The sequence below is a fragment of the Pseudomonas khavaziana genome (genome assembly GCF_019145205.1).
Taxonomy (GTDB): domain Bacteria; phylum Pseudomonadota; class Gammaproteobacteria; order Pseudomonadales; family Pseudomonadaceae; genus Aquipseudomonas; species Aquipseudomonas khavaziana.
Map to the genome: position 1 here is coordinate 57,672 of NZ_JAHSTT010000007.1, position 229,339 is coordinate 287,010.

201 protein-coding genes, 5 tRNA genes and 8 pseudogenes (1 of these 214 running past the window's edge) are annotated in these 229,339 nt (G+C 59.3%); 101 read left to right on the forward strand and 113 right to left on the reverse strand.

Going from position 1 to position 229,339, the window contains the following annotated elements; genetic code table 11:
• The 8 genes from KVH01_RS17800 to KVH01_RS17835 all read right to left on the reverse strand — a co-directional run.
• Positions 1–740, reverse strand: the 5' portion of a protein-coding gene (locus KVH01_RS17800; RefSeq protein ID WP_217882305.1) for a methyltransferase. The gene continues 205 nt to the left of window position 1, outside the view; only the first 740 of its 945 coding nucleotides appear in the window; the start codon lies at positions 738–740; its stop codon lies beyond the left edge, outside the window.
• An 11-nt stretch (positions 741–751) separates the two neighbouring features.
• Positions 752–2,131 (reverse strand): iron-containing redox enzyme family protein, encoded by a 1,380-nt coding sequence (locus KVH01_RS17805; RefSeq protein ID WP_217882307.1) that lies wholly within the window; start codon positions 2,129–2,131, stop codon positions 752–754.
• A gap of 278 nt (positions 2,132–2,409) precedes the next feature.
• Positions 2,410–4,152 (reverse strand): ABC transporter substrate-binding protein, encoded by a 1,743-nt coding sequence (locus tag KVH01_RS17810; RefSeq protein WP_003192009.1) that lies wholly within the window; start codon positions 4,150–4,152, stop codon positions 2,410–2,412.
• A gap of 162 nt (positions 4,153–4,314) precedes the next feature.
• The gene (locus tag KVH01_RS17815) at positions 4,315–4,587 is read right to left on the reverse strand and encodes a DUF2160 domain-containing protein (RefSeq protein ID WP_014718862.1); all 273 of its coding nucleotides are present in this window, start codon (positions 4,585–4,587) and stop codon (positions 4,315–4,317) included.
• Positions 4,588–4,598: 11 nt separating this feature from the next.
• Positions 4,599–5,399: a carbohydrate ABC transporter permease gene (locus tag KVH01_RS17820; protein ID WP_003232361.1), complete on the reverse strand. Its 801-nt coding sequence runs from the start codon at positions 5,397–5,399 to the stop codon at positions 4,599–4,601.
• A 10-nt stretch (positions 5,400–5,409) separates the two neighbouring features.
• Entirely contained in the window at positions 5,410–6,276 is an 867-nt protein-coding gene (locus KVH01_RS17825) for a carbohydrate ABC transporter permease (protein ID WP_005789024.1), read from the reverse strand.
• Positions 6,273–7,370, reverse strand: coding sequence for an ABC transporter ATP-binding protein (locus KVH01_RS17830; protein WP_217882308.1), 1,098 nt, complete (start codon positions 7,368–7,370; stop codon positions 6,273–6,275). The genes KVH01_RS17825 and KVH01_RS17830 overlap by 4 nt, the downstream gene beginning before the upstream one ends.
• A complete protein-coding gene (locus KVH01_RS17835; protein ID WP_217882309.1) occupies positions 7,370–8,464 on the reverse strand; it encodes an ABC transporter ATP-binding protein in 1,095 nt (364 codons plus the stop codon). The genes KVH01_RS17830 and KVH01_RS17835 overlap by 1 nt, the downstream gene beginning before the upstream one ends.
• 352 nt (positions 8,465–8,816) lie before the next feature.
• On the opposite strand from KVH01_RS17835, the gene KVH01_RS17840 reads away from it, so the two are divergent.
• A complete protein-coding gene (locus KVH01_RS17840) occupies positions 8,817–10,637 on the forward strand; it encodes a sigma-54-dependent Fis family transcriptional regulator (RefSeq protein WP_217882310.1) in 1,821 nt (606 codons plus the stop codon).
• A gap of 1 nt (position 10,638) precedes the next feature.
• On the opposite strand, the gene KVH01_RS17845 is transcribed toward KVH01_RS17840, so the two are convergent.
• The 7 genes from KVH01_RS17845 to KVH01_RS17875 all read right to left on the reverse strand — a co-directional run bounded on the left by KVH01_RS17845 (position 10,639) and on the right by KVH01_RS17875 (position 15,940).
• Positions 10,639–12,756, reverse strand: coding sequence for a TonB-dependent receptor family protein (locus tag KVH01_RS17845; protein ID WP_217882311.1), 2,118 nt, complete (start codon positions 12,754–12,756; stop codon positions 10,639–10,641).
• 135 nt (positions 12,757–12,891) lie between these two features.
• Positions 12,892–13,161 carry a hypothetical protein gene (locus tag KVH01_RS17850; RefSeq protein WP_124356155.1) on the reverse strand — a complete coding sequence of 90 codons (270 nt, stop codon included), beginning with the start codon at positions 13,159–13,161 and terminating at the stop codon, positions 12,892–12,894.
• Between the two features lie 142 nt (positions 13,162–13,303).
• Entirely contained in the window at positions 13,304–14,044 is a 741-nt protein-coding gene (locus KVH01_RS17855; protein WP_043046709.1) for a hypothetical protein, read from the reverse strand.
• Positions 14,045–14,195: 151 nt separating this feature from the next.
• The gene (locus KVH01_RS17860) at positions 14,196–14,513 is read right to left on the reverse strand and encodes a hypothetical protein (protein ID WP_046068601.1); all 318 of its coding nucleotides are present in this window, start codon (positions 14,511–14,513) and stop codon (positions 14,196–14,198) included.
• Between the two features lie 5 nt (positions 14,514–14,518).
• Entirely contained in the window at positions 14,519–14,680 is a 162-nt protein-coding gene (locus KVH01_RS17865; protein WP_164484442.1) for a hypothetical protein, read from the reverse strand.
• Positions 14,681–14,846: 166 nt separating this feature from the next.
• Complete coding sequence (locus KVH01_RS17870) at positions 14,847–15,662, reverse strand: ZIP family metal transporter (protein WP_217882467.1); 816 nt, start codon at positions 15,660–15,662, stop codon at positions 14,847–14,849.
• A 113-nt stretch (positions 15,663–15,775) separates the two neighbouring features.
• The gene (locus KVH01_RS17875) at positions 15,776–15,940 is read right to left on the reverse strand and encodes a hypothetical protein (RefSeq protein WP_217882312.1); all 165 of its coding nucleotides are present in this window, start codon (positions 15,938–15,940) and stop codon (positions 15,776–15,778) included.
• A 287-nt stretch (positions 15,941–16,227) separates the two neighbouring features.
• On the opposite strand from KVH01_RS17875, the pseudogene KVH01_RS29965 reads away from it, so the two are divergent.
• The 3 genes and pseudogenes from KVH01_RS29965 to KVH01_RS17885 all read left to right on the forward strand — a co-directional run.
• Positions 16,228–16,316: pseudogene (locus tag KVH01_RS29965) on the forward strand (DUF159 family protein); the annotation flags it as partial.
• A 75-nt stretch (positions 16,317–16,391) separates the two neighbouring features.
• Positions 16,392–16,955 (forward strand): hypothetical protein, encoded by a 564-nt coding sequence (locus KVH01_RS17880; protein ID WP_217882313.1) that lies wholly within the window; start codon positions 16,392–16,394, stop codon positions 16,953–16,955.
• An 819-nt stretch (positions 16,956–17,774) separates the two neighbouring features.
• Entirely contained in the window at positions 17,775–18,296 is a 522-nt protein-coding gene (locus KVH01_RS17885; protein WP_217882314.1) for a GNAT family N-acetyltransferase, read from the forward strand.
• Positions 18,297–18,460: 164 nt separating this feature from the next.
• Here KVH01_RS17885 and KVH01_RS17890 read toward each other — a convergent pair whose 3' ends face one another.
• From KVH01_RS17890 to KVH01_RS17905, 4 genes are all read right to left on the reverse strand, one after another.
• Complete coding sequence (locus KVH01_RS17890) at positions 18,461–18,667, reverse strand: hypothetical protein (protein WP_046068607.1); 207 nt, start codon at positions 18,665–18,667, stop codon at positions 18,461–18,463.
• A gap of 488 nt (positions 18,668–19,155) precedes the next feature.
• Entirely contained in the window at positions 19,156–19,485 is a 330-nt protein-coding gene (locus KVH01_RS17895; protein ID WP_043046730.1) for a DHCW motif cupin fold protein, read from the reverse strand.
• A 10-nt stretch (positions 19,486–19,495) separates the two neighbouring features.
• Positions 19,496–19,924: a hypothetical protein gene (locus KVH01_RS17900; RefSeq protein ID WP_217882315.1), complete on the reverse strand. Its 429-nt coding sequence runs from the start codon at positions 19,922–19,924 to the stop codon at positions 19,496–19,498.
• A gap of 82 nt (positions 19,925–20,006) precedes the next feature.
• Complete coding sequence (locus KVH01_RS17905) at positions 20,007–20,432, reverse strand: oxidoreductase (protein WP_318836579.1); 426 nt, start codon at positions 20,430–20,432, stop codon at positions 20,007–20,009.
• 47 nt (positions 20,433–20,479) lie between these two features.
• Between KVH01_RS17905 and KVH01_RS30670 the strand changes: the two genes are divergently transcribed.
• Positions 20,480–20,716, forward strand: a complete 237-nt coding sequence (locus tag KVH01_RS30670; protein ID WP_217882316.1) for a winged helix-turn-helix transcriptional regulator — start codon at positions 20,480–20,482, stop codon at positions 20,714–20,716.
• Positions 20,717–21,184: 468 nt separating this feature from the next.
• Positions 21,185–22,066, forward strand: coding sequence for a hypothetical protein (locus KVH01_RS17915; RefSeq protein WP_217882317.1), 882 nt, complete (start codon positions 21,185–21,187; stop codon positions 22,064–22,066).
• A gap of 183 nt (positions 22,067–22,249) precedes the next feature.
• Here KVH01_RS17915 and KVH01_RS17920 read toward each other — a convergent pair whose 3' ends face one another.
• The 10 genes and pseudogenes from KVH01_RS17920 to KVH01_RS17965 all read right to left on the reverse strand — a co-directional run.
• On the reverse strand, positions 22,250–22,768 hold the full coding sequence (locus KVH01_RS17920; protein ID WP_217882318.1) for a DUF1993 domain-containing protein: 519 nt from the start codon (positions 22,766–22,768) through the stop codon (positions 22,250–22,252).
• A gap of 317 nt (positions 22,769–23,085) precedes the next feature.
• Positions 23,086–24,051: pseudogene (locus KVH01_RS17925) on the reverse strand (DUF4113 domain-containing protein); the annotation flags it as partial.
• Positions 24,052–24,924: 873 nt separating this feature from the next.
• Positions 24,925–26,736, reverse strand: coding sequence for a hypothetical protein (locus KVH01_RS17930; protein ID WP_217882319.1), 1,812 nt, complete (start codon positions 26,734–26,736; stop codon positions 24,925–24,927).
• 2 nt (positions 26,737–26,738) lie between these two features.
• Entirely contained in the window at positions 26,739–27,647 is a 909-nt protein-coding gene (locus KVH01_RS17935) for a cysteine hydrolase family protein (protein ID WP_217882320.1), read from the reverse strand.
• Positions 27,648–27,829: 182 nt separating this feature from the next.
• Positions 27,830–28,804 (reverse strand): annotated as a pseudogene (locus KVH01_RS17940) (IS5 family transposase).
• A 91-nt stretch (positions 28,805–28,895) separates the two neighbouring features.
• Complete coding sequence (locus KVH01_RS17945) at positions 28,896–29,360, reverse strand: hypothetical protein (RefSeq protein ID WP_217882321.1); 465 nt, start codon at positions 29,358–29,360, stop codon at positions 28,896–28,898.
• Entirely contained in the window at positions 29,332–31,374 is a 2,043-nt protein-coding gene (locus KVH01_RS29970) for a hypothetical protein (protein WP_225924268.1), read from the reverse strand. The genes KVH01_RS17945 and KVH01_RS29970 overlap by 29 nt, the downstream gene beginning before the upstream one ends.
• The gene (locus tag KVH01_RS17955; RefSeq protein WP_217882323.1) at positions 31,367–33,094 is read right to left on the reverse strand and encodes a site-specific integrase; all 1,728 of its coding nucleotides are present in this window, start codon (positions 33,092–33,094) and stop codon (positions 31,367–31,369) included. Before KVH01_RS17955 ends, KVH01_RS29970 begins: the two co-directional genes overlap by 8 nt.
• Positions 33,084–34,421 carry a site-specific integrase gene (locus KVH01_RS17960; RefSeq protein ID WP_217882470.1) on the reverse strand — a complete coding sequence of 446 codons (1,338 nt, stop codon included), beginning with the start codon at positions 34,419–34,421 and terminating at the stop codon, positions 33,084–33,086. The genes KVH01_RS17955 and KVH01_RS17960 overlap by 11 nt, the downstream gene beginning before the upstream one ends.
• A gap of 35 nt (positions 34,422–34,456) precedes the next feature.
• A pseudogene (locus KVH01_RS17965) lies at positions 34,457–34,669 on the reverse strand (Y-family DNA polymerase); the annotation flags it as partial.
• A 161-nt stretch (positions 34,670–34,830) separates the two neighbouring features.
• Between KVH01_RS17965 and KVH01_RS17970 the strand changes: the two are divergent.
• Positions 34,831–34,992 (forward strand): annotated as a pseudogene (locus KVH01_RS17970) (DUF4113 domain-containing protein); the annotation flags it as partial.
• A 2-nt stretch (positions 34,993–34,994) separates the two neighbouring features.
• Here KVH01_RS17970 and KVH01_RS17975 read toward each other — a convergent pair.
• From KVH01_RS17975 to KVH01_RS18000, 6 genes and pseudogenes are all read right to left on the reverse strand, one after another.
• Complete coding sequence (locus KVH01_RS17975) at positions 34,995–35,408, reverse strand: TetR family transcriptional regulator (protein ID WP_217882325.1); 414 nt, start codon at positions 35,406–35,408, stop codon at positions 34,995–34,997.
• Position 35,409: 1 nt separating this feature from the next.
• A complete protein-coding gene (locus KVH01_RS17980) occupies positions 35,410–37,140 on the reverse strand; it encodes a tyrosine-type recombinase/integrase (RefSeq protein ID WP_318836580.1) in 1,731 nt (576 codons plus the stop codon).
• Positions 37,141–37,238: 98 nt separating this feature from the next.
• Complete coding sequence (locus KVH01_RS17985; RefSeq protein ID WP_217882327.1) at positions 37,239–38,849, reverse strand: site-specific integrase; 1,611 nt, start codon at positions 38,847–38,849, stop codon at positions 37,239–37,241.
• A 10-nt stretch (positions 38,850–38,859) separates the two neighbouring features.
• Entirely contained in the window at positions 38,860–40,017 is a 1,158-nt protein-coding gene (locus KVH01_RS17990; protein WP_217882328.1) for a tyrosine-type recombinase/integrase, read from the reverse strand.
• A gap of 119 nt (positions 40,018–40,136) precedes the next feature.
• Positions 40,137–40,253: pseudogene (locus KVH01_RS17995) on the reverse strand (Y-family DNA polymerase); the annotation flags it as partial.
• Complete coding sequence (locus KVH01_RS18000; RefSeq protein ID WP_124378342.1) at positions 40,246–40,671, reverse strand: LexA family protein; 426 nt, start codon at positions 40,669–40,671, stop codon at positions 40,246–40,248. The gene KVH01_RS18000 and the pseudogene KVH01_RS17995, both read right to left, overlap by 8 nt.
• Before the next feature lie 101 nt (positions 40,672–40,772).
• Here KVH01_RS18000 and KVH01_RS18005 point away from each other — a divergent pair.
• Both KVH01_RS18005 and KVH01_RS18010 read left to right on the forward strand, forming a co-directional pair.
• A pseudogene (locus tag KVH01_RS18005) lies at positions 40,773–41,178 on the forward strand (SOS response-associated peptidase family protein).
• Between the two features lie 159 nt (positions 41,179–41,337).
• Positions 41,338–42,117 carry a hypothetical protein gene (locus tag KVH01_RS18010; RefSeq protein WP_217882329.1) on the forward strand — a complete coding sequence of 260 codons (780 nt, stop codon included), beginning with the start codon at positions 41,338–41,340 and terminating at the stop codon, positions 42,115–42,117.
• Positions 42,118–42,270: 153 nt separating this feature from the next.
• On the opposite strand, the gene KVH01_RS18015 is transcribed toward KVH01_RS18010, so the two are convergent.
• A complete protein-coding gene (locus KVH01_RS18015; RefSeq protein WP_217882331.1) occupies positions 42,271–42,525 on the reverse strand; it encodes a hypothetical protein in 255 nt (84 codons plus the stop codon).
• Between the two features lie 518 nt (positions 42,526–43,043).
• Between KVH01_RS18015 and KVH01_RS18020 the strand changes: the two genes are divergently transcribed.
• Entirely contained in the window at positions 43,044–43,238 is a 195-nt protein-coding gene (locus KVH01_RS18020; RefSeq protein WP_217882332.1) for a hypothetical protein, read from the forward strand.
• 4 nt (positions 43,239–43,242) lie between these two features.
• On the opposite strand, the gene KVH01_RS18025 is transcribed toward KVH01_RS18020, so the two are convergent.
• Positions 43,243–43,333 (reverse strand) — tRNA-Ser (locus KVH01_RS18025).
• Positions 43,334–43,485: 152 nt separating this feature from the next.
• Between KVH01_RS18025 and KVH01_RS18030 the strand changes: the two genes are divergently transcribed.
• Positions 43,486–44,157, forward strand: a complete 672-nt coding sequence (locus KVH01_RS18030) for a Bax inhibitor-1/YccA family protein (protein WP_046068609.1) — start codon at positions 43,486–43,488, stop codon at positions 44,155–44,157.
• Between the two features lie 73 nt (positions 44,158–44,230).
• Here the strand turns inward: KVH01_RS18030 and murB are convergent, their stop codons facing one another.
• The 8 genes from murB to KVH01_RS18070 form a co-directional block, all read right to left on the reverse strand.
• Positions 44,231–45,250, reverse strand: a complete 1,020-nt coding sequence (gene murB, locus KVH01_RS18035; RefSeq protein WP_217882333.1) for a UDP-N-acetylmuramate dehydrogenase — start codon at positions 45,248–45,250, stop codon at positions 44,231–44,233.
• A complete protein-coding gene (locus KVH01_RS18040) occupies positions 45,247–45,711 on the reverse strand; it encodes a low molecular weight protein-tyrosine-phosphatase (protein WP_124401034.1) in 465 nt (154 codons plus the stop codon). The genes murB and KVH01_RS18040 overlap by 4 nt, the downstream gene beginning before the upstream one ends.
• Positions 45,711–46,475 carry a 3-deoxy-manno-octulosonate cytidylyltransferase gene (gene kdsB / locus KVH01_RS18045; RefSeq protein ID WP_217882334.1) on the reverse strand — a complete coding sequence of 255 codons (765 nt, stop codon included), beginning with the start codon at positions 46,473–46,475 and terminating at the stop codon, positions 45,711–45,713. The genes KVH01_RS18040 and kdsB overlap by 1 nt, the downstream gene beginning before the upstream one ends.
• On the reverse strand, positions 46,472–46,657 hold the full coding sequence (locus KVH01_RS18050; protein WP_003174668.1) for a Trm112 family protein: 186 nt from the start codon (positions 46,655–46,657) through the stop codon (positions 46,472–46,474). Before KVH01_RS18050 ends, kdsB begins: the two co-directional genes overlap by 4 nt.
• Before the next feature lie 24 nt (positions 46,658–46,681).
• Positions 46,682–47,692 carry a tetraacyldisaccharide 4'-kinase gene (lpxK, locus tag KVH01_RS18055; protein ID WP_217882335.1) on the reverse strand — a complete coding sequence of 337 codons (1,011 nt, stop codon included), beginning with the start codon at positions 47,690–47,692 and terminating at the stop codon, positions 46,682–46,684.
• Positions 47,692–48,120 (reverse strand): ExbD/TolR family protein, encoded by a 429-nt coding sequence (locus KVH01_RS18060; RefSeq protein WP_043046643.1) that lies wholly within the window; start codon positions 48,118–48,120, stop codon positions 47,692–47,694. Before KVH01_RS18060 ends, lpxK begins: the two co-directional genes overlap by 1 nt.
• Positions 48,117–48,752, reverse strand: a complete 636-nt coding sequence (locus KVH01_RS18065) for a MotA/TolQ/ExbB proton channel family protein (protein WP_043046641.1) — start codon at positions 48,750–48,752, stop codon at positions 48,117–48,119. The genes KVH01_RS18060 and KVH01_RS18065 overlap by 4 nt, the downstream gene beginning before the upstream one ends.
• 109 nt (positions 48,753–48,861) lie before the next feature.
• The gene (locus KVH01_RS18070; RefSeq protein ID WP_225924270.1) at positions 48,862–51,087 is read right to left on the reverse strand and encodes a DNA internalization-related competence protein ComEC/Rec2; all 2,226 of its coding nucleotides are present in this window, start codon (positions 51,085–51,087) and stop codon (positions 48,862–48,864) included.
• Between the two features lie 135 nt (positions 51,088–51,222).
• Here KVH01_RS18070 and KVH01_RS18075 point away from each other — a divergent pair, with 135 nt between their 5' ends.
• Positions 51,223–51,738 carry a DUF2062 domain-containing protein gene (locus KVH01_RS18075; RefSeq protein WP_217882336.1) on the forward strand — a complete coding sequence of 172 codons (516 nt, stop codon included), beginning with the start codon at positions 51,223–51,225 and terminating at the stop codon, positions 51,736–51,738.
• 4 nt (positions 51,739–51,742) lie between these two features.
• Here KVH01_RS18075 and KVH01_RS18080 read toward each other — a convergent pair whose 3' ends face one another.
• Both KVH01_RS18080 and KVH01_RS18085 read right to left on the reverse strand, forming a co-directional pair.
• Positions 51,743–53,101 (reverse strand): sensor histidine kinase, encoded by a 1,359-nt coding sequence (locus KVH01_RS18080; RefSeq protein ID WP_217882472.1) that lies wholly within the window; start codon positions 53,099–53,101, stop codon positions 51,743–51,745.
• Positions 53,088–53,816 carry a response regulator transcription factor gene (locus KVH01_RS18085; RefSeq protein WP_217882337.1) on the reverse strand — a complete coding sequence of 243 codons (729 nt, stop codon included), beginning with the start codon at positions 53,814–53,816 and terminating at the stop codon, positions 53,088–53,090. Before KVH01_RS18085 ends, KVH01_RS18080 begins: the two co-directional genes overlap by 14 nt.
• Before the next feature lie 205 nt (positions 53,817–54,021).
• On the opposite strand from KVH01_RS18085, the gene KVH01_RS18090 reads away from it, so the two are divergent.
• The 4 genes from KVH01_RS18090 (at position 54,022) to KVH01_RS18105 (ending at position 58,840) form a co-directional block, all read left to right on the forward strand.
• Positions 54,022–56,775, forward strand: coding sequence for a response regulator (locus KVH01_RS18090; protein ID WP_217882338.1), 2,754 nt, complete (start codon positions 54,022–54,024; stop codon positions 56,773–56,775).
• Between the two features lie 162 nt (positions 56,776–56,937).
• A complete protein-coding gene (locus tag KVH01_RS18095; protein WP_217882340.1) occupies positions 56,938–57,927 on the forward strand; it encodes a 2-hydroxyacid dehydrogenase in 990 nt (329 codons plus the stop codon).
• A gap of 71 nt (positions 57,928–57,998) precedes the next feature.
• A complete protein-coding gene (locus tag KVH01_RS18100) occupies positions 57,999–58,439 on the forward strand; it encodes a hypothetical protein (RefSeq protein WP_217882341.1) in 441 nt (146 codons plus the stop codon).
• Positions 58,436–58,840: an META domain-containing protein gene (locus tag KVH01_RS18105; RefSeq protein ID WP_043046631.1), complete on the forward strand. Its 405-nt coding sequence runs from the start codon at positions 58,436–58,438 to the stop codon at positions 58,838–58,840. Before KVH01_RS18100 ends, KVH01_RS18105 begins: the two co-directional genes overlap by 4 nt.
• A gap of 141 nt (positions 58,841–58,981) precedes the next feature.
• Here KVH01_RS18105 and KVH01_RS18110 read toward each other — a convergent pair whose 3' ends face one another.
• The gene (locus KVH01_RS18110; protein ID WP_124378422.1) at positions 58,982–59,443 is read right to left on the reverse strand and encodes a TlpA disulfide reductase family protein; all 462 of its coding nucleotides are present in this window, start codon (positions 59,441–59,443) and stop codon (positions 58,982–58,984) included.
• A 115-nt stretch (positions 59,444–59,558) separates the two neighbouring features.
• On the opposite strand from KVH01_RS18110, the gene arsC reads away from it, so the two are divergent.
• The 3 genes from arsC to KVH01_RS18125 are packed head-to-tail and all read left to right on the forward strand — an operon-like array spanning position 59,559 to position 60,911.
• Positions 59,559–59,912 (forward strand): arsenate reductase (glutaredoxin), encoded by a 354-nt coding sequence (arsC, locus tag KVH01_RS18115; protein ID WP_217882342.1) that lies wholly within the window; start codon positions 59,559–59,561, stop codon positions 59,910–59,912.
• On the forward strand, positions 59,909–60,523 hold the full coding sequence (gene wrbA, locus KVH01_RS18120; protein WP_043046627.1) for an NAD(P)H:quinone oxidoreductase: 615 nt from the start codon (positions 59,909–59,911) through the stop codon (positions 60,521–60,523). The genes arsC and wrbA overlap by 4 nt, the downstream gene beginning before the upstream one ends.
• Positions 60,507–60,911, forward strand: a complete 405-nt coding sequence (locus KVH01_RS18125; RefSeq protein WP_217882343.1) for a DUF2069 domain-containing protein — start codon at positions 60,507–60,509, stop codon at positions 60,909–60,911. Before wrbA ends, KVH01_RS18125 begins: the two co-directional genes overlap by 17 nt.
• 113 nt (positions 60,912–61,024) lie before the next feature.
• On the opposite strand, the gene KVH01_RS18130 is transcribed toward KVH01_RS18125, so the two are convergent.
• Complete coding sequence (locus tag KVH01_RS18130) at positions 61,025–61,696, reverse strand: DNA-3-methyladenine glycosylase I (protein ID WP_043046625.1); 672 nt, start codon at positions 61,694–61,696, stop codon at positions 61,025–61,027.
• A gap of 67 nt (positions 61,697–61,763) precedes the next feature.
• Complete coding sequence (ttcA, locus tag KVH01_RS18135; RefSeq protein WP_043046624.1) at positions 61,764–62,588, reverse strand: tRNA 2-thiocytidine(32) synthetase TtcA; 825 nt, start codon at positions 62,586–62,588, stop codon at positions 61,764–61,766.
• Between the two features lie 284 nt (positions 62,589–62,872).
• Between ttcA and KVH01_RS18140 the strand changes: the two genes are divergently transcribed.
• Together KVH01_RS18140 and KVH01_RS18145 are read left to right on the forward strand one after the other, a co-directional pair.
• Positions 62,873–63,475, forward strand: a complete 603-nt coding sequence (locus KVH01_RS18140) for a Yip1 family protein (protein ID WP_043046623.1) — start codon at positions 62,873–62,875, stop codon at positions 63,473–63,475.
• Positions 63,476–63,604: 129 nt separating this feature from the next.
• Positions 63,605–64,099 carry a SprT family zinc-dependent metalloprotease gene (locus KVH01_RS18145; RefSeq protein ID WP_217882344.1) on the forward strand — a complete coding sequence of 165 codons (495 nt, stop codon included), beginning with the start codon at positions 63,605–63,607 and terminating at the stop codon, positions 64,097–64,099.
• Positions 64,100–64,123: 24 nt separating this feature from the next.
• On the opposite strand, the gene KVH01_RS18150 is transcribed toward KVH01_RS18145, so the two are convergent.
• Entirely contained in the window at positions 64,124–65,299 is a 1,176-nt protein-coding gene (locus tag KVH01_RS18150) for a CaiB/BaiF CoA transferase family protein (RefSeq protein WP_217882345.1), read from the reverse strand.
• 157 nt (positions 65,300–65,456) lie between these two features.
• Here KVH01_RS18150 and tusD point away from each other — a divergent pair, with 157 nt between their 5' ends.
• The 6 genes from tusD to KVH01_RS18180 all read left to right on the forward strand — a co-directional run bounded on the left by tusD (position 65,457) and on the right by KVH01_RS18180 (position 68,891).
• Positions 65,457–65,849, forward strand: a complete 393-nt coding sequence (gene tusD / locus KVH01_RS18155; protein ID WP_217882346.1) for a sulfurtransferase complex subunit TusD — start codon at positions 65,457–65,459, stop codon at positions 65,847–65,849.
• A gap of 1 nt (position 65,850) precedes the next feature.
• Positions 65,851–66,201 carry a sulfurtransferase complex subunit TusC gene (gene tusC, locus KVH01_RS18160; protein ID WP_043046620.1) on the forward strand — a complete coding sequence of 117 codons (351 nt, stop codon included), beginning with the start codon at positions 65,851–65,853 and terminating at the stop codon, positions 66,199–66,201.
• The gene (gene tusB, locus KVH01_RS18165; protein ID WP_057024331.1) at positions 66,201–66,479 is read left to right on the forward strand and encodes a sulfurtransferase complex subunit TusB; all 279 of its coding nucleotides are present in this window, start codon (positions 66,201–66,203) and stop codon (positions 66,477–66,479) included. Before tusC ends, tusB begins: the two co-directional genes overlap by 1 nt.
• Positions 66,476–66,811: a TusE/DsrC/DsvC family sulfur relay protein gene (locus KVH01_RS18170; RefSeq protein WP_217882347.1), complete on the forward strand. Its 336-nt coding sequence runs from the start codon at positions 66,476–66,478 to the stop codon at positions 66,809–66,811. Before tusB ends, KVH01_RS18170 begins: the two co-directional genes overlap by 4 nt.
• A complete protein-coding gene (locus tag KVH01_RS18175) occupies positions 66,808–67,809 on the forward strand; it encodes a glycosyl transferase family protein (RefSeq protein WP_217882348.1) in 1,002 nt (333 codons plus the stop codon). The genes KVH01_RS18170 and KVH01_RS18175 overlap by 4 nt, the downstream gene beginning before the upstream one ends.
• A gap of 86 nt (positions 67,810–67,895) precedes the next feature.
• Positions 67,896–68,891: a glutathione S-transferase family protein gene (locus KVH01_RS18180; RefSeq protein WP_217882349.1), complete on the forward strand. Its 996-nt coding sequence runs from the start codon at positions 67,896–67,898 to the stop codon at positions 68,889–68,891.
• Between the two features lie 128 nt (positions 68,892–69,019).
• On the opposite strand, the gene cysG is transcribed toward KVH01_RS18180, so the two are convergent.
• Genes cysG through ftsK form a run of 6 tightly spaced genes read right to left on the reverse strand, consistent with a single transcriptional unit; the run spans position 69,020 to position 76,521 of the window.
• Positions 69,020–70,414, reverse strand: a complete 1,395-nt coding sequence (gene cysG / locus KVH01_RS18185; protein WP_217882350.1) for a siroheme synthase CysG — start codon at positions 70,412–70,414, stop codon at positions 69,020–69,022.
• Positions 70,415–71,695 carry a serine--tRNA ligase gene (serS, locus tag KVH01_RS18190; RefSeq protein WP_217882351.1) on the reverse strand — a complete coding sequence of 427 codons (1,281 nt, stop codon included), beginning with the start codon at positions 71,693–71,695 and terminating at the stop codon, positions 70,415–70,417.
• A 15-nt stretch (positions 71,696–71,710) separates the two neighbouring features.
• On the reverse strand, positions 71,711–72,085 hold the full coding sequence (crcB, locus tag KVH01_RS18195; protein WP_003192080.1) for a fluoride efflux transporter CrcB: 375 nt from the start codon (positions 72,083–72,085) through the stop codon (positions 71,711–71,713).
• Positions 72,082–73,407 carry a replication-associated recombination protein A gene (locus KVH01_RS18200; protein WP_217882352.1) on the reverse strand — a complete coding sequence of 442 codons (1,326 nt, stop codon included), beginning with the start codon at positions 73,405–73,407 and terminating at the stop codon, positions 72,082–72,084. The genes crcB and KVH01_RS18200 overlap by 4 nt, the downstream gene beginning before the upstream one ends.
• Positions 73,408–73,434: 27 nt before the next feature.
• Positions 73,435–74,058: an outer membrane lipoprotein chaperone LolA gene (lolA, locus tag KVH01_RS18205; protein ID WP_016975527.1), complete on the reverse strand. Its 624-nt coding sequence runs from the start codon at positions 74,056–74,058 to the stop codon at positions 73,435–73,437.
• A gap of 54 nt (positions 74,059–74,112) precedes the next feature.
• The gene (ftsK, locus tag KVH01_RS18210; protein ID WP_034120236.1) at positions 74,113–76,521 is read right to left on the reverse strand and encodes a DNA translocase FtsK; all 2,409 of its coding nucleotides are present in this window, start codon (positions 76,519–76,521) and stop codon (positions 74,113–74,115) included.
• A 497-nt stretch (positions 76,522–77,018) separates the two neighbouring features.
• On the opposite strand from ftsK, the gene aat reads away from it, so the two are divergent.
• The 3 genes from aat (at position 77,019) to infA (ending at position 78,783) form a co-directional block, all read left to right on the forward strand.
• Positions 77,019–77,699 (forward strand): leucyl/phenylalanyl-tRNA--protein transferase, encoded by a 681-nt coding sequence (gene aat, locus KVH01_RS18215; RefSeq protein ID WP_217882353.1) that lies wholly within the window; start codon positions 77,019–77,021, stop codon positions 77,697–77,699.
• A gap of 57 nt (positions 77,700–77,756) precedes the next feature.
• Positions 77,757–78,464, forward strand: coding sequence for an arginyltransferase (locus KVH01_RS18220; protein WP_217882354.1), 708 nt, complete (start codon positions 77,757–77,759; stop codon positions 78,462–78,464).
• A gap of 100 nt (positions 78,465–78,564) precedes the next feature.
• Positions 78,565–78,783 (forward strand): translation initiation factor IF-1, encoded by a 219-nt coding sequence (gene infA / locus KVH01_RS18225; RefSeq protein ID WP_002553999.1) that lies wholly within the window; start codon positions 78,565–78,567, stop codon positions 78,781–78,783.
• Positions 78,784–79,029: 246 nt separating this feature from the next.
• On the opposite strand, the gene clpA is transcribed toward infA, so the two are convergent.
• On the reverse strand, positions 79,030–81,300 hold the full coding sequence (gene clpA, locus KVH01_RS18230) for an ATP-dependent Clp protease ATP-binding subunit ClpA (protein WP_217882355.1): 2,271 nt from the start codon (positions 81,298–81,300) through the stop codon (positions 79,030–79,032).
• 29 nt (positions 81,301–81,329) lie between these two features.
• Positions 81,330–81,698, reverse strand: a complete 369-nt coding sequence (gene clpS / locus KVH01_RS18235; RefSeq protein ID WP_005789091.1) for an ATP-dependent Clp protease adapter ClpS — start codon at positions 81,696–81,698, stop codon at positions 81,330–81,332.
• Between the two features lie 224 nt (positions 81,699–81,922).
• On the opposite strand from clpS, the gene cspD reads away from it, so the two are divergent.
• On the forward strand, positions 81,923–82,201 hold the full coding sequence (gene cspD / locus KVH01_RS18240; RefSeq protein ID WP_217882356.1) for a cold shock domain-containing protein CspD: 279 nt from the start codon (positions 81,923–81,925) through the stop codon (positions 82,199–82,201).
• Positions 82,202–82,265: 64 nt separating this feature from the next.
• Here the strand turns inward: cspD and icd are convergent, their stop codons facing one another.
• Complete coding sequence (icd, locus tag KVH01_RS18245) at positions 82,266–83,522, reverse strand: NADP-dependent isocitrate dehydrogenase (RefSeq protein WP_217882357.1); 1,257 nt, start codon at positions 83,520–83,522, stop codon at positions 82,266–82,268.
• A gap of 491 nt (positions 83,523–84,013) precedes the next feature.
• On the opposite strand from icd, the gene KVH01_RS18250 reads away from it, so the two are divergent.
• From KVH01_RS18250 to nuoN, 22 genes are all read left to right on the forward strand, one after another.
• A complete protein-coding gene (locus tag KVH01_RS18250) occupies positions 84,014–86,239 on the forward strand; it encodes an NADP-dependent isocitrate dehydrogenase (protein WP_217882358.1) in 2,226 nt (741 codons plus the stop codon).
• Positions 86,240–86,459: 220 nt separating this feature from the next.
• A complete protein-coding gene (locus tag KVH01_RS18255; protein WP_217882359.1) occupies positions 86,460–86,906 on the forward strand; it encodes an NUDIX hydrolase in 447 nt (148 codons plus the stop codon).
• Positions 86,907–86,965: 59 nt separating this feature from the next.
• Positions 86,966–88,090 (forward strand): tRNA 2-thiouridine(34) synthase MnmA, encoded by a 1,125-nt coding sequence (mnmA, locus tag KVH01_RS18260; protein ID WP_046068636.1) that lies wholly within the window; start codon positions 86,966–86,968, stop codon positions 88,088–88,090.
• Positions 88,087–88,710, forward strand: a complete 624-nt coding sequence (hflD, locus tag KVH01_RS18265) for a high frequency lysogenization protein HflD (protein ID WP_124358899.1) — start codon at positions 88,087–88,089, stop codon at positions 88,708–88,710. Before mnmA ends, hflD begins: the two co-directional genes overlap by 4 nt.
• Before the next feature lie 124 nt (positions 88,711–88,834).
• Positions 88,835–90,205, forward strand: coding sequence for an adenylosuccinate lyase (gene purB / locus KVH01_RS18270; protein WP_217882360.1), 1,371 nt, complete (start codon positions 88,835–88,837; stop codon positions 90,203–90,205).
• 84 nt (positions 90,206–90,289) lie between these two features.
• A complete protein-coding gene (locus KVH01_RS18275) occupies positions 90,290–91,456 on the forward strand; it encodes a ribosomal protein uL16 3-hydroxylase (RefSeq protein ID WP_217882361.1) in 1,167 nt (388 codons plus the stop codon).
• A complete protein-coding gene (locus KVH01_RS18280) occupies positions 91,449–91,871 on the forward strand; it encodes a GNAT family N-acetyltransferase (protein ID WP_217882362.1) in 423 nt (140 codons plus the stop codon). The genes KVH01_RS18275 and KVH01_RS18280 overlap by 8 nt, the downstream gene beginning before the upstream one ends.
• 228 nt (positions 91,872–92,099) lie before the next feature.
• A complete protein-coding gene (locus tag KVH01_RS18285) occupies positions 92,100–92,837 on the forward strand; it encodes a secretin N-terminal domain-containing protein (protein WP_217882363.1) in 738 nt (245 codons plus the stop codon).
• 493 nt (positions 92,838–93,330) lie between these two features.
• The gene (aceA, locus tag KVH01_RS18290; protein ID WP_043046591.1) at positions 93,331–94,656 is read left to right on the forward strand and encodes an isocitrate lyase; all 1,326 of its coding nucleotides are present in this window, start codon (positions 93,331–93,333) and stop codon (positions 94,654–94,656) included.
• A 656-nt stretch (positions 94,657–95,312) separates the two neighbouring features.
• Entirely contained in the window at positions 95,313–95,726 is a 414-nt protein-coding gene (locus tag KVH01_RS18295) for an NADH-quinone oxidoreductase subunit A (RefSeq protein ID WP_003219575.1), read from the forward strand.
• Positions 95,727–95,736: 10 nt separating this feature from the next.
• Positions 95,737–96,411: a NuoB/complex I 20 kDa subunit family protein gene (locus tag KVH01_RS18300; protein WP_003174719.1), complete on the forward strand. Its 675-nt coding sequence runs from the start codon at positions 95,737–95,739 to the stop codon at positions 96,409–96,411.
• A gap of 72 nt (positions 96,412–96,483) precedes the next feature.
• Positions 96,484–98,268, forward strand: a complete 1,785-nt coding sequence (nuoC, locus tag KVH01_RS18305; protein WP_217882364.1) for an NADH-quinone oxidoreductase subunit C/D — start codon at positions 96,484–96,486, stop codon at positions 98,266–98,268.
• Between the two features lie 2 nt (positions 98,269–98,270).
• On the forward strand, positions 98,271–98,768 hold the full coding sequence (gene nuoE, locus KVH01_RS18310) for an NADH-quinone oxidoreductase subunit NuoE (RefSeq protein ID WP_003232080.1): 498 nt from the start codon (positions 98,271–98,273) through the stop codon (positions 98,766–98,768).
• Positions 98,765–100,120: an NADH-quinone oxidoreductase subunit NuoF gene (gene nuoF, locus KVH01_RS18315; protein WP_027606325.1), complete on the forward strand. Its 1,356-nt coding sequence runs from the start codon at positions 98,765–98,767 to the stop codon at positions 100,118–100,120. The genes nuoE and nuoF overlap by 4 nt, the downstream gene beginning before the upstream one ends.
• Positions 100,121–100,255: 135 nt before the next feature.
• The gene (nuoG, locus tag KVH01_RS18320) at positions 100,256–102,970 is read left to right on the forward strand and encodes an NADH-quinone oxidoreductase subunit NuoG (RefSeq protein WP_217882365.1); all 2,715 of its coding nucleotides are present in this window, start codon (positions 100,256–100,258) and stop codon (positions 102,968–102,970) included.
• Complete coding sequence (gene nuoH / locus KVH01_RS18325) at positions 102,967–103,974, forward strand: NADH-quinone oxidoreductase subunit NuoH (RefSeq protein WP_043046584.1); 1,008 nt, start codon at positions 102,967–102,969, stop codon at positions 103,972–103,974. The genes nuoG and nuoH overlap by 4 nt, the downstream gene beginning before the upstream one ends.
• An 11-nt stretch (positions 103,975–103,985) precedes the next feature.
• The gene (nuoI, locus tag KVH01_RS18330; protein WP_003174725.1) at positions 103,986–104,534 is read left to right on the forward strand and encodes an NADH-quinone oxidoreductase subunit NuoI; all 549 of its coding nucleotides are present in this window, start codon (positions 103,986–103,988) and stop codon (positions 104,532–104,534) included.
• 9 nt (positions 104,535–104,543) lie between these two features.
• On the forward strand, positions 104,544–105,047 hold the full coding sequence (gene nuoJ, locus KVH01_RS18335) for an NADH-quinone oxidoreductase subunit J (RefSeq protein WP_003174726.1): 504 nt from the start codon (positions 104,544–104,546) through the stop codon (positions 105,045–105,047).
• A 2-nt stretch (positions 105,048–105,049) separates the two neighbouring features.
• Positions 105,050–105,358 carry an NADH-quinone oxidoreductase subunit NuoK gene (gene nuoK / locus KVH01_RS18340; protein WP_003174727.1) on the forward strand — a complete coding sequence of 103 codons (309 nt, stop codon included), beginning with the start codon at positions 105,050–105,052 and terminating at the stop codon, positions 105,356–105,358.
• Positions 105,355–107,208, forward strand: a complete 1,854-nt coding sequence (gene nuoL, locus KVH01_RS18345; RefSeq protein ID WP_124401065.1) for an NADH-quinone oxidoreductase subunit L — start codon at positions 105,355–105,357, stop codon at positions 107,206–107,208. Before nuoK ends, nuoL begins: the two co-directional genes overlap by 4 nt.
• Positions 107,209–107,263: 55 nt before the next feature.
• Positions 107,264–108,796 carry an NADH-quinone oxidoreductase subunit M gene (nuoM, locus tag KVH01_RS18350; RefSeq protein ID WP_057024312.1) on the forward strand — a complete coding sequence of 511 codons (1,533 nt, stop codon included), beginning with the start codon at positions 107,264–107,266 and terminating at the stop codon, positions 108,794–108,796.
• 7 nt (positions 108,797–108,803) lie between these two features.
• The gene (gene nuoN, locus KVH01_RS18355) at positions 108,804–110,267 is read left to right on the forward strand and encodes an NADH-quinone oxidoreductase subunit NuoN (RefSeq protein WP_078821668.1); all 1,464 of its coding nucleotides are present in this window, start codon (positions 108,804–108,806) and stop codon (positions 110,265–110,267) included.
• 1,023 nt (positions 110,268–111,290) lie between these two features.
• Here the strand turns inward: nuoN and KVH01_RS29975 are convergent.
• From KVH01_RS29975 to KVH01_RS18370, 4 genes are all read right to left on the reverse strand, one after another.
• Entirely contained in the window at positions 111,291–111,500 is a 210-nt protein-coding gene (locus tag KVH01_RS29975) for an integrase core domain-containing protein (protein WP_264083781.1), read from the reverse strand.
• Positions 111,501–112,234: 734 nt separating this feature from the next.
• Entirely contained in the window at positions 112,235–112,396 is a 162-nt protein-coding gene (locus KVH01_RS29980) for a transposase (protein WP_225924272.1), read from the reverse strand.
• 296 nt (positions 112,397–112,692) lie between these two features.
• Positions 112,693–113,445 (reverse strand): outer membrane beta-barrel protein, encoded by a 753-nt coding sequence (locus tag KVH01_RS18365; RefSeq protein ID WP_032880612.1) that lies wholly within the window; start codon positions 113,443–113,445, stop codon positions 112,693–112,695.
• Positions 113,446–113,570: 125 nt separating this feature from the next.
• Complete coding sequence (locus KVH01_RS18370; protein WP_217882366.1) at positions 113,571–114,404, reverse strand: arylamine N-acetyltransferase family protein; 834 nt, start codon at positions 114,402–114,404, stop codon at positions 113,571–113,573.
• Between the two features lie 118 nt (positions 114,405–114,522).
• On the opposite strand from KVH01_RS18370, the gene KVH01_RS18375 reads away from it, so the two are divergent.
• Positions 114,523–114,759, forward strand: a complete 237-nt coding sequence (locus tag KVH01_RS18375; protein ID WP_005789137.1) for a DUF6555 family protein — start codon at positions 114,523–114,525, stop codon at positions 114,757–114,759.
• 30 nt (positions 114,760–114,789) lie between these two features.
• On the opposite strand, the gene KVH01_RS18380 is transcribed toward KVH01_RS18375, so the two are convergent.
• The gene (locus KVH01_RS18380; protein ID WP_043046571.1) at positions 114,790–114,996 is read right to left on the reverse strand and encodes a DUF6021 family protein; all 207 of its coding nucleotides are present in this window, start codon (positions 114,994–114,996) and stop codon (positions 114,790–114,792) included.
• A gap of 12 nt (positions 114,997–115,008) precedes the next feature.
• Positions 115,009–115,188 (reverse strand): hypothetical protein, encoded by a 180-nt coding sequence (locus KVH01_RS18385; RefSeq protein WP_043046570.1) that lies wholly within the window; start codon positions 115,186–115,188, stop codon positions 115,009–115,011.
• Between the two features lie 114 nt (positions 115,189–115,302).
• Between KVH01_RS18385 and KVH01_RS18390 the strand changes: the two genes are divergently transcribed.
• On the forward strand, positions 115,303–115,824 hold the full coding sequence (locus KVH01_RS18390; RefSeq protein WP_217882367.1) for a DUF3087 domain-containing protein: 522 nt from the start codon (positions 115,303–115,305) through the stop codon (positions 115,822–115,824).
• 7 nt (positions 115,825–115,831) lie between these two features.
• Here KVH01_RS18390 and KVH01_RS18395 read toward each other — a convergent pair whose 3' ends face one another.
• Positions 115,832–116,962: an MFS transporter gene (locus KVH01_RS18395; protein WP_217882368.1), complete on the reverse strand. Its 1,131-nt coding sequence runs from the start codon at positions 116,960–116,962 to the stop codon at positions 115,832–115,834.
• Positions 116,963–117,044: 82 nt separating this feature from the next.
• Positions 117,045–117,905: a Dyp-type peroxidase gene (locus tag KVH01_RS18400; protein ID WP_217882369.1), complete on the reverse strand. Its 861-nt coding sequence runs from the start codon at positions 117,903–117,905 to the stop codon at positions 117,045–117,047.
• Between the two features lie 138 nt (positions 117,906–118,043).
• Between KVH01_RS18400 and KVH01_RS18405 the strand changes: the two genes are divergently transcribed.
• From KVH01_RS18405 to KVH01_RS18415, 3 genes are all read left to right on the forward strand, one after another.
• Positions 118,044–119,660 (forward strand): NADP-dependent glyceraldehyde-3-phosphate dehydrogenase, encoded by a 1,617-nt coding sequence (locus tag KVH01_RS18405; protein WP_217882370.1) that lies wholly within the window; start codon positions 118,044–118,046, stop codon positions 119,658–119,660.
• A 105-nt stretch (positions 119,661–119,765) separates the two neighbouring features.
• Positions 119,766–120,827 (forward strand): FUSC family protein, encoded by a 1,062-nt coding sequence (locus KVH01_RS18410; protein ID WP_059397933.1) that lies wholly within the window; start codon positions 119,766–119,768, stop codon positions 120,825–120,827.
• Positions 120,828–121,114: 287 nt separating this feature from the next.
• Positions 121,115–125,029 (forward strand): YncE family protein, encoded by a 3,915-nt coding sequence (locus KVH01_RS18415; RefSeq protein ID WP_217882371.1) that lies wholly within the window; start codon positions 121,115–121,117, stop codon positions 125,027–125,029.
• 72 nt (positions 125,030–125,101) lie between these two features.
• Here KVH01_RS18415 and KVH01_RS18420 read toward each other — a convergent pair whose 3' ends face one another.
• Positions 125,102–125,848: a TetR/AcrR family transcriptional regulator gene (locus KVH01_RS18420; RefSeq protein WP_217882372.1), complete on the reverse strand. Its 747-nt coding sequence runs from the start codon at positions 125,846–125,848 to the stop codon at positions 125,102–125,104.
• A gap of 356 nt (positions 125,849–126,204) precedes the next feature.
• On the opposite strand from KVH01_RS18420, the gene KVH01_RS18425 reads away from it, so the two are divergent.
• From KVH01_RS18425 to KVH01_RS18440, 4 genes are read left to right on the forward strand one after another with little or no spacing between them, the layout of a single operon-like run.
• A complete protein-coding gene (locus KVH01_RS18425) occupies positions 126,205–126,912 on the forward strand; it encodes an ABC transporter ATP-binding protein (RefSeq protein WP_056846567.1) in 708 nt (235 codons plus the stop codon).
• Positions 126,909–128,108, forward strand: a complete 1,200-nt coding sequence (locus tag KVH01_RS18430; RefSeq protein ID WP_217882373.1) for an ABC transporter permease — start codon at positions 126,909–126,911, stop codon at positions 128,106–128,108. Before KVH01_RS18425 ends, KVH01_RS18430 begins: the two co-directional genes overlap by 4 nt.
• Positions 128,101–129,579, forward strand: coding sequence for a TolC family protein (locus KVH01_RS18435; RefSeq protein ID WP_217882374.1), 1,479 nt, complete (start codon positions 128,101–128,103; stop codon positions 129,577–129,579). The genes KVH01_RS18430 and KVH01_RS18435 overlap by 8 nt, the downstream gene beginning before the upstream one ends.
• Positions 129,569–130,822 carry an efflux RND transporter periplasmic adaptor subunit gene (locus KVH01_RS18440; protein ID WP_217882375.1) on the forward strand — a complete coding sequence of 418 codons (1,254 nt, stop codon included), beginning with the start codon at positions 129,569–129,571 and terminating at the stop codon, positions 130,820–130,822. Before KVH01_RS18435 ends, KVH01_RS18440 begins: the two co-directional genes overlap by 11 nt.
• 168 nt (positions 130,823–130,990) lie before the next feature.
• On the opposite strand, the gene KVH01_RS18445 is transcribed toward KVH01_RS18440, so the two are convergent.
• Entirely contained in the window at positions 130,991–132,385 is a 1,395-nt protein-coding gene (locus KVH01_RS18445) for an FAD/NAD(P)-binding protein (RefSeq protein WP_217882376.1), read from the reverse strand.
• A gap of 326 nt (positions 132,386–132,711) precedes the next feature.
• Between KVH01_RS18445 and KVH01_RS18450 the strand changes: the two genes are divergently transcribed.
• On the forward strand, positions 132,712–133,629 hold the full coding sequence (locus KVH01_RS18450; protein ID WP_217882377.1) for a hypothetical protein: 918 nt from the start codon (positions 132,712–132,714) through the stop codon (positions 133,627–133,629).
• Between the two features lie 262 nt (positions 133,630–133,891).
• Here KVH01_RS18450 and KVH01_RS18455 read toward each other — a convergent pair whose 3' ends face one another.
• Positions 133,892–134,455, reverse strand: coding sequence for a helix-turn-helix domain-containing protein (locus tag KVH01_RS18455; RefSeq protein WP_043046545.1), 564 nt, complete (start codon positions 134,453–134,455; stop codon positions 133,892–133,894).
• A 93-nt stretch (positions 134,456–134,548) separates the two neighbouring features.
• Between KVH01_RS18455 and KVH01_RS18460 the strand changes: the two genes are divergently transcribed.
• The 7 genes from KVH01_RS18460 to KVH01_RS18490 all read left to right on the forward strand — a co-directional run bounded on the left by KVH01_RS18460 (position 134,549) and on the right by KVH01_RS18490 (position 141,726).
• Positions 134,549–135,478, forward strand: coding sequence for a DMT family transporter (locus KVH01_RS18460; protein ID WP_217882378.1), 930 nt, complete (start codon positions 134,549–134,551; stop codon positions 135,476–135,478).
• Between the two features lie 208 nt (positions 135,479–135,686).
• Positions 135,687–138,608, forward strand: coding sequence for a monovalent cation/H+ antiporter subunit A (locus KVH01_RS18465; protein WP_217882379.1), 2,922 nt, complete (start codon positions 135,687–135,689; stop codon positions 138,606–138,608).
• The gene (locus KVH01_RS18470; protein ID WP_003192163.1) at positions 138,608–138,952 is read left to right on the forward strand and encodes a Na+/H+ antiporter subunit C; all 345 of its coding nucleotides are present in this window, start codon (positions 138,608–138,610) and stop codon (positions 138,950–138,952) included. Before KVH01_RS18465 ends, KVH01_RS18470 begins: the two co-directional genes overlap by 1 nt.
• On the forward strand, positions 138,949–140,631 hold the full coding sequence (locus KVH01_RS18475) for a monovalent cation/H+ antiporter subunit D (protein ID WP_043046541.1): 1,683 nt from the start codon (positions 138,949–138,951) through the stop codon (positions 140,629–140,631). Before KVH01_RS18470 ends, KVH01_RS18475 begins: the two co-directional genes overlap by 4 nt.
• Entirely contained in the window at positions 140,628–141,116 is a 489-nt protein-coding gene (locus tag KVH01_RS18480; RefSeq protein WP_217882380.1) for a Na+/H+ antiporter subunit E, read from the forward strand. The genes KVH01_RS18475 and KVH01_RS18480 overlap by 4 nt, the downstream gene beginning before the upstream one ends.
• Positions 141,113–141,391: a K+/H+ antiporter subunit F gene (locus KVH01_RS18485; RefSeq protein WP_043046539.1), complete on the forward strand. Its 279-nt coding sequence runs from the start codon at positions 141,113–141,115 to the stop codon at positions 141,389–141,391. Before KVH01_RS18480 ends, KVH01_RS18485 begins: the two co-directional genes overlap by 4 nt.
• Positions 141,388–141,726, forward strand: coding sequence for a Na+/H+ antiporter subunit G (locus KVH01_RS18490; protein WP_043046538.1), 339 nt, complete (start codon positions 141,388–141,390; stop codon positions 141,724–141,726). The genes KVH01_RS18485 and KVH01_RS18490 overlap by 4 nt, the downstream gene beginning before the upstream one ends.
• 139 nt (positions 141,727–141,865) lie before the next feature.
• Here KVH01_RS18490 and KVH01_RS18495 read toward each other — a convergent pair whose 3' ends face one another.
• Positions 141,866–142,324, reverse strand: a complete 459-nt coding sequence (locus tag KVH01_RS18495; protein WP_217882473.1) for an HIT family protein — start codon at positions 142,322–142,324, stop codon at positions 141,866–141,868.
• A gap of 130 nt (positions 142,325–142,454) precedes the next feature.
• Here KVH01_RS18495 and KVH01_RS18500 point away from each other — a divergent pair, with 130 nt between their 5' ends.
• Both KVH01_RS18500 and KVH01_RS18505 read left to right on the forward strand, forming a co-directional pair.
• Positions 142,455–143,150, forward strand: a complete 696-nt coding sequence (locus KVH01_RS18500) for a Type 1 glutamine amidotransferase-like domain-containing protein (protein WP_217882381.1) — start codon at positions 142,455–142,457, stop codon at positions 143,148–143,150.
• 267 nt (positions 143,151–143,417) lie between these two features.
• Positions 143,418–143,753 (forward strand): annotated as a pseudogene (locus KVH01_RS18505) (DUF6124 family protein).
• A gap of 87 nt (positions 143,754–143,840) precedes the next feature.
• On the opposite strand, the gene cysS reads toward KVH01_RS18505, so the two are convergent.
• Complete coding sequence (gene cysS, locus KVH01_RS18510; protein WP_217882382.1) at positions 143,841–145,229, reverse strand: cysteine--tRNA ligase; 1,389 nt, start codon at positions 145,227–145,229, stop codon at positions 143,841–143,843.
• A 21-nt stretch (positions 145,230–145,250) separates the two neighbouring features.
• On the reverse strand, positions 145,251–146,951 hold the full coding sequence (locus KVH01_RS18515) for a glutamine--tRNA ligase/YqeY domain fusion protein (RefSeq protein WP_217882383.1): 1,701 nt from the start codon (positions 146,949–146,951) through the stop codon (positions 145,251–145,253).
• A 261-nt stretch (positions 146,952–147,212) separates the two neighbouring features.
• On the opposite strand from KVH01_RS18515, the gene KVH01_RS18520 reads away from it, so the two are divergent.
• Positions 147,213–147,719, forward strand: a complete 507-nt coding sequence (locus KVH01_RS18520) for a peptidylprolyl isomerase (RefSeq protein ID WP_217882384.1) — start codon at positions 147,213–147,215, stop codon at positions 147,717–147,719.
• On the forward strand, positions 147,716–148,465 hold the full coding sequence (gene lpxH, locus KVH01_RS18525) for a UDP-2,3-diacylglucosamine diphosphatase (protein WP_044274008.1): 750 nt from the start codon (positions 147,716–147,718) through the stop codon (positions 148,463–148,465). Before KVH01_RS18520 ends, lpxH begins: the two co-directional genes overlap by 4 nt.
• A gap of 170 nt (positions 148,466–148,635) precedes the next feature.
• Here the strand turns inward: lpxH and KVH01_RS18530 are convergent, their stop codons facing one another.
• The 7 genes from KVH01_RS18530 to KVH01_RS18560 all read right to left on the reverse strand — a co-directional run bounded on the left by KVH01_RS18530 (position 148,636) and on the right by KVH01_RS18560 (position 159,696).
• Positions 148,636–150,165, reverse strand: a complete 1,530-nt coding sequence (locus KVH01_RS18530) for a DHA2 family efflux MFS transporter permease subunit (protein ID WP_217882385.1) — start codon at positions 150,163–150,165, stop codon at positions 148,636–148,638.
• Positions 150,165–151,364 carry an HlyD family secretion protein gene (locus KVH01_RS18535; RefSeq protein ID WP_217882386.1) on the reverse strand — a complete coding sequence of 400 codons (1,200 nt, stop codon included), beginning with the start codon at positions 151,362–151,364 and terminating at the stop codon, positions 150,165–150,167. The genes KVH01_RS18530 and KVH01_RS18535 overlap by 1 nt, the downstream gene beginning before the upstream one ends.
• Before the next feature lie 15 nt (positions 151,365–151,379).
• The gene (locus tag KVH01_RS18540) at positions 151,380–152,831 is read right to left on the reverse strand and encodes an efflux transporter outer membrane subunit (RefSeq protein WP_217882387.1); all 1,452 of its coding nucleotides are present in this window, start codon (positions 152,829–152,831) and stop codon (positions 151,380–151,382) included.
• Positions 152,828–153,301 (reverse strand): MarR family winged helix-turn-helix transcriptional regulator, encoded by a 474-nt coding sequence (locus tag KVH01_RS18545; RefSeq protein ID WP_217882388.1) that lies wholly within the window; start codon positions 153,299–153,301, stop codon positions 152,828–152,830. The genes KVH01_RS18540 and KVH01_RS18545 overlap by 4 nt, the downstream gene beginning before the upstream one ends.
• A gap of 267 nt (positions 153,302–153,568) precedes the next feature.
• Complete coding sequence (locus tag KVH01_RS18550; protein ID WP_217882389.1) at positions 153,569–157,255, reverse strand: translocation/assembly module TamB domain-containing protein; 3,687 nt, start codon at positions 157,253–157,255, stop codon at positions 153,569–153,571.
• Positions 157,255–158,982: an autotransporter assembly complex protein TamA gene (locus KVH01_RS18555; protein WP_217882390.1), complete on the reverse strand. Its 1,728-nt coding sequence runs from the start codon at positions 158,980–158,982 to the stop codon at positions 157,255–157,257. Before KVH01_RS18555 ends, KVH01_RS18550 begins: the two co-directional genes overlap by 1 nt.
• Positions 158,983–159,045: 63 nt before the next feature.
• Positions 159,046–159,696, reverse strand: coding sequence for a GNAT family N-acetyltransferase (locus tag KVH01_RS18560; RefSeq protein ID WP_217882391.1), 651 nt, complete (start codon positions 159,694–159,696; stop codon positions 159,046–159,048).
• Positions 159,697–159,863: 167 nt separating this feature from the next.
• Here KVH01_RS18560 and xthA point away from each other — a divergent pair, with 167 nt between their 5' ends.
• Both xthA and KVH01_RS18570 read left to right on the forward strand, forming a co-directional pair.
• A complete protein-coding gene (xthA, locus tag KVH01_RS18565; protein WP_043049966.1) occupies positions 159,864–160,676 on the forward strand; it encodes an exodeoxyribonuclease III in 813 nt (270 codons plus the stop codon).
• Positions 160,677–160,885: 209 nt separating this feature from the next.
• A complete protein-coding gene (locus KVH01_RS18570) occupies positions 160,886–162,217 on the forward strand; it encodes a substrate-binding domain-containing protein (protein WP_217882392.1) in 1,332 nt (443 codons plus the stop codon).
• A gap of 120 nt (positions 162,218–162,337) precedes the next feature.
• On the opposite strand, the gene KVH01_RS18575 is transcribed toward KVH01_RS18570, so the two are convergent.
• Positions 162,338–163,567, reverse strand: coding sequence for an acyl-CoA dehydrogenase (locus tag KVH01_RS18575; RefSeq protein WP_043049964.1), 1,230 nt, complete (start codon positions 163,565–163,567; stop codon positions 162,338–162,340).
• Positions 163,568–163,718: 151 nt separating this feature from the next.
• Here KVH01_RS18575 and KVH01_RS18580 point away from each other — a divergent pair, with 151 nt between their 5' ends.
• The 3 genes from KVH01_RS18580 to KVH01_RS18590 all read left to right on the forward strand — a co-directional run bounded on the left by KVH01_RS18580 (position 163,719) and on the right by KVH01_RS18590 (position 166,145).
• Positions 163,719–164,654: a LysR family transcriptional regulator gene (locus KVH01_RS18580; RefSeq protein ID WP_056846586.1), complete on the forward strand. Its 936-nt coding sequence runs from the start codon at positions 163,719–163,721 to the stop codon at positions 164,652–164,654.
• A 182-nt stretch (positions 164,655–164,836) separates the two neighbouring features.
• On the forward strand, positions 164,837–165,229 hold the full coding sequence (locus KVH01_RS18585) for a MerR family transcriptional regulator (RefSeq protein ID WP_043049962.1): 393 nt from the start codon (positions 164,837–164,839) through the stop codon (positions 165,227–165,229).
• A gap of 16 nt (positions 165,230–165,245) precedes the next feature.
• Positions 165,246–166,145 (forward strand): hydroxymethylglutaryl-CoA lyase, encoded by a 900-nt coding sequence (locus tag KVH01_RS18590; protein ID WP_043049961.1) that lies wholly within the window; start codon positions 165,246–165,248, stop codon positions 166,143–166,145.
• 545 nt (positions 166,146–166,690) lie between these two features.
• Here the strand turns inward: KVH01_RS18590 and KVH01_RS18595 are convergent.
• Together KVH01_RS18595 and KVH01_RS18600 are read right to left on the reverse strand one after the other, a co-directional pair.
• Positions 166,691–172,024: a dermonecrotic toxin domain-containing protein gene (locus tag KVH01_RS18595; RefSeq protein ID WP_217882393.1), complete on the reverse strand. Its 5,334-nt coding sequence runs from the start codon at positions 172,022–172,024 to the stop codon at positions 166,691–166,693.
• A gap of 67 nt (positions 172,025–172,091) precedes the next feature.
• A complete protein-coding gene (locus KVH01_RS18600) occupies positions 172,092–173,720 on the reverse strand; it encodes an AMP-binding protein (RefSeq protein WP_217882394.1) in 1,629 nt (542 codons plus the stop codon).
• Between the two features lie 150 nt (positions 173,721–173,870).
• Here KVH01_RS18600 and KVH01_RS18605 point away from each other — a divergent pair, with 150 nt between their 5' ends.
• The 4 genes from KVH01_RS18605 (at position 173,871) to KVH01_RS18620 (ending at position 179,543) form a co-directional block, all read left to right on the forward strand.
• Positions 173,871–175,034, forward strand: coding sequence for an isovaleryl-CoA dehydrogenase (locus KVH01_RS18605; RefSeq protein WP_217882395.1), 1,164 nt, complete (start codon positions 173,871–173,873; stop codon positions 175,032–175,034).
• Between the two features lie 11 nt (positions 175,035–175,045).
• Entirely contained in the window at positions 175,046–176,653 is a 1,608-nt protein-coding gene (locus tag KVH01_RS18610) for a carboxyl transferase domain-containing protein (RefSeq protein WP_217882396.1), read from the forward strand.
• Between the two features lie 161 nt (positions 176,654–176,814).
• Positions 176,815–177,621, forward strand: a complete 807-nt coding sequence (locus tag KVH01_RS18615; protein ID WP_217882397.1) for a gamma-carboxygeranoyl-CoA hydratase — start codon at positions 176,815–176,817, stop codon at positions 177,619–177,621.
• Entirely contained in the window at positions 177,618–179,543 is a 1,926-nt protein-coding gene (locus KVH01_RS18620) for an acetyl/propionyl/methylcrotonyl-CoA carboxylase subunit alpha (RefSeq protein ID WP_217882398.1), read from the forward strand. Before KVH01_RS18615 ends, KVH01_RS18620 begins: the two co-directional genes overlap by 4 nt.
• Here KVH01_RS18620 and KVH01_RS18625 read toward each other — a convergent pair.
• Positions 179,540–180,175, reverse strand: a complete 636-nt coding sequence (locus tag KVH01_RS18625) for a LexA family protein (protein WP_217882399.1) — start codon at positions 180,173–180,175, stop codon at positions 179,540–179,542. The genes KVH01_RS18620 and KVH01_RS18625 overlap by 4 nt on opposite strands.
• Positions 180,176–180,305: 130 nt before the next feature.
• Between KVH01_RS18625 and KVH01_RS18630 the strand changes: the two genes are divergently transcribed.
• Positions 180,306–180,656: a DUF6124 family protein gene (locus KVH01_RS18630; protein WP_080889094.1), complete on the forward strand. Its 351-nt coding sequence runs from the start codon at positions 180,306–180,308 to the stop codon at positions 180,654–180,656.
• A gap of 464 nt (positions 180,657–181,120) precedes the next feature.
• On the forward strand, positions 181,121–182,272 hold the full coding sequence (locus KVH01_RS18635; protein WP_217882400.1) for a M14 family metallopeptidase: 1,152 nt from the start codon (positions 181,121–181,123) through the stop codon (positions 182,270–182,272).
• 34 nt (positions 182,273–182,306) lie between these two features.
• Here the strand turns inward: KVH01_RS18635 and KVH01_RS18640 are convergent, their stop codons facing one another.
• Together KVH01_RS18640 and KVH01_RS18645 are read right to left on the reverse strand one after the other, a co-directional pair.
• Positions 182,307–182,846: a cytochrome b gene (locus tag KVH01_RS18640; RefSeq protein ID WP_217882401.1), complete on the reverse strand. Its 540-nt coding sequence runs from the start codon at positions 182,844–182,846 to the stop codon at positions 182,307–182,309.
• Positions 182,843–183,925: a catalase family peroxidase gene (locus KVH01_RS18645; protein ID WP_217882402.1), complete on the reverse strand. Its 1,083-nt coding sequence runs from the start codon at positions 183,923–183,925 to the stop codon at positions 182,843–182,845. The genes KVH01_RS18640 and KVH01_RS18645 overlap by 4 nt, the downstream gene beginning before the upstream one ends.
• Positions 183,926–184,092: 167 nt before the next feature.
• Between KVH01_RS18645 and KVH01_RS18650 the strand changes: the two genes are divergently transcribed.
• Together KVH01_RS18650 and KVH01_RS18655 are read left to right on the forward strand one after the other, a co-directional pair.
• On the forward strand, positions 184,093–184,599 hold the full coding sequence (locus tag KVH01_RS18650) for a sigma-70 family RNA polymerase sigma factor (protein WP_217882403.1): 507 nt from the start codon (positions 184,093–184,095) through the stop codon (positions 184,597–184,599).
• Positions 184,596–185,333, forward strand: a complete 738-nt coding sequence (locus KVH01_RS18655) for an anti-sigma factor family protein (RefSeq protein ID WP_217882404.1) — start codon at positions 184,596–184,598, stop codon at positions 185,331–185,333. The genes KVH01_RS18650 and KVH01_RS18655 overlap by 4 nt, the downstream gene beginning before the upstream one ends.
• Here KVH01_RS18655 and KVH01_RS18660 read toward each other — a convergent pair.
• Genes KVH01_RS18660 through KVH01_RS18690 form a run of 7 tightly spaced genes read right to left on the reverse strand, consistent with a single transcriptional unit; the run spans position 185,330 to position 191,653 of the window.
• On the reverse strand, positions 185,330–186,304 hold the full coding sequence (locus KVH01_RS18660) for a Csu type fimbrial protein (RefSeq protein WP_080889093.1): 975 nt from the start codon (positions 186,302–186,304) through the stop codon (positions 185,330–185,332). The genes KVH01_RS18655 and KVH01_RS18660 overlap by 4 nt on opposite strands.
• A 23-nt stretch (positions 186,305–186,327) precedes the next feature.
• Positions 186,328–188,706, reverse strand: a complete 2,379-nt coding sequence (locus KVH01_RS18665) for a fimbria/pilus outer membrane usher protein (protein ID WP_217882405.1) — start codon at positions 188,704–188,706, stop codon at positions 186,328–186,330.
• A 40-nt stretch (positions 188,707–188,746) separates the two neighbouring features.
• Positions 188,747–189,535: a fimbrial biogenesis chaperone gene (locus KVH01_RS18670; RefSeq protein ID WP_217882406.1), complete on the reverse strand. Its 789-nt coding sequence runs from the start codon at positions 189,533–189,535 to the stop codon at positions 188,747–188,749.
• Positions 189,536–189,561: 26 nt separating this feature from the next.
• Positions 189,562–190,050, reverse strand: coding sequence for a Csu type fimbrial protein (locus KVH01_RS18675; RefSeq protein ID WP_217882407.1), 489 nt, complete (start codon positions 190,048–190,050; stop codon positions 189,562–189,564).
• Positions 190,051–190,052: 2 nt separating this feature from the next.
• A complete protein-coding gene (locus KVH01_RS18680; protein ID WP_043049972.1) occupies positions 190,053–190,595 on the reverse strand; it encodes a Csu type fimbrial protein in 543 nt (180 codons plus the stop codon).
• 18 nt (positions 190,596–190,613) lie between these two features.
• Positions 190,614–191,159: a Csu type fimbrial protein gene (locus KVH01_RS18685; protein ID WP_217882408.1), complete on the reverse strand. Its 546-nt coding sequence runs from the start codon at positions 191,157–191,159 to the stop codon at positions 190,614–190,616.
• Positions 191,153–191,653 (reverse strand): Csu type fimbrial protein, encoded by a 501-nt coding sequence (locus KVH01_RS18690; protein ID WP_455430334.1) that lies wholly within the window; start codon positions 191,651–191,653, stop codon positions 191,153–191,155. The genes KVH01_RS18685 and KVH01_RS18690 overlap by 7 nt, the downstream gene beginning before the upstream one ends.
• A 215-nt stretch (positions 191,654–191,868) precedes the next feature.
• Between KVH01_RS18690 and zapE the strand changes: the two genes are divergently transcribed.
• Both zapE and KVH01_RS18700 read left to right on the forward strand, forming a co-directional pair.
• On the forward strand, positions 191,869–192,963 hold the full coding sequence (gene zapE, locus KVH01_RS18695; RefSeq protein WP_217882409.1) for a cell division protein ZapE: 1,095 nt from the start codon (positions 191,869–191,871) through the stop codon (positions 192,961–192,963).
• Between the two features lie 38 nt (positions 192,964–193,001).
• Positions 193,002–194,294 (forward strand): protein kinase, encoded by a 1,293-nt coding sequence (locus KVH01_RS18700; protein ID WP_217882475.1) that lies wholly within the window; start codon positions 193,002–193,004, stop codon positions 194,292–194,294.
• Positions 194,295–194,421: 127 nt separating this feature from the next.
• Here KVH01_RS18700 and KVH01_RS18705 read toward each other — a convergent pair whose 3' ends face one another.
• Together KVH01_RS18705 and KVH01_RS18710 are read right to left on the reverse strand one after the other, a co-directional pair.
• A complete protein-coding gene (locus KVH01_RS18705; protein WP_005789254.1) occupies positions 194,422–195,129 on the reverse strand; it encodes a YebC/PmpR family DNA-binding transcriptional regulator in 708 nt (235 codons plus the stop codon).
• Positions 195,130–195,238: 109 nt separating this feature from the next.
• Positions 195,239–196,564, reverse strand: a complete 1,326-nt coding sequence (locus KVH01_RS18710) for an MFS transporter (RefSeq protein WP_217882410.1) — start codon at positions 196,562–196,564, stop codon at positions 195,239–195,241.
• A gap of 258 nt (positions 196,565–196,822) precedes the next feature.
• Here KVH01_RS18710 and KVH01_RS18715 point away from each other — a divergent pair, with 258 nt between their 5' ends.
• Positions 196,823–197,713, forward strand: a complete 891-nt coding sequence (locus tag KVH01_RS18715) for a LysR substrate-binding domain-containing protein (RefSeq protein ID WP_217882411.1) — start codon at positions 196,823–196,825, stop codon at positions 197,711–197,713.
• On the opposite strand, the gene KVH01_RS18720 is transcribed toward KVH01_RS18715, so the two are convergent.
• On the reverse strand, positions 197,689–198,543 hold the full coding sequence (locus KVH01_RS18720) for a LysR substrate-binding domain-containing protein (protein ID WP_217882412.1): 855 nt from the start codon (positions 198,541–198,543) through the stop codon (positions 197,689–197,691). The two genes, KVH01_RS18715 and KVH01_RS18720, sit on opposite strands and share 25 nt — an antisense overlap.
• Positions 198,544–198,655: 112 nt before the next feature.
• Here KVH01_RS18720 and KVH01_RS18725 point away from each other — a divergent pair, with 112 nt between their 5' ends.
• From KVH01_RS18725 to KVH01_RS18735, 3 genes are all read left to right on the forward strand, one after another.
• Positions 198,656–199,780: a 2-aminoethylphosphonate--pyruvate transaminase gene (locus KVH01_RS18725; RefSeq protein WP_217882413.1), complete on the forward strand. Its 1,125-nt coding sequence runs from the start codon at positions 198,656–198,658 to the stop codon at positions 199,778–199,780.
• A 96-nt stretch (positions 199,781–199,876) separates the two neighbouring features.
• Complete coding sequence (phnX, locus tag KVH01_RS18730; RefSeq protein ID WP_057013442.1) at positions 199,877–200,704, forward strand: phosphonoacetaldehyde hydrolase; 828 nt, start codon at positions 199,877–199,879, stop codon at positions 200,702–200,704.
• Positions 200,705–200,818: 114 nt separating this feature from the next.
• Positions 200,819–201,379, forward strand: coding sequence for a cytochrome b (locus tag KVH01_RS18735; protein ID WP_217882414.1), 561 nt, complete (start codon positions 200,819–200,821; stop codon positions 201,377–201,379).
• Between the two features lie 107 nt (positions 201,380–201,486).
• Here the strand turns inward: KVH01_RS18735 and KVH01_RS18740 are convergent, their stop codons facing one another.
• Entirely contained in the window at positions 201,487–202,374 is an 888-nt protein-coding gene (locus KVH01_RS18740; protein ID WP_217882415.1) for a 1-aminocyclopropane-1-carboxylate deaminase/D-cysteine desulfhydrase, read from the reverse strand.
• Positions 202,375–202,431: 57 nt separating this feature from the next.
• On the reverse strand, positions 202,432–204,471 hold the full coding sequence (locus KVH01_RS18745; RefSeq protein WP_217882416.1) for an NADPH-dependent 2,4-dienoyl-CoA reductase: 2,040 nt from the start codon (positions 204,469–204,471) through the stop codon (positions 202,432–202,434).
• Between the two features lie 211 nt (positions 204,472–204,682).
• Between KVH01_RS18745 and KVH01_RS18750 the strand changes: the two genes are divergently transcribed.
• The 3 genes from KVH01_RS18750 (at position 204,683) to KVH01_RS18760 (ending at position 208,184) form a co-directional block, all read left to right on the forward strand.
• A complete protein-coding gene (locus tag KVH01_RS18750) occupies positions 204,683–205,813 on the forward strand; it encodes a carbon-nitrogen hydrolase family protein (RefSeq protein WP_043049934.1) in 1,131 nt (376 codons plus the stop codon).
• Between the two features lie 3 nt (positions 205,814–205,816).
• The gene (locus tag KVH01_RS18755; protein ID WP_217882417.1) at positions 205,817–206,851 is read left to right on the forward strand and encodes an AraC family transcriptional regulator; all 1,035 of its coding nucleotides are present in this window, start codon (positions 205,817–205,819) and stop codon (positions 206,849–206,851) included.
• Between the two features lie 328 nt (positions 206,852–207,179).
• The gene (locus KVH01_RS18760) at positions 207,180–208,184 is read left to right on the forward strand and encodes a transketolase-like TK C-terminal-containing protein (protein ID WP_217882418.1); all 1,005 of its coding nucleotides are present in this window, start codon (positions 207,180–207,182) and stop codon (positions 208,182–208,184) included.
• Between the two features lie 433 nt (positions 208,185–208,617).
• Here KVH01_RS18760 and KVH01_RS18765 read toward each other — a convergent pair whose 3' ends face one another.
• Positions 208,618–209,088, reverse strand: a complete 471-nt coding sequence (locus KVH01_RS18765; protein WP_217882419.1) for a MarR family winged helix-turn-helix transcriptional regulator — start codon at positions 209,086–209,088, stop codon at positions 208,618–208,620.
• 144 nt (positions 209,089–209,232) lie between these two features.
• Here KVH01_RS18765 and aceE point away from each other — a divergent pair, with 144 nt between their 5' ends.
• Positions 209,233–211,893, forward strand: a complete 2,661-nt coding sequence (gene aceE, locus KVH01_RS18770; RefSeq protein WP_217882420.1) for a pyruvate dehydrogenase (acetyl-transferring), homodimeric type — start codon at positions 209,233–209,235, stop codon at positions 211,891–211,893.
• A 1-nt stretch (position 211,894) separates the two neighbouring features.
• Here aceE and KVH01_RS18775 read toward each other — a convergent pair whose 3' ends face one another.
• Both KVH01_RS18775 and KVH01_RS18780 read right to left on the reverse strand, forming a co-directional pair.
• Entirely contained in the window at positions 211,895–212,716 is an 822-nt protein-coding gene (locus tag KVH01_RS18775; protein ID WP_217882421.1) for a DUF2242 domain-containing protein, read from the reverse strand.
• An 89-nt stretch (positions 212,717–212,805) separates the two neighbouring features.
• Positions 212,806–213,705, reverse strand: coding sequence for a LysR family transcriptional regulator (locus KVH01_RS18780; RefSeq protein WP_124402511.1), 900 nt, complete (start codon positions 213,703–213,705; stop codon positions 212,806–212,808).
• 117 nt (positions 213,706–213,822) lie between these two features.
• Between KVH01_RS18780 and KVH01_RS18785 the strand changes: the two genes are divergently transcribed.
• Together KVH01_RS18785 and nhaA are read left to right on the forward strand one after the other, a co-directional pair.
• Complete coding sequence (locus tag KVH01_RS18785) at positions 213,823–215,004, forward strand: MFS transporter (protein WP_217882422.1); 1,182 nt, start codon at positions 213,823–213,825, stop codon at positions 215,002–215,004.
• A gap of 118 nt (positions 215,005–215,122) precedes the next feature.
• A complete protein-coding gene (gene nhaA / locus KVH01_RS18790; protein WP_217882423.1) occupies positions 215,123–216,466 on the forward strand; it encodes a Na+/H+ antiporter NhaA in 1,344 nt (447 codons plus the stop codon).
• 79 nt (positions 216,467–216,545) lie between these two features.
• Here nhaA and KVH01_RS18795 read toward each other — a convergent pair whose 3' ends face one another.
• The 10 genes from KVH01_RS18795 to KVH01_RS18840 form a co-directional block, all read right to left on the reverse strand.
• Positions 216,546–218,420, reverse strand: coding sequence for a SurA N-terminal domain-containing protein (locus tag KVH01_RS18795; protein WP_217882424.1), 1,875 nt, complete (start codon positions 218,418–218,420; stop codon positions 216,546–216,548).
• Between the two features lie 230 nt (positions 218,421–218,650).
• Complete coding sequence (locus tag KVH01_RS18800) at positions 218,651–218,923, reverse strand: HU family DNA-binding protein (RefSeq protein WP_003174819.1); 273 nt, start codon at positions 218,921–218,923, stop codon at positions 218,651–218,653.
• A gap of 148 nt (positions 218,924–219,071) precedes the next feature.
• The gene (gene lon / locus KVH01_RS18805; RefSeq protein WP_043048705.1) at positions 219,072–221,468 is read right to left on the reverse strand and encodes an endopeptidase La; all 2,397 of its coding nucleotides are present in this window, start codon (positions 221,466–221,468) and stop codon (positions 219,072–219,074) included.
• A 188-nt stretch (positions 221,469–221,656) separates the two neighbouring features.
• Positions 221,657–222,940, reverse strand: coding sequence for an ATP-dependent Clp protease ATP-binding subunit ClpX (gene clpX / locus KVH01_RS18810; protein ID WP_017136464.1), 1,284 nt, complete (start codon positions 222,938–222,940; stop codon positions 221,657–221,659).
• Between the two features lie 111 nt (positions 222,941–223,051).
• Positions 223,052–223,687, reverse strand: a complete 636-nt coding sequence (gene clpP / locus KVH01_RS18815; protein WP_057025225.1) for an ATP-dependent Clp endopeptidase proteolytic subunit ClpP — start codon at positions 223,685–223,687, stop codon at positions 223,052–223,054.
• 91 nt (positions 223,688–223,778) lie between these two features.
• Positions 223,779–225,089, reverse strand: coding sequence for a trigger factor (gene tig, locus KVH01_RS18820; protein ID WP_124378521.1), 1,311 nt, complete (start codon positions 225,087–225,089; stop codon positions 223,779–223,781).
• A gap of 400 nt (positions 225,090–225,489) precedes the next feature.
• A tRNA-His gene (locus KVH01_RS18825) sits at positions 225,490–225,565 on the reverse strand.
• 78 nt (positions 225,566–225,643) lie between these two features.
• Positions 225,644–225,728, reverse strand: a tRNA-Leu gene (locus KVH01_RS18830).
• Between the two features lie 56 nt (positions 225,729–225,784).
• Positions 225,785–225,860, reverse strand: a tRNA-His gene (locus KVH01_RS18835).
• Positions 225,861–225,892: 32 nt separating this feature from the next.
• Positions 225,893–225,969, reverse strand: a tRNA-Arg gene (locus KVH01_RS18840).
• Positions 225,970–226,244: 275 nt separating this feature from the next.
• Between KVH01_RS18840 and folD the strand changes: the two genes are divergently transcribed.
• Positions 226,245–227,099: a bifunctional methylenetetrahydrofolate dehydrogenase/methenyltetrahydrofolate cyclohydrolase FolD gene (gene folD / locus KVH01_RS18845; protein ID WP_217882425.1), complete on the forward strand. Its 855-nt coding sequence runs from the start codon at positions 226,245–226,247 to the stop codon at positions 227,097–227,099.
• A 206-nt stretch (positions 227,100–227,305) separates the two neighbouring features.
• The gene (gene pbpG / locus KVH01_RS18850) at positions 227,306–228,229 is read left to right on the forward strand and encodes a D-alanyl-D-alanine endopeptidase (RefSeq protein WP_043048710.1); all 924 of its coding nucleotides are present in this window, start codon (positions 227,306–227,308) and stop codon (positions 228,227–228,229) included.
• Positions 228,230–228,354: 125 nt separating this feature from the next.
• Here the strand turns inward: pbpG and KVH01_RS18855 are convergent, their stop codons facing one another.
• Positions 228,355–229,017 carry a peptidase C39 family protein gene (locus tag KVH01_RS18855; protein WP_217882426.1) on the reverse strand — a complete coding sequence of 221 codons (663 nt, stop codon included), beginning with the start codon at positions 229,015–229,017 and terminating at the stop codon, positions 228,355–228,357.
• Positions 229,018–229,339: the final 322 nt, after the last annotated feature.

Consider the following 229,339-nt stretch of genomic DNA (forward strand, 5'->3'; position numbering starts at 1 on the left):
CTGCCGCCAAGGGCCAGGCGCCCGATGGACTCGCTGACGATGCGCACCGACAACTGCTCGCCCAACGCGCCGCCGCCATGGCGATAGGCGCGCTGGCCATCGTCATTCATGTACGGAGGGTTGGCGACGATCAGGTCGAATTCACCCTCGACGCTGGCCAGCACATCGCTATGATAGACGCTGACGTTACTCAGCCCGGCCAACTCGGCATTCACCGCAGTCATGCGCAGGGCGCGGGGGTTGATATCCACCGCCAGCACCTCGGCGTCATGCCGTGCGCGGGCAACCACCAGGGCGCCAACACCGGCACCACAGCCGATATCCACCGCGCGTTTGAGCGGCTCGAAACGCTGTTGCAGATGGGCTTCGATCACTTGGGCAAAACGGTAGCTGTCGGGGCCGAAAAATACCGCATCGGCTTGTACGGTGGGAAATGGTGAATGGGCAAAAAGCAGCCCATCGAGGCTCGACCAACGCACCGTGCTGCGCCACAAAGCGTCATGTTTTTCGATCGCGCCGGCTTGCAGCAACTCTTCACGAAACGCCTCTGGCAACAGCTCATTGTCGAACGGCATCGACCAGCCGAATACATCACGCATGTTCATCGCCAGCGGCGTCGCCAAACGCCGGTAGACACGCTCGTGGGTCAGGGGCGTTGGCGTGATAAAGCGATAGCCACTTTCCTTTAACCCTCGGCCCAGGTTCAGCAAGGCGCGATCAGCGAGTTGTTGTGCAGACATGGGCAAGTTCCTTAGCGCAAACGCGCACGCAATTGGATAAAGCGGCGGGTCGCGTACAACCCTGCGGGCGTACAGTGACGGCGCGCCGACATCCAGGGGATCAGCGCGGTGAGCTGCTGGTCATCGGGCAGTTGCCACAGTGAATCCACCAGGGCCTGGGTATCCGGATCCGCCGGGCGACGCTGTTCGCGGGAGAAACGGCTGCCACGTCCCGGACGAACTGGCAGCACGCGCTGGCTGCTGATCCAGTCCCCGGCGATCCAGTCATGCATCAGTTGTTTTTCATAGCCGCTGAACACGCCGAACATCGCCGCGCCGGCGCCATCGATCAGTTGCCAGAAGCGGCTCTCGGCGGGATCCTCATTGCGTTTGATCCAACCCTTGTCTTCCAGGGCCTTGAGGAAATCGCCGATCTGCCCCGGCTTGGCCAGCCACTGGTTGACGGTCTTGCCTTCGAAGCGGCAGTAGTCCGAATGCATGTGCTGGCCGAAGGTGCGCTTGCGTTCAAGCATGGCGACCACTTCGTCCTGCAGGTTGAATTGCTTGATTACCGCCGTGGTGCCCGGGCCAAGATCATTGAGGCGATACCCTTGCGCCACGCGCCGATAGAAATCCGCCCTGCCCTCGCCCAGCGGCAACAGGCTCAGCACCGATTGCGCCGCCTTGCAGGCATGGCCGCTGCTGGCGTTGTCGATGGTGACGTGGAGGGTGAAGTAATAGGGATCGATGCCCAGTTCGCTCAGCTCGTAGGCGGTGATCAACAGGTGCAGGGGCAACTGTTCGTAGCCCAGGTTGAAGCCGATGATCTCCGGCAGGAACTCTTCGGCGCACAGGCCCAGGGCTAATTGCAGCGCACCTTGCAGGTAGTGGTCATCGTCGAGGCCGGCTTCGCTGTCAGCATCGTGGTCACTGAGCAATTTGCGGTAGATCACCACATGGTTCTGCGCGGCCTCGCCATCGCCCAACTCTTCCAGGTAGGTGGTGAGCAGGCCATCGAAACGCGGGTCCTGCCAATAGCGCAGCAAGCCGTTGAGCCAGGCGCCATCCACCTGTTTGGTCGGGCCCACGCGCTGCAGGAAATACAACGCATGGGCCTTGTTCTGGAAATAGCGCCGAGGCCGGCCTTGCTGGCGTTGCTCAAGGTAGTCGGCGTAAGCCTGGGCCACGTCTGCGCAACGCTGTTCGATCCAGGCCGGCAACTGCTCGGGCATTTCGGGCAATTCACTGGGTGCCTCGCGTACCTGGGCCAATTGCGCTTGCAGGAAGTTGCGCGCAGCTTCTTCACAGCCATGGGTTTCCCCATACAGCTGCTGGTAAAGCTCCTGGTAGGGGCCGTGAGCCGATGGGGTCATGGAGGCCGGCTGGCCTGACAGCGCTGTAAGGAGTGTCATGATGGCAGTTTCCGCAAAGTCCGTTACAACGGGCCTCCCACAAGGTGGCCCCGCAAGAGCGCTCAAAAATGTGCGCTTCTAAAATGCAGAGCATTGGGATGTGCGAAAAATTCAAATGAGGTTGGGTTGGGGTGGATAAGCGGTCATTGATGGCACAACGCAGGTCCAAATGTGGGAGGGGGCTTGCTCCCGATATCGGTGGCTCAGCCACTCCATTTGTGACTGAACCACCGCTATCGGGAGCAAGCCCCCTCCCACATTCAGCACACTCTGATGAACTATTTACGCGCCGCCTCCCACTGCTTGAGCAGGTCGTTGTAGTTCACGGTTTCGCCCTTGGGCTTCTCATTGGCCAGTTTCGGCTTCGGTGCACCCGGCTGGTCGAACCAGTATTGCGCGTCACGCTCGGGGTTCATTTTCGGGCCGCATACCGGTTGCACCTTGGAGCGCTCCAGGCGCGTCATGATCGCGTCCTGTTCCTTGGCCAGGTTGTCCAACGCCTGTTGCGGGGTTTTCTCGCCACTGGCGGCGGCGGCGATGTTGCTCCACCACAGTTGCGCCAGACGCGGGTAGTCCGGCACGTTGGTGCCGGTCGGCGACCATTCGGTGCGGGCCGGGCTGCGGTAGAACTCCACCAGGCCACCGAGCTTGGGCGCCATGTCGGTCATCGCCTGGGAGTTGATATCCGACTCACGAATCGGCGTCAGGCCCACGATGGTTTTCTTCAGCGACACAGTTTTGGAGGTGACGAACTGCGCGTAGAGCCAGGCCGCGAGTTTCTGCTTCTCGGGGGTGGACTTGAGGAAGGTCCAGGAACCTACGTCCTGATAGCCCTTTTTCATGCCCTTTTCCCAGTAAGGTCCGACCGGTGACGGCGCCATGCGCCATTTCGGCGTGCCGTCGGCATTCACCACCGGCAGGCCCGGCTTGACCATGTCGGCGGTAAACGCGGTGTACCAGAAGATCTGCTGGGCGATGTTGCCCTGGGACGGCACCGGGCCGGATTCGGAGAAGGTCATGCCGGCTGCTTCCGGTGGCGCGTAGGCCTTCATCCAGTCCACGTATTTCTGCGTGGCGAACACGGCCGCCGGGCCGTTGGTGTCGCCGCCGCGGGTCACGCTGGAACCCACCGGGTGGCAGTCCTCCACGCGTATGCCCCACTCGTCCACCGGCAAGCCGTTGGGCAAGCCCTTGTCGCCGCCGCCGGCCATGGAGAACCAGGCGTCGGTGAAGCGCCAGCCCAGGGACGGGTCTTTCTTGCCGTAGTCCATGTGCCCGTAGATGCGCTTGCCGTCGATTTCCTTGACGTCTTCGCTGAAGAACTTGGCGATGTCTTCATAGGCCGACCAGTTCACCGGTACGCCGAGGTCGTAGCCGTATTTTTCCTTGAACTTGGCTTTCAGCTCCGGGCGTTCGAACCAGTCGGCACGAAACCAATAGAGGTTGGCGAACTGCTGGTCGGGCAGTTGGTAGATCTTGCCGTCCGGCGCGGTGGTGAAGGACAGGCCGATAAAGTCCTTGAGGTCCAGGGTCGGCGAGGTGAAATCCTTGCCTTCGTTGGCCATCAGGTCGGTGATGGATTCGGTCTTGCCGTAGCGAAAGTGCGTACCGATCAAGTCGGAATCATTGACCCAGCCGTCATAGATGTTCTTGTCGGACTGCATCTGGGTTTGCAGCTTCTCCACCACGTCGCCTTCCTGCAGCAGGTCGTGGGTCAGCTTGATGCCGGTGATTTCGCTGAAAGCCTTGGCCAGCACCTTGGACTCGTACTCATGGGTGGTGAGGGTTTCCGACACCACGTTGATCTTCATCCCACGGAACGGCTCCGACGCCTTGATAAACCACTTCAACTCCTCCAGCTGTTGGGCTTCGGTAAGGGTCGAGGGTTTGAACTCGCTGCCGATCCATTTTTTAGCGGCATCTTCATACGCATCGGCCCAGGCCGAAGCGCTCAAACCACTGAGGGCCAGTACGGCGGCCAATGAAATGCTATGTCGCAGCTTATTGTTTTTATTCAACATAGAGACCTCCTGGTTAATTTCAAACGGGGCTATCGGCAATCACCTCCCTTGTAGGAGCGAGCTTGCTCGCGAAGAACGCAAAGACACCGCGGGCTACCAGGAGCACTGCGTTATCGTTGACGATTTTCGCGAGCAAGCTCGCTCCTACAGGGGTGTGCGCAGCTAGCCCCAACGCATCACACTCAATAGCCATACCAGGGAGAGCGCGGACGCCACCCAGATGCTCCAGTCGGTAACGCCGATCACCAGCAAATGCAGGTAGGCGCTGCCGAGAAGTCCGATAAACAAGCGATCGCCACGGGTGGTGCTGATCGGCAGCAACCCGCGCCGGGGGATACTCGGCGAACGCAATTCCCAAGTGGTCATGCCCGCCAGAATCAGGGCAATACCGCCAAAGAACAGCGCAGTGGGGGTGGTCCAGGCCATCCATTCCATCATCGATTCCTCTAGACCCGGCCCAGGGCGAAGCCCTTGGCCACGTGGTTGCGAACAAACCAGATCACCAGCATGCCCGGCAGGATGGTCAACACCCCCGCCGCTGCCAGCACGCCCCAATCGATACCCGAAGCCGAGACCGTGCGAGTCATCACCGCCGCGATGGGCTTGGCGTTGACTGAGGTCAGGGTGCGCGCCAGCAACAGTTCGACCCAGGAAAACATAAAGCAGAAAAACGCCGTGACGCCGATGCCGGAGCCGATCAGCGGGATAAAAATCTTGACGAAGAACTTGGGAAAACTATAGCCATCGATGTAGGCGGTTTCGTCGATTTCCTTGGGTACACCGGACATGAAGCCTTCAAGGATCCACACCGCCAACGGCACGTTGAACAGGCAGTGAGCCAGGGCTACGGCGATATGGGTATCGAACAAGCCGATGGAGGAATACAGCTGGAAAAACGGCAGCAGAAACACCGCTGGCGGCGCCATGCGGTTGGTCAGCAGCCAAAAGAACAGGTGCTTGTCACCCAGGAAGCGGTAGCGCGAGAACGCATAGGCTGCCGGCAACGCCACGCTGAGGGAGATCACCGTGTTCAAGCTCACGTAGTACAGCGAGTTGAGGTAGCCGGTGTACCAGCTCGGGTCGGTAAAGATCACCTTGTAGTTGGCCAGGGTGAAATCCTGGGGAAACAGGGTCAGGCCGCCGAGGATTTCGGTGTTGCTCTTGAAGGACATGTTCAGCAGCCAGTAGATCGGCACCAGCAGGAACAAGATGTAGATCAGCAGTGGAATTAGCTTGCGCTTGCTCATGTTGGCGGCCTCAGCGGTTGGCGTCGGAATGGGTCATGGCGGTGTAGAACAGCCAGGAAACCAACAGGATGATCAGGAAGTACACCAGGGAAAACGCCGCCGCCGGGCCCAGGTCGAATTGGCCTACGGCCATCTGGGTGAGCGTCTGGCTCAAGAAGGTGGTGGCATTACCCGGCCCGCCGCCAGTGAGGACGAAGGGCTCGGTGTAGATCATGAAGCTGTCCATGAAGCGCAGCATCACCGCGATCAGCAACACGCTTTTCATCTTCGGCAATTGGATATGCCGGAACACCGCCCAGGCCGAGGCACGATCAATCCGTGCGGCCTGGTAGTACACGTCCGGAATCGCGCGCAGGCCGGAGTAGCACAGCAGCGCGACCAATGAGGTCCAGTGCCACACATCCATCACCAGCACGGTGACCCAGGCGTCCATGGTATTGGCCGCATAGTTGTAGCTGATGCCCATGGCGTTGAGGGTCGAACCCAGCAGGCCGATGTCGGCGCGACCAAAAATCTGCCAGATGGTGCCGACCACGTTCCATGGAATCAGCAGCGGAATGGCGAGGATGATCAGCACCAGCGATGACCAGCGGCCCTTGGTTGGCATGGTCAGGGCGATGGCGATGCCCAAGGGGATTTCAATCAGCAGTACGCAGGCCGAATAGATGAACTGGCGCAGCAGCGAGTCGTGCAGCCGTGGGTCGAGCAACACCTGCTTGTACCAGTCAGCCCCGACAAAGTAGCGGCTGGACTGGTCGAAAATATCCTGCACCGAATAGTTGACCACGGTCATCATCGGGATCACCGCACTGAACGCCACCAGCAGGAACACCGGCAACACCAGCCACCAGGCCTTGTTGTTCTGCACCTTGTTCATGGCGCCACCTCCACCAGGTAATCGTCGGCATAGAGCATCAGCCATTGCGCGGGGAAGCTGATCGACGCCCTGCCCTCCGGCACTGGCTTGTCTTCGGCCAGGCGCACTTTCAGCGGTGCGCCGTCGAGGTTGAGAGTCATGATCTTGTAGGTGCCGAGGTCTTCCACATGCACGATCTCGGCTTGCAGGGCGTCAGGGTTGTACTCGTCCCATACGTGGATAAATTCCGGGCGAATGCCCACTTGGAGCTTTTGGTAGTCGGTGGCGCTGATACGTTGCTGCAAGGCCTCGGACAGCGGCAGCTGCGTGTCGGCAAAGCCCACGCCGCCGGGCTTGGCCTGCACCTCAATCAGATTCATCCCGGGGCTGCCGATGAAATAGCCGACAAAGGTATGGCTTGGGCGCTCGAACAATTCACGCGGGGTGCCGAACTGCACGATCTGCCCGCCGTACATCACCGCGATCTTGTCGGCAAAGGTGGAGGCCTCCAGTTGATCATGGGTGACGTAGACCATGGTGATGTTGAACTGCTCGTGGATCTGCTTGAGCTTGCGCCGTAGTTTCCATTTCAGGTGCGGGTCAATCACCGTCAACGGCTCGTCGAACAGAATTGCCGACACGTCATCGCGCACCAGGCCACGGCCCATGGAGACTTTCTGTTTTTCGTCGGCGGTGAGGTTGCGGGCTTTTTTGCTCAGCAGGTTTTGCAGGTCGAGGACTTCGGCAATTTCCTGCACTTTGCTGTGGATTTTCGCCTCGGCCATGCCCTGGTTTCGCAGAGGGAAGGCCAGGTTATCGAACACCGTCATGGTGTCGTACACCACCGGGAACTGGAACACCTGGGCGATATTGCGTTTCTCCGGGGTCAGCTCGTTGACCACTTGGGTATCGAACAGTACCTGGCCTTCGGACGGGCTGAGCAGCCCGGAGATGATATTGAGCAGCGTGGACTTGCCGCAGCCTGACGGCCCGAGCAAGGCGTAGGCACCGCCCTGCTCCCACACATGGTTCATTTCCCGGATGGCATAGTCCTCTGGCCCAGTCGGCGTAGGACTGTAGCTATGGGCCAGGTTACGCAAATGGATCTCGGCCATCAGGCAACCCTCGCGATACGGCGTCCGGGGGCCTGGACCAAACGGCCCTGGCCATCGAACACAAACAGTTTATGGGTGGGGATATACACGCGGATCGGCGCGTCGACGTCGTACTCGTGCACCCCCGGCAGGTGCAGCACCAGCAGGAAATGTTCGCTGCGCACATGCAGAAAGGTTTCCGAGCCACTGATCTCGGCGACTTCCACGGTCACCGCCAGCTCCAGGTCATCGTCGTTGCTCGGTACCAGGCTGATATGGCTGGGGCGCACGCCAAAGCGAAATTCGCCTTCGCCGATGGCACGCAGGTCGACGTTCAGCGGGAAATGCACAAAGTTGGCAAAACTGACTTCGTTGCCGCTGATGCGCCCGGGCATCAGGTTGATCGGCGGCTCGGAGAACAGCTCGGCAGCGAGCACCGTCTGCGGCTGGTGATAGACCTCGGCGGCCTTACCGCTCTGGATCACCCGGCCCTCGTGAAGAATGGTGGTTGTGCCCCCCAGGGCCAGGGCCTCGTTGGGTTCGGTAGTGGCATAAATGGCGATGGTATGGCGCGCCTTGAACAGCTCGCGCATTTCCTGACGCAGCTCTTCGCGCAGTTTGTAGTCCAGGTTGACCAGCGGCTCATCGAACAAAATCAGTTCTGCGTCCTTGACCAAGGCACGGGCCATGGCGGTGCGTTGCTGCTGACCGCCGGACAGCTCCAGCGGATGACGCTGCAGGAATTTCTCGATGCGCAGCATTCTGGCGGTTTCCAGCACCTTGCTCTGGATCAGCTCGTTGGACACACCGGCCTGGCGCAACGGCGAGGCGATATTTTCAAATACGGTCATGGTCGGGTAGTTGATGAACTGCTGGTAGACCATCGACACATTGCGCAGGCGCACCGGCTTGTGCGTCACGTCCACGCCGTTCATCAGGATGCGCCCGCTGTCGGGCTTGTCCAGGCCGGCCATCAGGCGCATCAGGCTGGTCTTGCCGGACAGCGTGCGACCGAGCAAGACGTTGAACGAACCGGCTTCGAAACGCAGGTTGGCGTCGTCGATCCAGGTTTGGCCGTCGACAACGCGGGAGACATGTTCCAGGGTCAATGACATGACACGACCTTTTTATTATTGGAATGAATCTGGCCAGTCGTCAGAGCGAGTTTCGTGCCAAAACTGCAAGCGCTTGATGCGTAAGGAAATCGGTTAATTGGGATGTTCAGGAGTGAACAAAGTGGCTGAACAACTGAACACTTTCGGGGTTGACAATGAACAGTTCTGAACAACACTCTCATGACCAACAGAGGATAAAAATGTGGGAGGGGGCTTGCTCCCGATAGCGGTGTATCAGTCAGCATTTTTTTCACTGATATACCGCTATCGGGAGCAAGCCCCCTCCCACATTGATCTGGTTAGATCCGTTAGATTGTGCACATCCAATAACAATAAAAATGAAGGTCGCACCATGGCCGAACCACTGGCTCACGACACCCTTATCCAGGATTCCTGGCGCCGTTGCCGCGCCTTTGGCCTGGATCACCAGAGCGCTCCCAGCTTTGACCAGCTCCCTGCCGAAGGCATTCGTCAACTGTTGGAGAGCCAGCATTCACTGGTGCAGACCACCCACCAGGAAGTGCTGCCCTACTACGAGAACATCCTCAGTAATTCCAACTGCCTGATCATGCTGGCCGACAACCAGGGCCAGGTCCTGACCTCCTGGGGCACCCAGCGCTTTATCGAGCCCAAGCTGGCCCGTGGTTTCAGCCCCGGCGCCAGCTGGAAGGAGCGTTCCAGCGGCACCAATGCCATTGGCACCGCGCTGGCCTGCGCCCAGGCGGTGCATATCGAACACGATGAACACTTTCTCAAGGCCAACCGCTTCATGACCGGCTCGGCCGCCCCCATTTTCGATGCACAGCGCGAAATCATCGCGGTGCTGGATGTGTCCAGCGACAGCTACCTGCCGCCCTCCCACACCCTGGGCATGGTCAAAATGATGAGCCAGACCGTGGAAAACCGGCTGATCCTCAACCTGTTCCGCGGCGAACATTTCCAACTGACGTTCAACACCGGCTTGAGCAATCTCGACAGCCAGTGGGCCGGCCTGTTGATCTTCGATGAGAGCGGCCAGGTGCTGTCGGCCAACCGGCGCGCGGACAACCTGCTGGGTATCAGCCTGTCGCGGGTGATGATCGACCGTTTGTTCAAGGTCTCGCTGCTGGAGCTGCTCAACCAGCCGGAGGGCTTGCCGTTCTCGTTGCAGGCAGCGGGACGCAATCGGTTCCAGTGCCTGTTGAAGCGACCCAAGCAGATGCCGGTGCAAGCCCGGGTGTTCAATGAACCGACGCCGCCGCCAACCCCGGCCTCGATCAACCTCAAGACCCTGCATTTTGGCGATGCACGGGTGGAGAAAGCTGTGCGTCAGGCCGAGCGCCTGTTGGAAAAGGACATACCGTTGCTGATCCACGGCGAGACCGGCGTGGGCAAAGAGGTGTTCGTCAAGGCCCTGCATCAGGCCAGTTCCCGCAGCCGCCAGGCGTTTATCGCGGTGAACTGTGCGGCGATTCCCGCTGAGTTGGTGGAATCGGAATTGTTCGGCTATGAAAAAGGCGCCTTCACCGGCGCCAATCAGAAAGGCAGCATCGGCCTGATCCGCAAGGCGGACAAGGGCACGCTGTTTCTCGATGAGATTGGCGATATGCCATTGCCGACCCAGGCCCGGCTGTTACGGGTGTTGCAAGAGCGCTGCGTGCAACCGGTGGGCAGCAGCGAGGTGTTCCCGGTGGACTTGCGCATCATCTCGGCGACCAACCGGGCCCTGCGTGAGCTGGTGCAGGCTGGACGCTTTCGTGAGGACTTGTACTACCGCATCGGCGGCCTGACCCTGGAGTTACCGCCGTTACGTGAGCGTACCGACAAGCGGGCGTTGTTCCAGCAACTGTGGCAGCAACACCGCGAGCCGACCCAGTGGTCCGGGCTGAGTGCCGAGGTGCTGGGGTTGTTCGAGCAACATCCGTGGCCGGGGAATTTGCGCCAGGTGAGCAGCGTATTACAGGTGGCACTGGCAATGGCCGAAGAGCAGCCGATCCGTGCGGAGCATCTGCCCGATGATTTTTTTGTCGATCTAAAAGAGGCGGCGCCGCTGTCTACACGTGAGCGCCTGGATGACAACCTGGATCTGAGCCAACGCCTTGAGGCCGTGGGCGGAAATATTTCCCACCTGGCGCGGGAACTGGGGGTAAGCCGCAACACCCTGTACAAACGCCTGCGCCAGCACGAAGGCTGATTTAACGCCAACTCCAAGACACACCGGTGTAAACACCACGTCCATCGGCAGGGGTAGAGCGTGCTGCGTCCATGCCTTTGTCGTCGTAACCCGGCGTAACGGTATTGGCATAACGACGGTTGGTGAGGTTGCGCAGGTCGACCCAGGCTTGCCAGTCCTGTTTGGGCGCGTCGTAGCCGAAGGTGGCACCGAAGGTAGTGTAAGCCGCGGCATAGTAGGAATTGGCGTAGTCCACCGCGACCCGTGAGGCATGTTCGGTGTTGAGGCTGGTGTAGAAACCCGTCGGGTGGCTGTAGCGCACCTGCGCCTGGTAATAGTGCTCGGGGATGCCAGGCAAGGTGTTGCCACCGAAACGTTCATCGTCGCGGTAGTGGAAATCGCTGAAGGTGTAGGCCTGGCGCAGGTCGAGCTTGCCGCTGGAGCCGCCGTCCCATAACGGGCTGAGCAGGCCCAGTTCCACACCCTGGTGCACGGTGGGGCTGGCGTTGGATTCGGCAATGATGGCATTGCTGGTGGAGGTCTGGGCCTGGGTTTCCACGGAGAGCAGTTCGTGGCGTACTTCGGAGCGGTAGAGGGCCAGGTCCCACTGGCCGAGCCAGGCTTCGCCGCGCCCGCCGATTTCCAGGGTGGTGGCGGTCTGATTGCGTAACTTCACACCTTCGCGCTGTAGCCCCGTGGCCGCGCCGTTGCCCGGACCGAAGTACTTGTTGGAACCCCAGATCATCGACCAGGCATGGGGCGGCTCCACCGAGCGGCTCAGGTTGGTGTACAGCTGCAGTTGCGGGGTGAAGTCGTAACGCAGGCCGATGCGCGGTGCGTAGTCCCAGTCATGCTGACTGAGCGGCGCCTGGCCTTCGGGGTAAGTCACCTGGGTTTCGCGGCGGGTGTAGATCGCGGCGAGGCCGGTGGTGAGCCATAGGTCGGGGACCAGCTCCAGGTCGTTGCCGATGTGCAGCACGGTGTCTGACCCCAGGTAGCTGTAGTCGCGGGTCTTGGTGCCGGGGGCGTAGTTGGCGGTATTGCCTGTGGGGGTGCGTACGTACTCGGAGGCGCCATTGTTGGGCATCGCCTGGGTGGTACGCAGGCCGACAGTGGTTTTGCTGGCATGGCCGAACAGGCTGTCCTGGCGGATGTAGTTGAGGGTGCCGCTGATATCGGTGTAGGCGACTTTCAGGCGGTTGCTGCCTTCGCGCAGGTCCATGGGGTAGTCGTGATAGGCCAACCCGACCTCGACCCTTGATGCGTCATCCAGTTGCAAGGTGGTCTTGTTGGCGATCCAGGTGGAGCCCGGTTGCAGGCGTTTGGAATCGCGAGCGGCATTCACGCTGTTGGCGGCACGTGGGTCATGGCTGATCTGGTAGCGCGTGAGCTTGCCGGGGGAATCGTTGGTGGTTTCGCGGTAGCGCAGGTAGAAACGCGTTTCCAGGTCCGGGTTGAAGCGGTAGCCGAAGTTGGCGGCAATGCCCTTGCCGGTGCCGGCGCTTTGATGCTGGTAACCGTCAGACTCTGAATCGGTAAGGCTGATGTAGTAGTCGGCATCCCCCAGCACCTGGCCGGAACTGATCTCGCGCTGGGCATAGCCGCGACTGCCGACCTCGTAGCGCACTTGCAGCTTGGGCGCGTCGTAGCCGGTGTGGGTGACGTAATTGACCGAGCCACCCAATGCCAACGCGCCCTGATCGAACCCGTTGGCACCGCGCAGCACTTCCACCCGGCTTTGCCACAGCGGGTCCTTGAGCTCATAGGGCGTGCCGCCGGGGCCAGTCAGCGGCAGGCCGTCGAACATCTCATACAGGCCGGAGCCATGGGCACCTGGGCTGCGGTTCAAGCCCGAGCCACGAATGGATAACTTCACCCCTTCGTTATTCGCCGCCTTGGCGTACACCCCGGCCTGGTACTTGAACACATCTTCGTTAGTGCTGACACGCCCCTGTTGCACGCTGCTCATATCGATGTAGTTGGTGCCGCCGGGCACGCTGTCGAGCTGCGCCTGGGCGATTTCGCCAGCACTGGCCTCAGCGGTAGTGACTTCGACCGGCGCCAATTGCAGGCCTTCGGCCTGTACCAGCGAGCTGAGGGTCAGGGCAGCAAAAAGGAACGGGGGTTGACGCAGCAGCATTGGGGCAGGTCCTTGGAATTCAGGAGCGTGGCAGGCCGGGCCCACCACGCGAACAGTGATGGGAAGGCAGGCACGCCCGCCAAGTCACGCCTTATTGACGGACCTGGCGGCGTCTAAAACAGTAGACAACTCGATTTAGCCGTCCGGCGCGGCCAATGCGCGCATCAGATCATCGGCTTCCGAACCTGCCGGGAAGCGGAAACCGCACATTTGCTCCGTGGCCAGAATCTCACCCAGTGCATCGCGCAACTGGGCCTCCGTGGGCGAGTCACGCAGCAGCTTGTGTGCCGGTAACAGCAACTCGGCAGAGACGCCCTGGACCGTCGCGGCATCGATCACGGCGAAGAGGATAAACCGCAAACGTATTTCGCGATCCGTGGGCCAAACCGTTTTTCGTTTACCCAAGGTAGGGCCTCGTGTTTAAGAAAAATCCGAGGCTATTGCCCACAGGCACGCGTTTCAAGCAGCAGGAGGCAAGATAGGCCGCTTCCTACACTGGAAAGGGAAACACCGCACCGTTTGAGCTATTTAAGCGCGCTGCCGCGTCTCACTGCACCGGCAGAAAATTCATCAGCAACAGGCTTTGTGCGTAATTGAGGCCGATGCGGCGGTAACGTTCATCGAGGATTTGGGTGAGCAGGTCGAGGCGCGCGACGATCTTGCCGAACTCGACAGCGAAACTGAGGTTGCTGCCCTCTTCCGATATCTCATTGGAAAACAGCAGCAATACACCGTTGGCATCCTGGCGTTGGCTGAGCAGCCAGGTGGCCTTCTCGATATTGCGGGCGGCATTGCTGACGAACTGCGGGTTGATCGAGTCAGTCACGTAAAACTGCGTGCGCCCGCCGTGGGCGGTCACGAGCATGCTGCCGATCGCGTAGATAAACGCACCGACCCGGTCGCCACGAAAGTCGGGACTCAAGGAATAACTCAGGGCAGCCAGATCACGCCGGTCTCCCAGTGCGGGCAAGGGTTGACGATTCTCGATGGCCTGACGGATTACCCGCGCCGCGCTCACCGCATCCGGGTAACCCGACTGGCGCCACTGGCTGGGGTTACGCAGGTAGAGCTTGCTCATCAGCAGGTAGAGGCTTTGCAGGTTGTCGCGCATGCCCAGGGTCGCCATGCGGTCGACGCTGGTCTGGAAGAACTCATCGGGCTTGCCGCTGCTGAACTGCCTGGCGATATCGCGGCCTTGTTGCTGGCTGCAACCCACTGCGCAGAGCGCGAACACCACGGCGAGCAACAGCGACCATAGCGAGGTAATAACAGTTGACGTTCGATCCATCGGCACCGGGTCTGATTCTGTGGGCCACCCTCGGAGTCGGGTGGCCGGGACAGGGATAGATCAACAGAATGGAAAAAAGTGCAGCCACACGGGTCAGATAAGCATAGGACTACAGGCGCTGATCTGACCCGGCACTGGATGAGCGGGGGCGTTAAAGCAGTATCGTGGCAAGCATGCCCAAGGCGCCCAGGCAGAACCCGACCAGCGCGCCGCGCCCAGGCGCTTCATGAAACAGCGACCAGACCACCACTGGTTCAAGTAGCAACAAGGACGTGACCGAGACCACGGTGACAATCCAGATGTCACCCACCGCCCTGTACCCCAGCCAATAGGCGCCCAGCAGGCAAAACCCGGCAAAACACATCACCACGACAGGCAGCACAAACGCTCCCCAGGAACCGCCGCCGGTGTGGGCCAGCCGGGCGGTTACCACCTCGCTGTAGATTGCACAAAACTCCCCGATCACCATCAACCCTAGAGCAAAAACTCCGAGTAGTTCTTTGGACATATCAAAAATTCCTTCGTATTCAGCGCGATATTTTTCAGCTCCCAGCCGGTGATGCTGGCGTCCAGGGAGGCATTGCCTTCATACGAAGTGCGTTTGAAAAGGCCTGAATTATCGAAGTACTTGTCCATGCTCGTATCCTTCAAAGGGGGTTGAGGCTCAGCGGCCCGATGCCGGGCGCGTGCTGATCATAGAGGCATCGTGATGTCATTCACAAATAGGGAATGCCGATATGTGTCTGCGGGGCTTTTAGCGCCTTGCTGACGGCAATGGCCTGCCACACAGCCACTGCCCATGCTAACCAAGCGCCGTGTCCAGAAACATCATCACCGCAAAGCCCAACATCAACCCCAAGGTGGCAGATGTCTGATGCCCATTGCGGTGGGTTTCTGGAATGACTTCGTGAGACACGACAAAAATCATCGCCCCTGCGGCAAGTCCTAATGCAATGGGATAACCCAACGCAAATCCACTTGAAATTCCCAGGCCGACCACAGCGCCCAGCGGCTCCATCAGTCCGGAGCCGATGGCAACAAGCGCGGCGCGCAATGCCGAAATACCGGTCACGCGCAGCGCCAGTGCCACTGCCAGGCCCTCAGGGATATCCTGGATGGCGATAGCGGTTGTCAGGGGCATGCCAACGGTCAGGTCTCCATGGGCAAAGCTGACACCAATGGCCATGCCCTCGGGCAGGTTATGCAGCGTGATCGCAAGAACAAACAACCAGACACGGTTGAAGCGCTCGGTCTGTGGACCTTGGCGTCCAATCTCGGCATGTTCGTGAGGTACGAAGCGGTCAAGTCCGACCATCAGCGCAACGCCAAGGGCAAGCCCCAACACGACGACGCCCGCGGCCAGCAACTGATTGCCACTGATGGCTTGAGCCGCGTCGATGCCTGGCAGGATCAATGAGAAGGAACTCGCTGCGAGCATCATCCCGGCGGCGAACCCCAGCATTACATCCTGCGTCCTCGCGCCAATATCACGCAAAAGAATTGCAGCGATGGCACCGGCTGCCGTGGCGACAAAACCACTCGCGCCCCCCAATACGGCGTAGCGAAGATGGTTTTTATCGGCATCCACAATCGCGCTATACCCGCAAACGAGCAGCAGGACAGTGACCGTCGCAAGAACCGTTCAGAATATCCTGCCTGTCCAGCCCAGTTGCGCAGCACGCCGGACGCAGCCATTCTTCAAGCCTTCAGGCGCCGTAGTCAGTTCCGACATCAGCCGCCCCGCTTGATTGAATCGCGCTGTGCAAGACGTTTCCTGAGCGCCAGTTGCTGAACGATACGCCCAGCATCACGCTCGAACGAAGCGGCTGCCGAGCGCAACAGAGCGTCCAATGCTGTTACTGAAGTCGAAGCCATATTCACGTGATCACGCCTCATGGGAATCTCCTGATTATAATTTTTCAGCTTGGGCCGCACGCCGTTATCGGCATCCAGGTTAACGCTCGCGGAACCGTCCCCTCCGTCGACAGCCAGCCCTGGCTGCTCGCCAAACTCCCAATCGTCCCCTGGCTTTAGGGCCCGCGCGCTTCTGCGACAATATTGAAGCGGAAGTCGGCCGTCGGCTCACCTCCTCACAGTTATCTGAAATGGCCCGTCAGGCAAAATTTCAAATAGATTTGGCGGTGGGTGACAAGCGGTCGAAGAGCCGAAGTAGAAAACCCAGGCAGGAAGACCAGCTGCATGCTGATCGCTACGTTGGGGATGGCGTCCACACTGGGCCAAACACCGCGCCGCTCCAGTCAGAGCCTGGGTTATCTGGTGTGCACGGCTCCACGCGATAGAAATGCTTTAATGCACGCGATACCCAGATAGCAAAGGAAAATGCGCGATGAACAAATACCTGCTGTGTTCGCTGTTGGCACTGGTCGCGGGGTGCAGCACGGGGCCCTACCTGCATCCAGAATCGTCGGTAGGCCAGAATGCCCTGCTCTCACGAACCTGCCCGGGTGCACACGCCGCAATCAGTTTTACGCCACTGTCCGAGGAGCTCAACTGGGTTCACGTGCTGGTGTATGTGGCCCCGCCGGGGACACTCAGTTGGCCGGGTAAGGTGAGGGCTACCGACACAGAACTTCGCCTGTTCGGTCGCCTGTATAAACCGCATCCGGGCAACCCCGCCACATCGCTTTGGGTAAGTGCGGCCTCGCCTGACGTAACCGTGAAACTGGCTTCGGGGCAGACGTATCAGGTCAGTATTGAGCAGTTGAAAACGGGGTTCGACCCCAAGCAAACATCCACGTCCTCGATTAAAGGCACCGCTTTGGGTAAAGGCGACATGGACGACTTCACGCTGACCTTTCCGGACATCTTCGTCAACGGTGAAAAAGTCCCCATGGCGCCGATTCACTTCAAAAAGCGCGAAGAGCGTTATGCGCCGGTGTTCAACTGCTGAATCGAATCGGTCGTGTTCATGAAGCGGAATTACCTTGCACAAAAGCCAGCTTGATCCCGAGCGCTACAAAGCGGCGGCGCTGGTATATTGAATGGTTGGCTCTTCGTCGTGTTCCCTACACCCGATGCCGCACAAGGAGCATGCGGCAACGATGGACCCTGTACATGCGTTTGAACGCCAGGTTCCTGACGTACTCGGCTGGGGTAAACATGCAATCAAACTGTGGGAGGGGGCTTGCTCCCGATGGCGGAGGGTCAGTCAGCACATCTGATACTGACCCACTGCCATCGGGAGCAAGCCCCCTCCCACATTTGGTCAATGGTGTGCTTGAGTCAGGCGCCAGACAGTGCCAGTACCACTTGCAACGAGACGGGGCCAGCAGCCTCGGGCCACCGAAAGGCAAAGGTTAAAATGCAAGGGTCTCAGATACTCCTGAACACAGCCGGGTTCACCCTCATGGAAAAACGCCCTAACCTGCTTTCATACTGTGATGCGTAGACAGCACCCCTTTCTTATCAAAAAGAAAAATCATCTGGTTGCCCCCAGAGTCCTGACAAACAACGCTCTCAGTTTCTCCGTCGACGATCCCTTGGCATGCCAGGTTCGATACATATGGACGGATTTGGCACTTCAGGGTTTTGCCATCCTGGATGATCAGGTGATGGGTGGCGGAGATGTCTTCTGGAGCAGGCTTGGGGCAGGAGCCGTCACATCAGGCACTGACGACCGAAGGTATGGCCTATCCATGATTACCTTGAGCTTGAAATAGTAGAGCGTTGCCGGTATTGATTGGAGTCACTCAGTGCAAGGAGCAGGACAGTGATCACGATTAGAGAGGCAACGATTGATGACCTTCAAACGCTCCAAGCCATCGGCATAGAGACCTACAAAGAACACTTTTCTGATATCTGGACCGATGCAGGGCTACAGACCTTCCTGAGCGAAGACTTCTCAGCATGTAAACTGCAGAAATCTATCGAATCGCCTGCCCATCATTGTTGGCTCATTGCACTCAACGAGAAGGAAGAGGCCGTGGGCTTTTCGAGGGTCAACTGGTCCAAGCCCATCCCAATGTCTGATCAGATTGGCGCCGAACTCCAAAAAATTTACTTCCTTAAGTCTCAGGCGGGTAAAGGCTACGGAAAGCAGCTTCTCCAGTTCATCCAACACGCGGCGCAAAACCGCAATGAAGGTTTCTTATGGCTGGACGTACTGAAGACCAATTCAAACGCGCAGCGCTTCTATGAGAGCTACGGATTTAGGGCGTTGAGCGAAATTCCCTTCAGCACCGACAAAGCCGAAATTGGAATGATCGTGATGTGCCACGACCTTTCCCGGTAGGCACATCATCGCTCACGCAACCAACCCAGTCCTTTGCCTGATGCTCAAGTGCCGGTCTAGCATGTGAACTACCCCACCTTGATTGAGTCAATTGCCCCTCCGAATGAACAGCGAAGACAACGGTGAAGACGAGTGAATCATCCAGGCTGATAATTGATTTGAGCCTACTTATTGGGCTCGAATTTCGCGAACATCATGCCGAAGAAAAAGCCCCCGACCATCGCCAGATAGACAGATTTATAACCGGAAACGTTATAGGCCAACCAGTAGTTGGCTGCGGTGATGACGGCGAATGCCAAGAAAAACTGCTTACGAGAAAATTGGCTTAAAAATCGACTTGCCGCCGCGTTCATAGCCTTGAGTTTATTCATTGCGCCTCCTTCCTTGAAAAATGCGGCAATCCTAACCTAGACACCTTTTGCCCGCCATGCTGCATCCGGTAACCGAAGGGCGACAGCTGCGTATGACTGCTACATGAGCATGTAACTAGGGCTTTACTGAGCTCTTGATCACCCAAACACCAACAAGAACAAACGCTGCTGATTTAGCCACGGCGAACAGAGAATCTCTTCCGGCAAACAACTCGAAAGCCGAAAATAGTAGCGAGATCGTCCCTACTACCACCAACCCATAGCCAACCGGGCGCACGTACCTGTGGAACATTTTTTCGTCTCCCTGATAAAAATGAAATTGTAGATTTCCTCACATCGTAACCTTATCAACCTTTGCGCCACCATCCGCGATCACGGAGAGCGACGCCTGAATGCACATAATCCATGAGCAACGACATGTACAAGGCCACCGCACCTGCTGTGGTTTTGATTGCGGCATCAACGACCAATAGCGGTCTATCCCAGCGTTAATCCACAATGAACAACTTCGCCCCCCTGGTGCTGAAAGATCGGTGCCCCTCAGCGTTGCTGCCCACCTGATAGCTCATCCCCGCAGTGAGTGTGAACTGACGACCATCTTCCAACTCCGTGTGCAACTCGCCTTCCAAGCACAACAGGATATGACCTCTCCAGCACCAGTGGTCGGCAAGATAACCAGGACTGTATTCAACCATCCGCACACGTGTCGAACCAAACTGGCAAGTTCGCCAATAGGCGGTACCCGTCTGTCCAACGTACTCGATAGGTTCGACGGTTGACCAATCGGTCGTACCAAACGGAACAGCGGTCAGGTCCATGTTTACCTCATCAATGAAAGGGGGTCTGCGGACCGTACTCATCCAGCGATCCTATCGATAGACACAGATGCCCCGCATTTATGAGATACAGGCGCCCAATCAAGCGTGCAACCCAGAAGCAAGCTCTCGGCCGAGGATGTGTGAAAACGTTTATCCCTGCAGAAAGGACATAACCGCTGGTGGCAGCACCTGCCTTCAGGTTATCCCAGGTCGTATTGACACCGCTTGCCGCAACACCGCCCAAGGTTTCCCCGCCGATTGAACCCAAGCCACCGCCGATATCCGTCATTGCAGCTTTAACCAGCACGGCCGTGTATGACTCATTGGCATTGAGACCATAGAAGTCCACCATGGCTCGACTTTCGGTGGTGCCATATCCGTATCGGCCGTTGAGCACACTGGTTGCAACCAAGGTTCCAGCCTCATTGAAAAGCTTCACGTTCTACGATACGTAGGTATTGTGGCCATTCGGGTTGAGGATTTTCAGGGGCAGGCTGGTGCCGGCGGCCACAGTATTGGTGTTAAGCCCCCACGCGTTCAGAGCCGAATACCTCGGCTACGGCTGCTACAACTTCCAATGCGAAGCGTGTGCGCTTCTCCACGCTGGCACCGTACTGATCCGTACGTTGGTTGGAGCCGCTCTGCAGGAACTGGTCCGGAAGGAAGCCGCCTCCACCGCTGATCTCGACGCCGTCGAAGCCTGCGATCATGGCGTTGATCGCGGCCTGATGAAATTGCTTCACGACATCGGCGACTTCCTCGGTCTTCAGCGCGCGAGGCGTGACCATTGCGATCTTGCCATTCCAGGTAAACACCTCGCCTTCGGCTTTAATCGTAGACGGCGCGACCGGTAATGCACCGTCATGAAAGTCCGGGTGCGAGATACGGCCAACGTGCCACAGTTGGAGGAAAATCAGGCCACCGGCGGCATGCACCGCGTCCGTCACCTTGCGCCAGCCTTCAATCTGTTCCTGCGAATGAATAAGCCAACGTCTTGTGGGCTTACCTGAGTTGCCTCGGACGCGAGGTATTTCCTACCAAGCCGCCCCGTGTCGAATATCGTCTTGCACCGTTGGGGCAGTCGATGCTCAATCCGTTAGGGGTGCTCATCCTTTGGGCGGATCGGCACCATGGTGATATCCACGCGGCAAGGCAGCGCTACGACGCGAACGCTGCCTTAAGCGACGTCGATAATGATGAGGAAATAGTCAGCCCTAATAACCCGGCTTAAATGACAGTAACCAGAAAATCACAAAGCGCGTTCACAGGAGGCTCGGCGCCACTGCCAAGCCTTCAAAATAGAAAAGTTTTGGAACGATTCCATAATATTTATGGGACGCCAAGCAAAAAAAGGGGGCAGCTTTAATGATATCTGGGCCTCATGTCGCACGATCAGCCTCCCAGCGCCTCTAACCCATTCCTGATAAACGGCCCGCCCCTCGCACTCTTCACTGCAGCCGCAAACGCCCTCAGTCACAATCACATCAAGCCCCGCCCCGCCGCTGTTTCCATGGCACCGATGACGGAAAAACGGTGGCCCTATCAAAAGGGACTTGCAAAGCTCGGAAGCGAAGGGCTTTAATCAGCAAGTTCAATAAACATTTCCAATTGTGACACGATAGAAAAGAACCTTTGGACACAGGTTTCATCTACTGGGGCAAGCAGTTTCCCATCTTCTCGACATGGAGGTTTACATCACATGACATTCGCACTATCCACTGATCCACACGAACTAGAATGGCTGGAAACAACTGCCATCTGCGCGCATTGCGACATCAGCGCCAATGGTGAATTCACTCAGGGTTTTGGCGTCAGGCATAAATCAACAGTTTCGCTTTTATTAGCAGAGACAAAGCACGCCAGTCTTTCTGAAAACAGCGGAAAGCTACTGCCGTTGTTAGGGGCGCTGAGTGCGATGGATCAATTCGGCACCTGCTACGATCCCTTCCCGCCGATATTTCCACCGGGAATGGAAAGCAAGTCAAGCATCATTAAGTCAGCTCATAATTTTCTCAACATCTCCGTTAACACGCCGGACAGTGATGCATTGTATGCGCTTCGGAACTCGCTTATGCACCAATCCAGCCTGATTTCCGTAGGAACACAAAGAACTCCAAAACATTATTGGTTCGAAATTAACAACACTATAGAAACTCTTTTTAAGCATGCAGAAACTGCTTGGGACGGAGAATTTAATACAAGAAACAGCAAAAACAGAACGATGGTCAACGCATCCAAGGTTTTGAATCTCGCCTTCACACTGACCACAACACTAAAAGAAAAACATGAAAAACGGGAATTAAAACTCGTTCTACCTGGCGGACTGAAAGAACTATTGACTACTTATGTAGAGCTTACGTTTGATATATCTTTTCGAGCATCCTATTTAGCGTATTTGGGCGAACACATTTATAGAGCGCTCAACACCCCTGCTGCGGGATCACAGCCTGCAAAAACTATCGTTGCTAATGCCCTACCAAAAGTAGTTAATGAAGCAGCCATCTTGTTAGCTAAAAAACTAAGCGGCGCCGAGTTAGCCAAACTGCAACAAGCTTACCCAACAGCAATGCCTAAACCTTAATAGGTTAACCGCGCAACACAGTGGTAGTGGACATTGCGCGGGAGAGGATATCTGCAGCGCCGTGTACGCAATCGCGGCCTCAGCGCTGCGTAATGCGATGGACCTGGCCTGCCTGGCTAACTTTACGCTGCGAGAAGGTTGTGAACGTTGCTGCGCAGCCGGGGTTCTTCTAAGGTAGCCCGCTTACTGACGCAGGTAAGCAAACATATGCTGTACATAATCGGCTTTCCCGAGAGGTACACCGTTATGGCGCAAGATGTTGTAAGCCGTGACCAAATGAAAGTAGAACTGTGGAGTAGCCCAGTTCACTGCGTATTCGCTACCGGTCATATCGAAGGCCATGCCGTTTGGTAATTCGATAGCAATTTTACGCTCGGCCCCTTCATCTATTTGAGCTCGGTCCGCCGACTCAAGAAGTGCCAACGTGCGTTCGATTATTACCTTCGCTGCCGTCAAGTCTTCGGGAGGAGTGAGCGATAGCGCAGGCTGTTGGGTAAGTCGCTGAACCGCTTCCTGCGCTTGAGTGCAAGCGTACTGAATCTGCCGGGCTAGATCGTGCATATCCGGGGCTAATCGAGCACCCAGCAGAACCTTCGGGTCATAACCGCTCTTTAGAGCAGCAGCCTCGCCCTTAGACAAGAGTGACGACAGCGCTCGCAGCATTTGCGCAAAACAGGGGATGGTAACTGAGTAGACCGACATGTCGTTTCCCTAAGTAGTCATTCCTAGCGGGCAAAAAGGATGTGCCTTTCACCCGGACAACAGCCTGAATACTAGCAGACTGTTGACATTCTTCCGCCGGCACGCCCCGCGGCCCCTTCTCAACCTCTATCACGTCAGCACACCTCCCGGCGTCCTGCCAACAAAATAATTTACTTTCAAACACGTTCAAGCGAATCTCATTTAAGAATCACCTTATTCCTGCCTAAGTTCATACTGTTACGGTCACTATGAACAACGAGGCTCACGAGGCATTCATCAAGCTGATTCTGGCGGTACTGATGGGGCCTGAATAACAGCTACTTGCAGGCTACAGACCAAAGCTGGTCCAGCTTGGTGGTGTAACTCTGGCTCATCATCTCTCGACGCATACCCCAGTCGGGATTGGTGGGCACGCTAGCAGAACGAAGCGTCCCCCTTCCCCACCTCTCGTTGATCTGATCAAGGACAGTCATAACCTGTGTTGCGTCGGTCGGCTGCGATACTGCAAAAAGATCATCGGTGTATTCGCCTGGCTGACATAGGTTGAGCAGCATCACTTCAGCCTTGCTGTAGTTGAAACCTGGCCGGAAGATCCGGTCAAGCGCGTCCACCACCGCCTTCGTGAGCAGGCGCACGTCATCGGTAGGGTATGGCATATCTACCACCACGCCATTGGCGTATTTGGCCTCCTGCGGGTTGAACATGCCTGTACGGATGCAGACGCGGACCTTTTTGCAAAGCGCGTTTTGGGCTCGCAGCTTCTCGGACGCCCGCATCATGTAGGTGGCCACCGCCTCCTTGATCGGCGGCAGGTCGGTCAGCCGTTTGCCGAACATCCGGCTGCAACAGATTTCCTGCTTTGGTGGGTCAGGCTCATCAAGCTCCAGGCACGACGTACCAGCCAGTTCACGCGCCGTCTTCTCGATCACTACGCTGAATTTCTTGCGCAGCGTCCAAGGATCCGCCTTGGCGAGGTCCATCGCTGATTTTATGCCCATGGCGTCAAGGTGGAGTTTCATTTTGCGGCCCACGCCCCACACTTCGCAGACGTCAGTATTGCGCAGTACCCAATCGCGCTTGACCGGATCGGTGATGTTCACCACGCCACCTGTCTGAGCTTGCAGTCGCTTTGCCGTGTGGTTGGCGAGCTTGGCCAAGGTTTTGGTGCTCGCTATTCCAACCCCCACGGGGATGCCAGTGCAGCGCAGCACCCGCTCCCTGATCTGACGCCCCAAAGCATCCAGCTCGGGAATACCCGATAGATCAGCAAACGCCTCATCTATTTAAGGGTAAGGTTGCTGCCTATGGACACCCTGTAGGCCTCTGTATTACAAGGTTTCGGCAGAACATCATATGCCCATGGGCACCAATATTTTCTTGTGCGAAATACTTCTTTTTGTCCATGGGCAGCGTTAAATCGAAATAAGAGCGCATGGGATGCTCGCCCATCCATAGTCGCTGGGCTAAATTGCCTTGGCGTTGTCAGAGCTTTGGGCATTTCAGAGTGCAACGCGATGCCTGAAAACCAAGCAACATCTCTCGACTCTGTACGAAAAGTATTGCCTTATGTACCGCATGGCACACATCCAGAGAAAACACGTTTGCTACGGTTTCGCTGGTTCGCGGTGGAGGATCGCAAGAAGCGTGGGGAAGGAAAACCGACTTCCTCGGGTTCACGCATTTCTGTAGTCAAGCCAAGAATGGGATGTTCGAGGTCGGACGAGTGACCATCGCCAAGCGTATGAGAGCAACACTCAAAGAGATACGCGGACAACTGCATAAGCGTAGGCACGAACCGATTCCCGTGATCGGAAAGTGGCTGAATCGACTGTTTACGGGTTGCTGCAATTACTACCATGTGCCCGGTAACACAAAACGGCTTGATGCTTTTCGCCGTGAAGTTATCGGAGCCTGGAGGCAGGCCCTCAAACGACGGAGTCAGCGACACCGACTGAATTGGGAGCGAATGACTGCGCTTGCAAGGTTGTTCATCCCGTATCCGCGTGAGCTAACAATGCATCCTTATCCCATAACTCGTTTCGGCGTCAAGACCCAAGGCAGGAGCCGTATGCGGTAATTCTGCACGTAAGGATCTGTGCGGGGGGGGTGGCAGGCGACTGCCATTCCTACCGCGACCTTTCGTACAGAGCCTAGGCTCAGTGGTCCCACCTTTCAAGGAACTGTGGATCGTGCAACACCGCCAATCCTCGCAAGCGTGAAGGGGGCGAGTAACTCGGAGCGGGAGCATTCCTCGATTCACTCAATCCATAAAGAGCGCTCACGGTCCCCATCCCAGCAAGACCCGGGGACGCGTCGGAAATCTTGGAAATAGGTCTGCTCAGGCCAGAGGAATAAAAAGAGCTGGCCGCAAAAGCAGATTTATATGTTAAGGCGGATTTAGATGCAGTAAATGAAGCAATAGGGTTTAAGGTTTTTTCTGTTTTCTGTTGAGATATATGAGCAGTTTTGAGAGACTCTTCTCGAATCATGCTATTCCGATTGTTTGATATCTCTTGGTCCCTAAGAAGCTCTTTCGACTTCCCATGCCGAACTGCTGCTCGGTGCTTAATCTCCCGGTAATTCTGAGACAATGTTTCTTTATAGTTCTTTGAACGCTGATATAGATAATCATTTTCCGCAAAGTGTGGTTGCAACCTCTCAAACATATAATCAAATGGATTAACACTAACCTTTTTTGGTTCTTCTCCCGAACTAAATCCCTCACGATACTTTAGCACGGGGTTCTCGATTAAAGCGTTACAATTGTGGGCTGATATGGCCTCCTCTTGGAGTTTTAGTAAGTTTTCTCCAAAATTTTGAAGATACTTTCTGTGTGAGGAAGGCCGTACATAGGCCTGCGAGCCGTTAATTCCAAATGCTTTAGTTAATCGCATGAAATTTTCACGATCACTTAGGCTAAGGTTTTTCAAGAAGCCTCTTTCACTTAACACGAGAATAGCATTAATTGAGGATTCAAGGCTTCCCGCGGTGCCTTTTATAACCTTGTCAAGGTATTTATTTATTTCGCCGACAAGCGTTTCGGGTCTTCCAAAAATGTCAAAGCGATTCATATTACTTCGGAGCGTATCCGTAATCAGACTATTGTCCAAACCATTCGACAACATGACCACCGTAGAGAGAGTATTACCGCCCCAGGCAGCATCCAGATTCTTGGCAGCGTCAATCATAAACTTGCTCATGGATTTAAATAGCGAGCCCCTTAGTTCGGGTGAAAAATTTCCATCTTTAGTGAAACGGCATACGTCGACACAACAATTGGTCAGCAGCACATCATAATGAGTTAGTGCTAGAGCCTTATATTTAGAATAAGGGCTGTCATTTAATCTTACGATACTGGAAATTTCACTCAGGATATTTTGTATGTTTTTTTCAATATTTTGAGGCAGAAACTTATCCGCAACACTCTGCAATGCTCTTACTACTGAGCTTGTTTGCACCGCCAGATGAGAATTGAGGTTTTCACCCTCCATATTAGGTGAACACATACTCGCCTCGGCTTTCACTGTAGACGATTTTATTTTATTTTCAGCATAGGTACGTGCTAAACCTAAGAGATTCGATCCGGATAACGTGACATATGGTGATAGGCATCCCGCTGGCAGGCCGTGGGCTCTTTCATACTCTGGGCGCTTTAGTCCATTAGGCTGCTTATTAAATACTATGGCGTGTTTACATAACTCATCGTCAGATTGAGAGCTGACCTCCGCCGCATTACCTGCCGTTGAGATAGCCCTATCACTTGTGCTTATAAGAATGCCCTCTTTGACAGCCGGTTTCAATACGTCACACTCAGTGATACTCTCAAAACTCAAGCGAGCTAAGCCACCGGTTATTTCTTGAATGTCTATTGTCTCCTCGAGCTCGATTTCAGGAATCTCACGTTTTCTACTTGTACTAGGCGAGAATGAGAGTGGTGAGCGCTGAAGATCCAGTATTTTTTCTGTCAATTTTACTTTTTTTTTAATAAAATCAAATTCCCTCTGTATATTGATGAGGAACCTGTGTTTTTAGCTAAGTAGTCCCAAGAAGTATCTATATTGTTGGTGACTCCACTAATATGATTTTCATTGTTGCGATCAACAACTAAATCTTGGCTTACTAATACAGTTCTACCTTCTAAAAGGAAGCTCTCAGCAGTTTGGCGAACACACACATCCTCTAATTGACCCATTAGCACGACTGGGTTGCATGGAAATTTTTCAATGAATTGCTCGATGCTTAAAATATTATCTGAGTTTTCTATTTGCTCCATATCATTGGGCGAAATATTAATGCTCGAGTTAAAAATACTTTCGCTGTCTTTAATCATTCTCCAGTTATTAGGGGCTGACCTGATAGCGTGCCTAAGCGTGGAGTAAGTACGTGTTTCGTTTGCAAGTTGCACAAGGGTTTTGTTCTTTGGCATTCCGTAAAAGCCGCTGTACAAATAATTCACATCGATTATGCTTAGTTTGTTTTCTTTTGCGAACTCAAGTGTTTTAAGGTGATTTTTTTCAGTTTTTGCGTTTGTTCTGATGTTGTTTTTTCTTGATAGAATTTTTTTTAATCCTGAACTAACATTTTTTAGTCGCTGCATGTCAATCATAATAAAAATGGGGGGCGCAAGATTATTTTCTTGAAGGTCTTTTGTGATTTCTTGGATTGTTTTGTACGGCTTAGCCGTCGATAAATTGTATGTATTCTCCCCGAGCGACGTGTCATTCCCATACTTACTTTTTAAGAAGCTAATTATCCAATTGTCCGGCCTGGTATTTGCGAGGTTAGCATTTTCAGTTCCACCAATTTTAGTTAGATTTACTGTGTTTTTATGTGGGGTATCTTTCTCGCTTTTCGTTTGTTTGTCTTTATATAATGGCATTTTTGTATCCGGCCTTAAGTGATGAGTGATAGTTAAGGATGGTCTGAAATAGCCGAATGTTTTCCGGCTATCGAGCCGTCAGTACTTTTCAAAAAACGACCCCGGTCGAAATTTGATCCATTATCTTCATTATTCAGCTCTTCCGGGCGCAGCAAGGCGCTTCGCAGCGCCCATTTGCTGCATTATGCGCGCACCTCTCCTGTGCCCGCCAATAAATGTCGACGAGCCATCCACAGGTTTGACAGGGCGAACAACGTCACCATCTGAGCCGTGTTCTTGGCCAACCCTCAAAAGCGCACCTTTTCATAGCCAAACTGGCGCTTGATCACCCGAAACGGGTGCTCGACCTTCTCACGAACCTGAGCCTTGGCTTTCTCGATCTGCGTATCGCTTTGTACAAGGCACTCTGTTTTCCATGCTTTTATAAGTGCTGCGCCGGGCTGCAATCTGCCAAATAACCTCACGCCCCTCGTGCTCTTCGCGCTTCTCGACCCCGGTATAACCCGCGTCGGCGCAGATTACGTTTTTTTCGCTATCCAGCAGTTTGTCGACCTGCGTGACGTCCGCCACGTTGGCCGCCGTGACCATCACGCTATGAACCAAGCCAGACTCATCGTCGACCCCGATGTGGGCCTTGGCGCCGAAGTAATATTGGTTGCCTTTCTTGGTCTGATGCATTTCCGGATCGCGTTTGCCGTTCTTGTTTTTGGTCGAACTCGGGGCGTGAATGATCGTTGCATCGACCACGGTACCTTGGCGCAGCATCAAACCACGATCACCCAAATAGCCGTTGATAACCTGCAAAATCCCGCCTGCCAGTTCGTGTTTTTCCAACAAGCGCCGGAAGTTGAGAATGGTGGTTTCATCAGGAATCCGATCCAGACTCAATCCCGCAAACTGGCGCAGGATCGTCGTTTCGTACAACGCTTCCTCCATCGCCGGATCGCTGTAGCCGAACCAGTTTTGCATCAGATGTATGCGCAGCACCGCCATTAACGGATAGGCCGGACGGCCACCGTCGCCCTTGGGTGAGGCTCGATCAGATTGATCAATCCCTTCCAGGGCACGAACTGATTCATCTCGATCAGGAAACGCTCTTTACGTGTTTGCTTGCGTTTGCCAGCGTACTCGGCGTCGGCGAAGGTCATCTGCTTCATCAGGCGTCTCGGCGGTTGAGATCAGGCATTCTGCCAAATTTGGAAGTCTTCTTCAGAGTTTCCTTAGCATCAAAGTGCTGTGACAGAGTTCTCACTGTTGACTCCTCTTCCGCTGCCCCAGTGGCACAACGTTCGTGCTCGGAAGAGCGCGCTCCAGTTCGGCAACGCGATCAAGCAACTCAAGGATGGTGGCATCAGCTTCAGTCAGTAGGCTGGCAAGGTGATCGCGTTGCTGCACAATCGCGTCCATTCTTTCCCGGAGGCTGCGATTCTTTTTACGAGCAGACACTCTTACTTGATGCGCGGATTCCCGTCGATTATCACTATGGTCGTCGACATACTTTTGAATTTCAGCGATGAGCGTGGGGAAGCGCGTTTTTTTTAGCGCTGATGGATCGCTCCCTGCCTCCTTGGCGACATTGTTCTGACTGATCAGGGTGCCCTTTGGCAGGCGCTGAGGTTCATCATTTTTCAGGCGCTCAAATGCTGCGCGGTATAGATCTCGAGCGCTGACGCGCTGGTTGGGTTCAGCTAATGGAGCCTTGATTGATGACATTGCGATAATTCTCCGCGCTTCGTTTCTGGGCATTCAAGGAATCTCTCAAGGGGCTTCCAACTGGGGCGGTAGCCATACGATCATCCAAGACGCGTTCAAGCTCATTCACGACATCAAGTCGATCTCGATCATAAAGCACGTCAGAGCACGGCTTTGGTACTCCTGCGATATCACCGCCTCCACAGTGGGCAATGCTATCAATGCCGCCGTAGGGGCATGGCTCGCGGCTGGAACACACACCGAGTATTATCGGGCGATAAACAACGGCACCTTTTTTAGCCAGTTGAGTCATTTTTTCCATTTCACTGGGCTGAATCAGTCGAACAATCTCTGCCTTCCGCTTCTCTCCATGTGGACTGATAAACCGGTCTGTCACCAGCAGTTGCAACTCTCGGCCTAATGTCTCGTACATGGTACGGACGTAAAGCGTATGGGCCTTTTCTTCCAGCCGGAGGTGTGAGAAGTTTTGCCCATAGTAAAAACTCATCGCACGGGTGATATGTTTCAACTGAAACTGTAAGGACGCATCGCTTACCAGCCCTGAGGCTTGCATGTTGACAGCACCTGTGCGGCGCAGTTGATGCCATGCCAATGGCCAGATTTCCCCTACTGCAAACTCGTCCGGTAACGCTGGGTTCACCAAGCGCGCCAATTCCAGGTCACGAGGTGTGATCCGCAACTGTCCAGGGTCGAAAACCTTGGAGCTAGCACCAAATGCCGCGAGGTAATTGATAATCGAGGGTCGAATGGCTCGGTTCATCGTTTGCCTGACGGGTATCCAGGGCTCGTTGGCATAAGCGATCAGAAAATGGTCTTCCCCAATCGGCGCAGGAGTTTTACATGGGCCGTAACCGAACCCCTCGCCGCGAAGCTTGGCCACAGCAGTCATCGCCTCCACCGCTATTTTTGCTGAAGGTGATGTGATCCAAAAAGTGTCGGAGTCTGAGGTTGTCTTGGTTGTTCGACCTCGCAATAAAGTGATTTCACCGAAGCGGGGGTCTTTCTCCACTGTCAGGCAATTCGCTCGTAAATTCCAGGCCTCCTCTACGCGCATAAGGCTGAAATTCAACAGGTAGGCTAGCCCTGCACGGGTAACGATGGTCAAGTAGCTTGACAGGGCTTTGATGGTCAGTGTTGAGCCAGGAGTTCCAGCCCAGCGCTCAAGAACCTCAGCAATACCAAATCGGCTCGCGGTATCGGCAAAGGGGCCATGAAAACGCCGACCGGAATAACTCCCATTGCAACCGTCGGCGGGCCATTGAAAGGGGGCTGCGACGGAAAACCGGGTCTTGGGGATTGCGAGTTGATTGTGATGATAAGCACTCAAACAGAACCGAAAGCATGCTTCAATTTTTACTTGGTGCACCAGAAATTCATCAAGGCATTCACGTAAACGGGTGACTTGGTAGCGCCAAATACGCGGAGGTATAAAAGGCGTTTGACGCGTCTCGTGATTCGGTAGCGCGGCCGCAAGCCGCGTCAGAGCCTTCCGGTCGAGAATAGTAAAACCTAACGTTTCTCTTCGCTCATACAGCTCGTGCAGCAACATCAGAAACTCTCTAGCTCGCGACGACTGCAACACTTCTGGGATTCGGTCTGCAATGCGCGGGAAGCGGCCTAGGTCGGAAGCGAGAATCCCTTCTTGGGCGCAAAGGGCGAACAAACGGCGCATCTGATCGAAGCGGGTTTTGATTGTCCGATGCCCGCGAGCACCGTTGGGGCCATACAGCCACCATCCAATGATTATTCTTAATAGATTGGCGTTCTCGCTGTCGATAGGAGCGGCAATTTTTGTAATGGGGCCGTCACCAAAATTCAACGTCAGCGGTACTCCTGCCCATGGGTCTAATCGCCAGATAGGATCACCCCATCGGCTGACTACATTACCATTGGCATCAATGACTACGGGCCAATCGTCTTTCGGAGGCCAGCAGGGAGGGCGATAATTGGCGGCGTCGGGCACCGCCAGTACCGAGTCAATAGCAAGAGCCATCTTAGGTAACAGATTATCCATGAAGGTCTTCCCGGTGAGTTTCGACCAGTCGAATGAACCCATCCCAGGCAGGATGATAATCACCTTCTCTAATGCGAGCCTGAGCTTCCGCAACCCAGTCTTTTCGCACTGAACTGCTGTCCTCAAAAAACTTCAATTTCTCAGTCAGTCTCTCCACCGTGATCAAGGCGGGCTGCTTAATGGGTACCGGTTTTACCGGTGGTCGATATCTCGCCAATTCAAGCAGTTTGAGATGACGAAAACTGCTGAGAGACCACACATGATCCTCGCTCTCGATATCACGATGATGAGCGCAAAACAGGCAACCTGCGGCATTTATGCAGTCAGGTCTGGAAGCCTCGTCTGGTATGTCTGATATTGGTTCGGGGATGGGCTGTACACAGGAACCTGGCCCTGGCGGTGAAATGACTGGATCATTTTGCTGATGGAAACGAGTAATCTCCACCATCGCCAACTGCGGATGTGGGTCAGCGTACACTCGTATCAGTGTTTCGACTGAGTGTTGAGCCAGTTCTGCTGTTTGTTTTGGGCTGAGGGTTTCCCGGAGCAACCAATTGACTCGCGCCCCTCGCAGTTTTGCGGGACGAACCATCGTCATACTCAAGGATGAGCAGATACGAATCAGGCAAGTGAATTGAGGCGCTACGCCATCTATGCGACCGTTTCGGATGAGCGGAAACAATAGGGTTTCTGACTCATCAGAAAACCAAGCATTGCGCCATTTCAAATATCGGTCGAACCAATCCCTATAGTCGGAAAAGATTTCAAAAATGACTTCCCCGTGTCGACGATTTTTATAAGAGCGGACTTGATAACCGTCGAGGTGGCTGGTGTAGTGGTATTGATCCATCCGCAGCGTATGTGCTTGTTGAAGATTCATGCCCGTCTGGGCAATGAACATCAACAGTTCCGCCTCAATACGCAGATTCAACACCCCTATGCGAGTGCGTGCAGCCGGTTCCTCCTCCCGCGCAGTGCGCCTGGCAAGAGCGCTTTTTGCCAATTTTGCTGGACGCACGCCATTCGGCGCCACACGTGGTTGAGCCTGGAGGCCGCACCATTGTTCCAGTGTCTGCCCTGAACGAAATGATACAAGGACTGGGAGTGGCCCTCTTGTTGCCTCAAGCGTCAGCGCATTACAGATATCGGCCAAGGTATTGCCGAACGCGAAGCTCTCCTGGAGATTTTGTTTGTCCACTTGTGATGTGTGCAGCTTCCCTTTGCCGCGTGGTTTTCGGATACGCGTTTCTTTGATCAAGCTGGCATGGCGGTTCAAGACGTTATCGAAAAGTGTCGCTGTCACACTGGCAACATCGTAAACCGATCTTTCACTTACGGTGCGCTCGATTCGGATGCGGTGCAATTGATGATCAGCCCACTGCAAGAATGTGTCGCTGATGGAATCAAGTGATAGGCCTAGTTTTCCCCTGTCAGCCCATGCGAAGAACCGGCGTAGGCATTGCACTTTGTTGTCGATCGAAAATCGACTACCACCTCTGGCGAGATCATCTACCAGATTTGAATGTAATCGCTGTACTAGCTCGATTCGGTCTATCACTAAATCGCCGACCTCATTCTGGGCAGTTTCGATCGCGGCTGTTTTTTTATTTAGGCCCGCCCCACCAAGGTAGAGAAGTGGCTTTAAGTCCAATGGTGTCTCGGTCTTTCCATAAGTGAGCATCGGAAACGAGAGGTCAATATCCGGCTGCTTATTCTTCATGCTGAACCACCAGCGAGGAATGGAATCCGGTAAAAGAGGCCAAGAAGCTATCTGCGAGAGCTTGTTTGATCGGAGCTGCTTGAATGAATTTGATGTACTTGAACGTGGTCGCCTCGGAGTTGGGGCCGTGCAGCAGAGCCTTTCCTACGACGGAGATCGCGATTGCGACATAGCTACACGCACTTAGAGCCAGTCGGGCCAATTCAGTCCCGAATGTGCAGCGAGATTGGTGGAAGTGGAATGAGCGAAGGGCCGGGACACCAGCGGCGATACCTGTTTTTCGAAACGACGACATCTCTACGTTCACTGCTGATGATTGATCTGAACCCCTACGCCCATAGGAATTTCCGAAGCGTGTCAGAAAGAGCAGATCACGATTCTCTGGTGTCGCTGCGGCTTCTCGTCTCATCCGCTCAAGAGTCTTGGCATACTCCAACAACTCATCGCGAAGTGCTTCGGGTATCCAGACTTGGCCAGTGACATCGAACTTTGTGTGAACCGGCGGCGAAGCACCTGGCCCCAACGTCATGCGTAACAGCCCGTGAGCTGATGGATCAGGGATTGCTCGCTTCAGCGTTTCAATTTTCAGGTCGCAAATACTGCCAAGGCGCATTCCAGTAAAAAAGCCAAGGGAGAGCATGAGGTACAACTCACGGGTAACCTCAGTTTTCGCAAGGTTGAGAATTGCGTCGCGATCAGTCGCCGAGACAGGTAACAATCCGTCTTCCAGTGCCTCCCCGTGCCTGGCGCGATTAGGAATACCAATATCTGTAGTAACGCCGTTCAGTGAGCGCTCGAATCCAACGTGGTCGAAGTATGTAATGAAATATGGCTTGTCACGCCAGAGAGGCAGATCCGGTGATAGCAACCCTTTGCCTTTGACCCATCGATAAAACATAACGCAGTTGCGCATGTACTCTGATGCCGTCGATGGGCTGAGTTGACCTGAATCGCGCATCTTGATAAGCGCGCCGCGATACCGCACTAAGCACCGGTCAGCCTTGCGCACAGGAAAGGTCAGCCAGTGTAATGCGTGGTGTTCTAGAAATTTGGCGTAGCTCAGCAGTCCGTTCATGTTGCTTGCAACGGTCTTCAGTGAGGTATCACCGATGCTTACACGCTCTACAGCCCAAAGGTTAGCCTCCCTCCAAGGTTTACAGTCTGCCCAGAAGATCTGTGGCACGCCCTCGATAGCAAGCCGGTTGCTACTGGATTGGTATTGGGGCTTGCCAGCGATTAACTCAACGTAGTGCGGTGCGTAGCGGATGCGTTCAAGCGTGGCCAACAGGATCTCCAGCAAACAGATTCGATGTCCATAACATAGCATCATATGCCTTGGGCGTCCGTACCCATTAACTTACTCTTATCGATACTGTAAATCTCGACGGCAGGAACCATTGATTCAATCAGAGTCATCACTCGCTCGCTCATGTCGCCATAGAGCGCGTAGTTGGATGAGAAGTGAACGATGCCGTGCTGCTTCAGTTTGTGTTTGATTTGGAAATACGGCTCGCCCATCTTGATAAAAGGCTTGGCGTCGTAGCTGCGGGCAATGACGCAGCCATCGTTATATCTGAATGACACTAACTGTTAGTACGATCTAATCTGCTGATTTATATAACAATTACTTCGCTAACATTTTCCTGCTTTTTTGGCCCGATGCTCATCTTCGAATGTCCATTTTTCAGCATCCTGAGCGATGGCTTGTGCCCAATATATGGTCAGCCGCATCACAGAAGGTCATGCAGGTGATGGATCAAATCAATGTGAAATGGGGCCGGGGCACGATGCGACCGGCTTGTGCCCCAGTGGCCCCTGATTGGGGAATGAAGCGCGAGATGCTCAGTCCCAGCTACACAACCCGGATCGATCAGCTCTGGAAGGTCAAATGCTCATAGGGCTATCTGCCAGGCCTCTTTGGTAAGGCCACAACCTTGCCGCTGGAGACGGCTTTCAACTCAGCCACTTCAAATATCAGCCGTTGGTTTACAGAGGCAATTCGAGCGAGCTCTTCTAAGATTTGTTCGTTTTCTGCACGAAGAACCCTGTTTTTCTCCTTCTCGCTCATCAGCGCCTGATGCTTCGAATCCCGCTGCGCACGCACCGACTTTCCCGTCAAGGTGCGAATCTTCTCCGCCACTGCAGGGTAAGTATTATGGATGAGACCTGGCGTAACCCCCGCAGCTCGGGCAACCGAAGCGATAGAAACCTTTTCGTTTCCTGCGACCAAACTTTCAATGACCTTATCCAGAGTTTCCAAGGTCTTTGATCTTGAACGACTTGGGGTCTGCTCCTGCGACAACTTAGTCACCATTTTAGTCTTCGGCCTCATCATCGTTTATGGGCGAAAGCCCCAGGCTGGTGATGACGTCGAACGCTATTTGCAAATCGCGCTCTGCCCGCTGTCTCACTGCGGGGCCAGCATCCACAATCTTGATCAGCTCCAGCTGCTGGCCGTAAATGTCCTGCCAAGTAGCGGCAAAGAATTCATCGATCACTGAATTTTTGCACCCTGGACACCGCGTGGCTTCGTATAGACCTGCGCCGCCACAACCACGTTCCGTAGCAATGCACCAACCATGTCCAGTTGCACGAATGTTGGCATGTGGGGCCGTCTGAGCAAGTAAAGCGGCCCTGTCTTTGATCGGAATTGCCCTCATCTCCACAATCTTTTCGCCGGCCCCACCTGCCAGCGGCTGATCATCAAGCCACGACTCGATCAAGTCGATTTTAAATTCTGTCATCTGCTGGAAAATCTCATCAAAAAGGGAAAGATCTTGCTGCGGATTGGACGCATAAAGTTGGGTCATACTCATGCTGCTATGTTTGAACTGCCACTTCAGGTAGATGAGTGAAGTACGGCCCATTCGAGATTCTACAAAAGTTCTTGCATATGTACGCCTGCACTGGTGCGTCCTTAATTGCCAATCACTTCCAGCAGCCTTCGCTAAACGGTCAAACGCAACGTTGGAGGCAGCCCCACTAAGAGCCTGGACATGTTGATCCTCAATTTTTCCGTATGGAGCATGCCGTTCGAGAAATAGTTTTTTCGAGTCAGTTCGAGCTTTTTCAAGCCTCAAAAGATGCTCGGCTGGATTATCAGGACTTACAATTCTTGAAAGATACCTGATTTCTTGCTCCAACTCATTCCTGATTGTCACCGAATATTTGCCTAAGAGTTCCAGCGCATTCAGAGTCAACTCTGGCACAAGATATTCTACTCGGCCCTTTCCCGTTTTATGCTCGATTGTGGAAACCCAGCAAAATAGAACTCCATCCTTCAGCTCTCTGCGCCAAGCACCCACCTCAATACCAATGGCTTCATCATTGCGCATGCCGCTGGTGATTGAAACTATAAATAGAACAGCATCCCTGCAAATAGTTGACAGTTGATCATCACTAGGATGGTATCCAATGCCATTTGCCGCTAACTCAGACTCAATTCCCCAAACAATGCTTTCGCTGTGATTAAATATTTTGGCCAGCTCGTCAGGTGGAATGACATCCGTCCGCCCAACGTTTTTATTTGCAGCATCTATACCTTTTACTTTTCCAATGCCGCAAATTCGCCACAACGTAGAATTACCCCATGGATAATTTTGAAGTGGAAACAACGTATCGGTAGCAAACACCCAAAGGAAATCAATAACACGCAGGCGCCCATACAGCGGAAGTGGCCTTAACTTCAGCTCACTCTTGCAATGATGGACATAATTGCTGATATGGATCGGGCGAACATCTGAAAAGCGAGAAACACCAAGCTTGTCTAACCATCTAACAAACGGCATCACACTCGCAACAGCGAAAGTAGTAAGACCACGCGCAATTGGAGGTTTGGAACGAGGCATGCCTCTCTTAAACCAAGCATATGCAATTGCCTTACAGTCACCAATCAGTGTTTTGGGCATACTCATATCCCAATTGATAAACTTGAAGGACTGGGAAACATTGGCCTGATCAAAAAATGGTCGAAAATCCCACTGCGCATCGCCAAATCTGCTAAGAACCAGCGTCTCCCCGTGCTCATTAATGATTGCACTGATCACAATAGCATCGCGTTCTTGAGGAGTTAGGCCGCTGGCAGTAACTGGCTGAGCGATGAGGACATCATATGCCTTCAAGACCGCATTTGCGCTTCTCGCGTTCAAAGTTGGCCGTCCCGTTTCTTCTTCATAAATTCTATTTTCTTAGCCCAGAATAAATGCGGTGATAATTTGGCCTTAGCACGGGCTTGCGCAACCAAACCCGCGTCAAAATTCTTCAGAGTAAACTCATCTATCAATCGAATATAATCAAACTGCCTTCTGCGCCATGCCTCCCACTCATCCGTAAGGAAGTATTCAACTTCCGCATACAGAAATTGTTGATAGCTAAACAGTCGATATAGATCCTCCAGCGTGCCAACGATTGCATAGCTAGGACAGCCGAGGCAGTGAACAAACTCAGAACAGTGATTCACGCCATCCTTAGGCGCTAGGCTGCCGTAAAGGCTGTCCTTGCAGCCTCCTGGCGGCGTCGGTATGACATGGATGCCCCTAAGCTTGTCCGGGAAAGCTTCCCCAACAAATCTCGCGCCTTCAGCCTTGATCTCTTCATTTATCCTCAAGTAATGATTATCTGCGACACTTGAGGTATGCCCCATAACTGATGAGACTTCGAGAATGTCGCCTCCACTCAATTTCCATAAGCGGCTTTCCATGGTCTTCCGTAGCCGACTAAGTGTTACATTTAGCCGATTACCGCCATCATCCTGAAGGGCGTGGCGCTCACAAATACTCTTAGTGCTAACATATATAGCACTTCCTGATAGGCTGATAATGTTGTTTTCACCGCCACGCTGCCCTGAACGATACAGCCATACATATGAGCTAATCTCGTCTGATGCCAATGCCACAAGCGGCTTACTGATCTCAAGAGCCTTGTTTAAGACCGCAACGCCATCGAGTGGAATCGTACTATATTCATCAAGTAGGTTAGTTTGACGGATCGTTTTGCTCTGAGCACCTTTCCCTCGACGCTTTATCGTATTTATCAATCTGAGATTTGGCACAAAAGGATGTGGCTGCAGTGCGTCTCTAGTCATTTCAAGTAGCGGTGTGGTGTTAATACCAGATCGCGCTGCCGTAATCAGCAGCATCACCGTCATAGCCTCTGCCCCATTACCGATGAATGTTCCCTTATGAATTGCCACGAGGTCAGACTTTAATGCCCCAAGCAGCCTTTTCATTTCGTCCATGGTAAGTGGATTTGCATCCTTGGTATTTTGCGCATTGTTGGGGAATGGATTAGGCGGCAATAGATTATCAGTATCGGCTTCTACGAATCCATAATCAGCCAACACAATAACCAGTGACTTTAGGCTGGTGTAGTAGTTCTTGGCAGTCGTACCGTTGGGGTACTTTAGCTTCAGCCAAGAGACGTAGCGTTCCAAATGGCGTTTTGTGAGGCTGTTCGGTGTCGCAGGCGGCGACTCTATCGAACTTCCAGCTAAGAAACTAATAAAGAATCTAAGCCCATTCGTAGAGTATCCAATCAAAGTGGAAACGGAGAAATTTCCTCCTTGCAGAAGCGCCCGAATGACATAAATACTTTGGATCGCCCAAGCGTCGAAGCCAAGACCCAGATATTGAGAGTGGTCGATTTGCCTGTACTTTCTAGGGTTTCTGGGCAGGTCAATTTTAATGCTGTCGTCAACCGCCTCAAATCCCTTAGTAACGGATGGTAGTACCGCTTTGTAATTTTTTTGCCGAGCCAACGTAACTACCTCAGGTGCGTTTAGTAGAGCTAGCCATAAACATCATATCAATCTCATCCTCATACGCGAGGACGGATTGAGCCTCAAGCTGATTAATCAGGTGCAGGTAAATCATCGTTGTTTGAACATCTGAATGACCCAACCTGTCTCTGACATACAACAGCGGCTCACCTTCAAACTCTTTGCTTTTCCGAAGAGCAAGCAAGGTATAAGTCCCATAGGTGTGGCGTAGCATATGGGCCCGAACATAGAAGCCACACTTTCGCTCATAGGACTTCATAACGTCCACTACGGAATCTTTTGAATAATGCCTGCCTTCGTTAGTCAGCAGTAGAGCAGTAACACTTCCATCACCATTAGACTTACGAACCTCTCGCTGGTGAAGGGAATAAGACCACATGCTCTCCATCAGCGACCATGGCACGTCGATAGTTCTAGGGCGGTCGTATTTTATATGCATATCTGAAGGATCAAGAGCAACGCTGATCATTTGCCCTGGGCGCAGTCCCTTCTTCAACCTTGGGTTGAACACATATTTGAGAGGAAAAGACCTCGCTTCACAGGAGCGAAGGCCGGTACGCACCATGAGGTGGAACAATATGTTGTGGCTTGGATCGGTATCCAGGGCAAGGCATACCTTGACTTGATCCTTGGTCAAGAATTTGGTCAGGCGATTTCGCTCACGCACCATCACTGAAGCCTTCGTGCTCTCAGCTCCCGGTTGAGCGACATGACTGAGGAGGCCTGAATGTCGGGGCGCCCTTACCCTTTTCTCGCCGAAGGGCAATACGCTTATCATGTCGAGTTGCTTGGCCCAGCAGTAGAACCTAACGATCAAGGTGAGGCGACTGTTCACAGTCTTAGGATCAAGTGCTAATTCCCCGCTCGACCAATCTCTATACCTCGAAAGGATGCTTAGACCATGGGCTGGGCTTTCCTCGTTCCATGCCAACCCATTGGCTTCCAGAAAGGCGAAGTAATCGTACAGACGCCGCCCATAGGCTTCCCACGTCAGATCACTGAGAGACTCACCAGACTCGACAAGCGTGTGCCAGAGAAAGGACTGCGCTGGTTCGACAGGCCACCCATCTGAACCAATCAGTAACGGAAAGCCTTCGAAGGATCGACCTGCCAAGGCTAGGTCTTTTGTTGCGAATACAAGCCTCATTCCGCTGCCTTAAACCACTATGAATGGATTGCGTCCTGACGGCTCGATACGGTTGATCTAGAGCGTTTCAGAAGGTGGCGCGGACTGTACAGGAATTACTAACGGTTTCCACCCCTCAGATCGTTATTGCTCAGTACGACGATAGGCACCTTTGTCAGGTCTGGACGAAATACCCGTTCGCAGCTTGCATAGAAACTGTTGCAGTCAATCAGCGCGAAGACTGGCGCGTTAGACATGACTGCGCACCGTGCTGGTGATCACGCCCCAAATCGATAGCTCGTCACCCTCCAATACATACCGCGCTGGGTATTTCGGATTGTCAGATAAAAGAATCACCTCTTTCCCACGCCTGCACAGCCGCTTGCAGACAGGATCATTATTCAAGAGAGCCACAACAACGTGCCCGTGGACCGGCTCAATTGACCGGTCCACAACTGCCAGGTCTCCCTCAAAAATTCCCGCACCTTGCATACTTTCGCCAGTAATCGCGATCAGATAGACGTGCGGTGCCCTGATATTTAGGACTTCATCCAATGAGATGTGCTGCTCAATGTGGTCGGCCGCTGGTGATGGGAACCCAGCCGGCACACGAAACGAGCAAAAAGGCAGCTTCGTGCCGCCTTCGGATATAGGACCTAAAATGGTAAAGCTCATGATGCAGCCTTCTACAAATACTGTACGAATGTACAGTTAACTTTGCAGCCGGCTTGCGGTCAATTTTTCTGTAGGGGATTTCGACAGACGGAACGGTGCCCATGTGCGGAGGGCTTTCACAATACAGCGGCATACACGACTTCGTTGCAGCGCTGAGTATGTCAAACGCGATGGTAAGCTCCGTAGGCGATCAGCCGCTAGAGCGGTACAACGTAGCCCCCAAAACTGCGGTTGCGCTACTGCATCTCAAGGGCGACCTGCTACATGCGGACGCGGTGCGCTTGGGATGGCGGCTTCGTGATCATCACCGCCGACAGTGCAGTGAGTATGGTGGACATTCACGACCGCCGCCCCGTGGTGCTGACACCTGATCTGGCCCGTGAGTGGCTGGACCTGGCCACACCCAAAGAGCGCGCCGAGCGGATGATGTTGCATCAGGGCGCGCCAGCCGAGGTATTCGAGTGGTTCAAGGTCAATACGGCTGTGGGCAACGTGATATCTTTCTGATACGCCCGTTTTTATTGACGGATGGGGTGGGAATATAAATCCCGAAGATCAGGCGAGTTCGGGTTTTCGACTGTTCGTGGCGATAATGCGCAAATGATTAGGGGCAGTGGCCGCCGCCCAAAAAAACAGCCCTACTGCGATTGAATTGGAGAAGTGATAATGAGTAACTCATATCGTAGCCTGCTAATGAATAAAACAACCTCAACGCCAATAAAATATTTAGTAGGCCTTTCAGCCTTATTCATAAGCAGTTTAATTTATGCGAACGCCAGCGCATCGTTGCCTGATGACAATCTGGATATGTATGACGCCCCAAAACTCATAGAGCAGGGAAAGTACAACGAGGCAAAAACCCTACTGCTAAGAGAAGAAAAAACCATAACCGATATTAGCAAACTATGCACTATCTACAGTTCAATGCTAGGTCTGTCATCAATAAGCGACAATAAAGAAGAAGGAGCAAAATACGCTAGCTTATTTCAAAAATGCTATAAGGAAAACAGCAACCCTTATATTTTTCTTGGTGCCATGACCCTCTATTTTAAAGGAGAGCACGAAAAATCAATAGGCATTATGGACAAACTCTTAGTCAAGATAAACCATGAGCTTTCCGAAGAAAAACAATCAGAATTCCAAGTTTTTGCGGACAAAAATTTAATCTCTGCCATTTATAGGCTTAAAGCCTCCGACCTCCTGAACCGCCAAGACCCACAAAAAGCAAAACCCATGATTATTTCGTTCGCGGAACAATCTTACGAAGCCACACCATTTGGTGAAGCTGAAGTTTTCTTAGCTGCCATCTATAAACTATATGGCGATACTGAGCGCTCAAAATCAATTATAGAAAAGAGTGACGGAAGAACCACTGAGGCACACACTGTTGACGTAATATTAAACTCGATCAAGCAGAAAACAAATAATGCTTCAGTCTCGCCTTAGCAAGGTTGACCCGGCAGGTACCAACTGCCACCCACAAGTGGCGCTCGTACCCGATCCGCTGCCACCGCTTGCGCCTTGCACGGTATCAACACCGGCACCTCCACCCGTACAGTGCGTACTTCCAGCTTCCTGCGAGCACCAAGGCGAAACAGCTCAGGAATACTTTCTGGAATATCTTGCAGTGGGTTTTGTAGTACACAACCCCAACTCCTGATCCATGATCGCGCTGGTAGCCAGTGCGGGCTCGCCGGCGGTTTGCGTAACGCTATCAGTTCTTGGCTTCTGGGAGACTCCAATGCCCATGAAGACAATGCCGGGGATCCAGATACCGGGGATCGAGGTGGCGAGGCCTACGGCTAGAAGTGACGCGCCGACAATGAACATTGGTCGTTTGATTGTGTTGTCCATAACTCACACCCTCCATTAAGAATTCCTACCATTTAACCATGAGTCAGCCGCTATAGCGGCATACCGAAGCGACGCTAAAAATGCGTTGAGAGCCTAGATCTGGCGCTCAGGTTCATCGCTGCGGGGATCTTTTTCACCCCTACTATCTTGAAGCTTGGCTTCCGGGTCACCGCACTCAGCCATTTGAGACCCTAAGTCGGGGCTATGGGCAAAAATCCCCGAGGCTGTCCCGCGCAATTTGAACAGCATATTCAAGCAATTCAAGGGGAACACTTGGCTCAAATAGGGTTACCTCGAAACGCAGCGTTTCGTCATTCCGGAAGATCTCGAACATCTGAGCCCTCTCGCCTTCCCAGCACTCTAAAGCCAAGCCGTCATGACCTATGACGACGCTTGACGCACGGCAAAAACGGTATTCAATTCCATGTACGACCACATCTCACCTCCATTTCCAAGGAGGCAACGATACCTCTCCCCTCTATGAATTTGATAGCCGCTATAGCGGCAAGGATGAAGTCATGCGTGGAGAAAACAGAATCCCCGACGAAACCTGGCCAGCCAATGAAGAGCTGGTCAATTGCGACAGTCTTGGTGAGCTACTGGCCGAGAACGACGACCTTGAAGTCGGGGCAATCGTTTGGAAGGGAGAGAGATTCCCGGTAGCCCGACCTCCAGAAACACAAAAGCCCCGCATTCGCGGGGCTTTCGTGTAAATCTTGGCGGGAAACCAGGGATTCGAACCCTGGGAACGCTATTAACGTTCGCCGGTTTTCAAGACCGGTGCATTCAACCACTCTGCCAATTTCCCTTGTGCATCACAGGATTATAGTAGCTCATCCCGTCTCAGCGGGCGCCATAATACCCGAATGAAACACACTGTCAAACTCTCTGCATCGCTTGTTACAGGGCGTCTGTTATGATCTTTGCGACTGAACGTTTCAAAACTGAAGGAGTGTCGCCATGCGCGAACAGAATTACGCAGTGAATGGTAACGCGCAGGCTGAGCAGCTTGAAGTCAGCCGCGTGTTGCGCAACACCTACGGCCTGCTCGCCCTTACCCTCGCATTCAGCGGCGTAATGGCGTACGTGGCCCAGCAGATGCGCGTTGGTTATCCGAATATCTTCGTCGTGCTGATCGGCTTCTATGGTCTGTTCTTCCTGACCAACAAGTTGCGCGATTCGGCCTGGGGCCTGGTGTCGGCGTTTGCCTTGACCGGTTTCATGGGCTTCATCCTCGGCCCGATCCTCAACCGCTACCTCGGCATGGCCGGTGGTGCGGAAGTGGTCAGTTCGGCGTTTGCCATGACCGCCCTGGTGTTTGGTGGCCTGTCGGCCTATGTGCTGATCAGCCGTAAGGACATGAGCTTCCTGGGTGGTTTCATCACCGCGGGCTTCTTCGTGTTGCTGGCGGCAGTGGTGGCCAGCATGTTCTTCCAGATCAGCGGCTTGCAACTGGCGATCAGCGCGGGTTTTGTGCTGTTTTCCTCGGTGTGCATCCTGTTCCAGACCAGCGCCATCATCCACGGCGGTGAGCGTAACTACATTATGGCGACCGTGAGCCTGTATGTTTCGATCTACAACCTGTTTATCAGCCTGTTGCAGATCTTCGGCATCATGAGCCGCGACGACTGATCAGTCGTCACAATAAAAAATGCCCCGTATCGCGAGATACGGGGCATTTTTATTTCCAGGCCTGCACGAATGGTCAGTACTGGTTGGGCTCCATTTCCAGCTCGACCTTGAAGCGCTGGAAGATATCCTGCTGGATACGCAACGCCAGGTTGGCAATCTCGCGGCCTGTGGCGGTGCCGTAGTTGACCAGCACCAGCGCCTGCAGCTTGTGCACGCCCGCATCGCCCTCTCGAAAGCCCTTCCACCCTGCCTTGTCGATCAGCCAGCCGGCGGCGAGTTTCATTTGCCCGTCGGTCTGGGGGTAGGCCACCAGGTCCGGGTACTGGCTTTTCAGCTCATCAGCGAGGGCCTGGGATACCAGCGGGTTCTTGAAGAAGCTGCCGGCATTGCCCAGCTCTGCCGGGTCGGGCAGCTTTTCCCGGCGAATGCTGCAGATCGCCCGGCTGACATCGCTTGGCGTGGCGTCGGTAATACCCTGGGCGGCCAGGCGTTGTTGTACCGGGCCGTAGTCAAGTTTCAGCTGGCTGGCGCGGCTGAGGGCAAAGCGTACTCGCAGGATCAACCAGCGCCCGACCTCATGCTTGAACAGGCTGTCACGGTAAGCAAACCTGCATTCGTCCAGGCTGAAATCCCGCAGCTCGCCGGTCTGGCGATCCAGGGCGATGAGGCCGGCGAACACATCCTTGATCTCCACGCCGTAGGCACCGATGTTCTGCATCGGCGCCGCACCGACCGTGCCGGGGATCAGGCTGAGGTTTTCCAGGCCGCACAAGCCATGATCAAGAGTCCACAATACAAACGGGTGCCAGGCTTCGCCCGCTTCGGCTTCGACGACCACGTGCACGCCATCGTCGTGCACCACGCGAATGCCTTGGGTGGCCATGCGCAATACCAGGGCAGGCACATCCTGGGTCAGCAACAGGTTGCTGCCACCGCCTATCACCAATAGCGGCAGTGCTTGCGCGGCGGCGTAGGCCAACGCCTCGCGGACATCCGCATCACTGTGGGCCTCGGCAAACAATTGAGCGCGCACATCAATGCCAAAGCTGTTGAATGGCTTGAGCGATACCTGCGCAAGCACTTGCAAGGTCATAAGCGCCCCTTCAATTCGATCACCAATAAATCGCAGGCGCGCTCGATCAGGTCCAGGACCCGCTCGAAACCTTGCTCACCTTCATAGTAAGGGTCTGGCACCTCGTCCACTTCGCCGTCAAAGCGATGCAGGAACAAATCCAGTTCTGCCTTGCCCTGCCCCGGCTGCATGGCCTTGAGGTTGCGCAGGTTGCTGTGGTCCATGGCCAGGATCAGGTCGTAGCGCGCAAAGTCAGCGCGGCTGACCTGCTGGGCACGCTGGGATGACAAGTCATAACCACGCGCCAGTGCCGCACGTTGGCTGCGCTGGTCCGGCGGGTTGCCGATATGCCATTCGCCGGTGCCGGCAGACGCCACTTCAACCTGGCCGGACAAGCCTGCGTCGCGCAATTTATGGCGTAACACGCCTTCAGCGGTTGGCGAGCGGCAGATATTGCCCAGGCATACAAACAGCACTTCCATCAGGCGCCCAGCAGGCGACGGACGCGCTCCAGGTCTTCCTGGGTGTCGACACCTGCTGGCGGCGCCTCCAGGGCATCGCTGACATGAATGCGCACGCCGTGCCACAGGGCACGCAGTTGCTCCAGGGATTCGGTGTTTTCCAGCCAGCAAGGCCCCCAACTGACGAAGTCATGCAGGAAACCAGCCCGATAGGCGTATATGCCGATGTGGCGGCGATACGGCACGCCTTCCGGCAATACGTCGCGATTGCTGGCGAAGGCATCCCGCGCCCAAGGCAGGGTCGAGCGACTGAACGTCAGTGCCAGGCCATTGATGTCGCTGACCACTTTCACCACGTTCGGGTTGAACAGCGTTTCAATATCTTCGATCGGTTCGGCCAGGGTCGCCATGCGGGCTTCGCCATGGGCCGCCAGGTTGGCGGCAACCTGGTCGATGACGCTCGGCGGGATCAACGGCTCATCGCCTTGTACGTTGACCACGATGGCATCTGGTGCCAAACCGAGCTGAGTGGCCACTTCGGCCAGGCGATCAGTGCCGGAGTTGTGGTCTTCACGGGTCAGTACCGCTTCGGCACCAAAGCCTTTGCACGCAGCGATGATACGTGGGTCATCGGTGGCGACCACCACGCGCTCGGCGCTGCTTTTGCAGGCTTGTTCCCACACCAGCTGAATCATCGGTTTGTCGCCGATCATTTGCAGCGGCTTGCCCGGCAGGCGCGTCGAGGCATAGCGCGAAGGAATGACAACGGTAAAGGCGGTGGTCATTTATCCAGGCGCTCATCGGTGGTCAAGGTACGGGCTTCGCTTTCGAGCATGACCGGGATGCCGTCACGGATAGGGTAAGCCAGGCCGGCGCCCTTGCTGATCAGCTCGGTCTTGTCGGCGCTGAGCTTGAGCGGGCCTTTGCAGATCGGGCAAGCGAGGATATCGAGCAGTTTGGTGTCCATGAGTGTTTCCTGGAAAGAAGCGTTTTAAGGCAAGAGACGGTCGGGCAGCAGACGCATCAGCTGCGTGTCGAACCAGGCGACGAACGCCGGTGACGGCACCGCATCCACCGCAAGGTACCACCAGTCGGGCTGGGCAAAGGCGCGGCACTTCACCGCGTCCTTTTCGGTCATGACCAGCGGCAATGACGGGGTAAAACTCAAGACCTCGGCGCTGTAGGGCGCGTGGTCGGCAAAAGCATGGGGTATCGGCTGCCAGTGTAGCGTTTCAAGGGTATTGAAGAAACGTTGCGGATTGCCGATGCCAGCGACTGCATGCACCTGCTGGCCCTCAGGAAAGTAGGCTACCGGCTGGCGCTCGCCACTGTGCAGGTTGATCAGCGCAGTGGGTTGCAGGCGAAAGGCAAAGCCATCTTCACGGTCCGTCGCGGCACCGTTATACAGCAGCGCATCGACACTCTGCAGGCGCTCCACCGGCTCGCGCAACGGCCCGGCAGGCAGGCAGCGTCGATTGCCAAGCCCGCGGGCGGCATCGATCAGCACCAGTTCGAGATCGCGGGCCAGGCGGTAATGCTGCAAGCCGTCGTCGGAAAGAATCAGGTCCAGGGGTTCACTGGCCAGCAGGGCCTTTACCGCGCGACTGCGGTCGGGGTCGATCATCAGCGCTACGCCGCTGCGCTGTACGATCAGCAAGGGCTCGTCGCCGGCCACGTCGGCGCTGTGGCTGGCCTCGACCCGCCACGGCAGTTGCGGTGGCTTGGCGCCGTAGCCACGGCTGACCACACCCACGCGCAAACCGCTGCGCCGGCAGTGTTCGATCAGCCACAGGATCAACGGCGTCTTGCCAGTGCCTCCTACGGTGATGTTGCCGACCACCACTATCGGCACCGGCGATTGATAGATCTCGCCCTCGCCCGCCACAAAGCGCGCACGCTTGCGTTGCACTACCCGGCGATACAGTGACTCCAGCGGGCGCAACAACACCAGCGCCGGATGGCCCTCGTACCAGGCCTTGAGCAAACGATCGGACATGGCCATCAGGGTGGGCTCGCCGCCTCGACGGTGGTCATGCGCAAATGACTGAAACCGAGCTTGCCGGCCGCGTCCATGGCGGTGATCACGGCTTGGTGCTGGGTCTTGCCGTCAGCGCTGATGGACAGCGGCAACTGGGTGTCACCACCGGATTCCTTCTGCAAGGCTTCCATAAGGCTGGCGAGGTCGTTTTTCTCCAGCAACTGATTATTCACCGAAAACACGCCATCGGCGCTGATGGCGATATCCAGTTGCTTGACCTGCTGGTCCTCGGCAGGCGAACCGCTCACTGCTTCAGGCAAATCGACACGCAGCTGGGTTTCCCGGGTGAAGGTGGTGGTCACGACAAAGAACAGCAGCAGGATAAACACCACGTCGATCAATGACGCGAGGTTGATATCGACATTTTCCCGTTGCTTGCGGCGAAATTTCACGCTTTGCCCTCGACCAGGTCCACGTCACGGTCGCCCTGCACCACTTCCACCAGCTTGATGGCTTCCTGTTCCATGCCGACCACCAGCTCATCGATGCGCCGTTGCAGGAAGCGGTGGAAGAACACCGCGGGAATCCCCACCATCAGGCCCGCAGCCGTGGTGATCAAGGCCTTGGAAATACCGCCGGCAAGTACCGCCGCGTTGGTCGCCATGCCCGCGCCCATGAACGAGCTGAAAATGTCGATCATGCCCAGCACCGTGCCGAGCAGGCCGAGCAGCGGTGCCATGGCGGCGATGGTACCGAGGGCGTTGATGTAACGCTCCAGCTCATGGATCACCCGCGCAGCCGCTTCCTCAATGCACTCTTTCATGATCTCGCGACCATGCTTGGAGTTGGCCAGGCCGGCGGCTAGGATTTCACCCAGCGGCGAATTGGCGCGCAGCTCCTTGAGTTTTTGTTTGTCGAGCTGCTTGTTCTTGATCCAGCCCCAGACTTGCCCCAGCAAGTGCTCGGGGGTGACGCGACTGGCGCGCAGGGTCCACAGGCGTTCGGCAATGATGCCGAGTGCGGCGATGGAGCTCAGAATGATCGGCAACATCATCCAGCCGCCGGATTTGACCAATTCCCACACAGTGAATGTCCCCTCAAAAAAGTGCGCCACTTTACCATATAGGTTCGGCAGCGGGGTTCGTCGGCTACAGGCCCGCCCGTCGCGGCCCAGAGTCTTTGGTAACGCCGGATTACGGTAACGGTTCGCGCCAGAACCTGCGTTGACTGCGCGCAACAGTCGGTGGCAGGAACGTTCCCAGGCGCAGGCGCACAGCGCCTTGTTCAGCGCTGTCATATACCCGACTGCCCAAGGCCTGATAGCGCTCCATTACTTGTGGATGAGGATGGCCGAATGCATTGCTGCGCCCACGGGAGATCAGCACCGATGTCGGCACCAGCCGCTGCAGGAAGGGCCAGGACGAAGAGCTGCGGCTGCCATGGTGCGGGGCCTGCAGCCAATCGGTGGGCACCGCCAGCGGCGAGGCCAGGAATGCCTGTTCGGCGACGCGATCAATATCGCCGGTGAGCAGCAGGCGTTCGCCATTGGCCTCGACCTGCAGTACGCAGGACTTCGGATTGCCATCAATCGCACCGGCCCATTGCCACAGTTCAAAGGCCACGCCATCCCATTCCCACCGCTCGCCGCTGGTACAGGGCTGGGTACCGAGAAACCCTGGCAGGCCTTCGGTTTCGCCGCCCACCACGCGCTTGACGGGCAGCCCCCGGGCCACTGCCGCCGCACCGCCGGCATGATCGGCATCAGCATGGCTGAGCAGCATCATGTCCAACTGCCCTACCCCGAACTTTTTCAACGACGGCAATACGACCCGCGCACCCTGGTCGACAGGCCCCGACCGGGGCCCGGCGTCATAGAGCAAGGAGTGATGGCGGGTGCGCAGGATCAGCGCCTGTCCTTGGCCGACATCCAGCTGCACCACGTCCACCTGCCCATGGGGTATCGACTCCCTGGGTGGAAACACCGCCAACAACAGCATGGGCCAGCCCAATAACCGAAACGGGAGGCCCTTGGGCAATAGCAAAATCACTGCGCCGGCCAGGCTCACCAGCCAACAGCCCAGAGGTACTTCGGCCGGTATCCAGGCGGGCAGACGCACGGCAAGCAGCGCCAGGCCCTTGAACAAGCCGTCCAGCGCACCACCGGCCAACCACAGCAAACCGTCGCCGGCCAACGGCACCCACAGCAGCGCCGTGCCCAGCAGCGCCAAGGGAAGAACCACCAGGCTGATCCATGGCACGGCAACCAGGTTGGCCACGGGTGCACTGAGGCTGATGGGCAAACCCAACACCAGCAACAGCGGGAACAAGCCAATGGCGATCAACCACTGGGGACGCGTCCAGACCTGCCAGGCGCTCCACGGCCCCAGGCGCCCGCTGAATGCCAGGACCAGCGCTGCGACCGCCGCAAACGACAGCCAGAAGCCCGGTTGCAGACTGGCCAGGGGCTCAAGCACCAGCACAGCGTTCAGCGCCAGCAATAACGGCCACCACACACCCAAGTGACGAAAGCGCAAACGCCACAGCAACACCAGGCCCACCATGACGCAAGCCCGCTGCACCGGCACGCCGAACCCCGCCAGCAAGCCATAAGCCAACGCCCCGGCAAATGCCAGGCCGCACGCCCACGGCAGCCAAGGCCAGGTTCGGGGCCAGCCCCCACGGCGCGCCAACAAAGCGATCAAGCCGTAGATCAACCCCGCCAGCAAGCCAATGTGCTGCCCGGAAATTACCAGCAGATGCACCGTGCCGGTGTCCTGCAACACCTGCCAATCATCCGGCGCCAGCCCGGAACCGTCGCCCAGTACCAATGCAGCCAAGCCCGCCTCGCGGCCCTGGGCATCCACGGCCAGCAGGCGCTGGCGGACAGCGTCGCGCCAGGCATTGCGGGCCGGCGTCAGGCGCTCGCCGTCCTTTACCGTCGCGGTGGCGCCGATACGCTGGGCCAGCAGCCAGGCCTCATGGTCAAACCCGTGGAAATTAAGCAGGCCGGCAGGCCGCTTCAGCGTCAATGCCAGGCGCCAGCGCTCCCCGCTGTTAACCGTGGGCCCGCCGTGCCAGGACACGCGAATGCGCTTGGGCAGCCGCGCAGCGCGCGACCGGCTGTCGGCCAGTTCGAAGCGCACGCTTGTGCCCGTCTGCTGCGGCAGGCCGATGACACGCCCTTCGACCCAGCGCGTCTGCCCATCCAGCACCGGGCGCAAGCGGTCATCCAGCGCCCACTGCGCACTGATACAGGCCCAGCTCAAACCGAACAGGAAGAACGCCCCGGGATAGGTGCGAAAAGGCAGCAGCATCAACGCCAGCACCAACATGGCCAACACCCCTGCGCCAGGCGGCAACGCAGGTAACCAACGCAACGCCAGTAGCCCCAGCGCCAAGGCCAACATCGCTGTTTTCATGGATCATCCTTTTCCACTGATCCATCCAGTCTTAGCTGGCTGACCGGCAGCGCCTATGATGTTTTGTCACAAAGTCTGAATTTTCTGTTTATAGAATCCGGGCATACTTGCCTCTCAAATTGACCTGGACCCCTTATGCCCCGGCGCTTATTCAAACGGTACATGCCCGATCCCAGCAGTATCAGGGAACATAAGTCATTACAGTTTCTTGGCACCCTGCTGCATGATCCGAACCTCTGGCATCTGAACCGACACTCAGTGGCTCGCGCCATGGCGGTGGGTTTATTTGCGGCGTTTATACCGATTCCGTTGCAGATGCTGCTTGCGGCAGTCCTGGCGATCGTCGTGCGCGGCAATATGCCGATCGCCGTCAGCCTGGTGTGGCTGACCAACCCGATCACCATGCCGGTGGTGTTTGTGTGTACCTACATGACCGGCGCCTGGCTGATGAACGTACCGCCGCGCAGCCTGCCCGATAACCTCACATGGGAATGGATCAGCGGCCAGCTGAGCACGCTCTGGCAGCCGTTCCTGCTGGGTTCGGTGGTGCTGGGCCTGGTGTTGGGGGCGTTGGCCTATTGCTTGACGATGACGTACTGGCGCTGGTGGGTGGCACACCAGTGGAAAAAACGTAAATTGCGTCGGCGCTGAAAAGCTAACGCGCCAGCAGGCGTAGATGCACCCGCAGGCCCAGCCCGGTATTTTCCGCCCATAAGCGCCCGCCCTGGCGCTGCACGGCGTTGCGGGCGATGCTCAGACCCAGGCCGAAACCACCATCGCCGGGCCGCGAGCCGTCCAAACGGGTAAAAGGCGCGAAAATGCGTTCCAAATCCCGCTCATCAATACCGCCGCCCTGATCCTGCAGCCAGATATGCCAATAATCCCCCTCGCGACACCCGTCGAGTTGCACGCAGCCATCGTCGGGAGAGTGGCGTATGGCGTTGCGCAGGATATTTTCCAGGGCCTGGGCCAGTGTGTTCAGGTTGCCACGCACCCAACTGTCAGTCGGCAACAGGCACGGCAAGCGCGACGCCGGCCAGTGGCTTTCGAAACAGGCGTTTTCGCGCAACATGTCCCATAACGCCTGCATCTGAATGTTTTCCTGGGGCAGCGGCGCTGTTTCGCTGTCGAGCCAGGCCAGTTGCAGGCTGTCTTCCACCAGCCGTTGCATAGCGTCGATTTCCCGGCCCAGGCGCTCACGCAAACGGGCCGGGTCTTGCTCGCTATCGCAGGCCACCCGCAGGCGGCTCAACGGCGTACGCAGTTCATGGGACATGTCGCGCAGCAACTGCTGCTGCAAGCGCACCGTGCCTTGCAAGCGTTCGGACATATGGTCAAAGGCGCGCCCCAACTCTCCCAATTCATCCTGGCGGCTGGTCGCGTCACGGGACATCCGCGTATGCAACTGGTCCGCACGCCAGGCATTGGCCTGCTCGCGCAATTGATTAAGGGGCATGATCAGCAGCCGATAGAGGCCGATGCACAGCAACAGCGTGAACAGGCCCGGAATCACACCGTTGGTGACCACTCGCCAGAGCAGTTGATAACGCCCCGGCATAAAACGTTGTGGCAACTCGATCACCAGCGAGCCCACACCCGAATCGACCGGAAACGGCACTTTCATCCAGGGCAACCCTATGACATGCCGGCTGACCGGCCAATCCAGACCGCGCAAAAAGGTCAGGCGCTGGCTTTCCTTGTCACTCAGGGGCTTGCTGCCGAGGGATTGCAAATCGTTGCCGATCACGCCAACCCAGGTGGTTTCACGCTTGGCCATCAGTTGCAACCAGGCGTCCACCCCGGCGCGACCTTGTGTGCTCCAGGCCAGCTCGGCGCCTGCCGCATAACCACTGAGAATCTCCCGCGACTTGTCCGACAGGTACGCGCCCTGCTGCTCCATATAGCGGCCCCACGACCAACTGAGCCAGATCATCAGCAAACAGAACGCGATCAACAGGCAGGCCAGTTTCCAGAACAGCGAGTGCTTGCCCGGCAGCCGTTCAAAGCCCTTCATCATGACCGCTCAGCATATAGCCCTTACCCCACACCGTGCGCACTTCACGCTCGGTATAGCCGATGGCCTTGAGTTTGCGGCGAATCTGGCTGACGTGCATGTCGAGGCTGCGGTCATGGGGCGCATAACCACGCTGCAGCACCTGCTGGTACAGAAAGGCTTTGCTGAGGACTTCTTCAGCGTTGCGGTGCAAGGTTTCCAGCAGGCGGTACTCGCTGCGCGTCAGCCCGGCCCACTGTGCCTGGCAGCCCACATCACAGCGCTCATCATCAAAATGCAGCACCTGGGCATTCTCACGCGTCACTGCGCGCGGCGACTCAGGCCGGCGATCCAGGGCTACCCGGCGCAGGATGGCTTCAATGCGTACGCACAATTCAGCCATGCTGAACGGCTTGGGTAGATAGTCGTCCGCGCCCAGGCGAAAGCCGCTGATGCGGTCGGCTTCGGCGCCCAGGGCCGACATCAGAATCACCGGCATGGCGTGGCTCTGGCGCAAATGCGTGAGGATCGACAACCCGTCCAGCCCCGGCAGCAGGATATCCATCAACACCAGGTCAAATGCCTGGTCTCGGGCCATTTGCAGGCCTTGCTGGCCGTTGCGGCACCACGTCACCTGAAAACCACTGCGGCCGAGCTGCTCATGCACGTAGGCCCCCAACACAGGGTCATCTTCGATGGTCAGGATACTGGGTAGGCCAACTGTTGCGGGAGTCATTAGCGTCTGCAAGTCATTCTCAATCACTGATTATTCTAGATTAAATGGTTACAGGCAATCGCCACCCGGCACCGAATGGCCCGAAGATTGCCGCCTGTCATTAATTTGCGAGATTCCGGATCGTGCAAATGGCTACACTGCGCAGGTGGCGCGGGCTGGATGCCAGCGTGGATAATTGATAACAACGTAGCAGCAGGAGAGTGGCGTGCTTAGAAGAATGGGGATAAAAGGCCGCGTACTGTTGCTGACCTTATTACCGACCAGCCTGATGGCATTGGTGTTGGGAGGCTATTTCACCTGGATGCAACTGTCGGAATTGCAGAGCCAGTTGCTGCAACGCGGCGAAATGATTGCTGAACAGTTGGCGCCACTGGTGGCGCCTGCGCTGGGCAACAAGAACACCGAACTGCTGGAGCGCATCGCCACCCAGTCCCTGGAGCAACCGGATGTACGCACCGTGTCGTTCCTCGCGCCAGACCGCTCGTCCCTGGCCCACGCTGGTCCGACCATGCTCAACCAGCCGCCCACCGGCAACAGCTCGCGCTTGTTGCAGCGTACCGGCAACGACGCCACCCGCTACCTGCTGCCGGTATTTGGCCGCCATCGCAACCTGGCGGGCGAACTCATCCCGGATGAGTCTGACCGCCTGCTGGGCTGGGTCGAAGTGGAGCTGTCCCACAACGGCATGCTGCTGCGCGGCTACCGCAGCCTGTTCGCCAGCCTGTTATTGATTGCCGTCGGCCTGATGTGCACAGCTGCCCTGGCCCTGCGTATCAGCCGCACCATCAATTCGCCGATTGGTCAGATCAAGCAAGCCGTGGCCCAGCTCAAGGACGGCAACCTGGAAACCCGTTTGCCGCCGTTGGGCAGCCAGGAACTGGACCAGCTCGCGTCGGGCATCAATCGCATGGCCGAAACCCTGCAAAATGCCCAGGAAGAACTGCAGCACAGCATCGACCAGGCCACCGAAGACGTGCGCCAGAACCTGGAGACCATCGAGATCCAGAACATCGAGCTGGACCTGGCGCGCAAGGAAGCCCTGGAGGCCAGCCGCATCAAGTCGGAATTCCTGGCCAATATGAGCCATGAGATCCGCACGCCGCTCAATGGCATCCTCGGTTTCACCCACCTGCTGCAAAAGAGCGAGCTGTCGCCACGCCAGCTGGATTACCTGGGCACCATCGAAAAATCCGCCGACAACCTGCTGGGTATCATCAACGAAATCCTCGATTTCTCGAAGATTGAAGCCGGCAAGCTGGTACTCGACAGTGTGCCGTTCAACCTGCGGGACCTGCTGCAAGACACCCTGACCATCCTCGCCCCCGCCGCCCATGCCAAGCAGCTTGAACTGGTCAGCCTGGTGTACCGCGACACGCCGCTGGCGTTGGTGGGCGACCCGCTGCGCCTCAAGCAGATCCTGACCAACCTGATCAGCAACGCGATCAAGTTCACCCGCGAAGGCACCATCGTTGCCCGGGCGATGATCGAGGACGAACAGGAAGACAGCGTGCAGTTGCGCATCAGCGTGCAAGACACCGGCATAGGCCTGTCCAACCAGGATGTACGCGCACTGTTCCAGGCGTTCAGCCAGGCCGACAATTCGCTGTCGCGCCAACCTGGCGGCACCGGCCTGGGCCTGGTGATTTCCAAGCGCTTGATCGAGCAGATGGGCGGTGAAATCGGCGTCGACAGCACGCCGGGTGAAGGTTCGGAATTCTGGATCAGCCTGAACCTGCCCAAGACCCGCGACGACGTCGAAGACCTGCCCGCACCCCCGCTGCTGGGGCGCCGCGTGGCCGTGCTGGAGAATCACGAACTGGCGCGCCAGGCCCTGCAACATCAACTGGAAGACTGCGGCCTGGAAGTCACTCCGTTCAACACCCTGGAAACCCTGACCAACGGCATCACCAGTGCACACCAGACCGAACAGGCGATCAGCCTGGCGGTGCTCGGCGTCACCGCCAATGACATTCCGCCCGAGCGTCTCAACCAACACTTGTGGGACCTCGAACACCTGGGCTGCAAGGTCCTGGTACTGTGCCCGACTACCGAGCAGATGCTGTTCAACCAATCGGTGCCCAACCCCAACAGCCAGTTGCAGGCCAAGCCCGCTTGTACACGCAAGCTGCGCCGCTCCCTGGCCGACCTGATCAGCCCGCGCCCCTCGCGCAGCGAACCGGGAGAGCCGCTGTCCAGCCGTGCGCCACGGGTGCTGTGCGTGGACGACAATCCGGCCAACCTGCTGCTGGTACAAACCCTGCTGGAAGACATGGGCGCCAAGGTGCAGGCGGTGGAAAGCGGTTATGCGGCCATTGATGCGGTGAAGCAGGACACCTTCGACCTGGTGTTGATGGATGTACAAATGCCCGGCATGGACGGGCGCCAGAGCACCGAGGCCATCCGCCAGTGGGAAAGCGAACGCCACGGCACGCCGCTGCCAGTGGTCGCTCTCACGGCCCACGCCATGGCCAACGAAAAACGCGCCTTGCTGCAAAGCGGCATGGACGACTACCTGACCAAGCCCATCAGTGAGCGGCAATTGGCCCAGGTGGTGTTGAAATGGACCGGCCTGGCCCTGCGCAACCAAGGCCCCGAGCGCGTCAGCGACGGCCTGGCCCAGGGCGTGCAACTGCTGGTGCTCGACCACGAGGAAGGCCTGCGCCTGGCCGCCAACAAGGCAGACCTGGCCGCTGACATGCTCGCCATGCTGCTGGCCTCCCTGGAAGCTGATCGCCTGGCAATCACCCTCGCCCGCGAAGCCAATGACAACCACGCCCTGATCGAACGCGTGCACCGACTGCACGGCGCCACGCGCTACTGCGGCGTGCCGCAATTGCGCGCAGCCTGCCAACGCGCCGAAACCCTGCTCAAGCAGGATGATGCCAAGGCCATGGCCGCGCTGGATGAACTGGACATGGCAATTGCGCGGCTGGCCAGTGAAGCGAGGGTCAGCGCCTGACGCAATTCCATGGATAACACCACTCAAAATGTGGGAGGGGGCTTGCCCCCGATAGCGATGTATCAGTTACAGATATTTCGACTGACACACTGCCATCGGCAGCAAGCCCCCTCCCACATTTAGTCAGCATTTCCAACGTGTAAATTGCAGGGAGCCTTCTTGATGCGCGTCATTCTGTTCAGCAGCCAAACCTACGACCGTGACAGCTTTCTCGGAGAGCCGTGCCCCCAGGGCATCGAGCTGCAATTCCAGCCCGCCCGCCTCAACCTCGACACCGTAGCCCTGGCCGAACACCACGAGGTGGTCTGCGCCTTTATCAACGACGACCTCAGCGCGCCGGTGCTGGAGCAATTGGCCAAAGGCGGCACGCGCCTGATCGCCCTGCGTTCGGCCGGCTACAATCATGTCGACTTGCCGGCTGCCCAGCGCCTGGGCCTGACCATCGTGCGCGTGCCCGCGTATTCGCCCCACGCCGTGGCCGAACATGCCGTCGCGTTGATCCTGGCGCTCAATCGGCGCCTGCACCGGGCCTACAATCGCACCCGCGATGGCGACTTCAGCCTGCATGGGCTCACCGGTTTCGATTTGGTCGGCAAGACCGTCGGCGTGGTCGGCACCGGACAGATCGGCGCCACCTTCGCCAAGATCATGGCCGGCTTCGGCTGCCGGCTGCTGGCCCATGACCCTTTTCCCAACCCCCAGGTCCAGGCCCTCGGCGCCCGTTACGTGAGCCTGCCCGAATTACTGGCCGAGGCGCAGATCATCAGCCTGCACTGCCCGTTGACCGTCGACAGCCAGCACCTGATCAACGCCCGCTCCCTGGCGCAGATGCAGCCCGGCGCGATGCTGATCAATACTGGGCGCGGTGGCCTGGTCGATACCCCGGCGCTGATCGAAGCGCTCAAGGAGGGCCAGTTGGGTTATCTGGGGCTGGATGTGTACGAAGAAGAAGCCCAACTGTTTTTCGAGGATCGCTCGGACCTGCCCCTGCAAGACGACGTGCTCGCCCGCCTGTTGACCTTCCCCAATGTGATCATTACCGCGCACCAGGCATTCCTCACCCGCGAGGCCCTGGCAGCGATTGCCGGCACGACGCTGGCCAACATCGCGGCGTGGGCCGAGGGCCGGACGCAGAACCGGGTCGAGGGATGATCAGCGGTCACATACCAGGCTCATGATAGGCCGGCACCCGTGATAGGATGCCGCGCCTATTTGGAGGATCCATGGCCGAACACGATTTCCGCTTCAGCTTGCTGAGCCCGCAACACACCCTGATCGAATGCCGCGCCCTGGTGCCGGGCCGTTACCAGGTCACCGGCATCGGTGGTTCGATCAAACATGGCGACGTGCTGATCGTCACCTTGCGCGGCAGTAAAACCTTGTCGATGCGCCTGACCGTCGAAGGGGATGCGCGCTACTCCATCCGCCCGGCCGGCCAATGGGTCGCCATGGCCCAGGGGCCGAAGTTCGGTGAGCTGGAGATTCATACCTGGAAGGTCAATTGCGACAGCTGCGACACCGTGCTGGAATTTGAATTTGCGGTGGAAACCAAGCTGACCAAGGAGCCACTGCAGCCGGCTGCCAACGCACGCATCAAAGAACTCGGCTGGGCCAGCGAAGGCGACAAGCACCGCTGCCCGAAATGCCAGCAGGCTGCGCAATGAAAGGCGCGTTGTTGCTCGGCGCAATCGGTATGGGCCTGGCCGGCTGCGCCGCGGATGGCGCGAAGCTGGAGCGCGATCACAGCTATGTGGTGGAATGGATCGGTGAACGCCCACTGATGGACTACGCCCACCTGACCGTCACCCTCGGTGCCGATGGCCGTGCCTATGGCAATGGCGGCTGCAACCACTGGTTCGCGCCGTACACCGTCGAGGGCGACAAGCTCAGCTTCGGCCAGATCGGCAGCACCCGCAAACTCTGCGCCGAGGCCCTGATGGAGCAGGAGCAGCGCTTCTTCCAGGCGCTGCAAGGCGTGCAGCGCTGGGACATCTCGCCGATCGAACAGACGCGGTTCTGGCCGGCCGAGGGCAAGCCGATTCGCTTGTGGCTTGAAGAAGGCTGATATCCCCAATCTTCGGATTGATGGGATCTCAATGTGGGAGGGGGCTTGCTCCCGATAGCAGTGTGTCAGTCAATACATCAATTGACTGTTGCACCGCTATCGGGAGCAAGCCCCCTCCCACACGTTCTCTGAGGTGTTGCTTTAACCGCGCAGGGCCTTGAGCTTGGCCAGCACCCCTTCTGCGGTCTGTTCCCCCATCAACTGCTCCCGCACCTTGCCCTTGTCATCGATGATATAGGTCACCGGCAATGCCTCGCTGCGGGGAATCTCGAAGATGCCATCCGGGTTCTGGGCCAGGACCGTAAACTTGATCCCCAGCTTGTCGCTGGCGGCCTTCAATTCCTCGCCCTGCACATTGTCGAAGTTGACTCCGAACACCCCCACACCCTGCCCCTTCAACTGCTCGGCCAAGGCATTGAGCTCGGGGATTTCCGTGCGGCACGGTCCACACCATTCGGCCCAGTAATTGACCACCAGCCACTGCTTGTCCAGGCGTTCGGCCGCCACTTTCTGGCCGTATTGGTCAACGCCGTAATCGTTACCGCAGCCGCTGAGCAGCAGGGTTGTGATGATCGCCAATGCACCGATCAGTCGCCTTGTCATGGGGTATTCCTTCGCAAAAATGAACATGGGCTGCGGCCTATCGCCTCTTACGGTTTAAGGACAGGCGCCAGCGCAGGTAGAATACCCGCCACCTTACGTAAGATGCGACCCGCACATGACCGATCTGACGCTTTATCACAACCCGCGCTGCTCGAAATCCCGCGGTGCGCTCGAACTGCTGGAAGCCCGTGGCCTCGCCCCGACCGTGGTGCGCTACCTGGAAACCCCACTGGACGCGGCGCAAATCAAGGCCCTGCTGGAAAAACTGGGGATCAGCGCCCGTCAGCTGCTGCGCACCGGCGAAGACGAATACAAGACCCTCAACCTGGCCGACGCCAACCTCAGCGAAGCGCAATTGATCGCCGCCATCGCCGCCCATCCCAAGCTGATGGAGCGCCCGATCCTGGAAACCGCCGATAAAGCCATCATTGGCCGCCCACCCGAGAACGTGCTGGAGATCCTGCCGTGAGCGCGCCCTATGTGCTGGTGTTGTATTACAGCCGCAATGGCTCGGTGAGCGAGATGGCCCGGCAGATTGCCCGCGGCATCGAACAAGGCGGCATGGAAGCGCGGCTGCGCACGGTGCCGGCGATTTCCACCGAGTGCGAAGCCGTGGCGCCGAGCATTCCCGATGAAGGCGCGCTGTATGCCAGCCTGGATGACCTGAAACACTGTTCGGGCCTGGCCCTGGGCAGCCCGACCCGTTTCGGCAACATGGCCGCGCCGCTCAAGTATTTCCTCGACGGCACCAGCAACCTGTGGCTCACCGGCGCGCTGGTGGGCAAGCCTGCCGGCGTGTTCACCTCCACCGCCAGCCTGCATGGCGGCCAGGAGACCACGCTGATGTCGATGCTGCTGCCGCTGTTGCACCATGGCATGCTGATCACCGGCCTGCCCTACAGCGAGCAGGCGCTGCTTGATACCCAGGGCGGCGGCACGCCTTACGGCGCCAGCCACCATTCCGGGCCCGACGGCAAGCGTATGCTCGACCCCCATGAAATCACCCTGTGCCGGGCACTGGGTCTGCGCCTGGCCAAGACCGCCACGCTGCTGGAGAATGGCCGTGGCCCGCAAACCTAAAATCCTGCCGCCCCAGGCGTGGCTGGAACCGCGGGTCAAGGTTGCACGGGCACTGAGCCTGCTGGCGTTTTTTGGCCTGGTGGGCTTGTTGTGCGGGTACTACCTGTTCATCGCCGACCTGCATGGGGCGCGCCCATGGGTGATCCTGCTGATCGAACTGGTGCCGCTGCTGGTACTGGCGCCAGGGATGATCATAGGTAGCGCCCGCGGGCATTCGTGGATGTGCTTTGTGGTGAACCTGTATTTCATCAAGGGCGCACTGGCGGCGTACGACCCGAACCGCCAGTGGTTCGGGGTGCTGGAGATGCTGGCGAGCCTGGCGGTGTTCTGTACGGCGCTGCTGTATGTGCGCTGGCGGCATCAGTTGAACCGGCGCCTAGCCGATTGATTTGCCCTTTGTAGGAGTGAGCTTGCTCGCGAAGATCGTTAACGATAACGCGCTTATACTGACTTAACGCGTCGTCCTCAGGTTCTTCGCGAGCAAGCTCGATCCTACAGTGATCAATGGTTGACGGTGTAAGCCAGCATCATCGACAGCTGGCACATCGGCCGCCCGCTCTCGGCATGCCACTGGTTGAATGCGCCCTGCACCGTTGCCAAATCCCGCAGGCTGGTGGGTGCCTTATCGACGATCTTCTGTGCGTTCAACGCCGCCACCACGTCATAGCTCGGCACAAACGTATCCTTGCCCACCATCCGCAGAAACCGTGGCGCCGACAGCCCGCCCAACTGGTGGCCGTGTTTGCTCAGGTATTTCCATAACCCGACGATATCAGTCACCGGCCAATCGGCGACAAACGCACCGAAGCTGCCCTTCTCCTGCTCGATATCGAGGATCATCTGCGCATTGCGCGGCACACTCTTGAGCTTGCCCAGATGGCGGATGATGCGCGTGTCCTGCATCAGGCGTTCCAGGTGCTCGGCGCCCATCAGCACGACTTTTTCCGGGTCGAAACCGAAAAACACTTGCTCGAATGCCGGCCATTTGGCATCGACCACACTGTGCTTCAAGCCCGCACGAAACACCCGTAGCGCCAAGGTCGACAGGTAACGATCATCGGGGATCTTGCGCAATTGCGCCGGGGTTTTGGGCAAAGGCAGGTGGGCTTCCAGCTTGGCCGCCGAACCGAAGCGGTTCAGACAATATTCGTGCAGCCACTTGTAATCGCGCATGCCCTCTCCTGGCAGTTGAATTGAAAACGGCGCCCGCAAGCGCCGTTTACTAGAGCCTCGATGAGGCTCAGAGGTTCACTACATTGACGAAACGCGACGCGGCCGTCTCGTCGATTTTCAAGCTGGTGAAGTCGAACAGGTTGCGGTCGGCCAACTGCGACGGGATCACGTTCTGCAGGCTGCGGAAGATGCTCTCGGTACGCCCGGGGGTCTTGCGCTCCCAGTCCAGCAGCATGTCCTTGACCACCTGGCGCTGCAGGTTTTCCTGGGAGCCGCACAGGTTGCAGGGGATGATCGGGAATTGCTTGAAGTCGGAGTACGCCTGGATGTCCTTCTCGTTGCAATACGCCAACGGGCGGATCACCACGTTGCGCCCGTCATCGGCGCGCAGCTTGGGCGGCATGGCCTTGAGCGAGCCATTGAAGAACATATTCAGGAAGAAGGTCTCAACGATGTCATCGCGATGATGCCCCAGGGCCATCTTGGTCGCGCCGATCTCGTCGGCAAAGGTGTAGAGCGTGCCACGGCGCAGGCGCGAGCACAGCGAGCAGGTGGTCTTGCCTTCCGGGATCAGCTCCTTGACCACCGAGTAGGTGTCTTTCTCGACGATGTGGTACTCGACGCCCAGTTCTTTCAAGTAGGCCGGCAGCACGTGCTCGGGAAAGCCTGGCTGTTTCTGGTCCATATTGACGGCGACGATCTCGAACTGGATCGGCGCGACCTTTTGCAGGTGCAGCAACACGTCAAGCATGGTGTAGCTGTCTTTGCCGCCGGAGAGGCAGACCATGACCTTGTCGCCGTCCTCGATCATGTTGAAATCGGCGACCGCTTCACCGGCCAGGCGCCGCAGGCGTTTTTGCAGTTTGTTCTGGTTGACCGTAAGAGTGCCCATGGCGCTTGAATCCGCTGAAGGTGTGTGACGAAAAGCCGGGTATTTTAGCGATGTCGATTACTTACATTCAATGTGGGAGCAAGCCCCTCCCACATTTGACAGGCCCAGCGGCGATTAAACCCCAGGTTTACAGCGCAATTTGCTCTAAAGGCCCTACAGTTATTCCGGTCATCACTTCCTATACTGCGACTTGAGGTCGCACACATATATCCAGACCTTTCAGGCCATGTGGCCCGTGGGCGCTCCGATGGGGGGCGATGGTAATAACGACAGGAGTGACTGGCATGATCCATCACGTCGTGGGGCTTTTTACCCATCCCGACCAGGAATGGCGGGAAATTCGTGGCGATAAGGAAGAAAGCATCGGCCACATGTACCTCACTCATACCCTGATTCTTGCGGCGATCCCCGCCGTATCCGCCTTTATCGGCACCACCCAGGTCGGCTGGGTCATCGGCAACCGCGCGCCGGTCATGCTGACCCAGGAAAGCGCGCTGTGGATGACCCTGATGTCTTACGCCGCCATGCTCGGCGGCGTGGCAGTGATGGGGGCATTCATCCACTGGATGGCGCGCACCTACGACGCCAGCCCCAGCATGGCCCGTTGCGTGGCCTTTGCCACCTACACCGCGACCCCGCTGTTTATCGGTGGGCTGGCGGCGCTCTACCCGCATATGTGGCTGGGCATGGTCGTCGGCACGGCGGCAATCTGTTACACGGTGTACCTGCTGTATGTGGGGCTGCCGACCTTCATGAGCATCGACCCGGACGAAGGCTTCCTGTTCTCCAGCTCGGTACTGGCCGTGGGCCTGGTGGTACTGGTGGCGATCATGGCTTTTACTGTCATCGTCTGGGGCTTGGGCGTAGGGCCGATCTACACCAGTTGAACAAACAAGACCCTGGGGCAAGGCCACCGCAAGGTGGCTTTGTGCGTTATGCACGACCATTCGGCGCCTGACAGATTCGGAAACACCCCACTTTGCGGCATACTGGGCGTCTCTGGAGATATGTACAGCATGCCCGAGCAACTCAATACCCGCGTCGAAGATTGTTTCCTGCAAGCCGAATCCTTTTTCAAACGAAGCTTCAAACGCCCCCAGGTCAGCCTCAAGCTGCGGGGCCAGAAAGCCGGTGTCGCGCATTTGCACGAAAACCTGCTGCGCTTCAACCCCCAGTTGTACCGTGAAAACAGCCAGCACTTTCTCAAGCAAACCGTGGCCCACGAAGTGGCGCACCTGATTGCCCACCAGTTGTTTGGCGAACGTATCCAGCCCCATGGCGAGGAATGGCAGTTGATCATGCGTGGGGTTTATGAACTGCCGCCGGATCGTTGCCATACCTATGAGATCAAGCGTCGCCAGGTAAAGCGTTATATCTATCGATGCCCGTGTGCGGACAGTGATTTTCCGTTTTCGGCGCAGCGCCATGGTTTGGTGAACCAGGGACGGCGGTATGTGTGTCGGCGGTGTCGGCAGACCCTGGTATATACCGGGGAGACACGGGTGGAATAAGGGCCTCATCGGGAGCAACTACATTCACCCAACCACCTTGGCCTGCCGCAACTCCTCTATTCGCTGAGCACTGAACCCCAACTGCGCCAACACTTCATCACTGTGCGCCCCCACTGCCACACCAATATGCCGAGGCTCTGGCAAACCTTCGGAAAACTTCAGCGGGCAGGCCAATTGCGCTTGTGTCGAGCCATCCCCCCTGGGCACCTGGCTGACCAGTTCTCGAGCCTTCAACTGCGGATGTTCAACAGCCTCCGCCAGGCTCAACACCGGTTCCACACAAGCATCCACCCCGGCGAACAGCTCGCAAAGTTCCTCAAAGCTGCGCGTCTCAAACTCCACCCGCAGGGCCTGCTTAAGAACGGCCTGCTGTTCAGGCTTCACGCTGTAGGCCGCCAGCTCCGGCTGACCCAGTGCCTCGCATAATTGCTGCATAAACGCTGGCTCCAAACTCCCCACCGACATCCAGCGTCCATCACGACTGCGGTAATAGTCGTAGAAACTCCCACCATTGAGCACATGGTTCTCCCACTCAGGCATCACCCCGCAGGCCAGGTAACCGGCCCCGGCCATGGCGTTCAGGCTGAACGAGCAATCGGTCATGCTCACATCCAGGTACTGCCCCACCCCGCTCTGTTGCCTGGCAATCACCGCTGCCAGCAAGCCCACTACAGCATGCAGCGACCCGCCTGCCACATCGGCCAGTTGTACCCCCAGCGGCAGCGGCCCGCTGTCCCGGCGTCCGGTATGGCTGGCCACGCCGGCCAATGCCAGGTAATTGATATCGTGGCCGGCGCGGTCCTTGTAAGGGCCGGTCTGGCCATAGCCGGTAATCGACACATAAATCAGCCCGGGATTGATTGCCTTGAGCGCTTCATACCCCAAACCCAGGCGCTCCATGACCCCGGGGCGGAACTGCTCGACCAGAATGTCATGTTCCTTGACCAACTCACGCACGATCTCCACCGCCTCGGCCTGCTTGAGATCCAGGGCCAGGCTGCGCTTGTTGCGATTGAGATAGGCATGGCTCGCCGACGTGCCGCGGTCATGGGGCGGCAATACGCGCAGCAGGTCCATGCGCGTAGGCGATTCGATACGCAGCACCTCGGCGCCCATGTCCGCCAGCAGCAAGGAGGCAAACGGGCCGGGCAGCAAGGTGGAAAAATCCAGCACTTTAAGAGACGCCAAGGGACCTGACATACGGACTCCATCCGGGTTGCGAATCCCCACAGACTAGGCAGCCTTGCGCCTGCCGGCAATCGTCAGAACGATCAGCGGCAGTGACCGTTTTGATCACGGCGGGCTTTTTCGCGGCGGCGGCTTTATCATTGGCCCACGTTTGTTGGCAGAGTGTTCCATGAAGTTCGCGATTGCACTGTATAGCGCCGCCCACACGCCCTCCTCGCGCCGCGCCCTGTTGTTCGCCCAGGCAGCGCTGGCCGGCGGGCATGAGATTGTGCGGCTGTTTTTTTATCAAGATGGCGTGTACAGCGCGTCCAATAACGTCGTTGCCCCCCAGGATGAGCAAGACATCGCCCGCCAATGGCGCGAGTTTGTCAGCCAGCACCAGCTTGACGGCGTGGTGTGCATCGCTGCGGCCTTGCGCCGTGGCGTGCTCAATGCAGAGGAAGCCACGCGCTATCAACGCAGCGCGGTTAATCTGGAGGCACCCTGGGCGCTGTCAGGCCTGGGGCAATTGCACGACGCAATCCAGGACGCCGACCGCCTGATCTGTTTTGGAGGGCCATGACATGTCCAAATCCCTGTTGGTGATCAGCCGCCAGGCCCCATGGTCCGGGCCGAGTGCGCGGGAAGCGCTGGATATCGTGCTGGCCGGTGGCGCGTTCGATCTGCCCATTGGCCTGCTGTTTCTTGACGACGGTGTGTTTCAGCTGGCGCCGCATCAGGACGCCAAGGCCGTGCAGCAAAAGGACCTCGGTGCCAACCTGCAGGCATTGGGGCTGTTTGGCATTGATGACGTATTCGCTTGCAGCCATAGCCTGGCGGAGCGCGGGCTCACTCCGCCGGCCAGCGCCCAGCCCCTTGGCAACGAAGACATTTGCAGACTGATTGACCGTTACGACCAGGTGATAACCCTCTGATGTCGACTTTACATGTGCTGTCTCATTCTCCGTTCACCGATAGCCGCCTCGACAGCTGCCTGCGCCTGTGTGGCCGTGAAGACGCGATCCTGCTCTGCGGCGATGGCGCCTACGGCTTGCACAGCCCTGCCCTGCACACCAAGGGCGTGAAGGTGTTTGTACTGGCCGAAGACATGCAGGCGCGTAATTTGCCCCTGCCCGACTGGGCCGACAGCGTGGACTACCCAGGTTTCGTACAACTGTCGATCGACTACGACAAGGTCAACACCTGGCTATGAACACCCTGACCGTAGGCGCTCGCGCCCTGGAACTGGACAAGGACGGCTACCTCGTCGACCTGGATGACTGGTCCGATGAGGTGGCGCACGCCCTGGCCGCTGCCGAAGCCCTGGAGCTGACCGCGGATCACTGGGAGATCCTGCGGCTGCTGCGCCAGTTCTATGCCGAATTCCAGCTGTCCCCGGCCACGCGCCCGCTGATCAAGTACACCGCCTTGAAACTGGGCCCGGATAAGGGCAACAGCCTGCACCTCAACAAACTGTTCAACGGCACTCCCGCCAAACTCGCCGCCAAGCTGGCGGGCCTGCCCAGGCCGACGAATTGCTTATGACCGACTTTGCCCCCCTGACCCTCGCAACGCCCCAAGAGCATCCCTTTGCGCAGTTCGTGCGTATCCTCGGCAAAGGCAAGCGCGGCGCGCGCAACCTCACTCGCGAGGAAGCCCGGGAAGCCATGGGCATGCTGCTCGATGAAAAGGTCGAGGATACCCAGCTCGGTGCCTTCCTGATGCTGCTGCGCCACAAGGAAGAAAGCCCGGAAGAGCTTGCCGGCTTCACCGAAGCGGTACGTGAACGGCTCAACGCACCAGCCCTGAATGTGGACATCGACTGGCCGACCTATGCCGGCAAGAAACGCCACCTGCCGTGGTTCCTGCTGGCGGCCAAGTGCCTGGCACAAAACGGCGTGCGCATCCTGATGCACGGCGGTGGTGCCCACACGGCGGGCCGGTTGTACACCGAGCAGTTGCTGGAGGCTCTAGGGATCCCGCTGTGCCGCAATTGGCAGCAAGTCGAGAGCGCCTTCGAGCACGGCAACCTGGCGTTTATCCCCCTGGGCGACTGGGCGCCGCAATTGCAACGCATGATCGACCTGCGCAACACCCTCGGCCTGCGCTCGCCCATCCACTCCCTGGCGCGGTTGCTCAACCCGCTGAATGCGCGTTGCGGCCTGCAAAGCATCTTCCACCCGGGTTACCAGGGCGTACATCGCGATGCCAGTGGCCTGCTCGGTGACAATGTGATTGTGGTCAAGGGCGACGGCGGCGAGATCGAGATCAACCCCGACACCCTTAGTCACCTGTATGGCACCACTGGCGGCCAGAGCTGGGATGAAGAGTGGCCCGCCCTCTCCGACCAGCGCCACGTCAAGCCAGCGACCCTGGAGCCCGGGCATCTGAAAGCGCTGTGGCGCGGCGACGTTGAGGACAGCTACCCGCAATTGGCCCTGATCGCCACCATGGCCCTCGCGTTGCGCGGCCTGGGCCACCCACGGCAACAGGCATTCGAATTGGCCCAGCAATACTGGGACGCACGGGACAAATCGATTTAATCGATAATTAACCCCGGGTCTTTGCGCTTTTAGTTCGAACTCACCCCGCTAGACTGGCTCCAACGCTTATAGCCAAGGAGTCAGTCATGGGTTTGCTGATTGAAGGACACTGGAAAGACCAGTGGTACGAAAGTAGCGCAGATGGCGCATTCCAGCGGGAGCAGGCAAAACGCCGCAACTGGGTAACCGCCGATGGCCAACCTGGCCCCAGCGGCGAAGGCGGCTTCAAGGCCGAGGCCGATCGCTATCACCTCTATGTATCCCTCGCCTGCCCCTGGGCGCACCGCACCTTGATCCTGCGCAAGCTCAAGGGCCTGGAAAGCCTCATCGACGTCTCGGTGGTCAGCTGGTTGATGCTGGAAAACGGTTGGACCTTCGACAAGGCCCACGGCTCCAGCGGCGACAAACTGGACGGTCTGGACTTCATGCACCAGCGCTACACCGCCGAAACCGCCGATTACACCGGGCGCGTCACCGTGCCGGTGTTGTGGGACAAAAAGCTCAAGCGCATCGTCAGCAATGAATCGGCGGAGATCATCCGCATGTTCAACAGCGCATTCAACGGGCTGACCGGCAACACCCTGGATTTTTATCCCGATACCCTGCGCCTAACCATCGACGCCCTCAACGAACGCATCTACCCCGCCGTGAACAACGGTGTGTACCGCGCAGGCTTCGCCACGTCACAACAGGCTTATGAAAGTGCCTTTGATGATGTGTTTGCCGAGCTGGATCATCTTGAACAGCACCTGGGCAGCCATCGCTATCTGGCCGGCGAGTACCTGACCGAAGCCGATGTGCGCCTGTTCACCACGCTGATTCGTTTTGATGCGGTGTATTACAGCCACTTCAAATGCAACCTGCGACGGATTGCCGACTATGCGAATTTGTCGAACTGGCTAAGGGAGATGTACCAGTGGCCAGGCGTGGCCGAGACGGTGGATTTCGAGCATATCAAGGGGCATTACTATGCCAGCCATCGCACGATCAACCCGACGGGAATTGTGCCGAAGGGGCCGTTGCAGGGCTTTGCTACCGAGCATGATCGCCATGCATTGCACGGCAAAGGTGTGTGGAGCTGACGTAAACCGCCGCCTGTAGGAGCGAGCTTGCTCGCGAAGAACGCCAACGATAACGCAGCGCTATCAGGTAGCCCTTAGCGTCCTTGAGTTTTTCGCGAGCAAGCTCGCTCCTACAGTGGGTCGGTCGTTCAGACTTGGGACTGGGCGCCCTCGAACCATTTGAGCTTCTCGCGCAGTACCACCACCTCACCCACGATCACCAGTGTCGGCGCATGCACTTCATGCTCCGCCACCATGCGCGGCAAATCGGCCAGGGTGCCGGTGAACACGCGCTGGTTGGAAGTGGTGCCCTGCTGGATCAAAGCGGCCGGCGTGTCCGGCGAGCGCCCGTGCTTGATCAACTGCTCGCAAATGATCGGCAAGCCAATCAAGCCCATGTAGAACACCAGGGTCTGCGACGGCCCCACCAGGTCCTGCCAGGGCAGATCCGACGTACCGTTCTTAAGGTGTCCCGTGATAAAGCGCACCGACTGCGCATAGTCGCGGTGCGTCAGCGGAATCCCGGCATACGCCGCACAACCACTGGCTGCGGTGATCCCCGGCACCACCTGGAACGGGATGCCATGGGCCGCCAGTTCCTCGATCTCTTCACCACCCCGACCAAAGATGAACGGGTCGCCACCTTTAAGGCGCAGCACGCGCTTGCCTTGCTTGGCCAGGTCCACCAGTTGCTGGTTGATCTGGGCTTGTGGCACAGCGTGGTCAGCGCGGCGCTTGCCGACGTACACGCGCTCGGCGTCACGACGGCACAGTTCGAGAATCGCCGGCGCCACCAGGCGGTCGTAGAGCACCACGTCGGCTTGCTGCATCAGGCGCAGGGCGCGGAAGGTCAGCAGGTCCGGATCGCCCGGGCCAGCGCCCACCAGGTAAACCTCACCGGGCGCGTGCGGCGGTGCGCCGTTGACCTTGTCGATCAGCAGGCGCTCGGCCTCGTCGCCCTGCCCGGCCAATTGACGGTCGGCAATCGGCCCCTGGAATACCTCTTCCCAGAACGCCCGGCGTTGCTGCACATCCGGGTACAAACCTTTGACCTGGGCACGAAAACGCGCCGCCAACCCGGCCAACTGACCGTAGGTCGAGGGAATCCAGGTTTCCAGCTTGGCCCGGATCAAACGCGCAAGTACCGGCGCATCGCCGCCACTGGAGACCGCAATCACCAAGGGTGAACGGTCGACAATCGCCGGGAAGATCACGCTGCACAAGGCCGGCGCATCCACCACGTTGACCGGCACGCAGCGACGCTTGGCATCACTGGACACCTGCGCATTCAGCGGCTCATCGTCGGTCGCCGCGATGATCAGGGTGCAACCGTCAAGGTCGGCCTCCTGATAACCGCGCAAAATCAGTTCCCCGCCACTGCCCAGCACCAGCACGCGCAGCTGGTCTTCGATCTGGGGAGCAACCACCCGCAGCAATGCACCGGCATCAGCCAGCAGCCGGGATTTGCGCAAGGCAATCTCCCCGCCACCGACGACCAACACACGACTGCCGCGCAGGTTATGAAACAGCGGCAGAAATTCCATTTAGCCGATGACCTCAACGCCGCCCATGTACGGCTTGAGCACCTCAGGTACACGGATCGAGCCGTCAGCCTGCTGGTAGTTTTCCAGCACGGCCACCAGGGTACGGCCTACGGCCAGGCCCGAACCGTTAAGGGTGTGCACCAGCTCCGGCTTGCCGGTTTCCGGGTTGCGGAAACGCGCCTGCATGCGACGGGCCTGGAAGTCACCGCAGTTGGAGCACGACGAGATTTCGCGGTATTTGGCCTGGCTCGGCACCCACACTTCGAGGTCGTAGGTCTTCACGGCGCTGAAGCCCATGTCGCCGGTGCACAGGGCCAGGACGCGGTATGGCAGCTCCAGCAGTTGCAACACGCGTTCGGCATTGGCGGTCAGGCCTTCCAGGGCTTGCATGGAGGTCGACGGCTCTACCACCTGCACCATCTCGACCTTGTCGAACTGGTGCTGGCGAATCATACCGCGCGTATCGCGACCCGACGCACCGGCTTCACTGCGAAAGCACGGGCTGTGGGCAACCAGCTTCAACGGCAATTGCTTGGCATCGAGGATCTCGCCGGCCACGATGTTAGTCAGCGACACTTCGGCAGTCGGGATCAAGTACAGGTCAGCTTCACCGTCGCGAGTGATCTTGAACAGGTCTTCCTCGAATTTCGGCAACTGACTGGTGCCCATCAGCGCCGGTGCCTGGACCAGATACGGGGTGTAGGCCTCTTCGTAACCATGCTCACCGGTGTGCAGGTTGATCATGAACTGCGCCAGGGCACGGTGCATGCGCGCAATCGGGCCGCGCAGAAGTGCAAAGCGCGCACCGGACATTTTTGCCGCGGTCTCGAAATCCAGGCCACCGGTCAATTCGCCCAGGGCGACATGGTCCTTGATCTCGAAATCGAAGGCTTTGGGCGTACCCCAGCGACGTACTTCTACGTTGCCGTCTTCGTCTTCGCCCACCGGCACGGATTCGTGGGGCAGGTTCGGGATGCCCAGCAGGATCGAATCCAGCTCAGTCTGAATGCCTTCCAGCTCGATCTTGCCCTCGGACAACTCAGTGCCCATGCGCTCCACATCTGCCATCAACGGCGCGATATCTTCGCCGCGCTGCTTGGCCTGGCCGATGGACTTGGAGCGCGCATTACGTTCAGCCTGCAGTGCTTCGGTGCGGGTCTGGACGGTCTTGCGCTGTTCTTCCAGCGCTTCGATGCGCGCAACATCCAAGGCAAAGCCACGGGATGCCAGGCGGTCCGCTACGTCCTGAAGGTTGCTACGTAACAGTTTGGAATCGAGCATGTCGGTCTCTCGTTATCAAAGTTTGGTCAAGGACAGGCCGGCCCAGGTGGCGAGCAGCCCGCCGAATACGCTGATGGCCGCATAGCCAATCGCCAGCGGCACTTGCCCGCTTTCCAGCAGGCGCACGGTATCCAGTGAAAAGGATGAAAAAGTCGTCAGGCCGCCAAGAAAGCCAACCATCAAGCCGGCACGCACCTCGACAGGTACTTCCGGGCGTAACAAAAACAGGCCGTATAACACGCCGATCAGCAGGCAGCCCACGATATTAACGGCGAGCGTCGCCGTATAGAAGTGTTTCGGCCAATTGGCGTTGATCCAATTGCCGGTGGCAAAGCGCAGCAGTGTACCGGCGATGCCACCAGCCGAGACAGCGACGACCAAGGGAATCATGATTTTCTCCGCTGGCGGGGGCTTAAACGGTCGAGGGTAGCAAGGTGATTGAGCTTTTCACCAATCTTCAACTCCAGGCCACGGGGCACTGGCTGATAGAACGGCTGCGGCTCCAGCTCATCAGGGAAGTAGTCTTCGCCAGCTGCGTAGGCATCCGGCTCATCATGGGCATAACGGTATTCATCGCCGTAGCCCAGTTGTTTCATCAGCTTGGTTGGAGCATTGCGCAAGTGCATCGGCACTTCCAGCGAACCATGTTCAGCCGCCGCTCGCAGCGCCGATTTGAAGCCCATGTACACCGCGTTGCTTTTCGGCGCGCAAGCCAGGTAGGTGATGGCCTGGGCCACCGCCAACTCGCCTTCCGGGCTGCCGAGGCGCTCCTGCACCTCCCAGGCCGCCAGGCACAGGCTCAAGGCACGCGGGTCGGCATTGCCGATGTCTTCACTGGCCATGCGCACCACGCGACGGGCCAGGTACAGCGGATCGCAACCGCCGTCGATCATGCGCGCGAACCAGTACAGCGCGCCGTCCGGGTTGGAGCCGCGTACGGATTTGTGCAGCGCGGAAATCTGGTCGTAGAAGGCTTCGCCGCCCTTGTCGAAGCGCCGGCGCGTATCGCCCAGCAGGCTTTGCAGCAAGTCGACGCCAATTTCGCCGCCGTCTTCGGCCAGGTCCGAGGCATTTTCCAGCAAATTGAGAAAGCGCCTGCCATCGCCATCGGCGGCGGTGAGCAGGATCTTGAAGCCTTCTTCACTGACGCTCAGATGGCGCTTACCCAGGCCCTTGTCTTCATTCAAGGCTCGCTGCAGCAGCTTCTGCATCGCCGCTTCGTCCAGGCTTTTGAGCACGTAGACACGCGCTCGCGACAACAAGGCGTTGTTGAGTTCAAACGAAGGGTTTTCAGTGGTGGCGCCGATGAAGATCAAGGTGCCGTCTTCCACATACGGCAGGAACGCATCCTGCTGCGACTTGTTGAAGCGATGCACTTCGTCGACGAACAGGATGGTGCGCTTGCCGTATTGCCCGGCCTGCTGCTTGGCGACTTCCACCGCCTGGCGGATCTCCTTGACCCCGGCCAACACTGCCGAGACCGTTTCAAAGTGCGCATCCGAGACTTTCGCCAGCAGCCGCGCCAGGGTGGTCTTGCCCACGCCTGGCGGGCCCCAGAAAATCATCGAGTGCAGCGCGCCCTGCTCCAGGGCTTCGCGCAAAGGCTTGCCGCGAGCGAGCAGGTGTTCCTGACCGACGTACTCATCCAGGTTGGTCGAGCGTAGGCGCGCGGCCAGGGGTTGGGCAATCGGGTCACTTCGAAACAGATCCATGGGCAGCGCTTGAAACCTCTGGGCAGTTTATTCCTGGATCACGTCGGCACCCTTGGGGATGTCGAACTTGAACTTGGAGGCAGGCACCGGCTGGTTGGCCTTGACCCCGGAAAACAGGATATCGGTGCGCTGGCCAACGCTGTCGACCAGGCGCATGTTATTGATCACGCCGTTGCCGAACGACAGGGACAGCGTGTCAAACAGCGTGTCCTTGGATTTTGGCTTGAGGGTGAACTCGATCACGTTGCTGGTCTGCTTGGAAGTGATGTCGAAACTATCGTTGATTTTCGACACGTCACCCGAGAGCAGCAGCGCGGGGGTCTGATTCAGGCGCGGATCCAGCTTCTTGATGGTCGCCTGTTCCAGGTCCGGGTCCCACAGGGTGACTTTCTGGCCATCGGAAACGATGGTCTGCTCGGCCTTGCCTTCGGTATGCCAGTAGAACAAGCCAGGACGCTGCACCGCCATTTCACCGGCAGTTTCCTGCAGTTGGGTGCCACCGGCATCCAGGGTCAGCTGCGAGAAACGCGCGGTCAGGGTTTGGGATTTGTCCAACAGGTTCTTCAGGCTGGCGACGGAAGCCGGGTCAGCGTGGGCCGAGACAGCGGTCAGGGCCAGGGCCGGCAACAACAGCATGCGGATAAGGCGCATGGGAGTCCTCATTGAATGGTCAGGGCGTGGCGCGTGTTGCCACGCGCCACGGGGTCAGTCGCGCATCTGCCCGGGGGCGATGATTTCACGCGAGCCGTTGGTGTTCATGGCCGTTACGACGCCGGCGTGTTCCATGGCTTCGATCATGCGGGCAGCACGGTTGTAGCCGATTTTCAGCTTGCGCTGCACTGCAGAGATAGAGGCGCGACGGCTTTCCAGCACGAAGGCCACCGCCTCGTCGTACAGCGCATCGGTTTCGGCATCATCGTCGCCACCGCCGCTGCCACCGTCGAAGCCGCTGCCGGCCTCTTCGACGCCAGCGAGGATGTCGTCGTTGTATTCCGGCGCGCCGCGCAGTTTCCAGGCTTCGACCACGCGGTGTACCTCGTCATCGGACACGAAGGCACCGTGCACGCGGATCGGCAGGCTGGTGCCGGGCGGCATGTAGAGCATGTCACCGTGGCCCAGCAGTTGCTCGGCGCCACCCTGGTCAATGATGGTGCGCGAGTCGATCTTGCTCGATACCTGGAACGCCATGCGTGTCGGGATGTTGGCCTTGATCAGGCCGGTGATCACATCCACCGACGGACGCTGGGTCGCGAGGATCAAGTGAATCCCGGCGGCACGGGCCTTCTGGGCGATACGGGCGATCAGTTCTTCAACCTTCTTGCCGACGATCATCATCATGTCGGCGAATTCGTCGACCACCACCACGATGGTCGGCAGCTTGGTCAGCAGCGGCGCTTCATCATGGATGCTCTCGCGCTTGTACAGCGGATCGGTCAGCGGCGTGCCGGCATCCTGGGCTTCCTTGACCTTGGCGTTGAAGCCCGACAGGTTACGCACGCCCATCTTCGCCATCAGCTTGTAGCGGCGCTCCATCTCGGCCACGCTCCAGCGCAGGGCGTTGGCGGCGTCCTTCATATCAGTAACCACCGGGCACAGCAGGTGCGGAATGCCTTCGTAGATCGACAGTTCCAACATTTTCGGGTCGATCATGATCAGCTTGGCGTCATCCGGCCCGGACTTGAACAGGATCGACAGGATCATTGCGTTCACGCCCACCGACTTACCGGAACCGGTGGTACCGGCCACCAGCAGGTGCGGCATCTTCGCCAGGTCGGTGATCACCGGCTTGCCGCCGATGTCATGGCCGAGGGCCAGGGTAACCGGTGACTTGAAGTTGTCGTATTCGGGGGTCGACAGTACTTCGGAGAAACGCACGATCTGGCGGTCTTCGTTGGGAATCTCGATACCCACGGTGGTCTTGCCCGGGATCACTTCCACCACACGCACGCTGGTCACCGCCAGGGAGCGCGCCAAGTCTTTGGCCAGGTTGGAAATACGGCTGACTTTAACACCCGCGGCCGGCTGGATTTCGTAACGGGTAATCACCGGGCCTGGGTGGATCGAATCGACCGAGACTTCAACGCCGAACTCCTTGAGCTTGATTTCCAGCAGGTGACCCACGGCCGCCAGGGATTCGGGGGAATAATTGAGCTGTTTCTTTTCTGCCGGGTCGAGAATCGAGATCGGCGGCAAGGTGCCTTCCACGGCGCTGTCGATGAACAACGGTGCCTGTTTCTCTTTCTGCACGCGATGGCTGGGTTCCGGCGCCTTGGGCGGTGCCGGAGCGATCACCGGCGGCACCTGCTTCTCGCGGTCCGACATGTGCTTGCTCAGGGCTTGCTCGCGCTCGATCAAGCGCTCCTTGACCTTGGCCTGCTCGCGCCGGTCCGGGGTACTTGGTGCTACCACCTCGTTGACGCGAGTGTCCACCTCGCGAAGTTGCGCGACCATTTGCTTGCGCTCGACACGGGCAGCCCACCAGCGGTTGGCGGCGCCTTGGAACAATTCGAACAGGTCAAGGGTGATCTTGCCTGTCACGTCCATCACCTTGAACCATGACAGGTCGGTAAAGACCGTGAGGCCGAACAGGAACAGCGCGATAAACATCAGGGTACTGCCCTGTATGTTCAGGGTCCTGCGGGCCAGGTCGCCAAGGCTTTCGCCCAGGGCCCCGCCAGCACCCGCCGGCAGGCCGGTCGGCGCATGAAAGTGAATATGCGCCAGCGCCGCGCCGGAGAGCACCAGGAACACCAGGCCGATCAGGCGCCAGGAGAACAGCCAGCCGCTCCACTGCCACGGCTCATGGCGCTGGCGGAAGATCTGCCAGGTCTTGATCGCCAGCAGCAGCGGGAAAATGTAGGCGAAGTAACCCAGGATCATGAACAGGATATCGGCACTGTAGGAACCCACGGGGCCACCGAAATTCTGCACATCATCGATCTTGCTGTTATGACTCCAGCCCGGGTCGTCCTTGCCGTAGGTGAGCAAGGCCATCATCAGGAACAGGCACAGGGCACCGATGGCAATCAGTGCGCCTTCCTTGAGTCGATAATGCAGGTGCTGGCGCCAGGCCGGTACGACTGCTGCTTTAGGTGCTGCGGCGGATTTCTTCAAAACGGGTCTTTTCCTGCGCCTTTAGCGCGTCCATCTGTTGAATGACTACACATGACTGCTCTATCCCGAGCAGCTGAAAAATGAACAAATGTTGCTGAATCTACTTTTAACACCGGGTGATGGATAGGTGAAATGGCGATAACGCCACAATGGCCGCATTGTACGGGTTTGCGTGCGCGATGCCACACACTTGCCCTTCACCCGGCAGACTGGACAATTGCGTTGTCACAGCCTGTTCAATTTGAGCATGCATTGTCTTTGCTGACAAAGGCTTATGAGCTGTTTTTAGCAATCCAGGCAAGCTTGGCAGATGGCCGGCATGCCTCAGCCCCGATTACGACCACGCCTGATGCACGGAGTTGCAGAATTACCCGCTCATGCTAATCCTGGCCGATAACCTATTCGGGCTGGCCCCCTGGCGCCGGGTCGACAATAATCAACGCTTGCGGGGCAGGCGTCGCCTGCCACTCCCCTCCCCTGCCATAAGCCTGGATGCCATGCTGACCTGGTTACAACGCGACACCCTGACTTTCCCACCCTTGGCCAAGGCCCTGCGCGAACCCAATGGTCTGCTTGCCGCTGGTGGCGACCTGTCAGCCGAGCGACTGATCCAAGCCTATCGCCATGGCTGCTTTCCTTGGTTCTCCGAGGGCCAGCCGATCCTCTGGTGGTCACCCGACCCGCGTACGGTGATTTTCCCCGACGAACTGCATGTCTCCCGCAGCCTGGCCAAACTCCTGCGCCAGCAGCGCTATACGGTGACGTTCGATCAGGACTTCGCAGCGGTCATCCAGGCGTGCGCCGCGCCGCGCGCCTACGCGGACGGCACCTGGATCACCGAGGGTATCCAGAGTGCCTACCTGGAGCTGCACAAGCGTGGCTACGCCCATTCCGTCGAGGTGTGGGACCAGGGCGAACTGGTGGGCGGGCTGTATGGCCTGGCGATGGGACAACTGTTCTTTGGTGAGTCCATGTTCAGCCGCGCCGACAACGCCTCGAAATTTGGTTTCGCCACACTCACCCGCCAATTGCAGGCCTGGGGCTTTGTGCTCATCGACTGCCAAATGCCCAACGATCACCTGCATAGCCTGGGTGCCCGGGCCATACCGCGCAGCGACTTCGCCGACTTCTTGCACAAGCATCTGGACAATCCCAGCTCTGGACCGTGGGTTTCCTAGGCGACTTTCGCCCACCTGGCTTACACTTATTTCAAAGCTTTAACCCGAGGGTTGATCATGACCGAGCTGGCGCGCTTGAAGTTTTATGCCACTCAAGCCCACTCTTGCAGCTACCTGCCCGACGAGCAGGCCACCACGTTGTTCCTCGACCCCAGCCAGCCGATGGACGTGCATGTGTACGCCGACCTGTCCGAGATGGGGTTTCGGCGCAGCGGTGATCACCTGTACCGACCTCATTGCCAGAATTGCAATGCCTGCGTACCGGCGCGCATCCCTGTCACGCAATTTCTGCCGGATCGAAATCAGAAACGCATCCTCAAGCGCAACGCCGACCTGAGGGTAACGGCCACCAAGCCGCAGTACAGTGAAGAATATTTCGATCTTTACCAGCGCTACATCGAACAGCGCCACGCAGATGGCGATATGTTCCCGCCCAGCCGCGATCAATTTTCTACCTTCCTGGTACGCGACCTGCCGTTCTCGCGCTTCTACGAGTTCCGCCTCGACGGTCGCCTGCTGGCAGTAGCCGTCACCGACCTACTGCCCAACGGTCTGTCGGCGGTGTACACCTTCTATGAACCTACCGAGGAGCGCCGCAGCCTCGGGCGCTTTGCCATCCTCTGGCAAATAGGCGAGGCAATGCGCCAGGAATTGGGGGCGGTGTACCTCGGATACTGGATCAAGAACTGCAAAAAGATGAACTACAAGACCCAATATCGGCCCATTGAGCTGCTGATTAATCAAAGATGGGTCACGCTTAACTAGAACCCCTTGGCTTAAACACCCTTTTTCGGGCACAATGCACGCCGCTTTTGCCTGGCGCAGTTGCACCGGGCCATTCACTGGATACCGAGGGCTTTACTGCATGTCGAAAGAAGACAGCTTCGAAATGGAAGGCACTGTCGTCGACACCCTGCCCAACACCATGTTTCGCGTGGAGTTGGAAAATGGGCACGTCGTAACCGCGCATATCTCCGGCAAGATGCGCAAGAACTACATTCGTATTCTTACCGGTGACAAAGTGCGCGTCGAGCTGACGCCCTATGACTTGAGCAAAGGGCGCATCACTTACCGCGCTCGTTAAGCAAGTCAATACAAGACGCCCGGTTATGCCGGGCGTTTTTGTGTGCGCGCCATTTGCCCCAACAACACAAATCCCTGTGGGAGGGGGCTTGCTCCCGATAGCAGTGGGCCAAGCAACTAATCTGTTGCTGAACCACTGCTATCGGGAGCAAGCCCCCTCCCACATTGGATCTCGATTGTTCTGAGAATTGCATTTCAAGTCAGCAAAAAGGCGCCTTTCGGCGCCTTTTTTATTGCTGCAGAGCGATCAGGCCATTTCCGCCGTGGTCTCGAACTCGAAGGTCAGCTCGCCGTCCTTCAGGTCGATATGCACCACGCCGCCATGCTCGGAGAGCTCGCCGAACAGGATCTCTTCGGCCAGTGGCCGCTTGATCTTGTCCTGGATCAGACGCGCCATCGGGCGAGCGCCCATTGCCGCATCGTAGCCGCCCTCTGCGATCCAGCTGCGCGCCGCTTCCGTCACATCCAGCTGCACGCGCTTGTCTTCCAGCTGCGCTTGAAGCTCGGTGAGGAACTTGTCCACCACGCTTTTGATAACCTCATGACTGAGGCGACCAAACTGGATAATGGTGTCCAGACGGTTGCGGAACTCCGGCGTGAAGCTCTTCTTGATCACTTCCATCGCATCGGAGGAGTGATCCTGATGCGTGAAGCCAATCGAGGCCCGCGCAGCGGTTTCAGCACCGGCGTTGGTGGTCATGATCACGATTACGTTGCGGAAGTCCGCCTTGCGCCCGTTGTTGTCAGTCAGGGTCCCGTGGTCCATGACCTGCAGCAGCAGGTTGAAGACTTCCGGGTGAGCCTTCTCGATTTCATCGAGCAACAGTACGCAATGCGGCTGCTTGGTGATCGCCTCGGTCAACAGGCCGCCCTGGTCGAAGCCGACATAGCCCGGAGGCGCACCGATCAGGCGCGACACGGTGTGGCGCTCCATGTACTCGGACATGTCGAAACGGACCAGCTCGATACCCATGGCCTTGGCCAATTGCCGCGCCGCTTCGGTCTTGCCGACACCGGTAGGGCCTGCGAACAGGAACGAACCCACCGGCTTGTCCGGCGACTTGAGGCCCGCGCGGGACAACTTGATCGCGGTGGACAGCGAATCGATTGCCGCATCCTGACCAAACACGGTGAGCTTGAGGTCGCGCTCCAGGTTACGCAGCAGCTCCTTGTCGGAACTGGTGACGTGTTTTGGTGGAATCCGCGCGATCTTCGCCACGATATCCTCGACCTGAGGCACGTCAATGCGCTTCACACGTTTCTCGACCGGCTGCAGGCGCTGATAGGCCCCCGCCTCGTCGATCACGTCGATGGCCTTGTCCGGCATGTGCCGGTCATTGATGTAGCGCGACGCCAGCTCAGCCGCGGCACGCAGGGCCTCATCGGTGTATTCGATGCCATGGTGCGCCTCGAAGCGTCCCTTGAGCCCGCGCAGGATGCCAATGGTGTCTTCAACCGAAGGCTCGGACACGTCGACTTTCTGGAAGCGACGCGCCAGGGCACGGTCTTTCTCGAAGATGCCACGGAATTCCTGGAACGTGGTCGAGCCGATGCAGCGGATATCGCCCGATGACAGCAACGGCTTGAGCAGGTTGGAGGCGTCCATCACCCCACCGGATGCTGCACCAGCGCCGATAATGGTATGGATCTCGTCGATAAACAGGATCGCCTGCGGGCGTTTTTTCAGCTCGCCGAGCAACGCCTTGAAGCGCTTCTCGAAATCGCCCCGGTACTTGGTCCCGGCGAGCAAGGCGCCCAGATCAAGGGAGTAGACGACGCTGTTGGCCAACAGGTCTGGGACCTGATTGTCGACAATGCGCTTGGCCAGGCCTTCGGCGATCGCGGTTTTACCCACGCCCGCCTCCCCAACCAGCAACGGATTGTTCTTGCGCCGACGAGCAAGGATCTGCGCTACACGCTCAACCTCAAGCTCACGCCCCACCAGCGGATCGATCCGCCCCTGGCGCGCCAATTCGTTGAGATTGCTGGCATAGGCATCCAGCGGATTGCCCGAAGAAGAAGACTCACCGCCCTCGTCATCCTGCATTTCCTGCTCACCCTCGGACTGATCGCCGTGCCCAGGCACTTTGGAGATACCGTGGGCGATGTAATTGACTACATCAATACGGGCAACGCTCTGCTGCTTGAGCAGGAACACGGCCTGGCTTTCCTGTTCGCTGAAAATTGCCACAAGCACGTTCGCGCCCGTGACCTCACGCTTACCGGAGCTCTGAACGTGGAAAACAGCACGCTGCAATACCCGCTGGAAGCCGAGGGTTGGCTGGGTTTCACGGTCCTCGTCATGCACGGGGATCAGTGGCGTGGTGGAGTCGATGAACTCCTGCAGGTCGTGCTTGAGCTTGTCGAGGTTGGCGCCGCACGCACGCAGAACGGTGGCGGCAGCTTCGTTATCCAAAAGTGCCAGCAGCAGGTGTTCGACGGTCATGAATTCATGACGCTTCGAACGAGCCTCCTTGAAGGCAAGATTAAGGGTGACTTCGAGCTCGCGGTTTAACATAGCTTCACCTCATACCCAAGTGGTCGGCGTTAACCGTCCTTCTCGATTTCACAGAGTAGCGGATGCTGGCTTTCCCTGGCGTACTGGTTGACCTGCATGGCCTTTGTCTCGGCGATGTCGCGGGTAAACACTCCACATACTGCCCGTCCTTCTGTGTGAACGGCCAGCATTACCTTGGTCGCCAACTCGCGGTTCAGGTTAAAAAACACCTCGAGCACTTCGACGACGAAATCCATCGGTGTGTAGTCATCATTGAACAAAACCACCTTGTACATCGGCGGCGCCTGTAAAGCAGGCTTGGCCTCCTGGACAGCAATGCCTGCAGAACCGTCGTCATCATGTTCCTGATCCGGGCGATCCTGATTGAATGTTAGTCGAATCTGGCTATTTGCATGCATGGAAAGAAAGGTTCGTCAGTGGTTCAATTACAGTGGTGGGGGCGACCTGTCAGAATTTCAACTCTGACCGGCCGGTCGCCTTGACTATCGGCGAATCGGTGTTACAACCAATAGAACCCACAGTGGGTAAAAAAGGTCCGCGCAGTCAACCTTATTTATTCGGGTTAGGACGGATAGACAGGATGATACTCCAGTGATGGAGTCTGGTGCAGAGGGATATGGGAATGGCTAGTGGTAAGGTCAAGTGGTTCAACAATGCCAAGGGTTACGGCTTCATTATCGAGGACGGCAAGGATGAAGACCTTTTTGCGCATTACTCAGCGATCAAGATGGATGGGTATAAGACATTGAAAGCGGGCCAGCCTGTCTGCTTTGAAATTATTCAAGGCCCCAAGGGCAAGCACGCTGTGAATATCGGTACGGCCATCGCCCCTAAAGACACTGCAACAACGGAAGCGCCCGCTCAAAAAATCAAAAAAGCAACTGGCCTGATCAGCCACTGAGCATAGCCTTGAATGCCAAACCGGCCATTCTGAATCATCAGAACGGCCGGTTTTTTTTGCCTGCTTACATGTGCTTGATCAACGCATCGCCAAACCCCGACGACGACACCAACGTAGCGCCATCCATCAGGCGCTCGAAGTCATAGGTCACCGTCTTGGCCGAAATCGCACCATTGGTGCCCTTGATAATCAGGTCAGCCGCCTCGGTCCAGCCCATATGGCGCAGCATCATTTCTGCCGACAGGATCAATGAGCCCGGGTTGACCTGGTCCTTGCCCGCATATTTGGGCGCCGTGCCGTGGGTCGCTTCGAACATCGCCACGGTGTCAGACAGGTTGGCCCCCGGGGCAATACCAATACCGCCCACTTCCGCTGCCAGGGCGTCAGACAGGTAGTCGCCGTTCAGGTTAAGCGTCGCGATGACGTCATATTCAGCTGGACGCAGCAGGATCTGCTGGAGCATGGCGTCGGCGATGGCATCCTTGACCACTACGTTCTTGCCGGTCCTGGGGTTCTTGAACTGCATCCACGGACCGCCGTCCAGCAGGGCCGCACCGAACTCTTCGGCCGCCACTTCGTAGGCCCATTCCTTGAAGGCACCTTCGGTGAACTTCATGATGTTGCCTTTGTGCACGATGGTCAGCGAATCGCGGTCGTTATCCACGACATATTGCAGGGCCTTGCGCGCCAGGCGCTTGGTGCCTTCTTTCGACACCGGTTTGACGCCGATCCCGCAGTCCTGGTCGAAACGGATCTTGGTAACGCCCATTTCCTCCTTGAGAAACTTGATTACCTTGATCGCCTCAGGCGAACCAGCTTTCCACTCGATGCCGGCGTAAATATCCTCGGAGTTCTCGCGGAAGATGGTCATGTCCACGTCGCCAGGTTTCTTGACCGGGCTGGGTACGCCTTCGAACCAGCGCACCGGGCGCAGGCACACATACAGGTCGAGCTGCTGGCGCAGCGCCACGTTCAGTGAGCGAATACCACCACCGACCGGCGTGGTCAGCGGCCCTTTGATGGACACCACGTAATCCTTGACCGCATCCAGGGTTTCCTGGGGCAGCCAGGTATCCTGGTCGTAGACCTGTGTAGCCTTTTCGCCGGCATAAACCTCCATCCACGAGATCTTGCGCTTGCCGCCATAAGCCTTTTCAACAGCTGCGTCGACCACCTTGATCATCACCGGGCTGATGTCGACGCCGATACCGTCACCTTCGATATAGGGGATGATCGGTTGGTCAGGAACATTGAGAGAATGGTCTGCATTGACGGTGATTTTGTCGCCGACTGCCGGAACCTGAATCTTCTTGTATCCCATGCTGAACTCCATCTATGGATTGAACATCTGGCTGCGTTCGAGCCTACTCCAGATAAATGGCGACTGAAACCTCGCGCCATGCTCATTTGCATCGAAAACAGCGTAACTTGTCGTCTACAAGCCTGAAATCAAAGGTAAAAGTGCCAATCCTGAGCACAACGTGCGACTTTAGGCGTAAGCGGCACCTGCGACCTTTAGACCAATGGACGACCCGCCTTTTGTATGAAGGCTCGGCGTAAGCATAGCGACCTATGTATAATGCCGCCGCTGACCAAAGAGTCACGACGGCGGACCGCTCTAGAACATGGCCCTCCGCTGCAAAGCAGGACTAATACAATAGTCCACCCGCTTGACGCTCGACTGATGCAACCCAACATCACCGCGAAGAAACCTCGACCTTTCGCTCATGGATGACTTGAACGAACGCGCTCCACCCGGCGCATCTCGAGTTTCTGCGCACGCTTTCAGCAAAGAAGAGAGTTAATCCGAATATGCCCACCCGCTCGAAGATCATCTACACCTTCACCGACGAAGCCCCAGCCCTCGCCACCTATTCACTGCTGCCTATCGTAGAGGCCTTCACCGCTTCCGCTGATATTGCCGTGGAAACCCGCGACATTTCCCTCGCAGGGCGCATCCTCGCAAGCTTCCCCGAGCAACTGGGCGACAAGGCTATCCCGGACCACCTCGCCGAACTGGGCGACCTGGCCGTTACACCTGAAGCCAACATCATCAAGCTGCCGAACATCAGCGCCTCGACCCCGCAGCTGCAAGCCGCGATCAAGGAACTGCAGGCCCAGGGCTATGCCCTGCCGGACTACCCTGAAACCGTAACCACCGACGCGGAAAAAGAAACCCGTGCACGTTACGACAAGGTCAAGGGCAGCGCCGTGAACCCGGTCCTGCGCGAAGGCAACTCCGACCGCCGCGCACCGCTGTCGGTCAAGAACTATGCACGCAAGCACCCGCACAAGATGGGCGCCTGGGCTGCCGACTCCAAGTCGCATATTGCCCACATGAGCAATGGCGACTTCTACGGCAGCGAAAAAGCCGTGCAGATCGAAGCCGCTGACGCTGTCAAAATCGCGCTGGTTGCCCAGGACGGCACCACCACCGTGCTGAAGGAAAAGACCAGCGTCCAGGCCGGCGAAATCATCGACACCGCCGTGCTGAGCAAGAAAGCCCTGCGCAGCTTCATCGCCGCTGAAATCGAAGACGCCAAGCAACAAGGCGTGCTGCTGTCGGTTCACTTGAAAGCCACCATGATGAAGGTCTCCGACCCGATCATGTTCGGCCAGATCGTTGCCGAGTTCTACAAAGATGCCCTGACCAAGCACGCTGCAGTACTGGAGCAGATCGGCTTCAACCTGAACAACGGCATCGGCGACCTGTACGCCCGCATCAAGGCGCTGCCGGCTGACCAGCAAGCGCAGATCGAAGCCGACATCCAGGCGGTCTACGCCGTTCGCCCTGCCCTGGCGATGGTCAACTCCGACAAAGGCATCACCAACCTGCACGTGCCGAGCGACGTCATCGTCGACGCCTCGATGCCAGCCATGATCCGTGACTCCGGCAAGATGTGGGGCACCGACGGCCAACTGCACGACACCAAGGCGGTGATCCCGGATCGCTGCTACGCCACCATCTACCAGGCGGTCATCGAAGACTGCAAGGCCAATGGCGCCTTCGACCCGACCACCATGGGCAGCGTGCCAAACGTTGGCCTGATGGCCAAGAAAGCCGAAGAATACGGTTCCCACGACAAGACCTTCCAGATCAAGGCCGACGGCGTCGTCCGCGTCACCGACAGCCAGGGCAACCTGCTGATGGAACAGAACGTCGAAGCCGGCGACATCTTCCGCATGTGCCAGACCAAAGACGCGCCGATCCAGGACTGGGTCAAGCTCGCCGTCAACCGTGCCCGCGCCAGCAACACCCCGGCCATCTTCTGGCTGGACCCTCAGCGTGCCCACGATGGCGTCGTAGTCGAGAAGGTCCAGGCGTACCTGAAAGACCACAACACCGAAGGCCTGGACATCCGCATCATGGCCCCGGTCGACGCGATGAAGTTTACCCTGGAACGCACCCGCAAGGGCCTGGACACCATCTCGGTGACCGGTAACGTACTGCGCGACTACCTCACCGACTTGTTCCCGATCATGGAACTGGGCACCAGCGCCAAGATGCTGTCGATCGTGCCGCTGATGAACGGCGGCGGCCTGTTCGAAACCGGCGCTGGCGGTTCGGCGCCGAAACACGTGCAGCAACTGCTGGAAGAAAACTTCCTGCGCTGGGATTCCCTGGGCGAGTTCCTGGCCCTGGCCGCGTCCCTTGAGCATTTGGGTGTGACATACAACAACCCGAAAGCGCTGGTACTGTCCAAGACCCTGGACCAGGCCACCGGCCAGTTCCTGGACAACAACAAGTCGCCATCGCGCAAAGTCGGCAACATCGACAACCGCGGCAGCCACTTCTACCTGGCGCTGTACTGGGCACAAGCCCTGGCCGCCCAGACCGAAGACACTGCACTGCAAGCGCAGTTCGGCGAACTGGCCCAGACCCTGGCCGCGAACGAAGCAACCATCGTTGCCGAGCTCAACGCCGTACAGGGCAAGCCAGTGGACATCGGTGGCTACTACGCGCCGAACCCGGAGTTGACCAGCAAGGCCATGCGCCCAAGCAACACCTTGAATGCGGCGATTGCCAAGTTGAAGTAAGGTTGTAACGATGCAAAGAAGCCCCGGCCCAGTGCCGGGGTTTCTGTTTCTACCGCTCAACTGTAGAAACCGGATAAAAATGTGGGAGGGGGCTTGCTCCCGATGGCAGTGGGTCAGCCCCAGATGTATTTACTGACCCTCTCTCATCGGGAGCAAGCCCCCTCCCACACTGACTGTAATCCTGCTGTAAGACGCACTGCGTCCTGAATCGAGGCATCCCATGACCTGGCTCCCCCACATCACCGTCGCCACCATCGTCGAAGACAACGGCCGTTTCCTGATGGTCGAAGAACTCAAGGGTGGCCGTGCCGTGCTCAACCAGCCCGCCGGCCACCTGGACCCGAACGAAACCCTGACCGAAGCCGCCGTACGCGAAACCCTCGAGGAAACCGGCTGGGATGTCGAAGCCACCGGCATCGTCGGCATCTACCTCTACACCGCCCCCAGCAACGGCGTGACCTATCAGCGGGTCTGCTTCATCGCCAAAGCGCTGAAACACCACCCGGACTATCAACTCGACGAAGGCATCCTCCGCGCCCGCTGGCTGACCCGTGACGAGCTGATGACCGTGCGCGACGACTGGCGCAGCGAGCTGATCATCCGCTGCATCGATGATTATCTGGCCGGCCAGCACCACAGTCTCGAATTGATCCGCCCTTCTCTTTAGCCTTAGCGGCCCGGGCCTGATAGAATCGCGTCCTTTTTCAAGACACCCGTTGAAACCCTATGCGTGATCCAGCCCCTTCTGACACACAAAAGAAGCGCGTCATCGTCGGCATGTCCGGCGGCGTGGACTCTTCCGTTTCCGCCGTTCTGCTCATGGAGCAGGGTTATGAGGTGGAAGGCCTGTTCATGAAGAACTGGGAAGAAGACGATGGAACGGAATACTGCACCGCCATGGACGACCTGGCGGACGCCCAGGCCGTGTGCGACAAGATCGGCATCAAACTGCACACCGCCAACTTCGCCGCCGAGTACTGGGACAACGTGTTCGAACACTTCCTGGCCGAATACAAGGCCGGACGCACACCGAACCCGGACATCCTGTGCAACCGCGAGATCAAGTTCAAGGCGTTCCTCGATTACGCAATGATGCTCGGCGCCGACCTGATTGCCACTGGCCACTACGTGCGCCGTCGCGATATCGATGGCCGCACCGAACTGCTCAAGGGCCTGGACCCGAACAAGGACCAGAGCTACTTCCTGCATGCCGTCGGCGGTGAACAGATCGCCAAGACCCTGTTCCCGGTGGGCGAGCTGGAAAAGCCCGAAGTACGCAAAATCGCAGAGAAACATGGCCTGGCCACTGCCAAGAAGAAAGATTCCACCGGTATCTGCTTTATCGGCGAGCGCCGCTTCAGCGACTTCCTCAAGCAGTACCTGCCGGCGCAGCCGGGTGAAATCAAGACCACCGAAGGTGAAGTGATCGGCCGCCACCACGGCCTGATGTACCACACCATCGGCCAGCGCCAGGGCCTGGGCATCGGCGGCCTGAAAGACGCCGGCGAAGAGCCATGGTACGTGCTGGTCAAGGACCTGGAAAACAATGTGCTGATCGTCGGCCAGGGCAACGAGCACCCACTGCTGTTCTCCGGCGCCCTGCTCGCTTCCGAAATCTATTGGGTCAACCCGATCGACTTGAGCACGCCGCGCCGCCTGACCGCCAAGGTGCGCTATCGCCAGAGCGACCAGCCCTGCACCCTGGAAAAAACCGCCACGGGCTACCGCGCCACCTTCGATGACCCGCAACGCGCGGTCACCCCAGGCCAATCCGTGGTGTTCTATGACGGTGAAATCTGCCTGGGCGGCGGCGTGATCGAAGTCGCGCAAGCCTGGAGCAGCCCGGCATGAGCCCGACCCAGGAGCAATTGACCGCACTCGGCGGGGTCTTTCTCGCCGCCGTGCTGGTGGACAAGATCGCCAAGACCGGCCAGGTCACCGAAGCCGGCCTGACGTGCATGCTCGGCAGCCTGTTGATCCGCGACCCCAAGGACACCCTGGAGGTCTACGGCGGTGATGACCTGGCGTTGCGCGAAGGTTATCGCGCACTGATCGGCGCCCTCGAACGCGACCCCAGTACCTTGCAGCGCGAGCCATTGCGCTATGCCTTGTCGATGCTCGGTCTTGAGCGCCAACTGGCCAAGCGTGACGACATGCTCGAAGCCATCGGCAAGCGCCTGCCGCAGATCCAGTCCCAGGTGGAACACTTTGGCCCGGCCCACGAAAACGTGATCGCTGCCTGTGGCGCGCTGTACCAGGACACCTTGAGCACCTTGCGCCAACGTATTCAGGTGCACGGCGACATGCGCAACCTGCAACAACCCAACAATGCCTCGAAAATCCGCGCCCTGCTCCTGGCCGGTATTCGCTCGGCGCGGTTGTGGCGGCAGTTGGGCGGTCATCGCTGGCAGTTGGTGATCAGCCGGCGCAAATTGCTCAAAGAGCTTTACCCGTTGATGCGCAACGAATAAGTCGCAGCGACAGGCCTTTTCAAGCCGTTACGCGTAATACGCCGGTCAGTTGGCAACGGACCGGCGGATTTTTTCATGTATGATACGCGCCCCATTTCGTTGCCCGACTGTCCGAGAACACCCCATGCAGCTCTCTTCGCTCACTGCGGTTTCCCCTGTTGACGGCCGCTACGCCGGCAAAACCCAGGCCCTGCGCCCTATTTTCAGCGAATACGGCCTGATCCGTGCCCGCGTTCTGGTTGAAGTGCGCTGGCTCCAGCGCCTGGCCGCTCACCCCGCCATCAGCGAAGTGCCGGCATTTTCGGCCGAAGCTGACGCTGTATTGAATACCCTGGCGGAAAACTTCTCCCTGGAGCACGCCGAGCGTGTGAAAGAGATCGAGCGCACCACCAACCACGACGTCAAGGCCATCGAATACCTGCTCAAAGAGCAAGCGGCCAAACTGCCGGAACTGGCCCAGGTCAGCGAGTTCATCCACTTTGCCTGCACCAGCGAGGACATCAACAACCTGTCCCACGCCCTGATGCTGCGTGAAGGCCGCGATGACGTCATGCTGCCCCTGATGCGCCAGACTGCCGAAGCCATCCGTGAGCTGGCGATCCGTTTCGCCGCCGTGCCGATGCTGTCGCGCACCCATGGCCAGCCCGCTTCGCCAACCACCCTGGGCAAGGAACTGGCCAACGTGGTGTACCGCCTGGAGCGCCAGATCGCCCAGGTCGCCGCCGTACCATTGCTTGGCAAGATCAACGGCGCCGTGGGCAACTACAACGCCCACCTCTCGGCCTACCCTGAGATCGACTGGGAAGCCAACGCCCGCGCCTTCATCGAAGACGAGCTGGGCCTGGACTTCAACCCGTACACCACGCAGATCGAACCCCACGACTACATCGCCGAGCTGTTCGACGCCATTGCGCGTTTCAACACCATCCTGATCGACTTTGATCGCGATATCTGGGGCTACATCTCCCTGGGCTATTTCAAGCAGCGCACTATTGCCGGTGAAATCGGTTCGTCGACCATGCCGCACAAGGTCAACCCGATCGACTTCGAAAACTCCGAAGGCAACCTCGGCATCGCCAACGCCCTGTTCCAGCACCTGGCCAGCAAGTTGCCGATCTCCCGCTGGCAGCGCGACCTGACCGACTCCACCGTATTGCGCAACCTCGGCGTGGGCTTCGCTCATAGCGTGATCGCCTACGAAGCCAGCCTCAAGGGCATCAGCAAGCTTGAGCTCAACGAGCAGAAGATCGCCGCCGACCTGGACGCCTGCTGGGAAGTATTGGCCGAGCCGATCCAGACCGTGATGCGCCGCTACAACATCGAAAACCCCTACGAGAAGCTCAAAGAGTTGACGCGCGGCAAGGGCATCAGCCCCGAAGCACTGCAGACTTTCATTGACGGCCTGGACATGCCAGCCGCGGCCAAGGCCGAGCTGAAACTGCTCACCCCGGCCAACTACATCGGCAACGCCGTAGAGCAAGCCAAGCGCATCTGATTCAAGCAAGCCCCTTTGAGACGCCCGGCCGCGCCGGGCGTTTTTATTCCAGTCTGAAAAGTGCTTTTTTTCAATAGGTTACACATGAATCCTGACATTCCTCTTCAACTTCTGGGCGGCATCACGGCACGGGAATTCCTGCGCGACTACTGGCAGAAAAAGCCGCTGCTGATCCGCCAGGCCATCCCTGATTTCGAAAGCCCGATCGACGCCGACGAACTGGCAGGCTTAGCGCTGGAAGAAGAAGTCGAGTCGCGCCTGGTCATCGAACACGGCGAACGCCCGTGGGAACTGCGTCGCGGCCCGTTCGCCGAAGACGCCTTCAGCACCCTGCCTGAGCGTGAGTGGACCTTGCTGGTGCAAGCGGTTGACCAGTTCGTGCCGGAAGTGGCTGAGTTGCTCGAACAGTTCCGCTTCCTGCCGAGCTGGCGCATCGACGATGTGATGATCAGCTTCGCGGCGCCGGGCGGCAGCGTCGGCCCGCACTTCGACAACTATGACGTGTTCCTGCTGCAAGCCCAGGGCAAGCGCAACTGGAAGATCGGCCAGATGTGCAGCTCCGAGAGCCCGCTGCTGCAACACGCCGACCTGCGCATCCTGGCCGAATTCGAAGAGTCCGCCGAATGGGTACTGGAACCGGGCGACATGCTCTACCTGCCACCGCGCCTCGCTCATTTCGGTATTGCCGAAGATGACTGCATGACCTACTCGGTGGGATTCCGCGCCCCAAGCGCCGCTGAAGTGCTGACCCACTTCACCGACTTCCTCAGCCAGTACCTGACCGACGAAGAGCGCTACACCGACGCCGACGCCCAGCCGGTCAGTGACCCGCACCAGATCCAGAGCGACGCCCTCGACCGACTCAAGGGTCTTTTGGCCGAGCACATGAGCGACGAGCGCATGCTGCTGACCTGGTTCGGCCAGTTCATGACCGAACCGCGCTACCCCGAACTGGTGGCCGGCGAAGAACTGGGCGAAGAGGATTTCATCAGCAGCCTGCAAGATGGCGCGATCCTGGTGCGCAACCCAAGCGCGCGCCTGGCCTGGTCCGAAGTCGACGACGATGTGCTGCTGTTCGCCAGCGGCCAGAGCCGTTACCTGCCAGGCAAGCTGCGTGATCTGCTGAAGCTGGTGTGCTCGGCTGATGCTTTGCACAGCGAGAACCTCGGCGACTGGTTGGCGGACGAAGACGGCCGCGACCTGCTGTGCGAACTGGTCAAGCAAGGCAGCCTGGGGTTTGCGGATGAATAAGATTCACGTAAGTGTCGCGGACTGGCAAAAGGACATCGCCGAGATTCGGCGCATTCGTGAAGCGGTATTTATCGCTGAACAATCGGTTCCGGCCGAGCTTGAGTGGGACGCCGACGATGCCGGCGCCATGCACTTCCTTGCATTCGAAGGCGACTTCCCGATTGGCACCGCGCGCCTGCTGCCCAGCGGCGAGATTGGTCGCGTGTCGGTGCTCAAGGATTGGCGCGGGTTGAAGGTGGGCGACAAGCTGATGGAAACAGTGATTGGCGTGGCCGAAAAACGTGGTCAGACCAAGCAATTTCTCAGTGCGCAGGTGTATGCAGCGCCGTTTTATGAGCGGTTGGGCTTCAAGATTGTCAGTGAGGAATTCCTGGAAGTGGGGATTCCCCATGTGGATATGGTGCGCGAGGGCTGACTCAAGACCCAGTCGCCTGTATCGGGAGCAAGCCCCCTCCCACATTTTGGCCGCATTCTTAGGATGTACTCGGTCAAATGTGGGAGGGGGCTCGCTCCCGATAGTCCTATCAGCAACACCTCAAAATGCCCTGCCTGCCAGGGCATTTTGCCGTCTACGATTCAATTTGCGACCCACCAGGCCGACAAACTGGCACTATCAAGCAAATGACTCGCAGAGATAACGGACATGTCCCTACGCACCCTGCTCACCGCCCTCCTCCTGACCGCCAGCGTTTCGGCCATGGCCGACACCCAAGTCGTCAACCTGAGCAACCGCACCAGCGCCGACCTGCTGCCTGTAGCCCAAAACTTCATCGGCAAGGACGGCACTGTCAGCGCCTACGGCAACCAGTTGATCGTCAATGCACAGCCCGACAAGGTCGAGGGCTTGCGCACCTTGCTCTCCCAACTGGACACACCGGCCAAGCGCCTGCTGATCACCGTCGACACCAACGAAACCAACCAGCAGAACAGCGGCGACAGCCAGACCCGCACCATCAGCTACGGCACCGCCAGCCGCGATGGCGGCGTCCAGCAGATCCAGGCCAGCGAAGGCGTGCCGGCGCTGATCCAGGTTGGCCAGAGCGTACCGCTGACCACCACCCAACAGGATAGCTACGGCCGCCTGCAGAACCAGACCCAGTATCGCAACGTCACCCAGGGTCTCTACGTGACTGCCAGCGTTACCGGTGAGACCGTACACCTGGCCATCAGTACCAACCGTGACCGCATGAGCCAGGAACGTCCCGATGTAGTGAACGTGCAGAGTACCGACACAACCGTCAGCGGGCGCCTGGGCGAATGGATCACCCTGGCGGGCATCAATCGTGAGACCCAGGCCGATAAATCCTCTACAACCCGCAGCTACTCTACTCAGGGCCGCGATGACCTGACTTTGCGGGTCAAGGTCGACACCCTGAACTGAAGCACCGAAAACTGACTGACGAGTCGTATAAGACTAAAGATGTAGTGCCTTAAAAAAAGCACTACAAAACATTTGACGATCCAAAAAAGCATGGGCATGATGGCCTCGCTCCCGCTAATCAGGGGCCCTGGCAAGGGCCTTCGGATCGCTGCTCCAAGTTACCCACCTGAGCCGATTCGTGTCTGTACTGCCCACAAGGCGTGTTTGACGAGGTTGCGACTGGAACGAAGTTGTCCCGAGGGACGGAAGCTAACCAGGTAACCCGGCTACGCACTGATGGATCGTACAAAGGCCCACGACGCCCGAAGACCGTTCGCAGTTCGCCTTTACCTGCTCAACTCCGCCTTGAGCCACTCGTTCATCCGTCGCCTTCCCCGCCAAGCCCGGCTTGACCACTTGAGCTTCTGGTCAGCGAGCAGCCATCACCACGGATTCAATCCGTGGCTGGCAAATGGAATTTTCCACCTAGACCTATGCGACGAGGTTTTTCCCCATGGCACTGACACGCGAACAGCAAATTGCAGCCCTTGAAAAAGACTGGGCTGAAAACCCACGCTGGAAAGGCGTGACCCGCGCTTATTCCGCTGCTGACGTCGTCCGCCTGCGTGGCTCGGTCCAACCTGAGCACACCTTTGCAAAACTCGGCGCCGAGAAGCTGTGGAACCTGGTCACCCAAGGTGCCAAGCCGTCCTTCCGTCCCGACAAAGATTTCGTCAACTGCATGGGCGCCCTCACTGGCGGCCAGGCAGTACAACAGGTAAAAGCCGGTATCCAGGCGATCTACCTGTCCGGCTGGCAAGTGGCAGCGGACAACAACTCCGCTGAATCCATGTACCCCGACCAGTCGCTGTACCCGGTGGACTCCGTGCCGACTGTGGTCAAGCGCATCAACAACTCGTTCCGTCGTGCCGACCAGATCCAGTGGAAAGCCGGCAAGAACCCAGGCGATGAAGGCTACATCGACTACTTCGCGCCCATCGTGGCTGACGCCGAAGCCGGTTTCGGCGGCGTACTGAACGCCTACGAGCTGATGAAGAGCATGATCGAGGCTGGCGCTGCCGGTGTGCACTTCGAAGACCAGCTTGCGTCAGTAAAGAAATGCGGCCACATGGGCGGCAAGGTACTGGTACCGACCCAGGAAGCCGTACAAAAGCTGACCGCTGCCCGTTTGGCCGCTGACGTTGCCGGCACGCCGACCATCATCCTGGCCCGTACCGATGCCAACGCTGCTGACCTGCTGACTTCGGACTGCGACCCGTACGACCAGCCGTTCGTGACCGGCGAACGTACCCAGGAAGGCTTCTATAAAGTCCGCGCCGGTCTCGACCAGGCCATTGCCCGCGGCCTGGCCTACGCGCCATACGCCGACCTGATCTGGTGCGAAACCGCCAAGCCGGACCTGGACGAAGCCCGTCGCTTCGCCGAAGCGATCAAGAAGGAATACCCGGACCAACTGCTGTCCTACAACTGCTCGCCTTCCTTCAACTGGAAGAAAAACCTGGACGACGCGACCATCGCCAAGTTCCAGCGTGAACTGTCGGCAATGGGCTACAAGCACCAGTTCATTACCCTGGCCGGCATTCACAACATGTGGCACAGCATGTTCAACCTGGCGCACGACTACGCCCGCAACGACATGACCGCCTACGTGAAGCTGCAGGAGCAGGAATTCGCTGACGCCGCCAAGGGCTACACCTTCGTGGCGCACCAGCAGGAAGTGGGCACCGGCTACTTCGATGACATGACCACCGTGATCCAGGGCGGCACCTCGTCGGTGACTGCGCTGACCGGTTCGACCGAAGAAGATCAGTTCCACTAAGTACCGAGTACACGGCCATCGCGGCCCCACGGAAGACCTAACCGCAGTGCCGCACAACAATCACGCCCCGACTGGTTCGGGGCGTTTTTTTTGCCTCAAAAAAAGGCTCATAGCCCCCTGTAGGAGCGAGCTTGCTCGCGAAAAACCTGAGAGCACCGCCGGCTGGCTGGTTACCCGCGTTATCGTTGACGATTTTCGCGAGCAAGCTCGCTCCTACAGAGAGCACGCGTATGAGCTGGGTTTTTGCGCAAAACATTGATCCAGAGCGGTATCCGCACAGGCCCGATCGGGTAAAAGAGCCGTTGCGACAACTAAGCGACACTCAAGCAAGTAACGCTAACTTCCCGCGCCACATGAGAAACACTCGCTTAAACCCCGCGCAAACAATATTCATTATCATTTAGCGCTTGAAAACTTCGTTACCGCTTAAACAAAACATAATTGATGAAAAGCTCGCTAATGCCCACACCACAAGGGCTACAGCCCCAAGAAGGTGCACTATGTGCTTATTCCACCGAATAATTTCACCCCAGGAATTTTACTTGCCCGGTGTTTAGCCATAAAATCATCGCGATTGATTGCAGTGCGACATATCGTCACTGCATCGTTACTTTTTCGAGCTCAGAGACCTTTGCTCTCTGTTAAGGATTTCCAGCATGACCGAAGCGACAGGACTCATGGCCCACAACTGGGGCTTTGCCATTTTCCTCCTCGGTGTTGTCGGCCTCTGCGCCTTCATGCTCGGCGTCTCCAGCCTCCTCGGGTCAAAAGCCTGGGGCCGCAGCAAAAACGAACCGTTCGAGTCCGGCATGCTACCTACAGGTGGCGCCCGCTTGCGGCTCTCAGCCAAATTCTATCTGGTCGCGATGCTGTTCGTGATCTTCGATATCGAAGCCCTCTTTCTCTTTGCCTGGTCTGTGTCCGTCCGCGAAAGCGGCTGGACCGGATTCGTCGAAGCTCTCGTTTTCATAGCAATTCTGTTGGCAGGTCTTGTCTACCTGTTCCGAGTGGGCGCCCTTGACTGGGCTCCGGAAGCTCGTCGCAAGCGGCAGGCGAAGCTGAAACAATGAGGCTTTGGCAATGCAATACAATCTCACCAGGATCGACCCGGATGCTCCTAACGAGCAGTACCCCATCGGCGAACGGGAAACCGTTTCCGACCCGTTAGAAGACCAAGTCCACAAGAACATCTACATGGGCAAGCTGGAAGACGTGCTGAGTGGCGCGGTCAACTGGGGGCGTAAAAACTCCCTGTGGCCGTACAACTTCGGCCTTTCGTGCTGCTACGTGGAAATGACCACCGCCTTCACGGCGCCCCACGACATCGCGCGCTTTGGCGCCGAAGTGATCCGGGCATCACCGCGCCAGGCGGATTTCATGGTTATCGCCGGTACCTGCTTCATCAAGATGGCGCCGATCATCCAGCGTCTCTATGAGCAAATGCTCGAGCCGAAATGGGTTATTTCCATGGGTTCGTGCGCCAACTCCGGTGGCATGTACGACATCTACTCCGTCGTTCAAGGGGTGGACAAGTTCCTGCCCGTGGACGTCTACGTGCCTGGCTGCCCGCCCCGCCCCGAGGCATTTCTGCAAGGCTTGATGCTGTTGCAGGAATCGATTGGCAAGGAGCGTCGCCCGCTGTCCTGGGTCGTCGGTGATCAAGGCGTGTACCGCGCCGAGATGCCGTCCCAAAAGGAACAGCGCCGCGAACAGCGAATCGCAGTCACCAACCTGCGCAGCCCCGACGAAGTCTGATCCAGACCCGCTTCTTTTATAGAACGAAAACCTGGCTTCATTCTTTACGTTGACCGAAAGCGATAAAAAACCATGACTACAGGCAGTGCTCTGTACATCCCGCCTTATAAGGCAGACGACCAGGACGTGGTTGTCGAACTCAATAACCGTTTTGGCCCTGACGCCTTCACCGCCCAGGCCACACGCACCGGCATGCCGGTGCTGTGGGTGGCGCGTGCCAGGCTCGTCGAAGTCCTGAGCTTCCTGCGCAACCTGCCCAAGCCGTACGTCATGCTCTATGACCTGCATGGCGTGGACGAGCGTCTGCGCACCAAGCGCCAGGGGCTGCCGAGCGGCGCCGATTTCACCGTGTTCTACCACTTGATGTCGCTGGAACGTAACAGTGACGTGATGATCAAGGTCGCCCTGAGCGAAAACGACCTCAGCATTCCGACCGTGACCGGCATCTGGCCCAACGCCAGCTGGTACGAGCGCGAAGTCTGGGACATGTTCGGCATCGACTTCCCCGGCCACCCGCACCTGACGCGCATCATGATGCCGCCAACCTGGGAAGGTCACCCGCTGCGCAAGGACTACCCTGCCCGCGCCACCGAATTCGACCCGTTCAGCCTGACCCTGGCCAAGCAGCAGCTTGAAGAAGAGGCTGCGCGCTTCCGTCCGGAAGACTGGGGCATGAAGCGTTCCGGCACCAACGAGGACTACATGTTCCTCAACCTGGGCCCGAACCACCCTTCGGCCCACGGTGCCTTCCGTATCATCCTGCAACTGGACGGCGAAGAAATCGTCGACTGCGTGCCGGACATCGGCTACCACCATCGTGGTGCCGAGAAGATGGCCGAGCGTCAGTCGTGGCACAGCTTCATCCCCTACACCGATCGTATCGACTACCTCGGCGGCGTGATGAACAACCTGCCGTACGTGCTCTCGGTGGAGAAGCTGGCCGGTATCAAGGTGCCGGACCGCGTCGACATCATCCGCATCATGATGGCCGAGTTCTTCCGCATCACCAGCCACCTGCTGTTCCTGGGTACCTATATCCAGGACGTCGGCGCCATGACACCGGTGTTCTTCACCTTCACCGACCGTCAGCGCGCCTACAAGGTTATCGAAGCCATCACCGGTTTCCGCCTGCACCCGGCCTGGTACCGCATCGGCGGCGTGGCCCACGACCTGCCCAACGGCTGGGAGCGCCTGGTCAAGGAATTCATCGACTGGATGCCCAAGCGTCTGGACGAGTACCAGAAAGCCGCGCTGGACAACAGCATCCTCAAGGGCCGCACCATCGGTGTTGCGCAGTACAACACCAAGGAAGCCCTGGAGTGGGGCGTCACCGGTGCCGGCCTGCGATCCACCGGTTGCGACTTCGACCTGCGCAAGGCGCGCCCGTACTCCGGCTACGAGAACTTCGAATTCGAAGTGCCGCTGGCGGCCAATGGCGATGCCTACGACCGTTGCATCGTGCGTGTCGAAGAAATGCGCCAGAGCCTGAAGATCATCGAGCAGTGCATGCGCAACATGCCGGCTGGACCGTACAAGGCGGATCACCCGCTGACCACGCCGCCGCCCAAAGAGCGCACGCTGCAGCACATCGAAACCCTGATCACGCACTTCCTGCAAGTCTCGTGGGGCCCGGTGATGCCGGCCAACGAGTCCTTCCAGATGATTGAAGCGACCAAGGGTATCAACAGTTATTACCTGACGAGCGATGGCGGCACCATGAGCTACCGCACCCGGATTCGCACCCCAAGCTTTGCCCACTTGCAACAGATCCCTTCGGTGATCAAAGGCGAGATGGTCGCGGACTTGATTGCGTACCTGGGTAGTATCGATTTCGTTATGGCCGACGTGGACCGCTAAGCATGAACAGCACGCTTATCCAGACAGACCGTTTCACCTTGAGTGAAACCGAGCGCTCGGCCATCGAGCACGAGCTGCATCACTACGAAGACCCGCGCGCGGCGTCGATCGAAGCCTTGAAGATCGTGCAGAAGGAACGTGGCTGGGTGCCGGACGGCGCCCTCTACGCCATCGGCGAGATCCTCGGCATTCCGGCCAGCGATGTTGAAGGCGTGGCGACGTTCTACAGCCAGATCTTCCGCCAGCCGGTGGGCCGCCACATCATCCGCGTGTGCGACAGCATGGTCTGCTACATCGGTGGCCACGAGTCCGTGGTCAGCGAGATCCAGGCCAAGCTGGGCATCGGCCTCGGCCAGACCACCGCAGACGGCCGTTTCACGCTGCTGCCGGTGTGCTGCCTGGGCAACTGTGACAAGGCGCCGGCGTTGATGATCGACGACGACACATTCGGTGACGTACAGCCTGCTGGCGTGACCCAATTGCTCGAGGGCTACCCATGACCCTGACTTCCTTCGGCCCGGCCAACCTGATCAAGCGATCGGCCGAGACTCACCCGCTGACCTGGCGTCTGCGTGACGACGGCGAGCCGGTATGGCTCGACGAATACCAGGCCAAGAACGGCTACGCGGCTGCGCGCAAAGCCTTCGCCGACATGGCCCAGGACGATATCGTCCAGACCGTGAAAGACGCGGGCCTCAAAGGCCGCGGCGGTGCGGGCTTCCCCACCGGCGTGAAGTGGGGCCTGATGCCCAAAGACGAATCCATCAATATCCGCTACCTGCTGTGCAACGCGGATGAAATGGAGCCCAACACCTGGAAAGACCGCATGCTGATGGAGCAACTGCCCCATCTGCTGATCGAAGGCATGCTGATCAGCGCCCGTGCGCTGAAAACCTACCGGGGCTACATCTTCCTGCGTGGCGAATACACCACCGCCGCCAAGCACCTCAACCGTGCCGTGGCAGAAGCCAAGGCCGCAGGGCTGTTGGGCAAGAACATCCTCGGTTCCGGTTTTGATTTCGAACTGTTCGTGCACACCGGCGCCGGGCGTTATATCTGCGGCGAAGAAACCGCACTGATCAACTCCCTCGAAGGCCGCCGTGCCAACCCGCGCTCCAAGCCGCCCTTCCCTGCCGCCGTCGGCGTGTGGGGCAAGCCGACCTGCGTGAACAACGTCGAGACCCTGTGCAACGTGCCGGCGATCATCGCCGACGGCGTGGACTGGTACAAATCCCTGGCCCGTGAAGGCAGCGAAGACATGGGCACCAAGCTCATGGGCTTCTCCGGCAAGGTCAAGAACCCTGGCCTGTGGGAACTGCCGTTCGGCGTAACCGCCCGCGAGCTGTTCGAGGACTACGCCGGCGGCATGCGCGACGGCTACACCTTGAAAGCCTGGCAGCCAGGCGGTGCCGGTACCGGTTTCCTGCTTCCTGAGCACCTGGACGCACAAATGTATGCCGGCGGCATCGGCAAGGTCGGCACCCGCATGGGCACTGGCCTGGCGATGGCAGTGGACAACACGGTGAACATGGTGTCGCTGCTGCGCAACATGGAGCAGTTCTTTGCCCGTGAATCCTGCGGCTTCTGCACCCCATGCCGTGACGGCCTGCCGTGGAGCGTCAAGCTGCTGATGGCACTGGAAAACGGCGAAGGTCGCGAGGGTGATATCGAGACCCTGCTGGGCCTGGTCGGTTTCCTCGGCCCGGGCAAGACCTTCTGTGCTCACGCACCGGGCGCCGTGGAGCCATTGGGCAGCGCAATCAAATATTTCCGCTCGGAGTTCGAAGCCGGCATCGCGCCTACCAGCGCCGCCGTCCCGCCTCTGGCAAGGCCGATTGTAGTCGGCGCGTAACGCTTAAACAGGCGAAGGGTCCGTGCCCTTTGCCTGCTCATGTGCTGACGCCCTCAAGGCTGTGTAGATGCACATGAATAACAAGATTCCATTAGCCACGCCCGCTGACAACGGGCCAACGAAGAACTTTGAACCATGGCCACTATCCACGTAGACGGCAAAGCGCTCGAAGTCGATGGGGCAGACAACCTGTTACAGGCATGTCTGTCACTCGGCCTCGATATCCCGTATTTCTGCTGGCACCCCGCGCTCGGTAGCGTCGGTGCCTGTCGCCAGTGTGCGGTCAAGCAATACACCGACGAGAACGACACCCGTGGTCGTATTGTCATGTCCTGCATGACCCCAGCCACCGACAACACCTGGATCTCCATCGACGATGAAGAATCCAAGGCGTTCCGCGCCAGCGTTGTCGAATGGCTGATGACCAACCACCCCCACGACTGCCCGGTCTGTGAGGAAGGCGGTCACTGCCACCTGCAAGACATGACGGTGATGACCGGCCACAACGAGCGCCGTTATCGCTTCACCAAGCGTACCCACCAGAACCAGGACCTCGGCCCGTTCATTTCCCACGAGATGAACCGCTGCATCGCCTGCTACCGCTGCGTGCGCTTCTATAAAGACTACGCCGGCGGCACCGACCTGGGTGTGTTCGGCGCCCACGACAACGTGTACTTCGGTCGCGTTGAAGACGGCGTGCTCGAGAGCGAATTCTCCGGCAACCTCACCGAGGTCTGCCCGACCGGTGTGTTCACCGACAAGACCCACTCCGAGCGCTACAACCGTAAGTGGGACATGCAGTTCGCACCGAGCATCTGCCATGGCTGCTCCAGCGGTTGCAACATCTCGCCGGGCGAACGCTACGGTGAATTGCGTCGCATCGAAAACCGCTTCAATGGTTCGGTCAACCAGTACTTCCTGTGCGACCGTGGCCGTTTCGGCTATGGCTACGTCAACCGCGAAGACCGCCCACGCCAGCCACTGCTGGCCGATGGCGCCAAGCTGAGCCTGGACGCGGCGCTGGATAAAGCCGCCGACCTGCTGCGCGGGCGCAACATCGTCGGTATCGGTTCGCCGCGTGCCAGCCTCGAAAGCAACTTCGCTTTGCGCGAACTCGTCGGCGCCGAGCACTTCTATTGCGGTATCGAAGCCGGTGAGCTGGAGCGTATCCGCCTGGTCCTGCAAGTGCTCAATGACAGCCCGCTGCCAGTGCCGAACATGCGCGACATCGAAGACCACGATGCCATCTTCGTGCTCGGTGAAGACCTGACCCAGACCGCCGCCCGCATCGCCCTGTCGCTGCGCCAGTCGGTCAAAGGCAAGGCCGAGGAAATGGCCGACGCCATGCGCGTGCAGCCGTGGCTCGACGCCGCGGTGAAAAACATCGGCCAGCACGCGCTGAACCCGTTGTTTATCGCTTCCCTGGCTGAAACCAAGCTCGACGACATCGCCGAAGAATGCGTCCACGCCGCACCGGACGACCTGGCTCGTATCGGTTTTGCCGTGGCCCACGCCCTCGACGCCAGCGCGCCTGCCGTCGAAGGCCTGGACACCGAAGCGGTCGAACTGGCCCAGCGCATCGCCGACGCCCTGCTGGCTGCCAAGCGCCCATTGATCATCGCCGGCACCTCGTTGGGTTCCAAGGCGCTGATTGAGGCTGCTGCGAATATCGCCAAAGCCCTGAAGCTGCGCGACAAGAACGGTTCCATCAGCCTGGTGGTGCCGGAAGCCAACAGCCTCGGCCTGGCCATGCTCGGTGGCGAGTCACTGGACGCCGCCCTGCAAGCGGTGACCGACGGCGACGCCGACGCCATCGTGGTACTGGAAAACGACCTGTACACCCGCACCGACGCCGCCAAGGTTGACGCTGCGCTCAACGCCGCCAAGGTGCTGATCGTCGCCGACCACCAGAAGACCGCCACCAGCGAACGTGCCGACCTGGTGCTGCCAGCCGCCACCTTCGCTGAAGGCGACGGTACCCTGGTCAGCCAGGAAGGCCGCGCCCAGCGCTTCTTCCAGGTGTTCGATCCGAAGTACATGGACGCCAGCATCCTGGTGCACGAAGGCTGGCGCTGGCTGCATGCCCTGCGCGCGACCCTGCTGAACCAGCCGATTGACTGGACCCAGCTCGACCACGTCACCGCCGCCACCGCTGCGAGTGCCCCGCAGTTGGCACGCATCGTCGACGCTGCGCCGTCCGCCGCGTTCCGTATCAAGGGCCTTAAACTGGCCCGTGAACCGCTGCGCTACTCCGGTCGTACCGCCATGCGTGCTGACATCAGCGTGCACGAACCGCGTACCCCGCAGGACAACGACACCGCGTTCGCCTTCTCCATGGAAGGTTACTCGGGTTCGGCCGAACCGCGTCAGCAGGTGCCGTTTGCCTGGTCGCCGGGCTGGAACTCGCCGCAGGCCTGGAACAAGTTCCAGGACGAAGTCGGTGGTCACATCCGTGCTGGCGACCCGGGCACCCGCCTGATCGAAAGCACCGGCGACTCGCTGAACTGGTTCGCTGCGGTACCGCGTCCATTCAACCCGGCCCCGGGCACCTGGCAGGTCGTGCCGTTCTTCCACCTGTTCGGCAGCGAAGAAACCTCTTCCAAGGCCGCACCGGTGCAGGAACGCATCCCTGCTGCCTACGTGTCGCTGGCCAAGTCCGAAGCCGATCGCCTGGGCGTCAACGACGGTGCGCTGCTCAGCCTCAACGTGGCCGGCCAGACCCTGCGCCTGCCGCTGCGTATCAACGAGGAGTTGGGCGCTGGCCTGGTTGCACTGCCTAAAGGCCTCGCCGGTATTCCGCCTGCCATTTTCGGCAAAACCGTTGACGGTCTGCAGGAGGCAGCGCAATGACTTGGTTCACGCCGGAAGTAATTGACGTGATCATCTCGGTGGTCAAGGCCATCGTGATCCTGTTGGCCGTGGTCGTGGCGGGCGCCCTGCTCAGCTTCGTCGAGCGTCGCCTGTTGGGCTGGTGGCAGGACCGCTACGGTCCGAACCGCGTTGGCCCGTTCGGCATGTTCCAGATCGCTGCCGACATGCTGAAAATGTTCTTCAAGGAAGACTGGACCCCGCCGTTTGCCGACAAGGTGATCTTCACCCTGGCACCGGTCGTGGCCATGAGCGCCTTGCTGGTCGCTTTCGCGATCATCCCGATCACCCCGACCTGGGGCGTGGCAGACCTGAACATCGGCTTGCTGTTCTTCTTCGCCATGGCCGGTTTGTCGGTGTATGCGGTGCTGTTCGCCGGTTGGGCCAGTAACAACAAGTTCGCCCTGCTGGGCAGCTTGCGTGCCTCGGCGCAAACCGTATCCTATGAAGTGTTCATGGGGTTGGCACTGATGGGCATCGTGGTGCAGGTTGGCTCGTTCAACATGCGCGACATCGTCGAGTACCAGGCGCAGAACCTGTGGTTCATCATTCCGCAGTTCTTTGGCTTCTGTACCTTCTTCATCGCTGGCGTTGCCGTGACTCACCGTCACCCGTTCGACCAGCCGGAAGCGGAACAGGAACTGGCCGACGGTTACCACATTGAATATGCCGGCATGAAGTGGGGCATGTTCTTCGTCGGTGAGTACATCGGCATCATCTTGATCTCGGCCCTGCTGGTCACGCTGTTCTTCGGCGGCTGGCACGGTCCGTTCGGCATCCTGCCGCAGTTGGCCTTCTTCTGGTTCTTCTTGAAGACCGCGTTCTTCATCATGCTGTTCATCCTGCTGCGCGCCTCGATTCCGCGCCCACGCTATGACCAGGTGATGGATTTCAGCTGGAGATTCTGCCTGCCGCTGACCCTGATCAATTTGCTGGTGACGGCTGCCGTCGTGTTGTTGAACACGCCAGCTGCCGCGGTTCAGTGAGGATTTGACCCATGTTCAAATATATTGGCGACATCGTTAAGGGTACCGGTACCCAGTTGCGAAGCCTGGTGATGGTGTTCGGTCACGGCTTTCGCAAACGCGACACCCTGCAATACCCAGAAGAAGCGGTGTACCTGCCGCCGCGCTATCGCGGCCGTATCGTACTGACCCGCGACCCCGACGGCGAAGAGCGTTGCGTAGCCTGCAACCTGTGCGCCGTAGCGTGCCCGGTGGGTTGCATCTCCCTGCAGAAAGCTGAAACCGAAGACGGTCGCTGGTACCCGGACTTTTTCCGTATCAACTTCTCGCGCTGCATTTTCTGCGGCCTCTGCGAGGAAGCTTGCCCGACCACCGCGATCCAGCTCACACCGGATTTCGAGATGGCCGAGTTCAAACGTCAGGACCTGGTGTACGAGAAAGAAGATCTGCTGATCTCTGGTCCCGGTAAAAACCCTGATTACAACTTCTATCGTGTTGCAGGTATGGCCGTTGCCGGTAAGCCGAAGGGCGCCGCACAAAACGAAGCCGAGCCGATCAACGTGAAGAGCTTGCTGCCTTAAGGAAGAAAGATGGAATTCGCTTTCTATTTCGCATCGGGTATTGCAGTGGTGTCCACGCTTCGCGTGATCACCAACACCAACCCCGTGCACGCCCTGCTCTACCTGATCATTTCGCTGATCGCCGTGGCCATGACCTTTTTCAGCCTCGGCGCACCGTTCGCCGGTGTACTGGAAGTGATTGCCTACGCCGGCGCCATCATGGTGCTGTTCGTGTTTGTGGTGATGATGCTCAACCTCGGGCCGGCTTCGGTGGCTCAGGAACGCGTCTGGCTCAAGCCCGGCATCTGGCTCGGCCCGGTTGTCCTCGCAGCGCTGCTGCTGGGTGAACTGCTGTATGTGCTGTTCGCTCACCAGAGCGGCCAGGCCATCGGCCACACCACCGTGGACGCGAAAGCCGTGGGCATCAGCCTGTTCGGCCCGTACCTGCTGGTGGTCGAACTGGCTTCGATGCTGCTGCTCGCCGCAGCCATCACCGCCTTCCACTTGGGCCGCAACGAAGCCAAGGAGCAATGACGATGCCTGCTATCCCTTTGGAGCATGGTCTGGCGGTCGCCGGCATCCTGTTCTGCCTTGGCCTGGTCGGCCTGATGGTGCGCCGTAACATTCTGTTCGTGTTGATGAGTCTGGAAATCATGATGAACGCCGCGGCACTGGCGTTCATCGTTGCCGGTGCACGTTGGGGCCAGCCGGATGGACAAGTCATGTTCATCCTGGTGATCAGCCTGGCAGCTGCCGAGGCCAGTATTGGCCTGGCGATCCTGCTGCAACTGTATCGTCGCTTCCACACGCTTGATATCGACGCTGCCAGTGAGATGCGCGGATGAACATGATCTTTCTGACTTTCGTATTCCCCCTGATCGGTTTCCTGCTGCTGTCGTTCTCTCGCGGGCGCTGGTCGGAAAACCTCTCGGCCCTGATCGGCGTGGGCTCCATCGGCCTGTCGGCCATCGTGGCCGCCTACGTCATCTGGCAATTCAACGTCGCACCGCCCGAAGGCGGTCACTACACCCTGGTGCTGTGGCAGTGGATGTCGGTGGAGGGCTTCAAGCCCAACTTCGCCCTCTACATCGACGGCCTGTCGATCACCATGCTCGGCGTGGTGGTGGGTGTGGGCTTCCTGATCCACTTGTTCGCGTCCTGGTACATGCGCGGTGAAGCCGGTTACTCGCGCTTCTTCTCGTACACCAACCTGTTTATCGCCAGCATGCTGTTCCTGGTGCTGGGCGATAACCTGTTGTTCCTGTACTTCGGCTGGGAAGGCGTGGGCCTGTGCTCGTACCTGTTGATCGGTTTCTACTACAGCAACCGCAACAACGGTAACGCGGCACTCAAGGCGTTTATCGTCACCCGCATCGGTGACGTGTTCATGGCCATCGGCCTGTTTATCCTGTTCCAACAGGTGGGCACGCTGAACATCCAGGAACTGCTGGTACTGGCACCGCAGAAATTCCAGGTCGGCGACTTCTGGATCACCCTGGCGACCCTGATGCTGCTGGGCGGCGCCGTGGGTAAATCCGCGCAACTGCCGCTGCAAACCTGGCTGGCGGATGCGATGGCTGGTCCGACACCTGTGTCGGCACTGATCCACGCCGCAACCATGGTGACCGCCGGTGTCTACCTGATCGCCCGTACCCACGGCCTGTTCACCCTGGCGCCGGATATCCTGCATCTTGTCGGCATCGTCGGCGGCGTGACCCTGGTACTGGCCGGCTTCGCCGCGCTGGTGCAGACCGACATCAAGCGTATCCTCGCCTACTCGACCATGAGCCAGATCGGCTACATGTTCCTGGCCCTGGGCGTCGGCGCATGGGACGCGGCGATCTTCCACCTGATGACCCACGCGTTCTTCAAGGCCCTGCTGTTCCTCGCCTCCGGTGCGGTGATCGTCGCCTGCCACCACGAGCAGAACATCTTCAAGATGGGCGGCCTGTGGAAGAAACTGCCATTGGCCTACGCCAGCTTCATCGTCGGTGGTGCCGCCCTGGCCGCCCTGCCGCTGGTGACCGCCGGTTTCTACTCCAAGGATGAAATCCTCTGGGAAGCCTTTGCCAGCGGTAACCAGAACCTGCTGTACGCAGGCCTGGTGGGTGCATTCATGACCTCGCTGTACACCTTCCGCCTGATCTTCATCACCTTCCACGGCGAAGCCAAGACCGAAGCACACGCAGGCCACGGCATCTCCCACTGGCTGCCACTGTCGGTGCTGATCATCCTGTCGACCTTCATCGGCGCCATGATCACGCCACCACTGGCCGGTGTATTGCCAGAAAGCGTCGGCCATGCCGGCGGTGCAGACAAGCACAGCCTGGAAATCGCCTCGGGCGCCATTGCCATCGCCGGTATCCTGCTTGCGGCCTTGCTGTTCCTCGGCAAGCGTCGCTTCGTGACCGCCGTGGCCAACAGCGGCATCGGGCGCTTCCTGTCGGCCTGGTGGTTCGCTGCCTGGGGCTTCGATTGGATCTACGACAAACTGTTCGTCAAGCCATACCTCGCCATCAGCCATGTACTGCGCAAAGACCCGCTCGACCAGACCATCGGTTTGATCCCGCGCGCCGCCAAGGCTGGTCACACAGCCCTGAGCCGCAGCGAGACTGGCCAACTGCGTTGGTATGCAGCTTCCATGGCGGCGGGTGCCGTGCTGGTGATCGGCGCCATCGTCGTGGTAGCGGTCTGACTATGTTTAAGTGCACTGCGTACTTTGCGAACTTGCGAAAGGAAACGAGCCCGTCATGATTCTGCCCTGGCTAATCCTGATCCCCTTTATCGGCGGCCTGCTCTGCTGGATGGGTGAACGCTTCGGCGCCACCCTCCCCCGCTGGATTGCGTTGCTGACCATGTCCCTGGAACTCGCACTCGGCCTCTGGCTGTGGGCCCATGGCGACTATTCATTTGCTCCGGCACCGGGTGTCGATCCGACTTTCGCGCTTGAATTCAAGCACGTGTGGATCCAGCGCTTCGGCATCAACGTGCACCTGGCCCTCGACGGCCTGTCGCTGTTGATGATCCTGCTGACCGGCCTGCTGGGTATCCTCTCGGTACTCTGCTCCTGGAAAGAGATCCAGCGTCACGTGGGCTTCTTCCACCTGAACCTGATGTGGATCCTGGGCGGCGTTGTCGGCGTGTTCCTGGCGCTGGACCTGTTCATGTTCTTCTTCTTCTGGGAAATGATGCTGGTGCCGATGTACTTCCTCATCGCGCTCTGGGGTCACAGTTCTTCGGACGGCAAGAAAACCCGGATCTACGCGGCAACCAAGTTCTTCATCTTCACCCAGGCGTCCGGCCTGATCATGTTGGTGGCGATCCTGGGCCTGGTGCTGGTCAACTTCAACAACACCGGCGTGATTACCTTCAACTACGCCGACCTGTTGAAGACCAAGATGTCGCTGACCACCGAGTACATCCTGATGCTCGGCTTCTTCATCGCCTTTGCGGTGAAGCTGCCGGTGGTGCCGTTCCACTCCTGGTTGCCTGACGCCCACGCCCAGGCGCCGACTGCCGGTTCCGTGGACCTGGCCGGTATCCTGCTGAAGACGGCGGCCTACGGCCTGCTGCGTTTCGCCCTGCCGCTGTTCCCGAATGCCTCGGCCGAGTTTGCGCCGATCGCCATGACCCTGGGTCTGATCGGGATCTTCTACGGTGCGTTCCTGGCCTTCGCGCAAACCGACATCAAGCGTCTGATTGCCTTCTCGTCCGTTTCCCACATGGGCTTCGTACTGATCGGCATCTACTCCGGCAGCCAGCTGGCGCTGCAAGGCGCGGTGATCCAGATGTTGGCCCACGGTGTTTCGGCGGCTGCCCTGTTTATCCTCAGTGGCCAGCTGTACGAGCGCCTGCACACCCGTGACATGCGTGAGATGGGCGGCGTGTGGTCGCGCATTGCGTACCTGCCGGCGATCAGCCTGTTCTTCGCCGCAGCGTCCCTGGGCTTGCCGGGTACCGGTAACTTCATCGGCGAGTTCCTGATCCTGATGGGGGCCTTCGTGCAGACACCGTGGATCAGCGCCATCGCCACGTCCGGCCTGGTGTTCGGTTCGGTCTACTCGCTGATCATGATCCACCGCGCGTACTTCGGCCCGGCCAAGTCGGACACCGTCTTGCACGGTATGGATGCGCGCGAACTGATCATGGTGCTCGGCCTTGCGGTATTGCTGATCTTTATCGGCGTATACCCGCAACCGTTCCTGGACACTTCTGCCGCAACGATGCATGGCGTGCAGCAGTGGTTCGGCACCGCCTTCTCCCAACTCGCTTCGGCCCGGTAAGAGCGCTATGGAATTCACGATCCAACACTTTATCGCGCTTGCGCCGCTGCTGATCACCAGCCTCACCATCGTGGTGGTGATGCTGGCGATCGCCTGGCGCCGCAATCACTCGCAAACGTTCCTGCTGTCCTGTGCCGGTTTGAACCTGGCCCTGCTGTCGATCATTCCGGCCCTCAAGGTCGCGCCATTGGCGGTGACCCCGCTGATGATGGTCGATGACTTCGCGCTGCTGTATATCGCCCTGATCCTGGTGGCGACCCTGGCGTGCGTGACCCTCGCCCACGCCTACCTCGGCGAAGGCGGCACCGGTTACCCGGGTAACAAGGAAGAGCTGTACCTGCTGATCCTGCTGGCTGCGGCCGGCGGTATCGTGCTGGTCAGCGCGCAGCACCTGGCCGGCTTGTTCATCGGCCTGGAACTGCTGTCGATCCCGACCTACGGCCTGGTGGCCTACGCCTTCTTCAACAAGCGCTCCCTGGAAGCCGGCATCAAATACATGGTGCTGTCGGCCGCCGGTTCCGCGTTTCTGTTGTTCGGTATGGCCCTGCTCTACGCCGAAGCCGGCAGCCTGAGCTTCACCGGTATCGGCCAGGCCCTGGCCGCCACCAACAGTCCGGCGCCGATTGCCCAACTGGGCCTGGCGATGATGCTGATCGGCCTGGCGTTCAAGCTCTCCTTGGTGCCCTTCCACCTGTGGACCCCGGACGTGTACGAAGGCGCCCCGGCGCCGGTCGCAGCGTTCCTGGCCACGGCGTCGAAGGTCGCGGTGTTTGCGGTGATGGTGCGTCTGTTCCAGATCTCCCCTGCCGCCAACACCGGCGTGCTGAGCAACGTGCTGACCGTGATCGCCATTGCGTCGATCCTGTTCGGTAACCTGCTGGCGCTGACCCAGAACAACCTCAAGCGCCTGCTGGGTTACTCCTCCATCGCCCACTTCGGCTACCTGCTGATCGCCCTGGTGGCGAGCAAGGGCCTGGCCGTGGAAGCCATTGGCGTGTATCTGGTCACCTACGTGATCACCAGCCTTGGCGCCTTCGGTGTGATCACGCTGATGTCCTCGCCTTACAAAGGGCGTGACGCCGACGCTCTGTACGAATACCGCGGCCTGTTCTGGCGCCGTCCTTACCTGACTGCCGTGCTGACCGTAATGATGCTGTCCCTGGCTGGTATCCCGCTGACTGCGGGCTTTATCGGCAAGTTCTACATTGTCGCAACCGGTGTCGAAGCCCACGAGTGGTGGTTGGTAGCGTCCCTGGTATTGGGCAGCGCCATCGGCGTGTTCTACTACCTGCGCGTGATGGTCACCCTGTACCTGATCGAGCCAAACCTGCGCCGTGTGGATGCCGAGCTGCATTGGGAACAGAAGGCAGGCGGCGTGATGCTGCTGGCCATCGCCGTGCTCGCGTTCTTCCTGGGCGTGTACCCACAACCGTTGCTCACTCTGGTGCAGCACGCGGTGTTGGGCGTTTGATCGCTTAGGTTGATGCAGTCAACAGAACGGCGCCTTTGGGCGCCGTTTTGCGTTTCAGGGGCAAGACATTAGAGATGCAGTGCAACCACTGTCGTCTTCGCGGGCAAGCCCACTCCCACCTTTGGAATGCGTTCCCCTATAGGAGCGAGCTTGCTCGCGAAAAACGTCAACGATAACGCGTGCTGGCTGATGGAATGCGGGGCCTGGGAGTTTTTCGCGAGCAAGCTCGCTCCTACAGCACTAGACGGGGCGCTACAGAGCTGTGTGCCCCAACACAGGGATAGCCATTAGCGATGCAGTGCAACCATCACCGTGTTCTGGGCGGGCAAGTCTACTCCACATTTGGAATGCGTTCCTGTAGGAGCGAGCTTGCTCACAGCAACGCCAACGATAAACGTGCTGGCTGGAAGGGAACGCGGGGCCTGAGTTTGCCAGCCTGCCCTACAGCACTAGGTCGGGCGCTATGGAGCTGTCTGCCGCAACACAGGGATAGCCATTAGCGATGCAGTGCAACCACTATCGCCTTCGCGCGCTCGGCACTCCACCTGAATAGTCTTTAGAGCTACTTGCTCAGAAAACCTAACGATAACGCGCGCTGGCTGAAGGAACGCGGGGCCTGGGAGTTTTCATGAGCGCCTGCTCCTACAGCACTAGACGGGGCGCTACAGAGCTGTGTGCCCCAACACAGGGATAGCCACTAGCGATGCAGTGCAACCACTATCGCCTTCGCGGGCAAGCCCACTCCCACAATTGGAATGCGTTTCGTAGAAAGGAGCTTGCTCGCGCCCAACGATAACGCGCTATTGAAGGAACGCGGGGCCTGGGAGTTTTTCGCGAGCAAGCTCGCTCCTACAGCACTAGGTCGGGCGCTATGGAGCTGTCTGCCGCAACACAGGGATAGCCATTAGCGATGCAGTGCAACCACTATCGCCTTCGCGGGCAAGCCCACTCCCACAATTGGAATGCGTTCCCCTGTAGGAGCGAGCTTGAACTGGTCAAGTAATCTTGGACACTGATTAAGGTTCACGCCGCCAACCTTTCCTTCGAGACCGGCGACCGGTAGTCGTTGTAGCTATGAGGTCTGCTGATGTTGTAGCGCGAGACATAGCGCTGCACGTCTGCTCGGGCCTCATGTTCGAGTTTGTAACCCGCTTCAGGCACCCACTCCGACTTCAAACTGCCAAAGAAACGCTCCATTGGAGCGTTGTCCCAGCACTCGCCTTTACGACTCATGCTTTGCCTAAATCCATGTTTCAGCAGCAAATTGAATTTAGACTGGTACTGACAACCCCGGCCGAACAGAAACAACACATCCTGATAGAGCCGTCACGGCTCCACTGCTATGCCTATAAGCCGCAGGTCAGGTTGGTATCGAAATCATCGAGAACGATCAGCCCGGCGATCCCGCGAAACGCATGTAGATCCAAAATGGCTGGCGCTACATCCACCGCTTGCCGACTTGATGTAAGTCACGTCGCCACACCACACCTGACGTAACGCCGTCACGTCAAATTTCGCTTGAGTATGTGCGGCGCTACTTCGCGCTCCACGCCCGGCGACTTGTACTTATGGCGCCTGCGCCAACACTAGCGATGCTAGCTTCACGCATCAAACAGAGCTATGTAACGCCCGATACGATGCCTTGGCTTGTAGCCCTTGGACAAAGTACGTGCGCCGCCGACTCTGGACGCCTTGTGGTGCCTTAGATCAGCGGTGGCTTGAGCTTGTCCCGTTCGGGATTGCTCTGCTCTCGCGCTGGCGCGGTGCAGAAGCATTGCGGTTGATCCCGCAAACACCCGACAACACCTTTTAACGCCGTACTGCTCGTCCAGCTCATCGATCAGCGTGAATGATCTGGCGTCCAAAGCAGGAGAGCACTGGCCTTTTTTTAGGATTTCGATATCTCAGGTCTTTCAAGCAGAGCTTTGAGCCTCTGGATTTCTCGTTGATCATGGTAATTCTTCGCCTCACCGGAGTCGAGCCCAAGTGTTCTTTTGTACCTGATCGATCCATGCGTAGGGCCAGGGGCCGATATCCAGGCTGGCACAGACCTCAGTAACCGGCTGGCCTTCATCCAGCACCATGCTGGCAGCCTTGAGCTTGAACTCACTCGAATAAGATTTACGCATATCCAAACACCTCATATTTGGGCGCTATCATAGCGCCCGATTGAAGTGTCCAAAATCATTAGGCCAGTTCAGCTTGCTCGCGAAAAACTTCAACGATAACGCGCGCTGACTGATGGAACGCGGGGCCTGGGAGTTTTTCGCGAGCAAGCTCGCTCCTACAGCACTAGGTCGGGCGCTATGGAGCTGTCTGCCGCAACACAGGGATATCTTGGGCTGCCAGCCACAGGCAAAAAAACGCCCCGACTCATATCAGGGCGTTTTTTATTCAAATCGGGGATTGCACCAAGGCCGCCACCTTAGAACGCGATACCCACCTTGAAACCATACTCATCACGCTTGAGCTTGGTGTTATCGGCCACATAGGAGTCGTCGTCGAGCTTGTACTCGGTACGGGTGTAGTACAGGCCAGCCATCACCGGAAGGTCGCCCTTCTGGTTCATCAACAGGCTGACTTCGGCGTAGGGGTTGGTGCGATCCTTGAGATCCACGCTGTCGCTGCCAACGCCGTCTACCTTGAGTTTGGCACGGCCATCGATAGTGTGACGGGCGCCGGCTTCAACGCGCAGGGTCATGTCATCGAACTGGTGGTTGTAGCCCAGCGCAGCCTTGGCAAACGGCGACTTGTTGGTCAGTTTCATGTCGTAGCCATTGGTGTCCGGCTCATAGCGGGTCCAGGTATAGCCACCGCCCACGATCACATCGACAAAGTTGCGCGCATCCAGCGCGGCACGCCAGCCGAGGTCGAGGTCGGCCTGGCCTTCCTTGAGCTTGTTATCGCTCTTTTCGCCGTACTTGGCTTCGATACCGGCCTGGTAGATAAAACCGGACTCGGCAGTGAGCTTGTTGCCGAAGTTATAGAACAGGCCGGCTTCAGGCATGTGGTCTTTGTCGCTTTCGCTACCGCCTTCGAGTTTGAAGTCGTTGTAGCTGCCGAGGATCCCGAAGGTGGAAATCGGGTCGGTGGAAGGTGCAGCGAACACCACGCCAGGCGCAGCCACCAGGGCCAGCAACGAGGTGTTCTTGAGGAATTTTCCGAATAGTTTGGACATCGTTTTACATCTCCATTTTAAGGTGGGCAAAGTATTCAGGAATCGGTTCGAACCTTGGCGTTTGCAAAAAGTTCGAACTGATTTGCACCAAAAAGGAGAAAAAACGGTTCAGCGAAGGCTCTATCTCAATATTCTTCAGGATTCATACAGATAAGGCGTTCCACGGCTTCGCGAAGTTGAGGCTGATCCGGCAGCCGAATGCCGAAGGTGTCGCGCAATAGCCCCAGCAATTCATCGGCAGTCTGGAGCGTGAGCTTTTCACTGGGCCGATCCAGGTAATGGAGCGCATAGTGGGCGTTGGCTAAGGTATGACGTTTACCGGGTGCCAGCAGTGCGGCCTTCAACTGCCCCACAAACGGCGAACCCGGGTGCGTGGAGACGTACCAATTGCCGATTTCGTAGTCGATGTCTGCCTGAACTTGCAGGTCGAACACATACAGGCCGCGCCACTCTTCACCGACCTGGGCCCAGAGCGTGTAGCTGCCCTGATTGAAGGTCAGGCGATAGGGCTCGTGGGCAGTGGCCTGGGGTGCGTCGGTGTCCAGTTGCAACGGACTGCTGGGCACCATGCCGCCGAAGCCGACGTCGGTGATGTAGCGCACCCCTTCAAGCGTCACCAGGCTCAGGCGGTGGGTGCGCCCGGTGTGGGCGTCCGGTGGCCCGCCAATCACCACGCGTCCCGTGATGCCGCGGGCTTCGAAGCCCAGTTCCTGCAGCAGGGCCAGGAACAACTGATTCAACTCGTAGCAATAACCGCCGCGCCCCTGGTGCAGCACCTTGTGCTCGACGCTGGGCAGGTCGATCGGCACTGGCGCGTGCATCAGCGTCGACAGATTTTCAAAGGCAAAAGTGCACACGTGGCGCAGTTGCAGGTCATGCAGGGTTTGCAGGGTGGGCGGTGGCGGCGAATCGTAGCCCAGGCGTTTCAAATAGAGATGACTATGAGTGAGTCGAGGCATGGCGCGGTCCTTGGCACGAGGCGGAGCGTCACTATGCCGCGCCTGCGCGCACGTTGTCATTTTGAATGAACCTTTTTGAACACTGGCCTATCCACCTATAACAAGACAGGGAGGCAACATGAGTACCGCAAAAATCTACACCATCCACTATCAGCTACACGGTAAACCCAAGTCTTTCGTGGTGCGCGCCGAAGTGATGAACAACGCCGAGGCATGGCACTGGGCGGCCGTTGATGCCGACATTGCCCATGTCAGCCGCATCGGCCGCGTGGGTCACGAGCAAGTGAAAAAAACCACCCGGCCCTGGGCGGAAAAGTATGGCATCACCGACGTCAGCTGGACCCCGCCCAAATAAACAAAGCCCCGCACAACGGCGGGGCTCGGTTCACTTTTTCAAGTCGCCCAACGGATCGTAGGGCGGCTTTTTTTTCGCCTCTTCCTTAGCCTTTTTGTCTTTATCCAATGGCGCGATGGCCGGGCCTATCGGGTCGACCTGCGGGTCTGCCACATCCGGCGAGTCCGGGTCAAAACCCAGATCATCCCTGCCGCTGGCATGTTCATTGGAGTGGGGGCCATCGGTACGCTTGTTCATCAGATTCTCCTGTTAAAGTGGGCGCGCTCTGTCGTGGAGGTTTTCCAAGTCTTCTTCCACGCGCTCGACATCGTCGTCCGGGCCACGCTCTTTCGGATCATTGGGGCGCAACGCATCGTTGTCGCGCTCTTCTTCACCGGGCGTGCGGTTCGGGTCGGGTGTACCAGGTGGTGGCTGCTTGTGTTCGGACATGACGGCTTACCTCAAGGGGGCTTCACAAATTTAGAGAAACTGCCCGCGGCTATCGTTCAACTTCATTGCTGCAAGCATGAGAAGATGGCTGCCCTTTCTGGAGACCTTCCTCGGATGTTCGAGCTCAAACCCTGCGACCCCGTCACCTACCGTCAACAGACCCGCCGCAGCACGCTGATCGTCGCCGTGCTGTTCCTGGGCCTGGCCATGTTGCTGTCGAGCCTGGCGGTGATGCTGTTCGGTGAGCCCGGTGGCGACAACTTTCGCTTCAATGTCGGCGGCGTATTTGCCGGGGTGTTGATCACTGTCGCGCTGGTGCGTGGCCCGTTCTGGACCCAGCCCTGGCTGGCGCCGGCAGTGTATGGCTGGCAGCTAAAGCGCAGCCTGATGAGTGTGACCAACGTAATGCACAAGGTCACCGAGCGGGTCCAGGCCAACGACCCGGCGGCCATCAAATTGTTGCGCTTCTATCACTTGGGGGTGACGCAGATGCATGAGCTGGACGCCAACTCCAGCGCACAGGCGCAACTGGTCGGCGAGATCGAGGCTCATAAGGCAAAGATGGAGGCTCTGGGGATCGATACCGATCAAACCCGACTCGATACCACATGGCTGCAAAGCCTGAAAAGCGCTTAAGGCAACGTCAGTGGGCGACCTTGGCCCGCCAGCAGAACAGCGCGCTCACGGCAATTGCTGCGCCGGCCAGGCCAAACACCCAGGGCGCAGCGGCCACCGGCAGCAACAGGCCCGCCAGCAGCGGCCCGAGGCCGGCGCCGATGTCGCGCCATACGGCGTTGGACGCCAATGCCGATACGCGCATGGCACCCGGGTTGCGTTCGGCCACCAGCGTGGTCACCAGTGGCAGTTGCAGGGCACGCAGCACCAACACCGCCGCCGCGCCGACGATCACCCAATGGCTGCCGAAGGCTGTCAGCGCCAGGGCGCTCAGGAACGAAAACCACAGCAACATCGAGGTTGCGCCAAACCGCTGGGCCGCACGCCCGCCCAATGGGCTCAGCAGCAGCTCGGACAGATAACGCAAAGCCATCAGGCCCCCGGCCACCAGCACGGCATCGCCACCCATGATCTTCTGCGCCTGGATCGACAAGCCAAAGATAAACAAGCCATCCAGCGCGACGCCTTCGATAAACGACCACAGCGCCACACTGTCCGGCCACTTGAAGCGGCGCCCCGGGGCGCTATGCAAATCATGGCCGCCAGTGGGCAAGCCGCGGGCGAGCCACAGCCCCACCAGGCAGCAACCGGCGAGAATCAGGAAGATCGGGCGCGGCCCTGCCCATAACGTCAACAGCCCGCCCAGGGGCAAAGCCAGCATGGGCCCGAAGGCGATCAACGCCCGCGAACGCCCCGCCCTGCGGGCCGCGCCCTCCGGCTCGGAGGTCGCCAGTACTTGGGTCGACAGGTTCAGCGCGGCAAAACACAGGCCCCATACCAGCCGCAGGCCCAGCAGCGCGGCGAACCCGGACAACACCGAATTGCCCAGCGCGCAGAGCGCCGCGGCACCGGCGGCGATCATGCAGGTCAGACGGTCGCCGTTACGCGCATAGAAATTCAGTACATGCCGGTAGCCGAAGATCCGTACCAAGCGGTTGGCGGCCAACAGCACGCCGGCCTGGGCCAGGGTGATGCCGAACGCCTCGGACTCCATTGGCAGCAACAGATAGAGCAACACATCGCTGGGCAGGCAAAACCCCAGGGTCAAGGCGGCGCGGCGCGAGGTGATATCGGCAGTGCGTTGAGTGAGGCTGGGCATAAAGCTGAAACATTCAGAAATATTCAGACCGCCACACTAGCGTTGCCGCCATGTGTTTTTCAAGAACGCAGGTGCAGAAGCGTTAAAAAACCAAACTCAGGTCCAGGCGCCCTTCCCTGACCGGCGGGCACCAGTAGTAACCACCGGTCAGCGGCTTACTGACGCGATACAGACCATCGACAATCCCATCCTCCAACCCGCTCATACGTCGAAGCTGTGCCTCGAACGCATCGACGGAATGCCCGAACGCCAGGAACATCAACCCCGCCTGGCCGTTCTCGGCCCAGGGCATGGAGCGGCGCACCACGAATGCCTCCGGGGTAAAACTTTCCTGGGCTGTGCGCTTGGTATGGGCGGATTCTGGGGCGTCATCCAGCTCTTCGTTATCGCCATGGCGGCGGCCGATGATGTGGTCACGCTCCAGGGCCGGCAATGCGGCGAAACCGTCGAGGTCGTGCTGCCATTGCTGGATCGCGGCGAAGCTGGCGCCGCTGTCGGTCAAGGCGGCTGCCACAGCGGCATCGTCGTGGGGGTTTTCGGTGCCGTCTTCGTAGTCGGTCAGGTCAAAACCGGTCTTGTAGCGGAAGCCTTCGGTCGATTGCATCAGGCGAAAAGCCGGGGCCAGGGCTTTTTCAAGCGTGCGACTGCGCAGCAGCAACTCGCCGCGATCCACCCCGTGCAACCATACCCACAACGCCTGCTGGGTCGACGGGTTGTGTGCGCCGGGGCCGCTGACCACGGGGAATGTACGCAAGCCTTCAATCTCAACGCCCAGGGCCTTTGCCAGCGGCTCACCGAAACCGACCACGGCCGCCGCATCCGTCCACTGCACCAGTGCGTCCAGGGCAGCAGGCACGGCTTGCAGGGAATCGAGGGCAAAAAACAGATGGCGGGCCTGCAAAGGCACCGGGGCGGCAAGAATGCCCGGCTGGTACTGACTCATGTGAACTCCTTCTGAAAAGCCGCGCAGTTTACCCGGCGCACGCGACACTGCGAACAAGAATGCGCGTAAGCCTTGCCTTGGAGCTGCCAGTTGGGTGACTCTCTAGTCATGTTTTGCAACTATTCCAGGGGTAGCGACATGACCACCAGCAACCTGCTTGCCCAACTGTTTCCCACGTCCGTTGCCCAGATTCCCGAGCAATTTCGCCTGGCGGCGCCCATTGAGCAGCGTGATTACCTGGTCGATGGCCAACTGCGGGTGTGGGACGGCCCTCTCGCCCGCGTGCAAAGCCCCGTGCAACTGGGCGATGAACGCGTGCATATCGGCAGCACGCCGCTGCTGGATGCCGATACCGCCCTCACCGCCCTGGATGCCGCCGTGCGCGCCTATGACCGTGGCCAGGGTGAATGGCCGACGATGCGCGTGGCGCAGCGTATCCAGCATGTCGAAGCCTTCTTGCGGCGCATGCGCGAACAGCGCGACGCGGTGGTCAAGCTACTGATGTGGGAAATCGGCAAGAACCTCAAGGACTCGCAGAAGGAATTCGACCGCACCTGCGACTACATCACCGACACCATCAACGCCCTCAAGGAGCTCGACCGCCGCAGCAGCCGTTTCGAGCTTGAACAGGACACCCTCGGGCAAATCCGTCGCGTGCCCCTGGGCGTGGCGTTGTGCATGGGGCCTTACAACTACCCGCTGAACGAGACCTTCACCACGTTGATCCCGGCGCTGATCATGGGTAATACCGTGGTGTTCAAACCGGCCAAGCTCGGCGTGTTGCTGATCCGCCCCTTGCTGGAGGCCTTCCGCGACAGCTTCCCGGCCGGGGTGATCAACGTGATCTACGGCAGCGGCCGCGAAACCGTGAGCGCGCTGATGGCCAGCGGCAAGATCGATATCTTTGCGTTTATCGGCACCAACAAGGCCGCCAGCGATTTGAAAAAGCTGCACCCCAAACCGCATCGTTTGCGTGCTGCGCTGGGGCTGGATGCAAAAAACCCGGGGATCGTGCTGCCCGAAGTGGACCTGGACAACGCGGTGAGTGAAGCAGTCACCGGCTCGCTGTCGTTCAACGGCCAGCGTTGCACCGCGCTGAAAATTTTGTTTGTGCACGCGGATGTGGTCGACAGCTTTATCGAGAAGTTCAATGCCAAGCTGGCCACCCTCAAGCCCGGCATGCCTTGGGACGATGGCGTAGCGCTGACACCGCTGCCGGAAGTGGGCAAGGTGGATTACCTCAATGAACTGGTGGCCGATGCGGCCCGGCACGGTGCCAAGGTCGTCAATGCCGAAGGTGGCAGCAGCCGTGGTTCGTTCTTCTACCCGGCGGTGCTGTACCCGGTGAACCCGCAGATGCGCGTGTACCACGAAGAGCAATTCGGCCCGGTGGTGCCGATCGTGCCCTACCGCGACCTGGAAACCGTGATCGACTACGTGCTGGACTCGGATTTTGGCCAGCAGTTGAGTATCTTCGGCACCGACCCCGTCGCCGTCGGGCGCCTGGTGGACACCTTCGCCAACCAGGTCGGCCGCATCAATATCAACGCCCAATGCCAACGCGGGCCGGATACCTTCCCGTTCAATGGCCGCAAGAACTCGGCCGAGGGCACGCTGTCGGTACATGACGCCCTGCGCGTGTTCTCGATCCGCACTCTGGTGGCGACCAAGTTCCAGGAGAGCAACAAGGCGTTGGTCAGCGAGATCCTGCGTAACCGTGACTCGAGCTTCCTGACCACTGATTACATTTTCTAAGTACACCTCGGCTCAACAATGTGGGAGGGGCGGTGCGACGATTCGACTTGCCCCCTCCCACAATGGACCGAGTCAGCCCTGACGATTGAGGCTCTTTTAATACCGATGAACCTGCCCTTCTTTGCCCGGCGCCTGCTGCGCCCCCTGCTCGACCCGTACCGCCGCTATCGTCACGCCAAACTGATCCACGCCGTGCGCGTGTCCATCGGCTTGCTGGCGACGATTCTGCTGACCACCGGTCTCAACCTGCCCCACGGCGAATGGGCCTCGGTAACCATGCTGGTGGTGATCGGCGGGTTGCAGCACCACGGCAATATCGGCAAGAAAGCCGTGGAGCGCGCCTACGGTACGCTGATCGGTGCCAGCGTCGGTTTGCTGCTGGTGGTGCAGGAAGCCTACGTCGGCCAGCCATTGCTGACCTACCTGCTGATGTCGGCGATTTGCGGATTCTTTTCCTACCACGCCATCGGCAAAGGCGGGTATACCGCGCTGCTGTCGGCGATTACCGTATTTATCGTCGCGGGGCACGGTGACAATCCGCTGTCGGACGGGCTGTGGCGCACCGTAGACATCCTCATCGGCATCGCCTTGGCCCTGGCGTTTTCCTTCGCCCTGCCGCTGTACGCCGTGTATTCGTGGCGTTACAACCTGGCCAGTGCGCTGCGTGATTGCGCGCAGATCTACAGCCGGATCATCAATGGTCAATCGGTGACCGATGATGAACACCTCAAGTTGCTCAACCGCCTGAATGCAGCAATGTTGCAACTGCGCTCATTGATGCCGTCGGTGTCCAAGGAAGTGCGGATTTCCATGACCGAGTTGGACGCGATCCAGCGCCACCTGCGCATGTGCATCAGCACCCTGGAGATTCTCGGCAATACCCGGCCCGATCCTCGCGATGAGCAGGCGACGGCGCGCATGCAGGTGATGTTGAAGGCTGAGCATCGGCAAATCAGGGTGCAGTTGGTGGGGATGGCGCGGGCGTTGAAGTCGGGGGTGACGGAGCGGTTGGAACGCAACGGCCAGGCCAGCGGTGGTGAGTCCACATTGGATGCACCCGTCTACAGTGCACTGGATGGATATCGGTTATTGACCCTGCAATTGGCCGCGAATGTGGATGCAATGCGTCAACGCTTGGCCAAAAGCGCTGGCCGGTGGAAGATCTGAACGTATGGGGAGTTGATCTGATTACCAGGATCAACACATTCACACTTTCTCTTACATATTTTTCACGATTTGTTCACATCCCAAGACGTAGGGTGAAGCCTCATCCGTTACAAACGTTGTACATCAAGCCCGCCGCCCCAGCGGGCTTTTTTTTGCGTGCGCCATGGCAATCAGTGGTTTTTACCCAGACCATTCGTCGCGACTGTCATTTCTCACAGCTATCCCGTTCGCCTTCCGAGACGCTTAATTCCCCCAGTGAGCCAATTTACTTGCAGAGGGGGTTTTCCATGAGCCAAGACACTCACCTTTCCGTCGTCGCACACCCCGCGCCATTGCCCGTGATCGACTCAGGGCAATTGTCAGAGCCGGCGGAAGAGGCTACCGACTTGTCCGGCCCCCGGCGCCTTAACCGCAGCTATTTCCTACCACCACAGTCAATCCAGGGCACCATCACCTCCGATAGCTTTACAAACGTGCCGTTCGAGGTGTTGCCCCTCTATATTCCGGGCTTGACGCAAACAGTCGTCGGCTTCGATGGTGGCATAAACAAAGCGGCTCTGGAGGTTCATCGGGACCTGGGTCTGTTGTGCAACCTGTTGGCCTACCTGAATATGGCTGATGGTGACTTCATTGAGCTGTTCTGCGGTGACCTGCTAATCCCTGTCGCTATCTACAATGTCACCCAGGATGATGTCGACAAGAGTCGTATGATTCCGTTATACATCCCTCGAACCCGTCTTCCTGATGGCCCGGTCAACCCGGTGTTCTTGAGAGTGACTCACCTCGGTGGCACGCCCAAAGAAACCAAACGCTTCAATCTGAAGGTCGATACCGTGCCCCCCGCTGGTCGCAACCCGATCGGCAGCACGCTGCAAAACGAAAACCTGCCGGTTCCGGTATTCCCTGAGCACATCATCAATTTCGGAGTGACCGAGACCGACGCACAAAACGGGGTACCTGTTACCTTCAAGTTCTACCCGGACGATGCGACCCAGGAACCCAACACCTACCGGGCCACACGTGACCGTATTCGCTTACGCATTAATGGGATCACGGCGCCAATCCCTCCGCTCACCGAAAGCCAAGCCACCGGGCGTGAAGATATAACCGTCACGCTTTATTACGGTTTTTGGCAGCAAGTGCGCAGTGGTTCCCATGTGTGTGAATATGAAATCATCGACGAGGTCGGCAACGCGTCCCTCGGCTGGTCACCGGCACTGCGGTTGAATGTCAGGCTCAATGATGGGTCTGAGCCGCTCTTGCCCAAAGCGCTGATACTCGAAGCCCCTAACAACACCCTTGACCACGACCAACTCAATGGGCGCGATGCAACCATCTTTATCAGCACCCCTGGCCCGGACTTTGCCCTTGGGGATGTTGTGCGTGTAACCGTCAAGGGCCGTTCGAGCGGTGGCGTTATCACCATCAGCTACAACTCTCCACCGCTTACCTCACTGAGCTTTATCACCTTGCCCTGCCCGAATGCCGACCTGCGCCCCTTTATCAGCGGGCAGTTCCAGCTGTCCTATGAACGCATTAGCAACGGCGTGCCCAACGGCTATTCCGACGGCAACATTTTTAACGTCACCGGTACGCCCATCGATATGCGCCTGCCGCCACCGGTGGTGCCGGAAGCACCCGGAGGCGTCCTCGATCCACAGGTAGAATTTGTCAATGTGATCGTCAGGGCGTACCCCGAACTGGGCCAGGACCCCTTTGATCTGGTGATTCTGATCCTCGAGGGCACGTACGCCAACGGCACTCGCTACTACGACGAACTCTACGAGTCTGCAGGAGGGGGCGATGTGTTATTTCCCATTGCCAACGGCCCGAACGGCGTGATTGCCGGTCTTGAAGGCGGCACACTCAGGCTTCTTTATCAGGTGGACAATGGGGATGGCGTGCGCACTTCAATGGACGTGACGGTCAACGTCGGCAACGCAGTGGCCTCATTGCCGGAGCCTGAGGTCATGGAAGCGCCGGCACCGCTGTATCAATTCGACCCCGAACAATCCACCGAGCACGCCAATATTGTGGTCAAGAGCAACCCTGACTTCCTGCTCAACGATATCGTGACGCTTTATTGTGAGGGCACCGCGTCCGGCGGCACGGCACCTGAGCAGGCGTTTCCGATACGGGTTCAATGGGTTGGGCGAGACCTGCGCTTCAGGCTGGAACGTAGCTACATCCTTGCCAATATCGACAAGACCATGCGCATCTACTACACGCGCTGGCGGGACAACGTACTGACGCGTTTTTCTCACGCGGTGAACATGAAGGTGGGCTCAAAGCTCGAACTGAAAGCCCCCACCGTGCTCGAGGCGACAGTGACAGGCCCGGACCAGGCCAGCCTGGACCCATTGCACGTGCTGCCGCCTAATCGACCGGTGGTGACTATTCGCGTGGTATCGGACAAGTTCCCACCTGGGTCGGATATCAAAGTGTTCATCGTCGACAAGCCGGGTGTCGGCATGCCGAATATTGCGGCCAAACCCGCCACGCCCGAACCTGGAGAAAACTACGTCAGCTTTACCGTGCCACATGCTTTTGTGGCAGCGTATCTGGCCGATAAATGCACGATTTATTACAACCTTATCGAGACCGGCAAGACCACCAAGTCCGATGAATTGACGCTTGAGATTAAGGCGTTAGCCGTACAGGAGTGGGACCTGGTTAGCATCCCAGAAGCGTCAGGTGGCGGAATCAGTGCAGGTGAAAAAAACCATGTGGAAATTAGGGCCTGGCACTTTATGGATAAGGAACAGGCGGTCTTTATCGACCTCAAAGGACCGCCAGACTGGCCATTGCGCCAAGGGCGTGTGGTAAGTGCTTCAGAACTTGCGGCAGGCCGCATTCTGGAACCGATCCCATCAGAATATTTGACCAGCCTGCCCAATAACAGTCGATTGACGATCCAAGCCTATGTCTCGCTGGACAAGCGCGGGGAAATTATCTCGGCCCAACCATTCGTAGAAGTGAGTTACCGGGTCAGCGCGCTGGGGTTGCGCTTTGTAAACGGGCCGTACGCTGTGGGACCAGCAGGCCGTCTTGGGGATGTGCAACTCTTGCTGGGCACCAATACCAAAGCACCCGTGGCCATCACCCTGACGCTGCCGGCTGGGTTCACTTTCGAAGATGGAACGAGCGGGAGCAAGGCTTTTCTCTCGGATGAGAGCGGGGCCTTAAAAGTTGAAGGCATACGCAGCATAGGAGATGTTGGTACTTACGCTTTGAAGGCGATCAGTGGCGTTTATTCTGCCAGCAGCGAGATTGTCGTCAGGGCGCTGTTACCGGCAGGATCAGTGATCAACTTGAGGGGGGAGCCAAGCAAAATAGCCGTCACACCAAGCGGACTGTATGCCTATGTATGCGTTACAAGTATCAATCGCTTGGTGAAAGTCGACTTAGCCTCAGGTGAAGTAAAAGAGATAATCATTGGAGGAGGACAGAAATCGGTTTCTTGCTCGACAGATGGAAAAAAAGTATGCGTAACATTGAGAGATAGTCTCGTAGTAATTGACACAAAAAACGATGAAATCATTAGCAGCATAGCCATATCTACCTCCAATGGGATCAGCGACGGCAACTTCAGCCCCGACGGAAAATATCTTTATACGTCGAGCCAAAACTGGACTGGCAGCGGTTACGTTCTACGCATATATAGAATTGACGTTGCATCAGAAATGATCATCAGAGAGTACACGCAAGGACAATACACGATTGAAGCATTTTGCAGTGCTAACGGGCAGAATATTTACACCGTTGGCTACGGCAATGGCTACTTGTACAGAGTGGATATTGAGACAGGCGGCGCAAGCATAGTTGGTACTTTTACCAAGGGCAATTATGCAGGTTTTATAATGAGCCCATACCGTGACCATATGTATAGTTGCTCGTGGGAGAACGCCTCGAGCGGGACAGCGTTCATATTTGATTTGGTGTCTGGCCAACGAAAAACACACAGGCTTCCCTACACCTACATACATACTTATGCTGCCAGCCCAGGCAACAATCGACTTCTTATTGGTTACGGTCCAAACGGCAGCTCTACTGCTAAAGCGCTAATAGATACGCAAACAGGGGCAACTATAAACACCTACAATATCACCGGAAATATCGGCGCGCACTTCAGCTGGAAAGGCGACACGCTCTATCTTTGCGAAACAAACAAGTCGCGCATCTCCGTAATTTCCATTTCTTAAACAACAATATGAACAAATAGGTCAACCAGGGCGGTTTCAACTTGAAACCGCCGTTTTTGTAGAGCTGGTCAACTAGCGCGCTGCTTTGCTGAGCACTCCCTCTTCACGTAATGCTCGCTGGGTATCCAGCACCTTCGCCAACGCCGTCTCAGCCTCAGCACTCTGCTGCGGCACCCGAATCGCCGCCGACACCAAGGTAATTAACTTGGCCATCACCTCCGCATCCGTCGCCGGGCGGCCCAGGCTCATGGAATTCATCAGCAGGCGCAGTTCGGTACCCGCCATCACCCCGGAAATCGCCTTGAGGGCAAATTGCAGGCGTACGCCCAGTTCATTGCGCGGCAGATCCGGCAAGGCCAGGGCGAAGGCTTCGAAGAAACGCTGGAACACCGGCTGGTAATGCACCTTGAGGTATTCCTGGATAAACGGCGAGGTGTCGCTGTAGACCCGTCCCAGGAAACGGATGAACGAACGCCCTTCCCCACTGGCCGGGTCGCTGCGTTCCAGGCCCATGGCCGGGGCGAACAGCACGCCGAGCAGGGTGTCGCAATCCAGCGGGCCGTCGGATTCGGCTTCGCAGCGGTCGAGCAATTCCAGGCGCTGCTCGTTGAGCGGCTCCAGGCGTTGCATCAGCAGGGTTTTCATCAGGGAGTCCTTGTCCCCGAAGTGATAGTTCACCGCGGCCAGGTTGACCTGGGCACGCTCGGTAATCTGACGTAACAAAACGGCGTCGTAGCCGTACTTGATGAAGAGTGCCTCTGTCGCATCCAGCAATCGAGTCTTGGTAACGTTTGGAGCGCTGAGTTTCTTCGCGGCCATAAGGGTTCCACGGCGGAAATATTGTTTTAAAAAATAATTTGATTTTTTATACCGGGGTGGTCCGTTGAAAGCAAGTAGTGACACTCCGCCATATCACTGAAAGCCTGTATAACCGGGCTGTACAGTCATGCCAAAAGGAATTTAGCCAGCCCGAGACCCTCAGTCGAGAAAACGTTTCATAGGGTAAAACCGCTCTACATCCACGGCTGGCGAAGCGTAAGGAACGCGGTTACTATTCAAACAATATTTTAAAAACAAGAAATAAAACCAGTCCGTGACGCGTACAGACAGCTCCTGAACTTGTTACAAGGATTTTCCGGGAGCACGCCGACACCGTCGAGACTGCAGGCGTAGTCATGATGACAGACACTCCCTCGCACCCAGGCTTGATCTCCCTGCAAGGCATCGGCAAGCGCTATCAGCTGGCCGGGCAGGAATTGAGCATTCTCAATGACGTGTGCCTGTCCATCGCAAGCGGTGACAGCTGCGGCATCCTGGGTGCCTCCGGCTCCGGCAAAAGCACCCTGCTCAATATCCTCGGCCTGTTGGACCTGCCGAATTGCGGCCAGTACCACTTTGCCGGCCACGACATTTTCACTGCCACCCCCGATGAGCTGGCGGCGATCCGCAACCGGCAGATCGGTTTCGTGTTCCAGAGCTTCAACCTGCTGCCGCGCCTCAGCGCCCTGGACAACGTTGCCCTGCCCTTGAGTTATCGCGGTGTGTCGCGGCATGAATCGGTGGAGCAAGCCCAGCGCATGCTCGAGCAAGTAGGCTTGGCCGAGCGCGCCCACCATCGCCCCGCCGACCTCTCCGGGGGCCAGCGCCAGCGCGTCGCTATCGCCCGCGCCCTAGTGGGCCAGCCCTCGGTGATCCTGGCCGACGAACCCACCGGCAACCTCGACAGTACCACCGCTCAGGAGATCATGGACCTGCTGCTGACCCTCAACCGTGAGCAACAGGTCACGCTGATCATCGTCACCCATGACGCGCACATCGCCGAGCGCCTGGAGCGCAAGATCCTGGTGCGCAATGGCGTGGTGCACGAGGCCGATCGCCTATGAGCCTGCGGGTCGAGCAGAGCCTCAGCCAATTGCTGCATGAAGCGTTCATCAGCCTGCGTACCCTGGGCAAGCGTTCGATCCTGGCGTTGCTGGGCATCGTGATCGGCAGTTCCTCGGTGGTAGCGCTGATCAATATAGGCCACAACGCAGCAGTGGACGCGGCGATGATTTTCAAGGACATGGGCACCGACACGCTGATCGCCCAGTTCCCGCCCAAGGGCAGCAGCAATGTGCAGATGCACACCCGGCTCGACCTCGACAGCGTGCGCCTGGCGGTGCCGGGCATTGCGCATATCGGCGCCCTCAGCCTGTTCAGCGGGCCCGTCGTGTTCCATGGCCGCACCACCAATGCCAACCTGGTCGGCAGCACCCCGGATATCTATGCGGCCATGCGCCTGAGCATGCGCGAGGGGCGTTTCCTGTCAGCCTTCGACGCCAGCGAAACCTACGCCGTGATCGGTGACCAACTCGCCCAGGCCCTCGGAGCACCGGGGGACCCACTGAGGCTGGGCGATCGCGTGCGCATCAACGACTACCTGTTCCTGGTCGTCGGCATCCTGCACAACCAGCCCCGGGCCATGCTGATGCCGGTGCAAGCCAATGAATCGCTGTTTATTCCCGCCGAGGGCATGCGCCGCATCTATGCCAGCCCGCAGATCAGCAATGTGATCATCCGTGCGATGCCGGGGCAGGACATGGAACGTATTGCCCGAGACGCTAGCGCTGCGTTGCAACCCCAGCTCACCGAGCATGACGTCGACATCATCGTGCCCCAGCAGATGATCGACGGCATGACGCGCCAAAGCCGCACATTCGCCTATCTGCTGCTGGCCCTCGGCGCGATCTCGCTGGTGGGCGGCGGCGTCGGGGTGATGAATGTGATGCTGATGAACGTCTCGGAGCGCCGCCGCGAGATCGGCATTCGCATGGCCCTGGGCGCGCGCCAGCGGGATATCCGCAACCTGTTCCTGCTCGAAGCCGTCACCCTCACCGCCGTGGGTGCACTGTGCGGCGCGGTATTGGGCATGACCGCTGCGTGGCTGTATGCCTGGCTGTCGGGCTGGGCATTTGCCCTGGCGGTGGCCGCCCTGCCCCTGGGGGTGGGAAGTACCTTGCTGGTCGGCTTGTTCTTCGGCATCTATCCGGCGGTCTCGGCCTCGCGGTTGCAACCGGTGGAGGCCTTGCGCGATGAGTAAATGGCTGTGGTTGCTGGCGCTGATCAGCCTGCCCGGCGTGGCTGCCGAGGTGGTGGTCAAGCCATCGGCGCCCAGCAGCACGCGCAGCGCCTACGACCGCGGGGTATCGCTCAATGCCCAGGTCACCAGCATGACTCTGGGCGACGCCGTGTACCTGGGCCTGCGCAATAACCCGGCGATCCGCAGCGCCTATCTGCAGCGGGTGGCGCAGAAGTTTGACCTGCGCGTCGCCGAAGACGTGTTCAACCCCAAGCTCACCCTCAACAGTAATTACCGCACCAGCCGGGGCTCCCAGGACAACGCCCGCAACGCCAGTGTGGCGCCGACCAGCAGCCTGCTCGGCGAATACGGCACGCGCCTGAGCATGGCCTGGACCCAGCAGTTGAACAATGCCAACCGCGCCGGCCGCTACCGCAGCGACGGCCTCGACCTGGCGATCATCCAACCGCTGATGCGCGGGGCCGGCTGGGACGCCACCACCGCGCCGCTGCGCCTGTCGCGCCTGGCCGAGCAGGCCAACCGCCTGAATCTGAAGGCCACCGTGGCGCAAACCATCAGCCAGATCATCGCCACCTACCGCGAACTCCTTCGCGCCCAGGAGCAACTGGTGATCGTCCAGGAAGCCCTCAAGCGTTCCAACACCCTGCTGGATGTGAACAAGGCTCTGATCAGCGCCGGGCGCATGGCCGAGTTCGAGATCGTGCAGACCGAAGCCGATATCGCCACCCAGCAATTGGGCGTGGAAGAAGCCCAGAACCAACTGGATACCAGCCGCCTGGCCTTGCTGCGCCTGCTGGCCCTGGACCTGTCCACACCGATTCGCGCCACCGAAGCCTTGGAGGCCAACCCCATGGAAATCGACAAGCGCCAGGCCTTCAACCTGGCGCAGAACCAGCAGCCGGAATACCTCGCCGCCTTGCTGGGTAGCCAGCAGGCCGATCTCAACCTGGTGATCGCCAAGGACTCCGGGCGCTGGCAGGTGGACCTGGTGGCCGGCGCCAACCAGGTGCGCGACGCCTACGATAACGACAACGGCCATACCAATAACCGCACCTGGGACAGTTACGCCGGCGTGCAGGTGCAGATCCCCATTGGCGACATCAGCACACGCCAGGCCGAAGTCCGCGCGCGGGTGAATGTGGAGGATCAGGAAATCCGCATTACCGACGCCCGCCAGGAGCTGGAGCGCAACGTCAACAACGTGGTACGTGACCTCGGCACCCGCTGGCGCCAATATGAGATTTCCAAGCGCGCCGTGGAGTTGTCGCGGCGCAAGATCGAGATCGAGCGGGAGAAACTCAGTGCCGGACGCTCCACCAACTTCCAGGTATTGAGCTTCGAGACCGACCTGCGCAACGCCGAAAACGCCCAGCTCAATGCGCTGATCGCTTATTTGAACGCCCAGACCCAGCTCGATCTGACTCTGGGCATGACGCTGGAAAGTTGGGAAATCGCCCTCAATGACTACTAATCAAAAACGCTTGCTGGCCTGTGCCTTAATCGTGCTGCTGGCCGGCGCGGCCATCGGCCTGCTCAGCCAGCGCAGCGACGCCGAGCAGGCCAGCACCGCCGAACAGTGGCTGGCGGTGAAGCCCGACCCGCTGGTACACCAGATCGGCCTGGTGGGCAAGATCGAGCCCGACACTACCGTTACCCTGACTGCGCCGTTCGACGGTAACGTGTTGGCCAATCTGGTCGAACAAGGCCAGCGCGTCGAGGCCGGCCAAGTGCTTTTGCGTATGGACCCGGCCACCCTTGAAGTGCAGCTGCGCGATGCCCTCTCCGCCCAGCTCAAGGCCCGGCGTGCCGTACAGGAAATGCAGGACTGGGACAGTAGCCCTGCCGTCAGCCGTGCCCGCCGCAGTTTGCGCACCGCCGAAATGACCGCCGGCAATACCCAGCGCAAACTCACCGAGAGCGAAAACCTGTTCAAGCGCGGCATCATTCCGCGCAACGAACTGGACGATCTCAAGCAGCAAACCCAACAGCAGCAACTCGACCTGGCAGCGGCGCGCAGCGAACTGCAACAGGCCCAGGACCAAGGCAGAGGCGAATACCGACAGATTGCCGAAATGGAGCTGACCAATGCCACGGTGAAATACGAAGCGCTGCAAAAACTCCTTGAAGGCAAAGAGGTCAAGGCGCCGTTCTCCGGCATCGTGGTGCCCGCCCCCGGCAGCACCAACACTGCCCAAGGTGGCGGCAACAACAACACGCCGGTGCAGGCCGGCAGCAAGGTCAGCCAGGGCCAGGTGCTGTTTGGCCTGGCCAATATCGAGCGATTGAAAATCGTCGCCAAGGTCTCCGAGCTGGACATCAACCAGCTACACCAGGGCCAGGCGGTGGAAGTGATGGGCGATGGCTTCGACGGCGAACGGCTGACCGGCTCGGTCAGCGTGGTCAGTGGCTTGGCCATCGCCAGCGACAACCAGGGCAGTGCGCAGTTTCCGGTGACCCTGTCGATCCCGAAGCTGACGCCGCAGCAGCTGCAGCGGGTGCGCCTGGGCATGAGCGCGCGGTTGACCATCGTGACCTACAACAATGACCAGGCGCTGGTGATTCCCAGCCAGGCGATTCATCCGGATATGACGGTAGAGTATCGGGCTGCGATGGATAAACCGGTGGAGCGGGTGAAGGTGACTACCGGGCAATCGACGCCCCAGGGCGTTGAGGTATTCGGACTCAAGCCAGGCTTTGTGAAAACCTCAAGCTAAGCGCAGATCAACCTGTGGGAGGGGGCTTGCTCCCGATAGCGGTGCATCAGCCACAAATGTATTTACTGACACGCCCTCATCGGGAGCAAGCCCCCTCCCACATTTGATTTTCGTTGCTTTGAGCATTGGCGTTCATTTCGCGGATCAGGGCTTGCTCACCTCCCTCACTTAGATCTGTGTGAGCTTGGTTGCCAGTGCCTTGGCCTGAAGCGCCACATCCGTCACCGCCGTACTCTCCCACCACATGCCCCGCAACGGCGGGCCCATGGCAAACAATCGCTGACTGGCCTGGCCCTGGGCATCCAGCACCGCGCCGGCCGCATCCGCCGCAATCCCCAACGCCAACGGCCCGGGCTGGATCAACCCACGCTTGAGTAGTTGCTGCGGCAATGGCCGGGCCACGCGGCGCCAGTCGTATTCGATGCCGCTGGAGTTGATCAACGCAGCGCCCGAAACCCGGGTGAGCCCTGGCTCGCCACGATGGCGCACCGCAATGGCGACTCCCTCATCCGACGGCACCAACCCCTTGAACGACGCTGCGCGAATCCGCAACCGCCCTTCTCCCTGCAAGCGCGCCACCAACTGCGCGCTCAATGGCGGCGAGCGGTGGTGATGGCTTTCCCACCATGGCCGCACATGCCGCACGAACTGGCGTTTCTCACGCTCACTGGCCTGGCTCCATAGACGCGCGATATGCACGCGCACTGTGTCCAGCGGCGCCTGCCAATCGATGCCTTGGTCGATTGCGAAGCGGCATTGGCGGCGCACCTCGCGCAGCAATTGCCGAGGGCTGCGCAGGCCGTGGTCCGCGGCCAGGAAGTCGTCCCAACTCGGCGGTTGCCGGCGCACATGGGGCAACAGGCCGTGGCGCGAAAAAATCTCGATAGGGCCGCGATGCCCGGCCTGTTCCAGGGACACCACGGCGTCGACCATGGTCAAGCCGGAGCCGATGATCAGCACCGTTGATTGCGAGTCGAGTTGGGCCATCGCTTGCACGTCCCATGGGTCCAGTGCGGCGGCGTTCAAACCGCTGGACTCGGTTAGCGGCGTGCGCGCTGCCGGGAACATACCGGTGGCCAATACCGCGAAATTGCCACGCACTTGCTCGCCGTTATCGAGGGTCAACAGCGTGGAAGCTGCGTCGACTTGCAGGTCCACCCCTTCGGCGCGGATATGCTCGACGATGGATGTAGATAACGCCTTGGCCTGGGCCAGGCGCTGTTGCGCGTACAGCCCGAAAATCCCCCGTGGCGGGAACAGTTCGCTGATGGGCACATGCTGCTGGTCCGACTCGGGCCAACCACCGCCAGCGATGTAGTCGGTGAGCCACTGGGTCAGGTCGTCGGCATTGTCCGGGTCGACGCTCATGCGCGCCGCGTTGCCGTTCAAGGTATGACCCAGCTCGACCGCACTGTAGGCCTCGCCGCGCCCCAGCTCGGCACGCGGCTCGATCACCAGGATGCGCCGCGTGCCCGGCAGGCGCAGCAGTTGCACGGCGAGCATGGTGCCGCTCAGGCCACCGCCAATGATCAGTACATCAGCGTTGCGGGTGGATTCATTCATGCTGGTTCGCCCTTATGTCTGCGCAGATAAATAGCATGCAGATCGCCGTGCGCCAACAGTTGCGCGGCACTTGCGCTCAAAACCACAGGCCCAGTATCCAGCACGTGGCCCCGGGACGCATAGTTGAGTGCGAAATTAATATACAGCTCGGAGTTTTTCACTGTTACGCAAGCAGCAGTCAAGCCATGGTCAACTTCAAGCTTTCTGCTTGATAGTTATTTTTGCAATTAAAAATCCGCAAATAATACCTGTCATCTTTGACAGTAGACGATAAGTTTCGCCCTTTCTAAACTCAATCATCTACCGCCTGCACAGGAAGAAACACCATGAATCCTCCATCCACAGAAATACCTAAATGCACCACCGGCAAAGCATCTGCATCCATTAAAGACAGCGACAATGAATTCAAGAATTTTGAAGGCAAGCGTTTTTCTTTTTACTTGGATGAATCAGCAAAAAAATGGCAGGTCACAGCCATAGGCGATGAGAGCGCCGCCATTTATCAGACGCTCGCGCTGCGGTTGCCCAATGATGGGGACGTATTCAAAAAGGTGTATGAAATTTCGAATAATGGGGCCGACCCACGCGCAGCCAATGCAACATGGACACGTGCCAGTGCCGGTTCATTTCGACCCTACCCTGCTGTCAGCGGGCGTGTAACGGTTACCCTCGACAGCACCCTTCAGACCGCAGAACTCACGTTCGACTTCGAGGGAGAAAACGGCACAAAAACGGTCCGTGTCACAGAAGGGAGCATGAGCGTCGAAGGCCTGACCGAAGAGAAGCGAATCAATACGACGGGCTCAGCCAGTTGCGTCCTCAGAGACACCATCAATGCACCCTACCAATCCACCACGACCGAGCTCTACAGCAGGCCTGCACTGGGTATCTTTCCTCCTCACATTCTGGCCCATACGCAGCAGTACGCCCCGAAACCCGAACTCATCAACTACGTGTTGAACATCCAGATTGCGAACGGACTGCCAAGCGGCACTTACCTGCTTAGGCCAGACAGCAAGCAAGTGCGCATCTCTTTCCAAAACTTGAATCAGTTCACTGGATGGTTCGCTGAAAGTGGTGAAATCACGCTTGATTCAATTCCGGACTTCGAGACACTTCAGGGCCCGCTGTCGGGGACGTTCAACTTTAAAGCAACGGCCATACAATCTGACGGCACCGTTCTTAAGCTAACTGCCGACGAGGGAATATTTGACATCACCACTGTTGCGCTGGAGCGTTCGTGAAGCGACGCCCTCGACCCTCCTCACCTGGCACAGACTTTCAATATTCAAGGCCATTACCCTGAATATTGAAAGTTAACTATCGGGAGCTTATAGCCGATCCAGCACCAAATATTTCTTTTCTTCAGAATAATTAATTAGCGTGCCGTCTGCGCCCTCCACTTAGCCTGATATGAGTCGATAATTGAGTGGCAATATCGACTCTACGTCCCCCACTTGAGCTATAAGGGGTGAAAGCTCACAGTTGACAAACAGGATATTAACGTTAGATCACCACGTTTCTCACAAAACGAACTGCCACCTCCCCTTCATTGCGATAAGCGTGGGGCTGGTGGCTAGGAAACATGAAGAATTCGCCAGCACCAACGGTGTATTCGGTGCTGCCTATCACCAGAGTCAAGCGGCCCTCAAAGACAAATAGCTGTTCACTCCAGCCCTCCAAATCAGGATCCGGGCAGTACCGGTCACCCGGCTCAAGGCGCCACTCCCATAACTCGACTTCACGCCGCGCTGTGGCTTTGGCCAGGAGCACCGCCTTGCTGCCAGCAATTTCACCCGCCCAGGCCAGCTCATTGATGCGGCTGTGATCACGTACATCCGGAGCCTGGATCAAATCGCTGAACGCCACCTCCAGTGCTTCGGCCACACGGTCAAGGGTGGACAGGCTGACGTTCTTCTCCCCCGCTTCAATCGCCACCAGCATGCGCCGGCTGACCCCGGACTTTTCCGAGAGTGCAGTCTGGCTCAGGTCGGCGGCATGACGCAGGCGACGGACGTTCTGGCTGACGTGCTGCAGGACCGAGGCCCGTTGCGGATTTTCTTTGTGCACTATATTGCTCAATTAGTGGGTGTGCGCAGTATACTGCCCAGCAGTGCGGCGCATTGTGCGGTCCGTGCTTTTCCCTTGCAAGACCGAGCCGCCATGACTGCCCCGAACTCCCCTTCGCGTTTCAATCGTTTCAGCAAAGCCGAATGCATCCTGGTGGTCATCACCATGTTCTGGGGCGGCACCTTTTTGCTGGTACAGCATGCCATGACCGTCAGCGGCCCGATGTTTTTCGTCGGCCTGCGCTTTGCCGCCGCCGCTATCGTGGTGGGCTGCTTTTCCTTGCGCACCTTGCGCGATCTCACGCTGTTTGAGTTAAAGGCCGGAGTGTTTATCGGCGTGGCGATCATGTTTGGCTACGGTTTGCAGACCATTGGCTTGCAGACGATCCTGAGCAGCCAGTCGGCGTTTATCACCGCGCTGTATGTTCCCTTCGTGCCGTTATTGCAGTGGCTGGTGCTCGGCAAGCGTCCGGGGTTGATGCCAAGCATCGGCATCATGCTGGCGTTTGCCGGGTTGATGCTGCTGACAGGCCCTGCGGGCGCTTCGCTGGATTTCAGTGCCGGGGAAATCGCTACCTTGATCGGCGCGGTGGCGATTGCGGCCGAGATTATTCTGATCAGCGCGTTTGCCGGGCAGGTGGATGTGCGCCGGGTAACAGTAGTGCAACTGGCGACGGCGTCAGTGCTGTCGTTCATGCTGGTGGTGCCGATGGGCGAGACGTTGCCGGGCTTTTCGTGGTTGCTGCTGTTCAGTGCGGTGGGCCTGGGCTTGACCAGTGCGGTGATCCAGGTGGCGATGAACTGGGCGCAGCAAAGTGTCTCACCAACCCGTGCCACCTTGATTTACGCCGGTGAGCCGGTGTGGGCCGGGGTGGTCGGGCGGATTGCCGGAGAGCGGTTCCCACCGATTGCGATGCTGGGGGCGGTGTTGATTGTGGTGGCGGTGATTGTGAGTGAACTGAAGACGCGAGGGCAGAAGGCCGTCGAATTGATCGATGAGATGGAACAGGAACGTCATGGTTGAGGTCCGAACTGCAGCGGCGCCCAACGGATAGCCATCGGGGCAAGCCCCCTCCCACATTGACCGGGTCGTTGGTTGGAAAGCGGCCACCTGAAACAATACCAAATGAGAGTCTTCGGCCTATTTTGTAGGATCCTGCCACATCTTGCCGTTTGGTGATCGTGAAAGCGGCACGTATGATGCATCCCAAACTCCCGCAGATTAGAAGCCTATGTCCCTGATAGTTCTACTGCTTCTGCCTTTTATCGGCAGCTGTCTGGCGGCCCTGCTGCCGCATAATGCACGTAACACCGAATCCCTGCTGGCAGGCCTCGTGGCGCTGGTCGGCACCATTCAAGTCGCCCTGCTTTACCCCCAGATCGCCCATGGTGGCGTGATCCGCGAAGAATTCATGTGGTTGCCCAGCCTCGGGTTGAACTTCGTGTTGCGCATGGATGGGTTTGCCTGGCTGTTCTCGATGCTGGTGCTCGGCATCGGCACACTGGTGTCGCTGTATGCGCGTTACTACATGTCGCCGGATGATCCGGTGCCGCGCTTCTTTGCGTTTTTCCTGGCGTTCATGGGCGCCATGCTCGGCCTGGTGATCTCCGGCAACCTGATCCAGATCGTATTCTTCTGGGAACTGACCAGCCTGTTCTCGTTCCTGCTGATCGGCTATTGGCACCACCGCGCCGATGCGCGACGCGGTGCCTATATGGCGCTGATGGTCACCGGCGCCGGCGGCTTGTGCCTGCTGGCCGGGGTGATGCTGCTGGGGCATATTGTCGGCAGCTATGACTTGGACCTGGTGCTGGCAGCGGGCGATCAGATTCGTGCGCATTCGCTGTACCCGGTCATGCTGGCCCTGGTGCTGGTCGGCGCTTTGAGCAAAAGCGCGCAGTTCCCGTTCCACTTCTGGCTGCCCCATGCCATGGCGGCACCGACGCCGGTTTCGGCCTACCTGCATTCGGCAACGATGGTGAAGGCCGGCGTGTTCCTGCTGGCCCGCCTGTGGCCGTCGCTGTCCGGCAGCGAAGAATGGTTCTGGATCGTCGGCGGTGCCGGCGCCCTCACCCTCCTCCTAGGCGCTTACTGCGCCATGTTCCAAAACGATCTCAAGGGCCTGCTGGCCTACTCCACCATCAGCCACCTCGGGCTGATCACCCTGTTGCTGGGCCTTAACAGCCCGCTGGCTGCCGTCGCCGCGGTGTTCCATATCCTCAACCACGCCACCTTCAAGGCCTCGCTGTTCATGGCGGCGGGCATTATCGACCACGAAAGCGGCACGCGGGATATCCGCAAGCTCAGTGGCCTGGTGCGCCTGATCCCGTTTACCGCGACCCTGGCCATGGTCGCCAGCGCGTCCATGGCCGGGGTGCCGCTGCTCAACGGCTTCCTGTCCAAAGAGATGTTCTTCGCCGAGACCGTGTTTATCTCCTCGACCCAATGGGTGGAAATCGCCCTGCCGCTGATCGCGACCATCGCCGGTACGTTCAGCGTGGCTTACGCCCTGCGCTTCACCGTGGATGTGTTCTTCGGCCCGCCCGCCACCGATTTGCCGCACACACCCCATGAACCCCCGCGCTGGATGCGTGCGCCGGTCGAACTGCTGGTATTTACCTGCCTGCTGGTGGGGATTTTTCCGGCCCAGGTGGTGGGTTCGATCCTTGCCGCGGCGGCGCTGCCGGTGGTCGGTGGCGTGCTGCCCGAATACAGCCTGGCGATCTGGCACGGCTGGAACGCACCGATGATCATGAGCCTGGTGGCCATGTGCGGCGGCGTGGTGCTGTACCTGCTGCTGCGCAAGCAACTCAAGCGCGGACGCTTCAAGTACCCGCCGCTGATCAGCTACTTCAACGGCAAGCGCGGTTTCGAACGCAGCCTGGTGGTGATGATGCGCGGCGTGCGCCGGATCGAGAAACGCATCAGCACCAAGCGCCTGCAAACCCAGTTGTTCCTGTTGGTGCTGCTGGCGGTGGTCGGCGCGATGATCCCCATGCTCAACAGTGGCCTCAGTTGGGGCGACCGGCCGAAGATCCCGGGCTCCATCGTGTTCGTCACCCTGTGGCTGCTGGCAATTGCCTGTGCCCTCGGTGCCGCCTGGCAAGCCAAGTACCACCGGTTGGCGGCCCTGACCATGGTCAGCGTGTGCGGCCTGATGACCTGCGTTACCTTCGTGTGGTTCTCGGCGCCGGACCTGGCCCTGACCCAACTGGTGGTGGAAGTGGTCACCACCGTGCTGATCCTGCTCGGCCTGCGCTGGCTGCCGCGGCGGATCGAAGAAGTGTGGCCATTGCCCAACACCCTGCGCAAGGCGCGCATTCGCCGGGTGCGCGACTTCCTGCTGTCCACCGTGGTAGGCGGCGGCATGGCGCTGTTGTCCTACGCGATGCTGACCCGCCAGACGCCCAACGATATCTCTTCGTTCTACTTGAGCCGGGCTCTGCCCGAAGGCGGCGGCAGCAATGTGGTGAACGTGATGCTCGTGGACTTCCGCGGTTTCGACACCCTGGGCGAGATCACCGTGCTCGGCGCGGTGGCATTGACCGTCTACGCCCTGCTGCGACGCTTCCGCCCGTCCAAGGAAAGCATGGAGTTGCCGCCACAACAGCGCCAACTGGCACCGGACGTGGCCACCGACCTGGTCAACCCACGCCAGGCCAGCGACACCGCCCTGGGCTTCATGATGGTGCCGGCGGTGCTGGTGCGCCTGCTGCTGCCGATTGCGCTGGTGGTCTCGTTCTACCTGTTCATGCGCGGCCACAACCAACCGGGTGGCGGTTTTGTCGCCGGCTTGGTGATGTCGGTGGCGTTTATCCTGCAATACATGGTGGCCGGCACCCAGTGGGTCGAGGCGCAAATGAGCCTGCGGCCGATGCGCTGGATGGGCTTCGGCTTGCTTTCTGCGACACTGACCGGGCTGGGCGCGCTGTTCGTCGGCTACCCGTTCCTCACCACCCATACCTGGCATTTCAGCCTGCCGCTGCTGGGCGACATTCACATCGCCAGTGCGCTGTTCTTCGACGTTGGCGTGTACGCCATGGTCGTGGGTTCCACGCTGCTGATGCTCACCGCCCTCGGCCATCAGTCGGTGCGGGCGCATAAACCGAGCAACCAGGCCAAAGTGGTCGTCACAACCGAAGGAGCCGCCTGATGGAAGAAGTCATCGCAATAGCCATTGGGGTCCTGGCGGCCTCCGGCGTCTGGCTGATCCTGCGGCCACGGACATTCCAGGTGGTGATGGGTCTGTGCCTGTTGTCCTACGGCGTCAATCTGTTCATTTTCAGCATGGGCAGTCTGTTTATCGGCAAGGAGCCGATTATCAAGGACGGCGTGCCGCAAGATTTGCTCAACTACACCGACCCTCTGCCCCAGGCCCTGGTGCTGACGGCCATCGTGATCAGCTTCGCCATGACCGCGTTATTCCTGGTGGTGCTGCTGGCATCCCGGGGCCTGACCGGCACTGACCATGTGGATGGCCGGGAGCCCAAGGAATGACGTGGATGAACCAACTGATCGTCGCGCCGATCCTGCTGCCGCTGCTCACGGCCGGGTTGATGCTGATGCTGGGCGAAAAGCGCCGTCCGCTGAAAGCCCAGATCAATTTGTTTTCCAGTGTGATCGGCCTGGGCATCGCGATCCTGCTGCTGTACTGGACGCAACAAGGCGGCCCCGGCTCGATTGGCGTGTACCTGCCGGGCAACTGGCAGGTGCCGTTCGGCATCGTGTTGGTGGTGGACCAACTGTCGGCGATGATGCTGGTGCTGACCGGAATCATCGGCGTGAGCGCGCTGCTGTTCGCCATGGCCCGCTGGGACCGGGCGGGCACCAGTTTCCATGCGTTGTTCCAGATCCAGCTGATGGGTTTGTATGGCGCGTTCCTGACCGCCGACCTGTTCAACCTGTTCGTATTCTTCGAGGTGCTGCTGGCAGCATCCTACGGCCTGATGCTGCACGGTTCCGGCCGTGCGCGGGTGTCGTCGGGGCTGCATTACATTGCGATCAACCTGCTGGCGTCATCGTTGTTTCTGATCGGCGCGGCAATGATCTACGGCGTCACCGGCACGCTGAATTTTGCCGACCTGGCGTTGAAAATCCCGCTGGTGCCGGAGGCTGATCGTGGCCTGCTGCATGCCGGCGCGGCGATCCTTGCCACGGCGTTCCTGGCCAAGGCGGGCATGTGGCCGCTGAACTTCTGGCTGGCGCCCGCCTACTCGTCGGCCAGCGCGCCGGTGGCGGCGATGTTTGCGATCATGACCAAGGTTGGCGTGTATACCGTGCTGCGCCTGTGGACCCTGCTGTTTTCCGGCCAGGCCGGAGCTTCGGCGCTGTTTGGCGGCGATTGGCTGGTGTATGGCGGCATGGCGACCATCATTTGCGCCGCATTGGCGATGGTGGCGGCGCAGCGCCTGGAGCGCATGGCCAGCCTGAGCATCCTGGTCTCGGCCGGGATCCTGCTGTCGGCAGTGGGGTTTGCCCAGCCGAGCCTGACCGCGGGGGCGTTGTTCTATCTGGTCAGCTCCACCCTGGCGTTGAGTGCGTTGTTCCTGCTGGCGGAGTTGATCGAGCGTTCGCGTTCGGCCAACGACCTGCCGCTGGATGAAGAAATCGATGCGTTGCCCAAGGCCATGGAGTCGCTGCATCCGCGTCCTGGGGTGAACCTGGATGATGAGCAGAAAGCCGTGGTCGGCCAGGTAATCCCCTGGACCATGGCCTTCCTGGGCCTGAGCTTTATCGCCTGCGCCTTGTTGATCATCGGCATGCCACCGCTGTCCGGGTTTATCGGCAAGCTGAGCTTGTTAAGTGCACTGATCAATCCGTTGGGCCTGGGCAATGCCATCGATGAACCGATTCGCCCGGCCGCCTGGGGGCTGGTTGCCTTGCTGATCCTCTCCGGGCTGGCCTCGCTGATCGCCTTTGCGCGCCTGGGCATCCAGCGCTTCTGGACCCCGGAAGAACGCCCATCACCGCTGTTGCGTCGTAACGAGTGCCTGCCGATCTTCTTTTTGCTCGGCCTCAGCATCCTGCTGACCTTCAAGGCCGAGCCACTGATGCGTTACACCCAGGCCGCCGCCGACAGCCTGAATAACCCGGAACGCTACGTGATGGCAGTGCTGGCGACACGTCCGGTACCCAGCCCCGAAGCCCAGGCCGCCGCGCTGGAGGTGCAGCCATGAAGCGCTTGTTCCCTGCTCCGTGGCTGTCATTGGCGTTATGGGTGTTGTGGCTGGTGCTGAACTTGTCGGTCAGCCCCGGCAACCTGCTGCTAGGCGCGCTGCTGGGCTTACTCGCACCGTTGCTGATGGCGCCGCTGCGACCGTTGCCGATCCGCATCCGCCGCCCCGGAGTGGTTGTCCGCCTGTTTTTCCTGGTGGGCCGCGACGTGATCCTCTCCAACCTGAATGTAGCCTGGGGCGTCCTGACCTGCGGCACACGAGCGCCGCGCTCGCGTTTTATCAAGATTCCCCTGGACCTGCGCGACGCCAATGGCCTGGCCGTGCTGGCGATGATCACCAGCGTGACGCCGGGCACCGTTTGGTCGGAACTGGCCCTGGACCGCAGCATCCTGCTGCTGCACGTTTTCGACCTGGATGACGAAGCGCAGTTTATCCAGCACTTCAAGCACGCCTATGAACGGCCCCTGATGGAGATCTTCGAATGAGCGCCCTGCTCTCCAATGCGATCCTCGCCAGCCTGTTCCTGTTTTCCCTGGCCATGGTGCTGACCCTGATCCGCCTGTTCAGAGGCCCCTCGGCCCAGGACCGGGTACTGGCGCTGGACTACCTGTATATCCTGGCAATGCTGATGATGCTGGTGCTGGGTATTCGTTATGCCAGTGACACTTACTTTGAAGCAGCGTTGTTGATTGCGCTGTTCGGCTTCGTCGGCTCGTTTGCCCTGGCCAAATTCCTGCTGCGTGGGGAGGTGATTGAATGATGCCTTTATGGGTTGAAGTGAGCGTAGCGGTGCTGCTGATAGTGAGCAGCGTATTTGCACTGATCGGTGCTATCGGCTTGCTGCGGATGAAGAGCTTTTTCCAGCGCATGCACCCACCCGCGCTCGCCTCGACATTGGGCGCATGGAGTGTGGCGTTGGCGTCGATCATCTACTTTTCGACGCTCAAGTCCGGGCCGGTATTGCATGGCTGGTTGATCCCGATTTTGCTGTCGATCACCGTGCCGGTGACTACCCTGCTGCTGGCGCGCACCGCGTTGTTCCGCAAACGCATGGCCGGTGATGACGTACCCGCCGAAGTCAGCAGCCGCCGCTGAGCGCTGAAGACAACATAATCCAAATGTGGGAGGGGGCTTGCTCCCGATAGCAGTGGGTCAGTTAGCTCACCTGTATCTGACCCACCGCAATCGGGAGCAAGTCGAATCGTCGCACCGCCCCTCCCACAGTTTAACCGCACTAGGCGAAAGACCGGATTCGCTCTGCCAGCTCAGCAAGTTCGGCATCATCCGCCCGCAAATGGTCGTGGGAAGAGATATAGCCCTCATAAGCCTCAAAAAACTTATCCACCTTCGAGCTCAACGGCTTGAACGTGCTGTCCTGCCCGGTCCCATGCATGGGAAACAACTTCGCATGCAGGTGGTCCACCCCATACCCTTCCAGAATCATCCCCGTACGCGCCACATCGGGAAATGCGCGGTCGATCTGTTGTGCGGTTTTCTTTGCTGCGACCGCGAGCCCTGCCAACACTTCATCCGACTGCGCAAACGCATAGCTGCCGTAATGCTGCTTGGGAATCACCACGCTGAAACCCGGTGTGTTGGGGAAGATCGACAGGAACGCCATATATTGGTCATCCTCCCACAGGATATGGGCCGGGGAGGTTTTGCGGACAATGCTGCAGAAAATACAATCCATTTGAATCACCGCCAGTTTCGTCTTGGGTTTGGTCGTCGCAATCATCTAAAGCCAGGATGGAATGAGCGTCAAACCCTACGGGCATTTTGGGAAATGTCCTAAGACCTGGGTATAGAGACAGGAGTTCACCATGGATAAAAACATCATTGTCATCGGCGGCGAGTCCAGCGAAGACATGACGCGCATGACCCGCATCGACGAATATATCGTCGCTTCGTCGGGCAAACCCCAGCCCACGGTGCTCTATATCTCCACCGCCAATGGCGATCACCGTACGAAGATTGCCGACTTCACGCTCAAATACCAAAGCGCCGGCTGCACCGTTGTGCCATTGACGTTTTTCATTCCGCCTTTTCCAGCCCCGGGTCATGTTGCCGCGCTGTTTGAGCAGGCTGACATCATCTACGTGGCCGGCGGCAACACCCGAGCCTTGCTGGCCATCTGGCGTGAATTTGACGTGACCGCCCTTTTGAAACAAGCCCAGGAACACGGCAAAGTGCTTTGCGGCGTCAGTGCCGGCGCCATCTGCTGGTTCGACCATGGGCATTCCGACTCAGGAGGCGTATATGCGCTGATCGACGGGCTGGGTTTTCTCCCTGGCGCGCTGTGCCCGCACTTCAGTTCAGAGGTGGGGAGAGAATCTTCGTTTGTTGAACTGGTTCGACTTGAAAACATACACCCCGCCTACGCGCTGGATGACGGCGTTGCCCTGCATTTCAAGAACGGTGAATACCATGCGACTGTCCATAACTACACGACTGGTAGTGCATATGAACTCAGCAGCACTTCGGAGCCCATTGCAAGGAAACGCCCTACAGCTCTTTAGGGTTGCCGCTCAGAAAATGGCCGCCTAATCTTTGGCGGTCGCTGCAAATTCAGCGACCGGGTTTCGCAGCTCGGTTAAACTCTAGACGCACAGCGTCCACCTCAGATAGCGGGCGCTTTTTAATGCCTGATGTTATGGCGGCTGTGCGCGGGATACCTTCGGGTATGCCGGGTGCTAGAGTCCCGGTCTGCGAACCTGCGTACAGCTGCCACCCAAATATCGTTTCGCAGCGATGGGTGGTGACTCCAATACTCTAGGAGCTACGCCATGATTAAAGACAGTCCGAATCCACCGTCAGATTCAACCGCATTTCACACTGCCGCTCATCGAGCGATAAATCACTACCTGAACCCGTCTGAAAAACCAGAGCCATCTGCTTAGGATCATGGTTTGTTTACCGTACGTGAAGGATTAGACGTCGAGACGCTGCTGGTCAACGCGTCGGAGGATCTTGCGTCGGTTCAAGCGCTGGCAAGCCATTTGGCTTTTGAGATCGAAGGCACCCCGCGTAGCGTAGCTCTGGGAATTTGCCGGATGCTGGAGGGGATTCAGCTGATGGTGGATAAAACGCTAAAACTCAAAGACAAACCAATTCACGGATAGATCTGATCCGAAGACCGAGCAAAGTGAGCACGGTCAAAAGTGGGAGGGGCGGTGCGACGATTCGACTTGCCCCCTCCCACATCTGGATCAGGCCTGATCAGCCAACCGCCACGTCGTCCCACCCTTCCCGTCTTCCAACACCACGCCCATCGCGGTCAGTTGGTCACGGATACGGTCGGATTCCGCCCAGTCCTTGTTGGTACGAGCAGCCAAACGCGCCTGGATCAGCGCATCAACCTCAGCCGCATCCACACGCCCTTCGGCGCCAGCCTGCAGGAAGTCATCGGCCTCCATCTGCAACACGCCCAGCACACTGGCCAACTCTTTCAAGCGCGCCGCCAGGCCCGCCGCTGCGTCGAGATCGCTCTCGCGCAAGCGGTTGATCTCGCGCACCATCTCGAACAGCACCGCGCAGGCTTCCGGCGTGCCAAAGTCGTCGTTCATGACTTCGGTAAAGCGTGCCACGAACGTTTCGCCACCAGCAGGCGCAACCGCTGGCAAGCCTTTCAACGCGTGGTAGAAACGCTCCAGGGCGCCCTTGGCATCCTTGAGGTTGTCTTCCGAGTAGTTGATGGCGCTGCGGTAGTGGCTGGACACCAGCAGGTAACGCACCACTTCCGGGTGATACTTTTCCAGCACGTCGCGGATGGTGAAGAAGTTGTTCAAGGACTTGGACATCTTCTCGCCATTGATGCGGATCATGCCGCAGTGCATCCAGGCGTTGGCGTAGGTCTTGCCGGTGGCGGCTTCGCTCTGGGCGATTTCGTTTTCGTGGTGCGGAAACTCCAGGTCGCTGCCACCGCCATGAATGTCGAAGGTCTCGCCCAGGCAGCAGGTGGACATCACCGAGCACTCGATGTGCCAGCCCGGACGCCCGGCACCCCAAGGTGACTCCCAGCTTGGCTCGCCCGGCTTGGTGGCTTTCCACAGCACAAAGTCGAGCGGATCCTGCTTGGCTTCGTCGACTTCGATACGTGCACCGATGCGCAGGTCTTCGATCTTCTTGCGCGACAGCTTGCCGTAGCCCATGAACTTGGCGACGCGGTAGTACACGTCACCGTTGCCTGGGGCGTAGGCATAGCCCTTGTCGATCAAGGTCTGGATCATCGCGTGCATGCCAGGGATGTGGTCCGTGGCACGCGGCTCCATGTCCGGCTTGAGGATGTTGAGGCGCGCCTCGTCCTCATGCATGGCGGCGATCATGCGCTCGGTCAGCGCGTCGAACGCTTCGCCGTTTTCGTTGGCGCGGTTGATGATCTTGTCGTCGATGTCGGTGATGTTGCGCACATAGGTCAAGTCGTAGCCGCTGAAACGCAACCAGCGGGTCACCAGGTCGAAGGCCACCATACTGCGGCCGTGGCCGATGTGGCAGTAGTCGTACACGGTCATGCCGCACACGTACATGCGCACCTTGTTGCCATCCAGGGGCTTGAAGACTTCTTTGGTCTTGCTGAGCGTGTTGTAGATCGTTAGCACGATGTTTCCCTTAAGACTTAATCACTGGCCCCACGAATCTCGCAAGGTCACGGTACGGTTGAATACCGGAGCACCAGGTTTCGAGTCCTTGATATCCGCGCAGAAGTAACCTTCGCGCTCGAACTGGAAACGGTCTTCCGGCTGTGCGTCGCCAAGCGATGGCTCGGCACGACAACCATTGAGCACTTGCAGGGAGTCAGGGTTGATGTTGTCGAGGAAGCTCGCGCTGTCTTCAGCCTTCTCGGGGTTCGGCGAGCGGAACAGGCGATCGTACAGACGCACTTCGCACTCGATGCTGGCGGCGGCCGGCACCCAGTGGACCACGCCCTTGACCTTGCGGCCTTCGGGATTCTTGCCCAGGGTGTCGGGGTCGTAGGAGCAACGCAGCTCGACGATGTTGCCATCGGCGTCCTTGATCGCTTCGTCAGCGCGGATCACGTAGCTGCCGCGCAGGCGCACTTCGCCGTTCGGCTCCAGGCGCTTGTAACCCTTGGGCGGCTCTTCCATGAAGTCATCGCGGTCGATGTAGATTTCGCGGGCGAATGGCAATTTGCGCACGCCCAGCTCTTCTTTCTGAGGGTGACGCGGCAGCTCGAGGTTCTCGACCTGGCCTTCCGGGTAGTTGGTGATCACGACTTTCAACGGGCGCAGCACACACATCGCGCGCGGGGCGTTGGCGTCGAGGTCCTGGCGGATGCTGAACTCGAGCATGCCGTAGTCGACCACGCCGTCGGAACGGTTGGTGCCGACCATCTCACAGAAATTGCGGATCGACGCCGGGGTGTAGCCACGACGACGGAAGCCCGACAAGGTCGACATGCGTGGGTCGTCCCAGCCATGCACGTGCTTTTCATCCACCAGTTGCTTGAGCTTGCGCTTGCTGGTGATGGTGTAGTTGAGGTTCAGGCGGCTGAACTCGTACTGGCGCGGGTGCGCCGGCACCGGCAGGCTGTCCAGGAACCACTCGTACAGCGGGCGATGGCTTTCGAACTCCAGGGTGCAGATGGAGTGGGTGATGCCTTCGATGGCATCCGACTGACCGTGGGTAAAGTCGTAGTTGGGGTAGATGCACCACTTGTCACCGGTCTGGTGGTGGTGGGCATGGCGGATGCGGTACATGATCGGGTCGCGCAGGTTCATGTTCGGCGAGGCCATGTCGATCTTGGCGCGCAGCACGCGGGCACCGTCCGGGAACTCACCGGCGCGCATACGGTTGAACCAGTCCAGGTTTTCTTCCACCGAACGGTCGCGGAACGGGCTGTTCTTGCCCGGCTCGGTCAGGGTGCCACGGTACTCCTTGGCCTGCTCCGGGGTCAGGTCGTCCACATAGGCCTTGCCGGCCTTGATCAGCTCGACGGCCCAGTCGAACAACTGGTCGAAATACTTGGAGGCGTAGCGCACTTCACCGGACCACTCGAAGCCCAGCCACTTGATGTCGCTTTCGATGGCGTCGATGTATTCCTGGTCTTCCTTGGCCGGGTTGGTGTCGTCGAAACGCAGGTGCGTGACGCCACCGAACTCCTGGGCCAGGCCGAAGTTCACACAGATCGACTTGGCGTGGCCGATGTGCAGGTAGCCGTTGGGCTCTGGCGGGAAGCGGGTGACGATCTGCGTGTGCTTGCCCGAATCCAGGTCCGCCTGGATGATCGGGCGCAGGAAGTTGACCGGGACGGCAGGTCCGGCCTTGGAATTCGAGGTAGGGTCGACAGTGGGCTTGCTCATAGGATCCTTGAACAGACAGGTTCGTGGCCGGGTCAGGCCAGATAAAACAAAGGGCTTATCATAGCCGAAGCTGTCAACCACCTGACAGAGCGCGGTCGAAAACTGCTGCTTTAATTGCTGCTTTAATGACAGGCGCGGTAAAAAACCACCTCGAAATTCTTGCAAGGCACGCTAAACTGCGCGTCTTGGCCCAAGTTTCGCCAAACCGGTCGTGGCGCCCAGGCGCCCAAACCCACGAATTCCCTGAAAAGAGTAGTGAACATGACTCAAGTCAAACTGACCACCAACCACGGTGACATCGTCATCGAGCTGAACGCCGACAAGGCGCCGATCACCGTCGCCAACTTCATCGAATACGTGAAAGCCGGCCACTACGAAAACACCGTTTTCCACCGTGTCATCGGTAACTTCATGATCCAGGGCGGCGGTTTCGAGCCCGGCATGAAAGAGAAGAAAGACAAGCGCCCGAGCATCCAGAACGAAGCGGACAACGGCCTTTCCAACGAAAAGTACACCGTCGCCATGGCCCGCACCATGGAGCCGCATTCGGCCTCCGCGCAGTTCTTCATCAACGTCGCCGACAACGGCTTCCTCAACCACAGCGGCAAGAATGTGCAGGGCTGGGGTTATGCCGTATTCGGTAAAGTCACCGCAGGTACTGACGTCGTCGACAAGATCAAAGGCGTGTCCACCACCTCCAAGGCCGGTCACCAGGACGTTCCAGCAGAAGACGTGATCATCGAGAAAGCCGAGATCATCGAAGCGTGATATTGCTGATTTCAGACTTGCATCTGGAAGAGGAACGCCCGGATATTACCCGGGCGTTTCTGGATCTGCTCCACGGCCGCGCCCGTGGCGCCCAGGCGTTGTACATTCTGGGGGACTTTTTTGAAGCCTGGATTGGCGACGATGGCATGACCCCCTTCCAGCGTTCCATCTGTGCGGCGTTGCGTGAACTGAGCGACAGCGGCACCCCGATTTTCATCATGCACGGCAACCGCGATTTCCTGATCGGCAAGGCGTTCTGCAAAGCCGCAGGCGCCACCTTGCTCAAGGACCCGAGCGTCGTGCAATTGTATGGCGAGCCTGTGCTGCTGATGCACGGCGACAGCCTCTGCACCCGCGACCTTGGCTATATGAAGCTGCGGCGCATCCTGCGTAACCCGATTGTGCTGTTTATCCTGCGTCACCTGCCCTTGGGCACGCGCCACAAACTGGCGCGCAAGCTGCGCAGTGAAAGTTCTGCCCAAGTGCGCATGAAGGCCAACGATATTGTCGATGTCACCCCCGAAGAAGTACCGCGGGTGATGCAGCAGTTCGGCGTACGCACCCTGGTCCACGGCCACACCCACCGCCCGGCGATCCATAAGTTGCAGATCGGCGACCAGGCGGCCAAGCGTATTGTGCTGGGGGACTGGGACAAACAGGGCTGGGCGTTGCAGGTGGATGAGCAAGGATTTCAACTGGCGGCGTTTGACTTCGTCAACCCGCAGTTGGCATTGCCTGGCGCCTGACTCTCAAACACCACTGGTCGAATGTGAACAGAGATTAAACTGTGGGAGGGGGCTTGCTCCCGATGAGGGAGGGTCAGTTGATACAGCTTTAACTGACCCTCCGCTATCGGGAGCAAGTCGAATCGTCGCACCGCCCCTCCCACAGTTTGATTGCATTTCAGCCTTGGCTATCAGTGGCCCGAGGCTGCTGGCCCCGCCTTTGCGGTAAATGGCGGTTTGGCCAGCCACACCAGTAACATCAAGCCCATGAACATCCACCCCAGCAACGTGAAGTAATCCACGGTGGACATCATGTACGCCTGGCTGGTGAGGACTTGATCCAGTTGCGCGTACGCCTTCTGCCCCGCTCCACCGAGCGCCTGGATGGCATCACGGGTGGCCGAGTCGTAGGGGGTCATGCTCTCGCTCATGTAGGCATGGTGCTGGTCGGCGCGGCGGATCCAGATCCAGGTGGTCAGCGAGGCCGCGAAGCTGCCGCCCAAGGTACGCAGGAACGTCGCCAGCCCGGCGCCGTCGGCAATCTGGTGCGGCGGCAGGTCGGACATCAGGATGCTCAAGGTCGGCATGAAGAACAGCGCCACGCCGATGCCCATGAACAGCTGCACCATGGCGATGTGGGTGAAGTCCACTTCGTTGGTGAAGCCTGCGCGCATGAAGCAGCTCAAGCCAATCGCCAGAAATGCCAGGCCCGCCAGCAGGCGCAGGTCGAATTTGTGCGCGTACTTGCCCACGAATGGCGACATCAGCACCGGCAGGATACCGATCGGTGCCACTGCCAGCCCGGCCCAGGTGGCGGTGTAGCCCATCTGGGTTTGCAGCCACTGCGGCAGGATCAGGTTGATACCGAAGAAGCCCGCGTAACCGAGGATCAACACGATGGTGCCAATGCGGAAGTTACGGTGCGCGAACAGACGCAGGTTGACCACCGGGTGCTTGTCGGTCATTTCCCAGATGACAAACACCGCCAGGGCAATCATCGAGATCACCGCACCGATGATGATGAAGTTGGATTCGAACCAGTCCAGGTCATTGCCCTTGTCGAGAATGATCTGCAAGGCACCGACCCCGACGATCAGGCTCAGCAGCCCAACGTAGTCCATCGGCTGGTAACTGGTGACCACCGGGCGCTTTTTCAGCTGCGCACGCACCACCATCACCGCAAAGATACCGATGGGCACGTTGATGAAAAAGATCCACGGCCAACTGTAGCTGTCGGTGATCCAGCCGCCGAGGATGGGACCTGCAATCGGTGCGACCACCGTGACCATCGCCAATAACGCCAGGGCCATGCCGCGCTTGGCGGGTGGATAGACCGCGATCAACAGCGTCTGCGTCATCGGGTACAACGGCCCGGCGACCAAGCCTTGCAGCACCCGAAAGCCGATCAGCTCGGGCATCGAGGTGGAGATGCCGCAGAGGAACGACGCCAGCACAAACAGGATGGTCGCCCACAGGAACAGCTTCACCTCGCCGAAGCGTCGGCTCAACCAGCCGGTGAGCGGCAAGGCAATGGCGTTGCTCACCGCGAACGAAGTGATGACCCAGGTGCCCTGCTCTGAACTCACGCCCAGGTTGCCGGAAATGGTCGGCAACGCCACGTTGGCGATGGTGGTGTCGAGCACCTGCATGAAGGTCGCCAGCGACAGGCCAATAGTGGCCATCAACAGGCTGGGTGGCGTGAACGAGGCGTTATTGCTCATCAGCGTTGCGCAGCCTTGGGAGCGGCGACGCTGTTGTCATGGATCAACTGATTGATCATGGCATCGGCCTCGGCCAACTGGCGCTCATACACGTTGGTGGTGAACGAGGCCTTTTGCGGCGCCTGTTGCGCCAGCACGGGGCCGCTCTGGTCGTGCAGGTCCACATTGACCACGGTACTCAGGCCCACCCGCAGCGGGTGCTTGGCCAACTCTTCGGCGTTGATATGGATGCGCACCGGCACCCGTTGCACGATCTTGATCCAGTTACCAGTGGCGTTCTGCGCCGGCAACAGGGCGAATGCACTGCCGGTGCCGGCACCGAGGCTGTCGACGGTGCCGCTGTACTTCACGTCGCTGCCGTAGATGTCCGACTCGATATCCACCGGCTGGCCGATACGCATGTCGCGCAGTTGGGTTTCCTTGAAGTTGGCATCGATCCACAGCTGGTCCAGCGGGATCACCGCCATCAGCGCGGTGCCCGGCTGCACGCGCTGGCCCAGTTGCACGGTGCGCTTGGCTACATAACCGGTGACCGGCGCGATCAGGGTGCTGCGCGCATTGGCCAGGTACGCCTGGCGCAATTGCGCGGCAGCCGCTTGCACGTCGGGGTGCGACGAAATCACCGTGTCATCCACCAGGGCATTGGTGGTTTTCAGTTGTTGCTCGAGGTTGGTCAAGGCGTTCCTGGCGGCAGTCAGGCTGTCGCGGGCGTGGGACAGTTCTTCCTGGGAGATCGCGCCGCCCTGGGCCAAGGTCTTGCGCCGGTTGTAGTTGTCCTGGGCGGTTTGCACGTCGGCCTTCTGTGCATTGACCTGGGCTTTCATGCCATCGACATTGCTGTACAAGCCGCGCACCTGGCGCACGGTGCGCGCCAGATTGGCCTGGGCACTCTGCAGGCCGACGGCAGCATCGTTGGGGTCGAAGTTGATCAGCACCTGGCCTTCATGGACCAGGTCGCCATCGTCGGCGCCGATGCTGACCACGGTGCCGGTGACCAGCGGGGTGATTTCCACCACGTTGCCGTTCACGTAGGCGTCGTCGGTGCTTTCATTGAAGCGCCCGTAGAACTCATACCACGCCCACACGCCCACCACTCCGAGGATGACGATCAGCGCCAGGCCGATCAGCATGACTTTGCGTTTGCGTGGGTTGTTGTCTTTGGGTTGTTCAGTAGCGTTGTTGCTGTCGGCAGTGGCCATGACAAATACCTCAAATTATTCCGTGCGTGTAGCTGGGGTGGTCGCGGCCACATTGCTGGCGTTGTACCCGCCACCCAGGGCCTGCATCAGTTGAATCGACAGGTCGATCTGCGCCGCATTCAAGGTCGCCAGCTGACGCTGGGCCTGCAGCAATTGCTGCTCGATGCTGAGCACATCCAGGTAGTTGCCGATGCCTGAGCTGTAGCGTTGCACCCCGGTGTCGTAAGACTGCTGCGCGATGTCGGCGGCATGTTGCTGGGCCTGGATCTGCCGCCCGGTGTCGCGCAATTGCGAGAGGGTGGTGCCGATATCACCCAGGGCTTGCACCAGGGTCTTGTTGTACTGGGCCACGGCCAGGTCGTAATCGGCGTCGCGAGCGTCGAGGTCGGCACGCAGGCGGCCGCCGTCGAAGATCGGCAGCGAAATCGTCGGTGCAATGTTGAAGAAACGGCTGGCCGAACCGAACATCGCGTCCCCCAGCAACGACTCGGCCCCGGCGCTCGCGCTCAGGTTGAGGTTGGGGTAGAAGCGGGTCTTGCTCGCGTCGATGTTCTTGCTCGCCGCTTCTACTCGCCAACGTGCTGCGATCAGGTCAGGACGACGGCCGAGCAGCTCAGCGGGTAACACCGAAGGTACGGCGACGGCGCTGGGTTTGAGCACCGCCGGGCGGGCCAACTCGTCACCCCGGTCCGGGCCTTTGCCGAGCAACACGGCGAGGGCGATCTTGGCGCTTTGCAGCTGTTTTTCCGCATCGATCAACTGCGACTGGGAGCTGGCTTCCAGGCTCTCGGTCTGCTGGTATTGGTATTCACTGTCGATGCCGGAACTCAGGCGGCGCTTGCTCAGGTCAAGCATCTGGCGGGTGCGCTTGAGGTCGTCGACCGCCAGGTCGCGCACGATATGCGCCTGGCCCAGGTCGCTGTAGGCCTTGGCCACGTTGGCGGCCAGGGTCAGGCGTGCGGCCTGTTGATCGACTTCGGCGGCGCGGGCCTCGCCCAGGGCGGCTTCCCAGGCGGCGCGCTGGCCGCCCCAGAGGTCGAAGTTGTAATTGAAGCTGGCGCCGATGTTGCGCACCGTCGAATAGGCATCGCCCTGCCCGCGTGGGTCCTGGTCCTTGGCCAGGCGCGAGCGGCTCACACCGGCGCTGGCATCCAGGGTTGGCATGCGCGCAGCGTTGGCGGCATAGGCAGCGGCTTCGGCCTGATGGGCACGGGCGTCGGCGACTTGCATGTCGGGGCTGTTTTGCAGGGCTTCGGCGATCAGGCTGTCGAGCCGTGGGTCGCCAAGGCTTTTCCACCAGTCGGCAGCCGGCCAGGCAGCGTTCGACAACGTCACGCCGCCGAGGGATTTACCGGTTTGCAGGGTATTGGCGTCGAGGCGCTGGCCTTGTGTGTCGAGACCGCTGTAATTGGCGCAACCGGCCAACGTCATCGCCGCCAGCACCAGGCTGAATGCGCGTGTGTTCATGATCTACCTACCCGCTGGATCGTGATGGGGTCACCCGCAGCGATGAGCATTTTCTTCAGGATTCGCTCCAGGGTCTCCAGCTCGCCCGCCTCGAGGACGCCGGCCAACTGGTTGAGGGCCTGGGCGCCAATGTGCGGGAGCATGTCCGCCAGGCGCTGGCCCTCGGCGGTCAGCACCAACTGCACCTGGCGGCGATCCAGCTCGGAACGCTTGCGGCTGAGCAGGTCTTTTTGCTCCAGCCGGTCGAGCATCCGCGTCATCGAGCCGCTATCGAGGGACAGGTTGCGGCACAGCTCAGCCGGGGTGTCGACGCCGAACTGGGCCATGATGATCAACACCTTGAACTGCGCGGCAGTGATGCCGTGGGGTTCCATATGGGTGTCGATGATGCGGTCCTTGAGAATCGCGGCGCGCCCCAGCAACAGGCCGAGGTGGCAGTTGTGGAAGTTATCGGGGGTGAAGTGAGGCATCGAAAGTCACCTTATTACTGCCTAGGCAGTGAATGTGTGACGAGATGTTACTGCTTAGGCAGCGAATGTCAAATGGAATTATTAGGTTGCTTGGTAGTTGGCTGAAGGCTGGAGTGAAATAAAAACCAATGTGAGAGGGGCGGTGCGACGATTCGACTTGCTCCCGATAGCGGTATGTCAGTCAACTTGTTTGTAGCTGACCGATCGCTATCGGGAGCAAGTCGAATCGTCGCACCGCCCCTCCCACATTTTTTTACCGCGTACCGATCAGAAATCGCGTTTGTAAAAGATATCCAGGGAACTGGCTACGCCCGTAGCGACTTCCAGGTACACCTTCTTGCTCAACAAATAGCGCAAGGCAATGGTGTTAGCCGGTTCGAACACCCCGACCCCATAACGCAGGCTGAGCTTCTCGTTGATCTTGCCGCTCGCGACCACCGCCGTACTGTTGCCAGTGCCTTGGGTGTCCAGATCAAAATCCTGAATCCCCAGCTTATTGGCGATATCCGTGGTCACCCCGGCGCTGCCCATCAAGCCCAGGCCCAGGGCGGCTTCGGCGAGCATGTTGTTGTCTTCGCCAGTGTTGGTGCGCGAACGCCCCAGCACCAGGTACGACAGCGCATCTTCCTGGGCCATGGCCGGCTCGGAGAAGATCTGCGTGGTCGGTTGTTCAGCACTGCCGCTCAGGCGAATACCGGCGGTCACGGTGCGGGACGATTCGACCACCACGCGCACGGCTTCGATATCCAGGAACGGTTGGTCCAGCGGCCCGGCGAACAGCAGCCGCGCACGGCGCACGTTGAGGCGCTGGCCGTAGGCGCGGTAGCGACCGTCGTTGAGCCACAGTTCGCCACGGGTATCCATGTTGTCGCCGATGTGCACATGGCCCTGGACCTTGGCGGTGAGGCCGAAGCCGGCGAAGTTGAGCTGGTCTTCGCCTACCTCCACGTCGATATCCATGGCCATGGCCATCGGCGGCTTGCCCTCTTCGGTCTGGCTGCCAATGATCACGGTGTCGTCGGACACCTTGACCGTCGAAGGCGGCAGTTCGCGCACGGTGATGTCGCCACGGGGGATGTGGACTTTGCCGGCAATCGCCAACTTGTCGTCCTTGAGGCTGATCTTCAGGTCAGGCGCCACTTCCAGCTTGGCGTAGGGTTCCACGGTGACCGGCAGTTGCGAGCCTTTGAGGCTAAGGTCGACCACCAGGGCGCGGCCCCAGTCGATCTGGCCCTTAAGGCTGCCCTGCCCGGCCTTGCCGCTGTGCCAGCCGCCGTTGAGCTGCACGCTTTCGCCGGCGATCTGCGCCTGCAGGTTCAGGCCCTCGAGGCTGATGGGCAGTTCCGGCCCGGAGACTTCGCCGTCCACCAGGTTCAGGTTGCCGTTGACCAGCGGCGCGAGCAAGCCGCCGGAGATGCGGCCGCTGCCGTTGAGCTTGCCGGTGAGTTTTTCAACCATTGGCACAAAGGGCCGCGCCACGGCGAGGTCCAGGCCAGTAAGGCTGAAGTTGCCGGTGATTGGCTTGTTGTTCGGCAGCGGGTTGATCTGCGCCTGCAACAGCAATTCGCCGAGCTTGCCGCCATGAAAGTTGAGCTGAGTGTCGATGCGCTTGGGATTGAGGGTGGTTTCCAGCTTCAGGGTGTTGTAGGGGAAATCCAGCCATTGGCCCTTGTCGCGCACGCGCAAGGTGCCACCGCTGGCATCTACCGCTACCACACCCTTTGGGCCGCTTTCAGGCAGGTCAAGCTGCACGTCAGCATTGAGCTTGCCCTGCCAGGCGAAGTCTTTGGGCAAAAATGCCGCAAGGCTTTCGATGGGAAATTGCTTGAGGTGGTAACGCAGCTTCGGTTCGGGCATCAGCCGCTGGTCTTCGCCACACAGGCTGGCAGGGCCGGAAACCCAGCAGTGCGCACCGAAGGTCAGCTTGCCATCGGCCAGCCGCTCGATTTTTGCCGGGGCTTGCAGCCGCCAATCCTGGCCGCCTGCTTGTACGTTGCCGCTGGCCAGGCGCCCGCGCCAGTTGTCTTTGTCGAGGTTGCCATCCAGTGCCAGGGCCAGCTTGACCAAGGGGCCGGCCAGGTCCAACTGGACCTTTTGGTTCTTGATATCGCCCTGGGCGCTGGCGGTCAGGTTGCCGACCTGGGTTTCGCCGGCGTAGATGCCGCTGGCCTTGAGGTCGAGCCTGGCGCGTTGGGCGGTATCGAGGCTGGCGTCGAGGTTGAGCGATTGCAGGCGGTTGTCGGCAAATGCCAGTTGTTGGCCCTTGAGGTCGAGCTTGCCTTGCGGCGCTTTCAAGGTACCGGCTACATCGACACGCCCATTGATTTGCCCGCGCAGTTGCGGCCAGAGCTGGGCCAGGCGCGTCAGCTTGATGTCGATCTGCCCGGCCAGGCGTTGTTGCAGGCTGCCGCTGCCGTTGATGCGGTTGTCACCCAGGCGAATATCCAGGTTGGCGAGGGTCCATTGTTCGCCTGCACCTTCGGCCTTGGCCGCCAACACAGCGGTTTGCCCGCGCAGGCGGCCCTTGAGGTCGAGGTCAGCGTTGAGCTTGAGTTGTTCGTTCTTGAACTCGCCTTTGCTGCGAAGCGGTCCGGCCAGGGTGCCGGGTAACTCGGCCACCCAGTACGCCGGGTTCAGTGCCGACAGGTCCAGGGCGGTATCCCAGGCAATACCGTCGGCAAACTGCAGGTTCAGGTGGCCTTCGGCTTTACCCTGACCGGCCGTCAGTTTCAACTCGGGCAGGAAGACTTGCTTGAGGTCACCACTGAAGGGGGTGACCACATTGAACTTACCCGCCGGGCCGTCGAGGTCGGCCTTGAGATTGCCCAGGTAATTGCCGTCTTTATAGGAGATTTCACCATTGAAGGTACGCACTGCCACTTGTGGCTCGTCGATCAGGGGATAGAGGCGATGCCAGGGGAAATCCAGCCAGTCGATTTTGGCGTCAGCACTGAAGCCTTGTTGCCAATCCAGGTTCGCACTGAGCTTGAGGCTTTGCTGGTCACCGGCATTCAGGTCCAGTCCGGCGATCTGCGCGCCCTTGGCGTCAACCTTGCCTTGCAGCAGTAAATCCACCGGGCCTTTTTCCGCCGGTAGCACGGCCTTGCCGAGTAACTGGTAGCCGCTTTTCAGGTCGCCCTTGGCACTCAGGTCCAATTGGTTGAGTTGCAAGGTGTCGGGCAGGTCGGCGCTGGGTTTGAACGCCTCGGAGGTGATGCGCAACTGCGCCGGCAGGTTTTCTACCAGGGGTTGCAACTCGCCGCTGAGCTTGGCCGGCAAGTAACCGCTGCTGTCGGCGTCGAGTTTGAGGGTTTTGAGCAAGTCGCCGTCGATCTTGAGCGCAACGCTCCAGGGAGCACCGCCAGGGGCGTAGGGCAGGCTCAAGTTGCCGGTGGCGTTCAGCGGCCAGTCGCCGGTGGGTTGCAGCAGGCCGGCGAGGTCCAGCACCAGGTCGTCGCGCTGTAAATGTACCGAGTCGATCTGCATACCGGCGCCAGTCCAGTGCGCCGCCAGTTGCAGGCCCTTGAGTTCTTCGCTGCCGTTGAACAGCAGGCGACCGATGCGCACATCGCCCAACTGGATCGCAACCGGCAGTTTGAGCTCAGGCAGTTGGATCGGCCCGCTGTTGCTTTCGTCGGTACTGGGCGCAAATTCCAGGCTGACCTGTTCCACATCCAATTGGTCGATACAAAGGGTCATGCGAAGCAGGCAGCCGGGCGACCAGTCAAACTTTGGCGCATTCAGCTCGACGCGGCTGCCATCCTGCTGCCACAGCAAATGATCGGCACTCCACTGCCCGCCCAGGCGCCCCTGGAAATTTTCCACGCTCAAACCTGGCACCTGGCCCAAGGCCCAGCGACTGCCCGCCTGGGTACCAAGCACTGACCACAGCGCCAACAACAGCAAGACGAGGATGGCAACCAACGCCAGCCCTGCGATTTTCAAACCACGCATCACAGCTCAGGCCCCATGGAAAAGTGCAATCGAACGCCGCCCGGATCTTCGAGGGCATGGGCCAGGTCGAGGCGAATCGGCCCCACCGGCGATACCCAGCGCACGCCGACGCCCACGCCGGTTTTCAGGCTCGGCAGGTCGAGGTTGTTGAAAGAGTTGCCCTGGTCGATAAAGGTCGCGATACGCCATTTGTCGGTGATGGAGTATTGATACTCGGCACTCAAGGCCACCATGTAGCGACCACCGATGCGATCGCCGCGGTCGTTCTCGGGCGACAGGGTCTGGTACTCGTAACCGCGCACGCTCTGGTCACCACCGGCAAAGAAGCGCAACGACGGCGGCACGGATTTGTAGCCGTTGGTGGCACTGCCGCCAAATTGTGCGCGCCCCAGAAAGCGGTGGTTGTCCCACAAAGTGGTCAGGCCTTTGACGGTGGCCGTGCCGTAAAGCAGGTTGGTGTCAGACCCCAGGCCCTCTTTGGCGACCTTGGTGTCGAACATCAGGCGATACCCATGGTGCGGGTCGATTCGGTTGTCGCTGCGCAGGTAGGAATAACTGACCCCCGGCATCAACAGGTTACTCATCCCCGAGTCATTGCCCAGGCGGTATTCTTCACGCTGGTACTTGAGAGAAATCACCCGCGTCCAGCCACTGGGCAACTTGCTGTGCCATTCAGGGCCGACGGTGAGCAGCTTGCTCAGGGTGTCGGTGTTGGCGATCTCTTCATTCTGATAGCCGCCGGCGAAGCGCAATTTGTCGGTGAGCGGCGGGTCGAGCGGGATGTCGTACCACAGGCCGACGTTCTGCCGCGGCGCCGACAGTTCGGCTTCCCAGCCATAACTGTGGCCCTGGGGGTTGACCCAATGGCGAGTCCAGTTGGCTTTGCCACGTGGGCCGACGTCGGTGGAGTAACCCAGGCCCAGGCCCATGGTGCGCGGCTTGCGGGTTTCCAGCTGCACGGCAACCGGGATTACGTCATTGGTCGCGGCAGTGGGGCTGGCGTCCACCCGCACGCCTTCGAAGAAGCCGCTGGCTTGCAGGTTCTGGTTAAGTTCGGCGATCAGTTCGGAGTCATACGGCGTGCCGCTGTTGAACGGCACCATGCGTTGCAACAGCTCTTCATCAAACGGCGTGTCGCCGCTGAAGCTGACCTTGCCCATGCTGTAGCGCGGGCCGCTGTCGTAAATGAGTTCGATGTCGGCCACGCCCGCTTGAGGGTCAACCGCGAGCTTCTGGCTGGTAAAGCGCCCGCTGAAAAACCCGTAGCGCGAGGCCTGGTTCTGGATCAGGCGCTTGGCGTCTTCGTAATGGCCGTGGTTGAGCACCGCGCCGGATTTGAGGTCGTCGCTGGCAGGTACGCGAAAAACCTTGAGGCTCGCGGCCTGGCCATCCACCCGAATGGTCACGTCGCGCAAGTGCACTGGTTCGCCGGGATCGATGGTGAGAGTCAGACGCGGATTCTTGCCGCCCTTCACCTCGCTGGCAATCTGCGGCTGATAGAAGCCTAAAGCCTGCGCGGCTTTGCGCGCCTGCTCTTCGGCGCCACGGCTGAACCGCAGCAAGGCTTCTTCATCACGATCGCCCACCCCGCCGATGTAGCCTTCGATGTTGGCTTTCAGCGCGTCGTTTGAGGGTTTGATCCGCACGTCCAGTTCGCTTTGCGCGAATGCGCCGCAGCTTGTGAACAGCAGAATCAAGCCGCTGGTAAATCTTCCTGGAAACTTCATAGGCGCGGATGCTACACGAGCTGGGGAGAGTCTTTGAACCCGGATTTGTCTGAATAATTCTGTCTAAGCCGTTGCAGCATGTAACGCCTGGGGATTGGGATGGAAAAACACATGCTCCAGCACCGGGCCTACGGCGACTTCGCCGATCTCTTCATAGCCTTGGCGCTTGTAGAAATCCAGGTAGCGGGAGTTGCCGGTGTCGAGCACCACCCCGGAGGAATGCGGGTCGTCGGCGCACCAATTGTGTACGGCTTCCAGTAGTTGCTCACCGAAGTGCTTGCCCTGGAACTGTGGGTGAATACCCAACAGCGGCAATACATGCACCGACTCGCTGGGCAGGCATGCCAGGACCGCCTGATGGTATTCCAGGTAACGCCGCGTCCCGCGCACGCCGGTACTCAGCCACATGCGGATCTGCCACGCCCAACTCTCGGTGATGCCAAGGCGCCGCTGGGGCGGTGCAATCAGGGCGATGCCGATCAGCCGGTCGTTGACGAACAGGCCGATGGCGGGAAGCTTCTGGAAGAAGTGCTGCTTGACCAGTTCGCGCACGGTGGCGCGCACCCGTTGCTCATAACCCGGCCGCTCGGCTTCGAAGATGTAGGCGAAGGTCGGCTCGTGGCGATACGCCTGGTAAAGCAGGGATCGCGCCTCGCGGGAGTAACCGCTATTGAGCAGGCGAATGTCGGCAACGGCCGTCGAAGTGTCTGGCATAACAGTCAATCTCCTGGGCGCCACTCAAACATGGCGTTCTTATGGGTACGAACCTGTACAGCTCCAGTCGTTCCCAGACATTAGCAGCGCATTCACCCGACCGCCACGCTGGCCCCCGCCGGACTTGTCGGCTAGCATCGCCCTTTTGCCAGACTGGACTGCCGACCATGAAAATCGTCTCCTTCAATATCAACGGGCTGCGTGCTCGCCCTCATCAGCTGGCGGCGCTGATTGAAAAGCATCAACCGGACGTGATCGGCCTGCAGGAAACCAAGGTCCACGATGACCAGTTCCCCCTGGCCGAAGTGCAAGCCCTGGGGTATCACGTGTACTACCACGGGCAGAAAGGCCACTACGGCGTGGCCCTGCTCTCGCGCAAAGAAGCCCTGAGCGTGCACAAAGGTTTTGCCAGCGATGAAGAGGACGCCCAGCGGCGTTTTATCTGGGGCACCTTCGCCGATGAAAACGGCCACCCGGTGACTATCATGAACGGCTACTTCCCCCAGGGTGAAAGCCGCGACCATCCGACCAAGTTCCCAGCCAAGCAGCGCTTCTACGCAGACTTGCAGCACCTGTTGGAAAGCCAGTTCAGCAACGACCAGGCACTGGTGGTGATGGGCGACGTGAACATTTCCCCGGAGGACTGTGACATCGGCATCGGCGCCGACAACGCCAAGCGCTGGCTGAAAACCGGCAAGTGCAGCTTCCTGCCGGAAGAACGCGAGTGGATGGCACGCCTGAAGAACTGGGGCCTGGTGGACAGCTTCCGCCACCTCAACCCGGACGTGGCCGACCGCTTCAGCTGGTTCGACTACCGCAGCCGTGGGTTTGAAGACGAGCCCAAGCGTGGGCTGCGCATTGACGTGATCATGGCGTCCACCGGCTTGGTACCGCGGGTCAAGGATGCCGGGGTGGATTACGATTTGCGTGGCTTGGAGAAGCCATCGGACCATGCGCCGATCTGGTTGGAACTGAGCTGACCTCAAAAACAGATTGTAGGAGCGAGCTTGCTCGCGAAGAACTTGAAAGCGCCGCGTTAAAACAGATTCGCTGCGTTATCGTTGACGTTTTTCGCGAGCAAGCTCGCTCCTACAGGGCATCAGGGTTTGCCAGCGCCCGTGTCGGTCATATGGCTGCAATCCGACTGACTTAATCTCCCGGCACTCCCTTGGCTTGAGAAGGTGCCAGCATGAGGCTGCGCGTTCTGTTCCTGTGCTTTGCGATCTCCCTGCCCACCGTGGCCGCTCCCCTTCCCGTCCCAGGCCAAGGCCCGGCGCTGCGCATCCAGGGTTCCAATACCATCGGGGCGGCAGTCGGCCCGGCGTTGGTCAAGGGTCTGATGGAGCATCAAGGCCTGCAAGGTGTACACAGCGAACCGGGTGACGGAGCAAACGAACAGCGGCTGGTTGGCAAGACGCGCCAAGGCAAGACCGTGACCATCGAAGTGGCTGCCCATGGTTCCAGCACTGGTTTTGCTGCGCTGAAAAACAACCGTGCCGACCTCGCCGCGGCGTCCCGCCCGATCAAGGACAGCGAACTGGTAGACCTCGAGTCCCTGGGTGACCTGAAAAGCCCCGAAGCCGAACAGGTGATTGCCATCGATGGCCTGGCAATCATCCTCAACCCGCGCAATCCACTCAATACGCTGAACACCGAGCAACTGGCGCAGATCTTCAACGGCGAGGTCAGCACCTGGGAAGCGCTGGGCGGCATTGGCGGGGTCATTCATTTGTATGCCCGGGATGATCAGTCCGGCACCTACGACACCTTCAAGGAACTGGTGTTGAGCCGACGCGGCAAACCGCTTGCCGGGACCGCACAGCGTTTCGAGTCCAGCGAGGCGCTGTCCGATGCGGTCAGTCATGACCCCCAGGGCATCGGTTTTATCGGCTTGCCCTACGTGCGCCAGGCCAAGGCAGTGGCGATTGTCGACGGCGACTCACAACCGATGTTGCCGTTGACCAGCTTGATTGCCACCGAGGATTACCCACTGTCTCGGCGACTGTTCTTTTACCTGCCGCCCTCCTCCCGCAATCCCTGGGCCAAGGCGCTGGTGGACTTCACCCAAGGCAGCCAGGGCCAGGCGATAGTCGCCGCCAATGGCTTTATCGCCCAACAGGTGCAGGCGATTAGCGTGGCGCCACGCCCGTCAATGCCCGACGACTACCAGGCCCTCGCCCATGACGCCCAGCGTTTGACCGTGAATTTCCGTTTCGAGGAAGGCAGCGCCAGCCTCGACAACAAGGCGCGCCAGGATCTGCAGCGGGTGGTGGCTTATATACGAAGCCACGGCAAGCTCGATAAACAGGTAACCCTGGTGGGGTTTGGCGATGCCAAGAATGATCCGCAGCGTGCAGCATTATTGTCCAAGTTGAGGGCCATGGCGGTGCGCCGGGAGCTGGTGAAAAGCGGCGTAGTGCCGAGGGATATCCGCGGGTTCGGCGCGCAGATGCCGGTAGCGGCGAATACGGCGGATGAGGGGCGCATCAAGAATCGGCGGGTTGAGGTCTGGGTGTACTGAGCCTTGGAGTTTGAGGTGCCTGGACTGGCCTCATCGGGGCAAGCCCCCTCCCACACTTGGATTTGTGAATACAGTCAAAATGTGCGAGGGGGCTTGCCCCCGATTGCAGGCGACGCGGTGCTACTGCCCGCTACGCATCAACTCCCGCGGCACATACTTGCCGATCTCGAACTTGCCGATCGCCGCACGATGCACCTCGTCCGGGCCGTCGGCCAGGCGCAGAGTGCGTTGCATGGCGTACATATAGGCCAGCGGGAAATCATTGGAAACCCCGGCGCCGCCATGGATCTGGATCGCACGATCGATGACCTTCAAGGCTACATTCGGCGCCACCACCTTGATCTGGGCGATTTCGCTTTTCGCCACTTTATTGCCCACCGTGTCCATCATGTACGCCGCTTTCAAGGTCAGCAGGCGCGCCATGTCGATCTCCATGCGCGAGTCGGCGATCTTGTCGATATTGCCCCCCAGGCGCGCCAGGGGTTTGCCGAACGCGGTGCGGCTGACCGAGCGTTTGCACATCAATTCCAAGGCGCGTTCGGCCATGCCGACGGAGCGCATGCAGTGGTGGATACGGCCCGGGCCAAGGCGGCCCTGGGCGATCTCGAAGCCACGCCCCTCCCCCAGCAAAACGTTTTCGTAGGGCACGCGCACGTTGTCGAACAGCACTTCGGCGTGGCCGTGGGGCGCGTCGTCGTAGCCGAACACCGGCAGCGGACGCAGGATTTTCACCCCGGGGGTGTCCACAGGAACGAGGATCATCGAGTGCTGCTGGTGGCGCGGTGCATCCGGGTTGCTCAGGCCCATGAAGATCAGGATTTTGCAGCGCGGGTCGCAAGCACCTGAAGTCCACCATTTCTTGCCGTTGATTACCCACTCGTCGCCCTGGCGTTCGGCGCGGGCAGCCATGTTGGTGGCGTCCGAGGAAGCCACGTCCGGTTCGGTCATGGCGAAGGCAGAGCGAATCTCACCGCGCAGCAGCGGTTCGAGCCAGCGCTGTTTCTGCTCTTCGTTGGCGTAGCGCACCAGCACTTCCATATTGCCGGTGTCGGGCGCGGAGCAGTTGAACGGCTCCGGGCCGAGCAAGGACCTGCCCATGATTTCCGCCAGCGGTGCGTATTCAAGGTTGGTTAGCCCTGCGCCCAGTTCGGATTCGGGCAGGAACAGGTTCCACAAGCCCTCGGCCTTAGCCTTGGCCTTGAGTTCTTCCATGATGGCGGTGGGCTGCCAGCGATCACCTTCGCTGACCTGGCGCTCGAACACCGGCTCGGCCGGGTAGACGTAAGCGTCCATGAACGCAGTGACACGTTCACGCAGTTCCTGAACCTTGGGCGAATAGGCGAAATCCATGGGCAGCTCCCTTCTCTGAGAGGTTGTTTAGGTCATGCAATCGATGCTAGAACAGCGTTGATAATTTACCTAGCCTATTCTCGGCGTGTATTAACATTCATCACCGATATATGATCGGCGCATGGACCTCTAACAAGAAGAGCGCAACGAAATGAATCTGAGCAAGGTCGACCTCAACCTCTTCATCGTCTTTGATGCGATCTACACCGAAGCCAACCTGACCCGTGCCGGGCAGATCGTCGGCATCACCCAACCGGCGGTGTCCAACGCCCTGGCACGCCTGCGCGAGACCTTCAACGACCCGTTATTCGTGCGCACCGCCCAAGGCATGGTGCCCACGCCCATGGCGCAGAACATCATCGGCCCGGTGCGCAATGCGCTGTCGTTGCTACGGGTGTCGGTGCAGGAAAGCCGCATCTTCAACCCGCAGCAGGCGGCCAAGACCTACCGCATCAGCATGACCGACCTCACCGAGGCGGTGATCCTGCCGCAGCTGTTCCAACGCCTGCGCCGCCTGGCGCCGACGGTGGTGATCGAGAGTTTCCTGTCCAAGCGCCGTGAAACCACCAAGGAGTTGGCGGCCGGGCGCCTGGATTTTGCCGTGGACGCACCGCTCAACACCGACCCACAGGTGCGCCATGTCAAGCTCATGGAAGACCGCTACGTGTGCGCCATGCGCAAGGGCCACCCGATGGCGGGCAAGGACAAATTCAGCCTGGATGACTACCTGTCGTTGACCCATATCCATATCTCCAGCCGCCGTAACGGGTTGGGCCATGTAGACTTGGCCTTGGGCAAAATGGGCATCCAGCGCAAGATCGCCCTGCGTTCCCAGCATTACCTGATGGCTTCCCAGGTGTTGCAGCAGACCGACATGGTGATGACCGTGCCCGAGCGCTTCGCCCGCCGTCATGAACTGCACTGGTTCAATTTGCCGGTCAATGACGTACCGCTGGTGGAAACCCATCTGTACTGGCATGAAAGCACCGACCAGGACCCGGCGAACCGCTGGATGCGTGAGCAGATGATCGAGTTGTGCCAGCAGGTGACGGCCCATGAAAAGAAACTCGATAAACAACAAGCCTGAGCCCTGACGTCGTAGGAGCGAGCTTGCTCGCGAAAATCGTCAACGATGACGAGGGCTGCCTGGTTTAGCTCGGTGCTCTCGGATTTTTCGCGAGCAAGCTCGCTCCTACCGTGTTGATGGCGGCCTTGACGTTCACGTCAACCTGCAATTAGCTTAGCGCCAAGCCTTTCTTGAGCACCGCCATGAGCACCACCTACAGCATCTCCGACCTCGCCCGCGAGCTCGACATCACTACCCGTGCCATTCGCTTCTATGAAGAACAAGGCCTGCTGGCCCCGGAACGCCGGGGCCAGGAGCGCATCTACTCGGCGCGGGACAAAGTCAGCCTCAAGCTGATCCTGCGCGGCAAACGCATCGGCTTTTCCCTGGCCGAATGCCGCGAGCTGATCGAACTCTACGACCCCACCGGCGGCAACCAGATCCAACTCAACAGCATGCTGGCCAAGATCGCCGAACGCCGTGAACAACTTGAGCAACAGTTGCTGGATATCGAACAAATGAAGCTCGAGCTGGACACCGCCGAAGAGCGTTGCACCCAGGCACTCGCGCACACCATCAGCCAAGCCGGCCATTGACCAGAAGGTAACTGCCATGTCCCTCCCCTCACACGTACGCCTGGTGGAAGTCGGCCCGCGCGACGGTTTGCAGAACGAAGCCCAGCCCATCAGCGTGGCGGATAAGGTCCAGCTGGTGGACGCCTTGAGCGACGCCGGGTTGAGCTATATCGAAGTCGGCAGTTTTGTCTCGCCCAAATGGGTGCCGCAAATGGCCGGCTCAGCCGAGGTGTTTGCACAGATCCAGCGCAAGCCCGGCGTGACCTATGGGGCGCTGGCGCCAAACCTGCGCGGGTTCGAGGATGCGCTGGCGGCCGGGGTCAAGGAAGTTGCGGTATTTGCCGCAGCGTCCGAAGCGTTTTCCCAGCGCAATATCAACTGCTCCATCAGCGAAAGCCTGGCGCGGTTCGCACCCATCATGGATGCGGCCAAGCAGCAAGGCATCAGCGTGCGCGGGTATGTGTCGTGCGTGTTGGGTTGCCCGTATGAAGGCGATATCGCCCCAGCGCAGGTGGCGGCCGTCGCTCGCGAACTGTATGCCATGGGCTGCTATGAAGTGTCCCTGGGCGACACCATCGGCACCGGCACGGCGGGGGCAACCCGGCGGCTGTTCGAAGTGGTCGGTGCCCAGGTGCCGCGGGACAAGCTGGCCGGGCATTTCCATGACACCTATGGCCAGGCCATCGCTAATGTCTACGCCAGCCTGCTGGAAGGCATCCAGGTGTTCGACAGCTCCATCGCCGGCCTCGGCGGTTGCCCTTACGCCAAGGGCGCGAGCGGTAACGTCGCTACCGAGGATGTGCTGTACCTGCTCAATGGCCTGGGTATCGACACGGGCATTGACCTGGAGCGCTTGATTGGCGCGGGTCAGCAGATCTGCGACGTGCTTGGGCGGCCCACGGGTTCCCGTGTAGCGAGAGCGCGTAACGCCGGGTGAGTAGCACAGCTGTGACAATGTGTTACCGCACACCCGCACAACGGGTAACGAGGGAACAGAATTTATGGTGCGACCCAACAAATATATCTGGCTAAAAAATTAAATCATTGATTTTAAAGGAATTTATAAAGTTGGCACGCCTTCTGCTATCTCTATGGCATAACAAGAATAAAAAGCTCCAAACCTAATAAAAATAAGACGAAACGACTCTGACATAACAAAAACAACACGGCAGAGACGCAGCTAACAGATTTTTTTGGAGAAGATGTGCTTCCCAGGGTACGGCATGCCGCAACCCGCAACCGGATAGAGAAAAATAAAACTACCTCAGGTAGCTGCCCACTGGTTGGATCGTTTACGAAGAAGCAGGTCAGCGTTCAAAAAAATACGTTTGCTCTTGATCCCGGATGGGGTCGCCAAAAACAGCGGTACGGGCCACGGCTACCAAAAACAACAACAGGCCGCCCCTCAATAATAAGAAAAGAGCACGCAACGACAAATTAAAGGGGACCTTCGGGTCCCCTTTGTGCTTCCTGACGCACGGTTCAGAGGGGCACGGGTCGATCCAGGATTGATTGGGTAACAGCCACCAGAGCACGCTTTTCCTCTAAAACCCAGGCATCTCCCAATGCAATGCGTTGGGTTGATAGAAAGTCCCCTTGCGGCATCCCCGCAGGATCGACAATCTGCTGAAGCTCTAAACCGAAAAGCCTCTGTACTTCCTCCAACGCCTCGTTGACATCCTCTAGATGCGAGCGACGCGCCTCAGCATTCTCGGTTCCATAATAGTTCCCGACGCTATCTTCGAGGTCATCCAGTGCGGACGATTTTTCTTGAAGCATTTGTTTGGTTTGACTGAAGCGTTGCTCAATGTCATTGGCATAGAGCTTCCTCAGGTGATCCTCCCAAAAAGCCTCTTCCACCAAAAAACGCGCCAGCACACCCGGCACGGCCTCCTTGTGCTCAATTGTGTCGCCGGCTTGGCGTATGACCGGTTCGCTGACCGGGTAGATATCCCCAAACATGATGAGGCGCGGCTGGAGCGGCAGTTCGAGCCGATCGGCCAAGGAGGTGCGATAAACCAGATCCACCTCGAGACCTTCACTAAAGGGCTCTCTGGGCCAATCAACAATGCCTGCCGTATTCGCAATCTCGCGTGCCTGGCGTTCGGCAGCATCTGCGGCCTGGGCCCCTGGCGCCCCCAGTTGTGCCGCGGCCTCTGCGCTCTCTGCAGCCTCTGTTGCCGCCTGTGCGGCCTCGGCCAAATCGGCGGCATTTGGCAATGCTTGTTCCCGAGCGGCAGCCGCAGCCTCGCTCACCGCAGTAGCAGCAGCACGTGCGTGCAACGCCGATTGACGCGCTGCAATATCAGCGCTGACCAGTTTATCCAGCTCCACCAGACGAAAATGGCCCCTGCCCAGCGCTATCAGCCCCGACTCAACCTGCAAAGTACCGGCGTCAAGCCCAGCTTTATGAATTCGCACCTGTAGACGGAGCTTGAACAGCACATCGGTGCGTTGGTCCGTACAGGTACCTGGGGCGTCGACCGCCGCGAAAATCTCCCGACGAAGTTGCTCATCGTCCGCAACATCTTTTATCAGCGTCCAGACTTGCTCCGCGAGTCCGGCGCGTGCCGAGGCAGCCTTGTAAGTCGCCGAACGCGTCATATCCGCAATCAGCCGAAAAAAAGCATCGGCCCCAGGCTCTACCCTAAGGTCCTGCCATAGCTGTGTCAGTTGTACACGTTGAGCAACTGGCATTTCTTCAAGCCAAACCAACAAAGCAACGTTCTCAGTGACATACCTTGGCATCGCCCTGTCGAGCAATGCCACCCCGCTACGCAGTCTATAGGCTTCAATTCGGTCCAGGGTGTGCAGGGATAACTCAGGGTTCTCCTGCAACGTCGTCCCGCGGTTCTGCGCCGCGGTTCGCTGAAATAGCGTCCGGGGCAGCTCCACCAACAGGTTGCCACGCAAGTCCAGGCGCCTTAACCGACGCAGCTCAAGCACCCCGACGGGCAACACGTTCAACTGGCAATGGGCCAGGTAGAGCTGATCCAACTGCGCCATGGCGCTTACATCCGGAGCCAGCACCAGAGGGTTGTTCGACAGAGAGAGCACCCTTAAATGCTTCAAGCGAGCCAACGCCTTCACACTGTCCAGGGTCAACCGCAGTTGATTGCCCCCCAGGGACAATTGGGTCAGCCCGCTCATGCTGCCAATGATTTTTGGCAGGTCGGTCAGCCGGTTTCCATCCAAAACCAGGTGGCGCAGGCCCTTGAAGGCTTCCAGAAACTCCCCGACGTTATTGAGCAAGCCCATGCGTCGCAGAGACAGACTCGACACATGGGGCATTTCGACCGTCAACGTCGGCAAGTCTTCGACAAGCCAATTGCTGAGGTCAAGGGCATAACCTGTTACCTCACCTGCATTATTGTGAACAAGCTCGGTACGTCGCTGCCAGCACGCCTTGATGCTCTCTGCGACCTTTAACTTGCTGGGGTGCGTGTTTGCCCATCGCTTCAAGTCCTTGCCCAAGCGGTTAAATTCAACCTGCAGTCGGCGAATCTCCTTGAGCATGAACGCATCCCCCTGCCCCTTGACGTTCAGGTAGGCCTCAATTTGCTCCAGCGTAGAACCGGGATACAGGCTGTGAGCTTCGAAGCGGCATTGGAAGGCGCGCGTTGAGGGCGCTACCGCGCTAAGCCCCCGGGCACCTTGAGCCAATGCCATCGGCGATTGATAGCCCTGCCTGACGCTGGGCATATCAAGGGTATCGCGTAACTCGTCCGGGGTGGGTGCCTGTCGCTGCAAGGCTTGGCGCAAGTTCGTCCAGCGCGCTTCTCCAGGGTAAACCATGACCTCGACATCAGGCATCGGTACCATGTTAAACAGTGACTCGTAGAACCTTTCCGTGTCATAGGAGTGCCATGAACTCCCTACGCGACCGTCAGCACGTTTGATAAAGACACTGGTCCGCTCGGCCTTATTCGGCCCGATGCTGTCCAACACCGGCCCCGTAAACGAGCCGTCGCGTAATTCGATACGTACCGTGTCCGACCATCCCGGCATTTTTTCCAAGGTGTGCAGGGCGAGACGCGCTATGTCTTCGCTCGTGCCTTCATACAGGTAGAGGCCTTCGTAAGCTCGTTGCAGTCGAAAGGCATCCAGGTATTCGCGAGCCTCTTGGGAAAGCCGCAAGGGAGGACGTTGGGTGGTAGTCAATTGTTGACGCTGAGTCTCATCCATATGTTCCAGCAACTGCCCTACCGCAACCGCAGGCAACTCGGGAAACGCCTCCTGGACCCACCGCGCCGGCTCATCCGGGCTCTGAGGTACGGCGCTCAACAGCTCTTCACGCCTGGATCGCGCCGCCAGTACCAAACGCAGTCGCAACCTCGACAGCGTCGCTCCAGGATCACGGGGGCGGCGCAGCAATTTTTTCAGTTCTTGGGAGTACCCGCCTGAGTGCGAACTATCATCGCGCCCTTCGCGCAGTCGGGCTTCCTGTACATCCTCACCCAACAAGACCTTCAACTGCTCGTCACTCAGGTCCGCGATCACCGTGTCGAGCAGTTGTCCGTTGGCCAACGCTTGCTCGCTGATCGCCACTTGGGCCAACGTTTGCGATCCAGCAGGCGCCTGATAAATCGTGGTGCCTTGCTCGGTACCAATGACACTCAGGCCCCTGGAAGAGGGCCAAATACTTTCGTGGGTCATCAGTTCCAGCTGCAGATCAGGATCTGCCCGACTGTAGACCGCTGGGTCCGGGCTGCGCATCTGCTCAATAAAACCGCCGTAACGACGATCAATCTGAAAACGCCGGATGGTCTCAGCCACTAGCGGTGGCGGTGACGCCAGGTCGATGTACATCTTGCGCAACTGGTCTTCCTGGACTCCGCTGACCTGGTAAATCTGCTCTAACTGCTCGTCGTTGAGCCCATCCACAGCAGGGCCGATACGCCGCATAAGGGTGCGCCGGTCCCAACTGAGTGGTTGCTCAAATTCGTGTACCCAGGCGCCCATGCCGTTATGCGTGACGCGTGGCGCATAGCGTCGTACATCGCTGGGGTGACGGAGAGTGAAGGCGTCATCCGCAAACGCCAGCTCGTAATAACGCCCGTTCCGTGCCGGTAAGTAGCGTTTGCCGGCATGGGTATACAACCCCATGGAATCCGGGCGCGCACGCGATGGCATCGTCACCGATTGTTGATAATCGTCCACGTTCGGTCTCGCCAGACGTGTTTTCCCCTGGGGCGAGAGCACATGCACCCAGCCTTTGACATACTCAGACTCGCTGATGACCGGAATAAGCTTGTGCCCGGCAGCTGCAAGCGCCAGGTTCAGCATGATCCCCGACGCGTGTGCCCACCCCTCTTTCGTATCACCTGCCCTGAAGTTGGAAACGGTTTGCTCCAGCTCATACATTATCTGAATGGCACCGATCATCATCATCAAGGGACCTAGCCCCGGAACAACGAATGAGGCCAGGTTAAAGACGTCCAACGCCGCACTGCCGACCGCCTGTAACCATTCAAGCCTGGCGCGTGTGTCTTGATCTGCCGTGGACACCACCAGTGCCTTGGCGTTATCGCGGACGAGGGTCAGTTGCTGCTGCGACCAGTAATGCCAATCGACGTAGTAGGTTGTCTCAAATATCCGAGGCCGGTGATGCCCTGCGCTGCTGTCTAACGTGAAGTTGTCATGCAGCCCATAGATGTCTTCAGGATCCAGGGTCCGTTTAACCGCAGTAAAAAACTCACTTTGGTGCTCAACCGGAATAAATCGACTGAAAAACAGACGATACTCGGATGAGCACAGACGTTTGGCCAAATCATCGGCCACTGCCCATAGCGACGTGTATTCCATCAGGGGCTTGTCTGGGTCACCCGGTACGTAAAGCAGGTAGTTCTCGACACGGGGGGCGTCGGTGTAAAACAACATGATCTGCCTGGTTTGCACACGTTCGATCGTCGGAGAGGAGCACATCATATTCCCTCCCCTCCAGCTAACGGTTTTCTGCCCTAAACGGTAGGCTGCGTAATCCAAGATCATCTGGAAACTGTCCGGTGCGATGTGTTGACGCACCAGTGCGACCCGGGCCTGAACCTCCAATTGCTTTTTTTTATACGCAACCAATTCCCGCAGCAATGCGTTGACTGCCGTACCCGCGTCGGTTCCTGGTTCATCAACGGGAACAAGCACTGAGTCGACATGCGCCTGGTACTGCTTACCCAGATCAAGGCTGCGGCAAAGGTCCGCAAACCGATAGGCTGGCAGTGGCAGCACCAACTGCTTGACGGCAAATTCGGTGGACAATATTTCGCTGTTGCTATGGAAATCAAACCGCGTAATCAGTTGGCAATCGTCGCACGGCCCCTGAAGCGCTTCGCTAGCAGAGAAGTTACCCATTGCGGCTTCCAGCAACGTGATGCCTGAGTAGTAATAGTCCCTCTGTCCGCCAACATTTGTCGCAAACGCAAATGCGCCCCCCAAATCGCTGCGCTCATCGACACGTTTTCGGTAGTAAATTTTGCGCGCAAAAAAGGTTCGCCGGACATCCAGATCAAGATTGAACTGCTCTTTTATCGCCTTGACCAACAGGGGTTCGACATACTCGACGCTGTCCTTGAGCCCATCAAAAACCCGGTCGATCGCATTCAATGCAGCCCAACCGTCGGCATGGGCTGCATGGATCGATTCACGCGTTACGGTATCGGCGCAGCGGTAAAAGTCCGGCACCTCCAGTGCAAATTCAGCCAGTTCGCGCTTTCGGCGCAACGAAGAGTCGGTATACCAACCAGGGATGTGCTCCCTGATCGGACCGGTATGAATACTTTGCGCTTCTACCAGTGCGAATGCGGTGTCCATATCGCTCATATCAGGTCCAGTGAGAATTCTCAAAAGACCAATTTAAAGAGCTGCACCTGTTTCCTGGGCTAAGTAGTTAACGCGTCAGTTCCTCGATGCTGATCTCACGCATGCGAAACTTCTGAATCTTGCCCGTCACCGTCATCGGAAACTCGTCCACAAACTTGAAGTGCCTTGGCGTCTTGAAATGGGCGATGCGGTCCTTGCACCAGCTCAACAGCTCAAGCTCGTTGGCGGCATGACCCGGATGGAACTTGATCCAGGCGACGATTTCTTCGCCATAACGCTCATCGGGGACGCCGATGATCTGCACGTCGGCCACCGCCGGGTGGGTGAAGAAGAACTCTTCCAACTCCCGTGGGTAAACGTTTTCGCCACCGCGGATGATCATGTCCTTGTTGCGCCCGGCGATGCACACATAGCCGTGTTCATCCATGGTCGCCAGGTCGCCGGTGTGCATCCAGCCGGCGTCATCGATAGCCTCACGGGTGCCTTCGGGGTTGTTCCAGTAACCGAGCATCACGCTGTAGCCACGGGTGCACAGCTCTCCTATCACGCCGCGCGCGACGGTGTTGCCGGCCTCGTCGATAATCTTGGTTTCCAGTTGCGGTTGGGTGCGGCCCACCGTGGTGACGCGCCGCTCTATATCGTCATCCGCACCAGTTTGCAGTGACACCGGGCTGGTTTCGGTCATGCCGTAGGCGATCTGCACTTCACTCATGTGCATTTCGTTGATGACTCGGCGCATCACTTCGATAGGGCACGTGGCCCCGGCCATGATCCCGGTACGCAGGCTGGACAAGTCGAACTCGGCGCGGCGAGGGTGATCGAGCATGGCGATGAACATGGTTGGCACACCATATAAGCCGGTGGCTTTTTCTTCGGCGACGGCACTCAACGTCAGCAGTGGGTCGAAGCCATCGTTGGGATAGATCAGGGTGGTACCGTGGGTGATGCAGCCGAGGTTGCCCATCACCATACCAAAGCAGTGATACAGCGGCACCGGAACCACCAGGCGGTCCCGCGCCGTCAAGCCCAGGCTTTCGCCGACCATGTAGCCGTTATTGAGGATGTTGTGGTGACTGAGGGTGGCGCCCTTGGGGAAGCCGGTGGTGCCGGAGGTGTACTGGATATTCACAGGCTGGTCGAAGTGCAGGCTGGCCTCGCGGCTGTGCAGTTGCTCAGGCGGGACACCGGCGCCCAGGCCTGACAGCTGCGACCAGGGCATGAAGCCCGGCGGCGGGCTGGGATCGAGGCTGATAAGGCCGCGCAAATCTGGCTTCAGCGCCTGGAGCATGGCGTGGTAATCGGAGGTCTTGAACGCTCCGGCGCACACCAGCCACTGGCAGCCGGATTGCTTGAGCACGTAGTCCAACTCACTGCTGCGGTACGCCGGGTTGATATTGACCAGGATCACCCCGAGCTTGGCGCTTGCCACCTGACAGATCAGCCACTCGGCGCAATTGGGTGCCCAGATGCCCAGGCGGTCACCGGTTTGCATGCCCAAAGCCAGGAATGCCCGCGCATGCAAATCAACCGTCTCGGCCAGTTGCCGCCAGGTGTAGCGCCGCTGTTGGTGGCGAACCACCAAGGCTTCGCCATCAGGATATTGCGCGGCGGTGCGATCAAAAGCCTGGCCAATAGTCATGGCCAGCAAGGCCTTGTCCTGGGAACCACGGCTGTAGCTCTGATTAGGTGGATGCATAACGACCCCTGTTATCTTTTTTGTAGGTTGACGTATACGTAAACTACGATTGACAGCGCCGCAACGCAAGCTTACGTTAACGTAAAGGTGAGCGCCCTGCTCGTGCGCCCAACCCACACAACAACAAAGCTCACATTAAGGTGCCTGTCCATGAGTTACCCGTCCCTGAACTTCGCCCTCGGCGAGACCATCGACATGCTGCGCGACCAGGTGCAGGCCTTCGTGGGCAAGGAGATCGCACCGCGCGCGGCCCAGATCGACATCGACAACCTGTTCCCCGCCGACCTGTGGCGCAAGTTCGGGGACATGGGCCTGCTGGGCATCACCGTGCCGGAAGAATACGGCGGTGCCGGCCTGGGTTACCTGGCCCACGTGGTGAGCATGGAAGAAATCAGTCGCGGTTCGGCTTCGGTGGCGCTGTCCTACGGCGCGCACTCCAACCTGTGCGTGAACCAGATCAACCGCAACGGTAACCACGAGCAAAAACTCAAGTACCTGCCCAAGCTGATCAGCGGCGAGCACGTCGGCGCCCTGGCCATGAGCGAGCCGAATGCCGGCTCCGACGTCGTCTCGATGAAACTGCGCGCCGATAAACGCGGCGACTGCTACGTCCTCAATGGCAGCAAGACCTGGATCACCAACGGCCCCGACGCCAACACTTACGTGATCTATGCCAAGACCGACCTGGAGAAAGGCGCCCACGGCATCACCGCCTTCATCGTCGAGCGCGACTGGAAAGGCTTCAGCCGCAGCAACAAGTTCGACAAGCTGGGCATGCGTGGCTCCAACACCTGCGAGTTGTTTTTCGATGACGTGCAGGTGCCCGAAGACAACATCCTCGGCGTGCTCAATGGCGGTGTGAAAGTGCTGATGAGCGGCCTGGACTACGAACGCGTGGTGCTGTCCGGCGGCCCCACAGGGATCATGCAGGCATGCATGGATCTGATCGTGCCCTACATTCACGACCGCAAGCAGTTTGGCCAGAGCATCGGTGAATTCCAGCTGATCCAGGGCAAGGTCGCCGACATGTACACCCAGCTCAACGCCAGCCGCGCCTATCTCTACGCCGTGGCCCAGGCTTGCGAGCGCGGCGAGACTACGCGCAAGGACGCCGCCGGCGTGATCCTCTACAGCGCCGAGCGCGCCACGCAGATGGCCCTCGATGCGATCCAGATTCTCGGCGGCAATGGCTATATCAACGAATTCCCCGCCGGCCGCCTGCTGCGCGACGCCAAGCTGTATGAAATCGGCGCCGGTACCAGTGAGATTCGGCGGATGTTGATTGGCCGCGAACTCTTCAACGAAACCCGCTGAAGGAGCGCGTCATGGCCACCCTGCATACCCAGCTCAACCCACGCTCGGCGGAGTTCGCCGCCAACAGTATGGCGATGCGCGAACAGGTCGACGCCCTGCACAGCCTGCTCGCCCATGTGCAACAAGGTGGCGGCACCAAGGCCCAGGAACGCCACACCTCGCGGGGCAAGTTGCTGCCCCGTGAGCGTATCAATCGCCTGCTCGACCCGGGCTCGCCGTTTCTCGAGCTCAGCCAGTTGGCGGCTTATCAGGTGTATGGCGAAGACGTACCGGCGGCCGGAGTGATTGCCGGCATTGGTCGCGTGGAAGGCGTCGAATGCATGATCGTCGCCAACGATGCCACAGTCAAAGGTGGCTCCTACTATCCGCTGACCGTGAAAAAACACCTGCGCGCCCAGACCATCGCCGAGCAGAACCGCCTGCCGTGCATCTACCTGGTGGACTCCGGCGGCGCCAACCTGCCGCGCCAGGACGAGGTGTTCCCGGACCGCGAGCACTTTGGGCGGATCTTCTTCAACCAGGCCAACATGAGCGCCCAGGGCATCCCGCAGATCGCCGTGGTGATGGGCTCATGCACCGCCGGCGGCGCCTACGTGCCGGCCATGGCCGACGAAGCGATCATGGTGCGCCAGCAAGCCACCATCTTCCTTGCCGGGCCACCGCTGGTAAAGGCCGCCACCGGTGAAGTGGTCAGCGCCGAAGACCTCGGCGGCGCCGATGTGCACTGCAAGATCTCCGGCGTGGCCGACCACTATGCCGACAGCGATGAACACGCCCTGGCCCTGGCTCGGCGCAGCGTCGCCAACCTCAATTGGCGCAAACAAGGTCAATTGGTGCAACGGCCGCCAGTGGCGCCGCTGTACAGCAGCGAAGAGCTGTACGGTGTGATCCCGGCGGATGCCAAGCAACCCTTCGATGTACGCGAAGTGATCGCACGGCTGGTGGACGGCTCGGTGTTCGATGAGTTCAAGGCCCTGTTCGGCACCACCTTGGTGTGCGGCTTTGCGCATTTGCATGGCTACCCGATTGCGATCCTGGCCAACAACGGCATTCTGTTCGCCGAGGCCGCGCAGAAAGGCGCGCACTTTATCGAACTGGCCTGCCAGCGCGGGATTCCCCTGCTGTTCCTGCAGAACATCACCGGCTTCATGGTCGGCCAGAAGTACGAAGCCGGCGGCATCGCCAAGCATGGCGCCAAGCTGGTGACCGCCGTGGCGTGCGCCAAAGTGCCGAAGTTCACCGTGATCATCGGTGGCAGCTTTGGTGCCGGTAACTATGGCATGTGCGGCCGCGCCTACGACCCACGCTTCTTGTGGATGTGGCCAAACGCACGCATCGGCGTGATGGGTGCCGAACAGGCCGCCGGAGTGCTGGTGCAGGTCAAGCGGGAGCAGGCCGAGCGCGCAGGCAACGCGTTCAGCGCCGATGAGGAAGCTTCAATCAAGCAACCGATACTCGATCAGTATGAAACCCAGGGCCACCCCTACTACTCCAGCGCGCGCTTGTGGGATGACGGCGTCATTGACCCGTTGCAGACCCGCGACGTGCTGGCTCTGGCCTTGTCCGCCTCGCTGAACGCCCCCATCGAGCCGAGCCGCTTCGGCGTGTTCCGCATGTAACCTGCAGGAGCGAGCTTGTTGTGGCGAGGGAGCTTGCTCCCGCTGACTGCGCAGCAGTCCCGGCTTTTTTGGGGGCGCTGCGCCCCCCAGCGCAAGCAAGCTTGCTCGCCACAACAAGCGCGCTCCTACAGGAGGCCTCTTATTATCATGGAGCTCCTTGCATGAACGACTTCAACACCCTCGAACTGATCACTGACAGCCGTGGCTTTGCCACGCTGTGGCTCAGTCGTGAAGCCAAGAACAATGCGTTCAACGCCGAGATGATCCGTGAACTGATCATTGCCCTGGACCAGGTGCAAGGCGACCCGTCCCTGCGTTTTTTGATACTGCGCGGGCGCGGCAAGCATTTCAGTGCCGGCGCCGACTTGGCCTGGATGCAGCAATCGGCCGAGCTGGACTACCACACCAACCTGGACGACGCCCGTGAACTGGCGGAGCTGATGTACAACCTGTCCAAGCTGAAAATCCCCACGCTGGCCGTGGTGCAAGGCGCAGCCTACGGTGGCGCGTTGGGCCTGATCAGTTGCTGTGACATGGCCATCGGCACCGATGAGGCGCAGTTCTGTTTGTCGGAAGTGCGCATCGGCCTGGCGCCGGCGGTGATCAGTCCTTTCGTGGTGCAGGCCATCGGCCAACGTGCTGCCCGTCGTTATGCCCTCACGGCCGAGCGCTTTGGTGGCCAGCGAGCAAGGGAGATCGGTTTACTGGCAGAGAGTTATCCGGCCGAAACCCTGGATCAGCAGGTGGACCAGTGGGTCGAAAACCTGCTGCAAAACAGCCCGGCGGCGATGCGCGCCAGTAAGGACTTACTGCGTGAAGTGGGCAACGGTGCCCTCACGCCTGCGCTGCGACGTTATTGCGAAAACGCCATCGCCCGCATTCGGGTGAGCGCCGAGGGCCAGGAAGGTTTGCGTGCGTTCCTGCAAAAACGTGCGCCGAGCTGGCAAGCCCAGGAGCCGCGCTTATGAGCACACTCAGCACCATACTGGTGGCCAACCGTGGCGAGATTGCCTGCCGGGTCATGCGCACCGCCAAGGCCATGGGCCTGACCACCGTGGCCGTGCACAGCGCCATCGACCGCGATGCGCGTCATAGCCGCGAGGCCGACATCCGTGTCGACCTGGGTGGCAGCAAAGCCACCGACAGCTACCTGCAAATCGACAAACTGATTGCCGCCGCCCACGCCAGCGGTGCACAGGCGATTCACCCCGGCTACGGTTTCCTCTCGGAAAACGCTGGCTTCGCCCGCGCCATCGAGGCCGCCGGCTTGATTTTCCTCGGCCCGCCCGCCTCTGCCATCGACGCCATGGGCAGCAAATCAGCGGCCAAGGCCCTGATGGAAACCGCTGGCGTACCGCTGGTGCCGGGTTACCACGGCGAGGCCCAGGACCTGGAAACCTTCCGCGCCGCCTGTGAGCGTATCGGCTACCCGGTGCTGCTCAAGGCCACGGCCGGCGGCGGCGGCAAGGGCATGAAGGTGGTCGAGGATGTCAGCCAGTTGGCCGAAGCCCTGGCCTCTGCCCAGCGTGAAGCGCTGTCATCCTTCGGCAATGGGCAGATGCTGGTGGAGAAATATCTGCTCAAGCCGCGGCATGTCGAGATCCAGGTGTTTGCCGACCAGCATGGCCACTGCCTGTATCTCAATGAGCGCGACTGCTCGATCCAACGTCGCCACCAAAAGGTCGTCGAAGAAGCCCCGGCGCCGGGCTTGTGTCTCGAGCAGCGCAAGGCCATGGGCGAAGCAGCTGTGCGGGCAGCCCAGGCCATCGGTTATGTCGGCGCAGGCACGGTGGAATTTCTGCTGGATGCCCGTGGCGGGTTTTTCTTCATGGAGATGAACACGCGACTGCAAGTGGAACACCCGGTGACCGAGGCGATCACCGGTCTCGACCTGGTGGCCTGGCAGATCCGGGTGGCCCAGGGCGAGGCGCTGCCGATCACTCAAGAGCAGGTGCCGTTGATCGGCCATGCCATTGAAGTGAGGCTGTATGCCGAAGACCCGGCCAATGACTTCCTGCCGGCCACCGGGCACCTGGCGCTGTACCGCGAGTCCGGCCCGGGCCCGGGCCGCCGGGTGGACAGCGGTGTCGAGCAAGGCGACGACGTATCGCCCTTCTACGACCCGATGCTCGGCAAGTTGATTGCCTGGGGCGAAGACCGTGAACAGGCGCGTTTGCGGTTACTGAGCATGCTCGATGAATTTGCGGTCGGCGGGCTCAAGACTAACCTGGGCTTTCTGCGACGCATCATCGGTCATCCCGCGTTTGCGGCGGCTGAACTGGATACCGGTTTTATCCCGCGTTATCAGGATGAGCTGTTGCCAGAGCCCGGCGCATTGAGCGATGCGTTCTGGCAGGCGGCGGGCTGGGCATTTATGCACAGCCTGCCGACGGGCGATGGCCCGTGGGCCAATAACCAGGGCTTTCGTGCGGGGCTGCCGTCCGAGGTTTCGCTGCACCTGAGCTGCAATGGGCAGGATCGGCTGGTGACATTATCGGGGAACGCGCCACAGCTGTGCGGCGAGCAGTTGCTGATCGAGCGTCAAGGGGTGCGCCGTGCTCACCTGGCGGTCCGTAGCGCAGGCAGCCTGTACCTGCGTTGGGACGGTGAGATGCATGCCGTCAGCCTGTTTGATCCGATTGCGGCGGTAGAAGCCGGGCAATCTCCCCAGGGCGGTCTTAGCGCTCCGATGAACGGCAGCATCGTGCGCGTGTTGGTAGAGGTGGGGCAAGCCGTCGAGGCTGGCAGCCAACTGGTGGTGCTGGAAGCCATGAAGATGGAACACAGCATCCGTGCGCCCCAGGCTGGGGTGGTCAAGGCGCTGTTCTGCCTGGAAGGTGAAATGGTGGCTGAAGGCAGCGCGCTGGTGGAGCTTGAAACGGCCGGCTAGAACTTCGCCGTGGCTTGCACCACCACCCCCAGGATGCTGCAATCCTCGGTGAGCAGCGCCTTGGGGTAAGTGGGATTGAGCGGCACCAGGTAACGCCGGCCGCTTTCTTCCTGCAATTGGCGAAAGGTCGCCTGGGGACTGCCAGCCCATTGGGCAACCACCAGTTTGCCGGGGTCGGGCTCGATAGCCGGGTCCACCAGGATCATCATCCCGGCACCGATGCTCAGGCCCGTGGGCGCGGTCATGGCGTCGCTCGTCACCGGTAGCCAGAACGCCTTGCCTTGAGCGTGGTAATCGGTCAATTCGTAGCGACTCGTTCCATAGGCCGCACGCTCCTCGCGCAACTCGCACGCCTGCTTCCAGTCGCTGACCGGGTAGCGAAAATACGGGTTGTAGCGTCGTTCCAACGCCACCTCTGTTGCGGCCCGCTCGCGAATCTCGAGCGCCACTTCCAGGTCCCCCAACCCCAGCTCCGCGAGCACCCGGTTCATGTCCGCCAGGCTCGGTACACGGCGCTTGTTGAGCCAGTGGCCGACACCGCCCTGGGACATGCCCAGGCGCTCCGCCAATTCGCCTTGCGTGACCTTGCGGTCTTTCATGTTGGCTTTAACCAACGCTATCCATTTATCCATGGCGCCTGACGATACGACGTGTATTTTTCAGGGCAATAAACAGTTTGTAGTAATCCATAAAACGACATAAATACGATACGTACTATCATCAAGCCTAAGGATTTCGACACCCACCGGAGTACTGCCGCTTATGACGAACAGCCCGTATCCATTGCCCGAAACACCTGAACACATTGAATTACACGACATGCACAACAGCGGGGCGGCCCAGCGCGCGCTGGATTATTACTTGAAAGAAGAGATGTCGGCGCCGGCCCAGGATGACGCCATGTTCGTGATCAAACCGGGCATCAGCCAAGAGGAAGCTCTGGTGCATGCCTCGGACCTGTTGCGCAGTGCAGCGGCAACCGCCTATGAATCAGCGTGCAGCCATCAAGGCACTCAGCGCGACCTGGCGTTTTCCGTGGTGTATTTGATTGATATGGCCAAGGCGATGGTGGAGCGGTCGTTGCAAGGGCCAGTGGCCCAGGCAAGCGCATAAAAAGCGTCAAGGAAAAATATTTCTATCCCACGGATAAAAACATTTGACTTGCAAATGATAATGATTATTATTGGACCCAGCTGATCGCGAGATCAGTCGATAGACCAAGAGACCTTAGGTCGGACTCTTGGAATATCTCCTCATCAGGCTAATCACGGTTTTTGACCCGGCTCTTTGGCCGGGTCTTTTTTTTGCCAGTTTCCCTGGCGTGGCTTCAGGCTAATGAAGACTGTGTGTTGCTTGATGGCGCGCATGGTAGCAAAAGACTATCGCCTAAAGAAAGCCACTCGACTGCTCTAGCCCGGATCTTTGCGATTTAGCGCTTGAGAATCAATCTCATAGACCCTAAGCTGCCGCGGCGTCAGGGATGACGCCCCCTCCCCGTGCAACAATTTTGCATCCAGGTTTTGCCTGCCGCCTGTGTAATATAGCCACCACCTCACTCATATTCAGGCAACCAGACTATGACCGTGGCCTTGACGTCCATCAAGATCAGCACCGATTTCGACAGCGGCAACATCCAGGTCCTGGATGCCAGCGATGCCTATCAGTTGTTGCTGGCAATCAAACCCGATACCCGCAGCGATCACTTCCAATGGTTCCACTTCAAGGCCGAAGGCATGCACGTGGGGCATACCCACACTTTTCGCCTGAGCAACGCGGGTCGCTCGTCCTATCGACATGCCTGGAGCGGGTACAACGCCGTGGCGTCCTACGACCATATCAACTGGTTCCGGGTACCGACGCGCTTTGACGGTGAGATCCTGCATATCACCCTCCAGACCCGGGAAAAACACGTCTGGTTCGCCTATTTCGAGCCCTACAGCCGTGAACGCCACGACTGGTTGATCGATCAAGCCCTGAAGTACGCAGGCGTCACCCTGCTCGCCACCGGCAAGAGCGCTGAAGGCCGCGATATCCAAATGCTACGACGCGGCAAAGGGGGCGAAGGTCGCCGCAAGGTATGGATCATTGCCCAGCAGCATCCCGGCGAGCACATGGCCGAGTGGTTTATGGAAGGCGTGATCGAACGCCTGCAACAGGACGGCGACGACGAGCTGAAAAAGCTGCTGGCCGTGGCTGACCTGTACCTGGTTCCGAACATGAACCCCGATGGCGCCTTCCATGGCCACCTGCGCACCAACGCCATGGGCCAGGACCTCAACCGCGCCTGGCAAAACGCCAGCCAGGAACTCAGCCCGGAAGTCCTGTTCGTCCAGGAACAGATGGAAAAATATGGCGTGGACCTGTTCCTCGATATCCACGGCGACGAAGAGATCCCCTACGTCTTCACCGCCGGCTGCGAAGGCAACCCCGGCTACACACCGCGCATCGAAGCCCTGGAAAAACACTTCCGCCGCCATCTGAGCCACCTGACCCGGGACTTCCAAACCACCCACGGCTACACCCGCGACCTGCCGGGCGAAGCCAACATGACCCTGGCCTGCAACGCGGTCGGTGAAAAGTATGACTGCCTGTCCCTGACCCTGGAGATGCCCTTCAAGGACAACGACGACGCACCCAACCTGCGCACCGGCTGGTCAGGCGATCGCTCGAAACAGCTGGGCAAGGACGTCTTGAGCAGCGTCGCCGATATTGTCGGCCTCTTGCGTTAAGCACATGTGGCGAGCTTGCTCGCCACAAAAGCCATCAGTCCTTGGTGCCGGTCATGCTTTGCAAGACACCATCGCGGCGGATCAAACCGTGGAACAACGCCGCCGCCAAGTGCACCAGTACCGTAAGGAACAACAGGTAGGCAAGATAGCCGTGGGCATTGCGCAACAGCGCAAACAACGGCGCATTCGCCCCCACCAGCGCGGGCAGTTGCACGCTGCTGCTGAGCATTACCGGATCACCGGCGGCCGAAATCATCGCCCAGCCCAGCAGCGGCAACACCAGCATCAACGCATACAGCAGCACATGGGAAGCCTTGGCCGCCAGCACTTGCCACGCGGGCAAATCCGCTGGCAATGGCGGCTGTCGTGTGCAAAAGCGCACCACCAACCGCACGATCACCAGGGCCAGTATCGCGATCCCCAGCGGCTTGTGCAGGTGGATCAACCACTCATGGCGCTCAGACACTGACGCGGCCAACCCCGCGCCGATAAACAGCATGGCAATGATCATCAGCGCCATCAGCCAGTGCAGCAGACGTGCCAGGGGGGCAAAAAAGCGGGGCTGGGCATTCATGGCTTCGACTCCTGAGGGGCGCTGTGCAAGGGGCTGACTTCACCGGCGCGGCGCAGGTACGAACTGGCATACGCGGCAGAGCGGGCGGCCAGCAACGGGTCATTGGAGGCCTCGATGCCGCTGGGCAGAATCAGCGGGTCAAAGTTGATATCGCGGCAATCACCGTCTGCCTGGGGCTGGCTGCTTTGCAGCACCAGTGTGCCGGCGTTCAGCACCCTGTGCTCGCCGGCCCAGGTCTTGCTCGCGTCATCCAGCGGGTCGCCGGGGTTGGCCAGGGTCATGTTCAATTGCCAACGCAACGGCCCGGCGGCGAGGCGTTGCACCAGATCTTTCTCGAGGAAATCGGCGCCATCCGGCGCAGTATCGCCCGGTGCGTCCTGGCTGAGCGGCACCACGCCCCACCGCACGGCCTGGCGTTTGCCATCGGCGCTCACCAGGTAAAACGCATTGATGCCGTTATAGGTTTCAGTCGCGTAACTGGCCGATGGCTTGGCGGTCTTGACCCACGCCAGGAACGGTGCCGTCTCCGGATGCGCGGCAAAAAATGCCGGCATATTGGCCGGGTTCGGCTTGCCAGTGGCCGGATCGGGCGCGCCTGCCTTGAGCAACTGGTAGAACGCCTCGGGGGTGCCCACCGGGAATACCGGCATGCTGTTCATGCCGGTGCGCCACTGCTGGCCGTTGGCCTGGCTGAATTGCACGGCAAAACTGCGGATCGGCACACTGCTGTCCGGCGCATAAGGGTTGCCGCTGGGCAAGGCAAACCGGCCGATGACCGGGGTCTTGGCCGCGCTGAACACTTGGGCACTGGAGTACGCACGCGCCTCGGCACTGCTCTGGAAGTAACCGGCCACGCACACACCCTTGGCGTGGTTACGGCGAAAGCCTGGGTGCACGCCGTTATTGGTTTCCAGAGCATTGACCAAGGTTTTTGGCCGTAGGCGTTGTGGGTCAAGGGTGCCGTTGACGTAGGCAAATGCCCCAGCGACAACGGCAACCACGGCGCCGATACCCGCCAGACGTAGGATCAGGCTCGTAGTGCTCAATGGAGGACGGGGGGGTGATGAGTGATCTACCATGCAGGAACTCCAGGGCCAGTGGCCTTAGGGTGAAACATAAGGTCGGAGCATTAAGACGAACGCCGATTTGCTCTATTCCCTGACCTTCGAATTATTTTGCGGGCCGTGGAATAACCTTTAACGCCGGACGTCTTTCTAGTCCCAGCGTAGTGACCAGCCAGACACCCATGCATGAACTCGACGAACAGTTACGTGAACTCATCCCCAGGTTGCGGCGTTTTGCCGTGTCGCTGACGCGCAACAGCAGCAGCGCCGACGACCTGGTGCAGGCCACTCTGGAACGGGCGATCATCGCCTGGGCCGATAAACGTCTGGAAGGTGACCTGCGCGCCTGGCTGTTCTCGATCCTCTACCGGCAGTTCCTCGACGCCCACCGCCGCAGCCGACGCTATGCGCGCATGCTCGAGTTCTTCACCGGCCGCGATGACGCGCAGCCTTCGGTGGAGCGCACGGTGATGGCCCAATCCACCCTGCAAGCCTTCGATCAACTCACCGCCGAACAGCGTGCCCTGCTGCTGTGGGTGTCTGTCGAGGGCTTGAGCTACAAGGCCGTGGCCGAGATTCTCGACGTGCCCATCGGCACGGTGATGTCACGCCTGTCCCGCGCACGCCAAGCGTTGCGTCAACTCAGCGATGGCGAAATTGCCGGCCCTGCCCTGCGGAGACTCAAATGATCAGCCTGCCCCCCAGCGAACGCGACTTGCATGCCTACGTCGATCACCAATTACTGGAGAGTGACCGCCGAGTGCTTGAAACCTGGCTGGCCAGCCACCCCGAAGTGGCCGCCCAGGTCCAGGCCTGGCAACAGGATGCGCAATTATTGCGCGCGTCTTTAAGCGGCGCCCTGCAACAGCCGAACAACCCGGCACTGGACCCGGCGCTGATTCGCCAGCGTATCAAGCGTCAGACCCGCCGCCACTTCGCCACCGCGGCGCTGCTGCTGATTGCCGTGAGCCTCGGCGGAATAGGCGGCTGGCAGGCCAGAGAAGCCACCCAGCCGCCGCTATTGCCGATGACCGATGCCATGCAGGCCTACCGCCTGTTTGCCCAGGACGGCATCATGCCCGCCGACTTCAGTGCCGAGGGTAGCGGCACTATGCAGGCCTGGCTCGACCGCTATTTCAATCAAGCCCACCGCCTGCCCGACCTGAGCCAGGCGGGGTTCAAGCCGGTCAGCGGGCGCCTGCTCACCACCGACCAGGGCGCGGCAGCCATGGTGCTATACCAAGACCCGCAAGGCCGGCGCATCAGCTTCTATATACGACCGCCAGGCCCGAACAACGGTTTCCTGCCCCGCGGCAGCCGCAGCGCCAATGGCTTGCAGGCCGAATACTGGTCAGGCGGCGGCTATAACTACGCAATGGTCAGCCCGGTAGACCAGCCCACCACACCGTTGATGAAGTTCTAGAAGCCCACATCCAGCACCACGTTGTCGACATAGGTGCCGCCTGGTGGCGTGGGCTGGTCGGTGTAGATCCGCGCGTTGTAGTTGTAGACCTGGCTGCCGATGCCCAAGCCGTTGCCAGGGTTGATCTCGGCCGTGGAGCTGGCGCGCCGCGCCGCACCGACACTGCCCCAACGCGTGGTGCCGGCGCTTTTGAAAATGTCGTAGGCCAGGTAGCTCGTGCCGGAAATCATACGCCGGCGCCCGCCGACGCTGACCGGGTTCTGGCCGTCGCTCAAGCCCACGGTATAGGCACTGCCCTTGGTGCAGGCGATGTTGATGGTCTGTCCGGTCACCGCGGTAAACCCACTGACCACCGGCGCGCTGCCAAAGCTGATATTCGGCGCGGTGATCTGGCAGTCATTGGTCACGGTCATGCTGACGGTCAGGGACGCCGTGCCGCTGCCAATGTCGCGCCCCAGGCAGATGCCGCCAATGCCGATCCCCGAGCAATAATTCCAGTTCCAGGCGATGTTCAATGTCTCGGTATACAAGCCGGCCGCCACGTTGCTGCCGGTGATGCTGCTCAGGTACAGCGGTACGGTTTTCGCCCCGGGCCCGGCGATCAGGCCAATGCTTTGGGCAATCCCGCCGGCGCCACCAAAATCGAATTGGCTGCCGCGGGTAATCGGGTAACTGGTGCTGTTGTTGCCATAAATGGTGTAGCCGATCACATCACCGGTCGGCCCGACCATGCCCCCCGTGGCCGAGGTGATCGTGGCGTAGAAGTGGTCGGTGGACACCAGCAACGAAATCAACGCCGAGGTGCAGCTCAACCCGGCGTTGGTGGTGGAACTGGTTTGCGCAGCCGTGCGCACTGTCATCGAACTGATCGAGCCAAAACTGGCAGGTACGGTGGAAACCACCGAGCATACCGCCATTGCCTGCCCAGAAAACAACACCGCTGCTGCATACAGCCATGCCTTATGCCTCACCCGAAGCCTCCTTGCTCAGTTGCTCATTGGCACACTAACGGCCCGATCAGGGGCACGTCCTGTTGTTGCACATCGATATCGAATCTCACCTGGCAGGTCCGACCTTCACCGAGGGTAACCTGCAGGGTGTTGTGGCCACTGAGGTTTTCCAGATAGACCAGGCCATCCCAACCCACCACCGCCTGGGTGTTGCTTTGCTCATGCACCACCAGGCTGCCCAGCGGCAACTCCTGATGCTGGCGGTCCACCAGCGTGATACTGGCGGCGAGCACCCGGCGCAGCGGGAACTCCAGCAGATAGCCGCTGCCCCGGCGTACCGAGACGCGCTGTTCAACATTGGGGCTCTGCACATTCGCCGGCAGGTTCAGCGGGTCGATCTCATATTTGCCGCGGTAATAGGCACTGCTCCACGGCACCAGCAAGTGGCCATTGCGGTCGGTCTGGCCCACCAACTGGTTTTCGTAGCGCACCGGAATCCCGGCAAACCCTTGGGTACTGACCACCACAAACGCGTCATTGATGCGGTTGGCGGCAAAGGTCTGGCCGCCCATCCACACCAGTGAGCCGCTGGCATCCGCCCAACGCGTCTGGGCATCGCTGCTGCCGTACACCCCGGCCTGCAACTGCACCGACTGCAAGCGCCAGGTCAGGTCGGCTTGCCGATAGGTCGGACTATCGCCCTGGGCATAGCCGAGGTTGTAGCCGACGCCGCCTTCGCTGGGCACCGAGCGGCTGTAGTTGATGCGCTGGCGACTGGCACCGTCCTTGCTGCGCTCGGTACTCAAGGCCAGGCTGCCGTTGAGGTCGAACGGGATGACCAGTTGCGCTTGCATGGCCCAGTTGCTGTCACCGATCTCACGGTTGGCCGACAGGTAGAAGCTGGTGTTACGCCACAGCGGTTTGCTCCAGCTCAGGTTGAGCAGGCGCGTGCGCGAATCGTCCGCCGCCTGCACGTCGAAATAGCCCAGGCCCAGGCTGCCGAAACGCTCAAGGTTGAGGCTCAGGGTCGCCTGCTCGCTGCGCTTGCTGAGGCTGGCATAAGGGGTGTCGACCAGGGTCAGGTCGGCATACTCGTCGCGCCGTTCCACCCGTTGGTACATCAGGCTGTAGCGCGTGCTGTTGTACTGGTAGCCGAGGCTCAGTTGCCGGCCGCTGCGGCCGTCGAACTGGCTCTGGCTGACGGCGGTATTGAGCACGCCGAAGTTACCCAGGCGCAGGTTGCCGCCGAGCCCGCCGAGGGTCAGGTCACTGGACGCTTCGGCGTGGCTTTCCAGGGTCAGGTTGTCCGAATAGCCATAGCGAAAGGTGCCGCTGGTCACGCCCGGCCCGTAGCCGAAATCCCGCAGGGTGTAGTCGCGGCGCAAGGTGCCGGCGGCCACCGAAAAATCCGTCAAGCCTTGTTGCAGCAAGGTGCTGGTCACATAGAACGGCACTGTGGTCGAGACCTGGCGACCCAGCGCATCGGTGGTGACCACCACGGCCTCACCAGCACCGTTGATGAATGGGATGTTGGTCAAGGTGTAAGGGCCAGGTTGCAGCTGCGCGCTGTCGGATTTGTAGCCGTTGATAAACAGGTCCACCGACGAGGGCACCGCCGCCTCACCGGCAAACTGCGGCAAGGGGTAAGTGACCAGGTCCGGGCGTACAGAGAAGTCCCGAGACAGTTGCACCCCGCCCAGGCGCACCGAGCTGCTCCAGGGCAGCGAGCCGCTGATCACGTCGCCGGCCTCGTAAGTGAGCAGGCGCTCATCATCGGAAAACCGCCAAGTAGTGTCGTAGCGCCGGTAGCCGTTATTGAGGGGGCTGTCGATGATGCCATCGGCCAGGGTCTGACGCAGTTGCCCGGTGTTGGACAAGGTGCCCCAATTGTCGAACAGCCGCACCTCGTTCCAGGCGGCCAGGTAACTACCACCGTCGTCGGTGTCGTTGAAATACACGTCATAGTTGAGCAAGGCGCCGAAGCTGCTCATGGCCTGGGTGCGCGGGTACGTATTGCGGTGACCGATAAACTGTTCCTGCAACCATGACGGCGGCACATCCAGCAGCAGGCGCTGGCCATGGCTGTCATAGTCGCTGTGGAGGCCGGGCACCTGGTCGAGGGCCACGCTGCCGACGGGCTCACCGGGCAGCTTCATGCCCACGTCCTGCAGGGCGCTGGCGGGCACAAACAGCTGGCCAGCACGCTGGTCGACCGCGATGACCCGGCCGGTGTCCATCTGGTTGACCACCAATTCCAGGAACAGCTGCGCATCCGCGACTGCCTCCATGCTGCTCGGCGGCGGCGGCAATTCCCCCGCCACTGCGGCGCCCCACAGTCCGCTTGCCAATGCCACCGACGGCCATAAACCCCGAGCCCAGCCACGACTCTCGCTGGTGTTAGGTCCTTCCATGGACATCTCCATCCTGTCAAACCCGGGGCTTAAGCCCGTCCCGCTACAACCATCACCGCTTCGGCGCCAGGCTCTCCAATTGCGACGCGCCGTTGACCCGCACTTGCAACGGCTGGTCCGCCAACACCGTATCCGGCACTGGCCAACGCATGCTTGCACCCGGTAATACATAACCGAGCAACCCTTCCACCAGCGGTCGGGCCTGCCCGCCCTGTTTGAACGAGGCATCGGTGAGCCGCGCATGCACGGCGCCCTGATTGCGCACCTCGATGTAACTGCGCCCACCCACGTTGACCTTATGCCAACTCAGGTCCGGTTTGCCCGCGCCCTTGGGGTCACGTTGGCGGGTGGCGTCGTCCTTGCTCCAAAGGCCAGCGCCGTAGGCAAACAACGGCACCGAATAACGCATCTGGAAGCGGATCGCCGCCGCGGTGTTCTTGCCCTCCGGCGGTGCGGGCACCTGCAGCGCCGAGGGGATTTCATCGATGATGATGCGGTAGGCCAACTCCTGCCCCGGCGGCACTTCACGGGTGCGGGTCAGGCGCACCAGTTGCTTCTGGCCAGGTTCTATCCTGGCCACCGGCGGGCTGCCGATCACATCGCGCTGGTTCTGGTACTGCTCGTCGAAGCCGTTCTGGCTCCAGGCAAATACGCGAATCTGCAGGTTGGCGGTCTCGGTGCCACGGTTTTCCAGCCACAACGCACTGGCCTGTTGATCGGCCTCCAACACCGGGTCGATGGGCCAGATCAGCACCGAACTGGCTGCCTGCACCAGCCCCGCGCTGCACCAGAGCCCCAAGGCAATACCCGCGGCCCACCACCGCCGGGACGTTGAACGCATATCTGCACTCCTCAATACCGTTAGCCTTACCACGACAGCTGCACCTGCAACGTGTCGCTGTACGTCCCCCCGGGCTGATTGCCCGGCAATACCACCCGCCCGTAAATCGGCAGGCTGATGGTGTTTGCATCGCTGTAGCTCACACTGACGCTCTGGCTGATGCCCAGGCTTTGGCTGAATGCCGCATCCCGAAACAACTGATAAGCCACTCGCGCGCTGCCCGTGTTGAGCTGCAAATTGCGCCCGGTGCTGCTGTGCAGGCCGCCATTCACACTCATGCTCAGTGCCACTCCGGGCGTGCATTGCAAGGTCACCCCGCCGGTGATGGCCGCAGTAACCGTGCCAGTGGCCAGGGCCGAATAGCTGCCGTAGGCCAACGCGCCGTAGTTGGAGCCGCCGCCCACGATCAGGCAGCCTGGGGTAATGGTCGCGCTGACCTGGAAGCTCTGGCTGGTCACCGCCGCCAACGGCAGCGGCAACGCCAGCCCACAGGCCAACCACGCTCTGAGCCACATTGTTAGAACGTCAGCTCCACGGCCACGGTGTCGGTGTAGGTGCCCGCCGGCAGCCCCGCCTTACCCACCGCCCGCCCATACAGGCCCACGGTTTGCGCCACGCCGGTACTCGCGGCAAGTGTGATCACGCCATCGATGGCCAGCAGCGAAGAGAAACCGCTGTCGGTGTAGAAGTCGTACGGTACAAAGTTGCCCGCGCCATCGGCCAACGCACGGGTGCCACCCGGCGAGGCACCGTCATGGGCACCGGCGCGCACTTTCACCGCCGGCGTGGTGCCGGCCGAACACAGGATCGACAACGCCCCGCCGGTGCCGGTGCCGCCGAGTAATTGCGCATCGGCATTGGTAAACAGGCTGTTGGTGGTGCCGAAGTTCAGGCTACCGAAGTTCAGCCCGGTGGCCGCCCCGGAGCCGTTGACCTGGCAACTGGCGATCAAGGTCAGGCTGGAGGTGATCTGCCCGGTCACCGTGGTCGCCGCATTCAGGCTGGAAGCCATCGCCAGGCCCAGGGCACAGACGCCTATTCGCGATACAAGTACATGCATGATATTCATCCTCATGGTTTACCAATCCAGAGTCACCGTCAGGGTGTCTGTGTAGATGCCGGCCGGTAAGGCCCTGGTATTCGCCACCACGGAGCCGAATACCGGGATGGGTACTTGGGTGCCCTGGGTCACGACGAAGTTGCGTTGCTGGCCGATGCGATAGGCGCTCTGGCCCAAGGCATCGGCCGAAAGGCGATAGGGGATGGTCTGGCGACCGTTGCTCAGGCGGCGCGTGGTGCCGTCGCCGTGGGCACCGCCGTCGATGGTCACAGTGAAGCTGCTGACCACCGAAGGGTTGCAGGACACCGACAGCGGCGCCTTGTCGCCATCGGCAATGGTTGCGCCCAAGGTGTCGTTCCAGGTCGGCCCCTGACTGCCGAAATCGAGCAATGCGGTACCACCTTCGGGGGTTACCGGCGCACGCTCCACGCCTTTGCTGACCTCGCAACTGGCGGTGATTACCAGGCGTGCGTGGATCTGCCCGTTGACCGCGCCCGCCAGTGCATCATCGGCCGGCAACAGCAAGGCGCCCAAGGCCGCAACGGCCAGGCAGCGGCTTACCATGTGACCGTAACCTTGAGCAGGTCGGAGTAACGGCCGACGGTGGGGATATCTTTGAGCGGTTCGATGCGGCCATACAACGGTAAGTCGACCGAGCCGGAGTCCGGTACGCGGCCACTGATCGGCACGTCCACCGGCAAAGGGATCAACCGCGCAGCGTCAGCATAGATTCGATAGGGGATGGGTTTGCTTGAGGCGGCCGCATTGGCGAGGTAGCGCACCTCGCCTACGCCGCCATGCAGCCCGCCATCAACGCGCATCTGATAAGGCGTGTCAGGGTTGCATTCCAGGCGCGGCTGGCGCTGGCTGATCAGGGCCGCACTCAGGGGGCCGGCCAGATCATCCAGGCGCGGGCCGCTGCCGAAATTCAATACGCCCAGTTGCTCGATGCCCGCATTACGGGTGGTGCCCACCAACTGGCAGCCGCGCTGCACGTCGATACGCACCTCCACCTGGAGTTGCGCAGCGTCAGCCGGGTTGCAGAGCATCGCGCCCATGACAGCCAATACCGCCGATCCCTTCACAGCCCCAATTCCTTATACAGGGGTGACAACTTTGTATGAGGTTAGCCATCGAAAAAGAAACTGCCAGTTTGGATGGCTTCTTGGAGTGGCATGCTTTTTTGAGATAGCTGCTGGCCTTCTTCCCTATTGGTCAAATCGAGGCAGGCGTCCTAGAGTGAACGACCGCCGCAACACAGAGTGATACTCCATTGCCCGTGCTTTCCCTGCTCCACCGCCTGTTCGCGAAACAACCCAGTCTCTCGGACGCCTCGCCTATCCCGGCATACTTCCAAAAAAAGGCCGAGCAACAGGGCTATACCCTCAGTGACGGGCAAATCCGGGCGATTACCGCCCTGAATCGCGAGACCCAACGCCTGCTCAACGGCAAAGCCGCCCGTAGCCTGTACCTGCACGGCCCGGTGGGGCGCGGCAAAAGCTGGCTGCTGGACGGGTTCTTCCAGGCCCTGCCCATTGCCGAAAAGCAACGTGTGCACTTCCACGACTTTTTCGCCCGACTGCACCAAGGCATGTTCCTGCACCGCGGGCGTGACGACGCCCTGGCCATCACCCTCGATCAGCTGCTGGCCGGCTGCCGTGTGCTGTGCTTCGACGAGTTTCACGTCCACGATATCGGCGATGCGATGCTCATCAGCCGTTTGTTCAAAGCGCTTTTCCAACGCGGCATGCTGGTGCTGGTAACCTCCAACTATCCGCCCGAAGGGTTGCTGCCCAACCCGCTGTACCACGAACGATTCAAGCCGGTGATCGACCTGATGGCTGCGCGCATGGACGTGCTGGAAGTCAGCTCGCCCCAGGACTTTCGCAGCCTGCCCCAGGCCCACGCACAACAGCGCTTTACCAGCGGCCAATATGTGTGGCCCGGTACGCCGACCCAGCGTGAAAGCCTCGGGCTGCCGGCCCCGGATTGCCTGGCGCAACCCCTGGATGTTGGCACTCGACAGCTACTGTGCCGCGGCCACCAGGGGCGAACCATCGTGTTCACCTTCAACGACCTGTGCGAACAGCTCACGGCGGTCATGGATTACCTGCTGCTGTGCAAGGATTTCGACCACTGGATCATCGACGGCCTGCCGCATTTGGCCGAATGCCCAATTGCCGTGCAGCAGCGTTTTATCAACCTGGTGGACGTGCTCTATGACCAGGACAAACGCCTGACGCTCATCGGCCACCAGCCCCTGGATAAATGCCTGGAAGGTCAGGCCATCGACCTCGCCCGCACTGCCAGCCGCCTGCGCCAGTTGCAAACACCCTGCGCGCAAACCGCCCCCGACCCGGTATCATGAGCGCCTTTTACGCCCCCCATCCGAGTGCCGCGCTGTTCATGACTACCCTCGCCCAACTCAAGGCCGGCCAATTGGCCGGCGCCACGCGCCTGGACCTCGCCTGCGGGCTGACCGAGTTCCCCCGGGAAATCTTCCAACTGGCCGACTCCCTGGAAATCCTCAACCTCACGGGCAATGCCCTGAGCAGCCTGCCCGACGACCTGCATCGCCTGAGGCACTTGCGGGTGCTGTTCTGCTCGGACAACGCCTTTACCGAGTTACCACAGTGCCTGGGTCAGTGCGCGAAGCTGAGCATGATCGGCTTCAAGGCCAATCGAATCAGCCACGTGCCCGCCGCCGCACTGCCACCCCAGTTGCGCTGGCTGATCCTCACCGATAACAGCATCAGCCAATTGCCCGATGAACTGGGGCAGCGCCCGTTGCTGCAAAAGTTGATGCTGGCCGGTAACCAACTGACGCACCTGCCGCATAGCCTGGCCCAATGCAAAAACCTGGAGCTGATCCGCATCGCCTCCAATCGCCTTACACACCTGCCGGATTGGCTGCTGACGCTGCCGAGCCTGACCTGGCTGGCCTACGCCGGCAACCCGGTGGAAATGGCCGTGACCGTGACGGGCGATGATGGGACGCCGAACATTCCCTGGTCTGAACTGGAACTGGGAGAAGTATTGGGCGAAGGCGCTTCCGGGATCATTCACAAAGCAATCTGGAAACCCCAGGCGCTACCGGTCGCGGTCAAGCTATACAAGGGCACCATCACCAGCGACGGGTCACCGCAGCATGAAATGCAAGCCTGCATTGCCGCCGGGCTGCATACCAACCTGATCAAGGTGCAAGGCCGTGTCATCCGGCACCCGCAGGATCAGGCGGCATTGGTCATGAGCCTGATCGACCCGAGCTACCGCAACCTCGCGGCCCTGCCTAGCCTGGCGTCCTGCACCCGGGACATCTACGAACCCGAAACGCGTTTCAGCCTCGACGTGGCGCTGCGCATGGCACAAGGGATCGCTTCGGCGGCGGCGCACTTGCACCGTCAGGGGATTACCCATGGTGACCTGTATGGCCACAACATTCTGTGGAATGCGACGGGTGATTGTTTGCTCGCAGACTTCGGCGCGGCGTCATTCCATGCCACGGTCGACACCTTGGAATCCAGGGCGTTGCAGCGTATTGAAGTGCGCGCATTCGGGGTGTTGCTGGGGGAATTGTTGGAGCGGGCTGCAGGGGCAGTAAGTGAAGACCTGATTGAACTGCAAAAAAGCTGCTGCCAGCCCGATGTGTTGGCGCGGCCAAGCTTTGATGAAATTGAAGGCGTACTGAGCTCTATCTAACACCGCTGAAACAATGTGGGAGGGGGCTTGCTCCCGATAGCGGTGTATCAGCCACAGTATCTGTGTCTGAACCACTGCAATCGGGAGCAAGCCCCCTCCCACATTTTTGACCGTATTTGTCCAGTGACTAGCCAGCCAGGCCGACAAACATATCCTGCACATCATCATGGTTGTCCAGGCCTTCCAGGAACGCCTCGACTTCGGCCATCTGCTCATCCGTCAAGCCACTGACCGGGTTCTTCGAGAGGTAGCCCAATTTGGCCGACAGCACGGTAAAACCCTGCTCCGGCAAGGCCTTTTGCACGGCATCCAGGTCGGTGGTTTCGGTGATGAACAGGGTGGTGCCCTCTTCTTCACCGTCTTCAAAATCCTGGGCGCCGGCTTCAATGGCGGCCATTTCCGGATCCGCGTCCGGGGTATCCGGCGAGGCTTCGATCAGACCGACATGGTTGAAGTCCCAGGCCACCGAGCCAGAAGCGCCCAGTTGGCCCTTGCGGAATGCCACGCGGATTTCCGCCACGGTGCGATTGATGTTGTCGGTCACGCACTCGACGATCAATGGCACCTGGTGCGGGGCAAACCCTTCGTAGGTCACGCGGTGGTATTGCACGGTTTCACCGAGCAGACCGGCGCCCTTCTTGATTGCGCGGTCCAGGGTTTCCTTGGGCATCGAGGCTTTCTTGGCTTGCTCCACCACCAGGCGCAGGTGCGCGTTGGTCGCGGTATCGGCACCGTTACGGGCGGCGATGGTGATTTCTTTCACCAGCTTGCCGAAGATCTTGCCCTTGGCATTGGCTGCCGCTTCTTTATGTTTGACTTTCCACTGTGCGCCCATGACTCACTCTCTACTATCCATGGCGCCGAAACGTCTACTGGCCGGCGCTTTGGGGGCAGAGTTTATAGCGCAAAAACACTCTAATCCACCAAAAAACCGGCCAGGTGCCTCAGGTGCGCAGGGGTTTGCCTGTGACGTTGCGATCAGGGACGAAGTCCCCGACCTGGGCCAGTACCGCAGGCCTGGCGTTCCAGTAGGGCATCAGCACCAGCGACGAAAACAGCGCCGCGCCGGCAAAGACGATAAATACCGTGACCGTATCGAAGTAGCCCGGCAGCAAACCGCCAAGGATCGCCCCCACCGAACCGCAACCATTGACAAAACCTGCCGCCGTGGCGCCGGCCTTGGCGGTGCCGAAGTCGATGGCCGCCGTGCTGCTGATCATCGAATCAGGGCCGTACAGGGTCAGGCCCATCACAAACAGCAGGGCCATCACCAGCACCACGCTGCCGGTGTGCAGCGCGCCCATGAACAACGCCAAGGCTACGGTCAGCGCCAGCAGGCTCAGCACGCAGGCGGGCATGCGCCGGGCGCCGAACAGTTTGTCGGAGGCCAGGCCGATCAGCACCGGCCCGAGCAAGCCGGCCAGCTCAAACGCAGTAGGCACGATGGCCGCGCCAACCTTGCCCACCGATGGCATCTGCTCGTAGACGATCACCGGGCCCCACAACAGGATCGCGTAGCGCGCCGGCTTGAGCAGGAAGTACGCCAGCCCCAGGGTCAACACCGTGCGATTGCGCAGGATCGCACGCAGCGGTTCGAGCACGCTGATGCGCTTATCAGCAGCAGCCTCTTCAGCGCTCAAGACCGGCTCGGGCTCCACCGCCGGCAAGCCTACATCCTGCGGGGTATTGCGCTGGAACATAAAGAACAGCACGGCCACCACCGCCACCACTGCGGCGCTGGAGATAAACGCCGCGTGCCAACTGCCGATCAGCGTATACGCCCACCAGCCGGCAAACGGCGACGCGACCAAGCCGCCAAAGGCGTAGCAAGAACTCCACAGCCCCAACACCCGCCCCCGCTGTTGGGCCGGGAAGAAACTGCCAAGGTTCTTGCACAACCCCGACCAACCGGTGGATTGCGCCAAGCCCTGGATCAACATGCAGGTGACGAAGATCGGCAAGGTGGCGAACGTGCCCATCACCAGCGCCGCGGCGGCGGAAACCAGCAAGCCGCCGAGCACCACCACCCGCGGCCCGAAGCGGTCGGCGAGCATGCCCCAGGTGAACTGGCCCACGGCGTATGCGGCGAGGTAAAGGCCATCCAGGTTGGCCATCATCATTTTATCGAGGGGAAAACCCGGGTCGTCGCCAATCCCCAGCTTCGCTACGGAAAATGCTTTGCGGGTGAAATAGAAAGCGGCGTACGCCAGCCAGGTGATGGCGAAAATCTGCACGCGCCAACGCTTGATGCTACCCATAGGGATATTCATGGTGGTTCTGACCTCAGGTGTGAGTGTGCCGGCAGAATCGGAAGAAAACGCCTGTTGTTTTTATGGTTGAGCACTGCAATGCCGGGCCTTGGTGGCGCAACATTGGTCAGATGGGTGCGGTAGGCCTGCGCCCATGGCCACCGAGGTTGTAGGACTCAACCTACGGCGACTGAGGTGCATCAAAGCAATGGCTGACTAATAGGTAAAATCGATTTATCGTATTTCAAATATAAGCCCAGCTTGTAAGAGGATTGCGCCATGTCGGTTTCCCATGCCCAGCTCAAGGCCTTCCACGCAGTGGCCGTCCACGGCAGTTTTACCGGGGCCGCCGAGCGCCTGTTCCTGACCCAGCCGGCGATTTCCGACCAAGTACGCAAACTCGAAGAGCGCTTCGGTGTGCTGCTGTTTCACCGCAACAAGCGCTCGGTACGCCTGACCGACCTCGGTGAACGCCTGCTGGGCATTACTCAACGCCTGTTTGTGATCGAGGCCGAAGCCGAGGAATTGCTGCAGGACTCCCGCGCCCTGCTTACCGGCACCCTCACCCTGGCGGTGGATGCCCCGGTGCATGTACTGCCGCAGATTGCGCGCTTCTGCCAGCTGTACCCCGGGATCAGCGTGAAGATCGAAACCGGCAACACCGATGAATCGTTACTGCGCCTCTATAACTATCAGGCCGACCTGGCGTTGCTGGGGCGCGATGTCGACGATGCGCGCCTGTTGTCGCTGCCCCTGCCCGACGACCAGCTCCTGGCGTTTGTCGCACGCAACCACCCTTGGGCCGGACGCGAGTCGATCTGCCTGGCCGACCTTGACGACACACCCTTGGTATTGCGCGAAATCGGCTCGGTCACCCGTCAGACCCTGGAGCAGGAAATGAGCCAGGCCGGCCTGCGCATTCGCCCGGCGATCCAGGTGGAAGGCCGCGAAGCCGCCCGCGAGGCGGTGGTGGTGGGTATTGGCGTGGGCGTGGTGTCGGCAGCCGAGTTCGGCGCCGACGCACGGGTGTACGCCATGCCGATCCGCGATTGCACCCAGCGCATGAAGGAAACCCTGGTGTGCCTGAAGGAACAGAGCTCACGTCGGGTGGTGGCGAGCTTTTTGGAAATCGTGCGTGAGAGTCTTCACGCCAATTCGAAAAATGCCTGAATCAAGCGCAGCGAGCGGCGCCGTTCCATGCACCCGAGCATATGCCGGTTGAGCAGGCCATCGCCCAGGATCGGCACCGCTTGCACACGCGGGTCCGGGCTGACTTCCATCGACGACACCACACCCACGCCCAACTCTGCCGCGACCGCTTCAGTCACGGCTTCACGGCTGTCCAACTCCAGCAGCACCTTGGGCTGCACATGCGCCGCCAGGCAGGCGTCGTCAAAGGTGCGCCGGGTGATGGAGCTGGGCTCGCGCAGCACCATGATCACCTCGTGCAATTGCGTCAGTTGAATGCCTTCGGGCTGGTTTGCCCACGGATGTGCAATCGGTACTAACGCGCAAATCCGCGACTCACCCATGGGTTGCAAGTGCAGGCCATTGCGCGGCTCCACCTCGGTAAGCACCGCCACGTCCGCATGTTCGGACAGCAGCGCCGCCAGGGCTTCCTGGGCATTGCCCAAGCGCAGGTTCACGGTAATGCCCGGGTAGCACGAGCGCAGGCTGGCGATCATCGGCATCACCAAGTGCGGGCCATCGGCGGCCACTTCCAGGCGCCCGGTGAGCAACTGGCGGTTGGCCTCCAGCATGGTCTGCGCCTCGTCCACCAAACCGAAGATCGCCCGGGTAATGGCCGCCAGGCGCGCACCCTCCTCGGTCAACTCCACGCGCCGGGCGGTACGGCGCAACAACGGGATCTGGTAGTGCTCCTCCAACGCCTTGATATGCCCGGTCACCGCCGGCTGGCTGATAAACAGTCGAGCGGCTGCCCGGGTAAAACTGCCCTCGCGGGCCACCGCATCGAATGCACGTAGTTGGAACAGGTTCATAGTTATCGGCCTCACTGATAGCTCGCATAACAACAAACAATTTGATTGATAACAAGCCAAACTGCAATTTAGGCGCCGTAGCTTCAACCCCGACACCTTGCGAGGATTTGAGATGACCACTGCCGCGCCGATCCTGTTGACCCCTGGTCCCCTGACCACATCAAACCGCACCCGCCAGGCGATGATGGTGGATTGGGGCTCCTGGGATGACCGCTTCAACCAGCTCACCGCCAGCGTTTGCACGCAGCTGCTTTCGATCCTCAACGGTGCCGACAGCCATCATTGCGTGCCGTTGCAAGGCAGCGGCACCTTCGCCGTCGAAGCCGCCATCGGCACCCTGGTGCCCCGCGAGGGCAAGGTGCTGGTGCTGATCAACGGTGCCTATGGAAAACGCCTGGCGAAGATCTGCGAGGTGCTTGGCCGCGCGTTCAGCACCTTTGAAACCGCTGAAGACGAGCCCACCACTGCTGCCGATGTGGATCGCCTGCTGCGCGCCGACAGCGCCATCACCCACGTCGCGCTGATCCATTGTGAAACCAGCACCGGCATTCTCAACCCGCTGCCGGAGATCGCCCAGGTGGTCAAACACCACGGCAAGCGCCTGATCATCGATGCCATGAGTTCCTTCGGCGCGCTGCCGATCAATGCCCGCGAAGTCCCGTTCGAAGCGTTGATCGCCGCCTCCGGCAAATGCCTTGAAGGCGTGCCGGGCATGGGGTTTGTCTTCGCCGAAAAAGCTGCGCTGGCTGCGTCCCAGGGCAACTGTCATTCCCTGGCGATGGACCTGTTCGACCAGCACACTTATATGGTCAAGACCGGCCAATGGCGCTTCACCCCACCGACCCACGTGGTCGCCGCCCTGCATGAAGCCTTGCTGCAATACGCCGAAGAAGGCGGCCTGCCCGCCCGCCATCAACGCTACGCGGACAACTGCCAGGCCCTGCTGGATGGCATGGCCGCACTGGGCCTGCGCAGCTTTCTGCCGGCAGCGATCCAGGCGCCGATCATCGTCACCTTCCACGCACCACAAGACCCGCGCTACCAGTTCAGGAATTTCTACGAACGGGTCAAGGCCAAGGGCTTCATCCTCTATCCGGGCAAGCTGACCCAAGTGGAAACCTTTCGCGTGGGCTGCATCGGCCATGTCGACGCGGCCGGCATGCGCGCAGCGGTCAAGGCAATCGGCGACGTGCTGCAAGAAATGTGTAGGAGCGAGCTTGCTTGCGAAGACCGTTAACGATGACACGGGCATTCTGACTCAACGCGATGCCCGGACGTTTTTCGCGAGCAAGCTCGCGCCTACACGAGTTTCATTACCCACAGGATCTGAACCATGAACTATCAAAACCCCAACACCCTCCAGGCCGTTATCCTCGACTGGGCCGGCACCGTGGTCGACTTCGGCTCCTTCGCGCCCACGCAGATCTTTGTCGAGGCGTTCGCCGAGTTCGACGTGCAAGTCTCTATCGAGGAAGCCCGTGGCCCGATGGGCATGGGCAAGTGGGACCATATCCGCACCCTCTGCGACCAGCCGCAAGTTGCCGAGCGCTACCGCAAGGCCTTCGGCCGCACGCCGACCGATGATGATGTGACCGCCATCTACCAGCGCTTCATGCCGCTGCAGATCGAGAAGATCGCCGAACACTCAGCCCTGATCCCCGGCGCCCTCGACACCATCGCAGCGCTGCGGGCGCAAGGCATCAAGATCGGCTCCTGCTCCGGCTATCCCAAGCAGGTGATGGACAAGGTCGTCGCCCTGGCCGCCACCAACGGCTATGTCGCCGACCATGTGGTCGCCACCGACGAAGTGCCCAACGGTCGCCCGTGGCCGGCCCAGGCCCTGGCCAATGTGATCGCCCTGGGCATTGATGATGTGGCCGCGTGCGTGAAGGTCGACGACACTGTGCCAGGCATCCTTGAAGGCCGTCGCGCCGGGATGTGGACGGTGGCGCTGACCTGCTCGGGCAATGCCCTGGGCCTGACCTTCGATCAATTCCGTGCCCTGGACAGCGCCACACTGGCCAGCGAGCGCCAGCGTATCGAAGCGATGTTCGAAAGTTCGCGCCCGCATTATCTGATCGACACCATCACCGATCTGCCGACTGTCATCGCCGAGATCAATGCTCGCCTGGCCCGCGGGGAAATGCCGCAGAGCGACTGACCAGGATCAAGACAACGGCATTTGCAACGAGCGAACCGCTTGAAACGGGCATACAGTTAAACCACTCCGTCGCCAAAGAATGGAGGTATGCCCTGATGAGAGAGGAACCCAGCAATGCCGTGGAAAAATTCCGATTCACGCTACAGCAGCATGTCGATTGCGCTGCACTGGTTGATGGTGGTGCTGCTGGCGGTGGTCTACGCCTGCATTGAACTGCGCGGGCAATTCCCCAAAGGCAGCGGTGCGCGCACGTTGATCGTCGAAATGCACTTCATGCTCGGCCTGACCGTGTTTGTGCTGGTGTGGCTGCGCCTGTTTGCACGCAGCCTGGGGGTGGCGCCGAAGATCGTGCCGGCACCGCCGCCATGGCAGAGCCTGCTGGCGAAGCTGATGCATTGGGCGCTGTATGCGTTGATGATCGGGTTGCCGATTGCCGGTTGGTTGATCGTCAGTGCCAAGGGGCATTCGGTGATGTTCTATGGGATGGAGTTACCGCCGCTGATCGCAGAAAACAAGGCGTTGGCCGAGGAGATTGAAGGCTGGCATGTGCTGTTCGCCCAGGTCGGTTACTGGTTGATCGGGCTACATGCACTGGCGGGGATCTTTCATCATTATGTGATGCGCGATAACACTGCCTTGCGCATGATGCCGGGCAGGCACAAGCCCGCCAACTGATAGCCGATACCCTGTAGGAGCGAGCTTGCTCGCGAAAAACCCAAAGGCGCCGCGTGCATTCAGGCTACCCGCGTCATCGTTGACGTTCTTCGCGAGCAAGCTCGCTCCTACGGGAAGCCTCGGCGGCCTTGTAGGCCACCGGTATGGATGAAGATCAGGCGAGTGCCGAGGGTGAAGCGTCCGGCCTCGATCTGTTGCTTCAATGCCAGCAGCGCCTTGGCGGTGTAGAGCGGTTCCAGCGGCAACCCGCAGGCCTGTTCAGTGCACTGGATAAACTCGAGCAATACCGGATCGACTTTGGCAAAGCCGCCTCGGCTGGCCTCCAGTAGTTCATAACCGCCCTGCACCAGGGCACTCACATTTCGCGCCACTCCGTGGTCATCCGGCACCGCCATGGCGCCATACACCGGATGCGCGCCAGCCTCGGCCAACACCAACCCGGCCAATGTCGTGCCGGTACCCGCCGCCAACCACCAAGCGTCGTAATCCGCCCAACCGAGGTTGCTCAACTGCACTCGCGCCTGTTCGACCAGCACCCCGCAGCCCAGCGCACCAGCCGGCCCACCGCCACCTTCGGGCACCGGATGGAGGTGGGGATATTGTTCGCGCCAAGGCAGCCAAAAGCCCGGCTCGTGGCGTGCGCGATAGCCGCCATAACCGAGCCAATGCAGTTGCATGCCGAAGGTCTTGAGATCGAGCACGGTGGGTGTGTCTTGAGGATGACCGCGCAACAGGCCGACCGTGGGGAAATCAAAGCGCTTGCCTGCCGCCGCCAATGCGTGCAGATGGTTGGAGTAGGCCCCGCCGAGGCTGATGATCCCTGACGCTCCGGCATCGCGAGCCTGGGCCAGGTGCTCGGTGAGCTTGAACCACTTGTTGCCGCTGATCAGCGGGTCGATACGGTCCAGGCGCAGCACGGCCAACTCGACGCCGTTCAGCCAGTCCAGCTGCAAAGGTTCAAGGGGCGCGTGGGGCAGCCAGTCGAAAGGACCCATGGGGGGGCATCTGCATGAAAAAAGGGGCGGTAGTCTAACACCGCCCCTGTTGTCGTTTTACAACTCGGCCGCCAGGCGCGAGCCCTGGTTGATGGCGCGCTTGGCGTCCAGTTCGGCGGCCACATCGGCACCGCCGATCAGGTGCACGTTCTGGCCGGCGGCGACCAGGCCGTCGTGCAACTCGCGCAGCGGGTCCTGGCCGGCGCAGATGACGATATTGTCCACCGCCAGCACCTGCGGTTCGCCCTCGGCGCCGATGCGGATGTGCAAGCCTTGATCATCGATCTTCAAGTACTCAACGCTGTTGAGCATCTGCACCTGCTTGTTCTTCAAGCCGGTACGGTGAATCCAACCGGTGGTCTTGCCCAGGCCGTCGCCGACCTTGGAGGCCTTGCGTTGCAGCAGGAACACTTCACGGGCCGGTGCATGGCGCTCGGGCTTGATCCCGGCCACACCGCCACGCGCTTGCAACTGGGTGTCGATGCCCCATTCTTTCCAGAACGCCTCGCGATCCAGGCTGGTGGACACGCCCTGGTGTACGAGGAATTCCGATACGTCAAAGCCGATGCCGCCGGCGCCAATCACCGCTACGCGCTTGCCCACCGGCTTGCGCTCAAGGATCACGTCCAGGTAACTCAAGACCTTGGGGTTTTCGACGCCCGGGATCGCCGGGGTGCGTGGCGCGATGCCGGTGGCCAGGATCACCTCGTCATAACCACCCGCCACCAGTTGCTCGACATCCACGCGAGTATTCAGGCACAGCTCGACGTGGGTGATCTGCAATTTGCGCTTGAAGTAACGCAGGGTTTCAAAGAACTCTTCCTTGCCCGGCACGCGCTTGGCGATATTGAACTGGCCGCCGATCTCACTGGCGGAATCGAACAAGGTCACCTGGTGCCCGCGCTCGGCGGCCACGGTGGCAGCGGCCAGGCCCGCAGGGCCAGCACCGACGACCGCGATTTTCTTGATCTGCTTGACCGGTAAATAATTGAGCTCGGTTTCATAGCAGGCCCGCGGGTTGACCAGGCAGGTGGTCAGCTTGCCGCCGAAGGTGTGGTCCAGGCACGCCTGGTTGCAGCCGATGCAGGTGTTGATTTCATCAGCACGCCCGGCCGCGGCCTTGTTGACGAACTCCGGGTCGGCGAGAAACGGTCGCGCCATCGAGACCATGTCGGCATCGCCTTCGGCCAGGATCTGCTCGGCGACCTCCGGGGTGTTGATGCGATTGGTGGTGATCAGCGGGATCTGCACCGCGCCGCGCAATTTGGCCGTGACTTTGCTGAACGCGCCACGGGGCACCTTGGTGGCGATCGTCGGGATGCGCGCTTCGTGCCAGCCGATACCGGTGTTGATAATGGTCGCGCCGGCCTGCTCGATGGCCTTGGCCAACTGCACGACTTCTTCCCAGACGCTGCCACCTTCCACCAGGTCGAGCATCGACAGGCGGAAGATAATGATGAAATTCGGGCCTACGGCTTCACGCACACGGCGCACGATTTCCACCGCCAGGCGCATGCGGTTTTCAAAGCTGCCGCCCCAGCGGTCGGTGCGGTGGTTGGTGTGGGCAGCGAGGAACTGGTTAATGAAGTAGCCTTCCGAGCCCATGATTTCCACGCCGTCGTATTCGGCGACCTGGGCCAGCAACGAGCAGGTGACGAAATCCTGGATCTGCTTCTCGATACCCTCTTCATCCAGTTCCCTGGGCTTGAACGGGTTGATCGGCGCCTGGATCGCGCTGGGTGCCACCTGTTTGGGACTGTAGGCGTAGCGTCCGGCGTGGAGGATCTGCATGCAGATCTTGCCACCCGCCTCGTGCACGGCCTGGGTGACAATCTTGTGTTTCTGCGCTTCTTCGTCAGTGGTCAGCTTGGCGGCACCGGCATACACACCGCCTTCATCATTCGGGCCAATGCCGCCGGTGACCATCAGGCCCACGCCACCGCGGGCGCGCTCGGCAAAGTAGGCCGCCATGCGCTCGAAACCACCGGGTTTTTCTTCCAGGCCGGTGTGCATCGAGCCCATCAGGGTACGGTTGCGCAGGGTGGTGAAACCCAGGTCCAACGGGGCCAGCAGGTGCGGGTAGGCAGCAGCGGTCATGGTACAGCTCCACAACGGATCATCACGGGACGTGGCGCACTCGAACGGCGTGCCATCGGTTTATGTCCCACAGACTAAGAGGCAGCGGAGCACGGCTCAATGACTGAAACTGACAAGTTATTGATCCAAATGCACAGCGCCCCTTGGCAAGCCGCGCCATGGGCCCTACCCTAGTCGCGAACCCTGCACCCGGTCTGTTGTCTGTTGCCCCATGCGTAAACTTTTAGCATTCACCGTCACCATGGCCTTGGTTGCCGCCCTCGCCGCGTATCTGGTCTGGACCCAGGAGCGCCCCGTGGCGCATTACCTGTCGGACCTGCGCATCACCCTCGCCGTCAACGAGGGCCAGCCGGCCGAGCGTGGCAACCTGCTGGGCATCCAGCCCGAGCTGTTCCCCGCCGACTACCAGAGCCTGGAACGCCTGCACCTGAAGCTTTCGGCCTACCTGCAAAACGCACGGGACCTGGGCCTGATCAACCCCAAGACCATCGTGGTGCTGCCCGAACATATCGGCACCTGGCTGATGCTCAGTGGCGAAAAAAACGAGCTGTACCAGGCCGCGCATCTGAAGGACGCCATGCACTGGCTGTCGATCAGCAACCCGCTGCCCTTCATGCGTGCCTGGATCAGCGCCACCGGTGACAACCGCATGGACGACGCGTACTTGCGCATGAAAGCCCCGGCCATGGCCCAAGACTACCAAGTGCTGTTCGGCGGCCTGGCCAAGGAGTTCGGCGTGACCCTGGTGGCCGGTTCCATCGCCCTGCCCAACCCGACCGTCAGCCAGGGGGTGCTGCAGGTAGGCCACGGCCCGCTGTACAACGCCAGCCTGGTGTTTGCCGCCGACGGCCTGCCATTGGGCCAGCCGCAGCGCCAGCTCTACCCGATCTACGATGAACGCGGGTTTATCGCGCCAGGGGATGAAAACATCCTCAGCGTGGTCGACACGCCCGCCGGGCGCCTGGGCATTCTGGTAGGCAGCGACAGCTGGTACCCGGACAACTACCGCAAGCTCAACGAACAGGGTGCGCAACTGATCGCGGTACCAGCCTTTGTCACCGGGCGCGACACCTGGGACCGCCCATGGCGTGGTTTCAAGAGCGTGTCGACACCTGCTGAAGTCAGTCTCAAGCCCGAAGAAACCAGTGAGGGCGCTGCCTGGCGCCGCCTGACCCTGATCAGCCAGCAACCCGTCAGCCAGGCCACGGCGGGCATGAGCGTATTTTTACGTGGGCAGTTCTGGGACCTGGGCAGTGCCGGCCAGAGCTTTCTCAGCAGCAACGGGCAAGTGTTCGCCGACAGCGACGCCCGCGGTGCGCGCCTGCTGAACATCTGGTTGTAGCCCTTGAAGCCGGTGCGCCTGGGGGATTTGTCGGTGGGCTTCGTGCACACCCTGGCCGACGCCATCCACAGCCACGGCCTGGACCCGCAACCGCTGCTGCTGCAATACGGCCTCGATCCGGCACGCCTGGCCGAGGCCGGCGCACGCTTATCGATCCCGCGCTACATGCGCCTGGGTCACGCGGCCATCCAACTGACCGGCGACCCGGGCCTGGGCCTGCGTATGGGCCAGCTCAGTCGCTTGAGCCAGGCTGGCCTAGCCGGCGTCACCGCCGCCCAGGCGCCCAATGTGCGCGAAGCGGCGCGCGCACTGACACGCTTTGAAGCGCTGTACGGCTCCAATTATCGGGGGCAATCGAGTTTTCACGAGGATGCCAAGGGCGCTTGGCTGCGGTTCTATTCCATCAGTCCCTACAACGCCTATAACCGCTTTGTCGTCGATTCGATCATCGCCGGTTGGCTGCAGCAATTGTCTGGCCTGGCGCAGCAGCCGGTGCAGGCGCAACGGATCGAAATCGAATTCCAAGCGCCGGACTACCACGAACAATACAGCGTGCTGGGAGACGGCCTGGTGCACTTCGGCGCCGATGCCAATCAACTGCGCCTCAGCCAACCGACCCTGGCCCTGCGCAACCCACAGCATTGCCCCAGCACCTGGCACCTGTTGTTGCAGTTGTGTGAGAGAGAGTTGGAGCAGTTGACCCGCACCCGTAGCCTGCGCGAGCGCATCACCCAGTTGCTCGGGCCGATGCTCAATGGCGGCCGGGAACCCGACCTGGAAGAAGTGGCGGCACGCTTGAAACTGCCGACCTGGACACTGCGGCGCAAACTGGCCGAGGAAGGCACGCAGTTTCGCGCCATTCTCAACGACACCCGCCGCGACCTGGCCATGACCTATATTCGCGATACGGAACTGGCATTCGGCGAAATCGCCTACTTGCTCGGTTTTTCTTCGGCCCAAGCCTTCCAGCGGGCCTTCAGGCGCTGGAACAACCAGACCCCAGGGGAATTTCGCCGCAGTCAGCGGCATTGCGCCTGAGGTCGGTCTTACAACTCGGTGGCATCGTCGGCGGGATCCAGTGGATCCAGCTCGAATGCCTGGTACTCCAGCAATTCTTCCTGGTATTCGTCCATGGTGAACTCCTTGTTGAATTGAAAGCGGTTGCAGATAAATGACCTGTGAACCCAGCCTAAAGTGCCGTCATGACGAAAAAATGTCGACGTAATGACATTCCGGTATTTGAAGGTTAAACGCGCCAGGGTCGGGATGATTTAAACGCGAGGCTTTTCAGATGCAATTGCAATCATTGCAAATGCAACCACATTTCCATTAGGGTACGAGCATCCGTTGAAAGGAGCTTCGCCCCATGCCTGCTTCCACCGCGTATTCTGCGCAGCGCTGCATCGATGCGCTCGACACTGCCGCCAGCCCGGGCAACTCGCCGTTGAATACGGTCATGACTATCGCCAATACCTTGGAATCCGGCCGAGAAGCCTGGGTGATCCGCGGCCAGTCACGCAGCCGCCGCGTGGGCAACTGGCCCACCTGGTTCGCGCGCAATAACGGCGAAAAACCCCTGCTCTACCTGCACAGCGCGACATCGTCGGCACAGCTGTGTGCACTGTCGGACCAGATCGCCCAGCGTGGCATTTTGTGCAATGACATCGAAAACCAGCCCTCCCCATGGCCCAAGGGCGCGCACCCGTCGCTGCCGTTGTGGCTGGCGACCCATCCACGCTGCACACCCTACGATCCCGCCTCGGGTGACGAAGCCCGGGCGATTGTGCTGGCGGGGCTGCGCACGCTGTACGTCGACGGTCAGCCGGGCTTTTATTACCTGGCGCTGCATGATCAGGACGTTAGCACCGCGCTGGATAACCAAGACCGTGCAGACGCCCACAAAGGCATGTATCCGATCCAACGTGGCCAAGTGGCAGATGTGTGCCTGCTCGGCGCTGGCCGGGCGCTTGAAGAAGTCATGCTCGCCGCTCGGTTGCTGGCACAGGACTGGAATGTCACGGCGCAGGTATGGAGCTGCCCCAGCTACACACGGCTGGCCCGTGAGGCGGCGGCGGCCGAGCGCTGGAATCGCTTGCACCCCCTGGCCCCCACGCGCAGTTGCCATTTGCGTGAGTGCCTGGCGGGAAATACAGCGCCGGTGATTGCAGTGACCGGCTATCCGCAGGCGATTGTCGATCAGTTGAGAGCCCACGTAGATACGCGGTTTATAGCGTTGGGCGCGGGGTCGGTGCAGGCGACGGCGCCGAGTCGGTATTGGGTGGTGGTATCGGCGCTCAGGGCGTTGGCGGAGCAAGGACGGATCGATGCATTAGACGTGACGAAGGCAATGGCCCGCTACCCACTTGGATGAGCTGGAGTGTGGGAGCCGCCACCACATCTTCGATGTGACGCTGTCGCGCAGCAAACTAGGGAGCTTGCTTCCGTGGCGGCCTGACAGCCGAGCAGGATGTTGGTTTTCGTCCTCGGTACATATCCGTTATTTGGGCAACGGCCACTTAGGGTTCCGCTTTTACAGCGGCTCACTTTTGAACAGCCGGAATGCCGGCCCAGGCAAAAGTAAGCCGCCGTAAGGGCGGAACCTATAGTGGCCGTTACCTAAGCAACGGATATGTACTCGCCCCAACAACCCAACAACCCGGTCACATCGTCGACGTGGCGCCATCGCGCAGCAACCTGGACCGCCGCCAAAATATCCGGCGTTAGGACTAAATTTTAACTCTTTAAAATCAGTAGCTTACTTGTAGTTTGATAAGAGCGGGCATGCATTGGCTTTTGATTGTTGCTCAGCGCTTGCCGCGGCTGCGGGTCGGCACACCCGCCTCCATCGCAAGCCCCGCAGTGCGCTCCAGGGCATCGGCAAACGCCTGGCGTTGCCCAGGTTCGATCTGCGACAGGAACAACTCGTCCACGGTGCTTTCGTAGATCTTCCACATTTTTTTGCGCAGCACCCGGCCGGCGTCCGTGATCGAGGCAAACGCCGCACGACCGTCGCCGTCGGAACGCGAGCGCACCACCAGGCCGTCCTTTTCCAGGCGGTCCACCAGGCGCGTGAGGTTGTAACGCTCGATGGCCAGCACATCGGCCAACTCGTGCATGCGCCGGGTGCCGTCGGGCCCGCTCTCCAGGCCCCACAAGGCGTCGTACCAGGCATACGCCGGCAGGTCCGCCGCGGCCAGCCGCCGCTCGATCTCACGGATGACCGTCCTGTGGGCCCTGACAAAACGGAACCAGACATCCGGCTCTTTCGACGACATGCAACACCATCCGGGGGATTTCAAGAAGGTTGCAATAGTAGCTCATCCCGCGCTAGATTCCGCCATGTAGTTGCAATTGCAACTACATTTGCGTCACTCCCACAAGGAGCTTGCCGCTTGAATCCGCCTACCCTGGAGCCTCACATGACCTCGAATAACACAGCAAGACTCGACGATGATCCACAGGAAACCCGCGAATGGCTGGAGTCCATCGAATCGGTGCTGTCCACCGAGGGCCGCCCCCGCGCCCATTACCTGATCGACCAGTTGCTGGATTTCGACGTTGCGCGCCATGGCGACTTCTACGGGCGGGTCACCACCCCCTACGTCAACAGCATCCCGGTCGAACGCCAACTGCCCTACCCCGGCAACCTGGATATCGAGCGTCGCACCAATGCGTTTATCCGCTGGAACGCCATGGCGATGGTCTTGCGCGCAGGCAAACACTCAGGTGTGGGTGGGCATATCGCCACCTACGCATCGGCGGCGGTATTGTATGACGTCGGCTTCGATCATTTTTTCCGTGGCCGAACCGACACCTTCGACGGCGACCTGGTGTACATCCAGGGCCACTCCTCCCCAGGCATCTACGGCCGCGCCTACCTGGAAGGCCGCATCAGCGAAGCCCAGCTCGACAACTTCCGTCGCGAGGCCGGCGGCGAGGGACTGTCGTCCTACCCTCACCCACGGCTGATGCCCGATTTCTGGCAATTTCCCACCGTGTCCATGGGACTTGGGCCGATTACCGCCGCCTACCAGGCGCGGTTCATGCGTTACCTGGAGTTTCGCGCCCTCAAGCAACACCAGGGCCGCAAGGTCTGGGCATTTCTCGGCGATGGCGAAATGGACCAGCCGGAATCCCTGGCTGCCATCTCCCTGGCAGGCCGCGAAAAACTCGACAACCTGATCTTCGTGGTCAACTGCAACCTGCAACGCCTGGACGGCCCTGTGCGCGGCAATGCCAAGGTAATCCAGGAGTTCGAGAGCCTGTATCGCGCCGCCGGTTGGAATGTGATCAAGGTGATCTGGGGCGGCGGTTGGGACGCACTGCTGGAGAAGGACCAGAGCGGCCTGCTGCGCCAACGCATGATGGAGTGCGTGGACGGCGACTATCAGAACTACAAATCCCAGAATGGCGCTTATGTGCGTGAACACTTCTTTGGCAAATACCCGGAGTTGCTGGCGCTGGTTGCGAACATGTCGGACGACGATATCTGGAAACTCTCACGGGGCGGGCATGACCCGGACAAGGTCTACAACGCCTACGCCGCCGCCGTGCGCCACAAGGGCCAGCCCACCGTGATCCTGGCCAAGACTGTGAAGGGTTTTGGCATGGGTGAAGCCGGCGAAGGCCAGAACATCAACCATCAGCTCAAGAAGATGGGCGCCGACGCGGTAAAGGCCTTTCGCGACCGCTTCGGCCTGGAAGTCGCCGATGACCGGCTCGACGAAATCCCTTACCTCAAACCCGCCGCCGACAGCGAAGAAGCCCGCTACTTCGCCGCAAGACGCCAAGCCCTGGGCGGCTATGTACCGGCGCGCCACACGGCTGTCGCCCCCCTGCAGATCCCCGAACTGAGCGCGTTTGCCACCCAACTCAAAGACACCGGTGAACGCGCCATCTCCACCACCATGGCCTTTGTGCGCATCCTCGGCACCCTGCTCAAGGACCCGCACTTGGGCAAGCTGATCGTGCCCATCGTGCCGGATGAGTCGCGTACCTTCGGCATGGAAAGCCTGTTCCGCCAGATCGGCATCCACTCCGCCGTCGGACAGCTCTACACCCCACAGGACGCAGGGCAATTGAGCTACTACAAGGAGAGCAAGGACGGACAGATCATGCAGGAAGGGCTGAATGAATCCGGCGCCATTTCTTCGTGGATCGCGGCGAGTACGTCCTACAGCAATCATGGCCTGATGACTGTGCCGTTCTACATTTTCTATTCGATGTTCGGCTTCCAGCGCGTTGGCGACCTGGCCTGGGCCGCGGGTGATGCACGTGCGCGCGGCTTCCTGCTGGGTGCCACGGCCGGGCGCACCACGCTGATGGGCGAAGGCTTGCAGCACGACGACGGGCACAGTCATATCCTGGCGTCGGTGATTCCGTGCTGCGTGGCCTATGACCCAACGTTTGCCTACGAACTGGCGGTAATTATTCGCGAGGGCATGCGGCGCATGTATGTCGAGCAAGAGGACATCTATTACTACATCACCCTGCTCAACGAAAATTACCCGCACCCAGCGATGCCCGAAGGCGTTGAAGAAGGAATCCTCAAGGGCATGTATCCGCTGAGCACCCACCCGCAAGCGCAGGTGCAACTGATGGGCAGCGGCTCGATCTTGCGCGAAGTGATCGCCGCAGCCGAGCTGCTCGCCAAGGATTTCGCCGTGCACAGCGATGTCTGGAGCGTCACCAGCTTGACCGAGCTGCGCCGTGACGGGCATGCCGCCGAGCGCTGGAACCTGCTGCATCCGCAAAGCGAGCCGCGCCAGAGCTATGTCGAAACCTGCCTCGCCGGGAGAACCGGAGCAGTGGTGGTAGCGACAGACTACATGAAGTTATTTGCCGACCAGATTCGCCCCTTCGTGCACGGTCGCCGTTTCGTCGCACTGGGCACCGACGGGTTCGGGCAGTCGGATACCCGCGAAGCATTGCGCGAGTTTTTCGAGGTCGACCGCCACTTCATTGTTCTGGCGGCCTTGAAAGCGTTGGCGGATGACGGTGTGATTGGCCGGGACAAAATCGCCCTGGCCATCAGCCGCTACGGGATCAACGTCGACAAGGTAGATCCCGTAGCCGTCTGAGTCACTGCGCAGGCGCTGGAAGCGGCGGAATCGCCTCTGTCGGTGCCGGCAGGCTGGGGTTGCTCGGCGCCGGCGCAGGCTCGGTTACCGGTGTCGGGGCCGGCGCAGGTTCCGGGCTCGGCTCTGGGATCGGCGCGATCGGTGCGGCCTCAGGTGGCGGCGCAAGCGGTTGCGCGGCGGAAGGCTGCGGTGTGTCCTGCGGCGCCTCGACCTTCTCGGCGACCGGGGCGGCCTTGGGTTCGGGCATGCCCAGGTCAGCCTTGGGCTTTTCGGGAATATGCTCGGCCTGCTTCACCTCCTGGGGCAGGAACACATCCACCAGGGCGAAGTACCGTTCGTAGAACTTCGGCGCCGAGACGGTCTCGCTCGCCACCTTCACCATCGAGTCATCGGTGGAGCCAATCGGCATCGACACCGAACCCAGTACACCCACGCCCAGGCTGGCGGAGTTGTTGACCTTCTTCAACGCATAGCGATCCTGCAAGGCATTGGCAAACATCGTCGAGTGATGGCTGCCCTTGCCATCTGCAGCACACACCACATTGAAGCTGATCTGCAGGTGGGTCTCGCCGGTCTGCTGGAAGCTCTTGTTGCCGGCCACCAGCTTCGGATCGCTGCTGGTGATGATGTAGCCCTGGCTCAGCAACGCACGGCGCGCCGCTTCACAGGCGGCCACGTCGCTGACCGGGTAATCACGGGAAAACGTACCGGAGTCATCGAAATTCTCGTGTTCATAGATAGCGGTCTTGGGTGACGAGCAACCCGCTGCGCCCGCCAGCACCAGCGCCAATCCGAGGCTGCGCAAGTGAAATGATGTCGACATTGAAAATCCTGAGGAAAACGGTCCGGACGGTATTGTGCAACAGAACGAGCCTTGGAGGCGCGCATTCCTGTCGGTAAAACGTCACCGGCTCAGGGAACCGCGTCGGTAGGAAAAAGCCCGGCACACATATGGTCGATGAATACCCGCAGTTTGGCCGAGGCATGGCGACTGGCCGGCCACAACAACCAGAAACTGCCGCGGTGCTCGAGGTGCTCGTCCAGTACTCGCTGCAATTGCCCTTTGCTTACCGCCTGGTTGACCATGTAGTCCGGCAGGCACGCAATACCGAGACCTTCCTGCACCACATGATAGAGCGACTCGATGGTGGTACTGACCAATGGCGTGCGCAGGCTCGGCTCCGTTGAGCCCGGAACCTGACGCAGGGGCCAGGGCTCCAGCTTGCCGGTGGCGCAGAATTTATGCCGCAGGCAGGCGTGGTGATCCAGGTGTTGCGGCTGACTTGGAATGCCGTGCTGCTCAAAGTAGCCGGGCGTGCCGACGAGGACCAATTGGTAGTGCCCCAGATGGCGCGCCATCAAGCGCGAATCTTCGGGTTTGCCGGTGCGAATCACCGCATCAAAGCCCTCTTCGATCACGTCCACCATGCGGTCGGAAAAATCCACGTCCAACTCGATTTCCGGGTAGGCACGCATAAAGTCGCTGATCACCGGCATCAACAAACCACGCACCTGGGGCACGCTGATACGCAACTTCCCTCGAGGCGTGGCGCTGGCCTGGGTCAACTCCTGTTCGGCCGCCTCCACTTCCGCCAGGATGCGTCGCGAGCGCTCCAGGAACAGCGCGCCCTCACTGGTCAAGGTGATACTGCGGGTGCTGCGATGAAACAGCCGGACCCCCAGGCGCTCTTCCATCCGCGCGATGCTTTTGCCTACCGCCGAGGATGACACGCCCAATATCCGGCCCGCTGCGGTGAAGCTGCGGGTGTCCGCGACCTGTACGAATACCGAGAGACTGCCCAGGTTGTCCATGGTGATGCCTTGGCTGATTAAGGACAACAACGTCCGATAAGTTCGGAACCTTAGCCTGTTTTTCCGCACGCTGCAGCCCCCTACCCTGTTTTCTTGCCCCCTCAAGGAGACCCCCCCATGAACGACAGCCCTTTATTGGCCGCTACTGCCCCCCAGCATGAGGCCCTCCCCCTGGCAGGCTTGCTGGCCCTGGCCTCGGCTGGCTTTATCACCATTCTCACCGAGGCGATGTCCGCCGGATTGCTGCCGCAAATGAGTGCAGGGCTGGGCGTGTCCCAGGCCCTGGTCGGGCAGTTGGTGACGCTCTACGCCCTCGGCTCGTTACTCGCGGCCATCCCCCTGACGCTACTGACCCGAGGCTGGCGCAGACGTCCCCTGCTATTGATTGCCATTGGCGGCTTTGCCTTGGTCAATAGTGTTACCGCGTTTTCCAGCCACTATGGCCTGACCTTGATCGCACGCTTTTTCGCGGGTGTGTTCGCTGGGCTGCTGTGGGCACTGCTGGCGGGTTATGCCAGCCGCATGGTTGCGCCTCACCTGCAGGGCCGGGCGATTGCCGTGGCCATGCTGGGCGCGCCGCTGGCCTTGTCCCTCGGCGTACCTGCCGGCACGTTGCTGGGTACGCTGGTCGGTTGGCGCACCAGCTTCGCCATCATGACTGGCCTGACCCTGTTACTGCTGGTATGGGCGCGCTGGCAACTGCCGGACTTCGCCGGAGAACCGGCAAGCAAACGCCTGGGGTTGCATAAGGTGCTGACCTTACCGGGCATACGTCCGGTGCTGTGGGTGACCCTTACCTACGTATTGGCCCACAACATCCTCTACACCTACATCGCGCCGCTCCTGGTGCCGGCCGGGATAGGCGGCGACATCGACAGGGTATTGCTCGTGTTCGGCTTGATGGCCTTGTTGAGCATCTGGCTGGTAGGCATCTGGATTGACCGGCATTTACGGCTACTGACCCTCACCAGTTGTGCGATGTTCGCCGTGGCCGCCTTGCTGCTTGGCCTCTGGATCAGCTCGCCAATCAGCCTCTACATCAGCGTGGCGTTGTGGGGCCTGGCGTTCGGTGGTCTCGCGGCCCTGTTGCAAACCGCCCTGGCCAAGTCAGCGGGCCATTCGGCCGATGCCGCGCAATCAATGCTGGTCACAGTGTGGAACCTGGGCATTGCCGGGGGAGGATTGGCAGGTGGTTTATTGCTGCAAAGCTTCGGTGTCGAGGTATTCCCATGGGCAGTTTTAGGCCTGATGACCCTGGCGGTGGGCGCAATCCTGGGTAAGACAACCCACACACGATGACAAGTTTGTTTACAACTTATTCATCAGCTTCCTATCATCCCCCCTGGGTGCGTCGCTGCATGAAGTACGGCGCAGGTTAAAAGCCAAGCATTGGTCGGGCCGCCAATGGAGATTTGTCGTGCCTGATAAACACCCTGCGATCCCTCGCCCTCAACGTCTGGCTGAGGGCGCGTTGTCTGCCCTCGAGCGCTTTTCCCGTATCGAAGCCGTCAGCGGTATCGTCCTGCTGCTGGCGGCCATTGCGGCGCTGATCTGGGCCAACAGCCCCGCCGCGGCGTCCTACGAGCACTTCTGGAACACCCCCATCACCCTGGGGCTGGGCGACTACAGCGTCTCACGCTCCCTGCACTTTCTGGTCAATGACGGGCTGATGACTATCTTCTTCCTGGTGGTCGGTGCCGAGATCCGCCAGGAAATCAAGGACGGTGCCCTCGCCAACCTCAAGCTCGCCACGCTGCCGTTGGGCGCGGCGCTGGGCGGCGTGCTGATGCCGGCGCTCATCTACACCCTGCTCAACCACGGCACTGCCGCCGCAAGTGGCTGGGCCGTGCCCACCGCGACCGACATCGCCTTTGCCGTGGGCGTGCTGGCGTTGCTGGGCAAATCGATTCCCAGTGGCGTGCGTATCCTGCTGCTGGCCCTGGCGATCATCGATGACATCGTGGCGATCCTGATCATCGCTATCTTCTTCACCGCCAGCCTGGATTACATGGGGCTGGTGATTGCCGTAGGCGGCCTGGCCCTGGTGCTGGTGTTTCAGCGCATGGGCATCGGCAAGGCCGCGATCTATCTGCTGCCAGGCGCGATTGTCTGGTTTGGCCTGCTCAAGACCGGCGTGCACCCTACCCTCGCCGGGGTCATCCTTGGCTTGATGACGCCGGTCAATTCCAAGCCCACCACTGAACGTCCGCTGGAGACCATCGAACGCACGTTCAACGAACTGATGGAGCGTTTCTCGCAATCGTCAGAAGGCCCCCAACAGGTTGCCCAGCCCCTCAAGCAACTGCGCGAAGCCCAGCGGGAAATATTGCCGCCGGTGCAACGGGTGCAGTCGGCGCTGCACCCATGGGTCGCGTTCGGCGTGATGCCGCTGTTCGCGCTGGCCAATGCCGGAGTGAGCCTGGACGGTTTCAACCTGGATGACCCGCTGGCCCACGGCGTGTTCATGGGTGTCATCTTCGCCCTGGTGCTCGGCAAGCCGTTGGGCGTGATGCTGGCGAGCCTGGCCCTGGTCAAGCTCAATATCTGCAAGCTGCCCGATGGTGTGACCTGGACCGGGGTGGGCCTGGTCGGCCTGTTGGCGGGGATCGGTTTCACCATGTCGATCTTTATCTCTTCCCTGGCCTTCTCCGACCCGGCCCTGCTGTCGGCTGCCAAGCTGAGTGTATTGGCCGCTTCGACCCTGGCGGCGGTGATCGGTCTGACCTGGGGCAAGCTCAAGTTTGCCGGCAAGCCTACTTAAGGCGAGTTCAGCAGCGCTTTATCGAGGGCAAAAAAAGACCCCGCCTTTTCAGGACGGGGTCTTTTTATTCAGGCCGGCATCAGTACTTCTTGATGTCTGCCTGGGTTTCCAGCTGCTTGCGGTACGCCGCGAAGTCCTGCTGGCCGATACGGGAAGCGAGGAAGCGACGGTATTGCGCCTTTTCTTCGTCCGTAGGCGCTGCCGCTTCGTTGACGCCGTTCAAGCGCACGATCACCAGGCTGCCATCGCGCAGGGTCACGGTGGTGAAGGTCGGCTTGTCCTTGGCCGCAGGCTTGGGCATGCGGAACAGGGCTTGCAGCACGGCCGGGTCGATGGATTCCTGACCACGGGTCGCCGCTTCGGTGACCTTCCAGGCTTGGCCGTCGATCGGCTGGTCCAACGCGGTCTTGCCGTCGCGCAGGCTGGCGATCAACTCGTCAGCATGGGCCTTGGCAGCAGCACTCGCGCGCTCCTTGGTCATCTGTGTGCGAATGGCGGCCTCGACCTTCTCGAGCGGCAGTTGGGCCGGCTTGAGATGCTCCTTGGCACGCAGCACGATGATGGTTTCCGGGTCCAGTTCGATGGCGCTGCTGTTGGCACCTTCATCCAGCACTTCCGGGCTGAATGCGGCGGTGACCACGGCACGGTTGGCCGCGACACCTTCGCCACCTTCGCGGCCAAATGGCGCGGAGGTGTGCACGGTCAGCTTCAAGTCAGAAGCCGGCTGGGCCAGGTCGGACGCTTCAAATGCCGCATCTTCCAATTGCTTGGTCGCTTCGACAAACCGCTGTTCTACCTGCTGGGTCTTGAGCTCGCGGGTCAGCTTGTCTTTCAGGCTGGCGAACGATGGCACCTCAGGTGCTTCAACGCCCAGCAACTTGATCAAGTGCCAACCGAAAGCGCTGCGCACCGGCGCCGATACCTGGTCTTGCTTCAAGCCGTACAGGGCGGTTTCGAAATCAGGATCGTAAACGCCCGGACCGGCAAAGCCCAGGTCACCACCATTGTTGGCCGAACCTGGATCCTGGGAGAACTCCTTGGCCAGGGCTTCGAACTTCTCACCCTTGGCCAGGCGCGCCTGGATCTCTTCGATCTTGGCCTTGGCTTGCGCCTCGGTGACCTTGTCGTTGACTTCAATCAGGATGTGCGCGGCACGACGCTGTTCAGCGAGGTTGGCAGTTTCCTTCTCGTAGGCAGCCTGCAGCTCATCGTCCTTGACGGTGACCTGGTCGAAGAACGACGACTTCTTCAGTTCCAGATAGTCGATGACCACTTGGTCCGGAGTCATGAACTCCTTGGCGTGCTGGTCGTAGTAAGCCTTGACCTCGTCATCGGTGAGTTTCACCGTCGCAGGGTCAGCCATGATATTGACGGTGGCGAAATCGCGGGTCTGCTTTTCCAGACGGGCAAATGCCAGCACCTCGGCGTCGGTCACGAAACCGCTGCCGGCGATACCTGCGCGAACCTGGCCGATCAGCATTTCCTGAGTCAGCATCTGACGGAATTGCATACGGCTGTAGCCCAGCTGACGGATCACCTGGTCAAAGCGTTCGGCGCTGAACTTGCCGTCCACCTGGAATTCCGGCGTCTGCAGGATCACCTGGTCCAGTGCCGCTTCCGAGAAGCCGAACTTGGAATCCGCAGCGCCTTGCAGCAGCAGCTTGCGATCGATCAGGCCCTTGAGGGCGGCGTCGCGCAACAGTTTTTCGTCCAGCAGGGAAGCGTCGAAATCCTTGCCCAGCTGTTGCATCAGCTGGCGCCGTTGCATGTCGACAGCCTGGCTCAATTCGGTCTGGGTGATTTCCTCACCGTTGACCTTGGCCACGTCCTGCTTGTTGTTACCCGAAGCCTGGAAAATAGCCTCGATACCGGTGAACGCCATCAATGCGACGATGATCCCGATAATGGTCTTGGCAATCCAGCCTTGTGAATTGTCCCTGATATTTTGCAGCATGCGTCCCCCAGAAACGGTTGAACTTCAAATTTAGGCAACCGTGGAGCGTGGGTAGAGTCCGGATAGAAGAAAGGCGCATCCGAGGATGCGCCTTCTCGTAACTGGCGGAGCGGACGGGGGTTAGAACCCACACCCCCGGCATGGCGACCCAATGGATATGTGGGTCAGCTGCCGCTCCGCTGCCAGGCCAGACCTGCGTCTAACCCGGGTAGGTAAGGCAAGAACGAAGCTTAGTTAACCGCTTCTTTCAGGGCTTTACCGGCTTTGAAACCTGGTTTCTTGGCAGCAGCGATTTGCAGTGCTTTACCGGTCTGTGGGTTACGGCCAGTGCGAGCTGGGCGATCGGTCACAGAGAAAGTACCGAAGCCTACCAGTACCACGGAGTCGCCGGCCTTCAGAGCGCCAGTGACGGATTCGATTACTGCGTCCAGCGCACGGCCAGCAGCAGCTTTCGGGATATCAGCGGATGCGGCGATAGCATCAATCAGTTCCGACTTGTTCACTCTAAGTCCCCTTATATATCTATTGAGTATGATTCTAAGTTTTTTGGTAAAAGCAAAAACCAGTGCTGAATGGCCTACAGACACTTAAGAGCCGCTTTATAACAAGGGCTCTAAAAAGCTGTCAAGGAAGCCCCCAGGCTTTAACACATTAATGCGTGCTAATTCTTTCCTTGGAATCGGACTCGCGTTTTTCGTCCTTCGCGACTATCTCCGGAGCCACATCCGGCAAGGGCTCCGGCGCGTATTGCAGCGCAATTTGCAGGACCTCGTCAATCCATTTAACCGGTTTAATCTGAAGATCCTGCTTGATATTGTCAGGAATTTCCTTCAAATCGCGAACATTCTCTTCAGGAATGATCACCGTCTTGATTCCACCCCGGTGTGCGGCGAGTAATTTCTCTTTCAGACCACCGATCGCCAATACCTGGCCACGCAGGGTAATTTCCCCGGTCATTGCTACATCGGCGCGCACAGGAATGCCGGTCAATGCCGACACCAGAGCCGTGCACATGCCTACGCCAGCGCTGGGGCCGTCCTTCGGGGTCGCCCCTTCCGGCATATGGATGTGGGTGTCGTGCTTCTCGTGGAAGTCCAGGGGGATGCCCAGGCTGCGGGCGCGACTACGCACCACGGTCTGCGCGGCCGTAATGGATTCGACCATCACGTCACCCAGGGAGCCGGTCTTGATCAATTGGCCTTTGCCCGGAATCACCGCAGCTTCGATGGTCAGCAACTCGCCACCCACCTGGGTCCACGCCAGGCCAGTCACCTGCCCGACCTGATCCTGCTGCTCGGCCAGGCCGTAGCGGAATTTCTTCACGCCCAGGAAGTGTTCCAGGGAGTCGGCAACGACCTTCACCGAGAAGCGTTTTTCCAGGGCATGTTCCTTGACCGCCTTACGGCAGATCTTCGCAATCTGGCGTTCGAGGCCCCGCACGCCGGCCTCGCGGGTGTAGTAACGCACGATGTCGCGGATCGCCTCGACGTCAAATTCGATCTCGCCCTTCTTCAGGCCGTTGGCTGAAATCTGCTTGGGCGCGAGGTATTTCACCGCGATGTTGATCTTCTCGTCTTCGGTGTAGCCCGGCAGACGAATCACCTCCATCCGGTCCAGCAACGCTGGTGGAATGTTCATGGAGTTGGAGGTGCACAGGAACATTACGTCGGACAGGTCGTAGTCGACTTCCAGGTAATGGTCGTTGAAATTGTGATTCTGCTCTGGATCGAGCACCTCGAGCAACGCCGACGCCGGGTCGCCACGCATGTCGCTGCCCATTTTGTCGATCTCATCGAGCAGGAACAGCGGGTTGCGCACACCCACTTTTGTCATCTTTTGAATCAATCTTCCTGGCATCGAACCGATGTAGGTACGGCGATGACCACGGATTTCCGCCTCGTCACGCACCCCGCCCAAGGCCATACGCACAAACTTACGGTTGGTGGCGCTGGCAATCGACTCCGCCAGGGAGGTTTTACCTACACCTGGAGGACCGACCAGGCACAACACCGGGCCGCGGATTTTCTTTACGCGCTTTTGTACGGCGAGGTACTCGAGGATGCGTTCCTTGACCTCTTCGAGGCCGTAGTGGTCGGCATCGAGGATCTCTTCAGCACGGGCCAGGTCCAGACGCACCTTGGTCTGGGCCTTCCACGGCACCTGTACCAGCCAATCAATGTAGGAGCGCACAACGGTGGCTTCGGCCGACATCGGTGACATCTGCTTGAGCTTGTTCAGCTCAGCGGTGGCCTTGGTCAATGCGTCTTTCGGCAGGCCAGCGGCGTCGATACGTTTTTTCAGCTCTTCGATTTCGTTGTGGCCTTCCTCACCGTCACCGAGCTCTTTCTGAATGGCCTTCATCTGCTCATTCAGGTAGTACTCGCGCTGGCTGCGCTCCATTTGTTTCTTCACACGTCCACGGATGCGCTTCTCGACCTGCAACAGGTCGATTTCACCATCCAGCAGCGCCAGCACATGTTCGACACGCGCCGGCAAATCAATGATTTCGAGGATGTCTTGCTTCTGCTCGATTTTCAGCGCCATGTGCGCAGCCATGGTATCGACCAGGCGGCTTGGCTCATCAATGCTGTTGAGGGAAGACAGGACTTCAGCCGGGACTTTCTTGCCCAACTGCACATACTGCTCGAACTGCGAGAGCAGGCTGCGCACAAACACCTCGGATTCGCGCTCCGGGGCTTCGAGCTCTTCAATCAGCGCCACTTCGGCGCGCAGGTGACCATCCACCTCCATGAAACGCTCTACCGCGCCGCGCTGCTCGCCTTCCACCAGCACCTTGACCGTGCCATCAGGCAGCTTGAGCAATTGCAGTACAGTCGCAACGGTGCCGACACGATACAGGGCGTCTTCGCCCGGATCATCATCAGCAGGATTCTTCTGGGCCAACAGCAGGATTTGCTTGTCGCCCGTCATCGCGGCCTCGAGGGCTTCGATAGACTTCTCGCGCCCCACAAACAGCGGGATAACCATGTGCGGATAGACGACGACATCACGCAACGGCAGGAGAGGCAATTCGATGGTTGTCTTCATGATTTCGCCTCTATGACAGTTGAAAAGTAAGCTTGAAACCAAGATGGGGGTTCGATGCAAAAAAAACAAGCTCAATGCCAGCAGTTAAACGCATGAATAAACGCGAATTTAACCGCTACTCAGAGAATGCGCCCCAAAAAACAAGGGGCCCCTGAAGGCCCCTTGCTTGTACTGCGACTGCTTGACGCTTACGCGTCTGGCGCAGCCTTGGCAGCCGGCTCACTGTTTTCGTAGATATACAGTGGCTTGGACTTGCCTTCAATAACGCTTTCGTCGATCACCACTTTACTCACCTCGGACTGCGAGGGGATTTCGTACATGGTATCGAGCAGCACGCCTTCAAGAATCGAACGCAGGCCTCGCGCACCGGTCTTGCGCTCCAGTGCCCGCTTGGCCACCGACTTGAGTGCGTCAGTACGGAACTCGAGGTCTACGCCTTCCATCTCGAACAACTTGGCGTATTGCTTGGTCAGGGCGTTTTTCGGCTCGGTGAGAATCTGAATCAGAGCAGCCTCATCCAGCTCGTCCAACGTGGCCAGGACCGGCAGACGGCCAACGAATTCCGGGATCAGACCGAACTTGACCAAATCATCAGGTTCGACTTCACGCAGGGACTCGCCCACCTTCTTGCCTTCTTCCTTGCTGCGCACTTCTGCGCCAAAACCAATGCCGCCACGGGTGGAGCGTTGCTGGATAACCTTCTCCAGCCCCGAAAACGCACCGCCACAGATGAACAGGATGTTACGCGTATCAACCTGAAGGAATTCCTGCTGCGGGTGCTTGCGGCCGCCTTGGGGCGGTACGGAAGCAACCGTGCCTTCGATCAGTTTCAACAGGGCCTGCTGCACGCCTTCACCGGAAACATCCCGGGTAATCGACGGGTTGTCGGACTTGCGCGAAATCTTGTCGATTTCGTCGATGTAGACAATACCCATCTGGGCCTTCTCTACGTCGTAGTCGCATTTCTGCAGCAGTTTCTGAATGATGTTCTCGACATCCTCACCCACGTAGCCAGCCTCGGTGAGGGTGGTGGCGTCGGCAATGGTGAACGGAACGTTCAACAGGCGAGCGAGGGTTTCTGCAAGCAGGGTTTTACCCGAGCCTGTAGGACCGATCAGCAAGATGTTGCTCTTGCCGAGCTCAACTTCGTCGCCTTTCTTGTCACGCTGGTTCAGGCGCTTGTAGTGGTTGTACACCGCTACGGCCAGAACCTTCTTTGCACGCTCTTGACCAATCACATACTGGTCAAGGATGCCGCTGATTTCTTTAGGCGAAGGTAATTTATGCGCGCTGCTCTCGGCCTGGGCTTCCTGCACCTCCTCGCGGATGATGTCATTGCACAGGTCGACGCATTCGTCGCAGATAAACACCGAGGGGCCGGCAATCAATTTGCGTACTTCATGCTGGCTTTTGCCACAGAAGGAGCAATAGAGCAGCTTGCCGTTGTCCTCGCCGTTGCGGGTGTCAGTCATTCGTTCGATCCAAATCCGATAGGCTTGCAACACAAGATGAAGGCTTATGCGGGCTTTTTCAAGCCCGCCAGTGGTCGGACATGCCGACCAGCCCTATTTTGAGCGGCTTAATTAAGCGGGGCGCTTGTCGATCACTGCGTCGATCAACCCGTATTCTTTCGCGGCTTCAGCGCTCATGAAATTGTCACGGTTGGTATCGCGCTCGATTTCTTCCAGGGTGCGCCCGCTGTGCTTGGCCATCAGCGTGTTGAGACGCTCGCGAATGAAGAGGATTTCCTTGGCGTGGATTTCGATATCCGACGCCTGGCCCTGGAAACCGCCCAGTGGCTGGTGAATCATCACACGCGAGTTCGGCAGGCAGTAACGCTTGCCCTCGGCACCTGCGGTCAGCAGGAACGCGCCCATGCTGCAGGCCTGGCCGATACAGGTGGTCGACACGTTTGGCTTGATGAACTGCATGGTGTCGTAGATCGACATGCCCGCGGTCACCGAACCACCCGGCGAGTTGATGTAGAGATGGATGTCCTTGTCCGGGTTTTCCGCTTCAAGGAACAGCAGTTGCGCACAGATCAGGTTGGCCATGTAGTCCTCTACCGGGCCCACCAGAAAGATCACTCGCTCCTTGAGCAGGCGCGAGTAGATGTCGTAGGCGCGTTCGCCACGAGCGGACTGCTCGACAACCATCGGGACCAGGCCGCCTGCGGCCTGGATATCAGAGTTCTGCTGAATATAGGAATTACGGAACATGCTCTGCAGTTACTCCCAAATAGTCATGTCTTGAAAACGCATAAGCCAGCGCGAGGCTGGCTTATGGTTGAATTTCCAACGAGTTGGACAATCAGTCGGCTTGTGCTGCTTCCGCCGGTTTGACTGCTTCTTCGTAAGAGACCGCTTTATCGGTCACCTTAGCCTTCTGCAGAACAGTATCCACAACTTGTTCTTCCAGCACAACCGAACGTACTTCGTTCAGTTGCTGGTCATTCTTGTAGTACCAAGCCACGACCTGCTCAGGCTCCTGGTAGGCGGAAGCCATTTCCTGAATCATTTCGCGAACACGGTCTTCGTCTGGCTTGAGGTCGAACTGCTTGACCACTTCGGCCACGATCAGGCCCAGCACAACGCGGCGCTTGGCTTGCTCTTCGAACAACTCGGCCGGCAGCTGGTCAGGCTTGATGTTGCCACCAAACTGCTGCACAGCTTGTACGCGCAGGCGATCCACTTCGTTGGACAGCAGCGCCTTAGGCACTTCGATCGGGTTGGCGGCCAGCAGACCGTCCATGACTTGGTTCTTGACCTTGGACTTGATCGCCTGGCGCAGTTCACGCTCCATGTTCTTGCGAACTTCGGTGCGGAAGCCTTCGATGCCGGTTTCCTTGATACCGAACTGAGCGAAGAATTCTTCATTCAGTTCTGGCAGCTTAGGCTCGGAAACGCTGTTGACGGTCACGGTGAACTCGGCGGCTTTGCCAGCCAGGTCCAGGTTCTGGTAGTCCGCAGGGAAAGTCAGGTTCAGCACGCGCTCTTCGCCGGCCTTGGCGCCCACCAGGCCGTCTTCGAAACCCGGGATCATGCGGTTGGAACCCAGTACCAGCTGGGTGCCCTTGGCCGAGCCACCAGCGAAGACTTCGCCGTCAACCTTGCCAACGAAATCGATGTTCAGCTGGTCTTCGTTCTGGGCAGCGCGGTCGGCCACTTCAAAACGGGTGTTCTGCTTGCGCAGGATTTCCAGCATGTTGTCCAGGTCCGAGTCAGCCACTTCGGCGCTCAGGCGCTCGATGGCGATACCGTCGAAACCGGCCACTTCGAACTCTGGGAACACTTCGAATACGGCAACGTATTCCAGGTCCTTGCCCGCTTCCAGGGACTTAGGCTCGATCGAAGGCGAGCCAGCCGGGTTCAGCTTCTGCTCGACAACAGCCTCGTAGAAGGAAGACTGGATCACGTCACCCACAGCTTCCTGGCGTGCATCAGCACCAAAACGACGCTTGATTTCGCTCATCGGCACTTTGCCTGGACGGAAACCAGCGATCTTGGCCTTCTGGGCAGTCTGCTGCAGACGCTTGTTGACCGCAGTCTCGATACGCTCTGCCGGCACGGTGATGCTCATGCGGCGCTCGAGAGCAGTAGTATTTTCAACAGAAACTTGCATGGATATTCCTCGTTGCACAGACATTAGCCGGCCATTTCCGACCCCAATCAAGGGCATGCATTCTAGTGGGTCAAACTCAAGAAGTCACCCTACTGAGAATACACCGGGAAACCGCCGGCAATTTATCGGTACGAAGGCACTGAAGTACCTCGCCCCGGTGACAAATACCGCCAATTGCGCCAGGGCTCTGCGCCGCCTCTTTATATATAGAAGGCGAAGCCGTTCATCTCCCTGACGGCCCGCCCTGCGAACAGAGTGGGCAGGCAGCGCGGCATCATCGAGATACACAAATACGATGAAACGCCCTGCCGATGCGGCCCAGTACCTGCGACCGCCGAAATATTCAAACCGCTGAAACCAAAAAAGGCGCCAGACTGTTAAATCTGGCGCCTTTCGAATATGGGGTGGACGAAGGGGATCGAACCCTCGACAACGGGAGTCACAATCCCGTGCTCTACCAACTGAGCTACGCCCACCATATTGCGTTAACAAAGAAACCAAACCACTTCTTCTTTGTCGAGCCCTACTGACCTGACGGCCGAGTAAAGCTTAATTGGTGCGGATGAAGAGACTCGAACTCTTACGCCTCGCGGCGCTGGAACCTAAATCCAGTGTGTCTACCAATTCCACCACATCCGCGCTTGAAGCTCTTAAAGCAAAGGCGCCAGATGATTAATCTGGCGCCTTTCAAAATATGGGGTGGACGAAGGGGATCGAACCCTCGACAACGGGAGTCACAATCCCGTGCTCTACCAACTGAGCTACGCCCACCATATAGCGCTACTTGTGCCAAAGCTGCCTAATGGCGCACCCGGCAGGACTCGAACCTGCGACCATCCGCTTAGAAGGCGGATGCTCTATCCAGCTGAGCTACGGGCGCCTTATTAATCTGTACTCTTTAAGGATTACAAACTAAGTGCTTCCAGCCTTGCAGGACAACTATTCTGCTTGACCTTCTTAACCAGTGCTAGGCTGTGCCCGACAAGTGCGACGAATAGTATAGAGACCCCGGAAACCCGTCAAATCTTTTTTGAAAAAAACTGATTTTATTTAAGGGGTTAGGGCAATTTGCAGACCAAGCGCCTTTGCCCTGGCGACTTGGCGTGCGAGAATGCGCGCACTTTTCCTCCCCCTCTTGATGGTTAATCACGCGTAATGACTGCACAACTTATCGATGGCAAATCAATCGCCGCCAGCCTGCGCCAGCAGATCGCCAAACGAGTCTTCGAGCGTAGCCAGCACGGCCTGCGCACTCCGGGACTCGCGGTGATCCTGGTCGGCAGCGATCCTGCCTCTCAGGTTTATGTCTCGCACAAGCGTAAAGACTGTGAAGAGGTCGGCTTTATATCCAAGGCCTATGACTTGCCTTGCGAGACTACCCAGCAGGCCCTTACCGACCTGATCGACTGCCTCAACGAAGACCCGGCGATCGATGGCATCCTGCTCCAATTGCCATTGCCCGAGCATCTGGACGCCTCCAAGCTGCTGGAGCGTATCCGCCCGGACAAAGACGTCGACGGTTTTCACCCTTATAACGTCGGCCGCCTGGCCCAACGCATCCCGCTGCTGCGCCCCTGCACGCCCAAAGGCATCATGACCCTGCTGGAAAGCACCGGTGTCGACCTGTACGGACTCGATGCCGTTATTGTCGGCGCATCCAATATTGTCGGTCGCCCGATGGCCATGGAGCTGCTGCTGGCCGGTTGCACCGTGACCGTCACTCACCGCTTCACCAAGGATCTGGCCGGCCACGTCGCCTGCGCCGATCTGGTAGTGGTGGCCGCCGGCAAGCCGGGCTTGGTGAAAGGCGAGTGGATCAAGGAAGGCGCCATCGTCATCGACGTGGGCATCAACCGCCAGGACGACGGCAAGTTGGTCGGCGACGTGGTGTATGAAACCGCCCTGCCCCGCGCCGGCTGGATTACGCCGGTACCCGGCGGTGTCGGCCCGATGACCCGGGCCTGCCTGCTGGAAAATACCCTGTACGCTGCGGAAACCCTGCACGGTTAATAACCAAGCGTAATGAAGAAGCCCTGCCTTATCGCGGGGCTTTTTATTGCCTGCAAAAAAACTGTTTTTTGTTAGTTTTTAAGCACTTTCGTCTGGTTCTAGAAGAACATTCGACAGTTCTTCATCCATACTCCTAAAATGTAACGCCATTTATCATAAAACCCGTTCCCAGACGGTATTTCTTACTTTTTAGCGAGTTCATCCGCGTGAAAATTCGTCTCTCTATTGTCAGCCTGTTTTTCGCTTTCACAGGCACCTTCGCCCACGCCGCCGAATCCACCCTGGCCCCGCGTGACGCCTCCAAGCTGCAGATCGCCTCCGGCAGCGCCATGCTGGTGGATCTGCAAACCAACAAGGTCATTTATTCCAGCAACCCCGACGTGGTGGTGCCTATCGCCTCGGTGAGCAAGCTGATGACCGGCCTGATCGTCCTCGAAGCCAAGCAGAACATGGACGAATACATCGACATCAACATCACCGATACGCCCGAGATGAAAGGCGTGTTCTCGCGGGTAAAGATCGGCAGCCAGATGCCACGCAAGGAGATGCTGCTGATCGCGCTGATGTCCTCGGAAAACCGCGCTGCGGCAAGCCTTGCCCACCACTATCCGGGGGGCTACGCGGCCTTCATCGCGGCAATGAACGCCAAGGCCAAGTCCTTGGGCATGACCAGCACCCACTATGTTGAGCCCACTGGCCTGTCGATCCATAACGTGTCGACCGCCCGCGACCTGAGCAAGCTGCTGGCCTATGCGCGCAAGTTCCCGATGCTCAGCCAGTTGAGCACCACCAAGGAAAAGACCGTGGCGTTCCGCAAGCCCAACTACACCCTGGGTTTTTCCAACACCGACCACCTGATCAACCGCGCCAACTGGGACATCAAGCTGACCAAGACCGGCTTTACCAACCAGGCCGGGCATTGCCTGGTGCTGGTAACCAGCATGGGCAACCGCCCGGTTTCGCTGGTGATCCTGGATGCCTTTGGCAAGTTCACCCATTTTGCCGACGCCAGCCGCATTCGCAGTTGGGTCGAGACCGGCAAAGGCGGCGCGGTGCCGGACGTGGCGTTGCGCTACAAGGCTGACAAGAATCTGAAGAATCGGGGGAATGCGGTAGAGGTTCGCCGCTAACCTCGCCCGCATTACTGAAGCACCGCAAACCAAATGTGGGAGGGGGCTTGCTCCCGATAGCAGTGTGCCAGGCTATAAAACTTATCCTGGTAGACCGCTATCGGGAGCAAGCCCCCTCCCACTTTTTATTTGCGCTCTGCCAGGACCTTGAGCGCCTGGGCTGCTGCTTGCTCCTGCCCCGCCTGGCCCGTTGCATTCGCCGCATCACGCCAGCGCTGCGCATCCACAGCGGCCGGCAACTGGCTCGGCCGCTGAGTCAGGATGGCCCAGTGCCCCGCACTCTTCCACGCCGACTCGAAGTCGCTGAACCCCATGGTCAATCGGCGCTCGTTCCCAGAACGCAGCAACACCGTACTCTTCTGCTGGTTGAACCCCACCACCACGACATAGCGCGCCCCGGACCAGAAGCTGGAGTTGATTCGGGCCATTACCGGGTAACCGGCCGCCACCTGCGCAAGCAGCGCAGTCAGCTTGGCATCCAGCGGGTAGACCATCAGCCCGTATTCACGGGCCAGTACCTGCATGTTGCGTTCAAGACCCGCCTCAGCGCCCGGAAGACGCAGCGGCTTATCCAAAAGCCCGGGTGTCATGACAATGCCTTGTTGCGACAGCATGCTGGCCAATGCCGTAGGACCGCTCTGATAAGCCTCGCTGCGGAAGGTCGGCACGCCGTTGAGCTCAACGCGCTCCGGCAGGCCAGGCAGTTTCGACGACTGGCTGGAACAGGCCCCGAGCCCCAGGGCAACAGCCAGCAGAAAGGATGTTCTAACGTTCGACCGTGTGCGCAATTTTTTGACTCTCTTGATCAACTGCCGGTAAAGGCCCCGATCATAGCCCAATCGCGCTTTCTCTATCCTGTAGGAGCGAGCTTGCTCGCGAAAAACTTGCAGGCGCCGCGTTTACTCAGGAAGCCCGCGTCATCGTTGAAATTTTTCGCGAGCAAGCTCGCTCTTACAGTGGACCGCGCAAGACCGTACATCTATAGCTGACCAGCGCAGTAAAGCGCGGCTGATAGAGCAAACAAGTTGGACAGACTCGACCATTGGTCAATAGCAGGCAACCGCCATGTAGCTAGACTGTCCATTGAGAAGACTGTGTGTGCCCCAAGGG

What these genes read in the sequence shown, in the direction of transcription:
- KVH01_RS17865 (WP_164484442.1), bottom strand. Translation starts at nt 14,680, where the DNA reads ATGGACAAGTACTTCGATAATTCAGGCCTTTTCAAACGCACTTCGTAT.
- KVH01_RS18740 (WP_217882415.1), bottom strand. Translation starts at nt 202,374, where the DNA reads ATGGGTCCTTTCGACTGGCTGCCCCACGCGCCCCTTGAACCTTTGCAG.
- KVH01_RS18705 (WP_005789254.1), bottom strand. Translation starts at nt 195,129, where the DNA reads ATGGGCGCACAGTGGAAAGTCAAACATAAAGAAGCGGCAGCCAATGCC.
- KVH01_RS18395 (WP_217882368.1), bottom strand. Translation starts at nt 116,962, where the DNA reads ATGCCCAGCCTCACTCAACGCACTGCCGATATCACCTCGCGCCGCGCC.
- KVH01_RS17810 (WP_003192009.1), bottom strand. Translation starts at nt 4,152, where the DNA reads ATGTTGAATAAAAACAATAAGCTGCGACATAGCATTTCATTGGCCGCC.
- KVH01_RS17815 (WP_014718862.1), bottom strand. Translation starts at nt 4,587, where the DNA reads ATGGAATGGATGGCCTGGACCACCCCCACTGCGCTGTTCTTTGGCGGT.
- KVH01_RS18710 (WP_217882410.1), bottom strand. Translation starts at nt 196,564, where the DNA reads ATGAATATCCCTATGGGTAGCATCAAGCGTTGGCGCGTGCAGATTTTC.
- tusC (WP_043046620.1), top strand. Translation starts at nt 65,851, where the DNA reads ATGTCCAAATCCCTGTTGGTGATCAGCCGCCAGGCCCCATGGTCCGGG.
- nuoC (WP_217882364.1), top strand. Translation starts at nt 96,484, where the DNA reads ATGACTACAGGCAGTGCTCTGTACATCCCGCCTTATAAGGCAGACGAC.
- nuoE (WP_003232080.1), top strand. Translation starts at nt 98,271, where the DNA reads ATGAACAGCACGCTTATCCAGACAGACCGTTTCACCTTGAGTGAAACC.
- KVH01_RS18760 (WP_217882418.1), top strand. Translation starts at nt 207,180, where the DNA reads ATGCCTGCTTCCACCGCGTATTCTGCGCAGCGCTGCATCGATGCGCTC.
- KVH01_RS18255 (WP_217882359.1), top strand. Translation starts at nt 86,460, where the DNA reads ATGACCTGGCTCCCCCACATCACCGTCGCCACCATCGTCGAAGACAAC.
- serS (WP_217882351.1), bottom strand. Translation starts at nt 71,695, where the DNA reads ATGCTCGATTCCAAACTGTTACGTAGCAACCTTCAGGACGTAGCGGAC.
- KVH01_RS18605 (WP_217882395.1), top strand. Translation starts at nt 173,871, where the DNA reads ATGAGTTACCCGTCCCTGAACTTCGCCCTCGGCGAGACCATCGACATG.
- KVH01_RS18430 (WP_217882373.1), top strand. Translation starts at nt 126,909, where the DNA reads ATGAGCCTGCGGGTCGAGCAGAGCCTCAGCCAATTGCTGCATGAAGCG.
- KVH01_RS18515 (WP_217882383.1), bottom strand. Translation starts at nt 146,951, where the DNA reads ATGAGCAAGCCCACTGTCGACCCTACCTCGAATTCCAAGGCCGGACCT.
- KVH01_RS18285 (WP_217882363.1), top strand. Translation starts at nt 92,100, where the DNA reads ATGTCCCTACGCACCCTGCTCACCGCCCTCCTCCTGACCGCCAGCGTT.
- KVH01_RS17890 (WP_046068607.1), bottom strand. Translation starts at nt 18,667, where the DNA reads ATGAATAAACTCAAGGCTATGAACGCGGCGGCAAGTCGATTTTTAAGC.
- KVH01_RS18145 (WP_217882344.1), top strand. Translation starts at nt 63,605, where the DNA reads ATGCCCGAGCAACTCAATACCCGCGTCGAAGATTGTTTCCTGCAAGCC.
- KVH01_RS18540 (WP_217882387.1), bottom strand. Translation starts at nt 152,831, where the DNA reads ATGAACACACGCGCATTCAGCCTGGTGCTGGCGGCGATGACGTTGGCC.
- KVH01_RS18050 (WP_003174668.1), bottom strand. Translation starts at nt 46,657, where the DNA reads ATGGACACCAAACTGCTCGATATCCTCGCTTGCCCGATCTGCAAAGGC.
- KVH01_RS18450 (WP_217882377.1), top strand. Translation starts at nt 132,712, where the DNA reads ATGAATCCTCCATCCACAGAAATACCTAAATGCACCACCGGCAAAGCA.
- nuoL (WP_124401065.1), top strand. Translation starts at nt 105,355, where the DNA reads ATGAACATGATCTTTCTGACTTTCGTATTCCCCCTGATCGGTTTCCTG.
- KVH01_RS18075 (WP_217882336.1), top strand. Translation starts at nt 51,223, where the DNA reads ATGCCCCGGCGCTTATTCAAACGGTACATGCCCGATCCCAGCAGTATC.
- KVH01_RS29980 (WP_225924272.1), bottom strand. Translation starts at nt 112,396, where the DNA reads ATGCGTAAATCTTATTCGAGTGAGTTCAAGCTCAAGGCTGCCAGCATG.
- KVH01_RS17945 (WP_217882321.1), bottom strand. Translation starts at nt 29,360, where the DNA reads ATGTCATCAATCAAGGCTCCATTAGCTGAACCCAACCAGCGCGTCAGC.
- KVH01_RS17805 (WP_217882307.1), bottom strand. Translation starts at nt 2,131, where the DNA reads ATGACACTCCTTACAGCGCTGTCAGGCCAGCCGGCCTCCATGACCCCA.
- KVH01_RS29975 (WP_264083781.1), bottom strand. Translation starts at nt 111,500, where the DNA reads ATGAGTCGTAAAGGCGAGTGCTGGGACAACGCTCCAATGGAGCGTTTC.
- KVH01_RS18795 (WP_217882424.1), bottom strand. Translation starts at nt 218,420, where the DNA reads ATGCTGCAAAATATCAGGGACAATTCACAAGGCTGGATTGCCAAGACC.
- KVH01_RS18220 (WP_217882354.1), top strand. Translation starts at nt 77,757, where the DNA reads ATGACCGAGCTGGCGCGCTTGAAGTTTTATGCCACTCAAGCCCACTCT.
- phnX (WP_057013442.1), top strand. Translation starts at nt 199,877, where the DNA reads ATGAACTATCAAAACCCCAACACCCTCCAGGCCGTTATCCTCGACTGG.
- KVH01_RS18140 (WP_043046623.1), top strand. Translation starts at nt 62,873, where the DNA reads ATGATCCATCACGTCGTGGGGCTTTTTACCCATCCCGACCAGGAATGG.
- KVH01_RS18080 (WP_217882472.1), bottom strand. Translation starts at nt 53,101, where the DNA reads ATGAAGGGCTTTGAACGGCTGCCGGGCAAGCACTCGCTGTTCTGGAAA.
- KVH01_RS29970 (WP_225924268.1), bottom strand. Translation starts at nt 31,374, where the DNA reads ATGGATAATCTGTTACCTAAGATGGCTCTTGCTATTGACTCGGTACTG.
- KVH01_RS18300 (WP_003174719.1), top strand. Translation starts at nt 95,737, where the DNA reads ATGCAATACAATCTCACCAGGATCGACCCGGATGCTCCTAACGAGCAG.
- KVH01_RS18635 (WP_217882400.1), top strand. Translation starts at nt 181,121, where the DNA reads ATGACCGTGGCCTTGACGTCCATCAAGATCAGCACCGATTTCGACAGC.
- KVH01_RS18445 (WP_217882376.1), bottom strand. Translation starts at nt 132,385, where the DNA reads ATGAATGAATCCACCCGCAACGCTGATGTACTGATCATTGGCGGTGGC.
- KVH01_RS18295 (WP_003219575.1), top strand. Translation starts at nt 95,313, where the DNA reads ATGACCGAAGCGACAGGACTCATGGCCCACAACTGGGGCTTTGCCATT.
- KVH01_RS17935 (WP_217882320.1), bottom strand. Translation starts at nt 27,647, where the DNA reads ATGCCATTATATAAAGACAAACAAACGAAAAGCGAGAAAGATACCCCA.
- KVH01_RS17955 (WP_217882323.1), bottom strand. Translation starts at nt 33,094, where the DNA reads ATGAAGAATAAGCAGCCGGATATTGACCTCTCGTTTCCGATGCTCACT.
- KVH01_RS18100 (WP_217882341.1), top strand. Translation starts at nt 57,999, where the DNA reads ATGGCCGAACACGATTTCCGCTTCAGCTTGCTGAGCCCGCAACACACC.
- nuoN (WP_078821668.1), top strand. Translation starts at nt 108,804, where the DNA reads ATGGAATTCACGATCCAACACTTTATCGCGCTTGCGCCGCTGCTGATC.
- KVH01_RS18655 (WP_217882404.1), top strand. Translation starts at nt 184,596, where the DNA reads ATGATCAGCCTGCCCCCCAGCGAACGCGACTTGCATGCCTACGTCGAT.
- KVH01_RS18530 (WP_217882385.1), bottom strand. Translation starts at nt 150,165, where the DNA reads ATGAGCAATAACGCCTCGTTCACGCCACCCAGCCTGTTGATGGCCACT.
- lolA (WP_016975527.1), bottom strand. Translation starts at nt 74,058, where the DNA reads ATGCGCCTTATCCGCATGCTGTTGTTGCCGGCCCTGGCCCTGACCGCT.
- KVH01_RS18130 (WP_043046625.1), bottom strand. Translation starts at nt 61,696, where the DNA reads ATGCGCGATTACAAGTGGCTGCACGAATATTGTCTGAACCGCTTCGGT.
- crcB (WP_003192080.1), bottom strand. Translation starts at nt 72,085, where the DNA reads ATGATTCCCTTGGTCGTCGCTGTCTCGGCTGGTGGCATCGCCGGTACA.
- KVH01_RS18485 (WP_043046539.1), top strand. Translation starts at nt 141,113, where the DNA reads ATGAGCGCCCTGCTCTCCAATGCGATCCTCGCCAGCCTGTTCCTGTTT.
- KVH01_RS18495 (WP_217882473.1), bottom strand. Translation starts at nt 142,324, where the DNA reads ATGGATTGTATTTTCTGCAGCATTGTCCGCAAAACCTCCCCGGCCCAT.
- kdsB (WP_217882334.1), bottom strand. Translation starts at nt 46,475, where the DNA reads ATGACCACCGCCTTTACCGTTGTCATTCCTTCGCGCTATGCCTCGACG.
- KVH01_RS18375 (WP_005789137.1), top strand. Translation starts at nt 114,523, where the DNA reads ATGAGTACCGCAAAAATCTACACCATCCACTATCAGCTACACGGTAAA.
- KVH01_RS17820 (WP_003232361.1), bottom strand. Translation starts at nt 5,399, where the DNA reads ATGAGCAAGCGCAAGCTAATTCCACTGCTGATCTACATCTTGTTCCTG.
- KVH01_RS18180 (WP_217882349.1), top strand. Translation starts at nt 67,896, where the DNA reads ATGGGTTTGCTGATTGAAGGACACTGGAAAGACCAGTGGTACGAAAGT.
- lpxK (WP_217882335.1), bottom strand. Translation starts at nt 47,692, where the DNA reads ATGGCCATGTCCGATCGTTTGCTCAAGGCCTGGTACGAGGGCCATCCG.
- KVH01_RS18410 (WP_059397933.1), top strand. Translation starts at nt 119,766, where the DNA reads ATGAACCTGCCCTTCTTTGCCCGGCGCCTGCTGCGCCCCCTGCTCGAC.
- clpS (WP_005789091.1), bottom strand. Translation starts at nt 81,698, where the DNA reads ATGCATGCAAATAGCCAGATTCGACTAACATTCAATCAGGATCGCCCG.
- tig (WP_124378521.1), bottom strand. Translation starts at nt 225,089, where the DNA reads ATGCAAGTTTCTGTTGAAAATACTACTGCTCTCGAGCGCCGCATGAGC.
- KVH01_RS18400 (WP_217882369.1), bottom strand. Translation starts at nt 117,905, where the DNA reads ATGAGTCAGTACCAGCCGGGCATTCTTGCCGCCCCGGTGCCTTTGCAG.
- KVH01_RS17860 (WP_046068601.1), bottom strand. Translation starts at nt 14,513, where the DNA reads ATGGTGATCGGGGAGTTTTGTGCAATCTACAGCGAGGTGGTAACCGCC.
- KVH01_RS17880 (WP_217882313.1), top strand. Translation starts at nt 16,392, where the DNA reads ATGAACAAATACCTGCTGTGTTCGCTGTTGGCACTGGTCGCGGGGTGC.
- KVH01_RS18460 (WP_217882378.1), top strand. Translation starts at nt 134,549, where the DNA reads ATGACTGCCCCGAACTCCCCTTCGCGTTTCAATCGTTTCAGCAAAGCC.
- KVH01_RS18555 (WP_217882390.1), bottom strand. Translation starts at nt 158,982, where the DNA reads ATGAAGTTTCCAGGAAGATTTACCAGCGGCTTGATTCTGCTGTTCACA.
- KVH01_RS18560 (WP_217882391.1), bottom strand. Translation starts at nt 159,696, where the DNA reads ATGCCAGACACTTCGACGGCCGTTGCCGACATTCGCCTGCTCAATAGC.
- KVH01_RS18365 (WP_032880612.1), bottom strand. Translation starts at nt 113,445, where the DNA reads ATGTCCAAACTATTCGGAAAATTCCTCAAGAACACCTCGTTGCTGGCC.
- KVH01_RS18700 (WP_217882475.1), top strand. Translation starts at nt 193,002, where the DNA reads ATGACTACCCTCGCCCAACTCAAGGCCGGCCAATTGGCCGGCGCCACG.
- KVH01_RS18380 (WP_043046571.1), bottom strand. Translation starts at nt 114,996, where the DNA reads ATGAACAAGCGTACCGATGGCCCCCACTCCAATGAACATGCCAGCGGC.
- KVH01_RS18415 (WP_217882371.1), top strand. Translation starts at nt 121,115, where the DNA reads ATGAGCCAAGACACTCACCTTTCCGTCGTCGCACACCCCGCGCCATTG.
- KVH01_RS18585 (WP_043049962.1), top strand. Translation starts at nt 164,837, where the DNA reads ATGAGCACCACCTACAGCATCTCCGACCTCGCCCGCGAGCTCGACATC.
- KVH01_RS18275 (WP_217882361.1), top strand. Translation starts at nt 90,290, where the DNA reads ATGAATCCTGACATTCCTCTTCAACTTCTGGGCGGCATCACGGCACGG.
- KVH01_RS18095 (WP_217882340.1), top strand. Translation starts at nt 56,938, where the DNA reads ATGCGCGTCATTCTGTTCAGCAGCCAAACCTACGACCGTGACAGCTTT.
- KVH01_RS18020 (WP_217882332.1), top strand. Translation starts at nt 43,044, where the DNA reads ATGCGTGGAGAAAACAGAATCCCCGACGAAACCTGGCCAGCCAATGAA.
- KVH01_RS18590 (WP_043049961.1), top strand. Translation starts at nt 165,246, where the DNA reads ATGTCCCTCCCCTCACACGTACGCCTGGTGGAAGTCGGCCCGCGCGAC.
- KVH01_RS18385 (WP_043046570.1), bottom strand. Translation starts at nt 115,188, where the DNA reads ATGTCCGAACACAAGCAGCCACCACCTGGTACACCCGACCCGAACCGC.
- KVH01_RS18630 (WP_080889094.1), top strand. Translation starts at nt 180,306, where the DNA reads ATGACGAACAGCCCGTATCCATTGCCCGAAACACCTGAACACATTGAA.
- hflD (WP_124358899.1), top strand. Translation starts at nt 88,087, where the DNA reads ATGAGCCCGACCCAGGAGCAATTGACCGCACTCGGCGGGGTCTTTCTC.
- KVH01_RS18665 (WP_217882405.1), bottom strand. Translation starts at nt 188,706, where the DNA reads ATGGAGATGTCCATGGAAGGACCTAACACCAGCGAGAGTCGTGGCTGG.
- KVH01_RS18030 (WP_046068609.1), top strand. Translation starts at nt 43,486, where the DNA reads ATGCGCGAACAGAATTACGCAGTGAATGGTAACGCGCAGGCTGAGCAG.
- folD (WP_217882425.1), top strand. Translation starts at nt 226,245, where the DNA reads ATGACTGCACAACTTATCGATGGCAAATCAATCGCCGCCAGCCTGCGC.
- KVH01_RS18725 (WP_217882413.1), top strand. Translation starts at nt 198,656, where the DNA reads ATGACCACTGCCGCGCCGATCCTGTTGACCCCTGGTCCCCTGACCACA.
- KVH01_RS18745 (WP_217882416.1), bottom strand. Translation starts at nt 204,471, where the DNA reads ATGACCGCTGCTGCCTACCCGCACCTGCTGGCCCCGTTGGACCTGGGT.
- KVH01_RS18570 (WP_217882392.1), top strand. Translation starts at nt 160,886, where the DNA reads ATGAGGCTGCGCGTTCTGTTCCTGTGCTTTGCGATCTCCCTGCCCACC.
- KVH01_RS18685 (WP_217882408.1), bottom strand. Translation starts at nt 191,159, where the DNA reads ATGGTAAGCCGCTGCCTGGCCGTTGCGGCCTTGGGCGCCTTGCTGTTG.
- KVH01_RS18580 (WP_056846586.1), top strand. Translation starts at nt 163,719, where the DNA reads ATGAATCTGAGCAAGGTCGACCTCAACCTCTTCATCGTCTTTGATGCG.
- mnmA (WP_046068636.1), top strand. Translation starts at nt 86,966, where the DNA reads ATGCGTGATCCAGCCCCTTCTGACACACAAAAGAAGCGCGTCATCGTC.
- KVH01_RS18500 (WP_217882381.1), top strand. Translation starts at nt 142,455, where the DNA reads ATGGATAAAAACATCATTGTCATCGGCGGCGAGTCCAGCGAAGACATG.
- nuoJ (WP_003174726.1), top strand. Translation starts at nt 104,544, where the DNA reads ATGGAATTCGCTTTCTATTTCGCATCGGGTATTGCAGTGGTGTCCACG.
- clpP (WP_057025225.1), bottom strand. Translation starts at nt 223,687, where the DNA reads ATGTTCCGTAATTCCTATATTCAGCAGAACTCTGATATCCAGGCCGCA.
- KVH01_RS18015 (WP_217882331.1), bottom strand. Translation starts at nt 42,525, where the DNA reads ATGGACAACACAATCAAACGACCAATGTTCATTGTCGGCGCGTCACTT.
- KVH01_RS18545 (WP_217882388.1), bottom strand. Translation starts at nt 153,301, where the DNA reads ATGCCTCACTTCACCCCCGATAACTTCCACAACTGCCACCTCGGCCTG.
- KVH01_RS18750 (WP_043049934.1), top strand. Translation starts at nt 204,683, where the DNA reads ATGCGTAAACTTTTAGCATTCACCGTCACCATGGCCTTGGTTGCCGCC.
- clpX (WP_017136464.1), bottom strand. Translation starts at nt 222,940, where the DNA reads ATGACTGACACCCGCAACGGCGAGGACAACGGCAAGCTGCTCTATTGC.
- KVH01_RS18615 (WP_217882397.1), top strand. Translation starts at nt 176,815, where the DNA reads ATGAACGACTTCAACACCCTCGAACTGATCACTGACAGCCGTGGCTTT.
- KVH01_RS18680 (WP_043049972.1), bottom strand. Translation starts at nt 190,595, where the DNA reads ATGCATGTACTTGTATCGCGAATAGGCGTCTGTGCCCTGGGCCTGGCG.
- KVH01_RS18040 (WP_124401034.1), bottom strand. Translation starts at nt 45,711, where the DNA reads ATGGAAGTGCTGTTTGTATGCCTGGGCAATATCTGCCGCTCGCCAACC.
- KVH01_RS18735 (WP_217882414.1), top strand. Translation starts at nt 200,819, where the DNA reads ATGCCGTGGAAAAATTCCGATTCACGCTACAGCAGCATGTCGATTGCG.
- KVH01_RS18420 (WP_217882372.1), bottom strand. Translation starts at nt 125,848, where the DNA reads ATGGCCGCGAAGAAACTCAGCGCTCCAAACGTTACCAAGACTCGATTG.
- KVH01_RS18370 (WP_217882366.1), bottom strand. Translation starts at nt 114,404, where the DNA reads ATGCCTCGACTCACTCATAGTCATCTCTATTTGAAACGCCTGGGCTAC.
- KVH01_RS18465 (WP_217882379.1), top strand. Translation starts at nt 135,687, where the DNA reads ATGTCCCTGATAGTTCTACTGCTTCTGCCTTTTATCGGCAGCTGTCTG.
- KVH01_RS18170 (WP_217882347.1), top strand. Translation starts at nt 66,476, where the DNA reads ATGAACACCCTGACCGTAGGCGCTCGCGCCCTGGAACTGGACAAGGAC.
- nuoK (WP_003174727.1), top strand. Translation starts at nt 105,050, where the DNA reads ATGCCTGCTATCCCTTTGGAGCATGGTCTGGCGGTCGCCGGCATCCTG.
- nuoG (WP_217882365.1), top strand. Translation starts at nt 100,256, where the DNA reads ATGGCCACTATCCACGTAGACGGCAAAGCGCTCGAAGTCGATGGGGCA.
- KVH01_RS18150 (WP_217882345.1), bottom strand. Translation starts at nt 65,299, where the DNA reads ATGTCAGGTCCCTTGGCGTCTCTTAAAGTGCTGGATTTTTCCACCTTG.
- KVH01_RS18595 (WP_217882393.1), bottom strand. Translation starts at nt 172,024, where the DNA reads ATGAGCGATATGGACACCGCATTCGCACTGGTAGAAGCGCAAAGTATT.
- xthA (WP_043049966.1), top strand. Translation starts at nt 159,864, where the DNA reads ATGAAAATCGTCTCCTTCAATATCAACGGGCTGCGTGCTCGCCCTCAT.
- KVH01_RS18470 (WP_003192163.1), top strand. Translation starts at nt 138,608, where the DNA reads ATGGAAGAAGTCATCGCAATAGCCATTGGGGTCCTGGCGGCCTCCGGC.
- infA (WP_002553999.1), top strand. Translation starts at nt 78,565, where the DNA reads ATGTCGAAAGAAGACAGCTTCGAAATGGAAGGCACTGTCGTCGACACC.
- KVH01_RS18425 (WP_056846567.1), top strand. Translation starts at nt 126,205, where the DNA reads ATGATGACAGACACTCCCTCGCACCCAGGCTTGATCTCCCTGCAAGGC.
- KVH01_RS18110 (WP_124378422.1), bottom strand. Translation starts at nt 59,443, where the DNA reads ATGACAAGGCGACTGATCGGTGCATTGGCGATCATCACAACCCTGCTG.
- KVH01_RS18720 (WP_217882412.1), bottom strand. Translation starts at nt 198,543, where the DNA reads ATGAACCTGTTCCAACTACGTGCATTCGATGCGGTGGCCCGCGAGGGC.
- aceA (WP_043046591.1), top strand. Translation starts at nt 93,331, where the DNA reads ATGGCACTGACACGCGAACAGCAAATTGCAGCCCTTGAAAAAGACTGG.
- KVH01_RS18780 (WP_124402511.1), bottom strand. Translation starts at nt 213,705, where the DNA reads ATGGACAACCTGGGCAGTCTCTCGGTATTCGTACAGGTCGCGGACACC.
- murB (WP_217882333.1), bottom strand. Translation starts at nt 45,250, where the DNA reads ATGACCTTGCAAGTGCTTGCGCAGGTATCGCTCAAGCCATTCAACAGC.
- KVH01_RS18280 (WP_217882362.1), top strand. Translation starts at nt 91,449, where the DNA reads ATGAATAAGATTCACGTAAGTGTCGCGGACTGGCAAAAGGACATCGCC.
- cysG (WP_217882350.1), bottom strand. Translation starts at nt 70,414, where the DNA reads ATGGAATTTCTGCCGCTGTTTCATAACCTGCGCGGCAGTCGTGTGTTG.
- ttcA (WP_043046624.1), bottom strand. Translation starts at nt 62,588, where the DNA reads ATGGGCACTCTTACGGTCAACCAGAACAAACTGCAAAAACGCCTGCGG.
- purB (WP_217882360.1), top strand. Translation starts at nt 88,835, where the DNA reads ATGCAGCTCTCTTCGCTCACTGCGGTTTCCCCTGTTGACGGCCGCTAC.
- KVH01_RS17840 (WP_217882310.1), top strand. Translation starts at nt 8,817, where the DNA reads ATGGCCGAACCACTGGCTCACGACACCCTTATCCAGGATTCCTGGCGC.
- KVH01_RS18535 (WP_217882386.1), bottom strand. Translation starts at nt 151,364, where the DNA reads ATGGCCACTGCCGACAGCAACAACGCTACTGAACAACCCAAAGACAAC.
- KVH01_RS17830 (WP_217882308.1), bottom strand. Translation starts at nt 7,370, where the DNA reads ATGGCCGAGATCCATTTGCGTAACCTGGCCCATAGCTACAGTCCTACG.
- KVH01_RS18775 (WP_217882421.1), bottom strand. Translation starts at nt 212,716, where the DNA reads ATGTCGACATCATTTCACTTGCGCAGCCTCGGATTGGCGCTGGTGCTG.
- KVH01_RS17875 (WP_217882312.1), bottom strand. Translation starts at nt 15,940, where the DNA reads ATGAGGCGTGATCACGTGAATATGGCTTCGACTTCAGTAACAGCATTG.
- KVH01_RS18405 (WP_217882370.1), top strand. Translation starts at nt 118,044, where the DNA reads ATGACCACCAGCAACCTGCTTGCCCAACTGTTTCCCACGTCCGTTGCC.
- KVH01_RS18600 (WP_217882394.1), bottom strand. Translation starts at nt 173,720, where the DNA reads ATGCATCCACCTAATCAGAGCTACAGCCGTGGTTCCCAGGACAAGGCC.
- nuoM (WP_057024312.1), top strand. Translation starts at nt 107,264, where the DNA reads ATGATTCTGCCCTGGCTAATCCTGATCCCCTTTATCGGCGGCCTGCTC.
- arsC (WP_217882342.1), top strand. Translation starts at nt 59,559, where the DNA reads ATGACCGATCTGACGCTTTATCACAACCCGCGCTGCTCGAAATCCCGC.
- KVH01_RS18070 (WP_225924270.1), bottom strand. Translation starts at nt 51,087, where the DNA reads ATGAAAACAGCGATGTTGGCCTTGGCGCTGGGGCTACTGGCGTTGCGT.
- KVH01_RS18550 (WP_217882389.1), bottom strand. Translation starts at nt 157,255, where the DNA reads ATGCGTGGTTTGAAAATCGCAGGGCTGGCGTTGGTTGCCATCCTCGTC.
- KVH01_RS18390 (WP_217882367.1), top strand. Translation starts at nt 115,303, where the DNA reads ATGTTCGAGCTCAAACCCTGCGACCCCGTCACCTACCGTCAACAGACC.
- KVH01_RS18645 (WP_217882402.1), bottom strand. Translation starts at nt 183,925, where the DNA reads ATGGTAGATCACTCATCACCCCCCCGTCCTCCATTGAGCACTACGAGC.
- KVH01_RS17960 (WP_217882470.1), bottom strand. Translation starts at nt 34,421, where the DNA reads ATGCTATGTTATGGACATCGAATCTGTTTGCTGGAGATCCTGTTGGCC.
- KVH01_RS18625 (WP_217882399.1), bottom strand. Translation starts at nt 180,175, where the DNA reads ATGGATAAATGGATAGCGTTGGTTAAAGCCAACATGAAAGACCGCAAG.
- KVH01_RS18200 (WP_217882352.1), bottom strand. Translation starts at nt 73,407, where the DNA reads ATGGATCTGTTTCGAAGTGACCCGATTGCCCAACCCCTGGCCGCGCGC.
- KVH01_RS18105 (WP_043046631.1), top strand. Translation starts at nt 58,436, where the DNA reads ATGAAAGGCGCGTTGTTGCTCGGCGCAATCGGTATGGGCCTGGCCGGC.
- KVH01_RS18765 (WP_217882419.1), bottom strand. Translation starts at nt 209,088, where the DNA reads ATGTCGTCGAAAGAGCCGGATGTCTGGTTCCGTTTTGTCAGGGCCCAC.
- tusB (WP_057024331.1), top strand. Translation starts at nt 66,201, where the DNA reads ATGTCGACTTTACATGTGCTGTCTCATTCTCCGTTCACCGATAGCCGC.
- KVH01_RS18675 (WP_217882407.1), bottom strand. Translation starts at nt 190,050, where the DNA reads ATGTGGCTCAGAGCGTGGTTGGCCTGTGGGCTGGCGTTGCCGCTGCCG.
- KVH01_RS18475 (WP_043046541.1), top strand. Translation starts at nt 138,949, where the DNA reads ATGACGTGGATGAACCAACTGATCGTCGCGCCGATCCTGCTGCCGCTG.
- KVH01_RS18250 (WP_217882358.1), top strand. Translation starts at nt 84,014, where the DNA reads ATGCCCACCCGCTCGAAGATCATCTACACCTTCACCGACGAAGCCCCA.
- nuoF (WP_027606325.1), top strand. Translation starts at nt 98,765, where the DNA reads ATGACCCTGACTTCCTTCGGCCCGGCCAACCTGATCAAGCGATCGGCC.
- KVH01_RS17835 (WP_217882309.1), bottom strand. Translation starts at nt 8,464, where the DNA reads ATGTCATTGACCCTGGAACATGTCTCCCGCGTTGTCGACGGCCAAACC.
- KVH01_RS18440 (WP_217882375.1), top strand. Translation starts at nt 129,569, where the DNA reads ATGACTACTAATCAAAAACGCTTGCTGGCCTGTGCCTTAATCGTGCTG.
- KVH01_RS18175 (WP_217882348.1), top strand. Translation starts at nt 66,808, where the DNA reads ATGACCGACTTTGCCCCCCTGACCCTCGCAACGCCCCAAGAGCATCCC.
- aceE (WP_217882420.1), top strand. Translation starts at nt 209,233, where the DNA reads ATGACCTCGAATAACACAGCAAGACTCGACGATGATCCACAGGAAACC.
- cspD (WP_217882356.1), top strand. Translation starts at nt 81,923, where the DNA reads ATGGCTAGTGGTAAGGTCAAGTGGTTCAACAATGCCAAGGGTTACGGC.
- lon (WP_043048705.1), bottom strand. Translation starts at nt 221,468, where the DNA reads ATGAAGACAACCATCGAATTGCCTCTCCTGCCGTTGCGTGATGTCGTC.
- KVH01_RS17915 (WP_217882317.1), top strand. Translation starts at nt 21,185, where the DNA reads ATGACATTCGCACTATCCACTGATCCACACGAACTAGAATGGCTGGAA.
- KVH01_RS17990 (WP_217882328.1), bottom strand. Translation starts at nt 40,017, where the DNA reads ATGAGGCTTGTATTCGCAACAAAAGACCTAGCCTTGGCAGGTCGATCC.
- KVH01_RS18520 (WP_217882384.1), top strand. Translation starts at nt 147,213, where the DNA reads ATGACTCAAGTCAAACTGACCACCAACCACGGTGACATCGTCATCGAG.
- nuoI (WP_003174725.1), top strand. Translation starts at nt 103,986, where the DNA reads ATGTTCAAATATATTGGCGACATCGTTAAGGGTACCGGTACCCAGTTG.
- KVH01_RS18670 (WP_217882406.1), bottom strand. Translation starts at nt 189,535, where the DNA reads ATGCGTTCAACGTCCCGGCGGTGGTGGGCCGCGGGTATTGCCTTGGGG.
- nuoH (WP_043046584.1), top strand. Translation starts at nt 102,967, where the DNA reads ATGACTTGGTTCACGCCGGAAGTAATTGACGTGATCATCTCGGTGGTC.
- KVH01_RS18000 (WP_124378342.1), bottom strand. Translation starts at nt 40,671, where the DNA reads ATGAGCTTTACCATTTTAGGTCCTATATCCGAAGGCGGCACGAAGCTG.
- KVH01_RS18480 (WP_217882380.1), top strand. Translation starts at nt 140,628, where the DNA reads ATGAAGCGCTTGTTCCCTGCTCCGTGGCTGTCATTGGCGTTATGGGTG.
- KVH01_RS18010 (WP_217882329.1), top strand. Translation starts at nt 41,338, where the DNA reads ATGAGTAACTCATATCGTAGCCTGCTAATGAATAAAACAACCTCAACG.
- KVH01_RS18620 (WP_217882398.1), top strand. Translation starts at nt 177,618, where the DNA reads ATGAGCACACTCAGCACCATACTGGTGGCCAACCGTGGCGAGATTGCC.
- icd (WP_217882357.1), bottom strand. Translation starts at nt 83,522, where the DNA reads ATGGGATACAAGAAGATTCAGGTTCCGGCAGTCGGCGACAAAATCACC.
- KVH01_RS17920 (WP_217882318.1), bottom strand. Translation starts at nt 22,768, where the DNA reads ATGTCGGTCTACTCAGTTACCATCCCCTGTTTTGCGCAAATGCTGCGA.
- KVH01_RS17975 (WP_217882325.1), bottom strand. Translation starts at nt 35,408, where the DNA reads ATGGTGACTAAGTTGTCGCAGGAGCAGACCCCAAGTCGTTCAAGATCA.
- KVH01_RS18785 (WP_217882422.1), top strand. Translation starts at nt 213,823, where the DNA reads ATGAACGACAGCCCTTTATTGGCCGCTACTGCCCCCCAGCATGAGGCC.
- tusD (WP_217882346.1), top strand. Translation starts at nt 65,457, where the DNA reads ATGAAGTTCGCGATTGCACTGTATAGCGCCGCCCACACGCCCTCCTCG.
- KVH01_RS17895 (WP_043046730.1), bottom strand. Translation starts at nt 19,485, where the DNA reads ATGGACCTGACCGCTGTTCCGTTTGGTACGACCGATTGGTCAACCGTC.
- KVH01_RS18650 (WP_217882403.1), top strand. Translation starts at nt 184,093, where the DNA reads ATGCATGAACTCGACGAACAGTTACGTGAACTCATCCCCAGGTTGCGG.
- KVH01_RS17855 (WP_043046709.1), bottom strand. Translation starts at nt 14,044, where the DNA reads ATGGATCGAACGTCAACTGTTATTACCTCGCTATGGTCGCTGTTGCTC.
- KVH01_RS17845 (WP_217882311.1), bottom strand. Translation starts at nt 12,756, where the DNA reads ATGCTGCTGCGTCAACCCCCGTTCCTTTTTGCTGCCCTGACCCTCAGC.
- KVH01_RS18575 (WP_043049964.1), bottom strand. Translation starts at nt 163,567, where the DNA reads ATGGATTTCGCCTATTCGCCCAAGGTTCAGGAACTGCGTGAACGTGTC.
- KVH01_RS17825 (WP_005789024.1), bottom strand. Translation starts at nt 6,276, where the DNA reads ATGAACAAGGTGCAGAACAACAAGGCCTGGTGGCTGGTGTTGCCGGTG.
- KVH01_RS18490 (WP_043046538.1), top strand. Translation starts at nt 141,388, where the DNA reads ATGATGCCTTTATGGGTTGAAGTGAGCGTAGCGGTGCTGCTGATAGTG.
- KVH01_RS18610 (WP_217882396.1), top strand. Translation starts at nt 175,046, where the DNA reads ATGGCCACCCTGCATACCCAGCTCAACCCACGCTCGGCGGAGTTCGCC.
- KVH01_RS18435 (WP_217882374.1), top strand. Translation starts at nt 128,101, where the DNA reads ATGAGTAAATGGCTGTGGTTGCTGGCGCTGATCAGCCTGCCCGGCGTG.
- aat (WP_217882353.1), top strand. Translation starts at nt 77,019, where the DNA reads ATGCTGACCTGGTTACAACGCGACACCCTGACTTTCCCACCCTTGGCC.
- KVH01_RS18085 (WP_217882337.1), bottom strand. Translation starts at nt 53,816, where the DNA reads ATGACTCCCGCAACAGTTGGCCTACCCAGTATCCTGACCATCGAAGAT.
- KVH01_RS18690 (WP_455430334.1), bottom strand. Translation starts at nt 191,653, where the DNA reads ATGGGCGCGATGCTCTGCAACCCGGCTGACGCTGCGCAACTCCAGGTG.
- KVH01_RS18715 (WP_217882411.1), top strand. Translation starts at nt 196,823, where the DNA reads ATGTCGGTTTCCCATGCCCAGCTCAAGGCCTTCCACGCAGTGGCCGTC.
- KVH01_RS18640 (WP_217882401.1), bottom strand. Translation starts at nt 182,846, where the DNA reads ATGAATGCCCAGCCCCGCTTTTTTGCCCCCCTGGCACGTCTGCTGCAC.
- clpA (WP_217882355.1), bottom strand. Translation starts at nt 81,300, where the DNA reads ATGTTAAACCGCGAGCTCGAAGTCACCCTTAATCTTGCCTTCAAGGAG.